The sequence below is a fragment of the Levilactobacillus acidifarinae DSM 19394 = JCM 15949 genome, assembly GCF_001434835.1.
Taxonomy (GTDB): Bacteria; Bacillota; Bacilli; order Lactobacillales; family Lactobacillaceae; genus Levilactobacillus; species Levilactobacillus acidifarinae.
This window is the reverse complement of record NZ_AZDV01000026.1, coordinates 449087-675700: the sequence shown is the minus strand read 5'-3', so window position 1 is coordinate 675700 and position 226614 is coordinate 449087. Positions and strand designations below refer to the sequence as shown.

211 protein-coding genes, 1 tRNA gene and 1 CRISPR repeat array (1 of these 213 running past the window's edge) are annotated in these 226614 nt (G+C 51.9%); of the genes, 181 read left to right on the top strand and 31 right to left on the bottom strand.

Annotation, left to right across the window (positions count from 1 at the left end):
- From FD25_RS14340 to nudC, 12 genes are all read left to right on the top strand, one after another.
- Positions 1 to 1584, top strand: a 1584-nt coding sequence (locus FD25_RS14340; RefSeq protein WP_420835897.1) for a hypothetical protein, incomplete at its 5' end; no start/stop codon positions are given.
- Between the two features lie 133 nt (positions 1585 to 1717).
- Positions 1718 to 3370 (top strand): AGE family epimerase/isomerase, encoded by a 1653-nt coding sequence (locus FD25_RS10925; protein WP_057804169.1) that lies wholly within the window; start codon positions 1718 to 1720, stop codon positions 3368 to 3370.
- Complete coding sequence (locus tag FD25_RS10920) at positions 3367 to 3570, top strand: hypothetical protein (protein ID WP_057804166.1); 204 nt, start codon at positions 3367 to 3369, stop codon at positions 3568 to 3570. Before FD25_RS10925 ends, FD25_RS10920 begins: the two co-directional genes overlap by 4 nt.
- A gap of 21 nt (positions 3571 to 3591) precedes the next feature.
- Positions 3592 to 5109, top strand: coding sequence for an accessory Sec system glycosyltransferase Asp1 (asp1, locus tag FD25_RS10915; RefSeq protein ID WP_057804164.1), 1518 nt, complete (start codon positions 3592 to 3594; stop codon positions 5107 to 5109).
- A gap of 13 nt (positions 5110 to 5122) precedes the next feature.
- Positions 5123 to 6667, top strand: coding sequence for a glycosyltransferase family 4 protein (locus FD25_RS10910; protein WP_057804162.1), 1545 nt, complete (start codon positions 5123 to 5125; stop codon positions 6665 to 6667).
- A 55-nt stretch (positions 6668 to 6722) separates the two neighbouring features.
- On the top strand, positions 6723 to 7118 hold the full coding sequence (locus FD25_RS10905) for an HAD family hydrolase (protein WP_057804160.1): 396 nt from the start codon (positions 6723 to 6725) through the stop codon (positions 7116 to 7118).
- The gene (locus tag FD25_RS10900) at positions 7115 to 8761 is read left to right on the top strand and encodes an aminoglycoside phosphotransferase family protein (RefSeq protein ID WP_057804158.1); all 1647 of its coding nucleotides are present in this window, start codon (positions 7115 to 7117) and stop codon (positions 8759 to 8761) included. The genes FD25_RS10905 and FD25_RS10900 overlap by 4 nt, the downstream gene beginning before the upstream one ends.
- 2 nt (positions 8762 to 8763) lie before the next feature.
- Positions 8764 to 9489, top strand: coding sequence for a glycosyltransferase family 2 protein (locus FD25_RS10895; protein ID WP_057804156.1), 726 nt, complete (start codon positions 8764 to 8766; stop codon positions 9487 to 9489).
- A 25-nt stretch (positions 9490 to 9514) separates the two neighbouring features.
- Positions 9515 to 11299 carry a hypothetical protein gene (locus FD25_RS10890; RefSeq protein ID WP_162256272.1) on the top strand — a complete coding sequence of 595 codons (1785 nt, stop codon included), beginning with the start codon at positions 9515 to 9517 and terminating at the stop codon, positions 11297 to 11299.
- A gap of 11 nt (positions 11300 to 11310) precedes the next feature.
- Positions 11311 to 13098: a CapA family protein gene (locus FD25_RS10885; RefSeq protein WP_057804151.1), complete on the top strand. Its 1788-nt coding sequence runs from the start codon at positions 11311 to 11313 to the stop codon at positions 13096 to 13098.
- Positions 13099 to 13620: 522 nt separating this feature from the next.
- Positions 13621 to 14988, top strand: a complete 1368-nt coding sequence (locus FD25_RS10880) for a hypothetical protein (protein WP_146999888.1) — start codon at positions 13621 to 13623, stop codon at positions 14986 to 14988.
- A 115-nt stretch (positions 14989 to 15103) separates the two neighbouring features.
- Positions 15104 to 15928 carry an NAD(+) diphosphatase gene (gene nudC / locus FD25_RS10875; RefSeq protein ID WP_057804147.1) on the top strand — a complete coding sequence of 275 codons (825 nt, stop codon included), beginning with the start codon at positions 15104 to 15106 and terminating at the stop codon, positions 15926 to 15928.
- Between the two features lie 72 nt (positions 15929 to 16000).
- Here nudC and FD25_RS10870 read toward each other — a convergent pair whose 3' ends face one another.
- The gene (locus FD25_RS10870; RefSeq protein ID WP_057804145.1) at positions 16001 to 16624 is read right to left on the bottom strand and encodes a copper homeostasis protein CutC; all 624 of its coding nucleotides are present in this window, start codon (positions 16622 to 16624) and stop codon (positions 16001 to 16003) included.
- Between the two features lie 218 nt (positions 16625 to 16842).
- Here FD25_RS10870 and FD25_RS10865 point away from each other — a divergent pair, with 218 nt between their 5' ends.
- The 3 genes from FD25_RS10865 (at position 16843) to FD25_RS10855 (ending at position 20867) form a co-directional block, all read left to right on the top strand.
- Entirely contained in the window at positions 16843 to 17706 is an 864-nt protein-coding gene (locus tag FD25_RS10865; RefSeq protein ID WP_057804143.1) for a methyltransferase domain-containing protein, read from the top strand.
- A 252-nt stretch (positions 17707 to 17958) separates the two neighbouring features.
- The gene (locus tag FD25_RS10860) at positions 17959 to 18471 is read left to right on the top strand and encodes a tRNA (cytidine(34)-2'-O)-methyltransferase (RefSeq protein ID WP_057804141.1); all 513 of its coding nucleotides are present in this window, start codon (positions 17959 to 17961) and stop codon (positions 18469 to 18471) included.
- Positions 18472 to 18497: 26 nt separating this feature from the next.
- Entirely contained in the window at positions 18498 to 20867 is a 2370-nt protein-coding gene (locus FD25_RS10855; protein WP_057804140.1) for a DNA translocase FtsK, read from the top strand.
- A gap of 101 nt (positions 20868 to 20968) precedes the next feature.
- Here the strand turns inward: FD25_RS10855 and FD25_RS13955 are convergent, their stop codons facing one another.
- Positions 20969 to 21088, bottom strand: coding sequence for a DUF4044 domain-containing protein (locus tag FD25_RS13955; RefSeq protein WP_083484143.1), 120 nt, complete (start codon positions 21086 to 21088; stop codon positions 20969 to 20971).
- A 170-nt stretch (positions 21089 to 21258) separates the two neighbouring features.
- Between FD25_RS13955 and FD25_RS10850 the strand changes: the two genes are divergently transcribed.
- From FD25_RS10850 to FD25_RS10655, 40 genes are all read left to right on the top strand, one after another.
- A complete protein-coding gene (locus FD25_RS10850) occupies positions 21259 to 21612 on the top strand; it encodes a DUF3397 family protein (protein ID WP_057804138.1) in 354 nt (117 codons plus the stop codon).
- Positions 21613 to 21813: 201 nt separating this feature from the next.
- The gene (mraZ, locus tag FD25_RS10845; RefSeq protein WP_057804136.1) at positions 21814 to 22245 is read left to right on the top strand and encodes a division/cell wall cluster transcriptional repressor MraZ; all 432 of its coding nucleotides are present in this window, start codon (positions 21814 to 21816) and stop codon (positions 22243 to 22245) included.
- 27 nt (positions 22246 to 22272) lie between these two features.
- Complete coding sequence (rsmH, locus tag FD25_RS10840) at positions 22273 to 23214, top strand: 16S rRNA (cytosine(1402)-N(4))-methyltransferase RsmH (protein WP_057804133.1); 942 nt, start codon at positions 22273 to 22275, stop codon at positions 23212 to 23214.
- Between the two features lie 51 nt (positions 23215 to 23265).
- Positions 23266 to 23667: a cell division protein FtsL gene (gene ftsL, locus FD25_RS10835; protein WP_057804131.1), complete on the top strand. Its 402-nt coding sequence runs from the start codon at positions 23266 to 23268 to the stop codon at positions 23665 to 23667.
- Complete coding sequence (locus FD25_RS10830; RefSeq protein WP_057804129.1) at positions 23667 to 25823, top strand: penicillin-binding transpeptidase domain-containing protein; 2157 nt, start codon at positions 23667 to 23669, stop codon at positions 25821 to 25823. Before ftsL ends, FD25_RS10830 begins: the two co-directional genes overlap by 1 nt.
- A gap of 22 nt (positions 25824 to 25845) precedes the next feature.
- The gene (gene mraY / locus FD25_RS10825) at positions 25846 to 26817 is read left to right on the top strand and encodes a phospho-N-acetylmuramoyl-pentapeptide-transferase (protein ID WP_057804127.1); all 972 of its coding nucleotides are present in this window, start codon (positions 25846 to 25848) and stop codon (positions 26815 to 26817) included.
- 195 nt (positions 26818 to 27012) lie between these two features.
- A complete protein-coding gene (gene murD / locus FD25_RS10820; protein ID WP_057804125.1) occupies positions 27013 to 28392 on the top strand; it encodes a UDP-N-acetylmuramoyl-L-alanine--D-glutamate ligase in 1380 nt (459 codons plus the stop codon).
- Positions 28393 to 29487 (top strand): undecaprenyldiphospho-muramoylpentapeptide beta-N-acetylglucosaminyltransferase, encoded by a 1095-nt coding sequence (gene murG / locus FD25_RS10815; RefSeq protein WP_057804123.1) that lies wholly within the window; start codon positions 28393 to 28395, stop codon positions 29485 to 29487. It abuts the gene before it with no gap.
- 33 nt (positions 29488 to 29520) lie between these two features.
- Entirely contained in the window at positions 29521 to 30384 is an 864-nt protein-coding gene (locus FD25_RS10810; protein ID WP_057804121.1) for a cell division protein FtsQ/DivIB, read from the top strand.
- Positions 30385 to 30526: 142 nt separating this feature from the next.
- The gene (ftsA, locus tag FD25_RS10805) at positions 30527 to 31864 is read left to right on the top strand and encodes a cell division protein FtsA (protein WP_057804119.1); all 1338 of its coding nucleotides are present in this window, start codon (positions 30527 to 30529) and stop codon (positions 31862 to 31864) included.
- Between the two features lie 21 nt (positions 31865 to 31885).
- Complete coding sequence (gene ftsZ / locus FD25_RS10800) at positions 31886 to 33166, top strand: cell division protein FtsZ (protein WP_057804117.1); 1281 nt, start codon at positions 31886 to 31888, stop codon at positions 33164 to 33166.
- Between the two features lie 37 nt (positions 33167 to 33203).
- Positions 33204 to 33647: a cell division protein SepF gene (locus FD25_RS10795; protein WP_057804115.1), complete on the top strand. Its 444-nt coding sequence runs from the start codon at positions 33204 to 33206 to the stop codon at positions 33645 to 33647.
- An 11-nt stretch (positions 33648 to 33658) separates the two neighbouring features.
- Positions 33659 to 33967 carry a YggT family protein gene (locus FD25_RS10790; protein ID WP_225428511.1) on the top strand — a complete coding sequence of 103 codons (309 nt, stop codon included), beginning with the start codon at positions 33659 to 33661 and terminating at the stop codon, positions 33965 to 33967.
- A 23-nt stretch (positions 33968 to 33990) separates the two neighbouring features.
- A complete protein-coding gene (locus FD25_RS10785; protein WP_057804114.1) occupies positions 33991 to 34770 on the top strand; it encodes a YlmH family RNA-binding protein in 780 nt (259 codons plus the stop codon).
- A gap of 19 nt (positions 34771 to 34789) precedes the next feature.
- Complete coding sequence (locus FD25_RS10780) at positions 34790 to 35500, top strand: DivIVA domain-containing protein (RefSeq protein ID WP_057804112.1); 711 nt, start codon at positions 34790 to 34792, stop codon at positions 35498 to 35500.
- Between the two features lie 350 nt (positions 35501 to 35850).
- Complete coding sequence (gene ileS / locus FD25_RS10775) at positions 35851 to 38661, top strand: isoleucine--tRNA ligase (RefSeq protein WP_057804109.1); 2811 nt, start codon at positions 35851 to 35853, stop codon at positions 38659 to 38661.
- Positions 38662 to 38817: 156 nt separating this feature from the next.
- Positions 38818 to 39039, top strand: coding sequence for a cold-shock protein (locus tag FD25_RS10770; protein WP_057804107.1), 222 nt, complete (start codon positions 38818 to 38820; stop codon positions 39037 to 39039).
- A 3-nt stretch (positions 39040 to 39042) separates the two neighbouring features.
- On the top strand, positions 39043 to 39585 hold the full coding sequence (locus FD25_RS10765) for an NUDIX domain-containing protein (RefSeq protein WP_057804104.1): 543 nt from the start codon (positions 39043 to 39045) through the stop codon (positions 39583 to 39585).
- An 8-nt stretch (positions 39586 to 39593) separates the two neighbouring features.
- Positions 39594 to 39902 carry a hypothetical protein gene (locus tag FD25_RS10760; protein ID WP_057804102.1) on the top strand — a complete coding sequence of 103 codons (309 nt, stop codon included), beginning with the start codon at positions 39594 to 39596 and terminating at the stop codon, positions 39900 to 39902.
- Positions 39903 to 39919: 17 nt separating this feature from the next.
- Entirely contained in the window at positions 39920 to 40615 is a 696-nt protein-coding gene (locus FD25_RS10755; RefSeq protein ID WP_057804100.1) for a 5'-methylthioadenosine/adenosylhomocysteine nucleosidase, read from the top strand.
- A 25-nt stretch (positions 40616 to 40640) separates the two neighbouring features.
- Positions 40641 to 41807, top strand: a complete 1167-nt coding sequence (locus FD25_RS10750) for a cysteine desulfurase family protein (RefSeq protein ID WP_057804097.1) — start codon at positions 40641 to 40643, stop codon at positions 41805 to 41807.
- A gap of 1 nt (position 41808) precedes the next feature.
- Positions 41809 to 42150: a DUF1831 domain-containing protein gene (locus FD25_RS10745; RefSeq protein WP_057804095.1), complete on the top strand. Its 342-nt coding sequence runs from the start codon at positions 41809 to 41811 to the stop codon at positions 42148 to 42150.
- 168 nt (positions 42151 to 42318) lie between these two features.
- Complete coding sequence (locus tag FD25_RS10740; protein WP_057804093.1) at positions 42319 to 44403, top strand: DUF262 domain-containing protein; 2085 nt, start codon at positions 42319 to 42321, stop codon at positions 44401 to 44403.
- A 328-nt stretch (positions 44404 to 44731) separates the two neighbouring features.
- A complete protein-coding gene (locus FD25_RS10735) occupies positions 44732 to 45589 on the top strand; it encodes a metallophosphoesterase family protein (RefSeq protein ID WP_057804091.1) in 858 nt (285 codons plus the stop codon).
- Positions 45590 to 45724: 135 nt separating this feature from the next.
- The gene (gene mnmA, locus FD25_RS10730) at positions 45725 to 46855 is read left to right on the top strand and encodes a tRNA 2-thiouridine(34) synthase MnmA (RefSeq protein WP_057804089.1); all 1131 of its coding nucleotides are present in this window, start codon (positions 45725 to 45727) and stop codon (positions 46853 to 46855) included.
- Positions 46856 to 47020: 165 nt separating this feature from the next.
- Positions 47021 to 47677: a histidine phosphatase family protein gene (locus FD25_RS10725; RefSeq protein WP_057804087.1), complete on the top strand. Its 657-nt coding sequence runs from the start codon at positions 47021 to 47023 to the stop codon at positions 47675 to 47677.
- A gap of 13 nt (positions 47678 to 47690) precedes the next feature.
- Positions 47691 to 48374: a tetratricopeptide repeat protein gene (locus tag FD25_RS10720; RefSeq protein WP_057804085.1), complete on the top strand. Its 684-nt coding sequence runs from the start codon at positions 47691 to 47693 to the stop codon at positions 48372 to 48374.
- 6 nt (positions 48375 to 48380) lie between these two features.
- Positions 48381 to 50891 carry an SF1B family DNA helicase RecD2 gene (gene recD2 / locus FD25_RS10715; protein ID WP_057804082.1) on the top strand — a complete coding sequence of 837 codons (2511 nt, stop codon included), beginning with the start codon at positions 48381 to 48383 and terminating at the stop codon, positions 50889 to 50891.
- 90 nt (positions 50892 to 50981) lie between these two features.
- Positions 50982 to 51968: a ribose-phosphate diphosphokinase gene (locus tag FD25_RS10710; RefSeq protein WP_057804080.1), complete on the top strand. Its 987-nt coding sequence runs from the start codon at positions 50982 to 50984 to the stop codon at positions 51966 to 51968.
- Between the two features lie 59 nt (positions 51969 to 52027).
- Entirely contained in the window at positions 52028 to 53083 is a 1056-nt protein-coding gene (locus FD25_RS10705; protein ID WP_057804078.1) for an acyltransferase family protein, read from the top strand.
- Positions 53084 to 53264: 181 nt separating this feature from the next.
- Complete coding sequence (locus tag FD25_RS10700; protein WP_057804076.1) at positions 53265 to 54911, top strand: peptide ABC transporter substrate-binding protein; 1647 nt, start codon at positions 53265 to 53267, stop codon at positions 54909 to 54911.
- 192 nt (positions 54912 to 55103) lie between these two features.
- The gene (murQ, locus tag FD25_RS10695) at positions 55104 to 56012 is read left to right on the top strand and encodes an N-acetylmuramic acid 6-phosphate etherase (RefSeq protein ID WP_057804074.1); all 909 of its coding nucleotides are present in this window, start codon (positions 55104 to 55106) and stop codon (positions 56010 to 56012) included.
- Between the two features lie 152 nt (positions 56013 to 56164).
- Positions 56165 to 57154: an aldo/keto reductase gene (locus tag FD25_RS10690; RefSeq protein ID WP_057804072.1), complete on the top strand. Its 990-nt coding sequence runs from the start codon at positions 56165 to 56167 to the stop codon at positions 57152 to 57154.
- A 142-nt stretch (positions 57155 to 57296) separates the two neighbouring features.
- Complete coding sequence (rbsR, locus tag FD25_RS10685; RefSeq protein ID WP_057804070.1) at positions 57297 to 58313, top strand: ribose utilization transcriptional repressor RbsR; 1017 nt, start codon at positions 57297 to 57299, stop codon at positions 58311 to 58313.
- 118 nt (positions 58314 to 58431) lie between these two features.
- Positions 58432 to 59352 (top strand): ribokinase, encoded by a 921-nt coding sequence (gene rbsK / locus FD25_RS10680; RefSeq protein WP_057804069.1) that lies wholly within the window; start codon positions 58432 to 58434, stop codon positions 59350 to 59352.
- Positions 59353 to 59664: 312 nt separating this feature from the next.
- A complete protein-coding gene (tkt, locus tag FD25_RS10675; RefSeq protein WP_057804067.1) occupies positions 59665 to 61689 on the top strand; it encodes a transketolase in 2025 nt (674 codons plus the stop codon).
- Positions 61690 to 61805: 116 nt separating this feature from the next.
- On the top strand, positions 61806 to 62696 hold the full coding sequence (locus tag FD25_RS10670) for a C40 family peptidase (protein WP_057804065.1): 891 nt from the start codon (positions 61806 to 61808) through the stop codon (positions 62694 to 62696).
- 111 nt (positions 62697 to 62807) lie between these two features.
- Positions 62808 to 63848, top strand: coding sequence for a DUF1002 domain-containing protein (locus FD25_RS10665; protein ID WP_057804063.1), 1041 nt, complete (start codon positions 62808 to 62810; stop codon positions 63846 to 63848).
- Positions 63849 to 64332: 484 nt separating this feature from the next.
- Complete coding sequence (locus FD25_RS10660; RefSeq protein ID WP_057804061.1) at positions 64333 to 66057, top strand: LysM peptidoglycan-binding domain-containing protein; 1725 nt, start codon at positions 64333 to 64335, stop codon at positions 66055 to 66057.
- 188 nt (positions 66058 to 66245) lie between these two features.
- Positions 66246 to 66452 (top strand): hypothetical protein, encoded by a 207-nt coding sequence (locus FD25_RS10655; protein ID WP_057804058.1) that lies wholly within the window; start codon positions 66246 to 66248, stop codon positions 66450 to 66452.
- 88 nt (positions 66453 to 66540) lie between these two features.
- Here the strand turns inward: FD25_RS10655 and FD25_RS10650 are convergent, their stop codons facing one another.
- The 3 genes from FD25_RS10650 to FD25_RS10640 form a co-directional block, all read right to left on the bottom strand.
- A complete protein-coding gene (locus tag FD25_RS10650; RefSeq protein ID WP_225428510.1) occupies positions 66541 to 67503 on the bottom strand; it encodes a diacylglycerol/lipid kinase family protein in 963 nt (320 codons plus the stop codon).
- 152 nt (positions 67504 to 67655) lie between these two features.
- Positions 67656 to 69335: a ribonuclease J1 gene (gene rnjA / locus FD25_RS10645; protein WP_057804056.1), complete on the bottom strand. Its 1680-nt coding sequence runs from the start codon at positions 69333 to 69335 to the stop codon at positions 67656 to 67658.
- The gene (locus tag FD25_RS10640; RefSeq protein WP_057804054.1) at positions 69332 to 69550 is read right to left on the bottom strand and encodes a DNA-directed RNA polymerase subunit epsilon; all 219 of its coding nucleotides are present in this window, start codon (positions 69548 to 69550) and stop codon (positions 69332 to 69334) included. Before FD25_RS10640 ends, rnjA begins: the two co-directional genes overlap by 4 nt.
- 201 nt (positions 69551 to 69751) lie before the next feature.
- Between FD25_RS10640 and FD25_RS10635 the strand changes: the two genes are divergently transcribed.
- Positions 69752 to 70249, top strand: coding sequence for a hypothetical protein (locus FD25_RS10635; RefSeq protein WP_057804052.1), 498 nt, complete (start codon positions 69752 to 69754; stop codon positions 70247 to 70249).
- A gap of 93 nt (positions 70250 to 70342) precedes the next feature.
- Here FD25_RS10635 and def read toward each other — a convergent pair whose 3' ends face one another.
- Positions 70343 to 70903, bottom strand: coding sequence for a peptide deformylase (gene def / locus FD25_RS10630; RefSeq protein ID WP_057804051.1), 561 nt, complete (start codon positions 70901 to 70903; stop codon positions 70343 to 70345).
- A 277-nt stretch (positions 70904 to 71180) separates the two neighbouring features.
- Between def and pdhA the strand changes: the two genes are divergently transcribed.
- The 17 genes from pdhA (at position 71181) to holA (ending at position 88843) form a co-directional block, all read left to right on the top strand.
- Positions 71181 to 72296 (top strand): pyruvate dehydrogenase (acetyl-transferring) E1 component subunit alpha, encoded by a 1116-nt coding sequence (gene pdhA / locus FD25_RS10625; protein ID WP_057804049.1) that lies wholly within the window; start codon positions 71181 to 71183, stop codon positions 72294 to 72296.
- Between the two features lie 2 nt (positions 72297 to 72298).
- Positions 72299 to 73276, top strand: a complete 978-nt coding sequence (locus FD25_RS10620; RefSeq protein WP_057804047.1) for an alpha-ketoacid dehydrogenase subunit beta — start codon at positions 72299 to 72301, stop codon at positions 73274 to 73276.
- A gap of 75 nt (positions 73277 to 73351) precedes the next feature.
- A complete protein-coding gene (locus FD25_RS10615; protein ID WP_057804045.1) occupies positions 73352 to 74665 on the top strand; it encodes a 2-oxo acid dehydrogenase subunit E2 in 1314 nt (437 codons plus the stop codon).
- Between the two features lie 7 nt (positions 74666 to 74672).
- Positions 74673 to 76100, top strand: coding sequence for a dihydrolipoyl dehydrogenase (lpdA, locus tag FD25_RS10610; RefSeq protein WP_057804043.1), 1428 nt, complete (start codon positions 74673 to 74675; stop codon positions 76098 to 76100).
- Between the two features lie 169 nt (positions 76101 to 76269).
- Positions 76270 to 77175, top strand: a complete 906-nt coding sequence (locus FD25_RS10605) for a Rossmann-fold NAD(P)-binding domain-containing protein (RefSeq protein WP_057804041.1) — start codon at positions 76270 to 76272, stop codon at positions 77173 to 77175.
- Positions 77176 to 77475, top strand: a complete 300-nt coding sequence (locus FD25_RS10600; protein ID WP_057804039.1) for a UPF0223 family protein — start codon at positions 77176 to 77178, stop codon at positions 77473 to 77475.
- Positions 77475 to 78266, top strand: coding sequence for an inositol monophosphatase family protein (locus FD25_RS10595; RefSeq protein WP_057804036.1), 792 nt, complete (start codon positions 77475 to 77477; stop codon positions 78264 to 78266). Before FD25_RS10600 ends, FD25_RS10595 begins: the two co-directional genes overlap by 1 nt.
- A gap of 132 nt (positions 78267 to 78398) precedes the next feature.
- Positions 78399 to 80243 carry a translational GTPase TypA gene (typA, locus tag FD25_RS10590; RefSeq protein WP_057804033.1) on the top strand — a complete coding sequence of 615 codons (1845 nt, stop codon included), beginning with the start codon at positions 78399 to 78401 and terminating at the stop codon, positions 80241 to 80243.
- A gap of 402 nt (positions 80244 to 80645) precedes the next feature.
- Positions 80646 to 81800 (top strand): FtsW/RodA/SpoVE family cell cycle protein, encoded by a 1155-nt coding sequence (locus FD25_RS10585; protein ID WP_057804031.1) that lies wholly within the window; start codon positions 80646 to 80648, stop codon positions 81798 to 81800.
- A gap of 22 nt (positions 81801 to 81822) precedes the next feature.
- A complete protein-coding gene (locus FD25_RS10580) occupies positions 81823 to 82107 on the top strand; it encodes a YlbG family protein (protein ID WP_057804030.1) in 285 nt (94 codons plus the stop codon).
- Entirely contained in the window at positions 82104 to 82661 is a 558-nt protein-coding gene (rsmD, locus tag FD25_RS10575; RefSeq protein ID WP_057804028.1) for a 16S rRNA (guanine(966)-N(2))-methyltransferase RsmD, read from the top strand. Before FD25_RS10580 ends, rsmD begins: the two co-directional genes overlap by 4 nt.
- A gap of 2 nt (positions 82662 to 82663) precedes the next feature.
- Positions 82664 to 83152, top strand: a complete 489-nt coding sequence (gene coaD / locus FD25_RS10570; protein WP_057804026.1) for a pantetheine-phosphate adenylyltransferase — start codon at positions 82664 to 82666, stop codon at positions 83150 to 83152.
- Between the two features lie 50 nt (positions 83153 to 83202).
- Positions 83203 to 84210, top strand: coding sequence for a SepM family pheromone-processing serine protease (locus tag FD25_RS10565; protein ID WP_371862391.1), 1008 nt, complete (start codon positions 83203 to 83205; stop codon positions 84208 to 84210).
- 105 nt (positions 84211 to 84315) lie between these two features.
- Complete coding sequence (locus tag FD25_RS10560) at positions 84316 to 85020, top strand: helix-hairpin-helix domain-containing protein (RefSeq protein WP_057804023.1); 705 nt, start codon at positions 84316 to 84318, stop codon at positions 85018 to 85020.
- 48 nt (positions 85021 to 85068) lie between these two features.
- Complete coding sequence (locus tag FD25_RS10555; RefSeq protein WP_057804022.1) at positions 85069 to 85551, top strand: ComE operon protein 2; 483 nt, start codon at positions 85069 to 85071, stop codon at positions 85549 to 85551.
- Complete coding sequence (locus tag FD25_RS10550; protein ID WP_225428509.1) at positions 85548 to 87803, top strand: DNA internalization-related competence protein ComEC/Rec2; 2256 nt, start codon at positions 85548 to 85550, stop codon at positions 87801 to 87803. Before FD25_RS10555 ends, FD25_RS10550 begins: the two co-directional genes overlap by 4 nt.
- Complete coding sequence (gene holA / locus FD25_RS10545; protein ID WP_186811137.1) at positions 87800 to 88843, top strand: DNA polymerase III subunit delta; 1044 nt, start codon at positions 87800 to 87802, stop codon at positions 88841 to 88843. The genes FD25_RS10550 and holA overlap by 4 nt, the downstream gene beginning before the upstream one ends.
- Before the next feature lie 80 nt (positions 88844 to 88923).
- On the opposite strand, the gene rpsT is transcribed toward holA, so the two are convergent.
- Positions 88924 to 89178 (bottom strand): 30S ribosomal protein S20, encoded by a 255-nt coding sequence (rpsT, locus tag FD25_RS10540; RefSeq protein WP_057804020.1) that lies wholly within the window; start codon positions 89176 to 89178, stop codon positions 88924 to 88926.
- Between the two features lie 277 nt (positions 89179 to 89455).
- Between rpsT and rpsO the strand changes: the two genes are divergently transcribed.
- From rpsO to FD25_RS10490, 10 genes are all read left to right on the top strand, one after another.
- Entirely contained in the window at positions 89456 to 89725 is a 270-nt protein-coding gene (rpsO, locus tag FD25_RS10535; RefSeq protein WP_057804018.1) for a 30S ribosomal protein S15, read from the top strand.
- Positions 89726 to 89931: 206 nt separating this feature from the next.
- Positions 89932 to 91797 (top strand): ribonuclease J, encoded by a 1866-nt coding sequence (locus FD25_RS10530; protein WP_057804016.1) that lies wholly within the window; start codon positions 89932 to 89934, stop codon positions 91795 to 91797.
- 72 nt (positions 91798 to 91869) lie between these two features.
- Positions 91870 to 92799, top strand: coding sequence for a hypothetical protein (locus FD25_RS10525; RefSeq protein WP_057804014.1), 930 nt, complete (start codon positions 91870 to 91872; stop codon positions 92797 to 92799).
- A 173-nt stretch (positions 92800 to 92972) separates the two neighbouring features.
- On the top strand, positions 92973 to 94163 hold the full coding sequence (gene tuf / locus FD25_RS10520) for an elongation factor Tu (RefSeq protein ID WP_057804012.1): 1191 nt from the start codon (positions 92973 to 92975) through the stop codon (positions 94161 to 94163).
- Positions 94164 to 94493: 330 nt separating this feature from the next.
- Positions 94494 to 95726 carry an argininosuccinate synthase gene (locus tag FD25_RS10515; RefSeq protein WP_057804011.1) on the top strand — a complete coding sequence of 411 codons (1233 nt, stop codon included), beginning with the start codon at positions 94494 to 94496 and terminating at the stop codon, positions 95724 to 95726.
- Positions 95723 to 97123 carry an argininosuccinate lyase gene (gene argH / locus FD25_RS10510; RefSeq protein WP_057804009.1) on the top strand — a complete coding sequence of 467 codons (1401 nt, stop codon included), beginning with the start codon at positions 95723 to 95725 and terminating at the stop codon, positions 97121 to 97123. The genes FD25_RS10515 and argH overlap by 4 nt, the downstream gene beginning before the upstream one ends.
- Positions 97124 to 97376: 253 nt before the next feature.
- Positions 97377 to 98684: a trigger factor gene (gene tig / locus FD25_RS10505; protein ID WP_057804007.1), complete on the top strand. Its 1308-nt coding sequence runs from the start codon at positions 97377 to 97379 to the stop codon at positions 98682 to 98684.
- Between the two features lie 222 nt (positions 98685 to 98906).
- Positions 98907 to 100157, top strand: coding sequence for an ATP-dependent Clp protease ATP-binding subunit ClpX (gene clpX / locus FD25_RS10500; RefSeq protein ID WP_146999892.1), 1251 nt, complete (start codon positions 98907 to 98909; stop codon positions 100155 to 100157).
- A gap of 286 nt (positions 100158 to 100443) precedes the next feature.
- The gene (yihA, locus tag FD25_RS10495) at positions 100444 to 101037 is read left to right on the top strand and encodes a ribosome biogenesis GTP-binding protein YihA/YsxC (RefSeq protein WP_057804003.1); all 594 of its coding nucleotides are present in this window, start codon (positions 100444 to 100446) and stop codon (positions 101035 to 101037) included.
- A 2-nt stretch (positions 101038 to 101039) separates the two neighbouring features.
- A complete protein-coding gene (locus FD25_RS10490; protein WP_057730639.1) occupies positions 101040 to 101339 on the top strand; it encodes a nucleoside triphosphate pyrophosphohydrolase family protein in 300 nt (99 codons plus the stop codon).
- A gap of 58 nt (positions 101340 to 101397) precedes the next feature.
- On the opposite strand, the gene FD25_RS10485 is transcribed toward FD25_RS10490, so the two are convergent.
- On the bottom strand, positions 101398 to 101580 hold the full coding sequence (locus tag FD25_RS10485; protein WP_057804001.1) for an SPJ_0845 family protein: 183 nt from the start codon (positions 101578 to 101580) through the stop codon (positions 101398 to 101400).
- Positions 101581 to 101737: 157 nt separating this feature from the next.
- On the opposite strand from FD25_RS10485, the gene uvrC reads away from it, so the two are divergent.
- The gene (gene uvrC, locus FD25_RS10480; protein ID WP_057803999.1) at positions 101738 to 103555 is read left to right on the top strand and encodes an excinuclease ABC subunit UvrC; all 1818 of its coding nucleotides are present in this window, start codon (positions 101738 to 101740) and stop codon (positions 103553 to 103555) included.
- Positions 103556 to 103641: 86 nt separating this feature from the next.
- Positions 103642 to 104934, top strand: a complete 1293-nt coding sequence (gene obgE / locus FD25_RS10475) for a GTPase ObgE (protein WP_057803997.1) — start codon at positions 103642 to 103644, stop codon at positions 104932 to 104934.
- Between the two features lie 59 nt (positions 104935 to 104993).
- Here obgE and FD25_RS10470 read toward each other — a convergent pair whose 3' ends face one another.
- Positions 104994 to 105761: a hypothetical protein gene (locus tag FD25_RS10470; RefSeq protein ID WP_057803996.1), complete on the bottom strand. Its 768-nt coding sequence runs from the start codon at positions 105759 to 105761 to the stop codon at positions 104994 to 104996.
- Between the two features lie 13 nt (positions 105762 to 105774).
- On the bottom strand, positions 105775 to 106047 hold the full coding sequence (locus FD25_RS10465; protein WP_057803993.1) for a hypothetical protein: 273 nt from the start codon (positions 106045 to 106047) through the stop codon (positions 105775 to 105777).
- 160 nt (positions 106048 to 106207) lie between these two features.
- Between FD25_RS10465 and rnz the strand changes: the two genes are divergently transcribed.
- The 5 genes from rnz (at position 106208) to FD25_RS10440 (ending at position 111672) form a co-directional block, all read left to right on the top strand.
- On the top strand, positions 106208 to 107158 hold the full coding sequence (gene rnz / locus FD25_RS10460; protein ID WP_057803991.1) for a ribonuclease Z: 951 nt from the start codon (positions 106208 to 106210) through the stop codon (positions 107156 to 107158).
- A complete protein-coding gene (locus tag FD25_RS10455) occupies positions 107155 to 107541 on the top strand; it encodes a LapA family protein (protein ID WP_057803988.1) in 387 nt (128 codons plus the stop codon). The genes rnz and FD25_RS10455 overlap by 4 nt, the downstream gene beginning before the upstream one ends.
- Positions 107542 to 107609: 68 nt before the next feature.
- Positions 107610 to 109931: a single-stranded-DNA-specific exonuclease RecJ gene (gene recJ, locus FD25_RS10450; RefSeq protein WP_057803987.1), complete on the top strand. Its 2322-nt coding sequence runs from the start codon at positions 107610 to 107612 to the stop codon at positions 109929 to 109931.
- 16 nt (positions 109932 to 109947) lie between these two features.
- On the top strand, positions 109948 to 110466 hold the full coding sequence (locus FD25_RS10445; protein WP_057803985.1) for an adenine phosphoribosyltransferase: 519 nt from the start codon (positions 109948 to 109950) through the stop codon (positions 110464 to 110466).
- A gap of 129 nt (positions 110467 to 110595) precedes the next feature.
- Positions 110596 to 111672, top strand: a complete 1077-nt coding sequence (locus FD25_RS10440; protein ID WP_057803983.1) for a YdcF family protein — start codon at positions 110596 to 110598, stop codon at positions 111670 to 111672.
- Between the two features lie 175 nt (positions 111673 to 111847).
- Here the strand turns inward: FD25_RS10440 and FD25_RS10435 are convergent.
- From FD25_RS10435 to FD25_RS10425, 3 genes are all read right to left on the bottom strand, one after another.
- Positions 111848 to 111935: transfer RNA gene (locus tag FD25_RS10435), tRNA-Ser, on the bottom strand.
- 54 nt (positions 111936 to 111989) lie between these two features.
- Positions 111990 to 112331 (bottom strand): TIR domain-containing protein, encoded by a 342-nt coding sequence (locus FD25_RS10430; protein WP_225428507.1) that lies wholly within the window; start codon positions 112329 to 112331, stop codon positions 111990 to 111992.
- 387 nt (positions 112332 to 112718) lie between these two features.
- Positions 112719 to 113276 (bottom strand): hypothetical protein, encoded by a 558-nt coding sequence (locus tag FD25_RS10425; protein ID WP_057803979.1) that lies wholly within the window; start codon positions 113274 to 113276, stop codon positions 112719 to 112721.
- 284 nt (positions 113277 to 113560) lie between these two features.
- Here FD25_RS10425 and FD25_RS10420 point away from each other — a divergent pair, with 284 nt between their 5' ends.
- Positions 113561 to 114658, top strand: a complete 1098-nt coding sequence (locus tag FD25_RS10420; protein ID WP_057803977.1) for a DNA alkylation repair protein — start codon at positions 113561 to 113563, stop codon at positions 114656 to 114658.
- 230 nt (positions 114659 to 114888) lie between these two features.
- Positions 114889 to 115593, top strand: coding sequence for an MIP/aquaporin family protein (locus tag FD25_RS10415; RefSeq protein WP_057804333.1), 705 nt, complete (start codon positions 114889 to 114891; stop codon positions 115591 to 115593).
- A 69-nt stretch (positions 115594 to 115662) separates the two neighbouring features.
- Here the strand turns inward: FD25_RS10415 and FD25_RS10410 are convergent, their stop codons facing one another.
- Positions 115663 to 116331, bottom strand: a complete 669-nt coding sequence (locus FD25_RS10410; protein WP_057803974.1) for a histidine phosphatase family protein — start codon at positions 116329 to 116331, stop codon at positions 115663 to 115665.
- A gap of 228 nt (positions 116332 to 116559) precedes the next feature.
- Here FD25_RS10410 and gnd point away from each other — a divergent pair, with 228 nt between their 5' ends.
- Positions 116560 to 117462 carry a phosphogluconate dehydrogenase (NAD(+)-dependent, decarboxylating) gene (gene gnd / locus FD25_RS10405; RefSeq protein ID WP_057803972.1) on the top strand — a complete coding sequence of 301 codons (903 nt, stop codon included), beginning with the start codon at positions 116560 to 116562 and terminating at the stop codon, positions 117460 to 117462.
- A 120-nt stretch (positions 117463 to 117582) separates the two neighbouring features.
- Positions 117583 to 118131, top strand: coding sequence for a GNAT family N-acetyltransferase (locus tag FD25_RS10400; protein ID WP_057803970.1), 549 nt, complete (start codon positions 117583 to 117585; stop codon positions 118129 to 118131).
- Here the strand turns inward: FD25_RS10400 and FD25_RS10395 are convergent.
- From FD25_RS10395 to FD25_RS10380, 4 genes are all read right to left on the bottom strand, one after another.
- Positions 118128 to 118643: a GNAT family N-acetyltransferase gene (locus tag FD25_RS10395; RefSeq protein WP_057803968.1), complete on the bottom strand. Its 516-nt coding sequence runs from the start codon at positions 118641 to 118643 to the stop codon at positions 118128 to 118130. The two genes, FD25_RS10400 and FD25_RS10395, sit on opposite strands and share 4 nt — an antisense overlap.
- Positions 118644 to 118665: 22 nt before the next feature.
- Positions 118666 to 119118, bottom strand: coding sequence for a MarR family winged helix-turn-helix transcriptional regulator (locus FD25_RS10390; RefSeq protein ID WP_057803966.1), 453 nt, complete (start codon positions 119116 to 119118; stop codon positions 118666 to 118668).
- Between the two features lie 119 nt (positions 119119 to 119237).
- Positions 119238 to 119423: a PspC domain-containing protein gene (locus FD25_RS10385; RefSeq protein ID WP_057803964.1), complete on the bottom strand. Its 186-nt coding sequence runs from the start codon at positions 119421 to 119423 to the stop codon at positions 119238 to 119240.
- A gap of 24 nt (positions 119424 to 119447) precedes the next feature.
- Positions 119448 to 120110 (bottom strand): histidine phosphatase family protein, encoded by a 663-nt coding sequence (locus FD25_RS10380; protein ID WP_057803961.1) that lies wholly within the window; start codon positions 120108 to 120110, stop codon positions 119448 to 119450.
- Positions 120111 to 120282: 172 nt separating this feature from the next.
- Between FD25_RS10380 and FD25_RS10375 the strand changes: the two genes are divergently transcribed.
- The 3 genes from FD25_RS10375 to FD25_RS10365 all read left to right on the top strand — a co-directional run bounded on the left by FD25_RS10375 (position 120283) and on the right by FD25_RS10365 (position 123069).
- The gene (locus tag FD25_RS10375; protein ID WP_057803958.1) at positions 120283 to 121149 is read left to right on the top strand and encodes a PPK2 family polyphosphate kinase; all 867 of its coding nucleotides are present in this window, start codon (positions 120283 to 120285) and stop codon (positions 121147 to 121149) included.
- Positions 121150 to 121305: 156 nt separating this feature from the next.
- Positions 121306 to 122475: a hydroxymethylglutaryl-CoA synthase gene (locus FD25_RS10370; RefSeq protein WP_057803956.1), complete on the top strand. Its 1170-nt coding sequence runs from the start codon at positions 121306 to 121308 to the stop codon at positions 122473 to 122475.
- 153 nt (positions 122476 to 122628) lie between these two features.
- Positions 122629 to 123069, top strand: a complete 441-nt coding sequence (locus FD25_RS10365; RefSeq protein WP_057803954.1) for a nucleoside 2-deoxyribosyltransferase — start codon at positions 122629 to 122631, stop codon at positions 123067 to 123069.
- 55 nt (positions 123070 to 123124) lie between these two features.
- Here FD25_RS10365 and lexA read toward each other — a convergent pair whose 3' ends face one another.
- A complete protein-coding gene (lexA, locus tag FD25_RS10360) occupies positions 123125 to 123754 on the bottom strand; it encodes a transcriptional repressor LexA (protein ID WP_057803952.1) in 630 nt (209 codons plus the stop codon).
- A 187-nt stretch (positions 123755 to 123941) separates the two neighbouring features.
- On the opposite strand from lexA, the gene FD25_RS10355 reads away from it, so the two are divergent.
- The 4 genes from FD25_RS10355 (at position 123942) to FD25_RS10340 (ending at position 128197) form a co-directional block, all read left to right on the top strand.
- Positions 123942 to 124190, top strand: a complete 249-nt coding sequence (locus FD25_RS10355) for a DUF896 domain-containing protein (protein ID WP_057803950.1) — start codon at positions 123942 to 123944, stop codon at positions 124188 to 124190.
- Positions 124191 to 124287: 97 nt separating this feature from the next.
- On the top strand, positions 124288 to 124518 hold the full coding sequence (locus FD25_RS10350) for a YneF family protein (RefSeq protein ID WP_057730691.1): 231 nt from the start codon (positions 124288 to 124290) through the stop codon (positions 124516 to 124518).
- Between the two features lie 135 nt (positions 124519 to 124653).
- On the top strand, positions 124654 to 126417 hold the full coding sequence (locus FD25_RS10345; protein ID WP_057803948.1) for an ABC transporter ATP-binding protein: 1764 nt from the start codon (positions 124654 to 124656) through the stop codon (positions 126415 to 126417).
- The gene (locus FD25_RS10340; RefSeq protein WP_057803946.1) at positions 126404 to 128197 is read left to right on the top strand and encodes an ABC transporter ATP-binding protein; all 1794 of its coding nucleotides are present in this window, start codon (positions 126404 to 126406) and stop codon (positions 128195 to 128197) included. Before FD25_RS10345 ends, FD25_RS10340 begins: the two co-directional genes overlap by 14 nt.
- A 51-nt stretch (positions 128198 to 128248) precedes the next feature.
- Here the strand turns inward: FD25_RS10340 and FD25_RS10335 are convergent, their stop codons facing one another.
- Positions 128249 to 128941 (bottom strand): lysophospholipid acyltransferase family protein, encoded by a 693-nt coding sequence (locus tag FD25_RS10335; protein ID WP_057803943.1) that lies wholly within the window; start codon positions 128939 to 128941, stop codon positions 128249 to 128251.
- Between the two features lie 105 nt (positions 128942 to 129046).
- On the opposite strand from FD25_RS10335, the gene FD25_RS10330 reads away from it, so the two are divergent.
- The 3 genes from FD25_RS10330 (at position 129047) to FD25_RS10320 (ending at position 131155) form a co-directional block, all read left to right on the top strand.
- Positions 129047 to 129796: a tRNA1(Val) (adenine(37)-N6)-methyltransferase gene (locus FD25_RS10330; RefSeq protein WP_057803941.1), complete on the top strand. Its 750-nt coding sequence runs from the start codon at positions 129047 to 129049 to the stop codon at positions 129794 to 129796.
- Positions 129789 to 130058, top strand: coding sequence for a GIY-YIG nuclease family protein (locus FD25_RS10325; protein WP_057803939.1), 270 nt, complete (start codon positions 129789 to 129791; stop codon positions 130056 to 130058). The genes FD25_RS10330 and FD25_RS10325 overlap by 8 nt, the downstream gene beginning before the upstream one ends.
- A 101-nt stretch (positions 130059 to 130159) precedes the next feature.
- Complete coding sequence (locus FD25_RS10320; protein WP_057803937.1) at positions 130160 to 131155, top strand: D-2-hydroxyacid dehydrogenase; 996 nt, start codon at positions 130160 to 130162, stop codon at positions 131153 to 131155.
- Positions 131156 to 131217: 62 nt separating this feature from the next.
- On the opposite strand, the gene FD25_RS10315 is transcribed toward FD25_RS10320, so the two are convergent.
- Positions 131218 to 131934, bottom strand: a complete 717-nt coding sequence (locus FD25_RS10315) for an HAD family hydrolase (RefSeq protein ID WP_057803935.1) — start codon at positions 131932 to 131934, stop codon at positions 131218 to 131220.
- Positions 131935 to 132172: 238 nt separating this feature from the next.
- Here FD25_RS10315 and rpsB point away from each other — a divergent pair, with 238 nt between their 5' ends.
- From rpsB to FD25_RS10165, 30 genes are all read left to right on the top strand, one after another.
- Entirely contained in the window at positions 132173 to 132976 is an 804-nt protein-coding gene (rpsB, locus tag FD25_RS10310; RefSeq protein WP_057803933.1) for a 30S ribosomal protein S2, read from the top strand.
- A 148-nt stretch (positions 132977 to 133124) separates the two neighbouring features.
- Complete coding sequence (tsf, locus tag FD25_RS10305; RefSeq protein ID WP_057803931.1) at positions 133125 to 134009, top strand: translation elongation factor Ts; 885 nt, start codon at positions 133125 to 133127, stop codon at positions 134007 to 134009.
- A 146-nt stretch (positions 134010 to 134155) separates the two neighbouring features.
- A complete protein-coding gene (gene pyrH, locus FD25_RS10300) occupies positions 134156 to 134881 on the top strand; it encodes a UMP kinase (RefSeq protein WP_057730709.1) in 726 nt (241 codons plus the stop codon).
- A 5-nt stretch (positions 134882 to 134886) separates the two neighbouring features.
- The gene (gene frr / locus FD25_RS10295; RefSeq protein WP_057803929.1) at positions 134887 to 135444 is read left to right on the top strand and encodes a ribosome recycling factor; all 558 of its coding nucleotides are present in this window, start codon (positions 134887 to 134889) and stop codon (positions 135442 to 135444) included.
- A 24-nt stretch (positions 135445 to 135468) separates the two neighbouring features.
- On the top strand, positions 135469 to 135885 hold the full coding sequence (locus FD25_RS10290) for a hypothetical protein (RefSeq protein ID WP_057803927.1): 417 nt from the start codon (positions 135469 to 135471) through the stop codon (positions 135883 to 135885).
- Positions 135886 to 135989: 104 nt separating this feature from the next.
- Positions 135990 to 136766, top strand: a complete 777-nt coding sequence (locus FD25_RS10285) for an isoprenyl transferase (RefSeq protein WP_057803925.1) — start codon at positions 135990 to 135992, stop codon at positions 136764 to 136766.
- A 27-nt stretch (positions 136767 to 136793) separates the two neighbouring features.
- Entirely contained in the window at positions 136794 to 137582 is a 789-nt protein-coding gene (locus FD25_RS10280; protein ID WP_057803923.1) for a phosphatidate cytidylyltransferase, read from the top strand.
- A 129-nt stretch (positions 137583 to 137711) separates the two neighbouring features.
- Positions 137712 to 138989, top strand: a complete 1278-nt coding sequence (gene rseP / locus FD25_RS10275; RefSeq protein ID WP_057803921.1) for an RIP metalloprotease RseP — start codon at positions 137712 to 137714, stop codon at positions 138987 to 138989.
- 28 nt (positions 138990 to 139017) lie between these two features.
- Entirely contained in the window at positions 139018 to 140730 is a 1713-nt protein-coding gene (locus FD25_RS10270) for a proline--tRNA ligase (RefSeq protein WP_057803919.1), read from the top strand.
- A gap of 73 nt (positions 140731 to 140803) precedes the next feature.
- Positions 140804 to 145150 carry a PolC-type DNA polymerase III gene (locus FD25_RS10265; protein WP_057803915.1) on the top strand — a complete coding sequence of 1449 codons (4347 nt, stop codon included), beginning with the start codon at positions 140804 to 140806 and terminating at the stop codon, positions 145148 to 145150.
- A 119-nt stretch (positions 145151 to 145269) separates the two neighbouring features.
- Entirely contained in the window at positions 145270 to 145542 is a 273-nt protein-coding gene (locus FD25_RS10260; RefSeq protein WP_057803913.1) for a hypothetical protein, read from the top strand.
- Between the two features lie 115 nt (positions 145543 to 145657).
- Complete coding sequence (rimP, locus tag FD25_RS10255; protein ID WP_057803911.1) at positions 145658 to 146131, top strand: ribosome maturation factor RimP; 474 nt, start codon at positions 145658 to 145660, stop codon at positions 146129 to 146131.
- 21 nt (positions 146132 to 146152) lie between these two features.
- Entirely contained in the window at positions 146153 to 147373 is a 1221-nt protein-coding gene (gene nusA / locus FD25_RS10250) for a transcription termination factor NusA (RefSeq protein WP_057803909.1), read from the top strand.
- 27 nt (positions 147374 to 147400) lie between these two features.
- Positions 147401 to 147697, top strand: coding sequence for an RNase P modulator RnpM (gene rnpM / locus FD25_RS10245; RefSeq protein WP_057730730.1), 297 nt, complete (start codon positions 147401 to 147403; stop codon positions 147695 to 147697).
- Positions 147690 to 147995: a L7Ae/L30e/S12e/Gadd45 family ribosomal protein gene (locus FD25_RS10240; protein WP_057803907.1), complete on the top strand. Its 306-nt coding sequence runs from the start codon at positions 147690 to 147692 to the stop codon at positions 147993 to 147995. Before rnpM ends, FD25_RS10240 begins: the two co-directional genes overlap by 8 nt.
- A gap of 44 nt (positions 147996 to 148039) precedes the next feature.
- Complete coding sequence (infB, locus tag FD25_RS10235; RefSeq protein WP_057803906.1) at positions 148040 to 150415, top strand: translation initiation factor IF-2; 2376 nt, start codon at positions 148040 to 148042, stop codon at positions 150413 to 150415.
- 20 nt (positions 150416 to 150435) lie between these two features.
- A complete protein-coding gene (gene rbfA / locus FD25_RS10230; protein ID WP_057803904.1) occupies positions 150436 to 150792 on the top strand; it encodes a 30S ribosome-binding factor RbfA in 357 nt (118 codons plus the stop codon).
- 73 nt (positions 150793 to 150865) lie between these two features.
- The gene (gene truB, locus FD25_RS10225; protein WP_057803902.1) at positions 150866 to 151783 is read left to right on the top strand and encodes a tRNA pseudouridine(55) synthase TruB; all 918 of its coding nucleotides are present in this window, start codon (positions 150866 to 150868) and stop codon (positions 151781 to 151783) included.
- Positions 151784 to 151805: 22 nt separating this feature from the next.
- Entirely contained in the window at positions 151806 to 152759 is a 954-nt protein-coding gene (gene ribF / locus FD25_RS10220) for a riboflavin biosynthesis protein RibF (protein ID WP_057803899.1), read from the top strand.
- Between the two features lie 220 nt (positions 152760 to 152979).
- A complete protein-coding gene (hrcA, locus tag FD25_RS10215; RefSeq protein ID WP_057803897.1) occupies positions 152980 to 154017 on the top strand; it encodes a heat-inducible transcriptional repressor HrcA in 1038 nt (345 codons plus the stop codon).
- A gap of 21 nt (positions 154018 to 154038) precedes the next feature.
- Positions 154039 to 154647 carry a nucleotide exchange factor GrpE gene (gene grpE, locus FD25_RS10210; RefSeq protein ID WP_057803894.1) on the top strand — a complete coding sequence of 203 codons (609 nt, stop codon included), beginning with the start codon at positions 154039 to 154041 and terminating at the stop codon, positions 154645 to 154647.
- 35 nt (positions 154648 to 154682) lie between these two features.
- A complete protein-coding gene (gene dnaK / locus FD25_RS10205) occupies positions 154683 to 156569 on the top strand; it encodes a molecular chaperone DnaK (RefSeq protein ID WP_057803892.1) in 1887 nt (628 codons plus the stop codon).
- A 122-nt stretch (positions 156570 to 156691) separates the two neighbouring features.
- The gene (dnaJ, locus tag FD25_RS10200) at positions 156692 to 157840 is read left to right on the top strand and encodes a molecular chaperone DnaJ (RefSeq protein ID WP_057803890.1); all 1149 of its coding nucleotides are present in this window, start codon (positions 156692 to 156694) and stop codon (positions 157838 to 157840) included.
- Between the two features lie 306 nt (positions 157841 to 158146).
- The gene (locus FD25_RS10195; protein WP_057730749.1) at positions 158147 to 158296 is read left to right on the top strand and encodes a teichoic acid D-Ala incorporation-associated protein DltX; all 150 of its coding nucleotides are present in this window, start codon (positions 158147 to 158149) and stop codon (positions 158294 to 158296) included.
- Between the two features lie 40 nt (positions 158297 to 158336).
- Positions 158337 to 159863 (top strand): D-alanine--poly(phosphoribitol) ligase subunit DltA, encoded by a 1527-nt coding sequence (gene dltA / locus FD25_RS10190; RefSeq protein WP_057803888.1) that lies wholly within the window; start codon positions 158337 to 158339, stop codon positions 159861 to 159863.
- Positions 159863 to 161074 (top strand): D-alanyl-lipoteichoic acid biosynthesis protein DltB, encoded by a 1212-nt coding sequence (dltB, locus tag FD25_RS10185; RefSeq protein ID WP_057803886.1) that lies wholly within the window; start codon positions 159863 to 159865, stop codon positions 161072 to 161074. The genes dltA and dltB overlap by 1 nt, the downstream gene beginning before the upstream one ends.
- 42 nt (positions 161075 to 161116) lie before the next feature.
- The gene (gene dltC, locus FD25_RS10180) at positions 161117 to 161350 is read left to right on the top strand and encodes a D-alanine--poly(phosphoribitol) ligase subunit DltC (protein ID WP_057803884.1); all 234 of its coding nucleotides are present in this window, start codon (positions 161117 to 161119) and stop codon (positions 161348 to 161350) included.
- A gap of 3 nt (positions 161351 to 161353) precedes the next feature.
- On the top strand, positions 161354 to 162643 hold the full coding sequence (gene dltD / locus FD25_RS10175) for a D-alanyl-lipoteichoic acid biosynthesis protein DltD (RefSeq protein ID WP_057803882.1): 1290 nt from the start codon (positions 161354 to 161356) through the stop codon (positions 162641 to 162643).
- Between the two features lie 124 nt (positions 162644 to 162767).
- Positions 162768 to 164603, top strand: a complete 1836-nt coding sequence (gene lepA, locus FD25_RS10170; RefSeq protein ID WP_057803880.1) for a translation elongation factor 4 — start codon at positions 162768 to 162770, stop codon at positions 164601 to 164603.
- Between the two features lie 260 nt (positions 164604 to 164863).
- Positions 164864 to 165928: direct repeats of the CRISPR family, unit length 28 nt; unit sequence GTATTCCCCACACGTGTGGGGGTGATTC.
- A 160-nt stretch (positions 165929 to 166088) separates the two neighbouring features.
- A complete protein-coding gene (locus tag FD25_RS10165) occupies positions 166089 to 166367 on the top strand; it encodes a hypothetical protein (protein ID WP_057803878.1) in 279 nt (92 codons plus the stop codon).
- A 40-nt stretch (positions 166368 to 166407) separates the two neighbouring features.
- Here the strand turns inward: FD25_RS10165 and FD25_RS10160 are convergent, their stop codons facing one another.
- The 4 genes from FD25_RS10160 to mscL all read right to left on the bottom strand — a co-directional run bounded on the left by FD25_RS10160 (position 166408) and on the right by mscL (position 167971).
- A complete protein-coding gene (locus tag FD25_RS10160) occupies positions 166408 to 166614 on the bottom strand; it encodes a hypothetical protein (RefSeq protein ID WP_057803876.1) in 207 nt (68 codons plus the stop codon).
- 52 nt (positions 166615 to 166666) lie between these two features.
- Positions 166667 to 166921 carry a hypothetical protein gene (locus FD25_RS10155; protein WP_057803874.1) on the bottom strand — a complete coding sequence of 85 codons (255 nt, stop codon included), beginning with the start codon at positions 166919 to 166921 and terminating at the stop codon, positions 166667 to 166669.
- Between the two features lie 189 nt (positions 166922 to 167110).
- Entirely contained in the window at positions 167111 to 167476 is a 366-nt protein-coding gene (locus FD25_RS10150) for a hypothetical protein (protein ID WP_057803872.1), read from the bottom strand.
- A gap of 120 nt (positions 167477 to 167596) precedes the next feature.
- Complete coding sequence (mscL, locus tag FD25_RS10145) at positions 167597 to 167971, bottom strand: large-conductance mechanosensitive channel protein MscL (RefSeq protein ID WP_057803870.1); 375 nt, start codon at positions 167969 to 167971, stop codon at positions 167597 to 167599.
- A gap of 213 nt (positions 167972 to 168184) precedes the next feature.
- Here mscL and FD25_RS10140 point away from each other — a divergent pair, with 213 nt between their 5' ends.
- The 8 genes from FD25_RS10140 to FD25_RS10105 all read left to right on the top strand — a co-directional run bounded on the left by FD25_RS10140 (position 168185) and on the right by FD25_RS10105 (position 175046).
- On the top strand, positions 168185 to 168454 hold the full coding sequence (locus FD25_RS10140) for a hypothetical protein (RefSeq protein WP_057803867.1): 270 nt from the start codon (positions 168185 to 168187) through the stop codon (positions 168452 to 168454).
- Positions 168455 to 169101: 647 nt separating this feature from the next.
- A complete protein-coding gene (locus tag FD25_RS10135) occupies positions 169102 to 169419 on the top strand; it encodes a hypothetical protein (protein WP_146999887.1) in 318 nt (105 codons plus the stop codon).
- A 92-nt stretch (positions 169420 to 169511) separates the two neighbouring features.
- A complete protein-coding gene (gene prmA / locus FD25_RS10130; protein ID WP_057803863.1) occupies positions 169512 to 170462 on the top strand; it encodes a 50S ribosomal protein L11 methyltransferase in 951 nt (316 codons plus the stop codon).
- A 3-nt stretch (positions 170463 to 170465) separates the two neighbouring features.
- Positions 170466 to 171224: an RsmE family RNA methyltransferase gene (locus tag FD25_RS10125; protein ID WP_057803861.1), complete on the top strand. Its 759-nt coding sequence runs from the start codon at positions 170466 to 170468 to the stop codon at positions 171222 to 171224.
- Positions 171225 to 171294: 70 nt separating this feature from the next.
- Positions 171295 to 171630, top strand: a complete 336-nt coding sequence (locus FD25_RS10120) for a hypothetical protein (RefSeq protein ID WP_382309043.1) — start codon at positions 171295 to 171297, stop codon at positions 171628 to 171630.
- 17 nt (positions 171631 to 171647) lie between these two features.
- A complete protein-coding gene (locus FD25_RS10115) occupies positions 171648 to 173876 on the top strand; it encodes a RelA/SpoT family protein (protein ID WP_057803855.1) in 2229 nt (742 codons plus the stop codon).
- Positions 173877 to 173894: 18 nt separating this feature from the next.
- Positions 173895 to 174338, top strand: coding sequence for a D-aminoacyl-tRNA deacylase (gene dtd, locus FD25_RS10110; RefSeq protein ID WP_057803853.1), 444 nt, complete (start codon positions 173895 to 173897; stop codon positions 174336 to 174338).
- 60 nt (positions 174339 to 174398) lie between these two features.
- Positions 174399 to 175046: an HAD-IA family hydrolase gene (locus FD25_RS10105; protein WP_057803851.1), complete on the top strand. Its 648-nt coding sequence runs from the start codon at positions 174399 to 174401 to the stop codon at positions 175044 to 175046.
- Between the two features lie 82 nt (positions 175047 to 175128).
- Here FD25_RS10105 and FD25_RS10100 read toward each other — a convergent pair whose 3' ends face one another.
- Both FD25_RS10100 and FD25_RS10095 read right to left on the bottom strand, forming a co-directional pair.
- Entirely contained in the window at positions 175129 to 175971 is an 843-nt protein-coding gene (locus FD25_RS10100) for a fructosamine kinase family protein (RefSeq protein WP_057803849.1), read from the bottom strand.
- A 20-nt stretch (positions 175972 to 175991) separates the two neighbouring features.
- On the bottom strand, positions 175992 to 176843 hold the full coding sequence (locus FD25_RS10095; protein ID WP_057803846.1) for an N-acetylmuramoyl-L-alanine amidase family protein: 852 nt from the start codon (positions 176841 to 176843) through the stop codon (positions 175992 to 175994).
- 356 nt (positions 176844 to 177199) lie between these two features.
- Here FD25_RS10095 and hisS point away from each other — a divergent pair, with 356 nt between their 5' ends.
- The 8 genes from hisS (at position 177200) to FD25_RS10055 (ending at position 186295) form a co-directional block, all read left to right on the top strand.
- A complete protein-coding gene (gene hisS / locus FD25_RS10090) occupies positions 177200 to 178495 on the top strand; it encodes a histidine--tRNA ligase (RefSeq protein WP_057803844.1) in 1296 nt (431 codons plus the stop codon).
- 27 nt (positions 178496 to 178522) lie between these two features.
- The gene (gene aspS / locus FD25_RS10085; RefSeq protein ID WP_057804331.1) at positions 178523 to 180316 is read left to right on the top strand and encodes an aspartate--tRNA ligase; all 1794 of its coding nucleotides are present in this window, start codon (positions 178523 to 178525) and stop codon (positions 180314 to 180316) included.
- A 164-nt stretch (positions 180317 to 180480) separates the two neighbouring features.
- Positions 180481 to 181020: a peptide-methionine (S)-S-oxide reductase MsrA gene (gene msrA / locus FD25_RS10080; RefSeq protein ID WP_057804329.1), complete on the top strand. Its 540-nt coding sequence runs from the start codon at positions 180481 to 180483 to the stop codon at positions 181018 to 181020.
- Positions 181021 to 181113: 93 nt separating this feature from the next.
- Positions 181114 to 181989, top strand: coding sequence for a YitT family protein (locus FD25_RS10075; protein ID WP_057803842.1), 876 nt, complete (start codon positions 181114 to 181116; stop codon positions 181987 to 181989).
- 134 nt (positions 181990 to 182123) lie between these two features.
- The gene (locus FD25_RS10070; RefSeq protein WP_057803841.1) at positions 182124 to 183284 is read left to right on the top strand and encodes a CDP-glycerol glycerophosphotransferase family protein; all 1161 of its coding nucleotides are present in this window, start codon (positions 182124 to 182126) and stop codon (positions 183282 to 183284) included.
- A gap of 21 nt (positions 183285 to 183305) precedes the next feature.
- Positions 183306 to 184115 carry an ABC transporter permease gene (locus tag FD25_RS10065; RefSeq protein ID WP_057803839.1) on the top strand — a complete coding sequence of 270 codons (810 nt, stop codon included), beginning with the start codon at positions 183306 to 183308 and terminating at the stop codon, positions 184113 to 184115.
- Positions 184116 to 184133: 18 nt separating this feature from the next.
- Entirely contained in the window at positions 184134 to 185363 is a 1230-nt protein-coding gene (locus FD25_RS10060; RefSeq protein WP_057803837.1) for a CDP-glycerol glycerophosphotransferase family protein, read from the top strand.
- Complete coding sequence (locus tag FD25_RS10055; RefSeq protein WP_057803835.1) at positions 185360 to 186295, top strand: deoxyribonuclease IV; 936 nt, start codon at positions 185360 to 185362, stop codon at positions 186293 to 186295. The genes FD25_RS10060 and FD25_RS10055 overlap by 4 nt, the downstream gene beginning before the upstream one ends.
- 150 nt (positions 186296 to 186445) lie before the next feature.
- Here the strand turns inward: FD25_RS10055 and FD25_RS10050 are convergent, their stop codons facing one another.
- On the bottom strand, positions 186446 to 187273 hold the full coding sequence (locus FD25_RS10050; RefSeq protein ID WP_057803833.1) for a pyruvate, water dikinase regulatory protein: 828 nt from the start codon (positions 187271 to 187273) through the stop codon (positions 186446 to 186448).
- Between the two features lie 179 nt (positions 187274 to 187452).
- Here FD25_RS10050 and rpsU point away from each other — a divergent pair, with 179 nt between their 5' ends.
- A complete protein-coding gene (gene rpsU / locus FD25_RS10045) occupies positions 187453 to 187641 on the top strand; it encodes a 30S ribosomal protein S21 (RefSeq protein ID WP_057730797.1) in 189 nt (62 codons plus the stop codon).
- A gap of 43 nt (positions 187642 to 187684) precedes the next feature.
- On the opposite strand, the gene FD25_RS10040 is transcribed toward rpsU, so the two are convergent.
- A complete protein-coding gene (locus FD25_RS10040) occupies positions 187685 to 188698 on the bottom strand; it encodes a zinc-binding alcohol dehydrogenase family protein (protein WP_057803830.1) in 1014 nt (337 codons plus the stop codon).
- 151 nt (positions 188699 to 188849) lie between these two features.
- Between FD25_RS10040 and FD25_RS10035 the strand changes: the two genes are divergently transcribed.
- The 9 genes from FD25_RS10035 to glyS all read left to right on the top strand — a co-directional run bounded on the left by FD25_RS10035 (position 188850) and on the right by glyS (position 196861).
- The gene (locus FD25_RS10035) at positions 188850 to 189296 is read left to right on the top strand and encodes a GatB/YqeY domain-containing protein (RefSeq protein ID WP_057803829.1); all 447 of its coding nucleotides are present in this window, start codon (positions 188850 to 188852) and stop codon (positions 189294 to 189296) included.
- A 61-nt stretch (positions 189297 to 189357) separates the two neighbouring features.
- Positions 189358 to 189837 (top strand): GNAT family N-acetyltransferase, encoded by a 480-nt coding sequence (locus tag FD25_RS10030; RefSeq protein WP_057803826.1) that lies wholly within the window; start codon positions 189358 to 189360, stop codon positions 189835 to 189837.
- A 102-nt stretch (positions 189838 to 189939) separates the two neighbouring features.
- Positions 189940 to 190926 carry a PhoH family protein gene (locus FD25_RS10025; RefSeq protein WP_057804327.1) on the top strand — a complete coding sequence of 329 codons (987 nt, stop codon included), beginning with the start codon at positions 189940 to 189942 and terminating at the stop codon, positions 190924 to 190926.
- Positions 190926 to 191414, top strand: a complete 489-nt coding sequence (ybeY, locus tag FD25_RS10020; protein WP_057803824.1) for an rRNA maturation RNase YbeY — start codon at positions 190926 to 190928, stop codon at positions 191412 to 191414. Before FD25_RS10025 ends, ybeY begins: the two co-directional genes overlap by 1 nt.
- On the top strand, positions 191392 to 191796 hold the full coding sequence (locus FD25_RS10015) for a diacylglycerol kinase family protein (RefSeq protein ID WP_057803822.1): 405 nt from the start codon (positions 191392 to 191394) through the stop codon (positions 191794 to 191796). Before ybeY ends, FD25_RS10015 begins: the two co-directional genes overlap by 23 nt.
- Positions 191797 to 191808: 12 nt before the next feature.
- Positions 191809 to 192714 (top strand): GTPase Era, encoded by a 906-nt coding sequence (era, locus tag FD25_RS10010; protein WP_057803820.1) that lies wholly within the window; start codon positions 191809 to 191811, stop codon positions 192712 to 192714.
- 70 nt (positions 192715 to 192784) lie between these two features.
- The gene (gene recO, locus FD25_RS10005; RefSeq protein WP_057803818.1) at positions 192785 to 193573 is read left to right on the top strand and encodes a DNA repair protein RecO; all 789 of its coding nucleotides are present in this window, start codon (positions 192785 to 192787) and stop codon (positions 193571 to 193573) included.
- 286 nt (positions 193574 to 193859) lie between these two features.
- The gene (gene glyQ, locus FD25_RS10000) at positions 193860 to 194786 is read left to right on the top strand and encodes a glycine--tRNA ligase subunit alpha (RefSeq protein WP_057803815.1); all 927 of its coding nucleotides are present in this window, start codon (positions 193860 to 193862) and stop codon (positions 194784 to 194786) included.
- Positions 194786 to 196861, top strand: coding sequence for a glycine--tRNA ligase subunit beta (gene glyS / locus FD25_RS09995; RefSeq protein WP_057803813.1), 2076 nt, complete (start codon positions 194786 to 194788; stop codon positions 196859 to 196861). The genes glyQ and glyS overlap by 1 nt, the downstream gene beginning before the upstream one ends.
- A 77-nt stretch (positions 196862 to 196938) precedes the next feature.
- On the opposite strand, the gene FD25_RS09990 is transcribed toward glyS, so the two are convergent.
- Positions 196939 to 197478, bottom strand: coding sequence for a TetR/AcrR family transcriptional regulator (locus FD25_RS09990; protein ID WP_057803811.1), 540 nt, complete (start codon positions 197476 to 197478; stop codon positions 196939 to 196941).
- A gap of 254 nt (positions 197479 to 197732) precedes the next feature.
- Positions 197733 to 198203, bottom strand: a complete 471-nt coding sequence (locus tag FD25_RS09985) for a hypothetical protein (protein ID WP_057803809.1) — start codon at positions 198201 to 198203, stop codon at positions 197733 to 197735.
- Between the two features lie 321 nt (positions 198204 to 198524).
- Here FD25_RS09985 and dltD (FD25_RS09980) point away from each other — a divergent pair, with 321 nt between their 5' ends.
- From dltD (FD25_RS09980) to pyk, 21 genes are all read left to right on the top strand, one after another.
- Positions 198525 to 199811 carry a D-alanyl-lipoteichoic acid biosynthesis protein DltD gene (gene dltD, locus FD25_RS09980; RefSeq protein WP_057803807.1) on the top strand — a complete coding sequence of 429 codons (1287 nt, stop codon included), beginning with the start codon at positions 198525 to 198527 and terminating at the stop codon, positions 199809 to 199811.
- A gap of 103 nt (positions 199812 to 199914) precedes the next feature.
- A complete protein-coding gene (locus FD25_RS09975; RefSeq protein ID WP_057803805.1) occupies positions 199915 to 200745 on the top strand; it encodes a helix-turn-helix domain-containing protein in 831 nt (276 codons plus the stop codon).
- Positions 200746 to 200804: 59 nt separating this feature from the next.
- Positions 200805 to 201224, top strand: a complete 420-nt coding sequence (locus FD25_RS09970; protein ID WP_057803803.1) for an SRPBCC family protein — start codon at positions 200805 to 200807, stop codon at positions 201222 to 201224.
- A 237-nt stretch (positions 201225 to 201461) separates the two neighbouring features.
- A complete protein-coding gene (gene pepI, locus FD25_RS09965; RefSeq protein ID WP_057803799.1) occupies positions 201462 to 202340 on the top strand; it encodes a proline iminopeptidase in 879 nt (292 codons plus the stop codon).
- A gap of 287 nt (positions 202341 to 202627) precedes the next feature.
- The gene (gene dnaG / locus FD25_RS09960) at positions 202628 to 204472 is read left to right on the top strand and encodes a DNA primase (protein ID WP_057803797.1); all 1845 of its coding nucleotides are present in this window, start codon (positions 202628 to 202630) and stop codon (positions 204470 to 204472) included.
- Between the two features lie 10 nt (positions 204473 to 204482).
- Positions 204483 to 205613: an RNA polymerase sigma factor RpoD gene (rpoD, locus tag FD25_RS09955; protein WP_371862390.1), complete on the top strand. Its 1131-nt coding sequence runs from the start codon at positions 204483 to 204485 to the stop codon at positions 205611 to 205613.
- A 177-nt stretch (positions 205614 to 205790) separates the two neighbouring features.
- The gene (locus tag FD25_RS09950; RefSeq protein WP_057803794.1) at positions 205791 to 206195 is read left to right on the top strand and encodes a YxeA family protein; all 405 of its coding nucleotides are present in this window, start codon (positions 205791 to 205793) and stop codon (positions 206193 to 206195) included.
- Positions 206196 to 206410: 215 nt separating this feature from the next.
- Complete coding sequence (locus tag FD25_RS09945) at positions 206411 to 206917, top strand: RrF2 family transcriptional regulator (RefSeq protein WP_057803792.1); 507 nt, start codon at positions 206411 to 206413, stop codon at positions 206915 to 206917.
- A gap of 65 nt (positions 206918 to 206982) precedes the next feature.
- Positions 206983 to 209967: an MMPL family transporter gene (locus FD25_RS09940; protein ID WP_225428517.1), complete on the top strand. Its 2985-nt coding sequence runs from the start codon at positions 206983 to 206985 to the stop codon at positions 209965 to 209967.
- 177 nt (positions 209968 to 210144) lie between these two features.
- Positions 210145 to 210852, top strand: coding sequence for a tRNA (adenine(22)-N(1))-methyltransferase (locus tag FD25_RS09935; protein ID WP_057803788.1), 708 nt, complete (start codon positions 210145 to 210147; stop codon positions 210850 to 210852).
- On the top strand, positions 210839 to 211645 hold the full coding sequence (locus tag FD25_RS09930; RefSeq protein ID WP_057803786.1) for a Nif3-like dinuclear metal center hexameric protein: 807 nt from the start codon (positions 210839 to 210841) through the stop codon (positions 211643 to 211645). The genes FD25_RS09935 and FD25_RS09930 overlap by 14 nt, the downstream gene beginning before the upstream one ends.
- A gap of 55 nt (positions 211646 to 211700) precedes the next feature.
- Entirely contained in the window at positions 211701 to 212942 is a 1242-nt protein-coding gene (pepT, locus tag FD25_RS09925; RefSeq protein WP_057803785.1) for a peptidase T, read from the top strand.
- A gap of 139 nt (positions 212943 to 213081) precedes the next feature.
- Positions 213082 to 215691 (top strand): ATP-dependent chaperone ClpB, encoded by a 2610-nt coding sequence (clpB, locus tag FD25_RS09920; RefSeq protein ID WP_057803783.1) that lies wholly within the window; start codon positions 213082 to 213084, stop codon positions 215689 to 215691.
- A gap of 161 nt (positions 215692 to 215852) precedes the next feature.
- Positions 215853 to 216971, top strand: a complete 1119-nt coding sequence (locus tag FD25_RS09915) for an ABC transporter ATP-binding protein (protein WP_057803781.1) — start codon at positions 215853 to 215855, stop codon at positions 216969 to 216971.
- Entirely contained in the window at positions 216928 to 217878 is a 951-nt protein-coding gene (locus FD25_RS09910; RefSeq protein WP_057803779.1) for a carbohydrate ABC transporter permease, read from the top strand. Before FD25_RS09915 ends, FD25_RS09910 begins: the two co-directional genes overlap by 44 nt.
- Entirely contained in the window at positions 217875 to 218699 is an 825-nt protein-coding gene (locus tag FD25_RS09905) for a carbohydrate ABC transporter permease (protein ID WP_057803777.1), read from the top strand. Before FD25_RS09910 ends, FD25_RS09905 begins: the two co-directional genes overlap by 4 nt.
- A complete protein-coding gene (locus FD25_RS09900; protein WP_057803774.1) occupies positions 218696 to 220057 on the top strand; it encodes an ABC transporter substrate-binding protein in 1362 nt (453 codons plus the stop codon). Before FD25_RS09905 ends, FD25_RS09900 begins: the two co-directional genes overlap by 4 nt.
- Before the next feature lie 16 nt (positions 220058 to 220073).
- Complete coding sequence (locus FD25_RS09895; protein WP_057804325.1) at positions 220074 to 220763, top strand: glycerophosphodiester phosphodiesterase; 690 nt, start codon at positions 220074 to 220076, stop codon at positions 220761 to 220763.
- 318 nt (positions 220764 to 221081) lie between these two features.
- Positions 221082 to 224423, top strand: a complete 3342-nt coding sequence (dnaE, locus tag FD25_RS09890; RefSeq protein WP_057803772.1) for a DNA polymerase III subunit alpha — start codon at positions 221082 to 221084, stop codon at positions 224421 to 224423.
- A 96-nt stretch (positions 224424 to 224519) separates the two neighbouring features.
- On the top strand, positions 224520 to 225236 hold the full coding sequence (locus tag FD25_RS09885; protein WP_057803770.1) for a transaldolase: 717 nt from the start codon (positions 224520 to 224522) through the stop codon (positions 225234 to 225236).
- Between the two features lie 262 nt (positions 225237 to 225498).
- Positions 225499 to 226614, top strand: the 5' portion of a protein-coding gene (gene pyk / locus FD25_RS09880; RefSeq protein ID WP_057803769.1) for a pyruvate kinase. Its footprint extends 642 nt past the window's final position; the window shows 1116 of its 1758 coding nt (coding positions 1-1116); the start codon lies at positions 225499 to 225501; its stop codon lies off the right edge, out of view.

Here is a 226614-nt window from a genome sequence, read left to right as displayed (position 1 = left end):
GACTCTGATTCCGACAGTGATTCGGACTCTGACAGTGATTCGGACTCTGACAGTGACTCGGACTCTGACAGTGACTCCGATTCCGACAGTGATTCGGACTCTGACAGTGATTCGGATTCCGACAGTGACTCTGATGCGGATAGTGACTCTGATTCCGACAGTGATTCGGACTCTGACAGTGATTCGGACTCTGACAGTGATTCGGACTCTGACAGTGATTCGGACTCTGACAGTGACTCCGATTCCGACAGTGATTCGGACTCCGATAGTGATTCAGACTCGGATAGCGACTCCGATTCTGACAGTGACTCTGACTCTGACAGTGACTCTGACACGGATAGCGACTCTGATTCGGACAGTGACTCCGATTCGGACAGTGACTCTGACTCTGACAGTGACTCTGACACGGATAGCGACTCTGATTCGGATAGTGATTCCGATTCTGACAGCGATTCGGACTCTGACTCCGACAGTGACTCTGACTCGGATGGTGATTCCGATTCCGACAGTGATTCCGATTCGGACAGTGACGCCGACTCTGACAGTGACTCCGATTCCGATTCGGACAGTGACGCCGACTCTGACAGTGACTCCGATTCCGATAGTGATTCTGACTCGGATAGTGATTCCGATTCTGACAGTGATTCGGACTCCGACAGCGACTCCGACTCGGATAGCGACTCTGACTCGGATGGTGATTCCGATTCCGACAGTGATTCTGATTCGGATAGCGACTCCGACTCGGATAGTGATTCTGATTCCGACAGCGACTCCGACTCTGATAGCGATTCGGACTCCGACAGTGACGCCGATTCCGACAGTGACGCCGATTCCGACAGTGATTCAGACTCCGACAGTGATTCGGACTCTGACAGTGACGCCGATTCCGACAGTGATTCAGACTCCGACAGTGACTCCGATTCGGATAGTGATTCGGACTCTGACAGTGACTCTGGTTCTGGTGGCGGCTCCGGATCAGGTGGATTAGATTCTGACAGTGATGTAGATTCGGATGTTGACTCTGACATTGATTCTGGTAACGGTGGTGATCTAGGCGTTGATTCTGGGAACGGGTCTGGAAATGGATCCAATTCTGGTTCCAACGCAGGTTCTGGTACTAACTCTGGCAATGCAACTGGTAATGGCACTGGTGGTAACTCCACAGGGATTACAACTGGTACCGCCGACGATAGTGTCAATGCAGCTAATATTGGGGGAACACCGGTTGCGAGCCCTACGACCGCGACCCCAGCAGCGCCAACGACGTTGAATGCAGCAGCAGGTACGCCTAATGCAGCAACGGCCCAGTCACCAGTTGTTGATCTGATGTCGACAAGAGCAGCGGATCAAGCAGTTAGTGATTCGACGAATAGCTCAAAGTCACCAACTGATAAAAAGGTTGCCAAGGCAGGAAATACCACAGCGGGGACGGCTGACGATGCAACTAGTCACGCTAATCAGACCAATCCGGCGAAGAACACGACTCAGACAAAGGCTGTTTGGGGCACAGTTGCAGCACTAATTGCCATTGGCGGCGCCGGCGCCTTGTGGTTCTTAGGCAAACGGCGTAAGCACGATGAATGATGCAAACTGAGGCTAATTAGTTTCGATATTTAAATTAGGTTAGTACAATTAAATTAACCATAGGCACGTCATAGGTAAAACTATGGCGTGTCATACATAGAAGTTTAAAAAGAGCATACAGGAGGGTGATCCAATGAAAAAGTCAGTAATCAAAGAATTGAAGGGGCACGTGGTCAATCTGGGTGATGTTCAAGACGGTGCAACGGGGAATGTTCGCCTTGCTCTATCCGTTTCGGATCGCCGGCACCGTGCCGCCGTGCAATTCTTTCAGGGAGCCAGTTTCAATCAGGCATGGGCTCAGATTACTGACGTTTTAGCGACCACACCCATGACTAGCTGGGTGCGTATTGAAGTTGTCCAGGCCGTTCAGCGAATAACGTTGTCACAGTTACAACAAAAGTTGAAAGCGTTGCCGCGAATGAACTATTGGCGACAAGGGGTCAGTTTTGATGCTGACTTTCAAACGGCGCTTCTGGAGATGGAAATTAATGGTCACGCCTTCTTTAAACCTGGGCCACAGCATAAAATCGGAAAAAACCTATCGGATAGTTGGATTGATTTTAAAGCCGTTGAGCGGTATTTGACCCGCCGTAACGGTCAGCCAGCACCGAGCCTGGTTCAAGGCGCACACGTTTGGACCTTTCTGACGGCGGGCATTTTCTTCGATGGAGACCGGGTTCACGTTTTGAACCAAGCTGAATCGAGTCGTGGTATTCGGCAGATGATTGATTTGAACGGAGAACTTCAAACGACCATTGATGCAGGAGAGCAGTTTCTCCACCGACAGATCAAAGCGGATGGTAAGTTCATTTACGGCTACTATCCCGCCCAGCAGCGTATCCTGAGCAGCTATAATACCGTGCGTCACTTTTCATCAATTTACGCTTTGTTAGAAGCTATTCAGTTTACGGGACGGTCAACAGACCTTCCACAGGTTAACCAAGCCTTACAATGGGGGATTGATCAATTAACGATGGTGGCCGGTGACGCCCGGTTTGTGATTGAACAACGTAAGAACGGAACGCCAGAATTAAAACTCGGAGCCCAAGCAATGTTGATTCTGGCACTTTGTAAGTACCAAGAAGTCGCCCACGATGATAAATTTTTGCCAGTTCTCCTAGAGGCCTACCGGGGCGTCACTCGGTTTTTGCAACCATCGGGCCGGTTTAATCACGTGTTGAATCCAGATCTGACCGTTAAGGAAGCGTTCCGGATTATCTACTATGAAGGTGAAATTACCTTTGCGTTAGCCCGCTTGTACCAAGTCACGCAAGACGCTGAGGTGGCCCGCTTAGTCCAGCAAACGTTAGATTTCATGGTGGATCACGACTATGGCAAGTATCACGATCATTGGTTAGCCTATGCGATTAACGAGGCCCTACAGATTTTTCCGGTAAATCGAGATTATATGCGAATGGGGCTACAAAACGTTTATGATCACTTAACGTTCATTGAACAACGAGATACGGCCTATCCGACACTGTTAGAACTACTCAATGCGGCGGTGAAGATGACCGATGTGATTAAGCGCACCGGAAATGAGGATTTACTCGAGCCTTACGACCTTGGTCGGTTACGACTAGCATGGCGGCAGCGAGCGGAGCATGAATTGCTGACCGGAAGCTTTCAGCCAGAATTAGCCATGTATTTCTATTATCCAGAAAAATTCATCGGGGGCTTCTTTGCCCGTCATGATAACTTTCGGACCAGAATTGATGATTGTGAACACTTTCTTTCTGGACTGATTAACTACTACGATTATGCCAACCAAGGGGTGACCAGATGACAATTTTAGCCGCCGCAATTTCTTATAAACGGATTCAGTTCTTTATTCGAATGTTGCTCTTCGTTGTCCTGGGGGTCTTAGTTCTGGTGATTCGAGCCCGAAATAAGAAAAAGACGCGTAAACGCATGGACGAGCGAACAGCCTACATGATGAAACACACTAAACGGGACAAAAATGGAAAGTACCCGTGGGAAAATTAATCGAGAAATGGAGTGAGTGCTGTGTACTATTTTATTAATGAATACATCCTACAAAAGAATTCTAGTGTGGAACATACGGCCATGAACCGGGTGAAATTGTTCAACCATTACCACCAACCGGCTCAGATTGTGACCAAAATCTATGATCGACTCTTGCACCGCACCCTGACTGATTTCGATTTGACCGATTCAGAAGTTGTTAATATGTATGATTTCTTTCAGGAGGCCACCCAGGTGACCCCGCGACTGGTCCACACAACTGATTTGCACTTACCCGTTGAATCGGAAATCACGGTTGGGGCTAACGTCAGTAAGATAACCGATGGTGACCTGCAGACCAGTAATGTCGGGTTTATTCCGGGAACCATTGGCCGCGTATTTTATCAGGAATTTCTTGATGCACAGGGCAACGCTATTGAAACCGACCTGTGGGACTGGCGGGGCTTTAAATCGGCAACCCAATATTTCGGACAAAACGGTAAGTTGATGATGCAACGCTATTACACACCACAGGGACGGATCGTGATGGACGAGTACCTAGTACCTGATACGGCGGGTAACCCGCTCACGTCACGGGTTATCTTGAAGGATTATCAGGGTAAGGGGGACCGGTTCTTCCAGAACGCCGACGACCTGTTTGCCTTCTTCTTAGAGGAATTAGCCCGTCAGGATCAGGGACAAACCACCTTTATCGGTGACCGACCGGGAACGGCGGTCAACCCGTTGTTGGGATTAACTAACGCGGCACGAAAAATTCTTTACTTACCTATTAACCATGTACGGGATCCCAATGATCCGTTACATGCGGAATTAGATGGCTTTTTACAACCAGCGTTTGATCATTATCAGCAATTTGATGGGTTCGTCACGGCTAGTGCCAAGCAAGCCGAACATTTAGCCACCCGCTTCCCGAAAATTAAAGTGACGGCCATTTCACCGGTAACGACTACCCCGTTAGCGAAGACGGGAGACGACGCCCACCCGGTATTCCAGAATCAGCGCCGGCCGCATAGTTTGCTCTACGTGGGACGGATTGCACCGGACAAACAAATCGATCAACTTCTGAGAATGTTTGCTTTAGTGAAGGATCGGGTGCCAGACGCAACGTTTGATTTATACGGGTACGGGCAACCGGACTATGTTCACCAGATGAAGGACCTAGTTTCCGAATTAAAATTGACCGACCAGGTGACGTTTGAAGACTACGATCCGCAACTCGCTAAAAAGTATGATCAGTATCAAGTCATGGCCAATATGTCATTAGCCGATGCCGAACCGTTAGCGATGCTAGAAGCTATGGCCCACGGCATTCCAGTGGTCAGTTACCCATTTAACTATGGGGTTAAAGAATTGGTTCAACCGGATCAAAATGGTTACCTGGTGGCACCGGGGAACCCACTGGCCATGGCGGAAAAAATTGCTGGCCTGTTCCAAGATCCCACTAAGCTTGCTCAAATGAGCACGGCGGCTTATCAAGAGGCACATACCACGTGGACGCACCGTAAAGTTTGGAACCGCTGGCAACGCGTATTGGCATAAAGGAGGAACTGCGATGTACTATTTCTTAAACGATAACTTACAATTTTCTAAGTCGGGGATCGAACACGCCGAAATCATGCGGTTGCGGTTGTTTCAAAAGCACGGGGTGCCCGCTAAAATTGTCACCCGAATGTTTGCGATGAATTTAGCCGATGTGTTGGCACAAGCCCACATTGATCGTCAGAACTTCGTTAATTTATTTGAATTCTTTTGTGGCAGTGCCACGGTACCGACCCAGAAGGTGACGTTGCAGTCCCTCGCGTTGCCGCTGAACAGTACCCAGACCCGTAAAGATAAGCAGTGTCAGGTTTTCGTGCAAGGTAAATTGCTGATGATTGTTTACTTACGCGACGCACAGTCGGATGAGGTTAGTAACGTTCAATACTTTGATGTTAACGGCCGGACGCTCAAGATGACCTGGTGGGATGTGCGGGGGTTTAAGTGCCTCGAACAGAACTTCGACTGGGACGGTAAAATTGCCCTTGAACAATACTTTGGTCCCGATGGGCAAGTTCACGTGGAAAAGAGTCACCTCTTGGACCGTGGGGGGCAAGAACGAATCAGCTGGCGGGTGGTGAACTATCGGCATAGTAGCTGGACTTTCCGTGGCATGAATGAATTGACCCGCTTCTTCTACGATGAGTTGAACGCTAACGGAGAGACCAACGTGATGATCTGTGATCGGACCGTAGAATGTGACTGGGGATTGTTCAATATGAAGACGCCGGTCTATCGGGTCTTACACCTACACAACAATCACGTTAGCGATTCTAACGACATGGTTCATTCGCCGCTAAACAATAACTATCAAAATGCGTTAGATAATTGGCGGCAGTGGGACGCGGTGATTTCGGCCACGCCGGAACAATCGCGCGATATTGAGGCCCGGTTCGGCACTAATATTCCGGCCTTTACGATTCCGGTAGGGTACGTGACGGATCAGACGTTAGCGGCTCCCCACTACGATGGCAACCAACGGCAAAAGGATCTTATCGTGCACGTTGCCCGGTTAGCACCCGAAAAACAACAGAACCATTCGATCGAGGCCTTTGCCCAGATTCACCCGGATTTTCCGGCGGCCAAGCTCGAGCTGTGGGGTTACGCTAACGGGGATGCGGCCAAGGCTCTCCATCAGCAAGTGGCCGAGCACCACCTCGAAGATAGTGTTCTGTTCAAGGGCTACACCAACGATATCAACGCGGTGTACAATCGTGCCGTTTTGGGTGTCTTACCCAGTCGGGCAGAGGGATTCTCCTTAACCTTACTAGAAGCCCAAGCGCACGGGGTCCCAATGATTGCCAACGACGTGAAGTACGGCCCCAGTGATATTATTCAAGACGGTGTCAGTGGGATTTTGACGAAAGACGGCCAGGTCGATCAACTTGCCGCGGCCATGCGGAAATTACTCGCTGATCCCCAAAAACTGGATCATTACCGGCAAGCCGCTTACACCAATGCTCAGCGATATTCTGAAGATGCCGTTTTCGCTAAGTGGCAGGAACTACTCGACTACTTTGATCGTCAAACGGCTCAGGTTGCACAATCCGTTACAGCTTAGTAGGTTAGCGGTTCCTAACCAGCACACATGACCAGCACAATGGGGGGATGTCATCATGGATCAAACAACCAGTTTAATTGTCGACATTGACGGGACCTTATGCGATCTAAAGACACCGGAACAAAGCTACTTGGAGGTAGCACCGAAGCCAAGTGTGATCGAACAGTTGCGGGCGTACCAAACGGCGGGGTTTCGTATCGTGTTATTTACCTCACGCCAGATGCGCACTTATAACGGTAACTTAGGACAAATTAATAAGTACACGGCACCCGTTACGGCGAAGTGGTTGGATCGCTACGATGTGCCCTACGACGAAATCATGTTTGGTAAGCCGTGGGCCGGTCGGGGGGGCTACTACATCGATGACCGCGCGTTTCGCCCTAGCGAATTTCTCAATCACACCCCAGCAGAACTCGAAGCCCTAGTAGATAAGGAGCGTAACGTGCATTGAAAACCCTGTTGATGCTTTCAGCCGCTAAGGTAGCCGAAGAGATGCAAAGTAACTTTGGTGCCATCTATCCGGCCATGATTCCCGTGACCGATGGGGAACGGATTATTGATCGAACCGTGACCCAGTACCTTGACACTTACGACCGCCTGTTTATTGCGGTCAATGCGAACGACACGACGATTACCGATTACGTTCAGTATAAAAGTTTAGCGATACAACCACTGGTGGTTGCTGACGGGTTAACCTTGAGTGAATCGGTTGCTCAGGCGTTAGCCCAACTCCAAAACCAAGGCCCCCTGGGGACGTTAACGCTGGTTTTTGGGGACACCGTGGTCACGGCCGATGCCATCACCCAACCCGATGTGGTGTTGACTCATCCCGTGGCGGATGCCGGCCGGTGGACCACCGTGACGGTTGACGATCACCAACGCCTGGCCTTTAACGATAAGGTGGTGCCGACGCAGCCCACCGAAGAGTTGCAAGCGGCGGTTGGGGTCTTCACCTTTGGAACGGGAAGTTGGTTACTCGACCACTGGCAAGCTAACCAAGATTTTTATACCAACCTCTGTCACTACGATCAGGCACACCCCTTAACCCCAATCACCGCGCAACACTGGCTCGATTTTGGGCACAGTGATAAGTATGTCGAAGCGAAGCAAGCCGTGGAGGCACGGTTCTTTAACCAAACCACTATTGATTTTCAGCGGGGAATTCTTCGCAAGGAAAGCACCGACGTCGATAAGTTTCTGGGAGAAATTAAGTGGTATTTGAAATTACCGAAGAATTTGGCGTATCTCGCCCCCCGAATCTTTGATTATTCGCTAAACTACAACGCGCCGTTCGTGGAAATGGAATATTTCTCTTACGAAAGTTTGCATAACCTCTTTCTCTACGGCAATCTGGAATTGGGATTCTGGCGCGAAATTGTCGATGAACTGTTCTTTTTACGGTCCGAAATGGGACACTACCAGGTCCAAGTTGACCCGGACGAATACCGAGAAACCGTGGCGGAGATGTATCTGAATAAAACGGTCGACCGCTTGAACCGGTTAGTCGACGAACAGGAATTTTTTGCTAAAATTGCCGACCAACCGTTGGTCATTAACGGGCAACTCTACCCCAGTATTACCGCTATTTTGACAGCGCTGCCAACGGTCCTGGCCCAGTCTGGGGTTCTGGAAGGTGATCATTTTAGCGTGATTCACGGGGATTTCTGTATGAGTAACGTCTTGTACGACAACACCCAACACGTGATGCGCTTAATCGACCCCCGGGGAAAATTTGGCCGCTTTGATATTTACGGGGACGCTAAGTACGACTACGCCAAAATGATGCACAGTTTTTCGGGTAAATACGATTGTATTATTTCCGACATGTTTAAACTGACTGCTGACATAACGGGGCACATCGACTACGAATTGGACGTGACGGGTAACGAGCAACAGGTGGGGGAATTGTTTGAACGTCGGTTACGCGATCACTTAGGCGATGCGGCGACTTACCAACAAATTCAACTGATTGAATCCCTACTCTTTTTGAGTATGATTCCGCTGCATCAAGATAAACCGGAACGCCAGAAGGCGATGCTAGCGGTGGGGGTTACCAAGTTTGCGCCATTTATGGCGAAGATAACGGAGGGCTAACCATGCAAGTTGTGATAACGATGGCGGGACGCGGGTCCCGGTTTCAACGGGTGGGCTACACCCAACCAAAACACGAGATTATGGTCCATGATCGGAGCCTGTTTGAATGGGCACTTGACTCGCTAAGCGATTTTAAAACAGAAAAATTTGTTTTTGTGGTCCGTCAAGGCGCCTACGACCGTGACCAGCTGAAACGGTTGATTGCGGCGGCGGGGATTGGAAATTACGAAATCATTCCCATCGATGCCGTGACCTCGGGGCAGGCGGCTACCGTGATGGCAGCGATGCCGGCTTTAAATCCCCACGAAGGGGTGGCCATCTATAACATTGATACTTACGTGGAACCCGGACATATCTTACGAGCGGACCTCGTAGGCTGTGACGGGCATTTGACCACGTTTAAGGCCCCTGGTGATCATTGGTCGTTTATTAAACTCGACGATCAGAAGCATGTGGTTGATGTGGTTGAGAAACGCCGGATTTCCGATTTGGCGTCGGTTGGTTTCTACTATTTCGATCGGTTTGTGGACTTTGCGGGGCTGTATCACCACCACGCCGCGGACGTTCGCAGAGATTACGGGGAAACCTACGTTGCGCCGTTTTACCATTACTTCATCCAAGAACATCGCGGGACCGTCACGGTTAAGACCATTCCAACCGACGCCGTGCACGTCTTGGGAACGCCCGAGGAGTTGACAGTCTTTCGAGACGAGGTTCCTGCAGAATAGGTCAAAACTAAGGAGCATGTTAATGGTGGAAAAAGCGGTTTGGGCTATTGTTTGCGGCACGATTCGAGATGAAATTGAATTTAGATTAATGATGGATCAACTGCTGCAATGGCGGGACAATCAGATTATTCAAGGTATTGTTTTGTCTACGTGGACGGATGAATTAAAGCCATTTAAATCTTTGGAGGAATTACTGAGAGAAAATCAGGTGTCTATTGTTTATTCACAACCAATAGACCAACGGGTTCAAAATATTCAGACAAATTCAATTAATTATTGGCGACAGGCAACTCAACTACAAGCAGCGTTAAATGTAACGCCTACAGATACTATCATTTTAAAAACACGAACGGATCGGGCATTACCGAGTACAAAACAGCTGGTTAATTATTGGCAGAGACATCACTCACTCCCAGATGTTCGTGAGAGCTGTCAACAATACGGCTACACTGACCTACCAGTAGAATTTAAGCACCAAATAATAGTTTTAAAAGGTCGAACCGGTAGAATTATGCAATTTACGGATTATGCGTTTCTAGGTGAACACGCAGATATTCGTAAACTGATCAATTTCGATGTTTCTGAGCTGTACTTCACCCGAGATTTAGTTGCCAATACGCAATTCTTTATTTATCCATTTTTACGAGATTACCCTATAATTAAAGCCTATTTTCAACTAATTAATTTTCGACCGTTATTAGAAGATTTAAAACAGTACACCATATCAGGTGGTAAAGATTTTCCAGTATTTTTTCAGCGTGTATATGCCGTATATTTTGCCATTCTGGCAACGCATTTCCAAATTATTGGGATGAATGAACGAAGTGAACGATTTAATGATTGTATTGAATTTAGTGATTTTTTTCATAGTAGTCATGACGGAAGATTAAAGCATGATGCATTAGGAGTCGTTATTGAGTCTAGTGCGGTTATTGAGTATTTTCTGCGCCAGCCAGTTAATCGTTTAGATTTAGTTAGTCAGCATGTGAGACAGTTCTTACAGCCCCTAATGGTCACAAGCCTGGAACGGGCGAATAAAACAGAAATGGAAGAGCTTGTTCGTTATAGTCATAATCCTGATTTCTCAAAAAACAAGTGGTTACGATCGTATCAAACCGTACTAATTTCTTCTGAACAGAAGCAGCAAAAGTCCATGCAGCCTGTATTTCCGGGGATTTCTAAAGCCAAGCAATCAGCATTATGGTCTCGATGTTTGCAAACTGATAATGTTTCCCGGTTATTATTAGACTTCTGGTTGGAAGCTAATGTGGAACCGAAAGATACGGCAGCTTATTTATTAAGTAGTGCCAAGGCGGGAAATCAATATAGCATTTTAACTTTAACTAGATTGCTTAGGCGGGGAAACTTACCGACGCCAACAGTATTAGAAATTGAACGGATAAATGATTTTAATGCTAAGATGCATCGGCTACACCATACAATCAACGTCAAAGTTAGTTGTTATATTTTAAGTCGCTATTTTTATCGTCAGAGTAATGGTTTTAAAATATCACGCGAATTAAGTCAACAAGTAGATGCAGTGCTGGATCGATATTTACCACAAAAAAAGCAAGAATTTTATATCTGCAGTGAGTCTCTAAATTTATTAGAGAATTATTTTGATGAAGAAATTCAACGATTGCAGGGCTTAAATCGATACGTCCGAAGACGGCGAGTTATTGAATTGGCGTTAGAAACGACTCAACTAAATCGATATTGGCAACAATTGCAGCCATTATTGAGGGAAAATGAAAGGGTTAATCTCAAAGTCTATAATTATGCCATTCAACATGATTTGTTAGGGAAGTAGGTGATGCGGTCGTGTCTTTAGCGCAAAAGTATGATTTAGAGCAGCACAAAATTTGTCAGAGCATCGGTGATGAGCAAACAGTCGTGAATGCGGGATTAGGTAACGTTGCAACACTCTTAATTTTTTTGAGACTAATGAGCGATCAAAGAATTTTACCGACAACCGTTTTAATTGTATCGGAGAAATTATTAAAGCACGACAATCGAACTTCCCTTTTTTCAGTTAATGAAAGGGTGAATGCGCGGCAATTACTCAATTTAATGTTAGCAACTTCGGAACCAATCGTCGCGCTAGCCATTTGTCAAATGGTTCGCGAACAGACCTCTAGGAAGATGAGCAGTTGGTACCGATCTTTACCCGGATATGAAAATTTAAAGGGAGCCCTAGCCAACCAAACGGGACGGATTCGTCAAACGGTTAAACAAACCTACAGTGGAAAAGACTTGATAGCACTGGGGATTTTGTTGAGTAAATTGCCATTAGAGGATTTGGATTTGCTACATCAGACGGACGTTGTCCAGCATGAAAAATATTTCTATGCTTCAACGATGTTAGTAAAAAAGGGACAACTGCTAGGAGGCTATTTTTGGGGCCAAAATGGTGGGTTTGCGATTGCGTTTGATCGGCGTTATCTGTATGTGGTTTTGGGGGCGACTAGTAGTTATGATCGGGATGTCGCCTTATCGCAGTTGGTGCATCAAAAGACAACGGTTCTACAAAATGGCGACTCGGACTATGCGATACCACAACTTTCGGTGAGGGCTAAGAAACCAGTCGTAGCAATCATTGGAGATGTTTACCCAGGAGAGTTTTACACAGCACGCCGGCAGAAAAGGAATCGGTGGGATCCACTGGTGGCCAGAGGATATGACTATACATTTGAAAAACTACAGTCATATTTTCAACAAACGGATTTGAATATTTTTAATATGGAGTCGGCCTTGGTTGATGATTTAAAGGATTCTCGCTTGTGGAAATTAAAAAAATTTGTATTGGGAAGTCATCCTCAACCCACGTTGGCGGCATTTAAGAAGGCTAATCTAAATGTTGCTTTGATGGCGAACAATCATGGGGCAGATTATGAAGAATCTGGATTACGTGAGTCAGTTAAGTATTTGGATCAGGCAACGATGACGCATATCGGTGTGGGACGAGATATCGACGAGGCTACCGTTCCCTTACGAATTAAAACTGGTCAGGGTACTCTCACCTTGTTCAACGGATATTGGTATAACGACAAGAATTATCGACGGCTGAACGTGTACCCATTGTTTGACAAATGGGGAGTAGCGCCAATCACGGGAGTACTCCTGGCAAAAATAAAAAAGGAACGTCAGGACCATCCGCAGAATTTAATCATTGTTTCGCCGCATTGGGGCGTGGACTTTAAAGATGTAACGACTAAACAACGACAGTTGGCAAAAGAGTTGATTGTGGCAGGAGCAGACGTAATTGTAGGACATGGTGCGCATGCCTTGCAGGGGATAGAAATGTTAAATGGACAGCCAGTTATCTATGGCTTAGGGAACGCATTTTTTAATAGCGATGGTGAGTTTGCAACCTATCCCACCGCTTTGCCATATGGTGGCCTTTTTGAAATTTGCTTGGGTAAGCAGAACGTTGCATGTACCCTACGATTTATCAGGGCGAATAATCAGATTACTAAATTTCAACCAAATTGGGTTACACCGGAAGATTTTGAACAAATTATTCAGGGACTTATTCAAAAAAAGAGTGATCTCTCGAAATGGAAAATTAATCGAAAAGACAAAAGTCTTCAATTTAATTTTGGACGATAGCTAGGAGCTGTTAATGTGAGAACGGTATGGGCAGTCATTTGCGGAACAATCCGTGATCAAGTAGATTTTCGAGTTCTTTTGGATTATTTATTACAATGTCGACGTAAAGGAATTATCCAGGGAATTGTTTTGAGTACTTGGAGTGGTGAGGTCGAAAAGATTGCCAACTTAGGCCAGCAACTAGTGGCTAACAATGTTGCGACTGTAACTTCTAACTTTGAGGAAATTAATCGGGAAAAAACTTTTTCTGGTTCAGATAATTATTGGCGTCAAGCTAAACAATTACAGGCAGCACTTGATTTAATACCTGAAGATGCGATTATTTTAAAAACTCGTACAGATCGAGCAATGCCCACGACACGACGATTGATTCAAATGATGGATGAACCGGAACCGCTGCCTTACGTCACTAAAGTACAAGAAGAACGGAATTTAACAAATTTACCTCGGGAGTTTGAGCATCAAATAATTATTTTTAAAGCTCGAACGGGTCGGCTATTACAATTTACTGATTTTTCGTTCATGGGTTATCAACAAGATGTCGCAAAATTAATCAATTTTGATGTGTCATCTTTGTACTTTAAACGGGGAATGGTCGCTAATATTCAGTTCTTTATCTACCCGTTCATTCGTGATTATCCCGTATTACGTGACTATTATCGAGCCATTAACTTTCAATTTCTTTTGGGTGACCTTGAGGCCTATACGCGGCAAGGGGGAACGCAATTTCCACAATTCTTTCAGCGCCTGTACGCCGCGTATTTTGGGTTATTAGCTAGTCATTTCCGCATTGGGAGCTTACCGAGTCAGAAACGCTTAGGCGAATTGACCGGGCCCATCGAATTTTCGGACTTGTTTCATTCGGGACAGGGACGGCATTTGGTCCACGATGAACTGGGGGTAACGTTGAACTCCCAGGCAGTGTTGGATTTATTTATGACGCAACCACTACCTGACGATTCAGCGCCCAAGCAACGTTGGTGGCACAAAAAGACTACCGCCCCCGTGCAACCAGCAGTAACGGAAACTGCCACCAAACGGATTTTGCGCCTGCTACGGCACCCGAACGAGCAATTAACGGGGAAGATGACGGCCACCGAATACCGGGAGCTACAGACTTTCGCGGCTAATCGGGATTTTTCGCCACATCCCTGGTTACGGCAACTTACCCCGGAGCTTAAGGATCAGCCGGCTGCTTACGTCGAGTCCGTAGCCTATCGCTTGCCCGGGTTAACCACCGAGCAAGAGCAGGCGTTGTGGCGTAAATGTGAACAGAGTGGCAATGCCAGTCGGGTTTTGCTAGACTTCTGGTTTACTCACGAGCTGGCGCCCCAAGATAGTGCCCCGTACTTGATGAGTAGTGCCCGCACGGACAACCGCTTTAGTGTTTTGTTGGTGGCTCGGCTCTTACGCATGAGGGGATTGTCGGCGGCAGATCAAACCGAGGCCTTACGAATTACTAATTTCTTTGGGAGCTTTCACGTGCGACACCACCAGATGAATGCTGAGATTGCCGGGTACATTTTGGCCCGGTATCTCTACTTTATTGAACAGGGACAACCGGTCGAAAAAAGTACGGTGGTTCAAGCCAAGTACGTATTCGAACGATTTTTCCCAACCGGGTTTGATGCTTTTGAACAGTTAGTCGGTCAACGACCAGAAGAACTCGCCACTCTTTTTGATACCGAAATTGACCGGTTACGAGTGGCTAAAAAGGGTGGTGCGCGGCAGCGGGTCGTGGAGATGGCCTTGGAAGTCACCCACGATCCGAAGTACTGGACGCAGTTGGAGAAACGCTTTAATGGTAAGTATCCGCGTTACGAACGGGCTTACCGCTACTCAGTGGCTCAGGGCTTACTGGTCCCAAGTCCCGCTACGTTAACGGATTAACGCTACCGGGCGATACCTCGATTATTGAGGGTTACCCGGTTTTACTTTGGGGATTGATTAATTCACCACAAACGTGCATGCTAGGGATTACTCAAGTTGAAAGCTGGTGTCCCCGTTGTTTCAAGATATTGCGCCCCATGCGCTAGATAATCAATTCCACGGACCCCGAGTCCCCCGTCCCGACGACTACGTGGTGATCTACCACGACCAACACGTCGTACTAGATCACGCGCAGTCGTTACCCCGGTGGGCCGCGGTGGGTCAAACCTTTGCGCTAACCCCCGCCCAAACCACGTACTTGTTAACCATCGATGAAACGGCCATTTTTCTGGTAACTGCTAAGGTTACCGCAACGGACCGGTACCGGTATGCGCCGGTGGCTGCGTTACGCCGATTGACGCCGCAGTGGTTAGGGTTTGCTGGGGCCACGGCGGCTCAGTTAGGCTGGTGGTATACGACCCATCGGTTCTGTAGCAATTGTGGTCACGCCTACGAGCAAGATACCGTTGAACGAGCCTTGGTTTGTCCCCAGTGCGGGCAAAAGATTTACCCGGCGATTGCCCCGGCCATCATCGTGGCGGTCACCCACGGCGATCAGCTCTTGTTGACTAAGTTCCTGACCGGCTACGATAAGTACACTTTGATTTCTGGATATACCGAAATTGGAGAGACCCTAGAGGACACGGTTCGCCGGGAAGTTCACGAGGAAGTGGGCCTGACCGTGCACAACGTTCGCTACTACGGTAGTCAGCCCTGGGCGGCGTCCCACGCGTTGCTAGTGGGCTTTGTAGCGGATTTAGATCAGAGTAAACCGATTGCCCTAGAGCTCGATGAATTGTCACAGGCTAAGTGGTTTCACCGCGACGAGTTACCCCACGACGACACGACGTTGAGTTTGTCGTGGACCATGATTGAAGCTTTCAGACGGTATGAACTCTAAAAAAATAAGAACGCTAAAAAAGATGACGACAGAACGGAAACGTTCTGTCGTCATCTTTTTTGGGTGGTGCGGTTAGAAATCGAGGCTATTGGTTCCCAAAAAGAAATTGACCTTGAGTGCGTCGGCCACTTGGGCCACGTCGGCTGCAGCCACGTCGGCAGGCACCAATGTGAGTCCGGTGCTGTCGGTCAGGCGTTTAGTGGCGGTCCAATCGGCTAACCGGTCAGCCGGGTCCCCGGCACTGAGGACGCGTTCAAACCCCTGGGTGGCTAACCAGTCAATGGCGCCCCCACGGTCTTGGGGCCGAATGGCATCCCAGTCGGTACTAAAGGTCATGGTCATGCCACCGGCCGCGGCCACTAGGGGGCGTAAAGCCTCCCGGTCGATCCGATGGTTGGCATCGAGAGCCCCCAAGATGACCCCGTCGGCGCCTAATTGCTGCGCTTCCAGGAGGTCAGCTTCCATAATTTTGATTTCAACGTCGTCATAAGGGGTATTGCCACCACGTGGGGCAATGACCAAGTCTAAGCTCATTTGGTGTTCGTGAGCATAGCGAATGGCTTCCCCCATGACGCCCTTACTGACGGTAGTTCCGCCCACGGCTAAATTATCGGCCAGTGCCACGCGCTTGGCACCAGCTTCTGTGGCGGCCAAGAGGGGGCCGTAGTTTTCTAACAACGGTTCGATTAATCGCAAAACCGATCATCCTTTCTAAAATTGGCTCGATTACCCGGGTGACCCAGGGAATATGGTACAATGAATGCACTTATTTCACGGGACACCTGGATTTTTTCGACCAAAATATGAGACGTTAATTAGGTAAGTGTGGTTAAGATGCACCCACTATTTTACGCAGACTCGGGGCCGGAAGTAAAGGGATGCTCCTTAGTGACGATTGGAGCGCGACAAAATTTATGAAAAAAATTGATCGGGCCGCAGCCTTTTTAGACCAGCATACCGGCCTTTTCCGCTGTCCCGTATGTCATGAACCGTATGACCACGTGACTGGGCACAGCTTAGTGTGTCCGCAGGGGCACAACGTTGACCTCTCCAAGAAGGGGATGCTGTACTTTATGCAGCGCGCCGTGGCCAGCGAATATGACGACGCGATGTTAGCGGCCCGGCGGCGAATGCTGCAGGCCGGCCTGTTTACCGGCATCACCGACGCCTTTGCGGCCCACCTGCCGGCAACACCGCAAACCATCCTAGACGTGGGGTGTGGGGAAGGGACCCCGTTAGCCGCCGTTTTGGCTCACCGCAACGGGCAGGATACGGCCGTGGGGTTTGATATCTCTAAGCCGGGGATTAACCTGGCGACCCAGTTAGCGACCGGTGCCTTTTTCTGTGTCGCGGATTTGGCGCAGATGCCGTTTACCAATCAACAATTTACGGCGGTGTTGGACCTCTTCTCCCCTTCGGCCTACAAGGAGTTTAACCGAATCATCGCCCCGGGTGGGCAACTCTTGAAGGTGATTCCTAACGCCGATTACCTGATTGAATTACGGCAGGCCATTTTCCCGGCCGGTAACGTCCACGCTCAGTACGACAACAGTAACGTTTTAGACTTGTTCAAGCAGCATTATCCGCGCGCGACTAGCGAACGGATTCGCTACCAGGTGCCCGTGGCCCCCGAACGGTTTGCCGACCTGATGTTAATGACCCCGATGCACTGGGGTGCTGATCAGGCCCGCTTAGCCCAAGTTGCCGCGCAGCCGTTCCCCGAGATTACGGTCGACGTGACGTTGTTATGTGCACAACCGAGCGAGGTAAACCGTTAAAAGAAATTCGGGCGGTCCTCTTGAAGACCTGACAATGGCGTGTTATATTGAGCAATGAGAAATCGTTTGGCGGTCGATATCAGCGGGTAACTGTTAGCGGCTGACAAGTAGTACTTCACTAAGGTAGCTCCTCGCCGTGCCCACACCGAGGAGCTACTTTTTTTGTGGGCTTTAACTTGTCAAAGCCCGGCGGAGTTGACTATAATAATGAAACAGAACGAATGTTTGAGAAGAGAACGGAGAAGAGAATTTATGACCAACCATATTGCGTTATTTGAACCGTTATTTCCCGCCAACACGGGGAACATTGCCCGGACCTGTGCCGGAACCGATACCGTCTTGGATTTGATCAAGCCCTTAGGGTTTTCGGTCGACGATGCCCATTTGAAACGGGCCGGCCTGGATTATTGGGACAAAGTGGATGTTCGTTATCACGACAATCTACCCGCCTTTCTAGAGTCAATTGCTGACCCGACCCAACTGTATCTGGTATCGAAGTTTGCCGAGCAGGACTATACGGAACCCGATTATTCGTTGAACGACAACGACCATTACTTCTTATTCGGGAAGGAAACGACCGGGTTACCGGAACCGTTCATGCGCCAACACGAAGAAAAGTGTATTCGGATTCCCCAAGACGACGCACACATTCGGGCGTTGAACCTGTCGAACAGTGCGGCCATCGTTATCTATGAAGTTTTGCGGCAACAGGCCTTCCCGAACTTGGAACGCATTCACCGGTACCCTCACGATAAATTAAAATAACGACAAGCTAGGAAGGAGGCCGCAAGTTGGCGACGAAACGAAAAACGACCCGCCGCAAACCGACGCGGCGGCGGACGACAAAGAAAACGAGTTCCCAACCCTTTCCGTATACCCGCAACGTTGTGGGGTTGGTGCTTCTAACCTTGGCGGCACTGGGCCTGTTTAATCTAGGATTATTGGGTGCCTTGTGTGCTAATTTGATGCGGTTAGCGGTGGGAGAAACCTATCCATTGGGGCTCGTGGTAATCGGCGCGCTAGGGGTGACGTTGGCGGTGACCGGTACTTGGCCACAGCTTGCTCGGCATTACTGGTCGGGGAGTGGCCTGATTTATGGTGGGTGGCTGTTATGGGCCAGTGCCACGGCCTTCGCCACGGCCAACCAACACAGCGGGTTTTTAGCAACGGTTTGGCACAGCGGTCTCGCCGACCTCGTATCGGGAGGCCGGACCACCGACTTAGGGGGTGGGCTGATTGGGGCGTTAGGTCTATCGGTGATTGCGTGGCTGATCGCCCTTTTAGGTGCACAAATTGCGGCTTGGTTGATTATGGCTGGCGGAGTCCTGGTTTTCTTCCAGGTTCCGTTGACCGACGTCCAGCACGCTTTGCAACGAAGCGGTCAGTGGCTAGGCCGGGGATTGGCCAGTCTGACGCAGGCTGTTCAGCACGGTCGTGCCGTGCTTCAAGCCCGACGTCAGGAAACGCCCGACTCAGGTCCAGCGACTGATGATAAGGATTTACCGGACCCCCGCAGTACCGTGACGCCGAAAGCACCGACGGCATCCAAGCCGGCGACGCAATCGGATGACACACCGACGCAACCCAGCTATCACGTGACCGTTGCGGCTAACGAAACGCCAAAGCGGTCGACAGCCGCGCAAACACCCGCTACAGCTACGGAAGCCGATTCTGAAACGGCTGATCCGTTGGTGGGCAATACCGAAGTTGATCCAAATTACCAATTACCGACGCCAGATCTGTTGAAACAGGTACCACCGGTTGATCAGACCGAAGAGGTCAACGCAATCGATGCGAACACGAAGATTCTGAAGCAGACGCTCGATAGTTTCGGGGTGGATGCCGAGGTCAAAAACGTTAGTCTTGGCCCGTCGGTCACCGAGTACGAGTTACATCCGGCCATTGGGGTTAAGGTTTCACGCATCGTGAACTTAGCCGATGACCTGGCTCTAGCCTTAGCCGCTAAGGGGATTCGGATTCAAGCACCGATCCCGGGTAAATCTTTGATTGGAATCGAGGTTCCAAACAAAGAGGTATCCACGGTGGCCTTTAGAGACGTGGTGGAAGCGCAACCGCCGCACCCTGGTCATCCCTTAGAGGTCCCGTTGGGGCGGAATGTGACGGGGCAAGTGGTGACCATGGATTTGACCAAAATGCCGCACTTGCTGATTGCGGGAGCGACGGGGAGCGGGAAGTCCGTGGCGATTAACGGAATCATCACCAGTATTTTGATGAACGCCCGTCCGGATCAGGTTAAAATGATGTTGATCGATCCGAAAAAGGTAGAATTAAGCGTCTATAACGGCATTCCCCACCTGCTTACACCGGTGGTTTCCGAACCCAAGAAGGCCGCTCGGGCCTTACATAAGGTGGTCGCCGAGATGGAGCGGCGTTATGAATTGTTCTCACAATTTGGGCAACGCAAGATTTCGGGGTATAACGCCTTCGTTAAAAAGGCTAACGCCGAAGATAATCAAGCCCGGCCGACCTTGCCGTACATCGTGGTGATCGTCGACGAATTGGCTGACTTGATGATGACGGTCTCCAGTGAGGTCGAAGACGCCATTATTCGCTTAGCACAGATGGGACGAGCCGCCGGGGTCCACATGATTCTGGCGACCCAACGACCGTCCGTTGACGTCATTACCGGCTTAATCAAAGCTAACGTGCCATCACGGATCGCCTTTGCCGTTTCCAGTGGGATCGATTCACGAACCATTCTGGATGCGAATGGCGCCGAAAAATTGCTAGGTCGCGGAGATATGCTCTTTCAGCCGGTGGACGCCAATTCGCCCGTTCGGGTGCAGGGTGCCTTTATTCCCGATGAAGATGTCAGCAACGTCGTTGACTTTATCAAGCAGCAACAGACGGCCGATTATGACGAAGACATGATGGTGACCGACGAGGAAATGCAGCAAAGTGAGCAAGGCGATAGTGACGATGAGCTTTTCGATGACGCTTTAGCCTTTGTGGTGGACCAACAAAAGGCCAGTACGTCACTTTTACAACGGCGATTCCGGATTGGTTATAATCGCGCCGCTCGAATCATTGATGACTTAGAGCAGCGGGGCTACATCGGTCCGCAGGAGGGGAGTAAACCCCGCCAGGTTTACAAACAACCGGATCCACCAGCGAATTCGGAAGAATCTTCTCAGTCGTAGGTCAGTTAAGTGAACGACCTAACTAGAACGCAAAAATAACGTCCCGCCACACAACCTGTGGGGGGACGTTATTTTTTGAATTTAGTCATAATTAACCGTGATTAGGAGGTCATGATTGAGGAAATGGCACCGAAGATCAATGAGCCTAAAGTTGCGATAATCATAATCCAGACGAAAACGTTCGTGATTTTTTGGAACGTCGATTTCTTTTTCTTTTCCATATTAGCTTAAGCCACCTCTTTACGTGCGTTTCTACCCAAATAGTGTACCGTGGGTGCGGCGGAATTGCAACCGTTGAGCGGATTTCCGTGGTGGAATTTAAACAATCCGAATTGCAAGTTCAGCGGGAAATCTCTATAATAAAACGGAAGTTAAGCGTGGGGGGATCAACATGGGATTTTGGGCATCACCCGCGGGACAACTCGTGATCTTACTGGTGGGATGGCTGGTCATCACGGGGGTTCGGCGGCTTAGTCGGCGGCGGTGGCCGGTGGCGTTACTCACCTGGGATTTGATGACACCGTTACTGATGATTTGCAGCCTTCTTTTGGGACTAAGTGGAGCGGGAAACATCTTGCCCTGGTTGGTGATGGGCTGGATGCTGATTGGTATTGGCGTGGCACTCGCTCAAGCCATTCACAACCATGAGTTACTGTACCCGCAGTTTATGAAGACTTTTTGGCGGTTATCAGATCTCTATTGGTTGGTGGGGTTTGTGAGTTGTTTCCTACTTACGATTAGTTAGAATAATGCATAAATATGAATTCAATTGATTATTGACCCATTTTAATGATGGGTTGATAAGCGTTTCCAGCCACGGTGAACGGGTGTTCGCCGTGGCTTTTTTAGTGCTGGTGGGGAAATTTATAAAAATTCGGAAACGTTGTGGTAGAAAGTGGGGGGGTGTGGTAAACTTGGGACTAGTTACAAGTAGGGGGTATTGGCTATGTTCATGGGCGAATTTGAGCATTCGATTGACGCCAAGGGCCGGCTAATTATCCCCGCCAAATTTCGGGAACAACTGGGCGAGCATTTTGTCGTTACCCGGGGCATGGATGGGTGTTTATTCGGTTACCCCATGTCGGAGTGGGCGACGTTACAAGATAAGCTCAAGACTTTACCAGTGAACCGGAAAGATGCCCGCGCCTTTGTGCGTTTTTTCTATTCAGCGGCCACGGAATGTGACCTGGATAAACAGGGACGGATCAACTTACCCCAGACCTTACGCACCCACGCCGATCTAACGAAGGCGTGCGTGATTGTCGGGGTCGCAAACCGGTTCGAAATTTGGAGTGCTGAGCGCTGGGCGACTTTTTCCGCCTCGGCCGAAGCTAACTTTGACGATATTGCTGAAAATCTAATTGACTTTGATCTTTAACGGATCTTGGCGAAAGGAGCGTGCCCATTGGAAGACTTTCATCACGTTACGGTACTTTTAAATGAAGCGGTGGCTGGGTTGGCGATTCAACCAACCGGCACTTATGTGGATTGCACGCTGGGTGGCGGCGGTCACAGTCAACATATCTTGGAACAGTTGACGACCGGTCACTTGTATGCTTTTGATCAAGACCAAACGGCCATCGATTATAATCAAGAACACCTGGCGGCGGAATTAGCCGCCGATAAGGTAACGTTTATCAAGAGCAACTTCCGCGATATTCAGGCCCAATTGGCCCAACGTGGGGTGACTCAGGTAGACGGCATTTTATACGATCTGGGGGTCTCTTCGCCGCAGTTTGACGAGGCCGACCGGGGCTTTAGCTACCAGCACGATGCCCCCCTCGACATGCGGATGGATCAATCCGCACCGTTGACTGCCTGGACGGTCGTTAATGAATGGTCGTTTAACGAACTAATGCGAATTTTTCACCGGTACGGCGAAGAGAAGTTTGCCAAGCCGATTGCCCGGGCCATCGAGCGACACCGGGCGACGGCGCCCATCGACACCACGGGACAACTGGTCGACATCATCAAAGAAGGAATTCCGGCAGCGGCTCGGCGGCACGGGGGGCATCCCGCCAAAAAGGTTTTCCAGGCGATCCGCATCGCCGTTAACGATGAGTTGGGGGCGTTAGAAGCGTCGTTGGAACAAGCGATTAAATTACTGGCTCCTCACGGTCGGATCAGCGTCATCACGTTCCAGTCGTTGGAAGACCGGTTGGTTAAAACCATGTTTCGAGAACAGTCGTCGTTACCCGACCTACCGCACGGACTCCCGGTTATTCCGGCCGATATGCAGCCGGACTACAAACTAGTTAATCGCAAGCCGATTTTACCATCCGAGGCAGAACTGGCGGCCAATCACCGAGCTCATAGTGCTAAATTACGCATCTTAGAAAAGCTTTAATAAAGCCCCCTGATGAGAACTTAATTATTCGACATAGGAAGATGATTATTTATGGCGCAAAATAACTTAGCAGAAGCGCTTCCGCTAACGCCGGAACCGCAACAACGCCCAAACATAGAACATCCCCAACCGCGAGTTCGGCCCCAAGGACAACCCCAAGGTCAACCGCGACGGCAAAAATTACCCGTTTCCAAATTTGAAAAATGTCTGGTCACGGCCTGTGGTTTAGTGTTGGCTGTCTTAATGGTTTGCGTGGTTTCCGCTAAAATTGCAATGAGTAACGCCCAACGTGACTTGCAAACAGTTAATCAGACCACGGCCACTTATCAGAACCGTAACACCAACGCGCAACAGGAAATTAACGAGTTGCAGAGTCGGAGTCGGTTAGATAAGATTGCACAGAAGCAGGGCCTGAGTTTGGAAAATGCGCGAATAAGGACTGTTAATAAATAATGAATGATTCCCCAAAGCATCCCATGAAGAATACAAACGCGCGCAGAAACCGGAAGATCGTTGGCCAGTTTCTGTTTTTCCTTTTCATCGGCGTTTTTATCCTTATTGCGGTGCGTTTTTCTTACATTTCAATTGGTAAAAAGGTTCAAAACGTTAACCTTAGTGCGGCGGCACAGAAATTGTATACTGCAAATGAAACGCTCAAGGCCAAGCGTGGAACCATCTACGACGCCAATGACCAACCCATTGCCGAGGATACCAGTGTGTACTCCCTGTACGTGGTGTTGGATAAACGGCAGGTGGGCTTGAACAATCAGAAGTTGTATGCCACAAATAAACCGAAAATTGCTAAGGTGCTGGCGAAATACCTGCCCATTAGTGAAAAAAAGGCTTTGAATATTCTGACGCCCAGCAAGGGCACGCCCTTTCAGGTTGAATTTGGGACGGCCGGCCAGAACATTTCATTAGCCACCAAGCAAAAGATCCAAAGTTACCATTTAAGCGGGATCAACTTCGTTCAGCAAGAATCCCGGCTGTACCCGAACGGGGTCTTTGCCTCCCATTTGATTGGACTGGCTCAGGCAACGACCAAGGATAACCAAACGACCTTGACCGGGAGCATGGGGATTGAACAGGCCTTCAACAAGGAACTGACCGGTAAGGACGGGTCCCAGAAAATTAAAAAGGACATGTACGGTTACCAGTTGCCAGGAACCAAGCAGAAGTACAAGAAGGCCCAAAACGGGGATAACGTGTACACCACGTTAGATACCCGGTTGCAAACGTTGCTGGAAACCGAAATGAGTAGTGTGCAGAATCAGGTCAAGGCCAACTCGATGAACGCCGTGTTGATGAACGCTAAGACGGGGGCCATTCTGGCGGCCACTCAGCGCCCGACGTTTAACGCCACAACCAAGGCGGGCCTGGGTCAGATCTGGCGGAACACCTTGGTTCAAGACGCCTACGAGCCCGGTTCGACCATGAAGATCTTTACCTTGGCCTCTTCCATTAACAGTGGCAACTACAATGGTAACGCCACCTATCAGTCAGGACGCTATACGATTGGTAACCAAGTCGTGCCGGATTGGAACACTTCCGGTTGGGGGACTATCACCTATAACAAGGGGTTTGCGGTCTCCAGTAACGTCGCCATGGCGCATCTGGAACAACAAATGGGGGCCAAGACCTGGAAAAAGTATATCGACCGGTTCCACTTTCTCAAGAGTACCCATTCGGGGTTACCGGGTGAGATGAGCGGGAGCATTGCCTTTTCACGGCCTATCGAGCAGGCCGACACGTCGTTTGGTCAGGGGATTCAGGTCACGGTCTTCCAGATGCTACAGGCCTTAACGGCGGTCAGCAACAACGGGACCATGATGAAACCTTACGTGATCAGTAAGGTGGTTAATCCGAACACCAATAAGACGGTCAAGGCCTACTCACCGACTAAGGTGGGGACGCCGATTACCGCCAAAACGGCTAAAGCCGTTCGCAAGCACATGGAAGACGTGGTCTATAAGAGCTACGGTATCGGGAGTGACTATAAGATGAGCGGCTATAAGGTCGCTGTCAAGACCGGGACGGCGCAGGTCAGCAACGGAAAGTCCGGTTATTTGTCGGGCGACGATAACTATCTGTATTCCGTTGCGGGCATGGTTCCGGCTAACAACCCAAAGTACGTGATGTACATCACCATGAAACAACCGCACCTGGGGGGCAAGACCGCGACCCAATTATTGGCGTCAATCATGAAACCCGTCATGGCGCGGGCTTTACAGGAAGATAGTCCCACCACGACCAAGACGACTAAGATGCCGACGGTCACCGGTTCCTCGGTTACGGCAGCGACGACTAAGCTGAGTAAGTTGGGGATGACCGTGACACCGTTAGGGAACGGCACCAAGGTCCAAAAACAATCGGTCAGTGCCGGAACGGCGCTGTACCAAGATCAACGGGTCTTTCTCACCACTGGTGGCACCGTCAGCTTACCAAGTTTGACGGGTTGGTCGAAGGGTGATGTGGTAAAATTAGCACAGTTAGTGGGAATCAAACTGACCGTTGATGGGGAAGGGTACGTCACCAAGCAGAGTTTAAAGGCTGGTGCGACCGTTTCGTCGGGATCGGAATTGACTATCACATTGAAACAAAATAAATGAGAATAAGGATTGAGTAGAAAACATGATAACTGCACTTGTGCCCCTTTTGGGTGGCTTTATAATTACAGTGGCATTTATGCCGGCGTTGATTCGGTATTTCCGTGCGCGGCACGAAGGTCAAATGATTCGTGAAGAGGGACCGACCTGGCACGAGAAAAAATCGGGGACCCCAACGATGGGGGGCCTACTCTTCATTATCGCCATCATTGTGATGACCCTTGTAGCCAGTTGGGCGATGGCGCCGCATCACGTGTTATCCACCACTTGGATTCTATTGTTCATCCTGGTACTTTACGGTTTCTTGGGGGCGTGGGACGATAGTATCAAGCTTTTTCACCGTCAAAATGAGGGACTGAAGGCCTGGCAGAAATTGTTAGGCCAAATTGTGGGGGCCTTACTGCTTTTTTGGGTCTACGTCCACGAACAGTTACCGATGTCTTTAGCCATCCCCGGGTTAGGTGAATGGCACATGGGGTGGTGGTACGCCCTTTTTGCCATTATCTGGTTGGTCGGTTTCTCCAACGCGGTGAACTTGTCCGACGGGTTGGATGGCCTGGTCAGTGGCTTGGCCAGCATTTCCTTTGCGGCTTACGGGATCGTGGCCTGGCAACAGCAACAAGTGAATATTAGTATTTTTTGTTTTGCCGTAGTCGGCAGTCTGTTAGGGTTTTTGATCTTTAATCACAAACCGGCCAAGATTTTCATGGGCGATACCGGATCGTTAGCTTTAGGGGGCGCCCTTGCCGCCGTTTCGATTCTGTTGCATCATGAATTATCCCTGCTGTGGATTGGCCTGGTGTACGTGATTGAGACGGCCAGCGTTATTTTGCAAGTGGCCTCGTTTAAATTAACGGGGAAACGCATCTTCTTGATGAGTCCGATTCACCACCACTTCGAGATGTTGGGGTGGAGTGAGTGGAAGATTGACTTGACCTTCTGGAGTGTCGGTCTGGTGACCGCCTTGACGGGTGTCTGGGTCATCCTTGCAAAATAAACCAAATTCCGACTAATGGGCTAACTGGGCTCGTTAGGGTCAAGTTAGCCCATTTTTTGAATGGAGTACGTTACACTTTAGGGAGCACCAGTCGATGGGGCACTTAGGGGCAACGTTTGACTTGTCCGGCATTTCAAGGACCACTTTACTTTAGAAATAACCTTTAAAAATCATTGGAACGGAGAGCGAGTAACTATGAAACAGATCACGACGTATGCCAACCAACGGGTGTTAGTTTTAGGGTTGGCCAAGAGTGGCTTTAACGCCGCTAAACTATTGAAGCGGTTGGGAGCCCAAGTCACGGTTAGCGACGTGCAACCCTTAGCTCAGAATACGGAGGCCCAAGAGTTACAGCAGGCGGGATTTACCGTTGTGACGGGGGAACAAAAACCGGAATTACTGGATGCCGGTTATGATCTGATGGTGAAGAACCCGGGAATCCCGTACGACGTGCCCATTGTTAAGCGCGCTTTAGACCTGAAATTACCGATCATCACCGAAATGGAACTGGCGAGCGAAGTAGCCGAGGCCGAGCTGGTCGCCGTGACCGGGAGTAACGGGAAAACGACGACGACGACGATGATCCAAAAGATGCTGGATCACGATCGGACGGCGGGTCACGCGGTTTACGCCGGCAACATCGGGATTCCGGCCAGTCAGGTCGCCCAGCAGGTGACGGCCGAGGACACACTGGTCTTGGAAGTTTCTAGCTTCATGTTGGTGGGGACGACGACGTTCCATCCCCACATCGCAGTGCTGACCAACATCTTCTCCAATCACCTGGACTACCATAAGACCCGGGCCAATTACGTGGCCGCTAAGATGAAAATCACGGCTAATCAAACGCCGAGTGATTACTTCGTGGTCAACTTTGACAACCCAGAATGGCGGGAACTGAGTACGCAATCCAAGGCCCAAGTCGTGCCATTCTCACGGCAAAACGTGACCCAAGACGGGGCCTATGAGGATCAGGGAATCCTGTACTTTAGAGGCGAAGCCATCATGCCCGCTGATGAAGTTAAGGTGCCGGGAGACCACAACATTGAAAACGCCCTGGCAGCCATTGCGGTGGCTAAGATCAAGGGGGTCAGCACCGGCTCCATCGTGGCCGTTTTACGGGCCTTCGGGGGTGTACGGCACCGGACTCAATTCGTGTTAGAGGCCGATGGACGCCAGTATTACAACGACTCCAAGGCGACCGACATGGAAGCCACGGAAATGGCACTGAAGGGCTTTAAAGCCCCCGTTGTGCTCCTTGCTGGGGGCCTAGACCGGGGCTACACCTTTGAAAAGATGATTCCGGCGTTCAAGGATCACGTCAAGGCCATTGTCTTGTTTGGGGAGACGGCTAAGCTATTGGCCGAGACGGCTAAGCAGGCGGGAATTAAAACCATTAAAATGACCGAGAATCCCGAAACCGGGGTTCCCGTGGCCTACGAGCTCAGTGCTCCCGGTGACATCATTCTCTTGTCGCCGGCCAACGCCAGTTGGGATCAGTACCCCAACTTCGAAGTTCGGGGCGATAAGTTTATCAAAGCCGTTGAAAAGTTAACCGGTAAACAGGAGGAAGTCTAAATGCGATTAATGGTATCGGGCGGCGGTACCGGGGGTCATATCTATCCGGCCCTGGCACTGATCAAAGCCCTCAAAAAACGCGACCCTCACGCCGAGGTCATGTACGTGGGGTCGGAACGGGGACTGGAAAGTTCGATTGTTCCGGCCAAGGGAATTGCCTTTAAGGCCACCCGTATTCAGGGGTTTAAGCGTTCCCTGTCTTTAGAAAACTTCAAAACTATCTATTTATTCTTAAAGAGTGTCCACAGCGCCAAGCGGATGATTCGGGAATTTAAACCCGACGTCGTGGTCGGAACCGGGGGGTATGTTTCCGGGGCCGTGGTGTACGCGGCGAGTCGCCTACACGTGCCCACGATGATCCATGAACAAAATAGCGTGGTCGGCATCACCAACAAGTTTTTGAGTCGTTACGTGAATAAGATTGCCTACGTCTTCGACGCGGCGGTGGACCAATTACCGGCCAACAAGATGGTCAAAACTGGTAATCCACGGGCCCAGGAAGCCGCTGAGGTGGTTAGTCACTTTAGTTGGTCAGAATACGGGCTCAAAGATGACGTCCCGACCCTGTTGATCTTTGGGGGCTCCCAGGGGGCCTTGAAGATTAACGCGGCCACGGTCGCGGCAATTCCGCAATTCAACCAACGGCAATACCAAGTGGTCTTCGTGACCGGTCAAAAGCGTTACGACGGGGTAATGGCCCAACTCAAGGACGTCACGGTAGCCCCCAACGTGGTCGTCAAGCCCTATATTCCCAACATGCCAGAAGTCTTGCCGAAGGTGGCGGCCATTGTCGGCCGTGCCGGGGCTACGAGCCTAGCCGAAATTACGGCTGACGGGATTCCGTCGATTCTGATTCCTAGTCCTTACGTGACGGCGGACCATCAGACCAAAAACGCACAATCGTTAGCCGGCGTTGGGGCGGCGGAAATCATTAAGGAAGCCGATTTAACGGGCGATACCTTAGTGACTAAGGCCGACCAACTGATGAACGACGGGCACTTACGGCACGATATGGCCGTTGCGTCCAAGCATTTAGGCGTTCCGGATGCGGCCGACCGCGTCTTAGACGTCGTACTGTCGTTACAGCGGAAATAACACCGCAAATTTAACCAGTGGAGGTGGACACGCGTGAAGTTTCGGTTAAACCGAAAGCAGTCCCAGCAGCCTAAAACGCGGGACCTAACGCCGTGGGAAGCCTACCAATCACGGGCGGCCCAGCGGCGGAAACAAGCCCAGACGCCGAAGTGGTTTCGCCACGCTAAGCGGATTGGGGATAAGTTGCCCCGGTTACGCCATCAGCGCAACCGCAAGCTTGCTCGGCGACTGACGTTACTCCTGAGTATCTTTCTGGTGGTGATCGGGCTGATGATCTACCTGGTCTCCCCGTTAAGTCACGTGCAGACAGTTCGGGTGCAGGGCGCCCACGCCTTGTCTGCACACCAGGTTCAGCGGGCAGTCGGTTTAGCGAGTGGTGACTCGATTTTTAAAGTGTGGGGTCACGAAAAGACGTTGCAACGGCAAGCGGTACACCATAACTCGCGGCTCAAACACGTGACGGTCCGGTTTCGCCAACCCAACCGGGTAACCGTACGGGTGGTCGAGTACGTGACGGCCGGTTACGTGATGCGGCAGGGGCAATATTACGAGGTCTTGGAAAATGGTGTGGTTAGTCAGCAATCGGTGACCCAACCTAAGAGTGGTACACCGGTTTACGGCAACTTTAAGTCGGCCAAGACGTTACACCGTATGATTTTACAGTATGCTAAGTTGAGTACGCCAATCAAACACAGCATTAGCGAAATTCAGGAATCGCCAACAAAAACTAACCCCCAGCGGGTCCATTTGTTCATGAATGACGGCAATGAGGTTTACGCGAGCCTGAACACGTTTGCCCGTAAAATGGCGTATTATCCAAGCATTGCTAGCAAGATGAAACAAAAGGGCGTTGTCAATTTGGAAGTGGGCGCTTATTCGTACGCCTTTAAGAAATAATTTCATTTTGATTTCAGCGTCAAAAAGCGTTGATAAAGGCTTTTTCAACCCCTAGTAAATGTGGTAAACTGAAGGATAATTAGGAGAAAAAGCGAATTCATACGTGTTAATAGATTGATTAGCTTAGGAGGTTCCTTTTTCTATGGATAATTCAGGGATGTACGTAGGTCTCGATATAGGAACCACCTCAATAAAAGTCATTGTTGCTGAAAATGTTAAAGGGCAAATGAACGTTATTGGCGTGGGAAATGAACGTTCGAATGGTGTCAGTCGCGGTGTGATCGTGGACATTGACAAAGCAGCTGAAGCAATTCAGCGCGCTATTCGGCAAGCCGAAGAAAAGGCTAGTATCGAAATTCACGATGTCATTGTGGGAATTCCCGCAAATATGTTAAAAATTGAAACTTGTAGCGGCATGATTGCCATTGATGATCAATCGCGAGAAATTACCGGGCGTGACGTGCGTAACGTTGCAGCGGCCGCGTTGATTCAAAGCTTACCCCCAGAGCGTGAAGTGGTCGACATCCTCGCCGACGAGTTCGTTGTGGATGGATTTGATGGCATCAAGGATCCCCGTGGAATGGTGGGCGTGCGGTTAGAATTGCACGGGACCATCTTTACGGGACCTAAAACCATCATGCATAATACTCGTAAAGCGGTTGAGCAAGCGGGGTTACATTTACGGGGAACCGTGATTAATCCGATGGCTCAAGGCATGATGGTCATGAATGACGGCGAACAGGACTTCGGAACGATCCTGGTCGACTTGGGGGGCGGTCAGTCGACCGCGGCGGTCATTCACGATCACCAACTGAAATATATCGACGTGGATCAAGAAGGCGGTCAATTCATCACCAAGGATATCTCGGTGGTTTTGAACACGTCTTTAGACAGCGCCGAAAAATTGAAGCGTGATTACGGGTATGCGGATTCGACACAAGCCAGTGACGAAGACGAATTTCCGGTCGACGTGGTTGGGCAAAGCCAACCGACGCCGGTTTCGGAAAAATACTTAGCGGAAATTATTGAAGCCCGGTTAGACCAAGTCTTTAAACGGTTACGGGCCAATTTGGATAAGGTCCAAGCCTTGGAATTGCCGGGCGGCATTGTGCTAACCGGTGGGGTCGCGGCCTTACCCGGAATTACGGAACTAGCAACTGACGAGTTTGGAACCAACGTGCGGGTGTACGTCCCGGATCAGATGGGGCTACGGCACCCGTCGTTTACCCTGGCCTTAGCGCTCGTCAATTACTTTGGGGGTCTCAACGAGATCGATTTACTGATTAAGAGCGCCTTAACGGGTTCCACCCAGTTAGCCGACGAAACCGACGAGATCCGGCAACGTGAAGCCGAAGCTGCTCCCCGCAGTTCCGCGCCCGAAACGCAGCCGACGAGTCAAAGCAACGTTAAGAAACCAAAAGCCAAAAAGAACAATCGGTCCGACCGGTTCAAGAAGTTCTTTAGCGACTTCTTCGACTAATGTGAGATGGAGGAAAACACAATGGAATACTCATTAGATTCTGCTCAAAATCACGGCGCCAACATTAAAGTTATTGGCGTCGGCGGCGGGGGAAACAACGCCGTTAACCGCATGATTACGGAAGACGTTAAAGGTGTCGAGTTCATCGTGGCCAACACCGACGTTCAAGCCTTGGAAGCGTCCAAGGCTGAAACCAAGATTCAACTTGGTCCGAAACTGACCCGCGGGTTAGGGGCCGGCGCCAATCCTGAAATCGGGGCTAAGGCCGCCGAAGAAAGCGAAGAAGCCATCACCGAAGCCCTAGAAGGGGCTGACATGGTCTTCGTGACCGCCGGAATGGGCGGTGGGACTGGAAACGGGGCCGCCCCAATCGTGGCTAAGATCGCCAAGGAAAGTGGCGCCTTAACGGTGGGTGTCGTGACTCGACCATTTAGCTTCGAGGGTCCCCGGCGGGCCCGGTTTGCCGCCGAAGGGGTGGCAGCTATGAAGGAAAACGTCGATACGTTGATCATCATTGCCAACAACCGCTTGTTAGAAATCGTCGACAAGAAGACGCCGATGATGGAAGCCTTCCAAGAAGCCGATAACGTCTTACGCCAAGGGGTTCAAGGAATCTCCGACTTGATCACGAGTCCCGGTTACGTGAACTTGGACTTTGCGGACGTGAAGACGGTCATGAAGGACCAAGGGTCTGCTTTAATGGGAATTGGGTCGGCCAACGGTGAAAACCGGACGGAAGACGCGACCAAGAAGGCCATTTCTTCACCATTACTGGAAGTTTCCATCGATGGTGCCGAACAAGTTCTGTTAAACATCACCGGGGGTCCGGACCTATCCTTGTTTGAAGCCCAAGCTGCTTCACAGATTGTCTCCGATGCGGCCACCAGTGATGTCAACATCATCTTTGGGACGTCCATTGATGAAGACCTTGGCGACGAAGTTCGGGTTACCGTAATCGCCACCGGGATCGACAAAAAGCGAGAAGAAAAAGAAGCGGCTCGGAGTCGGGTTGCACGGCGGACCAGCCAACCAAATGGTAGCGCAGCGGGCCAAGCGGACCAGCCAACGACCCGGTCTAACGCGCAACCGAGCGATGACGGCAAGGCGGATCCGTTCGGTAACTGGGATATTCGCGAACCGGCTCACCGCCCAGAACCCAAGCAACAGTCGCACAATGACGAATTTGCCGGGGTCGACAAACCAGATTTTAATATTTTTAACCCAAGTTCCAATCAGAGTTCGGCAGCGGACAACGATCAGGGCGAGGATACACCACCGTTCTTTAAGCGGCGGCGCAAGTAACCTGCTCGTTAAGCCGTTGTGAGAGGAGTGACCAACTATGGCGGATAAGTTTAGTCTAAGCAAATTTTTCGGCATGAACGATGATTACGACGAAGACTATCAGGACCCCAGCCCGGTGACTCAGCAACAACAGCCACAAGCAAAACCGGCGGCCCCTCAGCGGCCCGTCGATACTCGGAAGGTGGTTGCCATGCGGTCGGCAAAACCAAATTCAAGCCACATTGCCATTTGTGAGCCACGGATCTATTCGGATGCGAAGGGCATTGCGAAGCAGATTACCACGGGTGACGCGGTGATTGTGAACTTTGCGCGCGTTGACGAGGCCCAGGCCCAACGGATCGTGGATTTTCTCAACGGGACGGCCTTTGCGGTCGGTGGCGAAATCAAGCGAATTGGCGAACAGATTTTTCTGTGTACACCACATAATTTTGAGGTGAGCGGCGACGTTGCGGCCAACCTTGGAACGCAATTTACGTCATAAGGAGCGGTGCTGTGATTACAACTGGAGTAAGTTTAGCGGTCATCAACTTGGTGGCACTGATCTTTAAAATTTTGAACTGGCTGGTGGGCGCGTACGTCCTGTTAATCGTGATTTACGCCCTATTAAGCTGGCTACCAGGCGGGTATCAGTCCCGTTTCGGCCAAATCATTGGTCGGTTAGTGGAACCATTCTTAAGTTATTTTAACTTTATTGCTATTGGACCTTTAGGGTTTGGTCCGGTCGTGGCCATCATCGTGTTAACGGTGGTCCAGTACGGTTTGCAGGCCCTTGAAGAGTTCATTTTGCGGCTGCTATTATAGGGCCACGAGAGGAGTGAACGGCCGTGGATGAGAATATCACGCAACATTTTCGGCCGGAGGAAGCCCCGTTTATCGATGCGGTCGGCAACTGGTTACAGCAGGTGCAAGACGAGTATCGACCGGTTTTGACCCACTTTCTGAATCCCCGGCAGGTCTACGTTGCCACGACGCTGGCGCGACGGGCCGATATCCCGGTGCGGTTCAGTGGGGGCTTTGCCGCGGCAGAAATGCAGCGGGCGCTCTTTTATCCGGATTATTATACGCCCGAGGCTAAAGACTTCGAGCTCACGCTGTTACGTGTGGATTACCCGGTCAAGTTCGCCACGCTACATCACAGTCAGATCCTAGGAACCTTATTGGGATCGGGCATCGAACGCGAAATTATTGGGGACATCGTGACAGACGGCCAGACTTGGCAGTTGGTCACCGAAACCAACATGGCCGATTATTTAACGGGTCAGGTCGAACGAATTGGGCGGGTCAAGGCCCGGTTAGTCACGACGACCTGGGACACGTTAGTCCAACGGGAAGATGAGTGGGAGCCGGAAGCGGCGACCCTGTCGTCGTTACGGTTGGATAGCATCGTCGGGACGGGATTTCATTTATCCCGTCACCGGGCCAAGGAACTGATTGAGGCCGGTCGGGTCCGGGTCAACTGGGCGGATACCGAGAAGCCCGACTACGAATTAGCCGTCGCGGATCTGGTTTCCGTGCGGGGATTTGGTCGCATCCGCCTCGATGAGGTGGGCGGCCGAACCAAAAAAGAAAAAATTCGGGTTATCCTAGCGGTGCTGAAGAAATAGATGCGGAGGGAACGTACAGATGGTACTAAGTCCATTAGATATTCATAATAAAGAATTCGGAACGAAAATGCGGGGTTACAACGTTGATGAGGTCAATGATTTCTTAGATCAAGTGATCAAGGATTACCAAATCACGTTGAATCACAATAAGGAATTAGAAGAACAATTAGATGCGGCCAACGAAAAATTAAAGTACTTTAACGACTTAAAAGATTCGTTGAACCAATCCATCTTAGTGGCCCAAGAAGCGGCTGATAAGGTGAAGGCTAATTCGCAAAAAGAATCTGAAATTATTATTCGTGAGGCCCAAAAGCAAAGTTCCGACATCGTTTCTGAAGCAACGAATAAGGGTAACCAGATTATGGATGAAGCCTCGAAACGCGCCAAGAAGTTGGCCGTGGAGACCGACGACTTGAAGAAGAGCACGCGGGTCTTCCGGCAACGGCTCCAGGTCATGTTAGAAAGCCAATTAGAAGTGGTGAAGTCTAACGACTGGGATGACTTATTGAAGGAAGGCTCAATGTCCAGCTACGAGGAAATCAAGAAGGTCGTGGGTGACCGACTTGACAATGCGTCGGAACAAGGCGTACACTCGGAAGCACCGCAAGAGGATGATGGCACCACGCAAGTGACCGAAACACCAGTCACGGACACGGGTGATGCGAATCAGGAAACCGTCGTCATCTTCCCGGATAACGATCAAGACCATTACGACCAAAAAAATAAGTAACAGATCAGCATGGAGAACCACAACGGAACGGTAAACGACGATAGCGACCTGGGGACGGTGGAAGCCTAGGAAGTCAGCGACCGTGACGTGATCAGTCTCTTAAGCTCTAGAACCGAAATGAGTAAGTTCTAGCGGTACCCCCGTTACGGGTTTGAGGGAGGGTGCGGACAGCACCTTCTAAAATTGGGTGGTACCACGAACGACTTTGTCCCTTGTGACGGGGTCGTTTTTGCGTGGGTTAACGTTTTAAAAAATACCGGGAGATCGACCGGTGAGCTGAGGTTGACCTGACAACTTGAGCTCACCGGTTCATTAACCGTGGAGATTAAACACAAGGAGGAATCACTGGTATGCGAGTGAAAGACACGCTGAACTTGGGTAAAACCAAGTTTAAAATGCGGGGCAATTTACCGGTCAAGGAAGTTGACCGGCAAAAGGCCTGGGCGGAAAACAAAATGTATCAAGCCCGCCAGAAATTAAACGAAGGGAAACCGACCTTTATTCTACACGATGGGCCACCGTACGCGAACGGTCCCATCCACATGGGCCACGCGATGAACAAGATTTCTAAGGATATCATTGTGCGTTACAAGTCCATGAACGGGTTCCGGGCCCCTTACGTTCCCGGTTGGGATACGCATGGTCTGCCAATTGAACAACAACTGACCAAAGCCGGCTATGACCGCAAGAAGATGTCGACTTCGGCGTTCCGTGACTTGTGTCGCGAATACGCCTTGAAGCAGGTGGATCAACAACGGGAAGGCTTTAAGCGCTTAGGCGTTTCGGCCGACTGGGACGATCCTTACCTGACGTTAAAGCCAGAGTTCGAAGCCGCAGAAGTACGGGTCTTCGGCAAGATGGCCGAACGGGGCTTAATCTACCGGGGCAAGAAGCCGGTTTATTGGTCTTGGTCCTCCGAATCTGCCATGGCTGAAGCCGAAGTGGAATACCACGACGTAACGTCGCCATCCGCGTTCTTTGCCGAAGAAGTGGTTGACGGTAAGGGTGTCTTAGACACCAACACGTACTTCGTGGTTTGGACCACGACACCGTGGACCGTCCCCGCTTCCGAAGGGGTCACCATTGACGCTGGCATCGAATATGCCGTGGTCAAACCCGCTAACGACGACCGGCAGTTCGTTTTGGCCAGCACGCTGGTTGCTGAAAACGCCGAACGGTTTGGCTGGGAAGACGTCCAAGTGGTCAAAACTGTGCTCGGGAAAGATCTCGAAAACATTACGGCCCAACACCCGTTCATCCCAGAACGGCAGTTAGTCGTGATGCTAGGCGACTTTGTGACCACCGAATCCGGGACCGGGTTAGTCCATACGGCACCAGGTTTAGGGGAAGACGACTTTAACGTCGGCGCCCTTTACCACTTGCCCGTCCTGGTGCCCGTAGACGACAAGGGGTACATGACCGAAGAAGCTGGTCCGGATTTCAAGGGTGTGTTCTACGAAGACGCCAACCAAATCGCTTTGGACAAGCTGAAGGAAAATAACGCCTTATTGAAGTACATGCCTTATGAACACAGCTACCCGTTTGACTGGCGGACCAAGAAGCCGGTCATTTTCCGGGCAACGCCACAGTGGTTCGCTTCCGTGGACAAAGTGCGTGACGAGATCCTTGACAGTTTAAAGGACGTGTCCTTCCAACCAGACTGGGGTCAACGGCGTTTAGCGAACATGATCAAGGACCGTGGCGACTGGGTTATCTCCCGGCAACGGGTCTGGGGTGTGCCACTCCCAATCTTCTACGCTGAAGACGGGACGGCCATCCTGGAAGCCGAAACGATCAACCACGTGGCCGACTTATTCGGTCAGTACGGGTCTAACGTGTGGTTCGACCGCGATGCCAAGGACCTGTTACCAGACGGGTACACCAACGAACACTCGCCCCACGGGGAATTCACCAAGGAAACCGACATCATGGATGTTTGGTTTGATTCCGGAACTTCCCACCAGGGGGTCTTGGCCGAACGGGACGACTTAGTGTATCCCGCCGACCTGTACCTGGAAGGGTCCGACCAGTACCGGGGTTGGTTCAACTCCAGTCTGATCACCAGTGTCGCCGCCGAAGGGCAAGCGCCGTACAAGCAGGTCGTGTCCCAAGGGTTTACCCTGGACAAGGACGGTCACAAGATGTCCAAGTCCCTAGGAAACACGATCGCACCGAGTGAAATCATCCAGAAGATGGGGGCCGACATCGTGCGCCTCTGGGTCACTTCCGTGGATACTTCCGCCGACGTGCGGGTCTCAACTGAAGCCTTCGTTAAGATTTCCGACAGCTACAAGAAGCTACGGAACACCATGCGCTACCTGTTGGCCAACACCAGTGACTTTGATCCGCAGACCGATGCGGTGGCCGTTGCCGATTTACAGGCTGTGGACCGGCACATGCTTTACCGGTTGAACGAATTCGTCAAGGACGTTAAGGCCGATTACGACGACTACAACTTCTTGAACATCTACAAGGAATTGATGAACTTCGTGATCACCGAATTGTCCGCCTTCTACCTGGACTTCGCCAAGGATGTCTTGTACATCGAATCCGCGAACAGTCCGGTCCGGCGCTCAATGCAAACGGTCTTCTACCAAATCGCTGTGACGTTGACGAAGTTGTTGACGCCAATTCTGCCGCACACGACCGAGGAAATCTGGACCTTCTTGAAGGAACCGGAAGACTTCGTCCAATTGGCAGAAATGCCCGCCGTCTTAGATTTACCGGATACTAATGAAGTCAAAGATCAGGGTGAAACGTCGGCTTGGGACCGGTTTATGACGGTTCGGAGTGACGTCTTGAAGGCATTGGAAGAAGCCCGGAACGCCAAGTTGATTGGGAAAGCTGCCGAAGCACAACTAGCCCTTTACGTGAGTGACGATGTGCAGACCTTGTTTGATCAATTGAACGTCAACGTTCAACAGATCTTACTGGTTTCTGGATTGACCGTTCAAGCGTACGATCAGAAGCCCGCTGACGCGTTAGACTTTGGTAACGTGGCCATCGTGGTCACACCGGCTGAAGGTGACGAATGTCAACGTTGTCGCTTGATCAAGACCGACGTGGGGAGCGATGCCGCTTATCCACACTTCTGTGCGCGTTGTGCCGCCATTGTCCGTCAGGATTTCCCGGAAACGGCCACGGACGGGTTTGACGAGTAATCTCAGCGTTAACTAATTATTAAAGAGTCCTCGTAAACGGGCGACTAACGCAATCAGCGTTGGCCGTCCGTTTTAGCGTCGCGGCGCCTGGTTTGCGGGGGCTTACGAAAACGGGTATAATCTGCTTGTATATCTAGACGGGAGGGAAAAGTGCGTATGTTAACCGGTACGGTAAAAAGTTATAGTGAACAGCGGGGCTTCGGCTTTATCACCACGCCAGCAGATGGCGAAGTGTTCGTGTACTACACGGGCATTCTTGGCGACGGCTTTCGCAAATTAGAAGCGGGTCAGACCGTTCAATTTGTGATTGTCCAGGGCCAACGGGGACCGCAAGCGGCCAAAGTCACGCCAGTCGTGACGGCAGATCAGGAGGCGTAGCGCATGGACCTAGAAGAACACGTTGAATCTTCGGAAACGTTGTACGACGGGGTGATTGTGCGGCTCGAACGCCAGCAGGTTCGGTTACCTAACGGTGAAGCCGCTACCCGTGAAATCGTTCGGCACGTGGGCGCCGTGGGCATCTTAGCGTTACCAGATGCCGACCACATGATCTTAGAACGCCAGTGGCGGGCGCCCATCGCTAAGGCGACGCTGGAGATTCCAGCCGGTAAGCTCGACAGTCGCGATGCCGATAATATCGAACACGCGGTCCGGCGGGAATTAAATGAAGAAATTCGTTACGAACCGGGAACGTTGAAGCGGATTACCGGGTTTTATTCAAGTGTGGGTTTTTCCGACGAGTATATGACGCTCTTTCTGGCGACCGACTTAAAGCCGGTGACCACGAAACTGCCCCGCGATCAGGGGGAAAACTTGGAACTGTTGACGGTCACTAAAGCGGAGGCGCAAGCCATGATCGACCGCGGTGAGATCGAAGACGCCAAGACCATTACGGCCATCTATTACTGGCTTTTACAAAAGTAGGTGACGGGATGCGAAACGATTGGCAATCCGATGATGATCGGCCCAAGACACGGGCGGATTATCGTCGAGAACAGGAACAAGCAGATCGGGCGGCCAACGACCGGGAACGCCAGCGGACCACTGCGGAGCGACAGTCCGACCGTGACTACCCGGACGGCCGGCCGGAAACCGGAACTGATCCGAACCAGAACTTTTCGGATGACCACACGCCCACAGCGAAGCAACATCGCTTGGGCCGTCGCCTCAATTGGGCCATCTTTTGGCTGGCGGTGCTGATTGTGGCCGTGTATTTAATCTTATTTTTCGTAGAATTTTAGAGGAGTGACTCACAATAATGACATTCGGCGTGATCTGTGCCATGGAAGAAGAAATCAAAGAACTTAAAGCGGTCTTACAGGACGAACAAACCACGGATATTCACGGTTTGGAATTCTATCAAGGAACCATTCACGACCAAAGTGTCGTTCTGGTGCGCTCCGGAATTGGGAAAGTCGAAGCCGGGTTAACCACGGCTTTACTGATCACCCAGTTCAACGTGGACGTGGTCATCAACTCCGGTTCGGCGGGCGCTTTAGCGGCCGGCTTAAAGATCGGGGACGTGGTGATCTCGACCGAAACGGCCTACCACGATGCCGACGCGCGGGCCTTTGGCTACGAGTACGGTCAACTCCCACAACAACCGGCCCGGTTCACCGCGTCGAAGACCTGGGGCGACCAAATTGCGGCGGCGGCAAGCCAAACGGGTTTGACCACCAAACAAGGCTTGATCGTGTCCGGTGACCAGTTCTTAAATGGTCCGGCGGCCACGAAGCCAATCTTGGAACACTTCCCGGATGCACTTTCCGGTGAAATGGAAGGGGCGGCTGTGGGGCAGGTGGCTCACCAGTTTGACGTGCCTTACGTGGTCGTTCGGGCGATGTCCGACACGGCGGATAATAACTCCGGTGTTGATTTTGATGATTTCATCATCGACGCCGGTCGGCAATCGGCACAGATGTTATTAGCACTCTTTGCCGCACAACAGAAGTAACCATAGTTTCTAGGAGGTTTTGGTAGTGAAGGAGATTTACTTAGACAACGCGGCCACCACGCCCTTGTCCCCGGCAGTTTTGACGGAGATGACGGATAAGATGGCCCACGTTTTCGGCAACGCCTCAACGCTGTACGGGTTGGGACGCGAAGCGCACACAATTATGGAAAACAGTCGGCAGGTGATTGCGGACAGCATTCACGCGGCCAGCGATGAAGAGATTGTCTTCACCAGTGGTGGGAGTGAAAGTGATAATACCGCCATCACCCAAACGGCGCACGCGCGACAAGCGTTAGGTAAACACATCATTACCACGGCCATCGAACACAAGGCCATTTTAGAGCCGCTCAAGGCGCTAGAACAAGAAGGGTTTGAAGTTACGTACCTTCCCGTGGATCAGCACGGTCGGATTAGCCTCGACGATTTTCAGGCGGCCTTACGCGACGATACGATCTTGGTGTCCATCATGATGGGCAATAACGAGGTCGGCAGTCGGATGCCCATTCACGAGATCGGGGAGATTCTAAAGGACCACCAGGCGTGGTTCCATACCGATGCCGTGCAGGCTTATGGGTTGTTAGACATCGACGTCCAACGCGACCACATCGACCTGTTGTCCACGTCGGCGCACAAGATCAACGGCCCCAAGATGATGGGGTTCCTGTATCGGCGTGAGGGGATTAACTTCCCGAGTCTGATCAAGGGGGGCGACCAGGAAGAAAAGCGACGGGCCGGGACCGAAAACGTACCCGCCCTGGCCGGATTTGCCACGGCCGTTCAAGCCTTGACACCCGAAGTGAAGGCTCAACGGCAGACGAAGTATCACGACTTCAAACAACACGTGGTCGATGGGTTGACCCAAAACGGCATCGACTTTGAAGTGAACGGGTCATTGACCGGCGAGAACTTGAATCACGTGCTGAACATTTGGATCAAGGGCGTGTCGACTTACGTGATGCAGACCAATTTAGACTTGGCCGGGATTGCGGTGTCGGGGGGGTCTGCCTGCACGGCGGGCTCAATCGAGCCGTCCCACGTGCTCACGGCGATGTTTGGGGCGGACAGTCCCCGAATTGGCGAATCGATTCGGTTATCGTTTGGGGCTTACACCACGATGGCGGACCTGGACGCCTTTATCGCCGCCGTAACTAAGATTGTGACGCGGTTAAAGCATACCAGTGAGGTGAAGTAACGTGTTATTTGAAAAGCAGATGCAAATTGATGGGGATACCGACGTTTACGAACTCGACCCCAACATCAAAGCCTACGCCTTAAAGGACGTGGGGTTCCAAGTTTCCAATGCCGGCAACTACACCCTGGAACGGTCGGTCGATCCGACTTCGCCGTACAACCGTAACCAGATGTTAAAAATCACGATTGCTAAGGACTTATCTGGCTTCAAGATGGCGACGACAAATGCCTCAGGCAACCGCCGTTTGAACATCTTTAAGGGGCCACACGCCGAAGGCAACGTGGAACAGTATCATTTTATTATGCAAAACTTGATTGACCGGGAAATTCTGCGGAAGCAATAACCGGCCATATAAATGAATTAATAATAGCTCTTTTATCTAGGATAAGAGGGCTTTTTATTTTGACATGTTTTATCTGGCAATCGATGGAGTGTCGTATAATTGTAAGAGAAAACAGACTGTACTTGGCTAAAGGGCACTTATTTCTAAATGTAAAGGAAGGTTGTTGTTATGCAAGGTAGCCCCAAAATGATTATACGAATCATACATAATGAAGATAAAATCTATATTCCTCTTTATCAGCGACGCTATAGTTGGGGAACAGACCAAGTTCAACGGTTGGTTGAAGATATTCTTATGGCGGAACAACGAGGGCTGGATAAGTATTTTATCGGTAGCTTAATTTTAGATTTAACGACAACGGATGCGGTTGCTGTCATTGATGGACAACAACGATTGACGACAATATCATTATTTTTAATAGCATTACGAGATTTAATGGCTGTAACTGATGAGCGGCAGGCAAGAATAATTAATGATAAGTATCTCGTTGATCCCTACGATGAAGAAACCGTCTATCATAATCGTTTGAAACCAGTTGATGGGGACGAACAGCAATATATTGATGTTCTGTTGCATGGTGATCAGGCAAAGCCATCGTTATTTAAGCTAAACTATCAGTATTTTAAGAATGCTGTTCAAAGTGGTGTGCTCTCAGTTGAAGACTGGCTAAATCTATTACAAATGAAATTACAAGCGATGGTGATTACAGTTCAACCAGGAGATGATGCCCAACTCATCTTTGAAAGTCTTAATTCGACAGGATTAGGGTTAACTGAGTCGGATAAAATTAGAAATTATCTATTAATGGGACTGGAACGTGATGCTCAAACGCAGGCTTTTGAAGTTTGGAAATCAATTGAAAGGCTAGTTCATCGTGAAAATATCTCGAATTTTTATCGGCATTACTTAACATCGTTGGCAACCTCATCGAAGCCAGTGAAGAAAAATGATATCTATGATAACTATCGACAAGAGATTGGACTTCATCCTAATTTTGATCGTTATTCGGAATTATTAGAAGAAGAAAAGGTTGCCAAAATTTATGCTAAAATTCAGTTTCCACAAGAGTATCAGTTTACGGATCAGACTACGCAACGATTATTGATTAGATTATCTCATTTACATATGGATGTAATGATGCCGTATTTCCTACAAATTTTTGATTTGTACGAAAAGCAAAAACTATCGCTTAATGGATTAAATGAAGTTCTGCAAACGGTTTTAGGATATCTTGCAAGACGACTATTTGTCGGTATTCCAAGCACGGGATTAAACAACTTTTTTACGACCTTGAATCGCCAAGTACAGCGTCTAACGAAAAATAATGATATTAATTATCCACGAGCATTAGAAGTGGTATTAACGCACAAAGTTAAAGAAAATAAGATTTTTCCGTCTAATGCAATGATAATGGATGCACTGACATCTAAGGATTACTATCATATTAGAACAGAATCTTTCTGGTTTATTATGGATGAACTGAACAATTGGCGTGGAGAAACGCAAATGTTATTTGAGCGAGCTGAGAATGGCGATTTTTCAATTGAACATATTTTGCCGCAGACGTTAAGCCGAAGCTGGCAACAAAATTTAGGACAAAATTGGCATGATATTCAAGTTACCTGGATTAACCGGCTTGCTAATTTAACCTTAACGGGTTTTAATTCACAGATGAGTAACCATAGTTTTCGTGATAAGCGAGATGCCCCTAATGGTTACAGAGATTCTGGGATAAAATTAAATCAGACCTTGGTTGGAATGGATGAATGGAATGAAAGTTCGTTAAAGCAGCGACAATCTGATTTATATCAACGAGCACTTAAGGTTTGGCCATTACCGAGTGTTGTCGATGTTGAAATAGACGCGGGTGAGTGGGTAAGTTTAGCGGATATTGATCCAAAGGGAGAGAAACCAATAACGTTTAGTTTTAAGGAGCAAAGAGATGTTTCGATTAAGAGTTGGAAAGAACTTTATGATCGAATTGTTAATATATTGTGGTTGGATAATCCACCAATATTCTATAAATTAGCCAATGATGATGCGGAATGGTTGGTAAAATATAATCATGAGGTTAGTGATTCAATTCAGTATCGTCAGTTAGATAATGCAGATCAACATCAGGGTTTAAGTGTTTATTCCGGTGGTGCATCGGCCCAAGATCGGAAAAGGCATATTCAACGTTTTCTGACAGCAAGCAATGATTCATTAGAGAATGTCCAAGTGAAGTTGAATAGAGGGGGTAGCTTTGCGTGAAAAATAGTATCGTTTGTATTTTCTAGTCGGGGCGATGCTGGCTAATAAATAACAAGTGTGCGTTGATACGGGCCATGTTGCCCTTGAAGTACTGTAGGTTAAGTTTACAATGTACAGCCTGGAGGCGAGCAGGGGCTCAGCCAGCGAAATTGTGGTTAGTCAGCGTATTTTGCTGACTTACCACAAGGCCGAGTTTTGAAACTCGCGGGTTTAGCGAGGTTCAAAATCGTGCCCGCAGGCGTTCCAGCCCCTGAGCGCCGGAAGGCGACCAGTTTTATCCCAATCAGCGTTATTACGTAATAGTTTTTCAAGAAGGTGAAGAGAGTTTATGGCGAAAATTGCGGTTATTTCGGACGTTCACGGCAACGTCACGGCACTGCAAGCAGTCCTAGCCGATGCACGGGCCGCCGGCTGCACGGATTATTGGTTTTTAGGCGATCTGTTCTTACCGGGACCGGGAGCTCACGAGTTATTGACGACGTTAGACGCCTTACCCATCACGACCTACGTGCGGGGCAACTGGGAAGATATCCTGTTTGCCACGGTTGACGGCGCCATTGACCGCACCGACCCCATCGACGTCTACGCGACCATCTTGGGGCATTACGTATGGACCCATCTGACCCCGGCCGACCACCGCCGGTTACGCGCGTTGCCCATGGTCCAACGGCGAACCGTCAACGGGTTGACCTACCAGCTGACCCATAACCAACTGACCAAGAACTTTGGCCATACGCTGATGCCCGCCCAGGATCAAGCGGCGTTCGACCAGCTAGCGGCCGGTCACGCCGACGTGCTGTTGTACGGGCATACGCACCACCAACTGGTGCGGCAGAGTAGCGCGGGCCAATTGATTATCAATCCGGGAACCGTGGGGATGCCCTTTACTCAGTGGGCGGCCTTTGCCAAGGACTTGCGGGCGCAATACGCGATTCTGACCACAAGCGACTTTTACGCGCCGACGGTGGACTTACGGCGAGTGGCTTATAACGCCGAAACGGAAATTGCGTTGGCGCGGGCCGCACAATTGCCCTATCTGGACCTCTATACGGCTCAATTGCACACTGGCGTGGTGCGAACCCACGATCGTCCGGCGTTAACGGCGGCCACCCAACGCCACGGGTATCAGGCCGAGTTTGCGCGCTTGTGTGCCCAATTTCCAGCCGATGGACGGGTCCGAGATTAGGGCGGTTTGGAAACGGGTGAAAAGAAACGCCAGGCTTGCAAAATGGAAACGAAATCGTTACACTGATAAATACTGGACTTGTGCGACCTTCAACTCGTAGATTCTCCAGAATCTGATAGAAATGATGGTGATACCATGCAAGACAACAGCCAAACACGTGTGGTTGTCGGAATGAGCGGCGGTGTCGATTCTTCCGTGGTAGCGTTACGCTTAAAGCAGCAGGGCTACGACGTCGTGGGCGTTTTCATGAAAAACTGGGACGACACGGATGAGAACGGCGTCTGCACCGCGACCGAAGACTATAAGGACGTGGCCAAGGTTGCCGCTAAGATCGGGATTCCCTATTACTCGGTCAACTTTGAAAAGGAGTATTGGGACCGCGTGTTCACGTACTTCTTGGACGAGTATAAGAAGGGCAGAACGCCCAACCCCGATGTGATCTGTAACAAGGAAATCAAGTTCAAGGCTTTCTTGGATTACGCTTTAGAGTTAGGAGCCGACTACATCGCGACCGGGCATTACGCGCAGTTAACGCGGGACGCCGAGGGTCACAACCACTTGTTGCGGGCCGTTGACCAGAACAAGGATCAGACCTACTTCTTGAGTCAGCTTTCCGCCGAGCAGTTGGACCGCGTGATGTTCCCGATTGGGGACTTGGTCAAGAAGACCCAGGTGCGTCAGTTGGCTGAGGAGGCCGGCTTGGCTACGGCTAAGAAGCCCGATTCCATGGGAATCTGCTTCATCGGTGAGAAGGGGAATTTCAAGGATTTCTTGAACCACTACTTACCCGCCAAGCCCGGCAAGATGATGACCGTTGACGGTGAAGTCAAGGGTGACCATGCCGGTCTGATGTACTACACGATTGGTCAGCGCCGGGGCTTAGGCATCGGCGGTGACGGCATCGATAACGAGCCGTGGTTCGTGATCGGTAAGGACTTGAGCCAAAATATCCTGTACGTGGGTAAGGGTTACCATAATCCGCACCTGTACGCGACGCACTTGGCCGCTTCCGATATCCACTGGGTCAACACGATCGACCGGGGCCAGGACTTCCACTGCACGGCGAAGTTCCGTTACCGGCAGCAGGATACCGGCGTGACCGTTCATCTGAGCGATGATGGTCAGCAGGTCACCGTCGAATTTGACGACCCCGCCCGCGCCATCACGCCGGGCCAGGCCGTGGTCTTCTACGACGGCAACGAGTGCCTGGGTAGTGCCATTATTGACGCGGCCTACAACGAGGAACGTCAGTTACAATTAATTTAATTTTTAGAAAAGAGTCCGGGAGCGCCCGGGCTCTTTTTGGCGTTTAACGGGCTTTTTGGCCCAGTTACTTTGAAAACGGCGCGAAAACTGGCATAATATGTAAAGATTGATTCAACAGAATTTAAAGCTCACGCGGGATAAACCGTTGAAAGGACGCTTAAACTTATGAAACTATACTTCATTCGTCACGGGAAAACGCAGTGGAATCTGGAAGGACGGTTCCAGGGTGCCGGGGGTGATTCGCCGTTGTTACCGGAGAGCTATCAACAAATGGTGCAGGTAGGCCGGTACTTACGCGGCATTCCCTTCACGCACGCCTATGCTAGTCCCATCAAACGGGCGCGGGTCACGGCTCAACACGTAATTCGCGAACTTCACCAAAAGGTACCGCTGACGTTGATGAGTCGGCTAGAAGAATTCCATTTGGGAAAGATGGAAGGCCAAACCTTTTCCTCAATTCAGGATCGGTTTCCGGCCGAACTGGACGCCTTTCGTAACCATCCCGACCGTTACACCACGACCGAAATTGGGGGGGAAACCTTCCAACAGGTGATCGACCGGATGACCCCGGCGATTCAAACCATCGTCGCCAACAACCCCCAGCCGCAGGATAACGTCTTAGTGGTGGGGCACGGGGCGGCCTTAAATGCCGAAATCAACGCCTTACTGGCGACACCGTTAGCCGATCTACGCCGCCGGGGTGGGATTCGTAACACCAGTGTCACGGTCCTTGAGACAAATGACGGGCAACACTTTGACCTGCTGGATTGGAACAATACCAGCTTTCTGACGGCCACCGCGACGCCGACCGATACGATTTAGACGAGGTGATCACATGACAGAACCCACTTCCGCCAGCCGAGCAGCGGATAAACAACGCTCAGAAAAGTTAGTGCACCAATTGGTCCAACAGATTACCCAAGAACCCGGTGACTTCGAACCCTATTACGAACTGGCCACCGTCTTGGTTGATCTCAACTCGTACGCTCAGGCCGAAGAACTCTTGATGAAGGCCTTAGGACTATTTGCCGCACAGCCGGCTGCCGTCGAGCGTCTGCATTACGGGTTGGGCAACGTGTACTACGCGGCCCAGGATTACCCTAAGGCCATCGCGCAGTTTGATCAGTTGAACGATCAACTCAAGGGCGCCGGGTACTTGATGATTGCCCAGAGCCACATGGCTAACGGTGATCACAAGCGGGCCTTGGCTTTTGCATTGACCGCGTTGACCAGTCAGCCGCAAGACGTGGCGACCCTCCAGGTCGTGGCCGAAAACTTACTGGCACTGGGGAACATGGCTCAGGCGGCCCAGTATTACGATCAGGTATTGGCCCTAGATGCCGAAAATGGCCGGGCCACGTTTGACCGGGGACTCGTTGCGATGGTTCAAGGGGACCCGTACGCCCAGTATTTTGACCGGGCGAAGCGCCTCGACCCGACTTATTATGCACAAGGTCAAAAGAAATTAGGCGACATCGAAAAGTTCATTCAAGCGCAACACAAACAAAAGAAGGAGTAATCAGGCATGGCAACCGAATCTTTGGATTTACTCGCGACCGATAACGGCTCCAAGGCCGACTACGTGGTGGGCACGGTGAGTGCGGTCTTCTTTGCCAGTCAGGATAGTTTTTATAAGGTCATGCTGGTCAAGGTCAGTGAGACCAGTTTAGATTGGCACGAAGACGAAATCGTGGTCACCGGGAACTTTGCGGATATCAAAGACGACGTGGCCTACCGGTTCACCGGTAAGCGAGTGGAACACCCTAAATACGGGGTTCAGTTCCAAGCGGATAATTATCAAAACGAAACCCCGACCTCACGTAACGGGGTGATCGCTTATTTGAGTGGCGAAGACTTTCCGGGCGTCGGTAAGAAGACCGCTGAGCGGGTAGTGGACGCGCTGGGCAACGACGCCATCGAGGCCATTTTAAACGATCATACGGTACTGGATTCCTTGGGTTTGTCGCCCAAGGTGAGCCAAACGCTGATCGATAACCTGCAAGCCAACAATGGGATGGAACAGATTATTATTGGGTTGAACGGGTACGGTTTTGGGAGTACGTTGGCTGCCGCGATTTACAACCACTATCAGGAAAAAACGCTGGACGTGATTCACGAAAATCCCTACCGCTTAGCCGAGGACATCGCCGGGGTCAGCTTTAAACGGGCCGATCAGATTGCCACGCAGCTAGGCTATGCGCCGGACCGCCCCGAACGGTTACGGGCCGGCATCCTCCAAACGTTACGGGACCTGTCCGTAGCCAACGGGGATACCTATACCACGGCCAAGCCGTTATTGACGACCGCGTTAGGCCTCTTGGAGAATAGCCGCAACGTCCGGTTGAACCCGCAAGATCTGGCAACCCAGTTATTGGAACTAGCCAAGCAGCAGAAGGTGGTCGGTGACGAGCAACGGATCTACCTAAAGCCGTTATACGACGACGAGTGGCAGATTGCCGAACACTTGAACCGACTCTTGCAGGCTGATGAGACGGATTTGGCGGAGCAGTTTAACGATGACGCCATTCAAAAACAACTGCGGGTCGTTGAAAAACAGACGGACATTACTTACGACGACTCACAGACCGCCGCTTTAACTGCGGCAGTTCGCTCGAAGGTCTTACTGTTGACTGGGGGACCGGGGACCGGTAAAACCACGATCATCCGGGGCTTGGTACAGTTATACGCGCGGTTACACGGCCTGTCGCTAGACATTAACGAATACAAGGAGCGGCCGTTTCCAATCTTGCTAGCGGCCCCCACCGGACGAGCCGCCAAGCGGATGAGTGAGACCACCGGCCTTCCCGCCAGCACGATTCACCGGTTACTCGGTTTGACCGGGAGAGAAGCCGACATTGAGGACGCCACTACTAAGGATTTGGAGGGGGGACTGCTGATCGTCGATGAGGTGTCGATGGTCGACGTGTCGTTGATGAAGGTCCTCCTTCGCGCCGTTCCGGTGGGGATGCAGGTGATCTTCGTCGGGGATAAGGACCAACTGCCTTCCGTGGGGCCCGGTCAGGTCTTTCACGACCTCTTAGCCAGCGACCAACTGACCAAGATCCAGCTAGATACGATTTATCGCCAGGGAGATGGGTCCTCGATTATCCCGTTGGCCCACGCTATCAAGAACGGCCAGCTCCCCGCCGATTTCACCAAAAATCAACCAGACCGTTCGTTTATCGCCTGTCACGCTAACCAGGTGGCCGACGTTATCGATCAAATCGTGGGCAAGGCCCATCAAAAGGGCTTTAGTGCCGCCGACATTCAGGTTCTAGCGCCAATGTACCGGGGCACGGCCGGCATTGACCGGCTCAACGAGGTCTTGCAGGGGATTCTCAACCCTAAGAAGAGTGAACGAACCAAGGAAGTTGAGTTTCGGCACCAACGCTTTCGGATTGGGGACAAGGTCTTGCACCTGGTCAACAGTCCCGAAAATAACGTATTCAACGGTGACATTGGGACCATTACCGGGATCGACTTGGCCAGTGACAAACACAGTAAGGTCAAGAGTGATCAGCTGACGATTGCCTTTGAGCAGACCGAGGTAACTTACACGCGTAACGACTGGATCCGCTTGACCCTGGCCTACTGCATGTCAATTCACAAAGCCCAGGGTTCCGAATTTAAGTTGGTCATCTTGCCGATGGTCAGTCAGTACAGCCGGATGCTACAACGAAATCTGCTCTATACGGCGGTGACCCGGGCGGCCCAGATGCTGATCTTGGTGGGGGAACCGCAAGCCTTTACTGCGTGTGTAGAGAATTTGTCGGTTAACCGCCACACCACGTTGACTCAGCGGATTCAGGCGGTGTTGGCCCCGGATGCACCACAGACGCCGGCGACCGACAGTCCTGCGCCAACGCCGAACGCCACGCCAGCGACTGAGGAATCGACGCCCCAACCAGCGCCAACCGATCAACCGGTAACGCCACCGGATAACCGGTTAACACCGGAACTGGCGTTAGCCGGTCAGATTGACCCGATGATTGGGATGCAGGGGATTACGCCCCAACAATTTATGCCCCAGGCCTAAAAACGTTCGGTTAAACGTTGCGTTTACGGCGGGAAATTGCGATAATGAAGACGAGTTAATTTAACCAGTGAACAAGCATAGGAGGCTGTTATGGTAGAACAGGTCGAAGCGGGCAAAATGAAGCTCTTTGCCTTAAGCTCTAACCGGCCCTTAGCCGAAAAGATCGCCCGGGTAGCCGGCGTTGAATTAGGTAAGGCAACCGTTAAACATTTTAGTGACGGTGAAATTCAAATCAGTATTGATGAAAGCATCCGGGGGGATGAACTCTTTATCATTCAGTCCGTCTCTGATCCCGTGAACACCAACCTCATGGAGTTATTGATCATGGTGGATGCCGCTCGGCGGGCCAGTGCCGCGAAAATCAACGTGGTCATTCCGTACTACGGTTACTCTCGAGCCGACCGTAAAGCCCGTTCGCGGGAACCCATTACAGCTAAGCTCGTGGCCTCACTCCTCCAAATGGACGGGGTCAACCGGGTGATTGCGCTGGACCTACATGCGGCGCAACTACAAGGCTTCTTCGATATTCCGGTCGACCATCTGCAAAGTGACCGGTTATTAGCCAGCTACTTTGAAGAGAATACCGAGTTAACCGCAGAGAATACGGTCGTCGTGGCTCCCGACCATGCTGGAGTCAGTCGGGCCCGGCGGTTAGCCGAACTGTTGGGAACCCCCATCGCCATCATCGACAACCGGAGCGAGACCGAAAATGCGGCTCATCCGGAAGCCGTCATTGGGGACGTGCGGGGCAAACACGCCATCCTCGTGGATGACATCATCGATACGGCCGTGCGGATTTCCGTTTCGGCGGTGGCCCTGCGCAACGCTGGTGCCGCTAGCGTGTACGCTTGTGCGACCCACGCCGTTTTATCCGGTGACGCGACGAAGCGCATCGACGACGCCCCGTTAGAAAAGGTGGTCGTGACGGATTCGATTCAGATTCCGGCCGACAAGCAAAGCGACAAGTTTGTGGTCATGTCCGTCGACGATCTCTTCGGTCGGGCCATCAACTTGATCTATAACGAACAACCCGTTGACCAACTTTTTCGGTCACCGATCACGAAACAACAACAGTAATCGTCATCGTTTTAAGGGGGACTCGGTGGAGTCGCCCTTTTTTGGTAAGGACTGAGAAGATGGAGCAACGCGTAACGCCCCCGGTAACCGACATTGGCGACTACCTCAAGGTGGCGGCCTGTACTGCCGTCATGTTGCAGTCGGTTTTAGGGTTCGCCATGGCCGCTCACCCCACGGCTAGGCAGCAGTGGGTTTTGGGGAGCGTCTACAACCTAGTTAAATTTACGGCCCCGGCGTTTATTTTTGGTATCCTGTACACCACGATACGCCAACGGAGAGACTTTCCGCTGCAAACCAACCGGCAGTATTGGCGCCAGCAGTGGTCGGCTCTGGGGGTTCCCACGGTGTGGTGGACGGTGATTTACCTGGAGATTTTGCCCGGCAGTCAACAACACGGGGCTTACCAGACGGTGGGCCAGTTTCTCTGGCAGGCCGTCAGTGGCAACGCCGCCCCGCACCTGTGGTACAACACCATGATGTTACAGTTTATTGGGGTCATGCCACTTTTTTGGGTGTGGTCCCGGTGGGTCGGTCGACGGCAAGCCCGGGCCTGGGTCAGCCTAGGAGTCACGGGACTCTTCTACGGGGGCTGGCTGTGGTGGTTTCCCCACGCGCCCACCTATCTGGTCGACCGCCTCGCACTCAGCTTTCTCCCGTACGCCGTGACGGGGGCCTTGTGGGCACAATTTAAGTCGGGACCGCGGACCCTGCAACGGTACTGGCCGGTGGTCACGCTGGCTTGGCTGGGCGCCTGGGGGTGGTTGAGTGGTCAACTCGTGGCCCGGGGTCTACCGGTCCGGTTGGCTGCAGCCAGTTATTACCAGTTGTCCGGCACCTTCTACGCCTTTACCGTAATTGGACTGGTCAGTTGTTTAGCGGTCACCCAGTTACGTCACCGTTCAGCCTGGCTGCAGCCCATGCACTGGTTAGCGACCTATGCGTACCGCGCCTATCTCAGTCACGTTTTTTGGCTGGCCGGAATGTGGGCGTTGACCGGAAATTGGCCGTTAGGGTGGCGCGTTGTGGTCAGCTATCTGGGGACGTGGGGCCTAGCGTTTGTTACCACGTACGGCCTGCATTTAGGCTGGCAGCGGTTAAAATGGCAAAGGCATTAGGGAATGGCCTGGATTTCTCATCTGAGAGCCGTTCGACTTGCAAACAATTTTAAAAGTCGGTATGGTGGAAAGAGATGTTTTGCTTACGAAAAATTAGTATTTTCAGTGACCCGTTTGCTTGAGACACCGTGGGACGGTGGGCTCAGTACATCGCAGAAATTAAATTGAGGAGCGAGTGATTTTGAACGGAAAACACGTTGGCGTTTTAGTAGGAGTAAGTTTGCTGGTCATGGGGGGCCTAGCAGCTTGTGGGCAGTCCTCTTCGAGCAGTTCGTCGAAGGGCCTAGCCACTAAGCAAGAAGTGAAGTTGTCGGCAAAATCGGAAGTGACGACCCTGGATGTCTCCAAGGCGGCCGATTCGACCAGTTTGACCATGTTGTACCACACGCAAGAGGGACTCTTTCGGTTAGGTAAGAACGAAAAGTTAGTGAACGCTCTGGCCACGAAGACCACGGTGACTAACGGCGGCAAGCGGTACATCTTCAAGTTACGGAAGACTAACCGCTGGAACGACGGTAAACCAGTCACGGCTCACGATTTCGTGTACTCGTGGCAACGGACGGCTAACCCGAAGACGGCTTCGGAATACGCTTATCTGATGGCGGGGGTTAAGAACTTTAACCAGGTCCAATCAGGGAAGCTAGCGCCTAGTCAGCTGGGCGTCAAGGCCTTAGGTAACTACCGGTTGGAAGTGACGTTGAGCAAACCGGTCGCTTACTTTAAGCTGTTACTGGCCTTTCCGACCTTCTTCCCGCAAGAAAAGAGCGTGGTGGTCAAGGAAGGCAGCCGCTACGGTCATTCAGGGAGTACGACGGCTTACGACGGTCCGTTTAAGATGACCAAGTGGACCGGAACGTCGCAGAGCTGGAAACTGGTCAAGAACCCGAAATTCTGGGATAAGAAGCAGATTCACCTGCAAACCATGAATTTTCAGGTCGTGGCTGATCCGTCGACCGGCTTAAACCTTTACCAAAAGAAGGCGTTAGACGCCACGACGCTGGACGGAACCCAGGTGGCCAACCTTAAGAACAATTCTGATATGAAGACGTTCGTGGGGGGCTCGACCTACTATATGCAGATGAATGAAAAACGGGTCAAGGCCTTAAAGAACGTCAAGGTGCGCCAGGCCTTATCGCTCGCCATCGACAAGCAGCAACTAGCCAGTCACGTTTTACGGGATGGGTCGAAAGCGCCGTTAGGGTTCGTTTCACAAAACCTGACGCAAAATCCGAAGACCAAGGCCGACTTCGCCAAGGACGCTTACGTCAAGCAAGGAGTCGCCTACGATTTGCCACAAGCCAAAAAATTACTAAAGGCGGGCTTAAAGGCAACTGGAACCAAGCAATTAAACCTGACACTGATGTGTGACGACTTGGCGGTAACCAAGACCGTGGCCCAATACATTCAGGCCGAATTGGAGAAGTTACCTAACGTGAAGGTCTCGTTGAACACGTTACCGTACAAGACTCGGTTGAGTCGGTCGAACTCCGGTAACTTTGATTTGGTTCTGTCAAGTTGGGGCGCCGACTTTGCGGATCCAATCAACTTCTTGTCGTTGATGACCACGGGGAACACCAATAACAACGGTAGCTTTAGCGATGCGCAATACGACGCCTTGATCAAGCGCTCCGAGAACCAGGACGCTAACCGACCAACGGCGCGCTATAATGATTTAGTCAAGGCTGAAAAGCGGTTGATGACCCAGCAAGGGATTGTTGCGCTGTATCAGCCGGCGACGGTGGAACTGTGGAACGCGAAGGTCACGGGTTACGTTTGGAACCCGGCCGGCATGAGCCGCGGGTATCAATGGATGGCGGTTGAAAAATAAAGTTGTTATCTCGAAAAGAGAATTGGTCATTACCAATTCTCTTTTTATTGTCCCGAAATGAAAACGGTTGCTAACATTTTATAAAACGGAATTGAAATTCAGTATGGAACATGGTATACCTAAGATAGGTTTTATGAAAACGAATACATAAACTGAAAAATAAAGTTTTGTGTTAGGTTGGAGGATGACGAGATGCAATTAGATGAAATCTTGACGGAACAGCGTAATCACCGTTCGACCCATATCGATCGGGAATCAACGTTGGAGATGGTTGCCACGATCAACCGGGAAGACCAGCGGGTGGCCCGGGCGGTCCAAAAGCAGTTGCCCCAGATTGCGGCCGCAATCGATGCGGCGTACCCGAAATTTGATCAGGGTGGGCGACTGATTTACATTGGTGCCGGGACCTCTGGTCGTTTAGGGGTGATCGACGCGACGGAATTGCAACCCACGTACGGATTGACCGCGCAACAGACCTTCGGCTTGATTGCTGGCGGTCCCCGGGCGCTGACCCAAACCGTCCAGGCGGCCGAAGACTCACCAGAACTTGCTAAGGCCGACCTAGCCGCCATTCACCTGACTAGCGATGACGTGGTAGTAGCTAGTGCGGCGTCGGGGCAAACACCGTACACGGTGGCGGCCTTAAAAGACGCTCAAGACCAAGGTGCGCTGGGCATCGGTTTTTCCTGCATTGCCGACAGTCCTTTAGCCCAAGTAGCGGACTATCCAATTACGCCAGTTGTAGGTCCCGAGGTGATCACGGGGGCCACGCTGCTGAAGGCGGGGACGGCCGAAAAGATGGTCTTAAACATGCTGTCGACCGGGATCATGATCAAGACGGGGAAGGTGTACCAGAACCTGATGATCAACGTGGTCCCGACTAACGATAAGACGTTTGAACGGTCCAAGAAGATCATTGCGGAAGCCACGCAAACCTCTACACTAGCGGCCGAACGGGCCCTGGCCCGGGCAAATAACAACGTGCCGCTTGCCATTGTTCTGATCGAAACCAAAGGCACGATTGCGGAGGCCAAGGAATTGTTGGCCACCACGAACGGGCACGTTTCTCAAGCGGTTAAGTTGAGTGATGATCGCCACTAAATTGGGTCGACCAACTTGACTGGTCCACACCAATTCTCTATACTTTAGGAGGTATAAGATGGATGAGATTAAGGACGACTGTCCGGCATCGTTTAGCCGAGTCGTTCTTAACCGCATCATTGGTATGGAGCAGAAAGGAATGTGGCAATTACATGTACGTAGCAGATGAACACCGATACGAAAAAATGCCGATTCGACGCGCCGGCAACACGGGGTTTCAACTTCCCGCGATCTCCTTTGGAATGTGGCACAGTTTTGGGGAAGACGCGAACTACGCCGACACCCGCGACATTATTTTAAAGGCGTTTGACGCTGGCATCTTTAGTTTCGATTTGGCCGCTAACTACGGTCCCGGTACCGGGGAAGCCGAACGACTCTTCGGCCAGGTTTTTCACCGGGAGATGGAAGCTTACCGTGACGAGATGGTCATCAGTACCAAGGCGGGCTTTCATATGTGGCCCGGCCCTTACGGCCAGATGAGTTCCCGCAAGGCCTTGATTGCGTCGTTGGATCAATCGCTGGAACGGATGGGCTTAGACTACGTGGATATTTACTACAGTCACCGGTACGACGCTGAAACGTCACCCGAAGAAACGGCCGTGGCTTTAGATGACCTGGTCAAGCAAGGAAAGACCTTGTACGTGGGGATTTCTAACTACACGGCGCCCCAAGCCATGGCAATGGTCAAGATCTTTAAGGACCTGCACACACCGTTCGTGATGGATCAGGTGTCTTACAACATGTTGAACCAAAAGACCGCCCAAGATGGGTTATTCGACCGAATGCGGGAAAATAACGCGGGGATCATGGCCTATGGTCCCTTGGCGGAAGGCCTGTTAACGGATAAGTATCTGGATGGCATTCCGGACGACGTTAACATTCATTGGTCGAGCCAATACATCTTTAAGGATGGTCGGGACAAGATTTGGCATAAATTACAGGCGTTGAATCAGATTGCCCACAGTCGGGGTCAGAAATTATCCCACATGGCCTTGGCTTGGTTACTCCACGATCCCGTAGTGACCAGCGTAATTACCGGTGCTTCCAAGGCGGAGCACCTTTATGAAAACGTGAAGGCCGTGCAAAATTTGACGTTTGATCCGGAAGAATTGGCCGCCATTGATAAGATTCTTAAAGCATAAATAAAATAATTTAGGCGATGTCCCTGGGGGCATCGCCTTTTGTGTTTAAATTGGTCGAACCAGACCAATTTCCGAAAAAGCCCACCGTAGGACCGCCCAGTGGGGTATAATTTAAGAAAAACGTAATGGTGTGGAGGGTCCTATGACACGAAAAGTAACGATTCGAGACCTTGCCGAGGCAGCTGGTGTTTCGGTCACAACGGTCTCACAAATCTTAAACGGTAAGGGTGAACGGTTTAGCCTGGATACGCGCCATCGCGTACACCAACTTCAAGAAGAAATGGGGTACGTGCCCGACTTTAACGCGCGGAATTTAATTATGAAGTCCGCTCAAACAATCGGGGTCCTGGTGCCTAACCTGGGGAACCCCTTCTTTAGTATGTTTATCAAGGGAGTTCAGGCGGCTAGTCGGGAACGGCACTTTATCCCGTTGATCTTTGGGGCTAATCACGACCAAGAACTTGAGAGTTACTACCTTCAAGAACTGATTAAGCGCGCGGTCGATGGCCTGATCATTGCGAGTGCGTCGATCACTGGGGAGGCCATCGATAACATTCTCAAGAAAAACGGGATTCCGTACCTGTTGATCGACCAAAATGGGGGGCCCAGTCTGGACCGGATCCGTATCGACGATACCCGGGGCGGCCAATTGGCGGCGCAACATCTGTTAGCCCTGGGACACCGCCGCATCGCCGTGGTGATGCCCGAGCAACCGACGCAGAACTTGACCGTCCGCTTAGCCGGCTTTCGCCAAGCGCTCCAAGCGGCGGGGGTGACGTTGACCGCGGCGAACGTGGTTCAGTCGCCGATGACGAAGCTGGGTGGCTACCAGGCTGCGGCGGCCGTGATCGACCAACACCCGACGGCGGTTTTTGCCATTAATGACGAAACGGCATTGGGCTTGATTCGCGGCCTACACGAACGGGGACTGCGGGTGCCAGCTGATCTTTCCGTGTTAGGGTACGATGACATCGACCTCGACGAGTACGTGGTTCCCAAGCTCAGTAGCGTGCACCAACCGGTGGTCACCATGGGTGAGCAAGCCACGGAATTGTTGATCAATCGAATTCATAATCGGCGTCAAAGTGGGCAAACGGTCGACTTACCGGTCGACCTACGACAACGGGAGAGCACGGGGCCGGTGAACCAACAGAAATAATCCTTGTAAGCCCTTTCGGAATATGGTAATCTTACAAGTAGTCAAAATGAACGAAAATTACGTCGTCAGTGCGTAAAACGTTTTACACGTTATAGAGAACGAAGGAGTGAAGGTCATTATGGCAAATCAGGTGACAGTTTTAGGGAGTTTAAACGTTGATACGACGTTACGGTTGGCGCGGATGCCACAACCAGGTGAAACGTTATCGACGGAAAATAAGACCAGTGCTGCTGGAGGTAAAGGAGCGAACCAAGCCGTCGCTGCTGCACGGGCCGGGGCCGTAACCCGGTTTATCGGGAAGGTCGGAAATGACGATGCGGGCCGCTTCATGGTGGAATCGTTGAATAACGACCATATCGATACCAGTGCCATTGTGACCGATCCGGCGGTGGGGACGGGCTCGGCATTCATCTTACTGGATGAAGCCGGTCAAAACAGTATCCTGGTCTACGGGGGTTCTAACCAACAAATCAAGTCGACAGAAGTGGCGGCCGTTGAAGCCGAAATTGCGAAAGCAGATTTCTTGATTACGCAGTTTGAAACGCCCCAAGCCGCAACCTTAACGGCCTTCACGATTGCGAAGCAACACGGGGTCACGACCATCTTGAACCCCGCTCCCGCCGCTAAGATTGATCCGGCCATCTTAAAGGTTACGGATTTGGTGGTCCCGAACGAAACGGAAAGTGCCATCTTAACCGGGATTGAAGTGACTGATGTGGCGTCCATGGACGCTAACGCCAAGAAGTTCCAGGAGATGGGTGCTAAGAACCTGATCATTACGGTCGGCAGTAAGGGTGCATACTACTCAACGGCGGCGGGGTCTGGTTTCGTTCCCGCCTTTAAGGTGAAGGCGGTGGATACCACGGCGGCCGGAGATACCTTCATTGGGGCGCTGAGTTCACAATTAAAGCCGGATCTGAGCAACATTGAAACGGCGTTAGTTTTTGCACAACGGGCCAGCTCCTTAACGGTTCAGGGCTTGGGCGCAATGCCGTCGATTCCAACCTACGATCAAGTGATCGCGGCGAGTCAAAAGTAATCTTTCAGAAAACTAACAAACTAAGTAGCGGTATTTTTCGATTTTTTCGGAAAACACCGCTTTTTTGAACCACTTAAAACAACCGGTTGCAATTGGTATAGGAACGGTATAGTGGCCAATCTAAAAATACATTTCCGATAAACCCCGTTAAAATAACTTTTGTGAGAGGGGTTGCAATTATCTTTCTGAATTGGTATAGTTAGAAAAGTCGATGAAGGACGTCGATTTTACCGGTAAAATTAGCGTTTAGCATCATCACTTAAAACGGATGGCCGTGAGTGGTCCGGTCAACTCAAAGCGAGGTTTTATGAGATGTTAAATGAAAAAGCAATTGAACAACAAGCGAATTTTGATGCAGTGGACACCCAAGCCGTGACGGCGGTACGGATGCTCAGTATGGATATGATCTCCCGGGCCCGGTCCGGTCATCCCGGATTGCCGTTAGGCGTTGCGCCAATGGCTTACGTGCTGTTCTCCCGGCACTTGCGCGTGGACCCATCGTTCCCACAATGGTTTAACCGTGACCGGTTCGTGTTATCGGCCGGTCACGGCTCCGCCATGTTGTACAGCCTGCTGAATCTGAGTGGGTTTGCGGTGACGCGCGACGACTTGATGCACTTCCGCCAATTAGGCAGTAAAACGCCCGGTCACCCGGAATACGGTGTGACGCCCGGGGTGGATGCCACGACGGGTCCGTTGGGCCAAGGCGTTGGCATGGCCGTGGGGATGGCGATGGCGGAAAGCCATTTAGCCGCAACCTATAACCGAACCAATTATGATGTGGTCGATCATTATACTTACGCCATTTGTGGTGACGGGGACCTGATGGAAGGGGTCGCTGCCGAAGCCGCTAGTTTAGCGGGTCAGTTACAATTAAATAAACTGATCGTGCTGTACGACTCTAACGATGTTTCCCTGGACGGTCCATTGAGCAATGCCTGCCACGATAACGTGGGTCAACGCTTTATGAGCTACGGCTGGAACTACTTAAGAGTAGAAAATGGCAATGATTTGACCGCCATCGACACGGATATCAACGCGGCCAAGGACAACCAGAACGGACCAACCCTGATCGAAGTGAAGACGCAGATTGGGGCGGGGAGCCCGCATGCCGGGACCAACAAGGTTCACGGTGCGCCGCTAAATGCCGAAGACCTCGCGGCAACGCGCGATTTCTATAACTGGCATAACGATCCGTTCACGGTACCGACGGAAGTGCATAACCGGTTTATGAGCACTATTAAGGCGCGTGGCTGGGCCAGTCACCAAGAATGGTCGAATCTGGTGGCCCATTACTCTAACGCGGAACCCGGCTTAGCCGCCCAATTTGCACAGGGCATCAGCCAAACCTTACCGAAGAATCTGGCCGAACAGTTACCAACTTATTACAAGAAAGACCAGTTGGCCTCTCGGGCCAGTGGTCACGAGATTCTCCAACGGCTCAGCGCGGCGTGCCCGAACCTCTGGGGGGGCTCGGCCGACCTCTTTAGTTCCAATAAGACGAACGTTGCCGATGAGGATCGGTTCAGTGCCACGAACCGGACTGGTAAAAATCTGTGGTTCGGGGTCCGGGAATTTGCGGAAGCGGCGGCCATGAACGGGATCGCCCTTCACGGTGGTAGCCGGGTATACGGCTCGACGTTCTTCGTCTTTTCCGATTACATGAAGGGGGCCATTCGGTTGGCCGCCCTGCAAAAATTGCCCGTTATCTACGTGTTTACGCACGATTCCTTAGCCGTTGGTGAAGACGGCCCAACCCACGAACCCGTTGAACAACTCGCGGCGTTACGGTCGATTCCGGGCCTAACGGTGTACCGGCCAGCCGACGGGAACGAAACCGCAGCGGCCTGGTTGGCGGCATTGCAAGCCACCGACCACCCGACGGCAATCGTCTTAACGCGTCAAGGGCTCCCAACGTTACCGAAGCCGGCGCAACGCGTCCACGCCGGGGTTAAACGTGGCGGTTACGTCGTTGCCGATGCGCAGGTACAAGCTGAAGGCATTCTTATTGCTTCCGGATCCGAAGTCCAAGTGGCTTTGGCGGCGCAAAAGCAATTGTTAGACCAGGGCCACGATGTGCGGGTCGTTTCCATTCCCAGCTTTGAGGCCTTCAATGAACAATCGACCGATTACCGCGAAAAGGTCTTACCTAAAGCGTTGCGGCGGCGGGTGGCCATTGAAATGGCCAGTGGTCTAGGGTGGTGCCAATACACCGGCTTGGACGGTGCGGTCATCTCACAAGATCGGTTTGGGGCCAGTGGGAACGGCGAACAGGTCATTGCCATGGCCGGGTTCACACCGGAACGGGTCGTTCAAACGTACCTCAACTTAAACTAGTTCACCCCATTAATAGGAAAGATCAGGTCGGGAGACCTGATCTTTTTTCGGTGATTAACTAGTCACCGCCTAAGATTATTGGTATATTTGAGGCAAATGGATTTGGAGGCGGTTTTATGGAAATTCGACGGGTAAAGGTGCCGACAGCGATTGTGTGGGCCGCACCGACCAAAGCCAAGGCGGCTCAGGCCTATTTTCAAGCACCGGATATTGCCACTTGGTTAGCCCAATTAAGCGTGGCGGATCAAGTAGCACTGACGGATCAAAATGCGATGGTGACCCAGGCACTGTTAAACGACCGGGTGATTTTAGATCAGGTGCAAGGAGACTGGGCACACGTCTTCGTGAAGCAGCAGGCCACGCGCTTGGAACGGCGGGGTTATCCCGGCTGGATACCGGTAAGCCAACTGACCACCCATGATCAGGAGCTCGATTATCCGACGACTACGGTCCGGTTAGTTCAGGCGGAAACGCCGTTATTGGACGCTCAAGGACAGGTGACCCTGACGTTACCGTTAGGAACGGTGTTAACCACGACGGGCCAGGATGCTCAGCATATCCAGGTATTGACGCCGCTGGGAAGTGGCCAGATCAGTGCGCAGGCCGCGCGTTTAACCCTGGGTGGGGTTGATGATGGCGATCGGCTACTAGCGCTCGGACGAGAATTTTTAGGCGCCCCGTACCTGTGGGGCGGAATTACCCCTCAAGGATTTGACTGTTCCGGATTGGTCTATGCGTTACACCGGGCGTTAGATTATACCATTCCGCGGGATGCTCAAGACCAGTTTACCAGCGGTTATCCCATCGCCCCCGAAGCCTTGGCTCCCGGTGACTTGGTCTTCTTCGCCCATGATCACGGCACTGGGACCATCCATCACGTGGGCATCTATGCGGGGAAGGGCCAGATGTTGCACGCCCCGAAACCCGGCGAAACCGTGACAATGACGTCATTAGCCCAGGCCCCGTACGCGGCCGAATATGCGGGTGGTCGACGTTTCTGGCAATAGGTAATAAATGAAGAATCCTCTAAGGTCACGGGTGAACCCGCGTAAGTTGTGGGGACCATGCTATACTGAGTTTAGGGTCAGATAATATTCGTGAAAGAAGAGGACAGATTAATGAAAGCCAAACGACTTTTACTGGGTCTTGCCACGGTCACGGCAGCCTTGGCCTTAGGGGGCCAGGCACTAGCCGGTCACGCGGATACGACCGATACCACCAACAGTAGTTCGGTGGTGAGTGATAGCAGTTCAACGACGAGTGATAGCGGTAGCACCGTTCAAACTAAGGCGCTTTCGAAGGCCTACGTGGTCTACGGTGCTGGTCTGGCGAGTGAGGATAAGGACACCGTCGCCTCGGCCTTAGGGGTTAAGTCCAACTACGCGGCATTGACCGCAACGGGCAGTGATTACGCCAAGTATCTGAACTCAGCGGGAACCACGGACGCCAGCATGATCAGTTCGGTCGCGCTGGCACCAGCCGATCCCGGGTCGGGCGTGAAGGTCAACATCGCCAAGTATAACGGTAGTGATAACATTACTCAGGTAACGGCCCAACAGTATTCAATGGTGGCCACTATGGCCGGGGTCAAGGACGTGATCATTACGGTAACGGCCGATAAATCGGTGTCCGGAGAATCCGCGCTGACCGGTGTGTATAAGGCCTTAGCCGAAGACGGGTTAACCCTAAATGCGGAAAATACGCAGGCTGCTAACGGGGTGCTGGACGCCACGCAACCGGCAATTAACGACAATAGTAGCGATAAAAAGTATCCTGGTAAGCTGATGGCGGCCGTTGGGTCGGTCTCCTCAGACCTAGCCAAACAACGGCAAAACGGGAACGACCTAGCCACCAAGGCCGATATTGAAGCGATGTTGCAAAAGGCCTTAGCTAAGCAGGGGATTACCAACCAGACTACGCAAACGCAAATCAACAACATCTCAATCGCGTTGAGTAAGGTCCAACAAGCCCCAGTCTCGACCAGTAAGAATTACGTGTCCAATGTTAAAAATGTAGCGAATAATTTAGCTAACAGCATTGGGAACAAGATGGCCAGCGTGAAAGATTTTGCTAATAGTGCGGATGCCAAGCAAGCGGAGAACTTTATCGCGCGAATCTGGCATCAAATCGTCAACTTCTTTACGGGGTTATTCAATTAGTTTGAGATAGATACTGAACAAATTAACGAGCATTTTGCTCGTTTTTTTGTGGGCTTAAACCGATTTCACAATGACTCGAAGCAAAGGAGACATTGTAGGATACAAAAAGCGTTGGGGAGAATAGATTGTAGACTACAATTATCTAAAAAATTTACGATTATTTTTGAATAATTAATCAGGTACGTCAATTAATTGCAGTACCGAAATGAACGTTAGTTCCCTTTTACTAGCCACTAAATGACTAGTATAGTTAGCTTTCAATGCTAGTCATCTAAATGTAATCGTTTTAGTAGAACATTCGTTCTGGGATAAAAATTCGTTAATGTTTTCTTAATAATTCACAAGAAACACGCAAAACGTGTGGTAAGATGGATTTGTAATTCGTATTCATTATGAACCAACGGGACCAAGCGGAATTTTGGCAAAGATTTCGTGGGGGAATGCATCAGCAAAAAATTGAGGAATAAAGGACGTGTGTGTGGAAATGAGTACAGAGCAGCGAAAAACGAAAGTTGCAGTTGGCGTTGTCGGCGCTCTCGGGGCCTTAGCCGCCGGCGCACAAATGACGGCTAGCGCAAATAGTATTCAGGTTCAATCCGGCGATACGGTTTGGGGACTTTCCCAGAAGTATGGCGTCTCGATTCAAACCCTAGAAGAGCAAAATTCATTAGATACGAACACCGATTTAATTTTTGTCGGGCAACGGTTACAAGTTAAAACGACTAATTCGCAAATCAACTATACAGTTAAATCTGGCGACACCCTGTGGGACTTAGCTCAGCATTATCACACCACGGTGGCGCAGTTGCAGAAGACCAATCATTTAACGGGGGACATGCTGAGTGTCGGACAAAAGTTGGTGATCCCTCAAGCCCAACAACAATCAACGACAGCCACCACGACCAATCCGACAGTGGCCGCTACGACACCGTCTACTAGTCAACAGATCACCCAAAAGGCCAACGCCTTTCAGGCCCAGATTTTAGCGCAACAACAAGCAGCGGCTAGTCAACAACAGCAACGGCAAAGTAGTACGCCGGCTGTAACCAGTCAATCGTCTACGGCTAGTGCTCAAAGTTCATCAACCGTTGCGGCCACCTCCGAGGCGACCCAACGAACGAGTTCGACGGCGGTTTCTCAGGCTCAGCATACGGCAACGTCGCGGGTAACGCCGTCCGCCAAGACGACTAGCTCGGCCACGCATACTAGATCCGCTACCACAACGGCGTCCCAAGATACGGCAACGTCTTCGTCGGTGGCATCAACGCAACGTCAAACCAGTGTGGCACCAACCACGCGGTCAACCACCCAGTCTTCGACTACTGCGGCTACTACGAGCGCACCACAAACCAAAACTAGTTCTGCGGTCACCCCAGCGGGCCAATCATCAGCGGCAACGGTGACGACGCCGACTAGTCGGGCGCAGACCGTTAAGCGCGCGTCTCGTTCGACGCCAAAGGTTGTGACCCCTCAAAAGGCAACGAACACGCCAAAGACGAGTCAAACAACCAGTTCTACGGCGAGTCAAGCAACCGATCAATCGGCCGTGACTGCAACCGCAACGTCTAAGGCGAAAACGGTGACGACGGCAAAGCCGAAAGTTAAGACGCCTAAGACGCCTAAAGCCACAACGGCGACGACGTACAGTGCGACGGTCACTAGTAGTAGCAGTTCCACTGCAACGGCTACCAGTCAAGCAACCGAGGCGACAACGAGTCAGTCGACGGCCGCTAGTTCTCAGTCAACGGCCACTACTCAACCGAAGTCGACCAAGAAGGCCGCTGCGGCGGCAACGACCAGTACGAGTAGTTCGAGTGCCACCACCAAAAAGAATACCGCCGGTCTGACCAGTGGTTCCGTGACGGGACTGGCTTTGAAGTTAGCTTCGGCCAATATCCCCTACGTTTGGGGCGGCTCTTCACTGAGTGGGATGGATTGTTCTGGTCTGGTGGCGTACGTTTATCAGCACGCGATGGGCGTTAGCCTGCCCCATAGTACAACGGCTCAAGAAGGCATGGTGTCGACGCACTCCGTGGGCTCAGCCAAGCCTGGTGACATCCTGTTCTGGGGTGGTCACGGATCAACGTATCATGATGCCATTTACTTAGGAAACAATCAATTTGTGGCGGCACCACAACCCGGACAAAACGTGTCAGTTCAGCAAATCAGTAAGTACTTTATGCCGTCCTTTGCGGGAACGGTTAAGTAACGACAGCTAGCCATCAATCGGGTGAGGTCAAGGCCATTTAGGTTAATTTTTTGACCATTTTTGTCGGAGTGCCGAATTTTTTTAAGATAATCGTTAACAAATCCGAAAACGCGTGGTATTATTCTCCAGTAGTCATTTTACGACGATTGAATATTTAATATCTGGTGGAAAAGGAGTTGTTGAAGGTTATGAGTAATCGGATGGAGATCTTGGCAGAGTACCGCCAAGCTAATACGCAATTAGCGACGTTAAAGGAAAGGGAAGCTGTTGGGATTCACTCAGGCACAGAAACGGTTAAAATCGAGCCCCGGTACGGCGAAGAAATGACGTACCTGACCAATAAGTGCGCTCAGCTTGATATGATTCTAGAAGCCATGGCTGCTTCTGAAGACTAAACTAAAACCGGATTGGCAGGTCAGCCAATTCAAAAAATCCGCACCTCTTAAATGAGGTGCGGATTTTTTGGTTGAGCTTAAGTTAGCGTTAGAGGGTGACGTCGATCCAGAAGGGATACTCCTGTAAGCCAACGTAGACATCAAAGAATCGTCCGCCCATTTCTTCACCGTCTAGTTGGCCGTATTCGATAGCCGGTACGGTGAGGTGGAGGTTAGTGGCGGCATAGTAATGAACGGCCTTAGACGTTAAATGACGCTTAAATACGAGACGTAAGGCTAGCCAAAGCAACTTAAAGAAGTTGGGCTTTTCAATCACTACCAAGTGGAGCTGATGATCCGTCAACGTGGCGTTCGGGACAATTCCGACACCACCGCCGAAGTAGGGGTGATTGGTGGTCGTCACCAGAAAAGCGTTCGGATAAATATCACGTTGGTTATTGACGTGCACGGTGAGCGTAAACCCGGATTGATTGTAGTAAACACTAAGGGCGGAGGCCAGATACGATAGGGAACCTAGGTGGTGTTTATTCAGCCACACCTTAGCCTTAGATTGGTTTGCTTGGGCAATGATACTGGCGTCGAAGCCAATGCCTAAGTTATTGGTGAATACGCCCCGTTCTTGCTTAATGGTTTCGTTATAATTGCCCACGTCGTAGCGGGTCACGTGGGTGCAGTGAATGATTTGATCGAGCGCTTGGGGCCACTCGCGCGCCATACCCGCACCACGGGCAAAGTCGTTACCCGAGCCTACGGGTAAATAGGCAACGGGAATTAGATGCTGACGGTGCTCATGGGTCAGCCCGTTGATCACTTCGTGGAGGGTCCCATCCCCACCCACGGCAAGCACGACCCAATCATTGGAACCGGTATCAGGAAGGTGCTTCGCAAACTGTTCGCTTAAGAGGATAGCGTGATTCGCATACTCGGAAACGGCCACTTGGTAGGTGATCTGAGCGGCATCCAAGCGTTCTTTGATTTGGGGCCACAGGGTACCGGCGCGACCACTCCCCGCATGCTCGTTTAAGATAATATAGTACTGGACACTCACCATACTGCTCCTCTCAATTTTTTTCTCTCTTATTATAACGAACTTTTTTTCACGTGCCTAGTCATTCCGTAAGAACTTTGACGGGATGTAAGAATTAGGGACGAATCTCAGCAAAAAAGACCGAGACAAGTGTCCCGGTCTTCCGTGTAAAGTCGTTATTTCGTCATAATAAACATGGGTAAAATCATCGGGTGACGTTCCGTCTTCTCAAATAAGAAGTTTTGCAAATCATCGATGACGGCGTTACGAATCGAGGCTTCGGTTGCCTTAGGGTTCCGCATGGCACGCCGGATGGTCTGAAAGACGCGCCGGCGACCTTCGTTGAGCAGTTCACCGGATTCACGCATGTAGACAAATCCACGTGAAAGGAGGTCCGGACCAGCCTTGATTTCTTGGTTCTTGAGGTCGATGGTGGCCACGACGACCACTAAGCCTTCTTCAGAAAGCAATTGGCGATCACGCAAGACCACGTTCCCAATATCGCCAATCCCGGAACCGTCGATGTAGACGTCCCCGGCGGCGAAGTGCCCAGCCACCCGGGCAGAATCCTTAGTCAGGGCCAAAACGTCCCCGTTTTGTAGGATAAAGCTATGGTCTAACGGAACACCACATTGTTCGGCTAACTCGGTGTGGATCTTTAACATCCGGTATTCCCCATGAATTGGCATGAAGAATTTCGGTTGCATTAGCCGGAGCATCAGCTTCTGTTCTTCTTGACCACCGTGACCGGAGGTGTGAATGTTGTTAACTTTTCCGTGAATGACGGTTGCGCCGGCTTCTTCCAATTCGTTGATGACCCGGTTGACGGAAATCGTGTTCCCAGGGATTGGGTTACTAGAGAAGACCACCGTATCGCCCGGCTGAATGGAGATCTGTCGGTGAGTGCCGTTGGCAATCCGAGAAAGGGCCGCCATGGGTTCTCCTTGCGAACCGGTACAAAGAATCATCACCTTGTCCGCCGGTAGGGAACGAATAGCGTTGGCGTCAACCAAAGCATCATCGGGAATGTTGAGGTAGCCTAATTCCCGGCCGTTGACAATCGCGGCTTCCATGGATCGGCCGAAGACCGCAATCTTACGACCGTGAGCTAGCGCGGTTTCACAAGCCGTTTCAATTCGCGAGATGTTCGAGGCGAAGGTGGCAAAAATCACCCGGCCCTGAACTTGATCAAAAATCCGGCGAATTGACTTACCGACCCATTTTTCCGATTTCGTCCAGATGGGCCGTTCGGCGTTGGTACTGTCGGACATTAAGCACAGAACACCATCCGCACCTAACTTCGCCATCTTTTGAAGATCAGGCGGCTGGTTGGTAACCGGTGTTAAGTCGAACTTATAGTCCCCAGTTTCGACGATGGTCCCGACGGGGGTATGAACCGCAATCCCTAACGTATCGGGAATGGAGTGGGTGGTTCGGAAGAACGACACGCTCATCTTGCGGAACTTAAGCACCGTATCATCGTCAATTGTGTGTAGTTCAGTTGATTTAAGTAATCCGTGTTCTTCGAGTTTGTTCTTAATTAAGGCCAACGCCAAAGGACCCGCGTAAACCGGAACATTAAGAGCTTGTAGCAAATAAGGAATACCGCCAATGTGGTCTTCGTGGCCGTGGGTGATCACTAGCGCTTTGATCTTGGATTGGTTTTCAACGAGGTATTGATAATCAGGAATGACGTAGTCGATCCCTAATAATTCGTCCTCAGGAAATTTAATCCCGGCATCAATCAGAATGATTTCATCCTGAAATTGAATACCGTAAGTGTTTTTCCCAATTTCACCTAATCCACCCACGCCAAAGATAGCAGTTTCGTTATTTTTGACGTTTAACTTGTTCATTCAGTGAACTCCGTTAATTTGTAATTTGGATCCTTTTGTTCATAAGCCAGGGTGTCACCCTCAATGGCTTCAATGAACTCAATATTATGGTCCGTGTGCGCTTCAACCAAAGCCCGAGCTTCAACTTCTGTGGGGGCTTCGAGATAAAGTGCGTGGGTATCCTCGCGCTTAGGATTCCGTTTCATGTCTTCTTGGTAATAAACTTTGTAAATCACTAACAAGACTCCTTTTCTATAGTAGATTTGATTTGACCATAGTAGAGCGTCAAACCAGTTTTTTTGATCTTTCCGAACTGCGGGTTGCTTACACAACAATTAGCACAATTTTAGCATAGTTTCGGCAAATTGTATAGAATTACCCCTAGACGGCAATTCATGCTATGATAATTGTAGGAAAACCTGAACGGAGGGACTGAGATGGCTTTAGGAATTGAAATTATCATTGGCATTTTGATTGCCTGGGGAGTGTACGTGTTCATTCACCGCACGGTCGTTCAACGGGCCACACGGATCGTTCGCCGGTCGGCTCAAGCAGAAACGGACGTGGCGGTGACCGCCGCAGTTCAGCGCCTAGTAAATGATAAGGTGTTAACGACTGCGGAAAGTCAGCTCAGTCCTTCCGAAACGGTGGCGGACGTGTGGGGACGGGGGGTCATGGCCTTCGAGTACACGTTAGCGGTGGGGCTAGCGACCGAGCACCAAGTTCCTCAATTAGAACGGGCTCTCAATGAAGCACTGGCGGGATTTAGTACCGATCATCAAGTTAAAGCCATCATTGCCGGGTCGGCCTTCGTTGTCAGCGATATTTGGGTGTATGAAGATCGCCTGCACTTAGATGTTGCGTACTTAATGAATGAGTCAACCGTGGAATACCTCAAAGATTTAAAAAAATTGAACGATCCAGCTGTTCAATGATACACAAGATCGTCTATATAATGGAAGAAAAAGTAAAGGACACACCCAATTTTAAGATTGGATGTGTCCTTTTTGATTGGTGAAATAAAATACTTAGTCGATCATGACCATATCTTCATCCCGGCCAAATGGCTGGTCTTGGTCGATGTGGTCATAGAACAAGATGCCGTGTAAATGATCGATTTCGTGTTGACAGACGATGGCTGGGTAATTCTTTAAACGCACCTGGTGCTTTTCACCCGTGACATCGTAGTATCGCAAAGTAATCCGGTCGTGGCGGGGAACGAAGCCAGGAACGTCTTTATCGACGGAAAGGCACCCTTCACCCTCGGTTAACGCACCGTTCTGAACGGATTCAGAGACGATGACGGGATTAATGATGACGTCGGTGAACGGGGACTTGCCGCCCTCCTCGGGAGCGGGGACCAGCACGGAAGCCATTTTCTTGGAAACGCCTACTTGGGGAGCTGCTAAACCCACTCCTGCCCGTAAGCCGTACTTCTTACACTGTTCTGGATCCTGGGAAACGACTAAGTATTCCATTAAGTCTTTTGCAAGTTGTTGGTCTTCTGCAGACAACGGAAAGGTCACGTCGGCAGCTTCTTGGCGTAAAACCGGGTCGCCGTCGCGGACAATATCTTTCATTAAGAACAAGGACATTACCTCCGAGAATTAATCATAGTTACCATTCATTTTAGCATAATTGGTCAATAAAATGAAATGAAAAGAAAACGGTTTCCGTTTCCAAAAAAAGCCTGAATTCAGAAATCATAGGTTTCATAAGGGATTAGCTATAATTGCCGAATTTATCCTAATGAAAGGGCTTGCAACCTTTATGAAAAGATGTTACTTTATAAACGTAGTCAGGAAACGCAACGTTGACTCACCTTTAGTTAACAATTTCATATCAAGTGAAAGGAAAGTGTTACTTATGGCTAATGGAAGCAAACAGATTGTAGACTTTGCCAAGATCAAAGCTACGATGGCCGATCCTTACAAGCACCCGGTTCAAGTCATTGACCGGGAAGGGAAGGTTGTCAATCCCGACATCTTAGCAAAATATTCAGATGATCAACTGGTTGACTTCATGAAGAAGATGGTTTGGGAGCGCACACTGCACGAACAAACGATGAACTTCTCGCGTCAAGGCCGTCTGGGTTTCTACGCGCCAACTGCCGGTGAGGAAGCAAGTGAAATGGGTAGTGTGACTGCCTTTAAGGAACAAGATTTCTTAGCACCTGCTTACCGTGATTTACCACAAATGATTCAACACGGCACAACTGTTGCAAAAGGTTTCTTATGGTCCAAGGGTCACGTTGAAGGAAACATCCATGAAAACAAGAACATGCTGTTTCCACAGATTATCATCGGCGCCCAGTACGTTGAAACGGCGGGCGTTGCCTTAGGGATTAAGAAGAATAAAGATAAGGACCGCGTGGCCTTTGTCTACACTGGTGATGGTGGGACGTCACAGGGTGACTGGTATGAAGGGGTTAACTTCACCAGCGCCTTCCAAGCACCAGCAGTGTTCTTCGTTCAAAACAATGGCTGGGCAATTTCCGTTCCACGGTACAAGCAAACCGCTGCGGAAACCTTAGCACAAAAGGCCGTTGCCATGGGTGTTCCTTCCGTTCAAGTTGACGGGATGGACATCGTGGCCGTCCACGAAGTCTCTAAGTTGGCACGGGAATACGCCGCTGCCGGCAACGGGCCAGTGGTCATCGAAACGTTAACTTACCGGTTCGGTGCTCACTCGTCTGCGGGTGATGATCCTTCGCGTTACCGGACCAAGGAAGAAGAAAAGCCATGGTTCGACGCCGATCCATTAATTCGGATGCGCAAGGTCTTAACCGACAAGAAGCTTTGGTCACAAGATCAAGAAGACAAGTTGGTTGAACAATATAAGGACGACTTCAAGAATGCCATGAAGGAAGCCGAAGCAGCTCCAGCTCAAAAGGTTTCCGACTTCCTGAAGTGGACTTACAACGTTCCTACTCCAAGTGTGAAGAAGCAAATTGCAGAATTTGAAGCAAAGGAGTCGAAGTAATCATGGCTAAAATGACGTACATTAAAGCGATCACTTCTGGACTAGATCAAGTCTTAAACGATGATCCAAAGACTCTGATCTTCGGTGAAGATGTTGGGAAAAACGGTGGTGTGTTCCGGACGACTGTCGGCTTGCAAGACAAGTACGGCGAAGACCGGGTCTTCGATACGCCATTAGCTGAATCTGGGATTTTAGGATTAGCCATTGGGTTAGCCTTAACCGGCTGGCGGCCAATTCCCGAAATTCAATTTATGGGCTTCACGTTCGAAGCCATGGACGGAATTGTGGGCCAATTAGCCCGGGATCACTACCGCTTCGGTGGGACTAAAAACTTCCCAGTGACGATTCGGACCCCATTCGGTGGGGGGACTCATACCGCCGAAATGCACGCGGATAACCTGGAAAACTACTTTGTTAGCACCCCAGGTCTGCGGGTCGTAACGCCAGCTAACCCTTACGATGCCAAAGGAATGGTAATTTCTGCGGTTGAAAGCGACGATCCAGTTCTTTTCATGGAAAACCTGAAACTCTACCGGTCCATGAAGGATGAAGTGCCGGATGACAAGTACACGGTACCGTTGGATTCCGCTAAGGTCGTTCGCGAAGGTAAAGATATTACCATCGTGGCTTACAGTGCCGAAGTCAACGAATCCTTGAAGGCCGCCGATGCTTTGGCTAAGGACAACATCGATGCTGAAGTCATTGATTTACGGTCCTTATCTCCAATCGACACCGACACCATCTTTGCTTCCATTGACAAGACCCACAAGGTCGTTGTTGTGCAAGAAGCCCAAAAGATGGCCGGGGTTGGGGCGCAAGTCGCTTCCGACATTGCCGAAGAAAAGATTATGTCCTTGGATGCGCCAATCGGCCGGGTTGCGGCCCCAGATAGCGTTTACCCATTTGCCCAAGCTGAAAACGACTGGATTCCGAACGCGGATGACATCGAAGCTAAGGCTCGCGACATTTTCAACTACTAATTTTAAATTAAACTCAAAACAAAAATACGATGTGGGTGACATCCTACATTATGATGAAAGAAAGGAAGTTTTCCCATGGCTTATACGTTCAAACTCCCGGAGCTTGGTGAAGGGATGGCCGAAGGCGAAATTTCTTCATGGCTAGTTAAAGAAGGCGACCAAGTTAAGGAAGACGATACGTTAGTCGAAATCCAAAACGATAAGTCGGTTTCGGAATTGCCATCGCCCGTAAATGGTACCGTTTCCCAAATTGTTGCGCAAGAAGGTGACACCGTTGAAATTGGCGATCCCCTGATTGTGATTGATGACGGTTCAGACACACCTGCCGACTTAGGCAAGGGTGGCGACGCCAAGGAAGAAGCTGCACCGGCCGAAGAAGCTGCGCCAGCTACCGACGCGGCCGCACCTGCACCTGCCGCGGCTACCGGTGTTCCGGCGGCTTCTGATCCGAACAAGTTAGTGATGGCAATGCCATCCGTGCGGCAATACGCCCGTGACAAGGACGTGGACATTACCTTGGTCACCCCAACCGGGAACCATGGTCAAGTCTTAAAGGCCGATATCGATAACTTCAACGGTGCCGCTGCGCCAGCTAAAGCTGCCGCTCCAGCCGCTGCGGCCGCTCCAGCTGCCACCAAGAGTGCTGCTGGTGGTGCCATCAAGCCTTGGCAAGCTGATCGTCCTGACCTGGAGACGCGTGAACCAATGTCACCAATGCGGAAGATCATTGCTAAGAGCATGCGGACTTCCAAGGACATTTCGCCACACGTTACCTCGTTTGACGAAGTTGAAGTTTCTAAGTTAATGGCTAACCGGAAGAAGTACAAGCAAGCTGCCGCTGATCGCGACATTCACTTGACCTTCTTACCTTACATTGTGAAGGCTTTGGTTGCTGTGATGAAGGACTTCCCTGAAATCAACGCGTCAATCGACGACACGACTCAAGAAATCGTCTACAAGCACTACTACAACATCGGGATCGCCACGAACACGGATCACGGCTTGTACGTGCCAAACGTGAAAGCGGCGGATTCTAAGGGCATGTTCCAAATTGCCAAGGAAATTACCGAAAACACGCAGGCCGCTTACGACAACAAGTTGTCACCAGCTTCCATGGCCGGTGGTTCCATTACCATCAGTAACGTGGGCTCCATCGGTGGTGGTTGGTTCACGCCAGTCATCAACCAACCTGAAGTGGCTATCTTAGGGGTTGGCCGGATTGAAAAGGCACCATACGTCAACGATGATGGCGACATCGTGGTTGGTCGGATGCTGAAACTTTCCTTGAGTTACGATCACCGTTTAATCGATGGTGCCTTAGCTCAAAACATTTTGAACGAAATGAAAGCATTGCTGCATGATCCAGAAATGCTGTTAATGGAAGGATGATCGAAATATGGCAGATGTTGAAAAAAAGGATACCGTCATCATTGGTGCCGGCCCCGGCGGCTACGTCGCTGCGATTCGGGCTTCAGAATTAGGCCAAAAGGTTACACTGGTCGAAAAAGCTGATACCGTTGGTGGGGTATGTTTGAACGTTGGCTGTGTTCCTTCCAAGGCCTTAATCCAAGCTGGTCACCGCTTAGAGGCGGCCAACCATGGCGACCCTTACGGAATTACCACCCAACCCGCAACGATTGATTTTAAGAAGACCCAAGACTGGAAACAACACAAAGTGGTTGACCGGATGACCGGTGGGGTCAACATGTTGCTTAAAAAGCATCACGTTGACGTCGTGAACGGTGAAGCCGTCTTCTTAAGCGATACGCAATTGCGGATTATGCCAACTGGTGAAAAGCAATTTATGTCGACGGATACGGGCCGGACTTTCGAATTTGATAACTTGATTATCGCTTCCGGAAGTCACCCAATTGAAATTCCTGGCTTTAAGTTTGAAGGCCGGGTCATCGACTCCACCGGTGGGTTGAACTTACCAGAAATTCCTAAGGAATTCGTCGTGATTGGTGGGGGTTACGTGGGGACCGAATTAGCTGGTGCTTACGCTAGCTTAGGGTCTCACGTGACGATCATTGAAGGAACGAAGTCCATTCTGCCTAACTTCGAAAAAGATATGGTTTCAGTTGTCCTGAAGAAGTTGAAGAAGAAGGGTGTGGACGTGATTACTAACGCCATGGCCAAGAGTTCTTCTCAAGACGATAATGGTGTGGCGGTCACCTACGCGGTGGACGGTAAGGAAACCACGATCAAGGCGGACTACTGCATGGTCACCGTTGGTCGGCGGGCGAACACGGACAACTTAGGCTTGGAATACACCAAGGTTGAGTTGGACGATCACGGTTTGGTCAAGGTAGATAACCAAGGTCGGACGGCCTCCGAACACATCTTTGCGGTTGGGGACATTGTGGCTGGTCCAGCACTGGCCCACAAGGCCTTCTACGAAGCCAAAACGGCGGCTGGTGCCATTGCCGGCAAGAAGGTTGCCAATGATTACGTGAGTGTTCCAGCGGTCTGCTTTGCGGACCCAGAATTAGCAACGGTGGGTTACACGGCTGCCGAAGCTAAGGACAAGAACATTGCCGTGAAGACCGCGAAATTCCCATTTGCTGGGAATGCCCGGGCGGTTTCACTGGACGAACCCGATGGCTTTGTTCGCTTCGTCTACACGGACGACGATAACAAGAACATCGTGGGGGCCCAAGTGGTCGGTCCTGAAGCTAGCACTATGGCCGGTGAATTATCATTGATCGTTAACGGTGGCATGAACGTCGAAGACGTTGCCTTGACGATTCACCCACACCCAACTTTGAACGAACCAATTCAAGAAGCGGGTGACATTGCGTTGGGCTTCCCAACTCATCTGTAAATCGATTTGAAGTTAGCTTAAACCCAAAAAGAAGCGACGAGCCACGACTCGTTGCTTCTTTTTTTGGTGCGCTGAAAAATTGGCGAGTGGCAGGCTGTGGCTTGCTATCCCGGCGGCATCACTTATAATGGGACTATGACGATAATTCAGAGAAAAGTGGAGGGGTTTAATGAAGCCAACACTACTCATTCAGGGGGAACTGACCCAAACCCGTCAGCTTCTTCAACAATTATTAATTGCTGATTTGCCGGTGGATTGTGTGGTCTTACCCGAACACACGACCGATACGCCCCAGTATCAGACCCTGGTCGTGGCCAGTGCGTTGTGTGCCCAACTCTCTATTCGGGTGGGAACCAATACGGATTACGGTCAGGCGGCTTGGCTGGTAGTGCTCGATCGGTCGACCGCCGATGTGACGTTGCCCGAACGGGTGGCTAACTTACGGCGGTTGATGAGCCGCTGCCTAGAGAACGGCTTTCAGGGGCAAATGATCTTTGCCGGTCAGTACGACGAATTGTTGACCTACTTTGCCTGGAAATATTCAGGAGCGGCGCCGGGGCAAATCTGGGGCCTGGGGACCTATCCCATGACGCGGTTATTGACCTGTCGGCTGGCAGAGCGCCTGGGTGTGGGACCGGGGGCCATTCAAACCACGGTGGTGGGACGTGCGGTCGAACCGATTCCGGCGTGGAGCCGGACCTACGTGGGGCCAACGCCCATTTTGATGTATCTAGCGACGGCCGATGCAAAGTTTAACGCCGACGATTTAGGTAAGATGGGCACCTGGCTCCAACGAGAAGCGACGGCTTCACAGACGACCTTACGGTTAATGGTATTGATCCGAATTTTACGGGCCGTTTTGACCAATCAACCCCTGATTGTCCCGGTCGCCCATCCCCAACCGGCAACGCCAACCTATGCGGCGGCGACCCCGGTACTGGTGACGGCTAATGGCTGGAAACCGTTGCCTAACCTGGCTTTATCGGAAGATGAGCAGCAAACCTACGCGGCAACCTTAGCCGCCATTCAAGACGAAATTGCCCAGGTTGAGGGCGCACAAACGGAGGGAAAATAAATGGCACAATCCAAGAATTATGACTATCCGTTGTATCCGGACTGGTCAACGGCCGATATTTTAAAGGTGACCCAGTTGTATCAAGCGGTTGAAGCCGCTTACGAGCAAGCTCAAGGAATCGACGCCGCCGTGATTTTAGCGGCTTACCGGGACTTTCAAACGGTGGTGCCGCAAAAATTTGAAGAAAAGCAATTGGACCGGGAGTTTCAGACGGCTTCTGGGTATAGCATCTACCGAACCGTGAAGCTCGCGCGGCAATTGGGAACGGGACGGGTCAACATGAAAGGAACGCAGAACTAATGGCAACGGATTGGCAACAACTAAGTCGCGACGTCGAGGCCCTTTTAAAAGAAGCCCGGCGTCAAGTTATCGCAAAGATGCATCAGACCTTGACCGTGGACGAAAAAACGGGACGTAAGGATCTCGTCACTAACGTGGATAAGGGTAACGAGCAATTCCTGATTCACGCGATCCGGCAACTAGATCCCCAAGCCCAGGTACTAGGCGAAGAGGGGTTTGGCGACCAGGTCACGTCCGTCAAGGGCCGTCTATGGATCGTTGACCCGATCGACGGCACCATGAACTTCGTTAAACAACGGGATAATTTTGCCATGATGATCGGCATTTACCAGGACGGCGTGGGGCAACTCGGGTTTATCTACGACGTGATGAACGACGTCCTATACCGCGGGGGCCCGCAGTTGGGCGGTGTCTGGGCGAACCAACAGCCGCTCAGTGCTCCGGCGGACTTGGCGTTAGCGGACGGTCTGATTGGGATGAGTTCTCCCTTAGTCATTAAGGATATTGCCCACACGCAGGCCATTGTGCATGCCAGTGCTGGGATGCGTGTCTACGGAAGTGCGGGTATCGAAATGATTAATATTATGTTAGGTAAGACGCTCGGGTACATCTCCTACCTGAAGCCGTGGGATTTTGCGGCGGGACAAGTCCTGTTAAATACGCTGGGGGTTCGAACCTCAACTATTGACGGGCAACCGCTCGATATGCTATCATCTAACCTTGTACTAGTAGCGACGAAACAAGCGCAACGTGATATTCTCCAAATTGAAGAAGATGACGTCTCACTGTGACCCAGTCACAGTTTTTTTATGCGACCGGCCGGTATGGATGGACTTTGCCGGTCATTGACGCTACAATAAGGCGTACTAACCATGTTCGCCAAGAACCATCTAATTCAACAAGCACGAAAGGAAGAAATACACTTGAAAACCAGAGATGATATCCGTAACATTGCCATCATTGCCCACGTTGACCACGGGAAAACGACCTTAGTTAACGAAATGCTGAAACAGTCCGATACGTTGGACTCCCATGCGTCCATTGAGGACCGGGCACTGGACTCGAACGCAATTGAACGGGAACGGGGAATTACGATCCTGTCCAAGAACACTGCGGTTCGTTACGGCGACAAGCAAATTAACATTTTGGACACCCCAGGACACGCCGACTTTGGTGGTGAAGTGGAACGGATCATGCGCATGGTTGACGGCGTTTTGTTAGTTGTCGATGCCTACGAAGGAACGATGCCTCAAACCCGTTTCGTTTTGAAGAAGGCCTTGGATCAACACTTGACCCCTATCGTGGTCATCAACAAGGTTGACCGTCCGGGCGCTCGTCCATCCGAAGTGGTTGACGAAGTTTTGGACCTCTTCATTGAATTAGGTGCCGACGAAGACCAATTGGACTTCCCCGTTGTTTATGCTTCGGCCATGAACGGGACGTCCAGCTACGATCCTGACTTGGACACCCAAGAACACACCATGCAACCGATCTTCGATACGATTGTTAAGCACATTCCAGCGCCAATCGATAACGAAGACGAACCTTTACAATTCCAAGTGGCCATGTTGGACTACAACGATTTCGTTGGCCGGGTCGGAATTGGCCGGATTTTCCGGGGCAAGATCAAGGTCGGCGATAACGTTACGGTGATGAAGCTCGATGGTTCCAAGCAAAACTTCCGGGTCACCAAGTTATTTGGGTACTTCGGTTTGAAGCGTTTGGAAATCAACGAAGCCAAGGCTGGTGACTTGATTGCCGTTTCCGGGATGGAAGAAATTAACGTTGGGGAAACCGTTGTGGACCCGAACCACTTGGAGCCACTCCCACTGTTACGGATCGACGAACCAACCCTGAAGATGACTTTCCGGACGAACGACTCGCCATTTGCTGGTCGCGAAGGGAAGTTTGTCACTTCTCGTCAAATCGAAGAACGTTTGAAGCGTGAACTGCATACCGACGTTTCCTTACGGGTTGACGACACGGATAACCCAGGTGCCTGGGTCGTTTCCGGTCGTGGTGAATTGCATTTGTCCATCTTGATTGAAACCATGCGGCGTGAAGGCTACGAATTACAAGCTTCTCGTCCAGAAGTTATCTACAAGGTAGTTGACAACACGCGTTGCGAACCCTTCGAATCCGTACAAATCGATACCCCTGATGAATACACTGGGGCCATCATTGATTCCCTGTCCAAGCGGAAGGGTGAAATGAAGAACATGGAAGCCGTTGGGAACGGGCAAACCCGTTTGACCTTCTTAGCCCCAACTCGTGGGTTAATTGGGTACTCCACGGACTTCCTGTCCATGACTCGTGGTTACGGGATCATGAACCACACGTTCTCCAAGTACATGCCAGTGATTAAGAACTGGAACCCAGGTCGTCGTAACGGGACCTTGGTTTCCATCAACTCTGGTAAGGTGACGACCTACGCCATCATGGCTGTTCAGGACCGGGGGATTATCTTTACGCCTGCCGGGACGGAAGTCTATGAAGGGATGATCATTGGTCAAAACAGTCGTGAAAACGACATCTCCGTGAACATCACGCGTGGTCGGAACCAAACCAACGTCCGGGCCGCTGGGTCTGAAGATATTGCTAAGGTGAAGACGCCATTAGTCATGTCTTTGGAAGAATCACTAGAATTCATCAACGAAGACGAATTTTGTGAAATCACCCCAGAACACGTTCGTTTGCGGAAGCAAATCTTAAACACCAGCGAACGTGAAAAGGCAGCTAAGAAGTTGCGTCACGGGAACAACAAGTAATTAAACACTTTAAATAACTTTACCGGAAGGCTGAGCGGGAGACCGTGACGCCTTCCGGTTTTTTTGAGCTAAAATTCGGGTGGTACTGAGGGAAACGTGAACTTAGGCTGTTCGAAGAGGTCGTTAGTCGACTTCTCCTTAGAGGGGGTGACAGGTAGACAATCAGGAGAATTAAGAAATGTTAAAACGGGTTGAGCCGGCGATTCACGGCAACATCTGTGATACAATTAAATTCGAGTTTGGTATAATGTAAACATTACGCGGCGTGCTAGTTTAGCTTGCCGTCTCACCGTGAGTGAACGAACCTCATGGTTGCGAGATCGGTCAATTGGCAGTTGATCAGAACGACGCGAACACATTCGAAGGCCGGTTTTGACCGGTGGGCTTGGGGCGAACGAACGTATGCGAAGATTAAAATATTTAGATTATTGGTTAGTGGTCCCTTATCTGGTGCTAAGCTTGTTGGGAATCGTCATGGTGTATTCGGCCAGTGCCGACATTGGCAACCAAAACGGGGGGAGTCCGACCAGCTACTTGGTCAAGCAGTCCTTGTATGTCATTATGGGGCTGATTATTGTCGGGTTTATGTTGGCGATGAACTTAGAAAAATTACGTCACCCAACCTTGTTGCGCTGGCTGAGTTATCTGGCGCTTGGCTCGTTAGTCGCCCTCTTGGTCGTGGGCAAGACCGTTAACGGAGCCGCGGGGTGGTTTCACTTTGGTCCGATCAGCATTCAACCAGCCGAATTTGTGAAGTTTTATTTGATCATTTGGATGGCTAATACGATTACCAACCGGCAAGATGAGCTGGTAACCGAGGGCTGGTGGACGACCATGTGGCAGCCCATCGTAACCAGTCTTTTGATCATTGGTTTGATTTTTATCCAACCCGATCTCGGGGGTGCGGCCATTAACGCCAGTATCGTCATGGTTCTGCTCTTCGCCAGTGGCTTTAATTGGAAATGGGCGACTGGCATCATGAGTGCGGGATTGCTCGGTATCGTGGTGATTATTATTCCGTTATTGGTCAAACTAGCGGAAACTAGGATGGCCCAGGGGTCCTACCAGCTGCAACGGATGGTGGCGTTTAAAAACCCGTTTGTGCATTCCCAGGGTGTGGGCCAGCAATTGGTCAATTCCTACTATGCGCTGAGTAACGGGGGAATCTTTGGCGTGGGCTGGGGTAACAGTATCCAAAAAACGGGTTACTTGCCGGAACCCAATACCGATTTCATCATGGCGATCCTTGCCGAAGAACTCGGGCTACTGGTGGCGTTAGGCGTCATCGCGTTACTCTTTTTGATGATCACGCGGATCGTGCTGGTGGGCGTCCGCAGCAATTCGACCTATTATGCCCTGGTTTGTTACGGGGCAGCGACCTATTTGACGGTGCAAACGTTCTTCAACATCGGCGGGGTCTTGGGCCTTTTACCGATTACCGGGGTCACGTTTCCCTTCATTAGTTACGGGGGATCGAGTACCTGGACGTTGGCCCTAGTTATGGGGGTCGTTTTAAATATCAGTGCGCGGCAGAAACACTACCGCGCGACACATTAAACCTAAGAAGGGGTGAAGTCCCATGGCATTTGAAATTCAACCGCGACAGAGCTTAATCGTGTACACCTATAGTCTCAAACAAACGCGGCAGTTGAAACGGTATGGTACCGTGATGTACGTTTCGAAAAAGATGCGTTACGTGGTACTGTACGTGGACCAGGCCGAGATTGATGATTTGACTCAGAAACTGCAGCATTTACGGTTTGTGAAACGCGTTGTGCCGTCGATGCGACCGAAGATTAAGGAGACGTTTAACGGGGTCACGGATCCCGAAGAAGACGCGGAAGCAAAGGATGATGACGCATGAGAATTGTTGCAGGTGATTTTGGGGGACGGCGCTTAAAGGCCGTGCCCGGCATGGCGACCCGTCCTACCACGGATAAGGTCAAAGAAGCCATGTTTAACATTATTGGGCCGTACTTCGACGGTGGCCAAAGCCTAGACCTGTTTGCCGGGTCGGGCGGTTTAAGTATTGAGGCCGTTTCCCGGGGAATTGACCGGGCGGTGTTGATCGATCGCCAGTATGCGGCCATTAAAACCATCAAGGACAACGTGGCGGTCACCAAGGCACCGGAACGGTTTGAGATTTTAAAACGCGACGCTAACCGGGCCGTTCAGGAACTTGCCGGTCGCGGCGAGCAATTTGATCTGGTGTTTTTCGACCCACCGTATGCGCAACAAAAAATTGTGCAACAAATGACGCAATTGCGGGAACTAAAGCTATTAACGGCTACGGGGCGCATCATCTGTGAAACGGACCAAAACGCGCAATTGCCGGAAACGGTCCCCGGTTTCGAGTTTGTGGAACAACGCAACTATGGAATTACAGTCTTAACCATTTATGCAGTAGGAAGGGATTAACGATGACGATTGCGGTTTTTCCGGGGAGCTTTGATCCCCTAACCAACGGTCACTTAGATTTAATCACGCGGGCTAGTCGTTTATTCGACCAATTAATCGTCGCGGTTGGTCAAAATACGGCTAAGCAGGGTGTTTTTACACCTGCCGAACGGGTCGCCTTTATCGAACAGAGCATTCCGGATTTGCCCAACGTGACGGTGCGGGTTGAGACGGGACTGACGGTAGCGTTTATGCGGCAGTGCCACGCCACCGTACTGGTCCGGGGACTCCGTAATAGCGTAGATTTTGAGTACGAGCAGGGCATCGCCGGGATGAACCATCATTTGGATGCACACATTGAAACGGTGTGCTTGATGGCCAATCCGCAGTACCAGTTCGTGTCGTCGAGTCTCTTACGAGAGGTCGCCAAGTTTGGCGGCAACCTGACCACGTTGGTGCCGGTACCGGTTGCGCGGGCTCTGGTTAAACGGTTGGGAAGTGACGAACAATGATACGACGGTTACGCCAAACGACGCGAGAACAGCGAACCCAGTTTGTGGGGATGTTGGTGGCGGTGCTGGCTATTTTGGCCTTTTTTATGTTGCCTTTGCCGGAGTACATTGAGGGACCGGGGTCGGCGGATAATTTAAAATCCTTCGTGAAGATGCCCGGTCATCCGGATAAGCGGAGCGGAAAATTCATGATTACCTCCGTTGCCGTGGCTCAGGCCCGGCCAGTCAGTTACCTGTATGCGAAACTCAACCCCCATTATTCGGTGGAGTCCACGGCCAACGTCACGGGTGGGACCAGCAACGCCACTTACGATAAGGTGCAGGATTTCTACATGCAGAGTGCCATTAATGAGTCGATCTACACGGCCTACCGGGCGGCTAAGCAACCGGTGACTCGGCAATATCTGGGAATTTACGTGGTTAGTGTGGATGACCAGTCACCGTTTAAACGGGACTTACACGTCGGGGACACCGTGACTAAGGTGAACGGGCGGCACTTCAACAATATGGTGGGGTATCAGACCTACATTCGACACCAGAAGATTGGGAGTCGCGCAACCATCACATACCAACATAACGGTAAGACGCGCACGGCGACGGCTAAGCTGATGAGTTTACCGACCAAGAAGGCCGGGATTGGCATTACATTGACCGATAACGTCAAGGTCGTGCCCAAGACCAAGGTCACGGTCAATCCTGGAAACATCGGAGGGCCGTCGGGTGGTTTGATGTTTAGCTTGCAGATCTACCAGCAGTTGACCAATGAGAACCTCCGCCACGGCCAGAAAATTGCCGGTACGGGGACCGTGGACAGTAACGGTGACGTGGGTGAGATTGGCGGAATTGATAAGAAGATCATTGCCGCTAAGCGCGCCGGGGCGACCGTGTTTTTCGCACCGTACGTCAAGCCGACCAAGGCCCTGTTAAAGTACGAAGAACAGCACCAGACGAACTATCAACTGGCTAAAGCAACGGCGAAAAAGTATGCGCCGAACATGAAGGTCGTTCCGGTGAAAAACTTCCAAGACGCCCTACATTACTTACAAACGCATCCCTAATACCCCCCAAAACCACCTTTCAACTGAAGGGTGGTTTTTTCGTCCGCTTAAAAAAGTTTTGACACCGTTAGCCGGAGTTATCTGCGTGACGAGGAGGTGACAAGGATGCAACGAATAGAAGACTGGTGGGGACAATTGCCCCATTACCAGCGAGTATTAGGAAGTGTTATCGTGGGATTATTGGTACTGGGTGCCCTCTGGGGGTTCTTGCGACCGGCAACTCCAACAACTGGAACTGGCCTGGGGACGCCACCACCTCCAGCAACGGTGACCAAGGCGGTGAGTGGCTCGTCGCAGGCAAGTCAAACGAGTGCGGCCTCCTCCGGAGCGGTCAGTCATGACACGCAGGTTTGGGTCGACGTTCAAGGGGCGGTTAAGCACCCGGGTTTATATCAATTTGCACAGGGAATGCGGGTTGCCGACGCACTCAAGACGGCTGGTGGGGTGACGCCGCGAGCGGATCGCCGCCAGATTAACTTAGCCTTGCGGTTGACGGACCAACAGCAACTTTACGTTCCCTTACGGGGTGAGAAGGCGCCAACTACGGCACCGGCTACCGGAGAGGCTGGTCGCGCGTCCGCCGCCAGCAGTACAACGAGTGGGAGTAGTTCGGCGGGAGCGATGGTTAACCTCAACACAGCCACCGTGACCGAATTACAACAACTTACGGGGGTGGGCGCTAAGAAGGCTCAGAAGATCGTGGACTATCGCACCGAGCACGGCCCGTTTAAAACCGTTAAGGATCTCACCCAGGTTGCCGGTTTTGGGGAGAAGACGGTGGCTCGATTGCAGGCGCAGTTGACCACCTAGGGCGTGGTATACTGAATAAATAAACTGAAGAAACGGGGTAAGTGAGTCATGACGAAAGAACGAATTCCGTGGGATCAATATTTTATGTTACAAGCCTTGGTGATTTCGACCCGCAGCACTTGTAACCGGCTATCTGTCGGAGCAATCGTGGTGCGCGATCGGCGGATCATTGCGGGCGGGTACAACGGCTCGGTCTCGGGGGATGACCATTGTTTAGATCAGGGATGTTACCTAGTCGACGGGCACTGTGTCCGGACGATTCACGCGGAAATGAACGCGGTTTTGCAGTGTGCAAAGTTCGGTGAGGCCACGGACGGCGCGGAAATTTACGTCACGGACTTCCCATGTTTACAGTGCACCAAAATGCTGTTGCAGGCGGGCATCACCAAAATTACCTACCTGCGAAATTACCATAACGATCCGTACGCGCAAAAACTGTTAGATTTAAAACACGTGGCCGTCCAACAGGTTACCGTGGACCCACAGCTCTTAACGCAATTACCATTTGACCAACCTAAAGCGGAGCGGTGACCGCGGCACACTGGTTTCTAGCCAGTCTGCCGGTCGCCGCGTTGAGCCTGATCTTTGGTGGTCACTGGTTCGGTGGCGGGTTATTGTTACTGCTGAGCGTCAGCCGGATCCTCACGTTACGGTCATTACCCGCACTTTTGCTGACCGGCGGCTTATTATTAGGGTTTGCGGGGTGGTTCGGGTGGCGGCAAAATCAACTTACACAGCATAAGTTGTCCGTCACGACGCCGCTACCCGTGACGTTACGGTTACGGGTTCAGCCGGATAGTCCCGTGATTCGCGGCAGCGGGTATACCCTGGTGGGCCAACAGTTAAACGGTGAACGGTTCACGGTCCACGGGACGTTACACTCGGCAAGTGAGCTCAGGCAACTCCAACAATTACACCGACCGACCTGGTGGCGGGTGACGGGGCAGGCGAGTGGCCTGCTACCGGCCCCGAACTTTAACCAGTTCGACGCGGCGAAGTATTGGGCTAACCGGGGGATTGTTAACAGTTTAAAGGTGACGAGCGTGACCCGGCAACCGGCTGCGAGTCGGGGGCTGACCTGGTGGGCGGATACCTGGCATAGTTGGCGGAGTTGGTTGATCCGGTACTGCGAGCAGTTGCCCGGGGCCTTACGGGTCTATGCGCTCGGTCTATTTCCGGGAAGTCGGGCCAGTGAGGCGCCCCAGGAATTGGCCGGGATGCAACAACTAGGGCTGATTCATCTATTTGCCATCTCGGGGTTACACGTTGCGTTGGTTCTAACGGTAGCCGAATGGGGATTGATTCACGCCCGGCTACCTCGCGAGTGGTGGGAATGGGGCCTGTTACTGGGGTTACCGGGTTACGCGATTCTTGCCGGTGGCGGTAGTGGGGTCTTGCGGGCCTGTTGGATGCGGGGGTTACAGCTCAGCGGACGACGGTTAAAAGTCCCCATGAGTCCGCTAGGGGCCTGGACAGGGGCTTTTCTAATCGGCATTGCCCATAATCCGGGGCTGGTCTTTGAATTAGGAAGTCAGCTGAGTTACGGGTTATCGTTAGCCCTAATTCTCCTTAAAAATGAGACGCCCCGGTGGCGAGAGCTGGGGCTGACCTTACTGGGACTACCCAGCCTACTTAGTGGGGTCTTTCAATGGCATAGCCTAACCATGCTCGCTAATTGGGTAGTGGTGCCCTTATTTCCCGTTTTCCTCTTACCTCTAACGGTTTTGGGGACGCTAACGGGAAGTCGTTGGCCGGTCATCACTAACTGGTGTGCGGGCGGTCTCGCGGGGGTCGATGACCTGTTACGGCGGGTCGCGGCGTTACCGGGAAACGTGGCCTTCGGTAAACCCTATTGGGGGATCGCAGTCGCGTGGTATCTCGGTACCTGGTGGGTGTGGGGTCGTCCTCCACAACAGCGGCGACGTTGGCTAGTGGGACTGTTGGTTAGTTATGGCTTGGCCTTTGGGGGCATTCATTATCCGTTGCACGGCGAGGTCGCTTATTTTGACGTGGGTCAGGGTGATAGCATCCTAATTCGGACGCCCGGCAACCGGCACGTGACCCTGATTGACGTCGGTGGCCGCTTAGCGTTTCCACAGCCGGCCTGGGCCCCTGCTCAGCCGATGACTTACGGGGCGGAGCATACCAGCGTGACCTACCTGAAAAGTCGGGGGATCACCCACATTAACGACGTTTATTTGACCCATCATGATGCGGACCATATCGGGGATCTTCCCGCGATCTTGGCGGCGTTTCGGGTCGATGACGTGTGGGTCTCGACGGGGATGGCCCAGGAACCGGCTTGGCGGCGAGTCGTGGCGCGTTATCCCGGGCTACGGGTCCGTCCCTTGCAAGTGGGGGTCCCATCGCCGCTAGTGGTCCAGCACCCCTTTACGGTCATGCCGGCCGAAAATGCCGGTTCACTAGCTTTACAGGGCACCTTTGGTGGGTTAAACTTCCTATTTATGGGTGATTTGGACCAGACGGGAGAACAGAAAATCTTAGCGGCCCAACCGCAGCTGCGGACCGACGTCCTTAAACTAGGCCATCACGGTAGTAAAACCGCCACGGCGGCTAACTTCGTGGCGCAGGTGAAGCCCCGATTGGCGATCATTTCGGCGGGACGCCACAATCGCTATGGTCATCCCAGTCCCGAGACGTTACGGACGCTTCAGGCGGCCCAGTTACCGTGGGTCAGTACCCAACAGCGGGGCATGATTCGCTACGTGTATCGAGGTCAGCAAGGAGTTTGGCAAACAAAATTAAATTTAAAAGGGGAATGACAGGCGTGACGATAACACAACTTTTAAAACAACTAGCTGGCGGTCAAGTGGCCGCCCCCATCTACGTCATCATGGGGGAAATGCCCTACTTTCAGCATCGGTTAAAAACCGCGTTTAAGCAATTAGTCCCGAGTGAAGAACAAACCATGAACTACGCCAGTTATGATCTGGAGACGGTGCCGTTGGCCGTGGGGCTCGACGATGCCATGGCGGCCCCGTTCTTCGGGGAACGCCGGGTGGTCTGCCTAGATAATCCCGTTTTTTTGACCGGGGAGACCAAGAAAAGTAAAGTTGATCACGACCTGAACAGTTTGGAACAATATTTAACGGCACCCATGGCCAGCACCGTTCTGGTCTTTTTTGCCCCGTACGCTAAGTTAGACGGCCGTAAAAAAATTGTGAAGCAGTTAAAAAAGGTGGCCACAACGATTGAATTGGGAGATTTTGCGGAGCGCGAAGTTCGCCAGTTCTTTCAGGCGCAGCTAAAGCAGGACGGCTACACCATGGTGCCGGCCGCCCTGAATGACCTGATCCAACGAACAGATGCCGATTTGTCGCTGATGATGAACGAACGTGAAAAATTGGAACTCTATACGTTGCCCGAACACGAGATTCAGGCGGCCGCAGTTCAGGGCCTGGTGCGACAAACGTTGACCCAAAACGTGTTTGACTTGGTTAACCGCGTGTTGGCGAAGAACACGGCGGGGGCCGTGGCCCTGTACAGAGAGCTTTTACAGGCCAAGGAGGAACCCTTACGGATCAATGCAATTCTGCAGGGACAGTTTCGCTTACTGATTCAGACCAAGGTGCTTGCGCAGCAAGGGTATAGCCAAGGAAAACTGGCCAGCACGCTCAAGGTACACCCTTACCGAATTAAGCTAGCCCTCCAGACGCACCGCCGCTTTCACCTAGACGATCTCAACCGAGCCTACCTGGGGCTCTTTAAGGTGGAACGGCAGATGAAGTCGACGGCTTTAGATCCGGAATTACTCTTCTCACTATTCATGACGCAGTTTGCGGGGCAAAGGGCTACGGTGTAATTAAAAATAAGCACACAAAAAGGCGCAACCAACTAATTGGTCGCGCCTTTATTACATCATCTCATGAGGTTGATGTGTGATTACTTAGCTAAACGGGCAGCCATCCGTGACTTGTCACGGGAAGCCTTGTTCCGCTTGATTAAGCCCTTAGTAGCAGCCTTGTCTACGGCAGCACTAGCTAAACGGAATAATTCTTCCGCGTTGTCAGCACCGGCAGTCTTAGCTTGTTCGAAACGCTTAACAGCAGTCCGCATCGTGCTTAATTGTGCGGAGTTACGTTCGTTAGCCTTGATGTTAGTCTTGGCCCGTTCGATAGCAGATTTGATAATTGGCATGAAAATTTCACCTCCGAATGAGAAATCCTGGTACCGGAAATCTTAATTTCAACGTATGTCATTATACAGAACCCTGAGAGGGAATGCAATACCTTCGCCAGATTATTGTAAAGTAATTTTACTTGATAGCCACTTATAACGAAAGCCTTGCGTTTTTGCAAAATTTCCAGTATGATAGGTAACTGTGCGAAACGCACAAACCCTTGACTTAGTTTGTCGGCGGCCACCGACGACTTACTCAGTTTGGGGCACTTATTTGAAAGGGTGGTAATTTACCATGGCTATTAGTCAAACTCAAAAGAACGAAATCATCAAGCAATACGCACGTCACGAAGGTGACACCGGTTCGACGGAAGTTCAAGTTGCCGTTTTAACCGCTGACATCAACGAAATCAACAAGCATATGCAAGCTCACCGGAAGGATTTCCATTCCCAACGTGGGTTGATGAAGAAGATTGGTCACCGTCGTAACTTATTAGCTTACTTACGGAAGACTGACGTTCAACGTTACCGTGAATTAATCAAGAGCTTGGGTCTGCGTCGTTAATTCGTCGCGAAACCAGCGAGTCCATTCCTGATTGGGGATGGGCTTTTTTGTTGGGCGGGCCCCTCATCATAGTTCTGTATTTGGCTAAAGTATGGTAAACTGAAAGAAGTTTAACTACGGACGAAATTCGGTTGCCATACCGATAAGCAATCTGCGCAACGTTGCGGGATTGACCAAATTAAAGAAAAGATACTTGAGGTGAACTTATGAGTGCAAAAATTAAAATCATTCCGTTTGGCGGGGTCCGCGAAAACGGAAAAAACATGTACGCCGTGGACGTTAACGGCGGCATCTACATTTTAGACTGTGGGTTAAAATACCCGGAAAATGAGCTCCTAGGGATCGACGTGGTGATTCCGGATTGGGACTACCTGCGGGAAAATAAGGACCGTATCGTCGCCGTCTTCTTGACGCACGGACACGCCGACGCCATTGGGGCGTTGCCGTACTTCTTGAGTGAGTTCAACGTGCCCGTCTTTGGGTCCGAAATGACGGTAGCGCTGGCTAAGATCAGTGTGGGCAACGAACCCAAGGTCAAAGATTACGATGATTTCCACGTGATCGACGAAAAAACCGAAATTGACTTCGGCGACGTGGTCGTCTCCTTCTTTGCCACCACCCACTCGATTCCCGAATCCTTAGGGATTGTGTTGAAGACCGACGAAGGTCAAATCGTCTATACGGGCGATTTTAAGTTTGATCAAACGGCCAAGACGGGCTATCAGACCGACTATGCGCGGTTAGGAGCCATTGGCCAAGCGGGCGTTTTGGCGTTACTGAGTGATTCCGCTAATGCTGAAAATCCGAAGATGAATGCGTCGGAACAGGAATTGGCGGAAGCCATCGAAGAGACCTTCCATTACCGGGATGGCCGAATTGTGGTGGCTTGTGTGGCGTCCAACATCTTACGGATTCAACAAGTCTTCGACGCCGCCGTTAAGACGGGCCGGAAGGTTTGCTTGACGGGTCAAGACCTGGAGAAGATCGTGCACACGGCGATGGATTTGGGTAAGTTGTCCTTTGACGACGATTTACTGATCACCCCGGAACAGGTGGAAGCCCTAGATCCAACCGAAACGGTCATTTTGCAAACGGGTAAGATGGGTGAACCCATCAAGGCCTTACAACGCATGGCCAACAAACAAGAAAAACAATTAAATATCCAACCCGGTGACCTGGTCTACATCGTGACGACCCCGTCCCACGCCATGGACACCACGGTGGCCCAAACGCGCGATATGATTTATCGTGCGGGGGGCGAAGTGAAGGCAATTTCCGATGAATTGAATTCGTCGGGGCACGCCTATAAACGGGACCTGCAATTAATGATGAACCTCATGAAGCCCCAGTACTTGATCCCAATTCAGGGGGAATACCGACTGTTAAACGCGCACGCACAAGCGGCCCTTGAATTGGGGATGCCCGCCGACCACATCTTTATTTTGGCCAAGGGTGACGTCTTAACGTATGCGGACGGTCAGATGAGTCTTGGTGACGGCATTGACGTGAGCGATACCATGATCGATGGTATCGGTGTGGGAGACATTGGGAACATCGTCTTACGGGACCGGAAAGTCTTGGCCGACGACGGGATCTTTATCGCCGTGGTGACGATTGATCGTAAGAAGAAGCAAATCGTTGCGGCCCCGAAAATCACCTCACGGGGCTTTGTCTACGTGAAGGCTAACAAAGATCTGATGCAGGAAAGTTCGGATATCATCTGCAAGACGGTGCAGAATAACCTGGATAATAAGGAATTTGATTGGGGTCACCTGAAACAAGACGTTCGGGAACATCTGAGTCACTACCTTTTTGATCAGACACACCGGCGGCCCGTCATTTTACCCGTGATTATGGAAGTCAACCAGCATCACCGGCGGACGGGTAAGAGCAAGCCGGCTAAGACCAACCAGCCGGAAACGAAGCCCGCAGCTAAGGGACACCAACCCAAGGGACAAAAGTCCGAAAAAGCCAAACCGGCGGATCAAAAACCAGCGGAACATACGAAAAGTAAGCCTCACCGGCGTCGGCGGCGGAATAATCACGCGCCCGCAACGGATAAACAAGATTAAGTGACATTGGGCCAATTCCCGGTAAGGGAAGGGGCCCTTTTCGTTTCCAGTAATGTAATAAGGAGGAAATCTATGGATTCAGCACAGTTTCAGCGAGCCCTGACGGCGTTTCACCAGCAACGGTGGTCGCAGGCGAGTGCGGCGTTTACCACGCTATATCAGGCGCACCAAACGGCGGAATTGAACCGTTATTTGGCGACGAGTCTTTACCATGATCAACAATTTCTCGCCGCGGAACAAATTGCTGCGGAAGATGACCAGGCCTATTTGAGCGATCAGTCGTGGTTTTTTCAACGCTTAACCATCGCCTTAAAGAATCAGCAGTTTATCTTTGCCCGGCAATGGTGCGTACTACCGGAGACCCACGCCTGGGAACCAGCGGGATTAGCCCAGGTTGCGGCGGCCGAAGAAGCTTCCCGCCAGGCATTGGGAGCGACGCAGCGGGTCATCGCTAAACAGTTTTATCATTTGGGGGATGCGGACTTAGCCGAACAACAACGACGCATCCAACGGGCCCACCAGTTGCCCCTGCGGGAATTTTTACGGGGAGTTCAGTACTTATTGGTGGATCCCTTTTTACAGCCACTGTTACGTGCGACCCTACTAGAGGAACTCTCACGGTTAAAGTTGACCCAAACGGTGCGCTTTCAGTGGTTAGACGATCAAATCTATACGATTGATACGACACAATTAGGTTCGGTGACGGCCAGTTCGGCGGCACAGACGGCCCTGACCTACCTGACCACCCAATTTGCGCAAACTGATCCCGGTTTGGTCACTAACGTTCGGCAAACGCTCAATTTGCAATTGATGTTGCTCTATCCGTTTGCGGCAAAAGTAATCACGGCGCCGGAGGCTTGGATCGATTATTTAGTGGGTCAAGCTGACCAAACCACAATAACGACGGAACAAGCCAAACAGCTGAAAACTTGGCAAAAGCGCTTGGAAAAGCACTTACAGGACCTATTTATGGCAATAAATAACGAAAAGCCCGAAAATTAGTGATTTTTTAGTTTACAAATAATTGGTGAGCAGATATACTAGTCAAGGATTCTTTTTTAGAGGGTTCCAGCTTTCCCTTTCAAAGAAGAAGTAGTATAATTTTACGCAAAGAGTTGTTAATTTTCGTCCGAAAATTAAGGATTCTTGCGATAAAATACAGGAGGGTTTCATTAATGGCTGAAAAAGAACATTATGAAAGAACTAAACCCCATGTAAATATTGGTACTATTGGCCATATTGACCATGGGAAGACGACGTTAACTGCTGCAATCACTAAGGTATTGGCTAGCAAAGGTTTAGCTAAGGCTGAAGATTATGCAGATATCGATGCTGCTCCAGAAGAACGTGAACGTGGTATCACGATCAACACCGCCCACGTTGAATACGAAACGGAAAAGCGTCACTACGCCCATATCGATGCCCCAGGACATGCTGATTACATCAAGAACATGATCACTGGTGCCGCTCAAATGGATGGTGCGATCTTGGTTGTTGCCGCAACCGATGGTCCTATGCCACAAACGCGTGAACACATTCTGTTAGCTCGCCAAGTTGGTGTTAACTACATCGTGGTCTTCTTAAACAAGACCGACTTAGTTGACGACGACGAATTGGTCGACTTAGTTGAAATGGAAGTTCGTGAGTTGTTGTCCGAATACGATTACCCTGGTGATGACATTCCTGTTATCCGCGGTTCTGCCTTGAAGGCTCTTGAAGGCGACCCAGAACAAGAAAAGGTTATCTTGCACTTAATGGATGTCGTTGATGACTACATCCCAACGCCAGAACGTGACAACGAAAAGCCATTCTTAATGCCTGTTGAAGACGTCTTCACGATCACTGGTCGTGGGACGGTTGCTTCCGGTCGTATTGACCGTGGGACTGTTAAGATTGGTGACGAAGTCGAAATCGTTGGTTTACATGACGACGTATTGAAGACGACCGTTACTGGTTTGGAAATGTTCCGGAAGACGTTGGACCTTGGTGAAGCCGGGGATAACGTTGGTGCCTTACTTCGTGGGGTTAACCGGGAACAAGTCGTTCGTGGCCAAGTTTTGGCAAAGCCAGGTTCGATCCAAACCCACAAGAAGTTCAAGGGTGAAGTCTACATCTTGAGCAAAGAAGAAGGTGGCCGTCATACGCCATTCTTCTCCAACTACCGTCCACAATTCTACTTCCACACCACTGATATCACTGGTGTTATCGAATTGCCTGATGGCGTAGAAATGGTTATGCCTGGTGATAACGTGACGTTCACTGTTGAACTGATCCAACCAGCTGCCATTGAAAAGGGTACGAAGTTCACTGTTCGTGAAGGTGGCCACACCGTTGGTGCCGGTACCGTTACGGAAATTGACGACTAATTAAGTTTTCTTAATTAGCTGTACCGCAAAAAGGAGTGCGAAAAGCTTTGCTTTTCGGCTCCTTTTTTGTATGCAATGATTAAATGAATAATCCCCGTTGATGATTAACCATCAGCGGGGATTTTGGTGTTTTTAGGGGCCAGTAACGCTAGACGATGCGGGAATCGAAGTCGTCAGGTTGTTGAATTGCATGATATACAATTATTAATGCATAATAATGCTATTATATATTCTTTTTATGTATATTAAATGAAATTATTGAATATTAAATGATCCGGTGCTAAGATACATTCAACGTTAAATCAAAAACAAGTGCTGGAGGTTATCATCATGAGTGAACAACAAAAAGTCGTTTTAGCCTATTCGGGTGGTTTGGATACGTCGGTCGCGATTAGCTGGCTGAAGGATAAGGGATACGCGGTCATTGCCTGTGGGGTGGACGTGGGCGAAGGTAAGGACATGGCGGCCATCAAGGCCAAGGCCCTTCAGTTAGGCGCAGTGGCATCGTACATGATCGACGCTAAGGAAGAATTTGCCGAAGATTACGCTTTATTAGCGCTCCAGGGACATACATTGTACGAAGGAGAGTATCCGTTAGTGTCCGCTCTGTCCCGGCCCCTGATTGCCAAGAAGCTAGTGGCGGTTGCGAAACAAGAGCACGCCACGGCGATTGCTCACGGGTGTACCGGCAAGGGCAACGATCAGGTTCGATTCGAGGTTGCAATTCACGCCTTAGCCCCCGATATTCAGATTGAAGCCCCCGTGCGGGACTGGCATTGGTCACGGGAAGAGGAGATTGACTATGCTAAACAACACAACATTCCCGTGCCCATCAACTTGGATAGTCCCTATTCTATTGACGAAAATTTGTGGGGCCGGGCAAACGAATGTGGAGTGCTCGAAGATCCTTGGACGGCTGCACCCGCCGACGCCTTTGACCGGACCAATGCCTTAACGGCAACGCCAGACCAGCCGACGACCCTAGAAATTACCTTTGAAGCTGGGGTCCCGGTCGCCTTAGACGGCGAGTCCCTAGATCTGGCGACCCTGATTATGAAGTTGGATAAAATTGCCGGTCAACACGGTATTGGACGGATTGACCACATCGAAAACCGGTTGGTCGGCATTAAATCCCGGGAGGTCTATGAGGCACCGGCCGCCACGGTCTTGTTGAAGGCCCATCAGGATCTTGAAGACCTGACTTTTGAACGGGAACTGGCCCACTTCAAACCGCTGATCGAACAAAAGCTAGCCGACACCATCTACAATGGTCTGTGGTTCTCACCGTTAATGGCTGCCATGGTGGCGTTCTTGAAACAGACGCAGCAAGTCGTCAACGGTGTGGTGCGAGTCCAGCTCTTTAAGGGCAACGTGATCACCGAAGGCCGGAAGTCGCCAAATTCCCTGTATAACAAAGAATTGGCGACCTACACGGCGGCCGATGAATTTGACCAACAAGCGGCCGTAGGTTTTATCAAGCTCTGGGGGCTTCCAACACAGGTCAATGCGCAGGTACAAGCTAAGGTTGCCGCTCAATCAACTACGAAGGAGCCGATGCCATGAGTACCCAAAAACTCTGGGGTGGCCGGTTTACAGCCACCGGTGATCAGTACGTTGACGATTTCGGGGCTTCAATCGGTTTTGACCAGGAATTGGCCGCCGAAGATATCGCTGGGTCGTTGGCCCACGTCAAGATGTTAAAGAAGACGGGGATTTTGCCCGCCGCCGACGTTGCTCAAATCGTGGCCGGTCTGGAAACGCTCAACCAACGATTGCGGGCCGGAAAATTGGAATTTTCGACGGTCAACGAGGACATTCACATGAACATTGAGGCCTTATTGACCGCCGAGATTGGCCCGGTCGCCGGGAAATTACACACGGCCCGGTCCCGCAACGATCAGGTGGCTACCGATTTACACCTCTACCTTAAGCACCGCTTACCGTTGATTCTCGCGCGGCTTCACCAACTGGAAACGGTACTGGTGGATAAGGCAGCCCAACATGTAGAGACCGTGATGCCGGGTTACACTCATTTACAACACGCGCAACCGATTTCGTACGCTCATTACCTATTGGCGTATTACCAGATGTTTCGCCGGGATGCCGAACGGTTGACCTTTAACCAGCAACACACGGATATTTCACCCTTGGGAGCCGCGGCGTTAGCGGGAACGACTTTTCCCATCGACCGGGAATATAGCGCCCAACTCCTGGGATTTGGGGCCGTTTATCATAATAGTTTAGACGCCGTATCGGATAGAGACTTTGTGTTGGAATTTCTCAGTAACGCCGCAATTTTGATGATGCACCTGTCACGGTTTTGTGAGGAAATCGTGAGTTGGAGCAGTTATGAATTCAACTACATTAGTTTGAGCGACCAATTTTCCACGGGAAGCTCGATCATGCCCCAGAAGAAGAACCCCGACATGGCCGAATTAATCCGGGGAAAGTCGGGACGAGTATATGGGCATCTGATGAGCTTGCTGACCGTGATGAAGGGTTTACCCTTGGCCTACAATAAAGACCTGCAGGAAGATAAGGAAGGGGCCTTTGACACGGTGAACACCCTGCTGACTTGTCTGCACGTCTTTACGGGCATGTTGCAGACACTCACGGTCAACGAACAGCGGATGGCCCACGCCACGACCAATGATTTTTCCAACGCCACCGAGTTGGCGGATTATCTGGCTAACAAGGGTATTCCTTTCCGGCAAGCTCACGCCATTGTAGGGAAATTAGTGCTGGACGGATTACGCAATCACCGAACGCTACAGGACATTCCTCTAGCCGAGTATCAGCAGATTTCGCCGTTGATCCAAGCGGACGTGTACCATGATTTGGACGCCAAAGTGGCCGTGCAACGCCGGCACTCCCTAGGCGGGACTGGGTTTGATCAGATTCGAGCTGAGTTAGACCGGGCCCGCGCCCAGTTGGCTGCCACAGCGCCGACTGCTTCATAATTTAAAGGCAAATTCACGCGTACCGGCAGTCAACCGGTACGCGTTTTGTGTGACTTGTCGCCGTTTAAGAAAAATGGTACCATTTTAGGGCCGTCTGGATTCGTTACCGTGGTGACTTAGGGGAGCGAATCCGCGCCGTTCACGGCTTTTAGGCAAAAATCATTTTACAATTGGCAACGGTTAAGGTACACTAAGACAGTATGCAATTGCTAGAATTGTAAATAGTAATATCTTTCATTTCGGAGGGAATACAATGGCTGCAAAGTGGGAAAAAAAGGAAGCAAACAAGGGTGAATTAACCTTTGAAATTGCGCCTGATAAGATTAAGGAAGGCTTAGACAAAGCATTCCAACGCACCAAGAAAAACCTGGCTGTGCCTGGTTTCCGTAAGGGCCGTGTGCCTCGTCAAATCTTCGACCAAATGTACGGTGAAGAAGCATTGTACCAAGATGCCTTAAACATTGTTTTACCTGATGCTTACGAAGAAGCTATCAAGGAAACGGCCATCGACCCCGTTGACCAACCCCAAGTGGACGTTGAATCCATGGATAAGGGTAAGGCTTGGGTTTTGAAGGCCGTTGTCACGGTTAAGCCAGACGTTAAGTTGGGCGACTACAAGGGCCTGAGTGTCACGAAACAAAACACGCGGGTTTACCAAAAGGACATCGACGCTGAATTAGAAAAGCAACGTCAACAACAAGCCGAATTAGTGTTGAAGGAAGACCAACCAGCCGCTAAGGGCGACACGGTGGTCATTGACTTCGACGGTTACGTTGATGGCAAGCAATTCGATGGCGGTAAGGCCGACAACTACTCCTTGGAATTAGGCTCTAACTCCTTCATCCCTGGCTTCGAAGACCAATTAGTTGGTCACAAAGCGGGTGACGACGTGGACGTTAAGGTTACGTTCCCTAAGGATTACCAAGCTAAGGACTTACAAGACAAAGAAGCTACCTTCAAGGTCACGATCCACGAAGTTAAGGAAAAGCAACTTCCTGAATTAGACGATGAATTCGCTAAGGACGTTGACGAAGACGTTGACAGCTTAGAAGAATTACAAGCTAAGACCAAGGACCGTTTGAAGGAAGAAAAGACGCATGCGGCTCACGATGCGATTGAAGACGAAGCCATCAGCGAAGCTGTTGACAACGCCGAAATCGGTGACGTGCCAGAAGCCATGATGAAAGACGACATTGATCGTCAAATGGAACAATACTTGGCTAACATGCAACAACAAGGCATCCAGCCAAAGATGTACTTCCAATTGACCGGGACGACGGAAGACGACTTGCGGAAGCAATTCGCCGACGGTGCCGAAAAGCGGGTTAAGACGAACTTGGTCTTAGAAGCCGTTGTGGAAGCTGAAAAGATCGAACCAACTGAAGACCAAGTCAAGGCTGAAGTTAAGGATCTTGCCGGCCAATACGGCATGGAAGAAAGCGCCGTTCGCAGTGCTCTGTCCGACGACATGCTGAAGCATGACATCGCCATCAAGAGCGCTGTTGACATGATCGCCGACTCCGCTAAGCAAGACAAGAAGAAGGACGCAGACAACGACTAAGCCGTTATCAGCGTAATCTGGACCGGGACGACGTTTTCGTTGTTCCGGTTTTTCTTTTTAGGGATGATCTGATCATCTCCGCCGCCAACTGGTTGAGAAGGCGAATTGATTCTCTAACGTTCATATCTGTGGTATAGTACACCAATGACGGGATAATCCGGTAGTTTAGCGGATTAACTGACCGAGAGATGGGCACTAGCCCGGATAGAAAGGGTGAGTTTATTGTTTGAAAACACCGAAACCAATGGCCCAGTGACCTGCTCTTTTTGCGGAAAGACCCAAGATCAAGTTCAAAAGATCGTTGCTGGTCCGGGTGTTTACATCTGTAATGAATGTATCGATTTATGTAAAGAAATCATTGACGAAGAATTTAGCCAGGACAACGCACAAGAAACCTTAGAAGTGCCAACGCCGGCTGAAATCGTGAAGAACCTTGACCAATACGTGATTGGCCAAAACGAAGCCAAGCGGACCTTATCCGTGGCCGTTTATAACCATTATAAGCGGGTCAACGAAATGGCTAAGGACGATGGCGGTCCGGAACTCCAGAAGAGTAACATCGCCGTCATTGGACCGACCGGGTCTGGGAAGACTTACTTAGCCCAAAGTCTCGCCAAAATGTTAAACGTGCCGTTTGCCATTGCGGACGCCACGACCTTGACCGAAGCGGGTTACGTTGGTGAAGACGTGGAAAACATTCTCTTGAAGCTCCTGCAAAACGCCGATTACGACGTGGATCGGGCCGAGAAGGGGATTATCTACATTGATGAAATCGATAAGATTGCTAAGAAGGCTGAAAACGTCTCAATTACCCGGGACGTTTCCGGTGAAGGGGTTCAACAAGCCCTCCTGAAAATCTTGGAAGGAACGATTGCGAACGTGCCGCCGCAGGGTGGTCGGAAGCATCCCCAACAGGAGTTTATTCAAATTGACACCACCAACATTCTGTTTATCGTGGGTGGGGCCTTCGACGGCATCGATAGTATCGTAAAGCGCCGGTTAGGCGATCAAACGATTGGGTTTGGGGCCGATACTAAGGAGCAAAAGGTACTCGCGTCTGGGGATAGCCTGATGCAACACGTTATTCCGGAAGACCTGTTAGAGTTTGGCCTGATTCCCGAATTTATCGGGCGATTGCCAATCTTAACGGCCTTGGAAAAGCTAGACGAAAACGATTTGGTTCGGATCTTAACGGAACCCAAGAACGCACTGGTCAAGCAATACGAGAAGCTGTTGTCCTTAGACGACGTGCAACTCGAATTCCAACCCGCAGCGTTACGGGAAATGGCTAAGTTAGCGATTTCTCGGAACACCGGGGCGCGGGGCTTGCGGTCAATTATTGAAGACGTAATGCGTGACATCATGTTCGACTTACCAAGTCGACACGACGTGGCTAAGGTGATCATCACGGCCGCAACGGTGACGGATCACGCGCAACCCGAATTAGTTTTACGGGACCAAAAGGCCTCATAATTGAAGTGCCAAAAAGTCTGGGACAAAAGTCTCAGACTTTTTTTGTGCTCCGAATATCTGATGGCGAAACGTGCGCCAAAAGGCTGCTCGTCAGCAAATCGCCGTTTGTCACACTCTGATCTTTTGATGGGACTGGTAATTTAAGATTTTATCGGGCAGGACAAACCCGGTTAATCCGGGGGATTCAACCGCTTACTCGGTCACCCGACCGGGAAAGACACCGGTACGGCTGGTCGTTCTGTGTTAGAATAATGAAAGACAATTTTGGAGAGGATGACACGAAGCAATGGAAGTTAATCACGTGGAACTAGTTATGAGCGCGGTACAACCCAGTCAGTATCCCACGACGGGGTACCCGGAGATTGCCCTGGTGGGCCGCTCAAACGTTGGGAAGTCATCGCTGACTAACGTGTTGATCAATCGGCGCGCCTACGCACGCACCTCCAGTCAGCCGGGTAAGACGCAGACGTTGAATTTCTACAACGTGGAAGATCAACTGTACTTCGTTGATGTGCCCGGCTACGGCTACGCGAAGGTCTCAAAGGCGGACCGCGAAAAGTGGGGGCAGATGATTGAAACCTACCTGACCCAACGCGATCAGTTAAAAGGGGTGGTTTCGTTGATCGATGCCCGACATGCGCCCACGGCGGCGGATGTCCAGATGTATCAGTGGTTGGCCTACTACCAACTGCCCACGCTGATCGTGGCGACTAAGAGTGATAAGGTTGCGCGGGGCAAGTGGAACCAGACCATCAGTCAAATCAAAAAAACGTTGGAATTACCCAATGCCGACAATATTATCCTCTTTTCCGCGCCGCAAAAGACGGGGAAGGATGCCGTGTGGCAGTGGATTGAACAACAAGCCTTTGGGGAGGAATAACCGTGGAATTTAGTGACTATCAGAAAGCAGCGAACCGGACACTTTACGGCAATGAGCAGGTTTTGACCAACTGTGCGTTGGGACTAGCCGGCGAATCCGGGCAGGTCGTCGAATTGATTAAGAAGTACACCTTTCACGGTAAGGACCTCGATCACGACGCTTTAGTGAAAGAAATGGGCGACGTATTGTGGTACCTGAGTCAGATTGCTCAGTGGGCCGACATCGACTTTGATGAAGTCGCTCAGAGTAACATTGACCGCTTAAACGCCCGTTACCCCAACGGCTATCAGGCTGAAAAGTAAGCAAAAAGCCCTCACGGAACGAATTCCGTGAGGGCTTTTCCCAACTTGGACGGTGGGATTATTGGTTGTCGTGTTCGATTTTGGCTTGATCGGTCTTCGTGAGACCCTTGGCGCGTTTGTTGTCTTTGTGGGCGTCTTCGCGCTTTAAGAACTTATCGCGCTTTTCGTCCTTGGGATCCATTTGGGCAAACTTGCCGAACATGGAGTCTAAATCGTCTTGTCGCTTTACCTTAAGTGCCATGCTGCCACCTCCTGATGTCCTTTCAGCTATCATAGCAGAACTTCTGGTGTTTGTCATTTTAGAACGCAGGTTAGCCCAACCCACGGGTGGATTGCTTGCGCCGAACAGGGATTCGGCTTATAATTTACTAGCTAATTTAAGAAATGGAGGGATCGTCGTGGCATCGGAATACCTCGAACACAAGCTGGCCTTGCTTCCGGATTTACCCGGGTGTTACCTGATGAAAAATCTGAACAGTCAGATTATTTACGTTGGTAAGGCCAAGAACCTCAAGAACCGGGTGCGTTCTTACTTTAAGAGTAGCCATACGGGAAAGACGGCGCAACTGGTCAGTGAAATCGTGGACTTCGAAACGATCATCACGTCGACCGACAAGGAAGCCTTCTTACTCGAAATCACCCTGATTCAGAAGCACCAGCCGTACTTTAATATTAAATTGAAGCGGGGGACGGGGTATCCCTACATCAAAATTACCCACGAACGGGACCCCCAACTATTATTGGTGAACGAAATTAAAAAGGATGGGGGCTACTACTTTGGTCCCTATCCAAACGTCTATGCGGCCGAAGAAACCATTCATTTCTTACAAAAGGTTTATCCGTTGCGCCGGTGTACCGGGTATCAGGGACGCCCGTGTCTGTATTATCACATGGGGCAGTGCCTGGGAGCGTGCTTTAAAGCGGTGCCCCAGGCCGACTACGACCGCCAGATTCGCAAGATCAAGTCGTTTCTAAACGGCAACGTGGGGCGCGCTGAAAAGGAATTACACGAACGGATGGAGGCGGCTGCGGCCGAGATGGCCTACGAACGGGCCGGCGATTTACGCGATCAGATTCGTTACATCGAAGCGACGGTGGAAAAACAAAAGATTATTTCGAACGACCACACGCCCCGGGACATCTTTAATTTCTACCTGGACAAGGGCTGGTTGTCGATTCAGGTCTTCTTTATCCGCCAAGCCCGGTTAATGAAGCGTGAAAAACGGCTGTTCCCGGTGGTCAATACGGCCGAAGAGGAATTGGCTAGCTTTATCGTCCAGTTCTATCAACGGAAGAATACGGTCTTGCCCCGGGAGATCCTGGTGCCGGCTAGCATCGACGGTGAGATGATTGAATCCTTGCTTCACGTGCCCGTCCGAACGCCGCAGCGGGGGACCAAACGGGATCTTTTGGACATGGCGGGCAAGAACGCCCGGTTGGTCTTAGAAGAGAAGTTTCGGCTCTTGGAGCTGGATGAAAGTAAGACCACTGGGGCCATGAAGGAGATTACCGATGCGTTAGGGATTGCGCCGGGGCATAAGATCGAAGCCTTTGACCATTCCCATATTCAGGGAGCCGATTTGGTTTCGGCCATGGTTGTTTTCGTCGACGGGCAACCCAACAAGAAGCTTTACCGGAAGTACAAGTTAAGAACCGTCGATCATGCCGACGAAACGGCCAGCACGCTAGAAGTCATTCGGCGACGCTATACGCGGCTACTAAAGGAACATGCACCGCTACCGGACCTGATTCTAATGGACGGGGGCGACATTCAGATGAATGCCGTTAAGGAAGTTTTAGAAGACGAATTAGACCTCCACATTCCAGTTGCCGGGATGGTCAAAAACGACCACCATAAGACTGCCGATCTGTTGTTTGGCCCGGCCGACCAACACGTGCACTTGGATCCGCAAAGTCAGGGATTTTACTTGGTTCAACGGATTCAAGATGAGGTGCACCGGTTCGCCATCACTTTCCACCGACAGGTGCACACCAAGCATTCGCTGAGCTCGAAGTTGGATACGATCCCGGGCGTGGGTCCGAAGACGCGGAATAAACTATTACGTAAGTTTGGCTCAACCAAGAAGATTGGGGCGGCCGAAGTCGCGGACCTGCAAGCGCTGGGAATTAATAAAACGGTCGCGCAGACGATTTTATTGACCCTAAAGGCCGATACCGCGGAGATCAAAAATCCCCGAACGCCGACGAAACTTTGACGCCGCGCCGGTTTGTCGGTATACTGGCAAGCGGACGTAGGTGACCGTCACGTCACTGAACTGATTAAGAAAATGAGGAAATTAATATGTTTGTAGATCAAGTTAAAATTAATGTGAAGGCCGGTAACGGGGGCAACGGAATGGTTGCCTTCCGGCGAGAAAAATTTGTGCCTAACGGCGGACCAGCCGGTGGGGACGGCGGGCGCGGCGGTAACGTTGTGTTCGTGGTTGACCAAGGCTTGCGGACGCTGATGGACTTCCGGTATCAACGGAAGTTCAAGGCCAAGAACGGGGGCAACGGGGCCATCAAGTCGATGACCGGCCGCGGTGCCGACGATCTAATTATCCAGGTCCCCCAAGGCACGACGGTGATCAATAACGTCACCGGTACCGTCATCGGTGATTTAGTGGGGGATGACGATTCCGTGGTTGTCGCTCACGGTGGTCGGGGTGGTCGAGGCAACATTCACTTTGCTTCCCCGAAGAACCCGGCACCCGAAATTGCCGAGAACGGAGAACCCGGTGAAGAGTTTGAAGTGCGGTTGGAGTTAAAGGTTTTGGCCGACGTGGGTCTGGTCGGGTTCCCCTCGGTGGGCAAGTCGACGCTACTGGCAACCGTCACCAGTGCTAAACCCAAGATTGCGGAATACCACTTTACCACGTTGGTCCCGAACCTGGGAATGGTCCGATTACCCGACGGCCAAGACTTTGTGATGGCCGATTTACCGGGGCTGATCGAAGGGGCCGCTAAGGGGATTGGGTTAGGGTTCCAATTCTTACGGCACGTCGAACGGACGCGGGTGATCCTGCACGTGATTGATATGAGTGGCGTGGAAGGCCGTGATCCGTACGATGACTTTGAAAAGATCAACCGTGAATTGGAAGCTTACGATCCGGATATCTTGAAGCGTCCCCAAATCGTGGTGGCCAACAAGATGGACATGCCGGATGCCGCCGAAAATCTGGCGACGTTCAAACAGCATCTAGTTCAAGACGAGATGTTGGCGCAAACGCCGGAAGTCTTTGCCATCTCAACCATTACCCACGACGGGTTGACGCCGTTGCTACAACGGACCGCCGAAGTTTTGACTCAGACGCCGAAGTTCCCGGTCAAGGAGGCCACGGTCAAGACGGCCGAGTACGATTTCCACCAGACGCCAGACTTTACCATTACTCGCGACCAGGATGGAGTTTGGATCTTAAGTGGCGACAAGCTCGAGAAGTTATTTAAGATGACCGACATCAATCACGACGAAAGTCTCCTGCGCTTTGCCCGGCAGATGCGGGGCATGGGTGTGGACAACGCCTTACGGGATCAGGGTGCCCAAAACGGGGACACGGTTCAAATTGCGGACTTTAGTTTTGAATACATGGCTTAAACGCCAACTAAAATGCGCGTACCCACGATTTCGGGTACGCGCATTTTGATTGCTAGAGACTATTCGATTTTAGTGGTGAGCCAAGCGCTGGGCGCCACGACTTGTTTTTGGGTAGCGGTGTAGGCACCGGCAAAGGCAATCTTGATCCGCTTAAAGGTGGGCGCGGTCCCCTGACTGGCCAGACCGGTGGCGTAGGTGTTGAGGCGACTATTGGCCGGCACGGTCTTACCGGCACTGGCGTCACTGAGTTGTGTGGCCGCGGTGAGTAAGGGCGCATCGGTCTGGGTGCCTAACCGAATTCCCTTGATGCCGTCAGTCGTTAAATCCTGGTGACGGTGATTGATAATGGTAAACTTAACTTGTAGCGTGTAGTAGGGGCTCTTAACGGTATTCAGATTCAACGCCTGAGCCGCCATTTTCTTAGCGTCAGCCGTTTCAGCGACGTTGCGTATCAAGCGAACCGTGGTCAGTCGGTAAGTAAAGGGACCACTTTTAAGGGTGGTTTGCGGGTGTTGGACCTGCGCCAAGGTTAATTTCGTCCCCACGCTATCGTAAGTGTACTGGCCCGTTTGGGTGAGCGCGCCCGATTTTACGTAATGGTGGCTCTTGGTCTGGGCCTTCGTGGGGTGAAAATCTTGTTTAAATTTTTGAGATGAGGATTGGCTCACCGCGGCCGCAGGTTTTTTAGCTTGGTAGCGGTGACTAGACGAGCTGGCATTTTTAAAACTGGTACTACTTTGTTGCGCTTTGGGTTGGCAGCCACTGAGGCCAACCAATAAACAACTGAGACCCAGGCCCATCAATAGGGCGGTTGGTGATAAACGCATGGTAAGCACTCCTTTAACCCAATAATAGACATTGGGGAATTAGTCGGTAACCGTAAAGCCGTTGCGGCGGCGGTCCCGCTAAGAAGAGACTCGCGGTAGGGCTGACCTGTTGGGTGCGTGCCCGAAATTGATCTAGGGTCAACGGCCGCCCCGCTCCCGTGATGAGGTCGAGCCGGTCGCCTTGCACGCGTAAGTCTTGCAGCGCTTGATTTGGCGTGCCTTCCACGTAGAGTCGTAGTTGGGGCGCTAGATCACTGGTTGACCGGTCAAAATCAATTAAACGCACGGGTCCCACCTCCTCTTGAATACCCTAATTATACCGAATTTAAGGGGAGAACCCTAATCTTATTCTCGGCGTCAAGGCGAAGACAAAAGTTGCGATTTACCCTAAAATCCCCTAAAATAGTGAACGGACTTTAAAACAATTAGATAGGAACGAAAAAAATATGGAAATTGAATTTTTAGGAACGGGTGCTGGATCACCCGGAAAGTTTCGGAATGTCACGAGTACGGCATTACGCCTGCTGGATGAACGAAATTCGGTCTGGTTGTTTGACGTGGGGGAAGCGACGCAGCATCAAATCTTGCGGACCACGCTAAAACCCCGTAAAATTGATAAAATTTTTATTACGCACCTCCACGGCGATCACATTTTTGGGTTGCCGGGACTGTTAAGTAGTCGGTCGTTTCAGGGCGGCAACTCGCCGCTAACCATCTATGGCCCCAAGGGAATTCGGGACTTCGTGGAAGTTAGCATGCGGGTCACCGAAACTAAGTTAGCGTATAAGATCCATTACCAAGAGATCAATGGCGACGGCTTAGTTTTTGAAGACAATAAGTTCCAGGTCTTTGCGGCTCATTTGGATCACCGCATCGCGTGTTACGGGTACCGAGTGGTCGAAAAGGACCATCCGGGAGAACTAATGGTGGACCGCTTGCGGGCCGATCAGGTACCATCCGGTCCCCTTTACGGTCAGCTGAAGGCCGGGAAGACTGTGACCTTAGCCGATGGTCGGGTGATCAACGGCCAAGATTATCTGGGACCCGCGCAACCGGGCAGAATCGTGGCAATTTTGGGTGATACGCGGCAGACGCCAAACGCCGAGAAGCTGGCGCGTAACGCCAACGTCTTGGTGCACGAAAGCACCTTTGCGAAGGGCGAAGGAAAACTCGCGCGGGCCTACTACCATTCCACAAATATTCAAGCGGCGGAGTTAGCCAAACGGGCTCACGTGAAGATGTTGTTATTGAACCATATTTCGGCGCGTTACACGGGGAAACTAGCCGCGGAGTTACAGCACCAAGCTCGGGAAGTCTTCGCGAACACCCGGGTGGTCAAGGATTTTGATGAGATTCCGGTAGCGTTTCAGAAAAAAACGGAGGCGACCAAGGTTTGAAGAATCAGTGGCGGATTATCGTGACCATTTTGTTGGTCATCGTGGTAGCGGTCTTTGCAATCCTCAACGTGGAATCGGTGCCCGTTTCGTTCGGGTTCACCACGGTCCACTGGCCGTTAATTCTTTTATTACTCGTTTCCATCCTGATTGGGGCGGTGCTGGTGATTCTGTTTTCGACGATCACGACGTTTCAACACAATCGGGCGTATAAGGAACTGGAGAAGAGCAGTCAGCAACGCATCAAGGCCTTAGACGACGACAACCAGCGCTTGCAAAAACGGTTAAAGAATTCCGGGAAGCAAACGGTCGGGCAACAAGATAAGCAGATTCAAGACCTCGAGGCCCAGGTGAAGGACCTCCAGGCAAAACTCGCAGCTAAATAAGCAGGAAAATAACGAAGAGTGGTGCGTGGTCACCACTCTTCATGTCTTTTAGAAAGGATGACAGTGGAATGATTGCGGCCCAATATCATTGGAACAACCAGCACGTGGACCAACCGTCCGCCACGGCACAGACTTTGGCCAAGGAAGCTCAGGTCTCGCCCATCGTCGCGCAGATTCTACAGAATCGGGGAGTGGACACGGTTGAAGCCGTCCAGGCCTTCTTAAATCCGGGACCGGAACAGCTGCACGACGCCTTCTTACTGCACGATATGCAAAAAGGCGTCGACCGAATCGAGGACGCAATTGCGGCGGACCAACAGATCACCATTTACGGGGATTACGATGCCGATGGCGTGACCAGTACGTCGATCATGTACGAAACCTTAAACGAACTGGGAGCTAAGGTCAACTACTACATTCCCAACCGGTTTACCGACGGTTACGGGCCCAACGTCGCGGCGTTTCAAAAACTGATTGCGGCGGGAACGCAGCTATTCGTAACGGTCGATAACGGGGTTGCGGGAAATGCCGCCATCGCGGCCGCCAACGAAGCGGGGGTGGATGTGGTGGTGACCGACCACCACGACTTGCCGCAGGAATTGCCCGCCGCTTACGCCATCATTCACCCGCGGTATCCCGGCGCGGAGTACCCGTTTGGTGGTCTTTCCGGCGCCGGGGTGGCCTTTAAGGTGGCTCAGGCCTTACGCGAAGAAATTCCTCAGGACCTATTGGATTTAGCGGCGATTGGGACCGTGGCGGATTTAGTGCCCGTGGTTGACGAGAACCGGGTGCTGGTGTATTTCGGGTTGGCGTTGCTCAAACAAGACGAACGTCCCGGTTTGCGGGCGTTGATGAAAACGGCGGGGATTCAGCCGGATGAGTTGACCGAACAATCGATTGGATTTGGCCTGGCCCCCCGTTTGAACGCCCTGGGACGGTTAGGCGATGCGGCTCCGGCCGTCAAGTTGTTAACGACGTTGGATGAGACCGTTGCACAGGAGTTGGCCCAACAGACCGAACAGGAGAATCGGCGGCGGCAGGAACTGGTGGCTAAAATTAGTACGGCGGCGTTGGCCCAAGCCACCGATGCCCAACACCAGACTCGTCAGGCACTAGTTATTAGTGGCCATGACTGGCACGAGGGGGTCTTGGGCATTGTCGCCAGTAAGGTGGTTGAACAGACCGGGAAACCGACGCTGGTGTTAAACATTAACGATGAGGGCCGGGCTAAGGGCTCTGGCCGTAGTGTCGAGGCCTTTAACCTCTTCGGAGCGCTCGACCAACACCGCGATCTCATGACGGCCTTTGGGGGCCACCACATGGCGGTGGGACTCACGGTGCCAGCCGATCAGTTACCGGCGTTAGCGGACGCTTTAGACGCCGCTGCAGTCGAGCAACACTTGGCCGATCAAGGCCCCAGCGATGTGACCGTGGCGGCGACGTTGGCGGTGCCCGCTGCCACGATGGCGTTGTATCACGATCTGGCTCAGTTGGCCCCGTTTGGGACGGACAATCCGCAACCCGTTTTTGCTTTCGAACCGGAAAGCGTCACGCAGGTGAAGGCCATTGGCAAGACGCACGATCACCTGAAGTTTCAGTTGCAGACGGGTAGTAGCCGGTTGAATGCTATTCAGTTCGGTGCGGGCGCTAACGTGGCGGCTTTAGAACAGGCCCAACGGGTGGCCGTGTTGGGGACGTTGGAAGATAACGTCTGGCAGGGCCGACATTCCTTACAGGTTATGGTGAAGGACTTACAAACTCAAGAACCAGCCGTGGTAGTCGCTCGAACCACACGACTTCACCAGGCGATGTTCACGACGCCGGGAACCTACGTGTTCTTTCATCAAAATGTGTATCAGCAGTTGGCCGATCATTTGCCCGCTACGGCTACGGCGGTACTTTACACGGGGCAACCCTTGACGCCAATCGCGGACGATCAGCCGGTTTACCTGGTTGATTGTCCCGACTTGACGACCGATTTGACGGCGGCGATGACGCAACTTAAACCTACCCGGTTGACGGCCTATCTCTACGAGAAGGAAAGTCTTTCGCGTTTAGGGATGCCTTCTCGCCCACAATATGCTAAACTATTTAAGTTCGTTGCAACACACCAACACGTCGACGTGGGTCATCAATTGGCGCAACTCAGCACGTTTATTCAAATCCCCCGCACCCAACTGGTCTTTATGATCCAGGTCTTCTTCGAATGCGGGTTCATTTCGATTGCTCACGGCATCATGGATGCGGTCACGCAACCGGGACATCAGGATTTGACGAGTGCCCCGAGTTATCAGTTACGACAGCAGCAGATGCAGACCGAACAAGACCTCTTACTTTGTTCGGATTCGGCGTTAACGCAGCGTCTCCAGAGCCTCATCGACCTAAAATAAAGGAGTTAATTTTAACATGGCCATTGATTTTACCAAATACATTGCAAGTGTTCCTGATTACCCAGAAAAGGGCGTTGTCTTCCGCGACATCTCCCCATTAATGGCGGACGGTGAGGCGTTCCACGCGGCAACTGATCAAATCGTTCAGTACGCTAAAGATAAGGGCGTTGAAATGATTGTGGGCCCCGAAGCCCGGGGCTTTATCGTGGGGTGCCCGGTCGCTTATGAATTAGGCGTGGGTTTTGCCCCGGCACGGAAGGAAGGTAAGCTGCCACGGGCGACCGTGAAGGCCAGCTATGACCTGGAATACGGCACGTCGTCGCTGTACCTGCACAAGGATGCTATCAAGCCCGGACAACGGGTCTTGGTGACCGACGATTTATTGGCCACTGGGGGCACGATTGGCGCCACCATTAAGTTGGTCGAGGACTTGGGCGGAGTCGTGGTCGGCACGGCCTTCTTGATCGAATTAGACGCCTTACACGGTCGTGATCAATTGAAGGGCTACGACGTCTTCAGTTTGATGAATTATTAAGTTTAAATCAGTAGCCCGTTCCCCGGAAAACCGGGGGACGGGTTTTTTGAACGGGAGAAGGGGTCTAACCCGTCAATTAGCGAGATTTATGCTATTCTCAATAGTGGAAATCATTAGGAGGAGAAACGAATGTCACAACAATACGTAGCGGCCATTCCCACGGTTTGGTATTGGCTTTGGGCGGTGCCCATCGGGTTGGGCCTGATTTTTACTTGGCGTTATCAACGGGATAAGTGCCGGTTAAGTAACGGGTTATGGTTCTCGGCGACCCTGTATAGTTTTTTAGCGGTGTTAGCCATGACGATTTTGGGAACGGAAAACCGGATTTTGATTATTGTCAGCGTGGGACTATTCGTGATATTTCTGATGGCGGTTGGCTTGGCCTTCCTATTGCAAGCCTTCCTACTCTTGTGGAATGCATGGTTGGTCTGGCGACGGGAGCAGCACACCCTGGCCAACATGTTGACGCTATGGTTGGGGTTAGCCATCCTACTACTGCCTTGGGTCAATCAGGTGGCGGGGCGGTTTTTACCAGCGTTGGTTGATGAGTTTCTGGTGGTTCTGGTTAATTTGGGAATCTTTTACGTGGCGTTTTGGTTCTACAATTACCTGACCATGTTGGTGGTGTACCAATTTAATCACCCGCGGTGGCGGCAAGACTTTATCATTGTCTTGGGGGCCGGGCTCTTAGACGGCGATCAGGTGTCACCATTGTTGCAGCAACGAATTGATCGGGGCTTGGTCTTTTACCGAAAGCAACAGGCGAAGACAGGACACCCGGTTAAAATGATTTTTTCGGGGGGCCAGGGTGCCGACGAAACGGTCCCGGAAGGCCAAGCCATGCTGGCCTATGCGTTGACTCAGGGGTTACCCGCTACGGCGGGCGTTGCGGAGAAACGGTCAACCAGCACGTTTGAGAACTTAAAATTTAGTCAGGCCATCATTCAGGCGAGTGGAATAGCTCGGCCACGAGTGATCTTTGTTACTAATAATTATCATACCTTTCGGGCGGGGATGATTGCCCGGCAGGTAGGACTAGCGGCCGACGGAATTGGCTCACGTACGGCGGGTTTCTTCTTACCAAACGCGGTTCTGCGCGAATACATCGCCATTTTCGTGCGTAACCGCAAGTGGCACGCGTTGGCGTTGGTGCTGATGGTGATCTTAAGCGGGTTACTCGTTTGGTTACCAACTTTAGGGGCTTAGATAGTTCACTGAGCCTACCCGACAAATTAATTGTGTCTGATCAGGGTTACTGCTAGGATAGAAGAATCCAGAAGACGAGACCACTCTACCATCCGCGGGGGAGTGGTCTTTTTGTGTGGCTATGTATGAGTCCACAAAAAAACACTCAAATCAATTGATTTGAGTGTTTTTATTAAGGAGAGTACAGGATTTGAACCTGCGCGCCGGTATTAGCCGGTTCGCCGGATTTCGAGTCCGGTGCATTACCACTCTGCCAACTCTCCATTACTTAATCTATTCTACCAATAATGAATATAAATGCAAGGCCTGTTTGAAAATTAAATCGATCCTTGGGCCAACGCGTGGGGATCAAACGAATTAATCCACAGCGGATCCGCTTCAAATAAAGCCAGCGGTGTGATGCTGGTCGCATCTAATTTAACGGCTAAAAGTTGTTTGTCCTGCTGAACCACTGTATTAATTTCCCAATTAACCCATTCGGACTGCCAGGTTTCACGACTAATCACCACTAAAACGCCCTGAGTGGCTTTAATTTCACGGCGAAGTTGTCGTTTAACGGGGCGTGCCTGCCGGCTATCAAAAGCTACTGCCGGTTGTTGGTCGTGAAAACTGAGTGCGGGAAAATCCCAGCTAGCCGCCGACCAATCACTTAGTTGCACACGAAAAGAATGGGCTAACGGGTCAGTTTCCTGATAATTCACAATTATTTTGCTCACCGGATGGTCGTCCCTTCGTCTCGTTTAATTATAGTTTAGTATACGCGCTTAATAAGTCAATCGTGTAACACCCGCGTATTTTTCTTATTAAGATAATACGCTTAAGCTAATTTAAAGAGATTACCCCGAAGCGTCGTGAATTTGATACACTAAATCTAAGAAAGCTGGTGTTCCAACATGCGGTTACTACTCATCATTTTGGCGCTGGTCGCCCTAGGGATTGCCCTGTATAGTTACTGGTTATCACGCCGAGAACCTTAATAGTTATTTCTTAATAAAAATAGAGTTTCTCTGAGAATGATTTCCCAAAGAAACTCTATTTTCACTAGGTTACATGGTCCCACTGTATTTCCAGCCATTCTTGACGTGCTTGTAGAAAACCGTCTTATTACCGTGTTTGATGGTCATCCAGACCTTTAATTGGTTGGTCTTGGTGCCGTGGGGTAAGACGGCTTTACCGGAGTACGGTGTCGTTTGGGACGTCACGGTCGTGGCATCGAGCTTAGAGGAGTTGTACGGGTAAAGGGTGCTGTAGGACCGCCAATATTCCTCCGTGGCGACTTTCTTTTGGTATTTGACCGCAAAAGCCGTTTCGTGGTCCGCGTTGACGCCGGTCTTCTTGACCTTTACGGGCGTTAAACTATTTTTGATTTTAAAAGCAACCGTCTTGCTGGGCTTGTTGAGGGCCTGGTTTAATTTATAAAAAGAATAATTCCACTGACGGTTAGTCAGGTATCCCGTCCGGTAGCTCTTGGTAAAGCCGGCGTACTTGGCTACGCGGTAGTTCGCTTTGTGCACCTTGGCCGCGGACGCTTGTTGTGGTGCCGCGAAAACCAGACCGGCCGACAGCGTCGCTAAGGCCACCGTCAACAATTTAGATGATGTCATGAAGATTCCCCCCGTTAAAATGTCAGCTTTTTAGGTCGTCGGGTGTGGACCTCCGGAATTAAAACCGGAATAATTAGCTCCATTAAACCATGGGATCGGCGAAAATTAAAGGGGCGCGCATCCAAAAGCTGGTGGATTTAGCCGACGATTTTTGCGAATTTGGCTTTCAGGGATGGGAGTCAATTGGGGCCACTGAGCCACTTCAGGCCAACTAGCTTGATTATTAAACTATTGGGCGAGGATGCGGTAAACTAATTCTAAATCTAGTCTTGATGGAGGCGTTTATGGAACTAAAAGAGCTTTATTCACCAACGTTTATTCAACGTTTGGGAGCCGCGGTTCAACGGGAGTTTCCTGCGGTTCATCCCGACCAGCTACTGAGCGACTGTTTGGCTGGTGACTGGTCAGAACTAAAATTGATGGAACGGCGGGAGCGCATTGTGACCAGTCTGCACCGGCAATTGCCGGCTGATTTTGAACAGGCCGCCCCGATTTTGCGGGCGATTGCGCCGCAATTTACGGGCTTAGCGGCCGTTTGTTTGCCACATTATGTGGCCCGGTACGGACTAGCTCATTGGTCGACGGCGATGTCTTTGTTGGAAGAATTGATTCGTTACTCCAGCAGTGAATTCGCCATCCGACCGTTTCTGGTGCGCTACCCCCAGGCCACCGAGGCGCAGATGCTCCGCTGGGCCCATGACCGGGATGCGGCGGTGCGGCGGCTCGCCAGTGAGGGGCTACGACCGCGGTTGCCGTGGGGGAGTCGGTTGGCCCAGTACGTGACCGATCCCACGCCAATCTGGCCCGTTTTGCGGGTGCTCATGACCGACGAAAGTGAGTACGTGCAAAAGTCCGTGGCGAATAACCTTAACGATATCAGTAAGGATCATCCGCAGGCCGTCATCGACTGGGCACAGACCTACTGGGATCGAACCCCGCAGACGACTTGGATCCTGACCCGGGGGTTACGCACCCTGTTTAAGCAGGGAAATCCCACCGCCTTAGCCCTGCAAGGGTATGCGCTGACGGCCGCTGATCACCTGACGGCCTGTTCGTTGACGCCGGTCCATCAGGCCGCTGGTTTAGGAACGGCGACGACGCTACAATATGCGGTGACGGCGGACACCGAACAGCCACTTTCCGTCTACCTGGGGTACCGGGTCCACTACGTGCGTCAGCGGCAAGCCCCGACCACGAAAGACTTCTATCTTAAACGAACAACGATTCAGCCCGGAGAAACGGTATGGGGCCAGTTGACCCGCCCGTGGCGCCAGTTAACCACTCGGAAACTCTATTCGGGGGATCACGTGATCGAGTTGCTCGTCAATACCCGGGTGGTGGCGACCGCACACGTGCAATTGGCGGTGGGCGATTCGAATTAAGCCAGTTCGTTAGTTGGGACTGAGGAACCGGTACCGGTGGTCGCAACCTGGCCGACTTAATTAGATATTTCGGGAACGTTTCCGCACGTTTTCGGTAGCGGTTCCATCCACGGTGTAATTAACGTTAGCGGGGGAATATTTTTTGCCGGGGCCGTCTTTTTAGATTGAAATTATGATAAACTTACCAAGGAGTTTATAAACCAACGAAAAAATTAGGGATGTGGGTAACTGTGAGTGGGTTTATTGGTGAGTTTTTTGGAACGTTGATTTTAATTGCTTTGGGAACGGGGTCATGCGCCAGCGTGAACCTGAAAAAGACCTACGGGACCGGTAGCGATTGGACCTTTATCTCGTTAGCCTGGGGGTTAGCCGTCACCATGGGGGTTTACGTCGCTGGGAGCTTGGGGTCGGATGGTCATTTGAATCCGGCCGTGACCATCGGGTTTGCCGCGTTTGGTTTCTTCCCGTGGGACCAAGTGTTGCCGTACTTATTAGGACAGTTTCTGGGGGCCTTCGTGGGTGCGGCCTTGGTCATCATCCAATTCCGACCGCACTTCCAGGCGACTTCGGCGAAAAACGGGAATTCCGTGGGGATTTTCGCGACCCGACCGGCGATTGCCAATCCAGTGTTTAATTTTCTGTCCGAAACCATCGCCACTTGGGCGTTTATCTTCATCCTGCTTAATCTGGGAGACTTTACCCAGGGGATGAAACCCTTCATCGTGGGGACCTTGATCGCCGTGATTGGGATGGGGTTAGGGACCACCACCGGCTTTGCGATTAACCCGGCCCGAGACTGGGGTCCCCGGTTGGCTTACACCATCTTGCCGGTCCCGAATCGGGGGAGCGCCGAATGGGCGTACGCCTGGGTACCGATGTGTGGCCCATTAGTGGGTGGCTTGTTGGCCGCTGGGTTACAGGCCTTATTGAAATAATGTCATCATTAAAAAACGTCTCGTTACCGAAACTTTACGGTGACGAGACGTTTTCTACATATTGTCGGATTAAAGTTGATTGTAGGCGGTGACTTCGGCGTGAAATCCGGCGGCGTTATCGGCCGTTTGCAGGGTCAGGGTGGTGACGCTACCGTTGCCCGGGAAGACGGTCAGCGGGTCAAATTGGGCCCCAAAACGGAGCACCAGGGACCGAATATAGGTCCCGTGGGTGACAACGAGGAGTCGTTGCCCATCTTGGTTTTGGTCCAGTAACGTGCGCAGTCCCCGGTTGACCCGGGTTTCAAACGTCTGGCCGTCTTCGGAAAGGTGCAACGGATCGGCGGCGTGCATTGCGTCACGGGCTTGGGAAAAAGATCCGTGGGCAATAATTTCGGCCTGGGTCTTAAAGCCCAGCGGCTTCGCGGCCGTCAACCAAGAAGCGGTATTATCGGCCCCTTCAAACGAGCCGAAGTAGACTTCGCGCACGTCTTTCAGTTGGGTGGGTTCCGCCTGGCTATACTGGTTGGGTACGATTACGTGGTGGGCGGTATCGATGGCCCGTTTGAGATCGGACGAATAGTAATGATCGTAGTGTACGGTTTTTAGCCGCTGGCCGGTTTCATCGGCCGTTTGCAGTCCCGCGGCACTCAACGGGGAATCGGACCAGCCTTGTAAGCGGTCGAGAATGTTAAAGAGCGTTTGGCCGTGGCGTACCAGGTCAACGGTAAGTGTTTTCATGTAAAAATTCCTCCTCAGCGATTGTGGTTACTCATAGTATACCGGTCGCCCGGTTATTTTTGAATGGGGCTGGCCAGTAAACCGCTCTAAATCGTGCTAATTCGGTCATTAAATTAGGAATGTAACTTTTTTTCAGTTTTTAGGCTTGAAAAGTGTAAAACTTTTTCATATAATAATGTTTGTTTGATAAAGGCATTAGGACTTTTCACCAAGGAAGGGAATTTAACAATGAAAATTGGATTAGTTGGATTAGGGAAAATGGGGTTAAACTTAGCCCAAAACATGATGGATCACGACCAAGAAGTTGTTGGATTTGACTTAAACCAAGACTTCGTCGACCAAGCTGCCAAGCTGGGTGCCGAAGCCGCAACGTCTTTGGAAGACCTGTTGAGCAAGTTACCATCACCTAAGATCGTTTGGTTGATGTTGCCAGCCGGCAAGCCAACTGAAAGCACGATCGCCACGTTAACGGATACCTTAGCCAAGGGTGACTACATCGTTGACGGGGGGAACTCCTTCTGGAAGAACTCCGTGGAAGACGCCGAAAAGGCCGAAGCCAAGGGCATCAACTTCTTCGACTGTGGGACTTCCGGTGGCCAATCCGGTGCCCGGCACGATGGAAACTTCATGATCGGTGGGACTTCTCAAGAAGCTTTCGATGCCGCTTTGAAGCCCGTCTTTGAAGGAATCGCTCAAGAAAACGGGTACCTTTACACGGGTGCCGCTGGTTCCGGTCACTACCTGAAGATGGTCCACAACGGGATCGAATACGGGATGATGGAAGCCATCGGTGAAGGATTCGACGTGCTGGAACACAGCCAATTCAACTACGACAACGAAGCCGTTGCCCGTCTGTGGAACTCTGGTTCCGTTGTGCGGTCATGGCTCATGGAACTGGCTCAAGAAGCCTTCTCCAAGGATGCAAAGTTGGATGACATCCGGGGGACGATGCACAGTTCTGGTGAAGGTAAGTGGACTTTACAAGAATCTCTGGACCAACAAGTGCCAACGCCAGTTATCGCCCTTTCCTTGATGATGCGTTACCGTTCGATGGAAGACGACACCTTTACGGGGAAAGTCGTTTCCGCCTTACGGAACGGTTTTGGGGGCCACGCGGTCGACAAGGCCTAACGCGACAAGTGTTTAAACTAAATTCGTTTAATTAAAAACGCGCTTAACGGGTAATTAACCGTTGAGCGCGTTTTCGTATGGTATGCTGAGTATAACTTGAAAGCGAAGGGGATTAAAGCAATGTTAACTTACCAGGTCACACCGGAGATTGCCTTGGCCATGCCGCGGCCCGTAAAGGACGCACCGGCGTTGTTCGCGCTGATTGACCAGGATCGAGAAACTTTAGGCCGGTACTTACCCTGGGTGGCGACTACCCACACGGTCGCCGATGAGACGGCCTTTTTACGGGTAGTCAATCAGCATCTAGGGCAGGGGACGTCCCTGAATTTGGTGGTGTGGTTGCCGCAGCAACCGGTGGGCATGATCAGCTGTAACCGGTTTGATTCCGCGAACCACAGTACCGATATTGGGTACTGGTTGGGGGCATCCTTTCGGGGACAGGGCATCATGACTCAGGCGGTTCGGGGGATGTGCGACTTGGCGTTTCGAGACTATGACCTGAATAAGGTTATCATTCGCGCGGCCGTGGATAATTTAGCCAGTAACGCGGTCGCCCGGCGTGCCGGTTTTCAACCCGAGGGCCGGTTACGCCAAAATGAGCGCTTAGCCGACGGGTATCACGACGACTACCAGTACGGGTTACTGCGTGAGGAGTGGCGCTTAGGCTAGAGAGATTTGGCGTAAATCAAGTCGGTTTGTGGGTCGCTCCCTAACGTGAAGGTGTGTTGACCGATTTGGTGAAACCCGAGCTGGTGGTAGAAGCCCTGAGCGTTGAGGTTATGTTCCCACACCCCAAGCCAAATTTGGGTTTTGCGTTGGCGTTGAGCCTGGTCGAGGGCAATCTGAAAGAGGTGGCGGCCTAGTCCTTGTTTTTGGAAGGCTGGCCGCAGGTAGATGCGCTCAATCTCTAGGGCGTGCGGCCCCATGGCCTCCGTTTGGGCAGCGTCCGTGTTAAGTTTTAAGTAGCCGGCCACGATTTGATCCTTCAAGATAAAGTAGAAGGACGACGCGGGATTTTCCAGCTCCTGGGTTAGTTGGGTCGCCGCGTAGGCCGTGTCGAGGTAGGTCGCTAAGTCGGCGGGCGTATTTTGAGCGCCAAACGTGGCGGTGAAGGTTTCGCGGCTCACGGCTTGAAGGGCTGATAAATCGGATAGGGTGCAAGGCTTAATTTGAACGGTCATTAATTAATAGGCTCCTTTGTGGTTAATAGTGGCGGGTTTGACCCCGTTGAACGGCTTCCCAGTCGGTCGCCACGTTCTGGCGAGCACGTTGGAGGAGTTGCCCCAATTGGGCTTGTTCGGCGGGGGTTAACCCCTGGAGGGCCACTTGAGTGGAATAGGTATTTTCGGCAATGACGCGCGCGTAAACGGGCTGCGCCTGCGGGGTGGCGAAGAGGTGGCGGATTTTGCGGTTGGTGGCATCGAGGCGTTTTTCGACCAAGCCTTGGTCCACCAATTTTTGAACGGCCCGGATCACCGTGGAGCGTTCGACCATGATGAGTTTCCCTAGATCTTCCTGGATGATTCCGGGATGTTCGGTAATTCGAACCAGGTACAGGTACTGCCCCTTAGTGAGCTGATAGGGCTTGAACTCTACGTTACTGATGGCGTCTAAGGCGCGGGCAATCATCCCAATTTCACGTAACACGTCGGGCATGGGCCACACTTCCTTTCGGGAAATAAATCTAGTCTACCATCTTTTTGATGTAATTACATCAAAAATAATTGAAAAAATAACCGTCCAGTTGATTGGACGGTTCGGAAACGATAGGGAACTTAAGCGGGATTTCCCATGATCATCCAAAGAATCAGGTAGGCGATGAGTCCCGGAAAGGCGGGGGTGATGGCGAGTAAGACGAAGATGACCCGGGCTAACGTGGGATTCCAGCCCCAGTGTTCAGCTAACCCACCAATCACACCGGCGAAAACGCGGTTGTTAAGGGAACGGTGAATATTTTTCATAATCGATTACTCCTTTTAGTGAGTTTAGGATTGAAAGTCGACCTTGTTGAAGAAGTCAACGTGAATGTCGTCATCCGTGATTTCTAACTTGGTGATACTACCGTTGATGGTTGCCACTCCTAAGTCAAGGTCGGGCGCGTAACGGTCAACAATGGAGCGAATCGTCATGCCGTGGGAGACCACCAGCACCTCGTCGCCGTCCTTAGAGTTGGCCCGGAGCTTGTCGAAGCCGCGGTCTAAGCGCTTCCAAAACATGTCGTTATTTTCGGCTTCACCGTACAGATCCGCCTGGTGAATTAGGTCACGGGCTTTTTCGAGGCCGTAGGTGCCCAGTACTGCAGATTCGGAGGTTAACTTGACCTGGGCGCCGACGAACTGCCACATTTGATTCAGGTCGTTGCCTTCGAAGTAGCCGTGACACTGTTCCCGAAACTCGGGATATTGGTAGCTCACGATGTTCATGTTCGCCGGATTTTGCCGGAGGGCAATGCTGGCCGTTTCAATGGCCCGTCCGGAGTCACTACTATACGCGGCAACGAACGGAATGTTCTTTAACTGTTCCCCGGCTCGTTTGGCGTCGGCGCGGCCCTTGGCGGTCAATGGTGAGTCGATCCACCCCTGAACCTTATTGTAGTGGTTCAACATGGTTTGTCCGTGACGCACAAAATAAGCAGTAATTTTTTTCATAATGTGAGACCCCTCTTCATCGACATAGTTACAGGTTAAGTATAGCAACTCACCTAACAGAACGCGAAGGTTTTGACGGCTGAAATCCTCAGGTAAGTCGTTTTACGAGGATAAAATAACCAGCCTAGGGGGTAAACATGTTATGGTAAACATAAAGCTAGGAGATGAGCGTATGGACTTAACACCATATCGGTATGACGGAAAGCAAACGATGGACTTGACGCAGTGGCCAACGCAAGAGATTGCGGCTAACGCGGATGCCACTCGTGAAAGTGACTTGGTAACGTTGCAAAAATTGCAGCGGCGCTTATTTGCACAGAAGGAAAACGGGGTTGTGGTGATCTTACAGGGGATGGACACCGCCGGTAAGGACGGCCTGATTCGCCACGTTTTTAGTGGATTAAATCCGTCGGGGACTCGCGTGGAGAGCTTTAAACAGCCCACGTCGGTCGACCTGCAACACGATTTCTTGTGGCGGATCAACCAGGCACTACCGGCCAGAGGAGAAATTGCCATCTTTAACCGCTCACAGTATGAAGACGTGTTGATTAGCCGGGTGCACCCCGAGATCTTAGTGGGCCAACACTTACCAAACGTCCATTCGACGGCCGACGTGACCGCTAAGTTCTTTAATCACCGATACCACGACCTGCGCCACTACGAACAATACCTGCGCCACCAGGGAATTGTCACCTACAAGTTCTTTTTACACCTATCCTATGACGAACAGACGACGCGTCTGGCTAAGCGCCTGGCGTTACCCGAGAAAAACTGGAAGTTTGATCCCAGCGACCTCAAGGAACGGCGATACTGGGATAAGTATCAGGCGGCCTACACCCAAATGTTAAGTCACACGGCGACCGAAAAGAATCCTTGGTACATGATCCCGGCTGATAACAAGCCCACAGCGCGGTTATTAGTTGCCACGATTTTGGCAAATAACCTAGCGGAACTTGATCCCCAATATCCCGAGGTCACAGCTGCGCAACATCAAAAACTGCAAGAGGTCTTAAAGCAGTTGGAGGCGGGTAAACTTTAACTAGATTGTAGATAACAAAAAGGAATTTAAACGCAAATTCAGCCGTTATTTGTCCGGCAAATTGGTCCCTACAATTACGGGAAAACTTGCCGAGAATCCCCGAAAAATGGTAAAGTTAATGCCAGTAATTCATGGTTTTCAAGGAGGATAAGGAACATGACCGTAACGGTGGGAATTGATCGACTGGGGTTCTACACCCCCCAACTGTATTTAGATATGACGGCACTGGCGTTGGCGCGCGGAGAAGATCCCGCCAAGTACCATGTCGGCATTGGTCAGGACAAGCAAGCGGTGATTCCACCGACCCAAGATGTGGTCACCATGGCGGCCAACGCGGCCACTCAAATTCTCACGCCCGCCGATTTAGCGGACGTCAAGATGGTGTTGTTCGGGACCGAATCGGGAATTGACAATTCGAAGGCGACGGCGGTTTATCTCGCCCACCTGTTAGGCTTGGCGCCCGATACCCGGGCCGTTGAGCTGAAACAGGCTTGTTACGGGGCTACGGCCGGCCTCCAGCTGGCTGCCGACTACGTTCGGGCCCGTCCCACGGCCAAGGTCCTCGTGATTGGGGCCGACATTGCCCGTTACGGGTTACGAACGGCTGGTGAGGTTACGCAAGGCGGTGGGGCCGTGGCGATGTTAATCACGGCGAACCCGCAAATCTTGGCCTTAGATACGATTAGCACCTACCATACGGCTGACGTAATGGATTTTTGGCGACCATTGGACCGGACCGAGGCCTTAGTAGACGGGAAATACTCGACCAACGTGTACTTAGACTTCTTTAAGACAACTTGGGCGGACTACCAACAACAAACGGGCCGGACGATTGCCGACTTTGCGGCAATGGTGTTCCATTTACCGTTTACCAAGATGGGCCGCAAGGGCTTGCGTCAGGTGCTCCCGGAAGCCACTCCCGCTCACCAACAGGAACTAACCGCGGCCTTTGAGGCCAGTCAGTTGGATAACCGCAACGTGGGAAACCTGTACACCGGATCGCTGTACTTAAGTCTCCTATCCTTGTTACGTCACGGTGCGTTACGGGCGGGGGACCGGCTGGGGTGCTTTAGCTACGGTTCGGGTGCGGAAGGCGAGTTCTACAGCGGGACGGTTCAGCCGCACTATCGCCGCGGGTTTGATGACGCGGCCTTAACGGCGTTACTCACCAACAGGCGGGCCGTTAGTGTGGCGGAATACGAAAGCATTTTCCAACAACAGCTCCCGAATGACGGGCGTGACGTTCGGTTACCGGTGGGGACCGAGACGGCACCGTTTTATCTGGCCGGACGGCAACGTCAGCAACGGCAGTACCGCCAGCGCTAGGAAGATTGTTTGGGACTTCGGGCGTCGACGGGACGTAAACAACCAGTTATAAGAAGATTAATATAAAATTCCGGACAATCGGTAAAAATATATCGCTAAAAGTTAACTTTTTCGCTATAATGAACGTACTTAAGAGAAAACGAGGAGATTAACGTGACGAATATCTATTTAGCAGGACCCTTTTTTGATGATGAACAGTTAGAACGGATCGGCCGGGCCGAACAGGCCTTAGCCGCCAACCCCCAAGTGGGGCACGTTTTTAGTCCCCGGTCACACGAAGTCCGTGACTTCGAAATGGGAACGCCAGCTTGGTGTGCCAAAACTTTCAAGATGGACACCGACCAAATTGATGCGGCTGACGTGGTGGTCGCGTTAGCCGATTATGTGGATGATCAGGTTGATTCCGGCACCGCCTTTGAGATTGGGTACGCCTATCACAGCCATACGCCGGTGATCCTGGTTCACGAAAAGGACAACATCGTGAACTTGATGCTGGCCGAGAGCTTACAGGCTTACCTGACCCAGGCCGATGAGCTGCGCACTTACGATTTTGCTAAGTTACCGGCTAATCGATACGAGGGCGAAGTCATTTAAATCCAAATTAAAAAGCATTTTCCGTTTACGCGGAAAATGCTTTTTAATTACTGATTTAGTGCACGTCGTCGCGGAACAGGCCCACGACCTTACCTAAAATGGTGACCTGATTTAAGATAATCGGGGCCATGGTGTCGTTTTCTGGTTGGAGTCGATAATGGTCGGCTTCCTTGAAGAATCGCTTGCACGTGGCTTCGTTTTCCTCGGTCATGGCAATCACCACGTCACCGTTGTCGGCGTTTTGTTGCCGCCGAACGATGACCTGGTCGCCATTTAGGATGCCGATATTAATCATACTCTCACCGCGAATAGTCAGCATGAAGAGCTGATCTTCACTACTCTCAAACTCTGGGGGAACCGGGAAGTAGTCCGTAGCTTCCTGGACGGCCAGGATGGGTTCACCCGCCGTGACAGTTCCCAAAACGGGAATCTGGGTTTGTTGTTCGTGCACGCCGAGTTCTTCTAAGCCGGCTGCCGTGACTTCTAGCGCCCGGGGTTTGGTCGGGTCCTTGGTCAGTAAGCCCTTTTTTTCCAGGCGGGCGATGTGGCCGTGAACCGTCGAGGTTGAAGACAGTGAAACGGCTTCCCCAATTTCCCGAACAGTTGGTGGGTAGCCCTTTTCGTTAACCCGTTCCCAGATGAAGCGTAGAACGGCAATTTGTTTACTCTCAGAAGCTTTGGTCATAATATTGCCACCTCGTTCGTCATTCGTAGTATAGTTTAACCCAATTCTAGCATAGGTAGCGAACGTTTTCAAACGGATGTTCGGGTAAATGAGTTGAATTCTGAAATTAACCCTGATATGATTAGGTGTGTTTTAAACTCACGCGATGCATAAATTTAAAAATCAATTAAAGGAGTGTCAGCAGGTTATGGCAGAAACCACGATGGATACGTTACTGGTGCGGATTAACGAATTGGCACACAAGGCCAAAGAATCGGAATTAACGGCCGCCGAAAAAGCGGAACGGGCCGATTTACGGCAACAATACCTCAAGCTTTTCCGGGAAAGCTTCAAGAGTCAGGTCGAAATGATGCAGGTTTACGATAAAAACGGCAAAGAAGTGACCCCCGAAAAGGTGCGGCAGGTGCAACGCGGCAAGGGCTTACGTCATGATTAGGTCCGGGGAGTGAGTCTTTTTGAGATTCACTCTTTTATTTTGGGTTAAGTTTGTGTAAAATTGTCTAATGAATGCTTTTGTAAGGGAGGGAAACGTCTTGTCAACTGGAATTTGGATCCTCATCGTGATCGTCGTCGGAATTGCCTGCGCTGTAGGGGGCTTCTTCGGTGCACGTAAATACATGGAAAACTACCTGAGAGACAATCCGCCTATTAATGAAGATCAATTACGAGCCATGATGTTACAGATGGGGCAAAAGCCATCACAACGGAAGCTTCATCAAATGATGAACGCCATGCAACAACAATCCCGTAATACCAAGAAATAACTTCGTTAACGGAAGACTCGTCGCCGATAGTTGGTGACGAGTCTTTTTGATTGCTTTTTTAGGGGAGTTCGCTAGACTAGTTAGGTCTGCTATAATGAGTTTCTAATCATATTTTAATTTAAGGAGGGATACTGGGTGAGTATCTTTAAAAAATTGGCTTGGTATTTCCGACTCGAGTGGCAACGCTATTTGGTGGGGGTAATCGGGTTATTACTGACCGCCATCATTGCCATCGTGCCGCCCCGGATTATCGGCAACATGGTCGATAGTATTCACGGGCGCACCATGACCGGTTCGCTACTGGCCATCGACTTAGCGGTAGTCGCCGGGGCCGCGGTCGCCCAATACCTGACGCGTTACATGTGGCGTAACGCCATTTGGGGCGGGGCCGCGCGGCTCGAACAGCTGCTACGCGACCGGTTGTTTCAACACTTTATGGGGATGGATCGTACCTTCTATCAACGTTACCGGACCGGGGACCTCATGGCTCACGCGACTAACGACTTGGAAGCCGTTCAGCGGGTCGCCGGCGGGGGCATCCTGCAGTTTGCCGACGCCATCATTACCGGGGGGACCACGCTGATTGCCATGATGGCCCTGATTAATTGGCGGTTGACGTTATTGGCCGTGATCCCGTTCCCATTTCTAGCGGGGATATCCTGGTTCTTGGGGCAAAAAATTCACCGGGCGTTTGGCAAGTCCCAGGCCGCCTTTTCACGGCTGAACAATAAGGCCCAGGAAAGTATCAGTGGGATCAAGGTCATCAAGGCGTTGGGTCAGGACCAAGAAGATGTGGCCGACTATAATCGCCAGATCGACCAGACCATTCGGATTAACCGCCACGTTAATCACTTGGATTCGCTGTTTGATCCGGGGATTACCTTGATTATTTCTGTGTCGTACGTGGCGACTATCGTCTTAGGGGGAACCTTTGTCATGCAGGGAACCATTACGATTGGTAACCTGGTTTCTTTCATTAGTTATCTAGCCATGATGGTTTGGCCGATGTTTGCCGTGGGGATGCTCTTTAATACCATGGAACGGGGGAATGCCAGTTACGACCGGGTCATGGAACTGTTAAACCAACAAAGTAAGGTCATTGATAAAACGGACGGGCTCACGACGCGGCCACAGGGTGAATTGAGTTACCACGTCACGCAGTTTAACTATCCCGACGACGAGCAAACCAGTTTGCACGACATCAACTTTGACCTGGCTGCGGGGCACACCCTCGGAATCGTCGGCCGGGTCGGCGCCGGTAAATCGTCGATCATGAAATTAATTTTACGCGAGTTTGACGACTACCAAGGGGAAATTAAGTTTGGCGGACGGCCGATTAAGGATTACGCGTTAGACAGCTATCTGCCGGCCATTGGTTACGTCCCGCAGGAAAGCTTTCTGTTCTCCGATAGTATTCTGGAAAATATTCGGTTTGCCCGTCCGCAAGCGACGCAGAATCAAGTGGAAGACGCGGCTCAAAAGAGTGATCTGGCCCATCAAATTGCTCAGTTACCGGCCGGTTACGCAACGCAGGTCGGGGAAGACGGCATTTCGCTGTCCGGGGGCCAACGCCAACGGTTAGCGATTGCCCGGGCGTTATTGATCAAGCCGGAGTTGCTGATTTTAGATGACGCGTTGTCCGCGGTCGACGCGGAGACCGAAACCGAAATCTTGGCTAACCTGCGGCAAGAACGGGCCAACAAGACCACCATTATTGCGGCGCACCGGCTGAGTTCGGTCATGAACGCCGACGAAATCATCGTGATGGATCATGGTCAGATCATCGAGCGCGGCGACCACGCGAGCCTGATGGCGACCCACGGCTGGTATTACCGGATGTTTACGCAACAGCAATTAGAAACCCGCGTCAAGGGAGGCGAGCAGAATGGTCGCGAATAAAACAACGGAATCGGTGTGGGCCCACAGCATGTCCACTAAGGAACAACTTACGGTCATTAAACGGCTGATCAAGTTTGCCGCGCCCTATAAATGGTTCTTTATCGGGTCGATTCTTTTCTCGGCACTGATCAGTGGCATCAACGTCTTCTTACCGTGGCTCCTACAACTGTACATGGACCATTACCTTCGCCGCGGGTCGGCAACGCTGACCATTATGTGGTTGTTCGCCGGGCTTTACTTGTTCGGCATGGTGGTGAAGGCCCTCACTCAGTACTGGCAAAACTATACCAGTACCATGGGAGCCGAGTACATGTTGGAAGGCGTGCGGCGACACCTGTTTGCCGAGCTCCACGGCAAGGGCATGCGTTATTTTGACCAGACGCCGGGGGGCTCGATCCTGTCACGGCTAATGAACGACACCATGACCTTCTCAAACTTTTGGGCGTTGTTTAACACGCTGATTTTTGCCGTGTTTGCGGTGATCACCTCGATCATTGCCATGGTCCTGACCGACTGGACGGTCGCGTTAGCCACGCTGATTCTGGTGCCCTTTTTACTTTTTATCATTTGGTATTATCAAAAGTTTAGTTCCCGGGTCTACCGCCGCATGCGTGAACGACTGAGTGAGCTGAACACGAAATTAAGCGAAGCGATTACCGGGATCAGTGTAATTCAGGAATTCCGGCAAGAAAAACGGATGGCCACACGGTTTGAAAAGACTAACGAGGCTTATTACGGGACGCGGCGGGCCATGATTCGAACCAACTCGTTACTGTTGAGTCCCATGATTAACCTGTTATACGCCTTAGGCACGGTAATTGTGCTGGGCCTATTCGGTTTGCGGGGGATGCATGAGGTGGTGGCCGCCGGGGTCGTGTACGCCTTTATTACCTACCTGAATAACTTCTACAGTCCGATGAGTCAGATGATGGATAGTCTCAGTGACTTTCAAAATGGGATGGTTGCCGGTTCGCGGGTCTTACGGATCCTCGATGATCGAACCCTGGCGCCGCAACAGCATCCCGTCACCGGCGCGCAGATTACGCAGGGAAAGGTTGAATTTCGCCACGTGACGTTTGGGTACGACCCGCAACATCCGGTTTTAAAGGACGTGTCCTTCGTGGCCGAACCGGGACAGACCGTGGCGTTGGTCGGGGAGACCGGGTCCGGGAAGACCTCGACGATTAACGTGTTGATGCGCTTCTACGAATTCCAAAGTGGTCAGGTCTTAATCGACGGTCGCGACATTCGCGAGTATCCGGCCGCGGAATTGCGGGCCAAACTGGGACTCGTCCTGCAGGAGCCGCAACTCTTCTACGGGGATATTCAGAGTAATATTCGGATGTTTAATCCCGCCATTACCGACGAACAGGTTCACCAAGCGGCCCAATTCGTGCAGGCCGACGAGTTTATCGACCGTTTGCCGCAAGGGTACGCGACACCGGTCTTGGAGCGGGGGACCGAATACTCGGCCGGTCAACGACAATTGATTACTTTTGCTCGCACCGTGGTGACCGATCCGAAAATTTTAATTCTGGATGAAGCCACGGCCAACGTGGATACTCAGACGGAAACCATGATTCAGACCGGGTTATCCCGGTTACGGGCAAACCGGACCACGGTCGCCATTGCCCACCGGTTATCGACGATTCAAAACGCCGACTTGATCCTGGTGCTTCATCAGGGGCACATTGTCGAGCGGGGGACCAACGACGAACTGATGCAACAACAGGGGTACTACTACGACATGATTCAACTCCAAAATGCCGCTCACGCTTAGACAAAAAACAGCCAACCGGGACCTGGTCTCGGTTGGCTGTTTAACGTATCCTTACTTTTTTTCGAGTTTCTGTTCGGCCTTTTCCTCGGTCCGCTCGAGCTTCTCGACCTTGGCGGCGTGCTTTTCACCCGTAACGTCCACGTAATGGAAGGTCGGATCGATCTCGCGGTCCAGTTGGTCGAAGGCTTGTTGCATTTGTTGTTCGACCTGAGCTAAACCAGCCTCGTCGAGTTTTAACTTACGATCAACGGTGATCGGTTGCCCGTAAGCCACGGTGACTCGTTTGCGGGTAAGCAATTGCTTGAAAGTTAGCGGTCCTTGATAGACCGTGGGAATCAGGGGCACCTTGGCCATTTTAGCGATCACGGCCGCGCCACCCTTAAGTTCGGCGGAGTGGCGACTGCCGGACGGAAAGATGATGAGTGACAGGTCGCCCTGCCGAAGGATTCGGACCGGTGTTTTGATGACCGAAGGCCCCGGATGATCACGATTTACCGGAAAAGCATTGGCATGATTTAAAATCCATCGTAAAATTGGGTTTTGGAACAATTCTTCTTTGGCCATAAAACTAAATTTCCGCGGACTGGCTCCCAACGCAAAGTAGATGGGGTCAAACCAGGTCCGGTGTGGTCCAACTAAGATATAGGGACCGTCCGGTAAGTCTTTGCGGTGTAGATACCGCGCGTGCCCGTTGATCAGGGCCAACAGGACGCGGATAAGCCCGCGTAAAAACGAATAGAACATGGGTGACGCACTCCTCTCACAGTGAAACTCTATCTGTCTAGTATGCAAAAAAAGTCGGGGGGTTGCAAGCAATCTCCCCGTAATTTGAAAGGATGGGATGCCGGAATGGGGCAACCACAGTTACGTCCGGGCGAACGAATCGACCAACTTTACAGTCAAGATATTCAAATCATTCAAAGTCCCGAGGTCTTTGCTTTTTCGTTAGACGCCGTGTTGCTGGCGGCTTTCGCCAAGCTACCGGCCAAGGCCAAAAGTCTAACGGTGGATTTGTGTGCCGGTAACGGGGCCGTGGGCTTATTTATGAGTTCGAAGACCAACGGCCAGATTGCCGAGGTGGAGTTACAACCGCGACTGGCCGACATGGCGCGGCGCAGTGTGGCGTTGAACCAGTTGGACGCCCAAATGACGGTCTATCAGGGCGACCTGGCCGACGTGACCCAGTGGCTGCCTAAGGACTCGGCCGACGTGGTCACTTGCAATCCGCCGTACTTTGCGGATCTACCGGATAGTCAGAAGAATCCGAATCGTTATTTGGCGATTGCCCGCCACGAGATTACCACGACCCTGGCGACCGTGGTGGCCACCACCAGTGGGTTGCTCAAAATGAACGGGAAGGCCTACTTCGTGCACCGGCCCGATCGGTTGTTGGAACTCTTGCAGGTGATGCAGGCAAACCGCTTAGCACCCAAACGAATTCGGTTAGTTTATCCCAAGCCGGGCAAGGAAGCCAACATGGTTTTGGTGGAAGCCATTAAGGATGGCAAACCGGGCGGCCAGCGGTTCTTAGCGCCGCTCACGGTGTACGATGCCACCGGCCAGTATACCGCGGAAGTGGGGCGGCTCTTGTATGGCTAAGACCTATTACTTTTACGTGTTACTCTGCGCGGATAATTCGTTGTACGGTGGGTTTACCACCGACGTGGCCCGCCGGTTTGCGACCCACCTGGCGGGTAAAGGAGCGAAGTACACCCGCACGCACCATCCCGTCCGGGTGCTGTATCAGGAGGCCTTCACGACTAAGCACGACGCTTTACACGCCGAATGGGTCTTTAAACACCAATCGCGGCAAAAGAAGCTGCAATTTCTGGCGGGTCAGGGAGTTACGCTTACTCGCTGAACTTTCCGAAAGCGTTCTCGAGAAGATTTAAAACGTTTCATGATAAGATGAAGACGTAGCTTAATGATGTAACCAAGCAACGACTTAAGGAGGAATCGACCGTGAAGATTATTGCCTATGGAATCCGAGACGATGAACGACCGTACTTAGAACAATGGTCGCAAGCTCAAGGAATTGACGTGAAGGCCGTGAGCGAGCTGTTAGACGAAACGACGGTAGACTTAGCCAAAGGGTACGATGGTGCAGTCGTTTACCAGCAAAAGCCGTATACGGCAGCCGTGCTGGACCAGTTAGCCGCCAACGGCATCACGAACCTGTCGTTACGTAATGTGGGGGTCGATAACGTCGACGCTGCTGCCGTGAAACGCAACGGGTTTAAGGTCACCAACGTGCCTGCCTATTCCCCCGCAGCCATTGCCGAGTTTACGGTGACCGAACTGATGCGGTTACTGCGGCGGACCCCGACCTTTGACCGCAAACAAGCGCAGGGAGATCTCCGGTGGGCCCCAGACATCGCTGACGAGTTGAATTCGATGACCGTCGGGATCGTGGCGACCGGACGGATTGGCCGGGCGGCGTTGAAAATCTACCAAGGCTTCGGGGCGAAGGTCATCGCCTACGACGTCTTCCACAATCCGGAATTGGAAAAGCAGGGACTCTACGTGGACACTTTGGATGAACTTTACGCTCAGGCCGATGTCATTTCGCTGCACGCACCTGCCACGAAGGATAATCACAACATGTTAAACGATGCCGCTTTCGCTAAGATGAAGGACGGCGTGTGGATCGTTAACCCGGCCCGGGGCGCTTTAGTGGACACCGACGCGTTGATTCGGGCCCTAGACAGCGGCAAGGTTGCGGGGGCGGCGTTGGACGTTTACGAAAACGAAGTGGGCATCTTCAACACCGACTTTGGCAGTTTCGACGCCATTCCGGATGAACGACTGAAGAACTTGATGCGCAGAGACAACGTGTTGGTCAGCCCACACATTGCCTTTTACACCAAGACGGCCGTCAAGAACATGGTCCAATACGCGTTAAATAACAATAAGCAGTTAATTGAAACGGGACGGGCGGACAACGAAGTTCAGTTCTAACCGCCATCCAAAAAAACACCATCGCCAGGATGACCTGGGGATGGTGTTTTTTGGATGGCCACTTAAGGTTGCATGACGCCGCTTAAAGCGAGCAAGAGATTCTGCAACTCGGTGGGATCCTCGACGGTTTGGTCGGGGGTCCAATCACCATCGGGCATTTCAAAGTTGCGATGGTTAAACCAAAAGGCTTGCCAGCCGGCTTTCTTCGCCGCCCGAATGTCGAGACTGTAGCAGTCACCGACGTACACGGTTTCACTAGCCCGGAGATTCAACCGTCGATTCATCATGGTAAAAATCTGCGGGTCGGGTTTGGCGACGCCGGCTTCTTCGGACGTCAGGATGGTATCCCGCTCAATCCAGCGGTGCATTTGTAACCGCATGACCTTGGCTAACTGATAATCCGTTTTACCGTTGGTAATGATGCCCAATTGGTACTGATCTTTAAGTTGATCGAGGGCCGTAGCCAGGCCGGGAAAAAGTTTGATGTCCTGGAGTCCTTGGACGTAAGCCTCCTGAAAGGCGAGGGCGGCTTCCGGGGTCACCGGGGGCAGGTCCTGGGCGTGTAAAGCGGTGTTTAGCCGCGTTACTGTCCAATCTTCTACCGTACGACGACTCATAAATTGCTTAGCCAGTTGACCGCTTTGGCGCCGGTAAGCTTGGAACGTTCGGGTCAGATCAAAGCTGGTTGGCACCTGAATAATCGGCGCTAAGGCCGCCACGAACGGCGCCTTTTGGTCATAGAGCGTGTCATCAACATCGAAGACGACCGCTTTTATCATGTGCATGTCCTCCTGTCTAAGTTCCCTAGCAGTTTATCATACCTCCGGTGAATTGCCAATTTTTTCTAAAGTTTTTGCGGTTTTAGCTTGTGTTTGGCAGAGAGCTTTTGTATAATAACTGTCGGTGCGTATGCGCCAATTCACACCTTGCGTGATGGTTGCGGGGGTGCTCGTGAAGAGTTCCGCGACCACTTGAGCGCAGGGGAGGAAATCAAAAACTATTTGGAGGCATTTTATCATGGCTGTTATTTCAATGAAACAACTGCTCGAAGCCGGTGTCCACTTTGGTCACCAAACGCGTCGTTGGAACCCAAAGATGAAGCAATACATCTTTACGGAACGGAACGGTATCTACATCATCGACTTGCAAAAGACGGTGAAGTTGATTGACGCTGCTTACAACTACATGAAGGACGAAGCATCTAAGGGTGCCGTTGTTCTGTTTGTTGGGACTAAGAAGCAAGCTCAAGATTCCATCGAAGAAGAAGCTACCCGTGCGGGTCAATTCTACGTTAACCACCGTTGGTTAGGTGGGACCTTGACTAACTGGGAAACGATCCAAACGCGGATCAAGCGTCTGAAGAGCTTGAAGAAGATGGCAACTGACGGGACGTTTGACGTCTTACCTAAGAAGGAAGTTTCCTTGTTGAAGAAGTCTCAAGACAAGTTGGAACGGTTCTTAGGCGGGATCGAAGACATGCCTAAATTGCCTGACGTTATGTTCATCGTTGACCCACGGAAGGAACAAATCGCGGTTCACGAAGCACAAAAGTTGAACATCCCGATCGTTGCCATGGTTGATACCAACACCGATCCAGATGACATCGACGTTGTGATTCCTTCTAACGATGATGCTATCCGGGCCGTTCGCCTGATCACTTCCAAGATGGCTGATGCCATTGTTGAAGGTCGTCAAGGGGAAGACCAAGTTGACGAAAAGACTTTCGAAGGTAAGAAGGACGCTGCTGCCAAGGATGGCCAAGCTAAGTCTGACAACTCGATGGAAGACATCGTTAACGCCGTTGAAGGCGACAACAAGTAATTAAATGCAAGGTTCCCCGTTCGGGAACTTTCCAAATACACGCTTTAAAGCACCTTAGGCTGGCTTAATAAGGACCGTTAATGGCCTGAGATTAGGTCAGCCTTTTTTAGGCGCAAACGTTATTGATTATAAAAGGAGGCCATTACACATGGCAAGCAAGATTACTGCGGCACAAGTTAAAGAATTACGTGACAAGACCCAAGTTGGAATGATGGACGCCAAGAAGGCATTAGTTGCTTCCGAGGGTGACATGGACAAGGCCATTGATTTCTTACGCGAAAAGGGAATCGCTAAGGCCAAGAAGAAGAGTGGCAACGTGGCGGCTAACGGTTTAGCTAAGGTCGTTGTGAACGGCAACGACGCTGCGATCATCGAAGTGAACTCCGAAACCGACTTCGTGGCGACCAACGACACGTTCAACGGGTTAGTGGATGCGATTGGCGACACGATTGCTAAGCAAGAACCTGCTGACTTAGCTGCTGCTTTGGCCTTAAAGACGGCCAACGGCGAAACCATCCAAGAAGCCATCATCAAGACGACGCAAGTGACCAGCGAAAACGTTCAATTACGGCGTTTTGCTGTGGTTAAGAAGACCGACAACCAAGTCTTTGGCGCTTACTTACACCAAGGTGGCCAAATCGCCGCTGTGGTGGTCTTAGACGGTGCGGATGAAGCTACGGCTAAGGACGTTGCGATGCACGTTGCGGCGATCAACCCAGAATTCGTTTCCAAGGACGACATTCCAGCTGACCGTTTAGCTCACGAACGAGAAGTTCTGAAGCAAGAAGCCTTGAACGAAGGAAAGCCTGAAAAGATCGTCGAAAAGATGGTTGAAGGCCGTTTGCACAAGTTCTTGTCCGAAATCAGCTTAGCTGACCAACCATTCGTTAAGGATGGCGACCAAACGGTGAGCCAATTTGTTGCCGGTAAGGGTGGCAAGTTAGTGACCTTTGTGCGTTACGAAGTTGGCGAAGGCATCGAAAAGCCAACGGTTGACCTGGCCAAGGAAGTTCAAGACCAAATCAACGGTTAATTTTAATCAAAAGCGTAGCCACAGCTCGTGGTCTACGCTTTTCTTATGAGCAGATTTAAGGAACAGGGTGATTTCGTGGGCCCTGACTATCACTAATTCGGGGAATATGATAGAATTGTTCTCAGAATACAATAGGAGGAAACGCAATGGCGGACGTAAAGTATCAGCGAATCATGTTAAAGCTCAGCGGTGAGGCTCTCGCCGGGGATAAGGGATTTGGAATCAATCCTCCCGTCATTAAGACGGTGGCCCAAGAAATCCGGGACGTTTACAACTTAGGCGTTCAAATTGCCATCGTGGTCGGTGGCGGTAATATGTGGCGGGGAGTCGCTGGCTCTCAGATGGGAATGGAACGCGCCCAGGCCGACTACATCGGCATGTTAGCGACCATCATGAATGCTTTAGCGCTACAAGATAACCTGGAATCTATCGGGGTCCCAACGCGAGTTCAAACGTCGATTGAGATGCGGCAAATCGCTGAACCCTATATTCGGCGGAAAGCCATTCGGCATTTGGAAAAAGAACGTGTCGTGATCTTTGCCGGTGGGACGGGAAGTCCGTACTTCTCCACGGATACCACGGCAGCCTTGCGGGCGGCCGAAATCAACGCGGATGCCATTTTAATGGCTAAGAACGGCGTTGACGGAATCTATTCCGCAGACCCGAAGAAGGATCCCAATGCGGTGAAATTCGATCAATTAACGCAATTGGACATCATCAACAAGGGGCTGCACGTGATGGATACCACGGCAAGCTCATTCTCCATGGACAATGATATCCCAGTCGTGGTCTTTAACCTCAATAAGAGTGGCAACATTCGTAAGGTGGTTGAAGGTGCCAACATTGGGACGACAGTTTACAGTAAGGGGTAAGACAGATGGCAGATCAAATAATTACCACGGCAGCAAGCAAAATGAAAAAAGCAGAAGACGCCTTAAAGCGTGAATTGGGAACGATTCGGGCCGGCCGGGCCAACGCTAGTATTTTGACCCGGGTTATGGTGGACTACTACGGTCAACCAACGCCCCTCAACCAGGTGGCGTCGATTACGATTCCCGAACCACGAGTCTTAATGGTGACGCCCTTTGACAAGTCGGCGTTAGACGACGTTGAAAAGGGGATTCTGGAATCCGACGTCGGCATTACACCAGCCAACGACGGGACCGCGCTTCGGTTAGTGGTTCCCCAATTGACCGAGGAACGCCGCAAGGAAATCGCTAAGCAAGTTAAGGCGACGGCCGAAGAAGGCAAGGTGGCGGTGCGTAACGTTCGCCGCGAAGCCATGGATGGCCTGAAGAAGGGCCACAAGGCGGGCGATTACACCGACGACCAACTGCATAACCTAGAAGACCAAGTCCAAAAGGAAACGGACAAGGCCATCAAGGGTGTGGACGCCATTACGGCGGACAAGGAAAAGGAAGTCTTGACGGACTAAGCATTAAGTAAGGAGTGTTGAATGATGGCAGAAGATAACCAACAAGATGACGTTGAAATTACCCCGGGTTCTAAGGAATTTGGGAAGATGGTTTTCCGGTTAAACAACCCGGTCAACGCAGAAAACGTTTCAGTTCTAAACTATAATGGGGCAGAATTGGAACAGATTCAAGACGGCGTTTACGCCCAGCCGGCTTTCGTTAGTGATGATTTTAACCTGTTCTTCATTGTGACGCAGTTGATTGGCGACGATTGGATTGTGGCTTTCTCGAAGGCTAAAATTGAAAACGACAACGAAATTACCGACTTATCTGACCCAATTCCTACGGGGGAAGGCCTGAACATGCTCGGGCAAGTCAGCGCGGATGACGCGAACCACCTGCTGAGCTATTTTGGCACGTTGGTCGATGCGAAACGCGGTGAATGGCGGTTAATCGAGTAGTCGACTAAAAGCTAAAGTTTTCGCTCAATTTGGGGGCTGGGATAGTATCCCAGCCCTTTTTTTGTTAAGATGAGAGGTTGTAAGAAGAGCAATGGAGGTGCACTGTGTTTTCATTTTTAAATAAGGATCAACAGACCGGTGAAGTGGCCGAATTACAACTCGACGAGCAAAACATTCCCGCCCACATCGCCATCATCATGGATGGTAATGGTCGCTGGGCACAACAACGGCACTTACCGCGCATTGCGGGACATAAGCAAGGGATGAATACGGTCAAAACGGTTGCTAAGGCGGCCAGTCACTTGGGCGTTAAGGTGTTAACCCTCTACGCATTTTCGACCGAAAACTGGAAACGACCCACGGCGGAAGTCAACTACTTGATGAAGTTACCCGTCGACTTTTTCGGAACGTTCGTGCCCGATTTAGTTAAAAATAACATTCGGGTGAAGGTCATGGGGTACACGGATCAACTCCCGGCGGCGACCCAAAAGGCCGTGCACGATGCCATTGAAGATACCAAGGACTGTACTGGCATGGTATTGAACTTTGCGTTGAACTACGGGGGCAGAGCCGAAATCGTGACGGCTGTGCAATCCCTTGCTCAGCAGGTTCAGGCGGGCCAACTGGATCCTACGGCCATTGATGAGGCCCGGCTGGGGCAACAGCTCATGACCAGTGACTTAGGCGACCTACAGGACCCGGACCTGTTGATTCGGACCAGTGGTGAAGAACGCTTATCGAACTTCATGCTATGGCAGGTGGCCTACAGTGAGTTTGTCTTTATGGACTTGCACTGGCCCGACTTCGATCAAACCACCTTGGAACAAGCCATCTATCAATATCAACAACGGCACCGTCGTTTCGGCGGGCTGACCAATTAAATCTTTTGTGATTGAGGAGCGTAAGATATGAAACAGCGGGTTATTACGGCAGTGGTTGCGTTAATTATTTTTATTCCCATCATCATTGCCGGGGGAATTTGGGTCGACATTGCGGCCTTTGCCTTAGGATTAGTGGCGTTATCGGAAATTCTAGTGATGCGCAAGAAACTCTTGGTGAGTCCGGAGGCCATCATTTCGGGGTTAGGAATCTTGGCGGTGATTGCGCCCGGTTCGTGGTGGGGAGATCTCCCCGGTCACTTGAGCCCGTGGTACATCGTTTACTTATTCGTTCTGTTACTACTTTTGCGGACGGTTGTGTCGCGGAACCGGTTTTCCTTTGACGATGCTGGGGTCATTACCCTGAGCATGTTGTACGTGGGAATTGGCTTTCATTTCTTCATTGCCGCACGGGCCATTAGCCTAGTGGCGTTACTGTACGCCTTATTTATCGTGTGGGTGACCGACTCTGGGGCCTACATGATCGGTCGGAAATTGGGCCGGCACAAGTTAGCGCCGCACATTAGCCCGAATAAGACCTGGGAAGGGTCCGTCGGGGGCACAGCGGTGGCCACCATCCTAGTATCTGTCTTCTGGTACTTCTTCCCGTTTGGCCACTACAGCCTCTTAACGATGGTCCTGTTAACGTTGATCTTCTCCATCGTGGGTCAATTCGGCGATCTCGTCGAATCGGCGTTGAAACGGTACTACGGGGTGAAGGACTCCGGCCGGATCTTACCGGGGCACGGCGGTATTTTAGACCGGTTTGATAGTTTACTGTTAGTACTGCCCGTAATTCACCTCTTTGGCCTGATTTAATCTTAGGGCGTTCGCTTGCACCGGTCACGGGGCTAGGGTATGCTAAGACACAGCAAATGAAGCGTTGCGGTGTCTGACGACTGGGCCACCGCACGACTAAGACCACGAACTGAGGAAGGGACGAAATCTGTGATTAAAACGATTATTACCTTTATCATTGTCTTCGGCATCCTGGTGATTGTACACGAATTCGGTCACTTTTATTTTGCCAAACGCGGCGGAATTCTGGTCCGCGAATTCTCCATCGGGATGGGGCCTAAGCTGGTGTACCATCGTGGGAAGGATGGCACGACCTACACCTTGCGGCTTTTACCCGTGGGGGGCTATGTGCGCATGGCCGGGGCCGAAGATGACGAGGAAGAATTAAAACCCGGGACACCGGTGAGCCTGTTTATCGGGGCTCACGATAAGGTGGAACGGATCAATACCAGTAAGAAGTCGACGCTGTTCAACGGGATTCCGCTGGAAGTGACGGCGACGGATCTGGAAAACGAGTTATGGATCGAAGGGTACGAGAACGGTGACGAATCCGCCGTTAAACGCTACGCGGTCGACCACGACGCCACGATTATCGAGGCGGACGGGACCGAATTACGGATTGCGCCTAAGGACGTGCAATTTCCGTCTGCCACGTTAGGTCGCCGGTTGATGACTAACTTTGCCGGGCCCATGAATAACGTTCTACTGGCCATTGTGACCTTCATGTTGATGTCCATCGCGCAAGGTGGGGTGGCCACGGGAACCAATCAGGTTCAGGTCGCCAGTTCACCGGTGTCGGTCGCACAGACGGCGGGGGTCAAAACCAACGATAAGATCGTGGCCGTCAACGGTAAGGCAACTAAGGACTGGACGGCCTTGAGTCAGGCCATTCAGCCACAAGCCAATAAAAAGACCACGTTGACCATCCAACGTGCCGGGAAGACGCAGAAGTTGACGGTCACACCCAAGGGCGAAAAGTCCAACGGTAAGACGGTGGGGATGATCGGCATTACCCAGGCCAAGGATAAAAACGTCGGGGCCATCCTAATGTCCGGCTTTACGCAAACCTGGACCATGACTAAGTTACTCTTTGGGGCGCTGTGGCACATGGTCTCCGGTCACTTTAGCTTAAACGACTTAGGCGGGCCGGTCGCCATCTTTGCCACGACCTCGCAGGCGACTCAGTTCGGGTTAGTCGGCATCTTAAACTTCCTAGCCTTTCTATCCTTGAACCTGGCCATCGTCAATTTATTACCAATTCCGGCCTTAGATGGTGGTAAAATATTATTAAACCTAATTGAAGCCGTTCGCCGTAAGCCACTGTCGGAAAACGTGGAAGCGGGGATTACCTTGGTGGGGGTGGCCTTTTTGGTCCTCCTGATGCTACTGGTAACCTGGAACGATATCGAACGCTACTTTATTCGGTAATTACGTTACGAGAAGGGAATATTGGATTATGAAGCAATCAAAACTACTCATTCCAACCTTGAAAGAGGTGCCGAATGATGCAGAAGCTCTCAGTCATCAGATGATGTTGCGGGCCGGTTATATTCGGCAGGTAACGGCGGGGATGTACGCTTATCTGCCGCTGGCCTTCCGGGTCTTGACCAACATCGAAACAATCATTCGGGAGGAAATGGATAAGATCGACGCCGTAGAAACGTTGATGCCAGCGGTCTTACCCGCCTCTTTGTGGAAGGAATCTGGTCGGTACGACACTTACGGGCCGAACCTGTTTAAGTTCAAGAACCGCCACGATAGCGACTTTATCTTAGGCCCCACCCATGAAGAAACTTACACCATGCTGGTGCGCGATGCCGTGAAGTCGTATAAGCGATTGCCTTTGGTCATGTACCAAATCCAACCCAAGTACCGTGACGAAGATCGCCCCCGCTACGGGCTCTTACGGGGCCGGGAATTTATCATGAAGGACGCCTACTCCTTCACGTTAAACGATGAAGACCTGGACCGAATCTACGGTCAGATGGAAACGGCTTACGAACGGATCTTTGACCGGGTTGGGTTGAACTACCGGGCCATCGTCGGCGACGGCGGGGCCATGGGCGGGAGTGATTCTAAGGAATTCTCCGCCATTGCGCCGGTCGGCGAAGACACCATTGTCTATTCCGATGCTTCCGACTACGCGGCTAACCTGGAAATGGCGAAGAGCCTATTTATCAGTAAGAAATCCCACGCCCCACTGGAAGACCTGAAGAAGATCGAGACGCCGGGGGTTCACAGTATCGATGAACTGGCCGACTTCTTGAAGGTTAAGTCCAGCGAACTGGTTAAGACCATGTTCTACATGGCCGATAAGGACCAACCCGTCTTGGTGCTGGTTCGGGGGGACCACGAAGTCAACGAAGTCAAGCTGAAGAATTATTTGGATGCCGACTTCTTGGATCCGGCCACGGCCGAAGACGCCCAGAAGTATCTCGGTGCTAACTTCGGTTCCTTAGGACCAGTGGGGGTTAGTGACGACGTTAAGATCTTGGCTGACCAATACGTGAGTGACATGACCAACGTGGCCGTGGGTGCGAACGAAGACGGCCACCACTACCTGAACGCCAACGTGGATCGGGACTTCCGGGTTGACGCTTATACGGACTTACGAAACGTTCAGGCCGGGGACTTGTCTCCCGACGGGGCGGGCGTTTTGAAGTTTACCAAGGGAATTGAAATCGGCCACATCTTTAAGCTGGGGACGCGTTATTCCGACGCCTTAGGGGCAACGGTCTTAGACGAGGGCGGTCGCCAAAAGCCCGTTGTCATGGGATCTTACGGGATTGGAGTCAGCCGTTTGCTGTCCGCAGTCGCCGAACAAAACGCCGACGAACACGGTCTGGTTTGGCCGCGGAATATCGCCCCGTACGACATTCACTTGATTCCGGTCAACTTGAAGAAGGCCGATCAAGCGGACTTAACGGACGAATTGGAACAGCAACTAACCGCTGCTGGGTATCGCGTCTTAACCGATGACCGGAAGGAACGGCCGGGTGTGAAGTTTGCGGATTCCGATCTGATTGGGATTCCAGCCCGGATCACGGTCGGTAAGAAGGCCGGCGAAGGCATCGTTGAAATCAAGATTCGTAAAACCGGTGAAACGGTCGAAGTTATTAAGGACGAGGTGGCCAGCACCATCGAGATCCTATTTAAGGACAACGACTAGTTAGCACCACGAAAAGACCGGCGATTAGGCTGGTCTTTTTTCGACGGGAAGTAGATGAGAAAGGGGATTCCTCGTGGACGAAGATCGTCATAGCTTATTTGAAAAGCTACTACAACAATTAGATCTCAGCCAGCTGGCTGACCAAGAGAACTTTAAGGCGGCCACCCTCGAACGGTTGACCGTACACGAACAATCACGGCGGTGGCATTTTCAGCTCCAATTGCCGGAAATCCTGCCGTACCAAACGTTTGCCACCTTCCAACAACACCTGCAATTGGCCTTTCACGAGATTGCGACGGTTTCGGCTTCGTTTCAGACCACTAACCCGGAACTGACGAACCGACTGTTGGGCGACTACTGGTTATGGGTGGTTCAAAATAGTGGGTTGACCAATAATTTGGTACAAGAGTTACGCCAGTCCCAGGTGCCGGAACTCGATACTGATCAACGGGTATTGCTCTACGCGCAAAATGAGGTTATCAAGGACTTTTTACAAAACCAGGCGTTGGGACCGTTGGAAGACGCCTATCGCCAGGCTGGGTTCCCGAAGTTTAACATTCAGGTCATGGTCGACGAATCTAAGTCGCAGGCCAAGATCGACGAATTTAAGGCCCAACGGGAAAAGACCGATGCACAGTTGGCCCAGCAGGCCGCGGCAGCCATCGAAAAGGCTAACCAGAAACGCCAGAGCCAGCAGGCTAGTGGCGAGGTTCAACCGGCGAGTGGGCCAACCCAGATTGGGAAGGCCATTAAGGGCGATCAACCGATCACCCGCATGGTCGACATCACCCAAGAGGAACGGTCGGTCGTGGTGGAAGGCTACGTCTTTGACAAGGAAATTCGGAAGCTCCGGTCGGGGCGGCAATTGTTGACCCTAAAGATTACCGATTATACGTCCTCCATCGTGGTCAAGAAGTTCTCCAGGGGGGCCGAAGACGAGGCCCAATTTGCCGGCGTGGAAGAGGGCAGTTGGGTCAAGGTTCGCGGCAGCGTGCAGGAAGACAGCTTCATGCGCGATCTGGCCCTCAACGCCTATGACATCAACCAGGTTAAGCACGCCACTCGCCAGGATACGGCACCGGCCGATCAGAAACGGGTCGAACTGCACCTGCACACCACCATGAGTCAAATGGACGCGACCAACCCAATCGGTGACTTCGTGTCCCAGGCCAAGAAATGGGGCATGCCGGCGTTAGCCATTACGGACCACGCCGACGTGCAAGGCTTTCCCGCGGCTTTTAACGCGGGAGCTAAGGCCGGCGTCAAGATGCTTTACGGCGTCGAGGCTAACCTGGTGGACGACGGGGTGCCAATTGGGTACAACAGTGCGCACGTGCCGCTAGACGGCGCGACCTACGTGGTCTTTGACGTGGAAACCACCGGGTTGTCGGCCATCTACGATAAGGTGATCGAATTGTCGGCGGTTAAGATGGAGCATAAGAACGTGATCGACCAGTTCGAAGAATTTATCGATCCCGGGTTTCCGTTGTCCGAACAGACCACGAACCTGACTAGTATCACCGACGACATGGTGGCCGGTTCTAAGAGCGAAGAGGAAGTCTTTAAGGCTTTCCGCGAGTTCTGCGGTGACGCCATCATCGTGGGACACAACGTCACGTTTGACGTGGGCTTCATGAACACCGGCTACAAGCGTCACGGAATGACCGAAATCGCTAATCCGATCATCGATACCTTGACGCTAGCCCGTTGGTTGTACCCGACGTTAAAGAGTTACCGGTTGAACACGTTAGCTAAGCGGTTCCACGTGAGCCTGGAACACCATCACCGGGCCGTCTACGATGCGGAATCGACCGGTCACTTGAACTACCTGTTCTTAAAGGATGCCGAGGAACGTTATCACGTGCAGTTCCACGACCAGTTGAACGACCACATGACCGATAACGACGCTTACAAGCACGCCCGGCCAAATCACGCCATTATCCTGGCGCAGACGCAAGACGGGTTAAAAAACATGTTTAAGTTAGTGTCCGAGTCGAACGTGAAGTACTTCTACCGGGTTCCGCGGGTTCCCCGGAGTGTTTTAGAAGAGTACCGGGAGGGCCTGATTGTCGGGTCCGCCTGTTCGTCGGGGGAAGTCTTCACCGCCATGATGCAAAAGGGGAAGGTCGAGGCCGAGGCTAAGGCCAAGTACTACGACTACCTGGAAGTTCAACCGCCGCAGGCCTACCAGCCGTTGTTGGATTCGGGGTTGATTGCCGATGAAAAACACCTCCACGAAATCATCAAAAATATCGTGGACTTGGGGCATGACTTGAACAAACCGGTCGTGGCGACCGGGGACGTGCACTATTTGAACCCTAACGATGCGATTTATCGTAAAATTTTAATTCATTCCCAGGGTGGGGCTAACCCACTGAATCGGCAGGAACTGCCGCCCGTCCCATTTTTGACCACCAACGAGATGCTGGACCAGTTTGCCTTTTTAGGAGCGGAAACGGCCCAAGAAATCGTGGTGACCAACACCCACAAGATTGCCGACGAGATTGACGAGGTGCATCCCTTAAAGGACAAGCTGTATACGCCGCGCATGGAAGGGGCCGAGGACGAAATTCGGGAACGGACCATGACCACGGCCCACGCGTGGTACGGTGATCCGTTGCCCGAATTGGTGCAGCACCGGGTCGACCGGGAACTGAAGTCGATCATTGGGAACGGGTTCTCCGTGATTTACTTGATTGCCCAACGGCTGGTAGCTAAGTCCAACAAGGATGGGTACTTGGTTGGGTCCCGGGGGTCCGTCGGGTCCAGTGTGGTCGCCACGCTGACCGGGATCACCGAAGTTAATCCCTTGCCACCACACTATCGTTGCCCAAACTGTCAGTATTCGCACTTCTACACCAAGGGGGAATATAGCTCCGGCTACGATTTGCCCGAAAAGAAGTGCCCTAAATGTGGCACCCTGATGATTGGCGACGGGCATAACATTCCGTTCGAAACCTTCTTGGGTTTCAAGGGAAACAAGGTGCCCGATATCGATTTAAACTTCTCCGGGGACTACCAACCGATCGCTCACAACTACACCAAAGTATTGTTCGGCGAGAAGAACGTGTACCGGGCCGGCACGATTGGTACCGTGGCCGACAAAACGGCTTACGGGTACGTCAAGGCTTATGAACGGGATACCGAGCAGACCTTCAGAGGCGCCGAAATTGACCGCTTGGCTAAGGGCGCGACTGGTGTCAAGCGAACGACCGGTCAACACCCGGCGGGAATCATCGTTGTGCCGGACTACATGGACATCTACGACTTTACGCCGATCCAGTACCCGGCCGACGACCAGAACGCCGCTTGGCAAACGACCCACTTTGATTTCCATTCGATTCACGATAACATTTTGAAAATTGATATCCTGGGGCACGATGATCCGACCATGATCCGGACGCTCCAAGACTTATCCGGGGTCGATCCGACGACCATTCCGATGGACGATCCGGGGGTCATGAAGTTATTCTCCGGGACCGATTCACTGGGCGTCACGCCGGAACAGATTCAATCCAAGACCGGGACGCTGGGCGTGCCCGAATTTGGGACCCGTTTTGTGCGGGGGATGCTCGAACAGACCCACCCGCAAAACTATTCCCAGCTACTTCAGATTTCCGGGTTGTCTCACGGGACTGACGTGTGGTTAGGCAACGCTGACGAACTGATCAAAAACGGGACCGCCACCATCGCCAACGTGATTGGGTGTCGGGATAACATCATGACCGACTTAATCAACTATGGACTGGATTCCGAAACCTCCTTCCAGATCATGGAACAGGTGCGGCACGGTCGTGGAATCAAGGACGAGTGGCAGGATAAGATGCGCGAGACCGACGTCCCTCAGTGGTACATCGACTCTTGTTTGAAGATCAAGTACATGTTCCCCCGGGCCCATGCGGCGGCTTACGTCCTGATGGCCTTACGGGTGGCGTACTTCAAGGTCTATTTCCCGATTATTTATTACGCCGCCTACTTCTCCGTGCGGGCCGACGACTTTGACGTTGTAGCCATGTCGCAGGGAAAGACGGCGGTTAAAGCCGCGATGAAGGCCATTAACGACCAGGGGATGGACGCTTCGGCCAAGGACAAGAACCTGCTAACGGTCTTGGAACTGGCCAACGAAATGTTGGAACGCGGGTTTGACTTCAAAATGATTGATCTGGAGAAGTCCGACGCGGCGAACTGGATTATCGACGGCAACACGCTGATTGCGCCGTTCCGGGCTGCTCCGGGGTTGGGATTGAACGTGGCTAAGCAGATCGTGGCCGCTAGAAATGACCGGCCGTTCATCTCGAAGGAAGATTTGGCTAAGCGGGGTAAGGTCTCCAAGACCTTGATCGATTTCATGACCGAAAACGGCGTGTTGACCGGTCTGCCCGACGAGAATCAACTAAGTTTGTTCGATGATCTGATGTAACCCCCGATTTGCGGGATTTACCCCATGGGAAGCGCTTACAAAAACCGTAAAACGTGCTATACTGAGTTTGAGGAAATTAAGGACTTAATCACAGACGATCACGAAAGCGGGTGTTTCCCATGTTACGACAATTCATTCGGTTACCAGACGGTTGGCTTTTCTTCGCGGGGTATTGTTTGATTGCGTTAGGGTACGTGTTCTGCGGCTTAATGGCCAGTGTCGTCGCGACGCCATTTCTAGCTCTGGTGATTGCATACTTTTTCATCGCCTTTATCCTGACCCTAGTGAAGGTGTTTGGGTTGAGACGGCTCGAGTTGACCCAGTTAAATTTCCTGGTTTTTGAATTTATTACCATTGCGGGGTTCATCATTGTGTTGGCAACCTGCGAGTAAGTTGCAATTACGGCGTAGTTGTAGTAAAGTTAAGAATGTAATTAAACTCGTTTTTAAATGAGTGAGCAGCCATGCTCACTCTTTTTAATGGATAAATATAGGAGGCGGAATATAGTTGAGTACAGTTGTCGAGACCGTGACGAACTTGGTCCAACCGATCATGGCCCGTCACCAATTCGAACTGGTCGATGTGGAATTCGTAAAGGAAGGTAAGGGTTGGTACCTGCGCGTCTATATTGACAAGCCCGGTGGAATCAACATTGAAGAGTGTGCGTTGGTCAGCGATGAGTTGTCCGAACAATTAGACACTTTGGATCCCGATCCGATTCCGCAAGCTTACTTCTTAGAAGTGTCTTCCCCCGGTGCTGAACGGCCACTTAAGAAGCCGGAAGACTTCGAAAAGGCCGTGGGCCAGTACATCCACGTGTCCCTTTACCAAAAGATTGGTAACAGTAAGGTGTACGAAGGCACGTTGGAAAAGTTGACCGCCGAACAGTTGGACTTAAAGGTAAATCTGAAGGGCCGTTTCAAGACCTTCGAGATTCCCCGGTCAGCCATTGCTCAGGCTCGGTTAGCCATCAAGTTCTAAAGTTAAGGAGCGAAAGACAACATGAGTAAAGAATTACTGGGCGCCCTAGACGTCCTCGAAACGGAAAAGGGTATCAAAAAAGAAGTTGTGATTGAAGCCCTCGAAGCCGCGTTGGTTTCGGCCTACAAACGTAACTACGATCAAGCACAAAACGTGGAGGTCAACTTTGACCAACGCAAGGGGGACATTCACGTGTTCGCCGTCAAAAAAGTGGTGGATCAGGTGTACGACTCTCGCTTGGAAGTCAGCTTAGACGACGCGCTGGCCATCAACAAGGGGTACGAACTCGGCGACGACATTAAATTTGAAGTGACGCCCAAGAACTTTGGTCGGATTGCCGCGCAGACGGCTAAGCAGGTCATCATGCAACGGGTTCGTGAAGCCGAACGGAACATCATTTACGACCAATACAGTCAATACGAAAACGAAATCGTCACCGGGGAAGTGGAACGCCAAGACTCCCGCTTCGTTTACGTGAGCTTAGGAAAGGTCGAAGCCGTGATGGGTCGTCAGGATCAAATGCCTAACGAAACCTACCGGATTCACGACCGTATCAAGGTTTACGTGACCCGGGTGGAAAATGCCACCAAGGGTCCGCAAGTCTTCGTTAGTCGGACGGCGTCGGATCTGTTAAAACGGTTGTTTGAACAAGAAGTTCCCGAAATTTACGACGGGACCGTGGAAATCATGGCCATTGCGCGTGAAGCCGGTGACCGGGCCAAGGTGGCTGTGCGGTCGAACAACCCCGACATCGATCCCGTGGGGACCAGTGTTGGGCCGCGGGGGCAACGGGTCCAAACCATCGTCAACGAACTGGGTGGCGAAAACATGGACATCGTGGAATGGACCGATGACGAAGCGAAGTTCATCGCCAACGCGTTGAACCCTGCCGAAGTATTGGACGTCATTTTTGACCCGAACAACGAACGCGCCTGTGAAGTGGTGGTACCGGATTATCAATTGTCCCTGGCCATCGGGAAACGGGGCCAAAACGCGCGGTTAGCCGCGAAGTTAACGGGCTACAAGATTGATATTAAATCAGAATCCGAAGCATCTGCTATAATGGAAGCGGAACAAAACGACACACCTGCTGCTGAACCAAAAGCAGATTCGCTCGCCGCGACTGAGGCACCAGCCAGTGACGCGCCTGCTGAGACTGAGGCAGCGGACCAAGACGTCACGTCAGAGGCCCCTGCCACTGATGCACCGGCGACGTCGGATGACGATCAGCCAACGGCCTAGGCCGCGGCTAAAGGAGGTTTTGGAGCCATGAAACAACGAAAGATCCCGATGCGTAAAGACATCGTTACGGGAGAAATGGCACCCAAGAAACAACTGGTTCGCGTGGTTCGTAACCAAGCCCAAGAAGTCAGTCTTGATCCGACGGGGAAACAATCCGGTCGGGGCGCCTACATTAGCTTAGACGTGGACGTTGCTAAGCGGGCCAAGAAGGAACGGACCTTTGATCACGTTTTTGGCGTGAAAATCGACGACCAATTTTACGATGATTTGATTGCCTACGTGGATCATCAACAGGCTCGACGGGAACTATTCGACCATGACTAATTCCCAGCGGGCGTTACAACTATTAGGCCTGGTACGGCGCGCCGGTAAATTAATTACCGGGGAAACCTTCGTGCTAGCGGCGGTCAGGGATGGTTCGGCCAAGCTGGTCTTACTCGCAAATGACGCGGGGGCTAGTAGCCAAAAACAATTTCGCGATAAAACCACCAGCTATCACGTGGCCTTGAATGAAACGTTTACGAAGGACCAGTTGAGTACGGCCATTGGGTCGGCACGCACGGTCCTTGCCATCACCGATCCGGGATTTGTCCGGAAGTTACAACAATTACTTGCTGACTAATCCGTGACGTTCTCGTGATCGGATTTATTAAGGAGAGTGATGATATGGGGAAAAAGCGCATTTATGAACTTGCCAAAGAAATTAATGTCTCCAGTAAACAACTTATCGCGACGGCTGAGGAAAAGGGCTTTCCGGTAAAAAACCATATGTCAACGCTCGGCGAGAACGAAGAACGTCAATTACGGGCTGCTTTTCGGCCTAAGGCTCAGCAGAAGTCGGCTCCCACGCGGTCAGCCGCTCGGCAAACGGCAGCGCAACCGCGCCAGCATTCTGCTCAGTCAGCAGGTCACACAGCACATGCAGCACAGTCACCGCGGTCCACGGACCGCCGTCAGTCCCCAGCAGCCCCAGCGGCCAACCATTCTGCTCAGCAGAAAACGCGGCCGGCAACGGGTCAGCAACACAATAAAAATAACGGCCAGACCGGAAAGCAACACGGGACGTCTAACTCCGGTACCGGCAGATTTGGTGGAAGCTTGAATAATAATACAAATAATAATGGACGTCGTGGCGGAAACAACAGCCGTGGCGGGCGGAATAACCGCAATAACCGGAACAATCGTCGGCGGAACAATAACAACAATAACCGTTACAAGAAGAATCAACGGATTAAAGATGTGAACCAACACAAGGGCGCACCAGAACGGAAGAATAAGGCATTACCAGATGTTTTGCTCTACACCGATGGGATGAACGCCCAAGACTTGGCGAAGTTATTACACCGGTCTTCTGCTGAAATCGTCAAGAAGCTCTTTATGTTGGGCGTGATGGTCAACCAAAACCAATCCTTGGATAAGGACACCATCGAAATTTTGGCTTCCGACTACGGCATTGAAGCCAAAGAAAAGGTTCAAGTGGACGTTTCTGATATCGATAAGTTCTTCGATGCCGAAATGGCCAACACGGACCATCAAGTGACCCGGGCGCCCGTTGTGACCATCATGGGACACGTTGACCACGGGAAAACGACGTTACTGGACCACTTACGGCACTCCCACATTACCGCGGGTGAAGCCGGGGGGATCACGCAGGCCATTGGGGCGTACCAAGTCCACTACAATGACAAGCTGATCACCTTCTTGGATACCCCAGGACACGCGGCCTTTACCGAAATGCGGGCCCGTGGGGCGGAAATCACCGACATTACCATCTTGGTCGTTGCGGCTGATGATGGCGTGATGCCACAAACTATCGAAGCCATTCACCATGCCAAGGCTGCTGGTACGCCGATCATCGTGGCGGTCAACAAGATCGATAAGCCGGGTGCGAACCCGAACCACGTCATGGAACAATTAACGGAATACGAATTGATTCCTGAAGACTGGGGTGGTGACACCATCTTCGTCAACATCTCGGCGAAGTTTGGCAAGAACATCGATGAATTACTCGACATGATTCTCTTACAAGCGGACGTGATGGAATTAAAGGCTAACCCGGATCAAAACGGGGCCGGTTCCGTGATTGAAGCACGTTTGGACCAAGGGAAGGGCTCCGTAGCCACCCTGTTGGTTCAACAAGGAACCTTACACGTCGGTGACCCAATCGTGGTCGGCAATACCTTCGGGCGGGTCCGGACCATGACCAACGAACGTGGGCGGGCCATCAAGGACGCCGTACCATCGACGCCAGTGGAAATCACTGGGCTGAGCGACGTGCCTGAAGCCGGGGACCGCTTCGTGGTCTTTGACGACGAAAAGACGGCCAGAGCTGCCGGTGAAGAACGGGCGAAGGATGCCTTAGTGAAGGAACGTCAAAACACCAGCCACGTCACGCTGGACAACCTGTTTGATTCCTTAAAGGAAGGCGAAATGAAGGAAGTTGACGTGATTATTAAGGCCGACGTCCAAGGTTCCGTCGAAGCCTTAGTCGGGAGCTTACAGAAGATCGATGTTTCCGGTGTACGGGTCAACATCATCCACTCCGCCGTGGGGGCCATTAACGAAAGTGATGTGACCTTAGCGGAAGCTTCAAACGCCATCATTATTGGGTTCAACGTGCGGCCAACGCCACAGGCACGGTCTCAAGCCGATAGTGATAAGGTTGATATTCGCTTGCACAACGTCATCTACAACGCCATCGATGAAATCGAAGCGGCGATGAAGGGGATGCTGGAACCGGTTTACGAAGAACAAGTGATCGGACAAGTTGAAATTCGGCAAATCTACCACGCCTCCAAGGTCGGCACGATTGCCGGTGGGATGGTGACTGACGGGAAGATTACGTCCGACAGTGACGTCCGGTTAATCAGAGACGGCGTCGTAATTTACGAAGGTAAGTTGGGAAGCTTGAAGCGGTTCAAAGACGATGCCAAGGAAGTTAAGCAAGGCTTTGAATTAGGGTTAACCATCGAAAACTACAACGACATCAAGGTTGATGATGTGATCGAAGCTTACGTCATGAAGGAAGTTCCGGTTAAATAAAGAACGGAGGCACAGCGTAAATGGCACAATATCGAGTTGGTCGCTTAGAGCAAGAGATCCAGCGTGAAGTTACGGACATTCTGTTAAAACGGGTTCGTGACCCCCGCGTCGAAGGTGTTACCGTTACGGGTGTGGAAGTTACGGGTGACTTGCAAGAAGCCAAGATTTATTACAGCATTTTATCGGACAAGGCCTCGTCCGCCGAAAAGACGGCGCAGGGCTTGAAGAAGGCCACGGGACTGATTCGTTCCGAACTAGGGTCACGGTTGAGTATCTACAAGACACCGGAACTCTTTTTCGAACAAGATAAGTCGGTTCAATACGGGAGCCGGATCGATGAACTGTTAAATGATCTCCACCACCAAGACCACGCGTAAACTGGGTCGTTAAGAACGTGAGGACGCTGATCGACACAGATCAGCGTCCTCTTTTTGAAATGGAGGACTAAAAGTGAACGGAATTATCCCCCTGTATAAGGAACGCGGGCTCACCAGTTTCGACTGTGTGGCTAAGCTCCGGCATATTTTGCATACCAAGAAGGTTGGGCACAGTGGGACGCTAGATCCCGGCGTCGACGGGGTCTTACCCATCTGTATCGGGTCGGCAACGAAAGTCGTTCCCTACCTGATGGCCTCGGGAAAGGTCTACAAGGGTCAGGTCACCCTGGGCTTTGCGACGACCACCGAGGATTTAGAAGGCGATGAGGTGGCTCGTCAGACGCTCCTACGACCGTTTACGACGACTGAACTCCAGGCCGCGGCGGCGCAACTGACCGGAACGATTCAGCAGACGCCGCCGATGTATTCCGCGGTCAAGGTTCACGGCCGAAAGCTCTACGAGTACGCTCGGGCGGGTGAGACCGTGGAACGGCCGACCCGGACCATCACGGTGACGGCCTTTACCCTCAAAGACGCGGGCACCTTTGACGCGAATTTGGGGACCCAAACGATTGATTTTGAGGTCAGCTGTTCCAAGGGGACCTACGTGCGGACCCTGGCGGTGGACCTTGGCCGGATACTAGGCGTGCCGGCCGTGATGGCCTCACTCACCCGTTTAAAGAGTGGTGGTTTTACTCTGGAGCAGGCCGTGACGCTCGATCAAGTGGCCACCGCCATGGCCGCAGACGACCTCGGTGCGGTGCTCCGGCCAATCGATTACGCATTGCAGGCTTATCCGCACGTCGCGTTGTCCGAGAAGCTCTGGGGATTGGTCAAAAACGGGGTCTTTCTGAGCCCCGCCGAGATCGACACGGACCCAAGCACCGTGTCGACGGTGGCGTTAACCTATCAAGCTGAGACCAAGTGTCTTTACCAATGGTCCACCGAAAAACAACAATATAAACCGCTAAAAATGTTTGCGGTAAATTAAGTGAAGGAGAAAACAGCCGTTTATGGAAGTTATTCGAATACATCATCCCCTGGATCCCCGGAAAATTCCCGCGGATCCGGTGGTGTTAGCTATGGGATTCTTTGACGGGGTCCATTTGGGGCACCAGGCCGTGATTAACCGCGCCAAGGTGTTGGCACAAAAACGGGGCGTTAAGTTGGCCGTATTAACGTACGATCACCATCCGGCGCTGGTTTACCGACCATTAACCAACGATGATCGCAAGTACCTCAGTCCGGAACCCCGTAAGTTGCGACAGCTAGAACGGCTGGGGGTCGACCGGGTCTTCTGGGTGAACTACACCGGCGAATTTGCGGCGCAGACGCCCCAGGAGTTTGTCGACCACTACCTAGTGCCATTTCACACGGTCGTAGCGGTTGCCGGCTTTGATCACACTTACGGTCCCAAGAACGTCGCCACCATGGCCCGATTGCCCGAATATGCGCAGGGGCGTTTTGACGTGGAGACGGTCCCGGCCGAAACGTTAGCGAACGGAAAGGTCAGTTCGTCGCGGATTCGGGAAGCCATGAAGGCCGGTGACATCGATCTGGTGAACCAGCTACTGGGTTACACCTACCGGACCACCGGGTTAGTGGTTCACGGGGAAGCCCGGGGCCGGACCATCGGGTACCCGACGGCCAACGTCTTGGTTCCCGAAAACCAGTGGGTCCCGGGAATTGGGGTTTACACGGCCCGTTTGAAGGTCGGTGCCATCTGGTATCCCGGCATGGTTTCGGTGGGTCATAACGTCACCTTTGGGGCTAACCGGCCGATTACGGTAGAAATGAATCTACTGGACTTTCACGGTAACCTCTACGGGGAGTCCGTGGCCGTCGAATGGCATCACCGGTTACGCGGTGAGGTGAAGTTTGACGGGGCGGACGGTCTAGTGGCCCAGCTCAAACAAGATGAGACGGATACCCGCGCGTACTTTGCCCGGGTCGCCCGCCACGAATAGCCCAAATGGTCAACTCTGATAAATGATTAGAGTTGGCCATTTTGCTGTGCTAAACTAACGATTCAGTTGAGAAATTGGCCTTAACCGGTAGAAATTAGCACTTAACCGAAGAGATTGCTAAATTTCTTGCTGGATTTCTTGACTTAAAAACGCGATTTTGCTACATTATATATGTGTCTTAGCACTTGAAAGATTGAGTGCTAAAAAAGGGGTGATTGTGATGCTGTCAGAAAGACAGATGATGATTCTGCGAGCCGTTGTCCGTGATTTCACCAACAGTGGTGTTCCGGTGGGATCCAAGGCACTAGCTAAGCAGTTACCCATCCACGTCAGTTCGGCCACGATTCGTAACGAAATGGCGGCACTCGAAGACCAAGGGTTGATTCGTAAGACCCACTCGTCTTCCGGACGGATTCCGTCCGTGGAAGGTTATCGCTACTACGTGGACCATTTGGTTAAGCCGGACCCGTTGCGGCCCAACGACTTAAACATGATCCAGTCGTCGTTAGGCGGAGACTTCCATAAGATTGACGAGATTATCTCGCAATCGGCCACGATTTTATCGAATCTGACCAGCTACACGGCCTTTACCTTAAAGCCGGAATTAAAAGATAGCCGGTTAAGCGGCTTTCGGTTGGTTCCGCTGGGTCACCGGCAAGTCATGGCGATTCTGGTAACCGATAGTGGGGACGTGGAGAATCAAACGTTTGATGTGACCGAAGCGGTGACGGGTGAGCAATTAGAAGCCGTCGTTCGCTTGATTAACGATCAGTTAGTCGGGTTGACCTTACCGGAAGTGTTACAGAAGTTACGGGCCGATATTCCCGCAAAAATTACGCATTACCTGCAAAGTCCCCAAGGGTTCTTGGACATCTTCGGTGATGTCTTGACCCGGGCGGCACAGGAGCGCTTTTACGTGGGCGGCCGGTTGAACCTGTTGAACTTCTCGCAAGACAGTGACGTTGATTCCTTAAAGGCGTTGTATTCGTTGATTGATAAGACGGATGACATCGCCAACGTCTTGGGTCAGCCACGGGATAACATTTCCGTGCAGATTGGTAACGAAATGACTAACGACGCCTTGCGTAATTATAGTTTGATTACGGCAACCTACGACGTTAATCAGCACGGTCGCGGAATGATCGCCATTCTAGGCCCGACGCGGATGCCTTATTCGCGAATGTTAGGGCTAGTTGGCGCGTTTCGTGAAGAGCTCGCGAAAAAACTACTCGATTATTATCGTTATTACGACGAGTAACAGAAAGGAAGGGGTTCATTCGTGGCTGAGAAACAACCAAAGTCTGCTGATGCTAAACAGACTCAGCAGGCAACGCCAGATCAACCAGCGGACGTGAAGACCCAAGCGTCAAATGCCGCTGAACAACCAACGCCAAAGGCCCAGTCCGAGGATCAAGCCGCTAAGCCGGATCCCCAGGCGGCTGAGTTAGCCGCGTTGAAGCAAAAGTCTTCGGCCATGGAGGATAAGTACCTCCGGGCCGAGGCCGAAATTCAAAACATGCAAACCCGGTTCCAAAAGGAACAAGCCACGTTGATCAAGTACGACGGTCAACAATTGGCTAAAGACATCTTACCGGTGATCGATAACCTCGAACGGGCCTTGGCGGTAGAAGCCAAGGACGACGCGGCAGCGGGTCTGAAGAAGGGTGTTCAGATGACCTACGATCATATGGAAGACGCCTTGAAGCGTAACCACGTGACCGAGGTCGCGGCGTTGGGGCAAAAGTTTGACCCAACCATGCACCAGGCCGTACAGACGGTCCCGGCCAGTGATGACCAACCGGCTGAAACCGTGGTCCAAGTGCTCCAAAAGGGGTACCAATTAAAGGATCGGGTCTTACGGCCAGCCATGGTTGTCGTGGCACAATAACTAAAAAAATCTAACAATAAAAGAGGGAATTTTTGATGGCAAGCAACAAAATTATTGGGATTGACTTAGGGACGACGAACTCCGCCGTTGCCGTTTTGGAAGGTAACGCACCAAAGATTATTGCCAACAAGGAAGGTGCCCGGACGACGCCATCCGTTGTGGCCTTTAAGGACGGGGAAACTCAAGTGGGTGAAGTGGCCAAGCGTCAAGCCATCACCAACCCCAACACGATTTCATCCATTAAGAGTCACATGGGTGAAGCCGGCTACAAGGTCAGCGTGGATGGCAAGGACTACACGCCAGAACAAATCTCCGCGATGATTTTGCAACACTTGAAGTCGTTTGCCGAAGATTACATTGGTGACACGGTTTCTCAAGCGGTCATCACGGTACCAGCTTACTTCAACGATGCCCAACGGCAAGCCACGAAGGATGCCGGCAAGATCGCTGGCTTGGATGTTAAGCGGATCATCAACGAACCAACCGCTGCGGCCTTAGCTTACGGTTTGGACAAGCAAGATAAAGACGAAAAAATTATGGTTTACGACTTAGGTGGGGGGACTTTTGATGTCTCCATCCTGGACTTAGGGGACGGCGTCTTTGACGTTCTATCCACTAACGGGGATACCCATTTAGGTGGGGATGACTTCGATAAGAAGATCATGGATTGGTTGATTGCCGGTTTCAAGGACGAAAACGGGGTCGACTTATCTAAGGACAAGATGGCGTTACAACGGTTGAAGGATGCGGCTGAAAAGGCTAAGAAGGACCTCTCCGGAGTGACCGAAGCTTCCATCAGCTTGCCATTTATTTCCGCTGGCGCCAACGGACCTTTGCACTTGGAAAAGTCCTTATCACGGGCTAAGTTCAACGAATTGACCGCCGACTTAGTTGAAAAGACGCGGATTCCCGTTGAAAATGCCCTGAAGGATGCCGACTTACAGGCTTCCGACGTGGACGTAGTCATCTTAAACGGTGGGTCCACTCGGATTCCAGCCGTGCAAGAAGCCGTTCAAAAGTGGACGGGTAAGGAACCTAGTCACTCAATCAACCCAGACGAAGCCGTGGCCTTAGGGGCCGCCGTTCAAGGTGGGGTCATCACCGGTGACGTGAAGGACGTTGTGCTGCTGGATGTAACCCCATTATCCTTAGGGATTGAAACCATGGGTGGCGTCTTCACCAAGTTGATTGATCGCAACACGACCATCCCAACTAGCAAGTCCCAAGTCTTCTCCACGGCGGCGGATAACCAACCAGCCGTTGATATCCACGTCTTACAAGGTGAACGGCCAATGGCTGCTGACAACAAGACGTTAGGGAACTTCCAACTGACGGACATTCCTGCTGCACCTCGTGGGGTTCCTCAAATCCAAGTGACCTTCGATATCGATAAGAACGGGATCGTCAACGTTTCCGCTAAGGATATGGGGACCAACAAGGAACAAAAGATCACCATCAAGAGTTCCGACGGCCTGTCCGACGACGAAATCGACAAGATGATGAAGGAAGCCAAGGAAAACGAAGCGGCCGATAAGCAACGTAAGGAAGAAGTCGACACCAAGAACGAAGTCGACCAACTCCTCTTCCAGACCGACAAGACCTTAAAGGAAGTTAAGGGCAAGGTTTCCGACGACGAAATCAAGAAGGCTGAAGACGCGCGGGATGCTTTAAAGAAGGCCCAAGAAGCCAACAACCTGGACGATATGAAGACCAAGAAGGATGACTTAACTAAGATTATCCAAGACCTCTCCGTGAAGTTATACCAACAGGCGCAAAACGCCCAAGGTGACGCTAACGGTGCCGGGGCCGCTGGTGCGGGTTCCCAAGGGGCCCAAGGCAACGACACGACGAACAATGGTGGTAAGGATGATAATACCGTTGACGGGGACTTCCACGAAGTTCACGATGACGATAACAAGTAAGCCAACTTTGAGAATAAGTTAGGGCAAAAAGTCAGAGTCCGCGGGGCTTTGGCTTTTTGTTTCGAGGTATGCTATTCTTACTAGTAGCTTTTTAATATCGGGATTTGATTGGGAGGAAAACGATGGCGCAAAAGGACTTATATGGTGTACTTGGCGTTGCTAAAGACGCCAGTCAAGACGAAATCAAGAAGGCCTACCGGAAATTATCCAAGAAGTATCACCCAGACCTTAATAAGGCCCCTGATGCGGCGGAAAAGTTCAAGGAAGTCCAAGACGCTTACGACGTCTTAGGCGATAAGCAAAAACGGCAAAGCTATGACCAATACGGGTCAGCAGACGGTGCGCAAGGCGGCTTCGGTGGCTTTGGCGGCGGCCAAGCTGGCGGGTTTGGTGGTGGCGGCTTCGGCGGCGGTGGCGGTTTCGACGACATCTTCAACCAATTCTTTGGCGGTGGCGGTCAACGAAACCCTAACGCGCCACGGCCCGGCCGGGATCTGCAATATCAGATGAACTTGACCTTTGAAGAAGCCATCTTCGGTAAGAAGACTAAGATCACCTATACGCGTGAGGCACAATGTCACACCTGTGGGGGGAACGGGGCCAAGCCCGGGACCTCGCCGGTCACCTGTCACCAATGTGGGGGCTCCGGTTACGTGACCACGGTCACGAACACGCCGTTAGGCCGGATGCAAAGTCAACAACCTTGCCCGGTTTGTCACGGAACGGGTCAAGAAATCAAGGAAAAGTGCCCAACCTGTGGTGGGTCGGGTCACGAAGAACAACGGCACGAAGTTGAAGTCACCATTCCTGCTGGGGTGGACGACGGTCAACAAATGCGGTTGCAGGGCCAAGGCGAGTCCGGGACCAACGGCGGTGGCTACGGAGATCTCTTTATCATCTTCCAAGTCACGCCTAGCAAGGATTTCCGGCGCGATGGCACCGAAATCTACTTTGACCAGCCAATTTCGTTCATCCAAGCGGCTTTGGGGGACGACGTTCAGGTCAAGACCGTACATGGCGACGTCAAGTTGAAGGTACCCGCCGGTACGCAAGGGGGCACCACGTTCCGCTTACGGGGCAAGGGAGCGCCACGCTTGCGCGGTAACGGCAACGGTGATGAACACGTTACCGTCAAGGTCGTGACCCCGAAGAACCTGAATAAGGGGCAACGGGACGCCTTACGAGCCTTTGCGAAGGCCAGTGGCGAGAACGTTTCCGGCACGGGTAAGGGCAACTTGTTCGACAAGATGCGCGACAAATTCAACGAATAAATAGTAATTGAGACAGGGACTGGTGTCGGTTTTAACCAGTCAAGGCTACTGAAAGTGTTCAGTAGCCTTTTTTTGGTCACTCAATTAACTAAAGATTCCAAAATGAAAAGAAACTATTAAGGTTGAGCGGTGTTATTTGCAATCCGGTTTTGGCAATGATAAACTCAGACTATAAGCAATTACCGAAAAACTCGGGTTGCCTGCGCGCCTCTTGTTTCTCGGGAGAGCCAAGAGCGACGTATTTGATCGACACCGACTACGGGGACGTTAGTAATGTTAAGTCGGGAAATTTGGGGGTGAAAACTCATGCGCACAAAGTGGCTGGCAATTTGGCATCAGCCAGTGGTCGCCTTCATTGGCTGGACCGTTTTCTACTTTGCGATTTTAATGGCGTTAGTTTATTTGTACGGCTATAGTGGCCTGAACAGTACGACATTTATCTATAATGAGTTTTAAACGGAGTAACGGAAAATTGAATTCTTTGGGGGGATAAAGATTGATTGAGAACATGATCACGGCAATCGACCGACTAGCAACACAAGATCCAGATCGGATCGTTTATGATGATTTGGGTCACACAAACACGTACGGGGAATTGAAACAGTATTCCGATGCCTTGGCAGCACACTTAGACGCCATGCAACTACCGCGTGAAGCCCCCATTTTAGTTTACGGGGGTCAAACCTTTAACATGATGGCGACGTTCCTGGGAATCGTCAAGAGTGGGCACGCCTACGCGCCAATTGATACGCACTCACCACTAGAACGGATTACCACGATTAACGACATTGCCCACCCGGCAGCCGCAATTGCGGTGGCCGCTTTACCGACCGACTTACCGGGCACGGCGGTGATTACACCGGACCATTTACAAACGATTTTTGAAAAGCCCGTGGCGGACTACCGCGTGGATCACGCGGTTACGGGGGATGAAACCTACTACATCATCTTCACGTCCGGCACGACGGGTAAGCCTAAAGGGGTCCAAATTTCACACACCAATTTATTAAGTTACGTTAATTGGATGTTAAGTGATGATTTCGACCTCCCACAGGCGCCCCGGACCTTATCCCAAGCCCCTTATTCGTTTGACCTGTCCGTGATGGACTGGGGGCCAACTTTGGCGGGCGGCGGCACACTGGTCGCCCTGCCAAAAAAGGTGACGGATAACTTTAAGGAACTGTTTGAGACGTTGCCACAAATGAAACTGAACGTCTGGGTTTCCACCCCATCGTTTATGGACATCTGTTTATTGGAACCGACGTTTGATGCTAAGCATTATCCAGACCTGCAACGGTTCCTGTTCTGTGGTGAAGAGTTAACGCACGCCACGGCACAGACCCTGCACCAACGTTTCCCACAGGCTCGGATCTTTAACACTTACGGACCGACGGAAACGACGGTGGCGGTGACCCAAGTGGAAATTACGGATCAGCTCTTAGCCGACTATCCGCGGTTACCAATTGGGTACGCCAAGGCCGACACCACGATTACGGTGGTCGATGATCAGCTCAACGAAGTCCCGGCTGGGACGGAAGGTGAAATCCTGATCAGTGGCCCATCGATGTCCAAGGGTTACCTGAACAACCCCGAAAAAACGGCTAAGGCGTTTATCGACTGGCACGGCCAGCAGGTTTACCGGGCCGGTGACTTAGGGGTTCAACTGGAAAATGGTTTGATTATGTACCGTGGGCGAACGGACTTTCAAATCAAGTTACATGGCTACCGGATCGAATTGGAAGAGGTTAACCACTACCTGTCCCAAGAAGAACACATCCAGGTGGGGGTCGCGGTTCCTAAGTACAACCGTGACCACAAGGTTAGCCAGTTGGTTGCCTGGGTCGTCCCGGCCGCTCAAGAATTGAGTGGCTTGGCACTGACCAAGGCCATCAAGGAAAATCTACAGGGTGGCGACATGATGGAATACATGATTCCACAACGGTTCGTCTACAAAGAAAGCTTACCGATGACCCCCAACGGCAAGGTTGACATTAAATCAATTATCGCCGAGGTTAATCAGTAATGCTGTCATTTGAACCGTACGGGAACCCCACTTACTTCGCCTTACTAGGGGTGGCCCTGTTGCCATTAATGATCGGCTTGTTATACGGCAAACGCTCACGGCTATACGAAACGTTGATTTCCATCTTCTTTCTGGTCTTAACCTTTGGGGGACCGAAGTGGACGCAGGGGATTGCCCTGATTATCTACATTTTGTACGAAGTGATGTTGACCTGGGGGTACGCCGTTTACCGTAAACAAAAGAATTCGGGACCAGTCTTTTACCTAATGGTGATCCTGGCAATTCTGCCACTGACCGTGGTGAAGGTCACGCCGGCCGTGGAAAACGGCCAAGCGTCGTTGATTGGATTCTTAGGAATCAGTTACCTGACGTTTAGAGCGGTCCAAACCATGATGGAAACGCGGGATGGTACGCTAAAGGATTACCAAGTCATGACGTTCTTGCAATTTATGCTCTTCTTCCCAACCATTTCATCCGGGCCAATTGACCGTTACCGGCGATTCGAAAAGGATTACCGGTCGGTACCGGACCGGGCGACGTATCTGGGGATGGTGCAAAAAGGGGTCCGTTACATCTTCGTGGGCTTCATGTACAAGTTCTTATTGGCTTACTACTTTGGGTCGATTCTGATGCCGAAACTGCAGGTCATGGCGATGCATTCTCGCGGCGGGTTTATGGACCTATCGTGGCCGGTACTGGGCTATATGTACGCTTACAGTGCCGATTTGTTCTTTGACTTCGCCGGGTACAGTTTGTTTGCCGTCGGAACCTCGTATCTGATGGGGATTGCGACGCCAATGAACTTTAAGCAACCTTGGCGTTCGCCGAACATCAAGGACTTCTGGAACCGTTGGCACATTACTCTGTCCTTCTGGTTCCGGGACTTCATCTATATGCGGTTGGTTTTCTGGTTCATGAAGCACCGGGTGTTCAAGAGTCCGCGGACCACGGCCAACGTGACCTACATCATTAACATGTTGGTCATGGGATTCTGGCACGGGGTCACGTGGTACTATATCACCTACGGGCTCTTCCACGGGGTGGCACTGGTCATCAACGATGCCTGGTTGCGCTACAAGAAAAAGCACCGGCAAAGTGTGCCTCATAACCGCTTTACGCAGCTGTTTGCCATTTTCTTAACGGCGAACTTAGTCTGCTTTAGTTTCCTGATTTTCTCAGGATTCTTAAATACACTCTGGTTTACCAAATAATAAAAATATGGAGTATTCAATTTCATTTAGGGGGAAATTATCATGGATGTAAAAGAAACTGTTTTGTCAATTTTATCAGATTTAACGGGGAACGATGTTAGTGGGGCCATGGACGACAACTTGTTCGATAGTGGTCTGTTAGACTCCATGGGTTCCGTGCAACTCTTATTGCAATTACAAAGTCAACTGGGCGTTAACGTACCAGTTTCCGAATTTGAGCGGTCAGAGTGGGACACGCCCAACAAGATCGTTAAGAAAGTCGAAAGTCTGGCTTAATCAATGGCAAAGCGACTGCTACGGATCTTTGGTCCGTTAATTCTCGCGGCTATTCTGGTTCTTGCGATTTTGGTATCACCGGTGACTTTCGGTTTTAAACACGTCAGTGCGGGTGAGGAACGGCAAGCTGCCGTTTCACTGTCACCCAACGTTTTAAAGGGAAAGCGGATTAAGGAAGCGGCCCTAAAGGAAAACTACGTTCCGTTCTTTGGGTCTTCCGAATGGTCGCGAATTGATCCGATGCACCCCTCAGTTCTAGCCCAAAAGTATCATCGGGATTACCGCCCATTTCTCTTGGGAGCCCGGGGGACGCAATCGTTAACGCAATTCTTCGTGATGCAAAATATTCAAGGTGAATTGCGCAACAAGAAAGCGGTCTTCGTGGTTTCCCCTCAATGGTTTGTGAAGGACGGGACCCGAAAAGATGCTTTTGCCTTCTACTATTCACAACTGCAGACGGCAGAATGGTTATCCCATTACCGCCACGATGCAATTGACCAGTACGCGGCTAAACGGTTGTTACAAATGCCGGTGGCTAAGTCTGATCACTTCATCTACGCAGCGCTGCAACGCGTTGCTTCTGGGAAGACGTTGACCGATTATCAACGCTTCTATCTGCGGACGAAGATGAACATGCTGACGCAAGAAGACCAATTTTTCTCCGGAATCAACCTTCCATCGCAGAACTGGAACAAGGTTAACCAGCAAGCGAAGAAGTTACCCACTCAGTATTCTTATGCGAAGCTGGATAAACTAGCCGGTCAGATTGGTCAGGAACAGACGGGGAATAACCGTTTTCGGATTAGCGATTCCTTCTACAACCAAGGCCTGAAGCAAGAGCTGAAGACCGGGAAGTTACAAGGTTTCCAACGAAATTTAAGTTACACTAAGTCCCCAGAGTTTGCGGACTTCCAGTTGGTTCTCGATCAGTTTGCGCGTTTAAACACTAACGTGATGTTCATCATTCCGCCGGTTAACGATCGGTGGGCGAAGTACACGGGCTTGTCACAGAAAATGTTGCGACAGTTCGATCAAAAGATTCGTTACCAGTTGCAATCACAAGGGTTTAACAACATTTGTGATTTGAGCAATCAGGGGAATCAACCGTACTTCATGACGGATACCATTCATTTGGGCTGGCGGGGCTGGTTAGCGGTTGACCAAAAGGTTGATCCGTTCTTAACCAAAACCCAACGGCAACCTAAGTATCGAATTAACGATAAATTCTACTCGCAGAAGTGGCAGCAACTGGATCCAACGCAGTTGACGGCCTACGAAGCGACGACGAAATAAAGGTCAAAAGAGAGCTTGGCGGATAGCCAAGCTCTCTTTTGCCGTTCCGGTCACGTGGTTTGTACTTCCCGACCAGGGTTGGTATAATTATCGAGATATGGTGTTTAAGAAAGTAGGAAAATAAATGGACCTGGAAAAATTAAAGCAACATCAAAAATACATTCGGAACTTTTCCATCGTGGCCCACATTGACCACGGGAAATCGACCCTGGCAGACCGGATTCTAGAAATGACGGATACGGTCTCGAAGCGCGACATGCAGGATCAAATTCTGGATAACATGGACCTGGAACGCGAACGGGGCATTACCATTAAATTAAACGCGGTAGAATTAACCTACCACGCCAAAGACGGTCATGATTATGAATTTCACCTGATCGATACGCCGGGACACGTGGACTTCTCCTACGAGGTTTCCCGGAGCTTAGCGGCCTGTGAAGGGGCCGTCTTGGTGGTTGACGCTGCCCAGGGGGTCGAGGCCCAGACGTTAGCTAACGTGTACCTCGCGTTAGACGATGACCTGGAAATCGTGCCAGTCATCAATAAGATTGATTTACCGTCGGCGGACCCGGATAAGGTCAAAAAAGAAATTGAAGACGTGATTGGGTTAGACGCGTCCGATGCCGTCTTGGCCAGTGCCAAGCAAGGAATTGGGATCGAAGACCTCCTGGAGCAAATCGTGGCGAAGGTCCCAGCGCCGAGTGGTGACCTGGATGCACCGCTAAAGGCGTTGGTTTTCGACTCGGTTTACGACGATTACCGCGGGGTCGTGTTAAGTGTGCGGGTTTATGACGGGACCGTCCAACCGGGTGACAAGATTCGGATGATGAACAGTGAGACCGAATACGAAGTGACCGAAGTGGGTGTCAACTCGCCCAATCCGCTCAGCCGCGATTATCTGATTGCTGGGGACGTGGGTTACATTACGGCCAGCATCAAGGACATCACGGAAACCCGTGTCGGGGATACCGTGACTAATGCGGAAGATCCCGCTGACAAGGCCTTACCGGGTTACCGGGAAATGAACCCGATGGTCTACGCCGGGCTGTATCCCACGGACAACGCCAAGTTAACCGACCTACGAGAAGCCTTGGAGAAGTTGAAACTCAACGATGCGGCGCTGGAATTTGAACCAGAATCCTCGCAGGCCTTGGGCTTCGGGTTCCGGTGTGGCTTCTTGGGCATGTTGCACATGGACGTGGTGCAGGAACGGTTGGAACGGGAATTTAACCTGGATCTGATCACCACGGCACCGTCCGTCACCTATCACGCGTACTTGACCGACGGCACCATGAAAGAGGTCGAAAACCCGGCGGAAATGCCGGAAGCTTCGGCCATCAAGAAGATTGAAGAACCCATCGTGAAGGCGACCATCATGGCGCCCAACGAGTACGTTGGGGCGGTCATGGAACTCTGCCAACACCGACGGGGCCAATTCTTGACCATGGAATACCTGGACGATTACCGGGTCAACATCATCTACAATATGCCGCTATCCGAAATCATTTTTGACTTCTTCGATAAGTTGAAGTCCAGTACGCGGGGTTACGCCTCTTTGGATTATGAGATGAACGGGTACCAGGAGAGCGACCTGGTCAAGATCGACCTGTTGTTGAACGGGGACAAGGTCGATGCGCTGAGCTTTATCGCGCACCGCACGTTTGCGGCACAACGGGGCCGGGAGATTGCCAGTCGGTTGAAGGGCATCATTCCGCGTCAAAACTTTGAAATTCCGATTCAGGCGGCCATTGGGGCGAAGATTATCGCACGGACAACCATCAAGGCCTACCGGAAGGACGTCACGGCGCACCTGTATGGTGGGGACCGGACGCGGCGGATGAAGTTGCTGGAGAAGCAAAAAGCCGGGAAGAAACGGATGAAGGCCGTGGGTCGCGTGGATATTCCACAAGAAGCGTTCATGGCCGTTCTTAAAACTGATGAGGACGAAACCAAGTCATAGATATAATGGAGAAAGACTCTGTTTTAGCTGGTTAAGTATATCAGCGGGAACAGGGCCTTTTTTGTAAAAGTTTGACATGAAATCTATTTAACATAACAAAAATTATATTAAGTTAAGCTTGAATTTGCTCAGAATAACCTTCAGGCTTGCAAGCGTCAGGCGAGCTTAGTAAACTGTATTAAAAGCGTGGCCTTGATCAAGTTCATGTAAAACCGAGAATTGTGAATTTTGAAATGCCGGTATAATGGGATTTCTTTAGTGTATTCCCCACACGTGTGGGGGTGATTCCGGATCCAGGCTCCCGGATATCGGACAGTTGTGGTATTCCCCACACGTGTGGGGGTGATTCTAACTAGATTGATGGGGGCTGTCAACAGTGATGGTATTCCCCACACGTGTGGGGGTGATTCCCAGGCACTAGCTGGGACGACCAAGTTGGACTTGTATTCCCCACACGTGTGGGGGTGATTCTCATAACTCGGAGCCGTGTTAGCACCATCTAGAGTATTCCCCACACGTGTGGGGGTGATTCCACAATTCCTATGCTTAAGGAATGGCCTTTTAAGTATTCCCCACACGTGTGGGGGTGATTCCCAGTCCAGCTGAGATTGTGGCGGCTATCAAGGGTATTCCCCACACGTGTGGGGGTGATTCCGATTATCCGACGGGTTGCTAGCGATGCTGGAAGTATTCCCCACACGTGTGGGGGTGATTCTTTGTGTTGAAAATTTCGTCCCAGTTTGTTTGTGTATTCCCCACACGTGTGGGGGTGATTCTTTTTGAGCGCCTCAACAATTTGGTTAAAATCAGTATTCCCCACACGTGTGGGGGTGATTCTACTCCCAAGTGCTTTCGGGGTCGTCGATGGTGGTATTCCCCACACGTGTGGGGGTGATTCTCACCAGTATATCCGCTTAAAGAAATGAGCTTTGTATTCCCCACACGTGTGGGGGTGATTCTGCGACCTTTCACAGCGTACTTTTTGGGGATGTGTATTCCCCACACGTGTGGGGGTGATTCTAATCTTTATCTTTTATAAGATTGTCCCCATTTGTATTCCCCACACGTGTGGGGGTGATTCTAACACTTGTTTTACTTTTTCCTTTGCTTCGTTGTATTCCCCACACGTGTGGGGGTGATTCCTATCACGCCAATTTCGGGTATAGCTGGAACCGGTATTCCCCACACGTGTGGGGGTGATTCCATTACCGGTTCACCGGAAACCGATACATATGAGTATTCCCCACACGTGTGGGGGTGATTCCTGGTTTTGTGCGGATTTTTCCCCCTGCTGTGCGTATTCCCCACACGTGTGGGGGTGAACTCTAATTATTGTTATTAGCATCCTGTTAGACGTAGGTGGTTGCAGATAATTGAGTGACTAAACCCTCAAGACAGGTTGAAGGTCTAACCATAGCCGACTTTAACCAAGCCCGTTATAATGATTCTAATGTAACAGCGAGCTCAGATTAGGGGGGAGATCTTATGTTAGGGTACGTTCTAGGTCGCGATGGGGATATTCACGACTTTATTGAAACACTAAAACGGGTGCATGGTGAGTTAGATTACGATGAGATTCAATTAGTGCGAGAGCTCATCGAGTTAGCAACTCATCCCGGATATACGATTAACATGGCCAAAAAACTCAATCTAACCTCCGTTGAATTGAGTGACTACCTGCAACATCTCCGGGTCTGTGGGTTAATTGATTATTGGTCCGATAGCGAAAAAACTTCTAAAACGTTAAGTCTGTTATCTGAATAGAAAAAGGCCGCCGTTCACGCGAACGGCGGCCTTCATGGTCTCAATGTCTATGAATTTCTAGCGTTAACGACCGAGGGGCATGGCCTCGAACTTTATAGGTGGCCAAGTCTTCTGTGTCAGCCTGAGCCAACTGTTTGGCGAAAGCCTTAGCCTGGTCGTCTTCGATGCCTTCCAGACTATAGGTTCGGGTCCAACGAGCAGAAATTTGCCGAACCTTAGCTAAGACGGGTTTAATTAAATCATCCATAATTGAGCCTCCTTGGTACTTTTCGTTGTCGCAGAATTACAAAGGGCTTAGCTTACTTTTCCCAGCCACATAATTTGTAGTGGTTTTGCTTGGCCCATTTTAAAGTGACCTTTTTCGTTTTGCTTGCGTGGTTGAGTCCCCGACAACCGCGAGCGTAGTGGTATTTTTTACCATGTTTAGGCGCAATGATAACCTTAGTTGCCTTGGCCTGCGCCTCAAGTTGGGGTGTCGCGACCGGGGCCAACATCCCCGTTAGGGTTAACGTTGAAACGACTAATAGGGTGGCCTTGCGTAGTATTTTGTGCATCTAAAACTCCTCCAAAGATTAAGCTGCCGACGTTAACGGCTAAACCATCGAGTATCCCGTGGTTGACCGTTTTGCCGGTTACAGTTATCATAGCATATTTGATAAAACGCTTCCTTAATTTTTGAGAACAACAAGCGAACAATAATAAAAAACGCCGGTCGCAACAACTGGCGTTTTCGAGTTCAAGGGCTAACTCTCGCGGTTGGCGTCTTCTTCCAGTTCCAGCCAGATGGTGAGCGGCGACGGAATATAATCGGGCCACGCCTCCATTTTTTTAGCGCAGCGATCCAAAATATGACTTTGGCCGTCGGCATCCATGTCGGCAAAGACCGCTAAGGCGACCGGATTATCACTCAAATCGGTCATTAAGGTTGGTACGGCGTGTTTCCACTCTTCGAGGAGGTCTTGGTAGATGACGATGCGCCGGGCTTGGGCAATGGCGGCGTCCACTCCCGCGAGATGCAGTTGCTTGATGAGCCGGTCGTATTCGTTAAAAACGGCCGTTTGGGCCCGCTGCCAGTCGGTTTTGGTGAAGGTTTCTTGTTCTTCTCTCATGGTCGAATTCCCTCTTTAACGGTTATGTAGTGTTGCTGTAAAACCTGTAAGGTTTAAAGTCCTACAATAGTATAGCATTTTAAGGTGAAATAGATAGCCGTGACCGTGAGTGAGGGTGTTTTAGTGGTTGTCCTTTTTTAACAGGTCAACGATTTCCTGGAGATATTTTTCTTCGGCAGAGGGTTCCTCAACGGTTTCGTCTTTGGGCGCGGGTAATAGACGGTTCAAAAACTTGACCAATAAGAAGACCACGAAAGCAATAATCAAAAAATTGATGACCGAGTTGATGAAGGCCCCGTAGCGGAAATGAGCATCCCCAACCGTGAGGACCAGGTTCGAAAAGTCAATACTCCCCACGAAAATCCCTAACAGGGGATTGATCAGGTTCTTCACCAGTGAATTCACGATGGCGGTGAAGGCGGCCCCGACGATGACCCCAACGGCTAAGTCCATCACGTTACCGCGGGCAATAAATTCTTTAAATTCTTTCAGCATAAAGTGAAACCTCCCTTATTAATAACTTAATTCTTAACGTTTTGAGGTGAAAATGCAACCTAAACGCAAGGAAGATGGCGGTCTGGACTCAGAAATTAGGTCGTTAAGCAATTAGAACGGGGGACCATTAAGGGCGTGGTCACGAAAAGACTAGGCGTAGTGGGCGGCTTCCCGTATAGTAAGATTAACCTTATTAAACAGGAGAGAAGACTGATGACTTTAGATAAGTGGCCCATCGATCCCGCTTTAATTGACGATGACTTGGACAACATTTTGGATTTTGAGGCACGGCTGTTATGCATTTTCGGTAGTCCGTTGACCGATCAAGAAATTGCGACGGCCGCGCAGATCCCGGTGGCCATTATCACGGCCATTCGGCAACAAGAGGTCGATTACCGGGACATGAAGTTGACCGATGCTTTAGCCTTAGACGAGGTGTACGAATTGGCCCAGGAAGCTTACGATGAACCGCCGGCGCATTAATGCAGAAGCTTGAAGGGGTCTCTAACCGCTTCACTACCAGAGACCTAATTACAGTCACGTTCTAAGGTTTAAATGCATGCTTGCTTTTAAAACGTTTAATACGATTTTCGAAGGTCGTTAAAATGATAGAACTTTTTGTTTCGAAAATCTGTTACTTTGAAGAACGTTGATGCCAAATAACGGCCGCCATCCATTTCTGTGAAGGGGTGGCGGCTTTTTCTAGTTGCCATAACGTTTCCGGGTTCAGGTGGTTATTGTTGTCTAAGGGAACGGGTACGCAAAAGTTATGAAAACTAATAGCGGCCTGACGTAACTTGGTCGACGCTGCCCAAAATGTCCCACAACCTTACGTATTTACCTGAATACTGAACTTTTAAATTGCCGTAGTATCAACGTTTTAGGTAATTATGGATTCCTAATTTCATCTAAGGGTGGTATAATGTAAGTGGTTTCACAAACTGAAAGTACTGGTAAAGCTCGCTTTCAGTGAGGGTTAGGAACCAATTGGAAATTCTTGGACGGTTTACTTGCATTTAAGGGTTAAATCCATTATTATAGTGAATTGATACATTTTAAAGCGGTTAGACAACCGAAACGGCACTCACCGTTAACTAAACCGAGTAGATTGTCATTAGGAGGTGATTACCATGCTGAGTCGAACTAAGGAATATTTACGACAACATAATTATCGTTATGAAAAGTCGTACATCCGGCCATTGATGGCGCCAGAGAGCGTCTACGTCTTTAAATTCGGCCGTCATTCGCTCAATAATCGGGTAATCATTCGTTATGGTCATACGTGGACTGGGCGTCAGCGAATTAACGAGATTGATTTGCGGCTGCACAAACAAAAGCATCCCCGGGTGTTCCAAAATGAAGCGGATATGCTCGATTATTTAGAGACGCATCTTGCCCGCCGGGAGCAAAAACAGGCTGACCACTCGACCGATACCGAAAAGGTCTAGGGTTGGTGCCATTAATTTTAAGGGCTAATGGGAAGCCGGCGACAACGTTACATTGTCGCTGGCTTTTTTCAGTTTAAGGAGGAAATTTTACGATGCAATGGACAGAAGTGAGCGTCATTACCACGAACGAAGCGGTGGAAGCCGTCAGCAACATTCTACAAGAGGCGGGAGCCAGTGGCGTCAAAATCGATGACGCGGCCGACTACGAGCACCTTAAACCGGGAAAATACGGTGAGATTGTGGACCTCAAGACGATTCCCCACCGGACTAGTGGGGCCGAAATTACTGCTTATTATCCGGAAACCGTCTTTATTCCCGAAATCCTCCCGACCATCAAGCAGCGCGTTAACGGGTTAAGTCAGTTTGGTTTGGACCCGTCACCGGCCACGGTCACCTCTAAGGCGGTTGCCGACGAAAGCTGGGCCACTGCCTGGCAAAAGTATTACCATCCGGTCCGGGTCACCCGTTATCTGACGGTGACGCCGAGCTGGGAAAATTATCAACCGGTGCAAACGGACGAACACGTGATTCGGTTGGACCCGGGGATGGCTTTTGGGACCGGGACGCACCCGACCACGGTACTGTCGTTGACCGAACTAGAAATGGTTGTCCGCGGTGGCGAGAGCATGTACGATGTCGGAACTGGGTCCGGGGTCTTAAGTATTGCGGCTAAGTACCTGGGGGTTGATCAGATCAAGGCCTTTGACCTCGATGACGTGGCGGTTCGCTCGGCCAAAACCAATTTGGCTCTCAACCCCATTGCTAGCGACGTGGTGGCCGAACCCAACAATCTGCTCAACGGCATTCATCAGCCGGTTGACTTGGTGGTCGCTAACATTTTAGCCGAAATCATTGTACCGTTAGTGCCTCAGGCTTGGGAAAACTTACAACCCGGGGGTCACTTCTTAACGTCCGGGATCATCGCCGATAAATTGGCGACGGTCGTGGCCGCCCAAGAAAAGCAGGGCTTCATCATCGATAACGTCTTACAGATGAAGGATTGGCGTGGTGTGATCGCCCATAAACCCACGGAGGATGAATAACCCATGCAACGATACTTTTTAGACGTGACCGGTCAGGATGGTCAGACGGTCACCTTGCCGGACAACGTGGCGCACCACTGGGTGACGGTTCTACGCGCGCAGGTCGGGGAGACGGCCGAATTCGTGGATCGGACGGCCCATTTGTTTCACGGACAACTCATGACGGTGACCGACCGGCAAGCTACGGTCCGGTTAACGGCCGTGGCCACGCCCGCCGTGGAATTACCGGTGCATACGGTGATTGCCTGTGGGCTACCGAAACAAGAAAAAGCGGAATGGATTACCCAGAAGGCGACCGAAATGGGTGTCGACCATATTATTTTTTACGCGGGCGACTGGTCCGTTGCGAAGTGGCAGGGGAATAAGGTGGCTAAAAAATTGGCCCGCTTGACTAAGGTGGCGAACGGGGCGGCGGAACAGTCGCACCGCTTAGTGCGGCCCACGGTCAGTTATTTACCGAACTTGGCGGCGGTCCTTAAAACGCCGAACGATTGCACGTTATTGGCCTACGAAGAGTCCGCTAAGCAAGGCGAGCACAGTGCGTTGACCACCCGGTTAACGGCCATGACCCCCGGGCAAACGGTGTTAACCGTCTTTGGTCCCGAGGGCGGCATCAGTCCGGCCGAGGTCCAGAACGCGCAGGCGGCCGGGGCGACCCTCGTGGGATTGGGCCCCCGAATCCTGCGCACCGAAACGGCGCCGCTGTATTTTTTGGCGGCCGCGTCGACGATTTGGGAGTTGTCAGCCACGCGGGGCAGGTGAAATCCCCGTGAAAACATGCTAAAATGGTTGCAATCATAAAGAGAGTAAAGGTGAAGGTTGGATGGTATTTTTGGAAAAGATGGGTTGGCGCTACTGGCTCACGGGACTAATCATGGGTGTCGTGTTGCCTGCGCTGGCCACTTGGCTAGGAATCAGTACGGTCATGCGGTTTGGGGGCCTCCTGTTAGTCCTTAACGGGGGCGTTGCGATTGCCGTGGGGCGCCTGATTGCCAGTAAGGCGCGGCCCATGTGGCTATTATTAGTGTTACCGGCGTTGTATTTGCTGGGAGCGTACGGCTTTTTACCCGCATACACGCGGTACTTTGCGCTGGTCTACCTGTGTGTCTCCTATCTGGCGTACGGGTTGACGGCGACACAGGCAACACAAGCAGAATCTAAAAATTAAGGGTGGTGGCGTCCAATATGACCAAAGAACGTGTCTGGACGGCTGAAGAAGTAATTGCCAGAGTCGGTAAATATATGAACGCACAACACGTCGAAATGGTGGTCAAGGCCTGCCATTTTGCGACGGTTGCGCACCGTGATCAAACGCGGCAATCTGGCGAACCCTACATTATGCACCCGATTCAAGTGGCCGGTATCTTGGCTGATTTGAATATGGATCCCGAAACCGTTTCGGCGGGGTTCCTGCACGATATCGTGGAAGATACGGGGGTCACGTTAAGTGATGTCCGGGAACTGTTCGGGGACGACGTGGCGCTCATCGTGGATGGGGTCACGAAGTTAGGGAAGATTAAATACAAATCCAATCGAGAACAGTTAGCGGAAAATCACCGGAAACTTTTATTAGCCATGTCCAAGGACATTCGGGTCATGATTGTGAAGTTAGCCGACCGGTTGCACAACATGCGGACCTTACAGCACCTTCGGCCCGATAAGCAACGACGGATTGCCAACGAAACGTTGGAAATTTACGCGCCGTTAGCCGACCGGTTGGGGATTAGTACCATTAAATGGGAACTGGAAGATATCTCCTTGCGGTACCTGAATCCCCAACAGTATTACCGCATTGTGCACCTGATGAATTCACGGCGGGATCAACGGGAACAGTACATCGCGGCGGCCATCAAGGTGATCCAAAGTTCCATCAAGGACCTACATTTGCACCCCGAAATTTACGGTCGACCGAAGCATATCTATTCGGTCTACCGGAAGATGAAGGATCAACATAAACAATTTAGTCAAATTTACGATCTGTTGGCCATCCGGGTCATTGTCGACACCATTAAGGATTGTTACGCGGTCCTGGGGGCCATTCATTCGCAATGGAAGCCGATGCCCGGCCGTTTCAAGGACTACATCGCCATGCCCAAGGCCAACATGTATCAATCTCTGCATACCACGGTGATTGGTCCCGAGGGTAAGCCACTCGAAGTGCAGATTCGGACCAAGGAAATGCACGCCGTGGCTGAATACGGGGTCGCGGCCCACTGGGCGTACAAGGAAGGGGTCAAGGACAAGGTTCAGGCCACCAACACTGGTGAAAAATTGAACCTCTTCAAGCACATCATCGAACTGCAAGAAGACACCGATGACGCCGCCGACTTTATGGACAGTGTTAAGGGGGAACTCTTTGGCGATCACGTGTACGCGTTTACGCCGAAGGGCGACGTCCTCGAACTGCCGAAGGGTGCCGGGCCACTAGATATGGCCTACGCCATTCATACGGAAGTCGGTCACCATACGACTGGGGCCACCATCAACGGCAAAATCGTGCCGCTGAACTACGAAATCAAGAACGGGGACATCGTGGATATCCGGACGTCGAGTAGCTCGGCTGGGCCGAGTCGGGATTGGTTGAAGCTGGTTTCGACACGGCGGGCCCGCAACAAGATCAAGCAATTCTTCCGGTTACGCGACCGAGAACAGAACATTACCCAGGGCCAGGAGATGGTGGAGCGTTTGATTCGTGACGCCGGCTATGACCCCAAGTCCATCATGACCAAGGAAAACGTCGACAAGGTTACGACCAAGTTGCATTACCAACACGTCGATGATTTGTTGGCGGCCATTGGGTTTGGTGACATTCAACCGCAAGGCGTGGTCAACCGCTTGACCGACGACGTCCGTCAGGCGGCCGAGGATAAGCGCCGCCGGCAAGAGGAACGTGAGATCTTGGAGGAGCACCAGTCCATCAAGAACGATTCCGATACCGATAAGAAGGACCGCAAGAAACAGCCCGACGGCGTGGTGATTGAAGGCGTCGACAATCTGTTGGTCCGCTTGAGTCACTGTTGCGCGCCGGTCCCCGGTGATCAGATCACCGGATACATCACCAAGGGCCGTGGGGTGTCCGTTCACCGGGTGGACTGCCCGAACGTGCGGCACGCCGAAGAAAGCGGCGAACGGATTGTTCCGGTTCGCTGGGGTGACGAACACGGCGATGGGACCAACTACCACGCCGATATCGAGGTTCAGGGGTATAACCGCAACGGGTTGTTAAACGACGTGTTGCGGACCATCAATAATTCCACCAAGGACTTAACGTCCATTAACGGAAAGGTTGACCATAACAAGATGGTCATCATTTCGGTGAGCTTAGGCATCCGTAACCGTTGGGAACTGCAACGAATCGTGGACAACATCAAAAATATTCCCGACGTTTACGTGGTCAAGCGGCCGTTCCGCTAGAAAGGAAGTTACAAGGATATGCGGGTGTTATTACAGCGAGTCCAACAGGCCAGTGTCGTGATCGACAAACGGGTCGTGGGGGCGATTGCGCAGGGTTACTGCCTCTTGGTAGCGGCGGAAGACAGCGATACCAGTGATCAGGTCGACTACTTAGTACACAAGATCAGCCACTTGCGGGTGTTTAGCGATGACGCCGGTAAGATGAACCTGAGCATTGCCGACGTGGACGGGAGTATCTTGTCCGTGTCACAGTTTACCCTCTACGCCAATACCAAGAAGGGTAACCGCCCTAGCTTCGTTGCGGCCGGTGAACCGGCACACGCTAAGGCGTTATACGAGGAATTTAACCAGAAGTTGGCGGCCACGGGGATCCCGGTGGAAACCGGTGAATTCGGGGCCGATATGCACGTGGCGTTGATCAATGACGGACCGTGCACCATCTGGTTTGATACCGACGATTAAAAATGAGAAAACTAAAAGGGTCGGGAAGGTCTCCCGGCTCTTTTTTAGGAGGAAAATGGGATGCGTTATCAGCAATTATTTTGGGATTTTGATGGGACGTTGGTCGACACCTACCCGGGGATGGTGGCGGCCTTTGCCACGGCACTGACCCAACTTGGCGTTAACGACTTTGAAATTGACCAATCGGCCATCTACAAGGCCATGCGGCAACACAGCTTGGGGACGGCGTTGCAACAATTTAGTGCCGAATATACCTTGAATAAGGACAGCTTAAATGACCGGTATCAACGGTTGGCGGCCCCTAAATTGGACCAGGCCGTCGCCTTTTCCGGGGCGGCCGAGCTGCTGAACACCGTGACCACTGCGGGGGGCCGAAACTTTTTGTTGACGCACCGCGATGCCCGCGCGCTGGACCGGTTAGCCGCATTGGGCCTAAGGGGGTACTTCAGTGGGGCGGTGACGGCAACGGACGATTATCCCCGCAAGCCCAATCCGGCCAGTCTAAATGCTCTGTGTGACCAGTATCAAGTGGCCCCAGCTACCGCCATCATGATTGGCGATCGCAATTTAGACGTGCAGGCGGGCCACCGAGCGGGGATGGCCGGTGCCCTGTTTGACCCGGAACACCTGATTGTTGCTGAGAGTCAACCGGAAGTCCGGGTGACACGGTTAGCCGAGCTGCAGGACTGGTTAACTAGCGAAGCGTAACCTTAAAAAACGCGCTGAACGTTCTTCCTCCAGTTAGGAGATTGGACGTTCGACGCGTTTTTTGGGTTGAGTTTAAAGTAGCTTACCCCCGAGCCAGTAGGTCGTCGACGGCCCCGCCGTAGGTTTCACCGAAAAGGTTTAGGTGGGCCAACAGGTAATAAAGCTGATAATGGGGTAACCGTTGCGCATAACCCGCAGTTAACGGGTAGGCGGCATTATAACCCTTGTAGAACTCCTGGGTGAACCCGCCAAAGATGGTGGTCATGGCCAGATCGAATTCACGATCCCCGTAAAGGGTATCCGGGTCGATCAGTGTTGGGGTACCATCGGTGGTGAACAGGTAGTTTCCCGCCCATAGATCCCCGTGGAGCAAAGACGGGGTGATCTGCCGGTCGTGGTTTTCGGTCACGATGTGTTGACGGACTCGCGCGTACCCGGTCGCGCGCTGGTTATTCCAGAGGCCGTGCTGCTGAGCGCGCTGAACTAACGGATCTAAGCGTTGTTGCAAGTAAAACGTGGTCCAATCGCTTTGCCAATGATTGTTTTTGGGGAGCTTAGCGACCAAGTTGTCCTGGTCGAAACCAAATTGCGGCGCGGTCACGCGGTGCACTCGGGCCACGGCTTGTCCCAGGTCGTACTGGCTGCCGTGACCGGTCGCTAAAAATTCTAATAATAGGTACGCGTCGCCGTCGATGGTGCCGGTGCCAAACACTTCGGGAACGTTGACGGCCTGACTTAGGGCTTGTAAGCCGGCGACCTCGTGACTATAGAAACTGGCCGGAGTCTGGGGTTGAACCAGCAAGAAGTAGGGGCCCTCGTTGGTTTCGAGTCGGTAGGCCTGATTAATATCGCCGCCGGAAACCGGTGTGGCGGTCGTGACCTGGGGAACGGGAAGCTGGGCCAGCCAAGTGGTCGATAATGCCATAAAAAATCGCCTTTCTTTCGTTAATGTTGCGTCTTGAAGTATTGCGCTAAGCCCTTAACCACCCGGTCGGCGACGGCCTGTTGGTAGACGGCACTGTGAATGTCGCTAAAGTCCTTTTTGGTATTGATGTAGCCCATTTCGAGGAGGAGGGCGGGACGACTATTGTCGCGGATGACCTCGAAGTTGCCAAAGCGAATGCCCCGGTTGGTCAATGGGAGGTCGTTCATTTCTCCGTTGACGGCTTGGGCCAGCGCGTAAGAGGACTGGCGATGATAGTAGTAGGTCGTGGCGCCCGACGCCAGGTTATCCGTGGGGGAGGAGTCAAAGTGAAAACTAATAAAGGCGTTGGCCTGGTGATCGTTGGCCAGTGCCGGTCGATCGGCTAGGCTGACCGTCTTGTCCGTTGACCGGGTCATGATTACATGAGTGCCCTTAGCGCGCAGGGCTTTGGCGACGCGTTGGGCGAGTTCTAGGGTGTAGGTTTTTTCGTCGTGTTTTTGATCGATCGACAGGGCACCGGAGTCGCTCCCCCCGTGGCCCGGATCGAGAACGATGGTGGCCTCCGCTAGATTTGTGACCGTTTTGAGGTGGCCAGGATGGTCCACTAACCAACTGGCGACCCAACCAAAGTGGTTTTGACTATCGCGGACGTGGTACCAGTTGTTCTTCTCGCCTAGAATGGTCAACCGGCTATTTTTTTTGACCTTGTGGGTCGCGGTGTAATTGAGCCCCGGTCCCTGACGTAAGTTCAGATTGCTAACGGTTGCCGTGACGGCGTGTCGCTGGGTGAAGGTCCAAAGTAGGCCTCCGGCAATCAGGAGAATGATCAGACCGGCAATTAGGCCGGTCCAGTTCTTGGGTTTAAGCTGCATGGGCGTTACTCCTTGTCTCAAATTGGGTCAATTATACCACGATAGAGAACCCCGGAGAACTTCCGGGCGAGTCCTTGACTTTTACGGGGCGATTCAGTATTCTAAAGAAGACTATTATATAGAAGCCGATGAGAAAGAATAGTAACTAAATACCCGTTTTTAGAGAGGTCGCGTGGCTGGGAGTGACTAACTCGGTATTGGTGAAGACGCTTTTGAGGCTAATGACGATGATCGTCATTCGTTTGCAACGTTATCCTGCTGAGAAAAATAAAAGGTGGTACCGTGCATACCTGCGCCCTTGTCAATTGACAGGGGTGTTTTTTATTTTGCGGCGGTAGAGGAAGGGAAGACTGTTTATGCGCTACCAACGACCTAAAGGAACGGCGGACATTTTACCAGGCACGTCTGAGACCTGGCAGTTCGTGGAACAAACGGCGCGGGACTTATTTGCCCGTTACCGGTTCGACGAGATCCGCACGCCGATGTTTGAAAATTTTGAGGTGTTCTCCCGGACGTCCGGGGATACCTCCGATATTGTGACCAAGGAAATGTACGACTTCAAGGATAAGGGTGATCGGCACCTCTCCTTGCGGCCAGAAGGCACGGCCGGTGTGGTTCGGGCCTTCGTTGAAAACAAGCTGTACGGTCCCGAGACCCAAAAGCCGTACAAGGTCTACTACATGGGCCCGATGTTCCGGTACGAACGGCCCCAATCCGGGCGGCAACGGGAATTTCACCAAATCGGGGTGGAAGCCTTCGGCAGTAACGCGCCCGAATTGGACGTCGAAGTCATTGCCCTGGGGATGAACTTGCTTAGTAAGCTGGGGTTAAAGCACTTACGCTTAGCGCTCAACACGTTAGGGGATCAAGAGACCCGGGCGGCTTACCGGCAAGCACTGATCGACTTTTTGGAACCCCACTTCGACGAATTAAGTGACGATTCCAAGGTACGGTTACACAAGAACCCCCTGCGCGTCTTGGATAGTAAGGACGCCCACGACCAAGAGATCGTGGCCGATGCCCCGTCGATTTTGGACTTCTTGACGCCCGATGCGACGACGCACTTTAACCAGGTCAAGGCTAGTCTGGACGCCTTAGGCATTGCCTACGACGTCGACGCCACCATGGTTCGGGGGCTGGACTACTACAACCACACGATTTTTGAAATCATGGCCGATTCACCGGCCCTGGGCGAAGGCTACACCACGGTCTTGGCTGGAGGGCGCTATAACGGTCTGGTCGAAGAACTCGGCGGTCCCGAAATGCCTGGTGTGGGCTTTGGGATGGGTGTCGAACGGCTGGTGCTGTTAATGCAGGCCGAAAAAGTGGCCGTGCCGAACGACCACCCGTTAGACGTGTACGTTGTGGGGATCGGGGATGAAACTTCGATCGAAACGCTCAAGTTAGTGCAGGCGATTCGGCGTGCCGGTTTAACGGCCGACCGCGATTATCTGGGCCGGAAACCGAAGGCCCAATTCAAGACGGCCAACCGGTTAGATGCACACTACACGTTAACTATCGGGGATCAGGAATTAGCCAACCAAACGGCTAACCTGAAGGCCATGGCGACGGGTGAAGAAGTCAGTGTGCCGTTAGCCGACATTTATCAAGATTTCCAAGCTGTGGTGGCTCAAAAGTTCACCACAAAATAAGAGGGGATAGGTTAGATGGAAAAGAATTTGAAACGTACCACGTACGCCGGCTTAGTCGACGAACAATATCTCGACCAAACCGTTGTGTTAAAGGGCTGGGTGCAAAAGCGCCGGGACCTCGGGGGCTTGATCTTCGTTGATTTGCGGGACCGCGAAGGCTTAGTCCAACTGGTCTTTAGTGAAGAATACGGCCAAGACGCCTTAGCCGTTGCGGAACAACTCCGCAGCGAATACGTCATTGAAATCCAAGGGAAGGTCGTTGCCCGGGTCGCGAAGGAAATCAACCCCGACATGCGGACTGGAAAGGTCGAAGTCCGGGTCACGGGCATCAACCTGTTGAACAAGGCCAAGACGCCACCGTTTGACATCAAGGACGGTATCACGGCCTCCGACGACTTGCGGTTACAATACCGTTACCTCGACTTACGCCGGCCAGAAATGCAACGGGGCTTAATGCTGCGTAACCGGATCGTGCAATCCGTGCACAGTTACTTTGACCACAACGGCTTTGTCGACATCGAAACGCCCGATTTGACCAAGTCCACGCCAGAAGGGGCCCGGGATTACCTGGTGCCTTCCCGGATCTACCACGGTCACTTCTACGCGTTACCCCAGTCCCCACAACTGTTTAAGCAGTTGTTGATGGGTGCCGGCTTTGACCGGTACTACCAAATTGCCCGTTGTTTCCGGGATGAAGACTTGCGGGGCGACCGGCAACCGGAATTCACCCAGATCGACTTGGAAACGTCCTTCTTAACCGCTGAAGAGATTCAAGACATTACCGAAGGCTTGATTGCCAAGGTCATGAAGGATACCCTAAACGTCGACGTGCCGTTGCCATTCCCACGGATGGACTGGGATGACTCCATGGCTCGCTTTGGGACCGACCAACCGGACGTGCGGTTCGGCATGGAATTAAAGGACCTTTCGGCGATCATGCAGGATACCGACTTTAAGGTCTTCTCCGGAGCTGTAGCGAACGGCGGCCAAGTCAAGGCCATCGCCGTACCTGGTGGGGCCGACCTGTATAGCCGAAAGGACCTCGACAAGTACGCCAAGTACATCGAACGCTTTGGCGCGAAGGGCTTGGCCTGGATGAAGGTCACCGACGACGGCTTTAGCGGCCCCATTGCTAAGTTCTTCAAGGAAGGCGACTACTTCGACCAGATCACCAAGGCGACCGGTGCCAAGACCGGCGACCTGTTACTGTTCGCGGCCGATTCCAAGCGCGTGGTGGCCCAGACGTTGGGTTACCTGCGGGTAGCTATCGCTAAGGAACAGGACATGATCGACCAAAATAAGTGGGCCTTCTTATGGATCGTCAACTGGCCACTGTTTGACTACGACGTGGACTTGAAGCGTTGGGTTCCCGCCCATCACCCGTTCACCATGCCAGCCGAAGGCGATGCGCACTACTTAAACGACGGCGAAGACCCGCACAAGGCCTACGCCCAGAGTTACGACATCATCTTAAACGGGTTGGAACTCGGGGGCGGCTCCATCCGGATCCACACCCGCGAGTTACAAATGAAGATGCTCAAGGCCTTAGGCTTCACGCCGGAACGGGCCGAAAAGCAATTTGGCTTCCTATTGAAAGCCTTAGATTACGGGTTCCCGCCTCACGGTGGTCTGGCCATTGGGCTTGACCGGTTTGCCCGCTTACTGGCTAAGCGCGATAACATCCGCGACGTGATTGCCTTCCCGAAGAACTCGAAGGCCACGGAACCAATGACTCAAGCGCCAAGTACCGTTGCCCAAAAGCAACTGGACGACCTGGATCTAGCGGTCACCGAACTCGACGACGACCCGGCCACGAAGTAGCCACGTCGTTTCTAATCGGCTCAATTATCGGGAACCACTCTTTAGCGGAGTGGTTCCTTTTTTTGCGACTGACGGACTTGATGTTTATCGGGAAAAGTCGTTTAATTAAAATTAAATGAGAATTACCGGACGTCGACCAGCGACGTCAGAAAGTGGGGATGTTGATGACTTTAGAAACCGCAACGTTTGCCGGTGGCTGTTTTTGGTGTATGGTGCAACCGTTTGAAGAACAACCAGGGATTCAGCGAGTCCTGTCGGGCTATACTGGAGGAACCGTGCCGAATCCAACTTACGAACAGGTCAAGGCCCACACCACGGGTCATACCGAGGCCGTGAAGATCTGGTTTGACCCGACGGTGGTGACCTACGCGCAATTAGTCGAGCTTTACTGGCAACAGACCGATCCGACCGATGCGGGCGGTCAGTTTCAGGACCGCGGGGACAACTACCGCCCCGTGATTTTTGTGGCCGATGAGACTCAGCGCCGCATTGCCGAGGCGTCCAAGCAGGCTTTACAGGCCAGAGAACAGTTTGACCGGCCCATCGTCACGCAGATTCAACCGGTGCAACCATTTTATCCGGCCGAGGAACGCCACCAACAGTTTTATAAGAAGAATCCGCGTCGCATGGCTGAGCAGGAAGCCGGCGGTCGGGCTGCTTTTGTGGCACAACATTGGACTAAGGAAACTAATCATGAGAACTAGCGAAAAGATGGCCATTTCCATGGTCGCTGTGGCCGATAAATGCTATACTAAGCGAGCGCTATAGCAATGAAAAGTGAGGTCATTTTTTAAATCATGGATGATGTGCAGCAGCTATTTAAACGGCATACCTATACGGCTAAGTTTTCCGTGGCCTTTTTCTACGGGGTCTTAGTGTCCATCGCGGTGAACTTCTTTTGGACGCCCGGGCACATTTATTCGTCCGGGGCGACCGGGTTGGCGCAGCTGATGAACACGTTAACGGGACGTTACGCCCCGTTTCAGATCACCACGGCTCTCGGGCTGTTTCTGATTAACGTTCCACTGTTCGTCCTGGCCTGGAAACAAATTGGGAAATCCTTTACCGTCTTTACCTTTATCTGTGTTTTGTTCGCGTCAATTATGATTCGGGTGATTCAACCCGTGCATTTGACCACCGATCCCATTATCTGTGCCATCTTCGGGGGGGCGGTCAACGGGTACGGGACCGGATTTGCCCTGAAGAACAGTATTTCGACCGGGGGCTTAGACATCATTGGCATCGTGGTACGACGTAAAACGGGTCGGAGCATGGGGTCGATCAACATGGCCTTCAACAGTCTGATCGTGATCAGTGCCGGGTTCGTTTACGGCTGGCCATACGCCTTTTATTCCGCGTTAGGGCTCTTCGTGAATGCCAAGGTGATCGACATGACCTTTACCCGGCAACAGCGGATGCAGGTCATGGTGATCACCAACCGACCGAAGACCGTGATCGACAGTATTCAAAACCACATGCGCCGGGGCATCACCATCGTCCACGGGGCGGAAGGGGCGTACCATCATGACGAAAAGACCATCTTGTTCACCGTGATTACGCGCTACGAAATGGACGCCTTAGAGGTCGCCATGCACGAAGCCGATCCGAAGGCCTTCGTCAGCATCTCCGATACCGTTAAGGTGTTGGGCCACTTCTACGAACCTAAGTGGTGAAGCGACAGCGAGACCGGGGACGGCTCGCTGTTTTTTTCGGGGTTTCTTAAAGCTTCCTAAATTTCTCTGGGTTCTGAAGGGGAATGTGGTATAATTTTCGATGTTGTGGGCTGCAAAAATAAGACGGATTGGTGATGAACGTGAAAGAAATCTATCTCTGGTTAGTTCGCCTGATGTCGCGGCTCTGCGGCCATCGGCGTTTAACCGATGTGGTGTATCTGATGAGCTTTGGGGATAATCTGCCCTTCATTCGAGCGGTGGCTCAAGCCCTCAGGCCCACACAGCGACTGACCGTATTTTACCGACCGCAGCAAGCCGTTGCGGCCGCTCAGCTCGCCCAACAGGGAATTCACGTGGTTATGTTTCAGGATAATCTGCGGTTTGTGGCAACCGGGATTCCCCTGATCATGCGCGCCAAGACTCTGTATTGCGACAACTACTACGCTTTCTTAGGCGGGTTAGCGCATCCTCGGGGGATGCGAATCGTGCAACTCTGGCATGCGGCCGGGGCCATCAAGGCCTTTGGGTGGGATGATCCCACCACGGCACAACGCTCAATGAGTGATCAACGCCGGTTTCAGGCCGTTTACGACCACTTCGACGAGTACGTGGTGGGCGCTTCCGCAATGGGCGACGTGTTTACCCACGCCTACCGGGTACCGGCCAGTCGGATGCAGTATTTAGGGTACCCCCGTTCGGATCGGTTGCGCGATGCGGACTGGCTAACCCAAACGCGGGCCAAAGTCGCTCGTCTAGCGCCGGAATTGACCGGGCGCCGGGTAATCCTCTACGCGCCGACTTACCGTGAGGGGGTCACCTTTACTCCCCCGCGGGGGTTGGCCGCCGCGTTGACGGCCGACCCGAATGCCCGGGTGGTGGTGAAATTACACCCCGTCTTGGCGACGCAGGCGACGGCCTTGCAACGGCAGTTGGGGGACCAAGTGGTGGTTGCCCAACACCTTAGTACCACGGAATTGCTGACGGTCACGGAAACGTTGGTCACGGACTATTCGTCGGTGGCCTTCGATTACAGTCTGTTACCCAACGCGCACAGTTTATTGTTCTACCTTTTTGACCTGCCGGCCTATCAACGCGAACCGGGCCTGCAGGCGGACTTTTTGAACGGGCTACCCAGTCGGATCTTACGGGATAGCCAAGATTTGGCGGCGGCCATCGTGGCCGACCACAAGACCGATCTAACCCAGTTCAATCAGCGGTGGAACACGTACAACGATGGCCTGGCCACACAACGGGTCGTCGCACGTTATCACGGGGCACCCGGGACTAACGATTAAAATTTAAAGGAGTGCAGTGCCTTGAAAGAGGTCATGACCTTATTCAAAGAACAGGTCTCAAGTCTGGGAATTATTTTCCGGATCTCCCGTTACGAAGATCAAGCCAGCTATCAGAGCCATTACTTAGGGTTGATGTGGGAGTACCTGTATCCGTTGATTCAAATTGCTATTTACTGGTTGGTGTTCGGGGTTGGCTTGAAACACGGTCAACCGTTGAACGGGGTAAGTTATCTGCCGTGGATGGTGATTGGGATTTCACCGTGGTTCTTCATGAACCGTTCGACGCTTGACGCCTCAAAGAGTATTTACCAACGCGTGAACATGGTTGCCAAGATGAAGTTTCCGGTTTCGGCGTTGCCCACGATTAAAGTGGTCAGCAACCTAAGTTCATTTTGGACCATGATGGTGTTCTCCATCTTTATCGGGTTACTCAACGGGGTTTACCCTAAAATTGCCTGGTTCCAGTGGCTTTACTATTTCTTTGCCATGATCTGTTTATTAGTCGCCTTGGGCGTCTTCAACTCATGTATCAGTGTGCTGGTGCGGGATTACCACATTCTGTTACAATCCGTGATGCGGATGTTATTCTACGTGTCCGGGGTGCTGTTTAACTTTGTGACCACGTCGTTTCCGGCACCGTTCGTGCACCTGTTGGAACTCAACCCGTACTACTACATTGTGAACGGGTTTCGGGAATCCTTCTTGGGAACGGGCTGGTTCTGGCAACACCCGATGTTGACCCTAGAGTTCTGGGCGTTTGTGTTCTTTGTCCTGCTATTGGGCTCACACTTACACTACAAGTTCCGGTCACGGTTCGTGGATTTAATCTAATTGAAAGGAGCAACTCAAATGACGAACAGTCGACAACGCCTTGTCCAGTCATTGAAGCTGGTTGCTCGCTATGGGCTCATCGTGTTGAACGGTGGGCTTATTTGTTTACCCATTAAGCGGCGACAAGTTTTATTCGAAAGTTTTAACGGCAAGGACGTTAATGATAACCCCGCGGCAATTTACCGCGCACTGGTCCGGGCCGACCCACGTTATCAAAAAACGGCCTATTTCAGTGTCAAACCCAGCGAATACGCGACGCTGCATCAAACCTACCCGGAGATTCAGCTGGTCAAACGCTTCACCCCGCGGTGGGTGGCCCTCATGGCTCGAGCCGAGTTCTGGGTCCTAAATTCACGGTTACCGAACTGGTGGCACGCTAACCGGCACACCACGACCATCCAAACCTGGCACGGGACACCACTCAAGAAGTTGGGGGCCGATATCGAACACGTGGCCATGAAGGGGACCACCACCGCACAGTACCACGCCGATTTCGTGACGGCGGCCAACCGGTGGGACTACCTGATTGCGCCGAACCAGTATTCACAAGACATATTTAAGCGGGCGTTTGGTTATCGGGGAAAGTTTCTCCCAATTGGTTATCCCCGCAACGACGTGTTGTATACGGCGGATCAACCGGCCCAGGTAGCGGCGATTAAGCGCCGACTACTGGGGGCCGTGACGGGGCCGGTCGTGACCTACGCGCCGACCTGGCGTGATGATACCGCCGTTAGGCCCGGAGTCTATCAATTCGACCTGCCGTTTGATTTAGGCGAGTTCTTTCGCCACGTGCCGGCCGACACCCACCTGGTGATTCGGCCGCACTACCTGGTGAAGGATCAGATCGACATTCGTGGGTATGAGAGTCGGGTAACCATCTTGGCCGAGGCCGACATTGCGGACATTTATTTGATCACGGATTTATTGATCACGGACTATTCGTCGGTGATGTTTGACTTTGCGAACTTAAAGCGTCCCCAGTTGTTCTTTGCGTACGATTTGGCACACTACCGGGACCAACTACGGGGATTTTACTTCGATTACAGTCCTAACGACTTACCAGGGCCGTTGGTCACCGATGCCCCGGCATTTTACGCACAACTGGACGCCTGGTCTCAGGCGGGGCGTTTTCCGGCCTATGCGCAACAGCAGGCAGCCTTCTATCGGCGTTTTTGTGAGTGGGAAACCGGGACGGCTAGCCGCCGAGTAGCTAACTTAATCATGACGGGAAAGGATGACGGTCAATGAGTGACTTGTTAATCGGTTCACACGTGAGTATGAAAGGAAAGTCCATGCTACTGGGATCCGCTCAAGAGGCGGCTCAAGACGGGGAGAACGCCTTCATGGTCTACACGGGGGCTCCGCAGAACACCCGGCGAAAACCCATTGAAGAATTAAATGCGGCGGCGGGGCAGGCCTTTATGGCCGCGCACGACCAGCAAGCCGTGGTGGTCCACGCACCCTACGTGGTCAATCTCGGCAATACCAAGAAACCGGAAAACTTTGATTTTGCCGTGCAGTTCTTGACGGCCGAAGTTAAGCGGGCGGCCGCAATCGGCGCGCTGCAGATCGTGTTGCATCCCGGGGCCCACGTGGGGGCCGGCGCGCCGGCTGCCATTACCCAGATTGCGAAGGGGTTGGACCAGATTCTAGCCGCCACGCCCGCCGTGCCCGTTCAGATTGCCTTAGAAACGATGGCGGGTAAGGGGACCGAGGTTGGCCGGACCTTCGAGGAACTAGCCAGCATCATGGACCAGACGGCCCATAACGACCGGTTATCCGTCTGTTTTGACACCTGTCATACCAGTGATGCCGGGTACGCCATTGCCGAGGACTTCGACGGGGTGTTACGGGAATTTGACCAAGTCATTGGAGTCGACCGCATTAAGGTGGTTCACTTGAACGACTCTAAAAATCCTCAAGGCAGTCATAAGGACCGCCACACCAATATCGGGTTCGGCACCCTGGGCTTTGCCGCACTGAACGCGGTCGCCCACCACCCGCGACTGACGGCCGTGCCGAAAATCATGGAAACGCCGCCGGTGGGGCCCGACCGCAAGACCGGGGTTGATCCGCACGGCTACGAGGTCGCCATGCTCCAACATCAACGCTTTAACCCCGATTTGACGGCCGATGCGTTGGCGGGGAACCCGGTCGACGCTTACTTGACCCGTGAATGAAGTGGCGGCGGGTTACTAATAATCGTGGGAAACGGCAATTAAGCAGGTACGCCTGCCGTCAAAATTAAGTTAATATTGGATGACTCAAAACGGCCCCATCAGAATTTTTCGTTCTGCTGGGGCCGTTGTTATAATTTTTGAATTGGCCGACTAATCTGCTAGGGGATGCGGAATCAGATCATAATCCACACTTTCCATAATCAGGGTGGCCGTTTCTTCAATTGATTTATTCGATACGTCGATGACTAAGCAACCAATCTTCTTATAAATCTTTTGGGCGTAGTCCAGTTCCTCTTGAATCTTACTGGTGTCCGAGTAGGCACTGTCGGCGGGGAGCCCGTAGGAAATCATGCGTTCCTGACGAATTTTTCGTAAAATTTCGGGCTGATTGGTGAGCCCAAAGATCCGCTTGGGGTCCACCTGCCAGAGTTGATCGGGTAACTGGGTTTTAGGCGACAGGGGCAGGTTGGCGACCCGGAGATTCCGGTTAGCCAAGAAGAGGGATAACGGGGTCTTGGAAGTTCGTGAGACCCCGAGAATCACGATGTCGGCCTTGAGCAGACCGGTGGGGTCCTTACCGTCGTCGTAGGCCACGGCAAACTCCATGGCCGCGATGCGATCGAAGTAAGTATCGGTCAGGTTATGAACTAAACCAGGAACGCCTTCTGGTTTTAACCCGGTGGCGGACTCCATCACGCGCATGGCGGGTTGGATGCAATCGAAGTGTTGTAAATTATTTTTTTGCGCAAATTCACGGACGTGTTGACTGAGTTGCGGGTTGACCAGCGTGTGAAACAGCATGGCTTTCTGTTTTTTAGCCAGGTTTAAGATGCCTTCCAGGATGGAATCTGTCTGGATGAACGGGAAGCGTTGGTAACTAACGTGCACGGACGGAAACTGTGATACCGCGGTTTGCGCCACGGTTAACGCGGTTTCGCCGGAGGAATCGGAAATAACAAAAATTGTAATTGGCGACATGGTTTTAGCTCCTCTACGGTTTTTCTTTAGTTTACTCCCTGGTGGAAAACGGTTCAAATTTTATTTAAAAGCATTATTGACGCCGTTTGGGTGTTTATGTATAATGGTTAAGAACCGTAACGCTGGTAGGAAGATTCCAACCAGCGTCATTACTTGTGCTCGGAGGGAGGGAATTTCAAATGGCAAAGACAGTCGTTCGCAAAAACGAGTCTTTTGACGACGCTCTTCGGCGCTTCAAACGTACGGTTTCCCGTAACGGTACTTTACAAGAATACCGGAAACGTGAATTTTACGAAAAACCAAGTGTGAAGAAAAAGTTAAAGTCAGAAGCAGCGCGTAAGCGTAAAGCTAAGAAGCGTCGTTTCTAATAAAAAATCTCTGATGTTTAGACATCAGGGATTTTTTTGTTCGCTATTTTTCTAAAACGACCTTGCCCATCATGTGATGACTCCCAACCAACTTATGGGCCGCCATCAGATTTTCGGCGTTGAGCGGTTGAATTGTTTGGGTCAGTGTTGACTGGAGGGTTCCGTTATCGAGTAGCTGGCGCACTTCCTCTAGAATCTGATGTTGGCTAACCATATCGGGGGTTTCGAAGTACGATTTGGTGTACATCCACTCCCAAGCAAACGTGGCGCGTTTGGCTTTTAACGCCCGCAAGTCGATGGGAGTGTCACTACCCGTGATCGAAACGATGTGGCCGCTGGGTTTGATTAAATCCACGATTTCGTTCCAGTGTTGGTTCAGGTTACTTAATTCTAAGACGTAGTCGACGTATTGGTGTCCTAACTCACGAACCTGGGGCACCAGGTCTTCACGGTGGTTCACCACGGCGTCACTGCCGTGTGCTTGCGTCCAGGCAATGGTTTCCGGACGCGACGCCGTGGCAATCACGGTCAGCCCCGCCCAGTGGGCTAGTTGGGTGGCAACGGACCCGACGCCACCGGCCCCGTTGATCACCAGTAACGTCTGGCCATGGTTGTCGGCGTGCGGGTCGATGCCGAGTTGTTCGAACAGGGCCTCCCAGGCAGTCAGCGACGTGAGGGGCATGGCCGCGCTCTGCGCCGGGGTCAGGTTAGTCGGCGCGTGGCCCACCAGTCGTTCGTCGACCAATTGGTACTCACTGTTACTGCCGGGCCGTTTGAACGATCCGGCATAAAAGACGGCATCTCCGGGTTGAAACAGGGTCACGGCGGCGCCGACCGCCGTGACGGTCCCGTAGGCGTCCCAGCCGATCACGGTGGGGTGTTGAGGGTCTAAGGGGTCGTGGTTGCCCCGGACGGCTAAATCGACGGGGTTAACGGACACGGCCGTGACCTGAACCAGCAGATCATGGGCCAACGGCGTCGGTTGCGGTAAGTCAAAATCAATCAAGCCGTGCGGATCGTCTAACGGTAAATGTTGCGTATAACCAATAGCATGCATAACCAAGTAAGTCCTTTCTATTGTGAGGTTACCGAACCGTTTTCAGCGTACTCAGTTTAGCAGTGAAAGGCAAGTCTCGTGGTCTGAAAACTGACGGGCCGGGTAATAAGTAGTAAACTAATAAAGTAACTTAATTTAGGAGGAATTCGACATGAGTTTAGAAGCCCAACTGAACACGGATTTAAAGACGGCCATGAAGGCCCACGATAAGTTGACCTTAAACGTCGTCCGGATGATGAAGGCCGCTTTGACTAACGAGAAGATTAAGCAGGGGCACGACTTGACGCCCGACGAAGAATTAACGGTGGTCTCCCGGGAATTGAAGCAACGGAAGGAATCTCTGGATGAATTCCAAAAGGGTAACCGTGACGACTTGGTCGCCGGTGTTAAAGCTGAAATCGAAATCGTTGAAAAATATGCGCCTAAGCAATTGAGTGCCGACGAAATCACCAAGATCGTGGCAGATAGCATCGCCAAGGTCGGTGCCACTGGCATGGGAGACTTCGGTAAGGTAATGGGCGCCGTCATGCCCCAAGTTAAGGGCAAGGCCGATGGTAACCTGGTCAACCAGACCGTTAAGGCCCAACTAAACAAGTAAATCCGCAAGCCACCGCTGGGCCCGTTGTCCGCGGCGGCTTTTCTGGTAAGGAGGCGTGGCCATGTTTTTACAGTACGAACGATTCCAGACGGTTAGTCCGGCGATTCGAGACTTGCTCTTACAGGCTGATCCCGAGTGGTCCCAAGTGATGACCTATTTACCCCAAAGTACCGGGGTGGCGCTAAGCTGGCACCACGAGTTGGTCGGCGTGTTAGTCCTCACGGAGCGGCCACAGCGCGTGTTAGAGGTGACCAATCTGGCAGTGCTGCCCGAAAAACAACGTCACGGCATCGGTCAGGCCGCCATTCATTTTGCCCAGCAATGGGGCAGTGAGCACGGCCAGACCACGTTACGAGTGGCCACAGGCAGTACCAGCTTAGGCCCCCTCTATCTCTACCAAAAGTGTGGATTACGCATCGTGGCCGTTGAACCGGATTACTTTACCCAACGGTATTCTCTGCCCATCTGGGAGAACGGGATTCAACTGCGGGACCGCTTGGTTTTGACGCAGGCGTTGTCCCCGGAGAATCAAGGAAGCTAACGACGAGTGGTTTTTAACGGTCAATCCTTTTACAATCCCCGGTGGTATGCTAAAATTCAAGTATCAGTACACTTAATTTTTAAGACAAAGGAGCAACTGTATTTGACTGAAAACGCGATGATTGAAAAAGAATATATCTTGGAGCATCCGGCCGACGAAGCGGCCTTGTTGGGTGCGCAGGATCAATTTGTCACTTTATTGGAAGAGGGGCTGTCCGTGACGATTCGGCCTTTCGGCAATTCAATCAAAGTTGCGGGTGACGCCACCGCGGTTGACCAGACGCTCAATATTTTGCGTAATATGAGTACGCTTTTGGCCAAGGGCATTCGGTTGAACAGTGCCGATGTCGTGAGTGCCATGAAGATGGCCGAACGGGGAACGTTGGAATATTTCCAGGACCTGTACACCGAAACCTTGATTCACGATGCGAAGGGCCGACCGGTGCGGGTCAAAAACTTTGGCCAACGTCAATATATTGACGCCATTAAGCACAACGACATCACCTTTGGGATTGGCCCGGCTGGGACCGGGAAAACCTACCTGGCCGTGGTCATGGCGATTGCCGCGCTTAAACACGGCGACGTTGAAAAGATCATCTTGACGCGGCCCGCCGTGGAAGCCGGCGAAAGCTTAGGCTTCTTACCGGGGGACCTCAAGGAAAAGGTTGATCCTTACTTGCGGCCCATCTACGACGCGTTGTACGCCATCCTGGGTGCCGAACATACCACGCGGTTGATGGACCGTGGAGTGATTGAAATTGCACCGTTGGCCTACATGCGGGGGCGGACGTTAGAAACGGCCTTCGTGATCTTGGACGAAGCGCAAAACACGACTAATTCTCAGATGAAGATGTTCTTAACGCGGTTAGGCTTCGGTTCGAAGATGATCGTTAACGGGGACATCTCGCAAATTGACCTACCGCACAATGCCCAATCGGGATTGGTGCAAGCACAACACATTTTACAAAACGTGGGCCACATTGCCTTTGTGACCTTTAGTGCCGATGATGTGGTCCGACATCCCGTCGTGGCCAGCATCATTAACGCTTACGAAGCCAACGATACTAAACCAAATGGAGCTAAGAAATAATGGATTTAGAGATTTACGACAAGACCCAAGCCGGCGTCCCGGCCAAGCACGTTCAGATGATTCAAGACGTGTTGCAGTTTGCGGGGGACTACCTGAAACTGGCAGATAACACCGAAATGTCGGTGACGCTGATGAACAACGAAGATATTCACGAGATCAACAAAAAGTACCGGGGCGTCGACCGGGCCACCGACGTGATTAGTTTTGCCATTGAAGATGACGAAGCCGCCGATGACGATTTTCCGTTGGTCATGGACGACGAACTGGCGGCCGAGATTCCCGAAAACATCGGGGACATCTTCGTGTCGATGGATAAGGTCAGCGAACAAGCCGAGTACCTGGGCCATTCCTACGAACGGGAACTCGGGTTCTTAGTCGTTCACGGGTTCCTGCACTTAAACGGGTATGATCACATGCAGCCGGAAGACGAAAAGGTCATGTTTAAGCTGCAAGCCGACATCTTAGATGCCTATGGCCTCAAGCGATAAGCCGACCCGTCAAACGGGCAAAAACCGGGCGTTTCGGCAGTCCTTAGGGCACGCCGTTGACGGGTTAAAGGCCCTCTACCGCTATGAGCGTAATTTCCGGAAACACCTGCTGGTGGGCAGTCTCGCCATCGTTGCCGGGATCATCTTACGCTTGACCCTAAACGAATGGCTTTGGTTGACGTTGGCCATCTTTTTGGTCCTGATTGCCGAAACGTTAAACACCATCGTGGAAGCCGTGGTTGACCTCGTCGTGGGTCAGACCTATCACGACTTAGCCAAGCGGGCCAAGGACGTGGCGGCGGGTGGCGTGCTACTCGCCGCGTTATTTGCCGTGGTCGTCGGTTGTTTAGTGATGTTACCGGCGCTGAGTCGCTGGTTTTAAGGAGAAAATATTATGGATAATCCAAATTACAAATCGGGCTTCGTGGCAATCGTCGGCCGGCCCAACGTGGGGAAATCCACGTTTCTAAACCGGGTCATCGGCCAAAAGATTGCCATCATGTCGAACACGGCACAGACCACCCGAAATAAGATTCAGGGAATCTATACCACCGACGACGCCCAAATCGTGTTCATTGATACGCCGGGGGTTCACAAACCCAAGACGGAACTGGGCGACTACATGGTGAAGTCGGCGCTGTCCGCGTTAAACGAAGTCGACGCCATCTTGTTCATGATCAATGCCGCCGAAAAGCGGGGCGCCGGGGATAACTTCATCATCGACCGCCTAAAGAACGCTAAGGCGCCGGTTTATTTACTGATCAACAAGATCGATCAGATCCATCCCGACGACTTATTGAAGGTCATGGACCAATACCAAAAGGCGTTACCGTGGAAGGCCGTCTACCCGATTTCGGCGTTGGAAGGCAATAACGTCGACGAATTTTTGGGTGACCTAGTGGACCAGATGCCACACGGCCCCCAATATTACCCCGAAGATCAGCTGACGGATCACCCCGAACGGTTCGTGGTCAGTGAACTGATTCGCGAAAAGATCTTCATGTTGACCCGCGAAGAAGTGCCGCATTCCGTGGCCGTGGAAATTGAAAGCATGAAGACCCAGAAGAATGATCAGGTCCGTATCGAAGCCACGATCATCGTCGAACGCCCAACCCAAAAGGGTATCATGATCGGGAAGGGTGGCAGCATGCTCAAGAAGATTGGGACGCTGGCTCGTCAAGATATCGAACACCTGTTGGGAAGTTCAGTTTACCTACAACTGTTCGTGAAGGTCCAACCCGGTTGGCGGGATAAGTCGAATCTGTTGAAGTCCTACGGGTACCGGAAGAGTGATATTTAAAATAAATCGTTTAGAAGCGGTGCTGGCGGGTCTGACCGTTGAGCACCGTTTTAGTTAAGGAGGGATGACCATGGCTCATCACGTCACAGATTTTCACGGCATCCTTCTGTTTCGGCGCGATTATGCCGAACGGGATTACCTGGTTAAATTTTTAACGCAGGAGTTTGGTAAAAAGATGTTTCTGGTCCGGGGGGCTAAAAAGCGCGGTTTTAAGATGACCGCCGATATCCTGCCGTTTACCGTGGGGAGTTATATGGGTGACATCGCCGATACGGGGTTATCCTACATTCGCACGCCCCGGGAGACCAGTCAATTTCAGGGCATTGGCGAGGACATCTTTAAGAACGCCTACGCCACCTACATCATGAGCTTAGTGGACGTGGCCTTTCCGGATAGCCAACCCTTACCGGACTGGTATCACCGGGTGTACCGGGCATTAGAATTAATCGATGAGGGGCAAAATCCAGCCATCGTGACCAATATCATGGAAATCCAGTTGATGCCCGCCTTTGGGGTGGCCCCGCAGCTGCAGGGCTGTGCCATCTGCGGCCGGACCGACTTGCCGTTTGACTATTCGGAAAGTTATGGTGGCTTGTTGTGTCAACAGCATTGGGCGGCCGACCCGCACCGGTTACACCTGAGCCAGCGCACGGTTTATTACCTGCGCCAATTTTCGGTGATTGATTTAGATAAGGTCCACCAGATTAAGGTCAAACCCAGTACCGAGCACGCTTTGCGGCAGTTGATGGACGAAATCTATGCGAGCCAAATTGGGGTGCACCCCAAGAGCAAACGGTTCTTGGATCAGATGCAATCCTGGGCGCCGCGGTTACAAAATCCACCGGTCAATGATGATTGACAAGATTGATTGAGACGCTTATGATTAATCACAGTTAAATAAGTCGGCAAAGATGAATGAATAAGTGTCAGGATTAACGACGTAGCGACTTCGGGACGGTGTAAGCCGAAGCGTAATTCTGAAACGTTGGCGCATTCGGAGTCGTTTCCAAGTAAGCTGCTAGTCGTTGGGCTAGAAGTAGGGTGGAACCGCGAAATTAATTCGTCCCTACGTGAATCTCTTTAGTGTAGATTCGCGTGGGGACTTTTTTGTGTGCTTATTTAGATCAATAAGGAGGAACGCATCCATGACGGAAAAACTGTCCATGCAAGCGATTATTTTGAAGTTACAGCAGTATTGGTCCGCACAGGGCTGCATGCTGATGCAAGCTTACGATACCGAAAAAGGGGCCGGAACCATGAGTCCGTACACGTTCTTACGGGCCATTGGACCAGAACCTTGGAACGCGGCATACGTTGAGCCTTCCCGGCGGCCGGCTGACGGTCGTTACGGGGAAAACCCTAACCGGTTATACCAACACCACCAGTTCCAAGTGGTCATGAAGCCCTCACCCGATAACATTCAGGAACTCTATCTGAACAGTTTGAAGGAACTCGGCATCAACCCGCTCGAACACGACATTCGGTTCGTTGAAGACAACTGGGAGAACCCATCCATGGGTTGTGCCGGGGTTGGTTGGGAAGTTTGGCTCGACGGAATGGAAGTTACCCAGTTCACCTACTTCCAAGTGGTTGGGGGCCAAACGGTGGATCCCGTGACCTCCGAAGTCACTTACGGGTTGGAACGCTTGGCATCTTACATTCAAGACGTGAACTCCGTCTTCGACCTGGAATGGGGCGATGGTGTGAAGTACGGGGACATCTTCAAGGAACCCGAATACGAACACTCCAAGTACAGTTTTGAAGAAAGTGACCAGGCCATGTTGTCCCGGCACTTCGATGAATACGAAGGCGAAGCCAAGAAGCAGATTGCCAACGGCCTAGTTCACCCGGCCTACGACTACGTGCTCAAATGTAGCCACACCTTCAACCTGTTGGACGCACGGGGGGCCGTTTCCGTAACGGAACGGGCCGGCTATTTGTCCCGGATTCGGAACATGGCCCGGTCGATTGCCAAGGCGTTCGTGGCCGAACGGAAGAAGCGTGGCTTCCCGTTGATCAAAGACGACGCCTTACGGCAAAAATTATTAGCGGATTCTGAGGAGGCAAAATAATGGCACACACATTTTTACTAGAAATTGGGTTAGAAGAAATGCCAGCCCACGTGGTAACGCCAGCCATCCGGCAACTTCAGAAGCGCGTTGCCGATTACTTGAAGGACGAACGAATCAGCTATGACGCCATCAAGCCGTTTTCGACGCCCCGGCGGTTAGCGTTAGAAATCACGGGTTTGGCCGATAAGCAAGACGATATCAGTGAATCCGTCAAGGGTCCGGCGAAGAAGATCGCCCAGGACGCTGACGGTAACTGGACGAAACCGGCCATTGGGTTTACCCGCGGCCAGGGCCTAACGCCCGACGACATTGTCTTCAAGGAATTTAAGGGGACCGAATACGTCTACGTGGATAAGTTTATCGCCGGTAAGCCGGTCGCCGAAGTTTTGGCCGGGTTACGCGAAATCATCATGGCGATGACCTTCCCGACCATGATGAAGTGGGGTACCCACCACTTCGAATACATCCGGCCCATTCGGTGGCTGGTGGCCTTGCTAGACGCCACGGTCATTCCGTTTAGTATTCTCGACGTAACCACCGATCGGCTAACGCGCGGTCACCGGTTCCTGGGTAAGGAAATTTCCTTAGCCACGGCTGCCGACTACGAGGAAGCCTTGACCAGCGAATTCGTGATTGCCGATGCGGACAAGCGTAAGGAGCTCATCAAAAAGCAGATCGAAAAGATTGCGACGGATCACGACTGGACGATCAACGTCGACGCCGGGTTACTCGAAGAGGTGAACAACTTGGTCGAATGGCCAACCGCCTTTGCCGGTAGCTTTGACGAAAAGTACCTGACGATTCCCGAAGAAGTGTTGATCACGTCCATGCGAGATCACCAACGGTTCTTCTACGCGCGGAACCAAGCCGGTGAGTTATTGCCAAACTTCATCTCGGTTCGTAACGGGACCGACCACGACCTCCAAAACGTGGTGGCGGGGAACGAAAAGGTCTTAACGGCACGCCTTGAAGACGCGATGTTCTTCTACAAGGAAGACCAGAAGAAGACCATTGCCGACTACGTGGAACGGCTGAAGAGTGTTAGTTTCCACGATAAGATCAGTACCATGGCCGAAAAGATGACCAGAGTTGAAGCCATCGTGACCGTGTTAGCCGACCGATTGGGCTTAAACGACGCACAAACCAAGGCGGCCGTTCGGGCCAGCCAAATTTACAAGTTTGACCTGGTGACCGGGATGGTTGGCGAATTTGCCGAACTTCAAGGGGTCATGGGTGAAAAGTACGCGTTGTTGAACGGCGAAGATCCCGCGGTGGCCCAAGCCATTCGGGAACACTACGAACCAATCTCGGCCGATGGGGCCTTACCGGCTTCCGTCCCCGGTGCAGTCTTGGCCTTAGCCGACAAATTCGACAGCATTCTGACGTTCTTTGCGGCGGGAATGATTCCGAGTGGGTCCAACGACCCGTATGCCTTGCGGCGCCAAGCCACGGGGATTGTGCGGATTGCCACTGATCAGAATTGGTCGCTGCCAGTTGCGGATCTAGCAACGGCCTTTATCTCGGCCGAAGAGGTCGCTAACGTGGCACCGAAGTTGAACCAAGCTAGTCAAATTGATGCGGTCGTGGACTTCATCAAGGAACGGGTCCGGAAGATGTTGCGCGGCACCAAGGTGCGCCACGACATCATCGATGCCGTCTTGGGTGGCAGTAGTAGTGATATTACCGACCTCTTTACTGCGGCGGATATCCTGACGACCCACGCGGCCGATGAGAACTTCAAGGCGGTCATTGAATCGTTGACGCGGGTGATTCGGTTGTCCCAAAAGGCGCCGAAGGACATCGCTAGTGTGACCATCTCTGCTGACAAGTTCGAAAACGCCAGTGAAGGTGAATTACACCAAGGAATTGACGACGTGGCTCAGGCGGCACCGCAAGGGCTTAAGGCCTTATACGCAGCCTTAGTTGCCGTTCAACCAGCCATCGCGGACTACTTCGAAGCCACGATGGTTATGGCCGACGACGAGGCCGTGCGGAACAACCGCTTGGCTGAACTCAGCCGGTTGGCTCGGTTAGCCCTGGAATTAGGGGACTTGGATCAATTGGTTGTGAAATAAGTTAAACTTAATTTAAATTAAAAAGCGGATCGTTTACCCGAACAAACTGGGTAAACGATCCGCTTTTTGCGTGATGGCTAGGGTTGTGTCGGCAATTGACTCAATTCCTGCAGTAGGGTTTGGGCGATCACTGCGGGTGGCTCGGGGGTCTCCTGAGCCATCCAGGCATTGAGGGTGGTCCATAACCCGCCGATGAGAAAATTGGTGAGGTAAGCGGTGGTTGAGACTGGGTTTAGCCCTAAATCTTGGGGGGTTAGGGCGACCCGAGACTGGGTCAGCAAGCCCATGAATAGGTTTTGGCGAATGAGCAAGCGTAGCCGCTGGCGTTCGGGCCACCAGAATTGAAAGAAAAAGGTCATGGCGGTCTGTAAATCAGGGGTAGTGGTCAGATTCGCTTGACGCGCGGACTGGTACTGACGTAAGAGCCGGTTGCCATAAAAGGCTAGTAGGTCGTCTTTATTCGCGAAGGACCGGTAAAAGGTTCGCCGGGCGAGTTGGGCTTGGGTGGTCAAATCCGTGACCGTGATTTCGCCGTAGTGGTTGTCGGCGAGTAAGGTAAATAACGCGTCGACCAGCATCTGCCGTGATTGTTCAGCTAAACGTTCTTGTCCGTTCATGCGGAGGCCTCCTGTCACAGGTGTTACCTGTGACGTTTTAAGGTTAGTATACCCGAAAAAGCGGTAGGTGTCACAACTGCGTCACGAGAACTCAAATGAGGCCGGTTGATGGTTCGTAAGTCATGTGGTCGCTACCGGAATGATTAAATTATTAATCATTAAATAAAATACTTTAACTAAAATGCTAATATCACGCCGTGGCTCAAGGACAACCCCGCCAAAAAGCGCCCACCACAAGGGTGAGCGCTCCGAATTTAATGGGTCAGTTGATTGAAGGCCACGACTTTGAACGCGGGTTTAGTCACGTATTTGGCATAACCCTTGTAGAAGTGTAACTGGTGCTTAGAGACGACCTTGACTTGGTAGGTCATTCGTTGACCGTCGAACTGGACCGTAGATCCCTTAGGCGAATATTGGATGCCACTTAACCGGTAGACGTGATGCCCTAAGGTTTGGTACTTTAACTTTTTCAAGCCGTACCCTGGTAGCTTGGCGTAGGTATTTTTAGCGTTAGTGGCCTGTAGTAAATTCCCCGTACTTTTAGTCGCCGAATAAGTGATGTAGGCCTGGTTGTCGCCAGTCCCGTTGTGGTACCAGGTCTTGCGTAGGCTCTTTGGCGTCCCCGAATGCCAGGTCAGAGTCTTGGCGTTGGCTTGTATCGTGGTCCCCGTCCATACGGCAGTACCGAGTAGGAGGGTTAACCCCAGTCCGTTGATTAATTTCATGTTATTAAACTCCCCGTAGAATTAGCAGCTTTTTCGGTCGTCAGAATTTGGACCTCGTTAAGTATACCAGGCCTCCTGGTTATTAGACAGGTACTAATTTACGCAATTGGTCAGTTAGCACCGAACCAAAATTGAAAAAAACTTTAAGGTTAGGTAGGCGACTTTGCAAACCCAGATGACCATGCTAACCTTAGAAAGGAAATTCGCCTAGGGCCGATAACCGCGAGATGAGGGGAACCGGGGACCTGGGTATGAGGGGAGTCAGTCATTTGAATAAACAACAAGGCATGGAATTAATGAACTACTGGGAGGCCAAGACTAATGGGTAAGCGCTTGCTACAAGCCCTGGGCCCCGTCTTATTAGCGGGAATTCTGGTGTTGATCGTGTTATTTTCACCGGGAAACTTTGGCCTCAAACACGTGGGGGTGGGAACCGAAAAACGGGCGGCGGTATCGCTATCCGCCAACGTTTTAAAGGGAGAACACATCAAGCAGGCCGCCTTTCGGGAAAACTACGTGCCCTTTATGGGGTCGTCCGAATGGTCGCGGTTTGAACCGACCCACCCGGCGGTCTTGGCCCAGAAGTATCGGCGGTCTTACCGGCCCTTTCTGTTGGGCGCCCGGGGCACCCAATCGTTGACCCAGTTTCTGGTCATGCAAAATCTGCAGGGCACCCTGAAAAATGGGCGGGCAGTCTTCGTGATCTCGCCGCAATGGTTCGTCAAGGACGGGATGCGGCCGGACGCCTTTGCCTTCTACTACTCCCAACTACAGACCGTTGAGTGGTTGTTAAAGGACCGGCACAGTGCCATGGACCGCTACGCCGCTCAACGGTTGTTACACTTACCGGGCGCCAAATCGGACCAGCTGTTAAAAGCGGCACTCCACCGGACGGCGACCGGTCACGCGCTGACGGCGCATCAATTATTTTATTTAAAACTTAAACGGCAACTACTGACTCGCGAAGACCAGTTCTTCTCAAGCGTCAACCTGCCGTCGCTCAATTCGGCACACGTGGCTCAGCAGGCCGCGTTATTGCCCCGTCACGAGTCGTATCAGGCCTTGGATCGGTTGAGCGTGCGTTTGGGGCGCGAACAGACCAACAATAATCGGTTTGGAATTCGAAATCAATTCTATAATCAGGGCCTGAAGAAGCCGGTTCAGCAGGGTAAACTGCGGGGCTTTCAGCGGACGTTGGACTACACACGCTCGCCCGAGTTTGCGGATTTTCAGTTAGTCTTAGATCAATTTGCCCGACTACACACCAACGTCTTATTTGTGATTCCCCCGGTTAATGCCAAGTGGGCCCGTTACACGGGACTCTCAACGACGATGCTTAGGCAGTTTGACCGCAAGCTTCGTTACCAGCTGCAATCCCAGGGGTTCACCCACGTTTGTGACCTGAGTCGTCAAGGCAACGTGCCGTACTTCATGGCCGACACGATTCATTTAGGTTGGCGGGGGTGGTTGGCCATGGATCAACGGGTTAAACCGTTTTTGACCCAGCCGCAAGCCCGCCCGCACTACCAGTTAAACGATCAATTCTACACGAAGACGTGGCAACAGCTATCACCTAATCGCTTAACCCAATACGCAACGCAACATTAATTAATGAGGCACCCGGATCGTTTAGCCGGATGCCCTTTTAGTTGGATAAGAGTCGCGGAACCTGGCGTTATTTTGATAGAGTGGGCCTTAGGAGATGAGGCGGATGTCACTAGGAGAAACGCTAAAAAAGGTGCGGCAGCAACGCGGCTGGACCCAACAACGGGTCGCTACGGGGCTATGTTCCCAGTCGTTGTTATCGGCCATCGAACACGACCGCTACCGGCCCAATGCTCAACTATTTATGGCCCTGTGCCGCCGGTTGGCGATTTCGCTGGACCAGGTGAGCTTGGCTCAGGGAGTCACGGCGAGTCCGACGGCGGCGGTTAACCGGCACTTGGAACAATTGTGTAACCGTCACGAATACGCGGCGCTGAGGGCCGATTTACTCGCACCCGCAACCGTGGCGCAAGTGCTCACTGCCGCGCAGACCCAAGCCTACTATTATTACCTGGGCGTGGCGGAGTTTCAGGTGGATCCCTCGTTGACGGCGGCCGGGGATCATCTCAGGTTAGCGGTTAATTTGGGGCGTCGGTGCCAACCCTTAACGACGATGACGCGGTTGAGTTGGGCGGCATTTGCCGTGGTGACTCAGCGTCAGGGCCGTCCGCAAGCCGCCAAACGGGCGTTGATGCAGGCGACCACGGGAATCGAACGTGCCGCTTACGAAAAGAACTTAAACATTGTGTTTTACCTGGCGGCACTGATGACTTGTGACCAGCCCGCTACGGCGACACACTGGCTTCAACGTGGCATTGCCTTTGCGACCCAGCACGATACGCACTATTTATTGGCTAATGATTACTACTTATTGGCGCAATTAGCGGCCCGTCAGTCTGATCCGGCCGGTCAACGAGATGCTTGGCAAAAGTCCCAATTTTTGACCGACCTGTTTCACGAAAAAGTCTATCGGTCGACCGGATTATCAGAATTCTGATTTTAAGTGACGCGGCGTGACGCGTAGAGTGGGGGCATCATTAAAGGAGGTTAGTTTCAATGACAACCCATTTATTCCGTCTTACAATCATGGTGCCCGCGACAGTAACGCAGGTGCATCAGCTATTACTCACGCCCGAACGACTGTCGCAATGGAATCCGGGGATTGGGACCCTGACGGTGCGCCCCAACGGGTGGGTGATTACACGTTCGGCCCCTGCCTTGAACCGTTACGAGATCCTGACCGTAACCGCTACGACGCGACAGGTCGTGTATCACAGTACCGAGGGTCGCTTGACTTATCTGCTACGGTTCGACTTAACCCCACAGGGAGGCCAAACACGGGTGACCGAAGATTTGATGCTAACGAGGCCGGTCGGCAGGACGTTACCTTTAACGCTGTTGGCGGTCAACGCTAAACCCGCTTTTCAGGCAAATCTGCAACGTTTAGCGGCGTTGTTGACCAAAACGGTTCAATGAGCCCAACGCTGACGTCCCTCTTACGCGTGATGCTTCTACTGTGGGGGTTGCGCTGGGGATTACAAGTACTGCTGTTAATTGTTGGTCTGGGGATGGGCTACTGGTGGTGGCGTCACCGATAGCTTGAGGAATTTTGGCGAGACTGTCCCGTTGATTAATCACCAAGACTTGAAATTATCGGTGAATTATGAAATGATTAAAAATAAATGAGAATTTATTTAGAGGGGAAGCCATCAGATGAAGATTCAAGAAGGTTACATGCCGTTTCACGGATTTAAAACGTATTATCGCATCGTGGGGGAGCCAAATCCCGATAAGGCCCCGTTATTACTGTTGCACGGCGGACCGGGGTCGTCCCATAACTACTTCGAACTGCTAGACGATTACGCCAACACCGGTCGCCAATTGATTATGTACGACCAAGTCGGTTGCGGCAAGTCCTCGTTACCAGAAGACGAGGGCGTCTACGTTAAGGAAACCTGGGCCGAAGAATTAGTGGCGCTGCGGCAATACCTGCACCTAGACCAGGTCCACATGTTGGGCCAGTCCTGGGGTGGGATGCTGGAAATGCTGTACCTGACGAATTACAGTCAGGCGGGGGTCAAGAGCGTGATGATCGATGGCTCACCGGCTTCCATTAAGCTGTGGACCCAAGAACAGCACCGTCTCATTTCTTATCTGAGCTACGAAGACCGCGAAGCCATTGCCGAAGCGGAACGGACCGGTCACTTTGACGGTCCTAAGTATTTAGCGGCCAATGATCGGTACATGGAGCGCTACTGCTGGGATGATCCGGACGAAAATTCACCGGAACCCCTCCGGCGGCCGACAAACGGTCAACGGGCGAGCCGCATTGCCGAGGGCCCGAACGAGTTTACCGAAAACGGGACCATCAGTGATTTTGAACTGACCGACCAGCTGCATAAAATTCATGTTCCAGTGCTGGTGACCAACGGAACCGACGATCTTTGCACCCCATTGATTGCTAAATCCGTTTACGATCACATTCCGGGGGCCAAGTGGCATCTGTTTGCCAACAGTCGGCACCTGGCCTTACTGGACCAGCATGACGAATTCATGCGGGTCTTAGATCACTGGTTAACGGCTAACGATTAGAAAAAGGCTGAGGCGAGTGCCCACACGGCGCACTCGCCTCAGTTTTTTGAATTTAGAGAGCAAGTTAATTGTATTTAGCCAGCGAGCGACTATAATGATTAATCTATCAATTTAACAGGAACCGAGTGAAAAGTTAAGCGTTTTGCTTGGACGATTTTCGGCTTCGTGGTATTATATATTATGTATTTCTACGCACGAATTCCAATCAAAGAGTCGCACTTTTCGGGTTACCGGGGTGCGACTTTTCAAGGCTAGGGTGCGGGACTTAACGCGGAAGGGGGCTAACGATGGCGAAGATTCCGGAAGACGTGATTGAAACCGTCCGCACAGCAACCAACATTGCCGATGTGGTTGGTCAGTATGTTCAGCTAAAGAAGTCCGGAAAAAACCTCTTTGGCTTGTGTCCCTTTCACGAGGAACGGACCCCGTCGTTTTCCGTATCGGAAGATAAGCAGATTTTTCACTGCTTCAGTTGTGGCCGGGGTGGCAACGTCTTTAAGTTTTTGATGGAGCTCGAGCACGTCAGCTTTCGTGAAGCCGTAGTCAAGGTCGCCGATTTCAGTCACGTGGATCTCGATACCGAGTACCGCGAAGAGGCCAACGCGCCGGCCGTGGATTCCAAGACCGGGCAACTGATTGAGCTGCACGAACAGGCGGCCAAGCTGTACCACCACATTCTGGTGAACACGGAAATGGGCCAACCGGCCTTAGACTACCTGCATCAGCGGGGACTGACCGATGCGACGATTGAGCAGTATCAGTTGGGCTTTGCACCGGGGCAGCGGTTACTTAAACCGTTTTTCGAGCAACGGCAGGCGGATTACCAGCTATTACGGCAGAGTGGTCTGTTCATTGAAAATACGCAGGGGGAACTGCGGGACCGCTTTACCGAGCGGGTCATGTTTCCGCTGCGCAATGCGAGCGGTCACGTAGCGGCCTTTTCTGGGCGGGTGTTGCAAAAGACTGAGGACCAACCGAAGTACCTCAATAGTCCCGAAACGGCCCTGTTTACCAAGAGTCGCTTACTCTTCAACTTTGATTTAGCCCGACCGGCCATTCGCCAAGCGGGAGAAGTCACGTTATTTGAAGGGTATATGGACGTGATTTCGGCGGCCCAAGCGGGGGTCCTTAACGGGATTGCCTCGATGGGCACTAGTTTGACCACCGAGCAGATCTACGCCATCGAGCGTACCACGGATAAGATCAACGTCTGTTACGACGGGGATACGCCGGGACAACGAGCGACGCAACGGGCAATCGGCCTGTTACAGCAGCATAGTCATTTGCAAGTGAGCGTGATCCAGTTACCGGAGGGCCAAGATCCGGACGAGTATCGGCGCGCTCACGGCGACGAAGCGTTCCAGCAGGTGATGCAAAGCGCAAAGGAAACGCCCATTCGGTTCCAGTTGCGCTATTTGCGGCGGGAGCGGGCCTTAGACACCGACAGTGAGCGGTTAGCCTACCTGAACGACGTCATGCCGTTGTTGGCCCAGGTGACCGAACCGGTCGCGTTAGACCTGTATCTCAACCAGTTAGCCAGTGAATTTCAACTGGATAAGGCGGCGTTGGTCGCACAATTAAAGCAGGTGCGGCAAAGCACGGCAGCCCAACAGGAACGGCAGCACGTTGCCGCGCCGCAACCGGCACCCATGACGGCACCCGCTGAAATCGTGCACCAACAACGGCGGCCCTTGACACGCTTAGAACGTGCGGAGCGACAACTGTTGTACTGGTTGTTACACGACCGCAACGTCTGGGCCAAAGTCAGTCAAGTTCCCGATTTTTGTTTCGTGCACGATGATTATCAAGTGATTTATACCCTGGCCCAGGGTTATTTTCAAACACACCAAGCGTACCAAAGTGCTCAGTTCACCGATTTTATCCAGGAGGAACGACTCCAGCAACTCGTGATTGAATTGGAGTCAACCATTTCTCTGGCGGCGGTCACCCCGCGAGAAATTGACGACTATCTGAAGGTCATCATGGATGAAGCCCCGTTAGACGCGCAGCTTCGAACTAAGAAGCGCGCGTTAACGGAGGCATCGCGACTGGGCGATGCGGCCCAACAGCGCCAACTCGTCATCGAGATTGTGCAGTTGGAGCAACAACGACAGGCAAACAAACAAGTTTAGTCTAGGGGGTATTTTAATGGCAAAAAAGACCACGGATCAACCAATGTTTGATCAAAAGGCATACAACAAAACGGTGCGGGCATTAATTAAGAACACCAAAAAAGCCGGCCACATGACGTACGATGAACTCACTGATAAGGTGGCTTCACCTTACTCGCTGGATGCCAAGCAGATGGATAAGTTATTAGAGACGATTTCCGATGCCGGGATTAGCGTGGTCGACGCAAAGGGTGAACCAGACCCACGGGCCGTTAAAGCTCAAAAGGCGGTTTCAAAGAAAGAATTAAAGGAAGCTTCCACCACTACCGGGGTTAAAATCAACGATCCCGTGCGGATGTATCTGAAGGAAATTGGGCGGGTCAGCCTGTTAACGGCGGACCAAGAAGTTGCCTTAGCTCTCCGGATCGAAAAGGGCGACGAAGCGGCTAAGCAAGAATTAGCCGAAGCCAACTTGCGGTTGGTGGTTTCCATCGCTAAGCGTTACGTGGGCCGGGGGATGCAATTCCTGGACCTGATTCAAGAAGGGAACATGGGCCTCATGAAGGCCGTCGAAAAGTTCGACTACCGTAAAGGGTTCAAGTTCTCCACGTACGCAACTTGGTGGATTCGTCAGGCGATTACGCGAGCGATTGCGGACCAAGCCCGGACCATTCGGATCCCAGTTCACATGGTTGAAACCATTAACAAGTTGATTCGGATCCAACGGCAACTGCTCCAAGACTTAGGGCGGGAACCAACCCCTGAAGAAATTGGGGCCGAGATGGACATGCCGACCGAAAAGGTCCGCGAGATCTTAAAGATTGCGCAAGAACCCGTTTCGTTGGAAACCCCAATTGGGGAAGAAGACGACTCTCACCTGGGCGACTTTATTGAAGACCAGGATGCGACGAGTCCCGCCGATCACGCGGCTTACGAACTGCTCAAAGAACAGCTCGAAAGTGTGCTGGATACCTTGACCGACCGGGAAGAAAACGTTCTGCGGTTACGGTTTGGGTTAGACGATGGCCGGACGCGGACTTTGGAAGAAGTCGGTAAGGTCTTCGGGGTTACCCGGGAACGGATTCGGCAGATTGAAGCCAAGGCCCTCCGGAAGTTGCGTCATCCTTCTCGGAGTAAGCAATTAAAGGACTTCTTAGAATAGTTCCGTAAAAGTGACGATTAGCGACGGCTGATCGTCGCTTTTTTTGTGGAAAATTTTAATTTAGGCTTAAGACGACTTAACCGCTTAACTTTTAATTGACAGGAACTAGGAAGTTCGGTATTCTATGATAGTCAGTTAGTTAGTTGAGTAATTAACCAATATAGAGGAGTGAGGAATATGAAAATTTGGGGAAAATTAGGGGCCACGGTGTTGGTCTTAGGCGTGGTCTTAATTGGTGGGGCAGTCATTTTACCCGGTCTAACCAAGAATAAGGGCTCCGAGATGGCCATGGCCATTGATAACGTGAACCCGTTGGTGACGACCGAGACCGTGTACGCCGGGACTAATGACCAACCGGTCCGACAGTTCATTGGTGGTGGGGGCGAGAAGGAATACGAGTATCGCTTGGTGACCTATAATGCGAAGGGTCAAGCCCGGACGGTGACCTTTGATGCTCAGTGGCGTCTCAAACGCGGGAAGTACTTGGCGATTCGGACCAAGGGTCAAAACGTCGAGTCTTGGCAGGCGGTGGCCCGGGAAGCGGTTCCCAGCGGTGTTCGCCAGAATATTTTAATGGCGTAGCATCAAAGCGAGTTTGGCAGCTAAAGCGGCTAAACTCGCTTTTTAGGTTGGCCTTTAACCCTAAACCAGGTGATACCTGGCTGAAATCGTTTACATAGAAAAATAGGCCCTAACGCTGTGTTTTATTGGGTAAAAAGTCTTGAAAAATACGCTAAAGGGGATATAATGTATCTCGTTTAATGGGACTTAATTTGGGGTGAAAGGAGGAAGTTCTGGTGAAAGCCAAACCGAGCTTAGAGCAGGCACTTTGTATCGTGGCCTTGTTGGGCATTCAGGACCGGCAGATTCCGTTACAGAGTCGGCTAGTGGCCGAACGACTGGGCATCTCGACTAGCTATCTGAAAAAAATTGTACAAAAATTGGCTGGTGCGCAGATTGTCAAAACCGTGGCGGGGCGTGATGGGGGCATTGTACTGACCAGAGATCCCCACCAAATCACCCTGTTAGACGTCTTTGATGCGATTGAGGGGCCACACCCGTTCATCACCAATACGGGGTTGGTTAACAAGGTGTTTGGGCTGGATCAAAAGGCCGAGTTCATGCGGACCTTTCAGTTGAAGAACTTTCGGGATCAACGTCCGGTAGCCAACGTCTTAGCCGTTTTTGACCAGGCCGAGGCGGCTTATCGTCAGCAACTCGCTTCACTGACGATTGGGGCGGTCTTACCCACGGATGGGACTCAAGCACTCCAACTAGACTGGACGCGTTGGCTCACGCGGTAAACCGCTAAAGAGACCTAAGCAAGAGAGAATTGAATTTTTAGGAGGTTTTTCACGTTTTGCGCTGGATGAATAAACACTACATCTGGAACGTGATCGGCTGGTTGGTTATTGTGCTACTGGCCGTCATCACGATTCCCAACATGAGTAAATTAGTTGCCGATAAAGGGCAGATTACCGTGCCCAGTAGCTATCAAAGTACCCGGGCCACCAACATGCAAAAACAATGGGGGCGTTCACAACGGGGAACGACGGCCGTGGTCGTGGTCTTTAATAACGGCGACTCGGCTTTGACGGGGACCCAAAAGACCGCCATCGATCACACGATTCAACGGATTAAAAATCACGAGGATCAATATCAGATTCGTTCCGTTACGGCGGCCAGTGATAGCGCCACGGCCGCTTCGCAGTTGATTTCTAAGGATAAGAGTACCCAGTTGCTACAGTTAAACGTCCACAAGTCGTCGAGTCATTCCATCACGACGATTCGCTCGCAGATTACCCGATTGGCCAAGACCAGCGGGGTGACCACCTACGTGACCGGGGCGGACGTTTTGAACCAAGACTTCTCGGATGCCACGCAGGCCGGGGTCCAGAAGACCGAAATTATTGCCGCCATTTTTATTTTCTTAGTTCTTTGGTTGGTCTTCCGTTCGCCGATTACCCCACTGTTTTCGTTACTGACCGTGGCGGTTTCGGTGATCACCTCGATTTCGGTGGTCGCTAATTTAGTCGATCGCTTCAACTTCCCGTTCTCCAACTTCACGGAAGTCTTCATCGTGATCGTGTTGTTCGGGATTGGGACCGACTATAATATCTTGCTATATAACGAGTTTCGAGAGCGTTTGGCCAACGGTAAAGATCGCTATACTGCCACTAAAGAGGCGATCCGAATTGGAGGCCGCACGGTGTTATATTCCGGGCTATCCGTGTTAATCGGGATGAGCGTCTTGGGGTTTGCCAACTTCTCGCTGTACCGGTCCGCCGTCGGCATTGCCGTGGGGGTCGTGGTCTTATTAGCGGTTCTGTTGACGTTAAACCCGTTTTTCATGGCGATTTGTGGGCCGAAGATGTTCTGGCCGGTCAAGAAGTTCCAGGGTGAAGGCGATAGCCGACTCTGGCACAACATGGCTAAACATTCGATGATTCGTCCCGTCATTACGTTAGTCCTGGTCGGGATTATCTTTATCCCACTGGCTTTGACGTCCCACGGTACCTTAGACTACGATAACTTGGTGGAAATTGGCGATAACGTGCCTGCCAAGCAAGGGTTCAAGGTGGTTCAGCAACACTTCTCCAAGGGGACGGCCGAACCGACCACGATTTACATTCAGAGTAGCCATAAGCTAGATAACGAAGACTCCTTGAAGTTAGTGGACCAATTAACGAAACAACTGCAACAAACGCCGGGAGTCAAAACGGTCGCTTCCGCTACGCAACCGGGTGGTAAGGCCATTCAGAGTCTTTACGTGCACAAGCAGATGGGTTCCGTTACCACGGGGTTGAATAAAGCCCGTAAAGGGGTCAATAAGATTAATAAGGGGCTCAAGTCGGCCAATAAAAAGTTGAGCAGCCAGGATGTTTCCGGTGCGGTCAGCGACGCTAAAAAGTTGGCTACCGGCTCTGAACAACTAAACGAAGGGTTACAACAATTGAATACCCAGATTTCCGGGAGTTCTAGCAGTACCAGTGGGGTGACGAGTTCACTGACCACGATTGGCACGCAGGCCCAAGACATTAAGACCCAACTTGAAACAATTCAAAGTGCGGTCGCCAGTGCTTCGGGGACGTCAAGTAGTTCAACGAACGTCGCAGCGGCCTTTACGGCGGCGGGGGCCCCATTGTCCGCGACGCAAAAGCAGGTATTGGCCAGTGTTCTGGCGCAACAGGCCACAACGCAACAGCAACTTCAGGCCACGTTAAGTCGGTCGTTGACGCAAATCGCCAACGACACCGCCGCCATCGGAACTGCCGATCAAGCGGTCGCCACGCAACTCCAGGCCCTTCAGAGTTCAACACAGACTCTACAGAGCTCCGTTGCGCAGTTGGCCTCGGGCGCCAGTCAGGTTGCCACGGGGAACCAAACCATGGCGACACAATTGGCAGATATGAGCCAACAATTAACCACGTTGAGTGCGGGCTTAGGGTCTGCTACGACGGGGCTGTCGAGCGTTTCGACGGGGGTTGATTCGGCAAATACCTACCTGAAGGGCTTACAAAAGTCCGCGGCAGCGAAAACCTTCTACATCCCAACCAAGCAATTGCATGGTAAGTCGTTTGCACCGGCCTTGAAGACTTACTTGTCACCGAACAAGAAGTTGACTAAACTGACGGTGGTCTTAGACGATGATCCTAGCTCCGCGGCGGCAATGGCGCGTCTGCCGAAGCTGGAAAAGATCGTCAACGGGTCGCTCAAAGGAACCAGTTTGGGACACGCGCAAGTGGCCTTCGGAGGCAACACCTCACAGACCAACGACATTAATGAGATGGCGTCCGGTGACTTTACGCGGACGGTGATCATCATGTTAGCCGGGATCTTTATCGCCCTAATGGTGGTGACCCGGTCGTTGGTTCAACCAATCGTGATCGAAGGTATCTTGATTCTGGCCTACTCCGGCGCCTTAACGCTGGTTCACTGGTTGGCCAAACCGGTACTGGGCACCAACATGTTGACTTGGAACACACCGTTCTTTACGTTTGTCATGTTGATCTCGTTAGGGGTCGATTACTCGATCTTCCTGATGCGTAAGTACCGCGAGTACCTGCACGAACCCGGGGCAACCAGCACCAAGATGCTTCAGGCCGCCACGGTCATTGGGACCGTGGTCATCTCGGCCGGCATCATCTTGAGCGGGACGTTTGCCGCGTTGATTCCATCCGGGGTCATGACGTTGATTCAAATTGCGTTGGCCGTGATTTTAGGGATTGTCTTACTGATTATCCTGCTGCCAATCGTGATGCCAGCGGTCATGAAGATTACCTACCCGTACCCGTATTCCGGAATCGCCCGGCACGCGAATGCTGAGGCCCGCGAAACGGAGAAAAAAGAGTAAGTCGTTAAAAGCGTTAGGTCACTTAAAGTAGTCGGGGTCCCAGACTTTTCAGTCGCGGGCTTCGGCTACTTTTTTGATGAGTGAAGGGGCCGGTGGTAGCGTTAAACTGGGTATCTAAAACCATCGACTTAGCTTATACTAAAGGGTAAACCGTCAATTTAGAGAGGAAGTTATGATATGGATGCAGACCACTTGTCACGGCGCCTAGCGACCGTGGCCCGATACATTCCCCAGGGAAGCCGGTTGGCCGACATTGGGACCGATCACGCCTACCTGCCCGTTAACCTCCTGAAACGGGGAATCATCGCGGGGGGCGTCGCCGGTGAGGTAGTGCGCGGTCCGTTTGAAAACGCCCAACACGAGATCCAACGTGAGGGCTTTAGCGACCGCTTGACCGCTAGATTGGCCAACGGTTTACAGGCCATCGAACCGGGAGACCACGTCGACACCGTCGCCATTGCGGGGATGGGCGGCACGCTGATCACCAATATTTTGACCCAGGATTTTGACCGGTTAGCGGGCGTGACGCGCCTGGTCTTACAGCCCAACGTTAGTGCCAACCAGATTCGTCAATTCTTAATGACCCATGGGTTTAAATTGGTGGCCGAAGAGATCTTGGCCGAAGACGGCCACATCTACGAAGTCCTGGTGGCCGACCGGACGACCGAAACGGTCAGCTATACGGCCGACGAGTTACGGTTCGGCCCGTTTCTCTTGGCGGCACCGAACGACGCCTTTATCGCCAAGTGGCAGCACGAGGCCCAGCGAACCCGCGAGGTCTTACAGCAGATGCAGGGGGCCAAACAAGTGCCCACTGCTAAGGTGGCGGCATTGACCGCCGAATTACACCAGATTGAGGAGGTCTTAGCCCATGCGCGCGCGTGAGTTCGTGGAACGCTTCGAACAATTTGCCCCAAAGTCCTGGGCGGAACCCTGGGACGTGCCCGGGTTACAGTTGGGGGATTTAAACGCCCCGGTGCATAAAATTTTGGTCACACTAGACGTACGGCCGGAAACGGTTCAAGAAGCCATTGACGTGGGGGCCGACTTCATTTTTGCCCATCACCCGGCCATGTTTCACCCGGCCAAAACGCTAGATCTGAGTGTGCCGCAAAACCAGATGTACGCGACCATTCTGGCCCACCACATTACGGTGTACGCGGCCCATACGAATTTGGATAGTGCGCCAGGGGGGATGAACGATTGGTTGGCCACGGCGTTGGATTTGCAAAATTGTGAGGGCCTGGTTCCCAGTAACGGACAAGGCGCAACACCGACCGTGACCATGGGCCGGGTGGGTGAACTAGCCCAACCGACGACGGTCCGGGCGTTTGCCGAACACTGTAAGACTGTCTTTGGACTGAAGGGGTTACGGTTGATCAGCCACACGCCGGCAGCGTCCGTCAAGCGAGTGGCCGTCTTGGGGGGCAGTGGTAGTGAATTCTACCCCGCGGCTTTGGCCCACCACGCCGACGTGTACGTGACCGGGGACGTGTCTTACCACCCGGCCCACGACATGTTGGCGGCGGGGTTGAGTGTGATCGATCCCGGGCACCACATTGAAAGTATCTGTCAGCCGCAACTGACCCAGCTATTTACCACCTGGGCCGGCGAAAATAACTGGGACGTGGCCATTCAGGCGACAACCCTAAACACCGACCCGTTTACTTTTCTTTAACCGGACCGGCGTGTAAACTAACGATGGTGACAAATTAAGTTGAGGAGTGATTTTTTTGGCAAAGTATGCAAACCTGATTCCCCGTTTCTTGGACTACGTGAAGGTTAACACCCGTTCGGACCCGCAATCGACGACGATTCCGTCGACGCCCCGTCTGACCGAGTTTGCCAACCGGCTGGTGCAAGACCTGACCGCGATTGGCCTGAACAACGTGCATATCAACCCGCAATCGGCCTACGTGTACGCGACGTTACCGGCCAACACCGCTAAAGCCGTGACCAAGATTGGGTTCATTTCCCACTTTGATACCGCGGATTTCAACAGTGAAAACATCCGACCCCAAATTGTCGAGAACTACGACGGCCAGTCCGTGATTAAGCTGGACGCCGCGGGGAAGTACACGTTGGATCCGGCGGTCTTTCCGAACTTAAAGAACTACCGGGGCGATACCCTGATCACGACCGACGGCACGACGCTACTCGGGGCCGATGATAAATCCGGAGTTGCCGAAATTATGGCGGCCGCCGAGTATCTATTGGCACATCCGGAAATCAAGCACGGTGAGATTAAAATCGGGCTGGGACCGGACGAAGAAATTGGGACCGGGGCGGACCACTTTGACGTGGCCGACTTTGGGGCCGACATTGCTTACACGGTCGACGGGGGTCCCCTGGGACAGTTAGAATATGAAACCTTTAACGCAGCGGACGCTCAGGTCGAGATTACCGGGACCAACGTGCATCCCGCCGAGGCCAAGGGGGTCATGGTCAATGCCTCTCAGGTGGCCATGGACTTTCACGCGGGCTTACCGGTTCACGACCGGCCGGAAAATACGGAAGGCCGTGAAGGGTTCTTCCACCTGTACAGCATGACCGGCGACGTGGATTCGGCGCACCTTAGCTACATCATCCGGGATCACGACCGGCAGATCTTCGAAGATCGTAAGCGGCTCTTCCAGGGCGTGGCCGATCAGCTGAACCAAGCCTTCGGTCAAGACCGGGTTCAGGTCACCCTCAAGGATCAGTACTACAACATGCGCGAAGTTCTCGAAAAGGACATGCACGTGGTTGAACTGGCCAAACAAGCCCTCGAAGACCTTGATATTCAGCCACTGATCTTCCCGGTTCGCGGGGGAACCGATGGCTCGAAGATCTCGTTCATGGGGTTACCAACGCCGAACCTGTTTGCTGGGGGCGAAAACATGCACGGCCGGTTCGAGTACGTCTCCGAGCAGACCATGGAAAAGGCCACCGACGTCCTGATCAAGATTGTGGCGTTAGCGGAACAGCAGGCTTAAATTAATTAGTCAAAATTGGTCAAATTATTTTGAATTTGGTCTAAAATCAGTTAGAATATGATTGAAAATTGAGGTTGACCGTTGGTTGCCTCTTTTTTAGTCTAACGATTTAAGTTAAATTTGAAACGGAGGAATCCTCATGGACCCAGAAAAAATGACCCAAGCCCTGACCGACGCGCTCGGTGAGGCTCAACGAATTGCCGTGACCCGGAAACACCAGGCCGTCACGGTCGCCCATTTATTCAAGTTTCTCGTCCAACCCGGGGAGTTAGCCCGGCAGTTGTTTCAAGACGCGGGCGTCGACGTCGTGCAATTAGACGCCGAACTTGACCGGGAGTTAGACGGGATTAGTCAGGTGACGGGGAGTGGCGTGCAGTACGGCCAAACCTTCTCCAATAATCTAACCGAACTCTTACAACAAGCGGACCAACTCCGCGAGAAATACCACGACGATTATTTGGCCATCGACACGGTGGTTTTAGCCGTGATGCATTTGACCGGTGAAAGTCTGACCGACTATTTAAAGCAACGAGGATTAACCACTAGCAAGCTGAAGCAGGCCGTTGACCAACTTCGTGGGGGGGAACGGGTGACCTCGAAGAACCAAGAAGACCAGTACAAGGCCCTAGAAAAGTACGGGACCGACCTGGTTAAGGCCATGCGCAGTGGTAAAATCGATCCCATCATTGGGCGCGACGACGAAATTTTGTCCGTCATTCGGATCCTATCACGTAAAACCAAAAACAATCCGGTCTTAATCGGGGAACCCGGGGTCGGGAAGACGGCCATTGTCGAGGGCCTGGCCCAACGCATCGTGCGCGGTGACGTCCCCGACAACCTGAAGGATAAGACGCTCTTCTCGCTGGACATGGGGTCTTTGATTGCCGGGGCCAAGTACCGCGGAGAATTCGAGGAACGGTTGAAGGCCGTCTTGAAGGAGGTCACCAAGAGTGACGGCCAAATCATCATGTTTATCGACGAAATCCACAACATCGTAGGTGCCGGCAAGGCCGAAGGAAGTATGGACGCCGGCAACCTGTTAAAACCGATGCTGGCCCGCGGCGAACTACACCTGATTGGGGCCACGACGTTAGACGAGTACCGCCAATACATGGAACAGGATAAGGCACTCGAACGGCGGTTCCAACGTGTCGTGGTCAACGAACCTAGCGTGGAAGACACCGTCACCATCTTGCGGGGCATCCGTGAACGTTTTGAGATCCACCACGGCGTGCGGATTCACGATAACGCGCTGGTGGCCGCGGCCAAATTATCCGACCGGTATCTAACCGACCGGTTCTTACCCGATAAGGCCATTGATCTGGTCGACGAGGCTTCCGCGTCCATCCGGGTGGAAATGAACTCGGCGCCCACGGAATTGGATCAGGCCCGTCGTCAGATGATGCGCATGCAGGTTGAACAGACCGCATTGAAGCAGGAAACCGACGCGGCGTCGCAGGCGCGTTTGAAGGAACTGAAGAAACAACTGGCCGATACCAAAGAAAAGGTTGACCGGTTGAGTGCCCAGTGGAACGACGAGAAATCGGCCATCCACCAGTTAGGCGACAAGAAGACCGAGTTGGATCAGGCCAAGCGGGATTTGACGACTGCCGAAAGCCAGTACGACCTGACCAAGGCGGCCGAATTACAACACGGCACGATTCCACGGTTGGAAAAAGAACTCGCTGGTCTGGAGGCCCAGGATCAACAGAAACACTGGTTGGTCTCCGAATCCGTCACGGCCAACGAAATTGCGGCCGTAGTCAGCCGCATGACGGGTATCCCGGTCACCAAGCTGGTTCAGGGCGAACGGGAGAAGTTGCTGAAATTGGCCGATCGCTTACACGACCGGGTCGTGGGACAAGACCAAGCCGTCAGCGCCGTGGCCGATGCCGTGTTGCGGTCGCGCGCCGGGCTACAGGACCCGACCAAACCGTTAGGCTCCTTCCTCTTTCTGGGGCCGACCGGGGTCGGGAAGACCGAACTGGCCAAGGCGTTAGCGGCTAACCTGTTTGATAGCGAAGACCACATGGTCCGCATCGACATGAGTGAGTACATGGAAAAGGAATCCGTGTCCCGGTTAGTCGGAGCGGCGCCCGGTTACGTGGGCTACGAAGAGGGAGGCCAGTTGACCGAGGCCGTGCGGCGCAACCCGTACACCATTGTGTTGTTTGACGAAGTGGAAAAGGCCCACCCCGATGTTTTTAATCTCTTACTACAGGTCTTGGACGACGGACGGTTGACCGACAGTCAGGGCCGAACCGTGGACTTTAAGAACACCATTTTGATTATGACGTCAAACCTGGGGTCGGACATCCTGTTACAGGGGACCGACGACCAGGGCCACATTCAACCGGAGGCCCAAAAACAGGTGGCGCAACTCTTACAAGCCCACTTCCGCCCAGAATTTTTGAACCGGATCGACGACACCATCATGTTTACGCCGTTGACCTTAGCCGACGTTCAACAAATCGTGGTCAAGTTGATTGGCCATCTGGCAACCCGGTTACACGACCAGCAATTGGACCTGACGATTACGCCGGCCGCTCAAGCCTGGATCGCTAAGGCGGGTTACTTGCCAGCGTACGGGGCGCGACCACTGCAACGGTTCATTACCATGCACGTGGAAACGCCGCTGGCCAAGGAACTGATTGCCGGGAAGATTCCCGCCCACAGTCTGATTACCATCGATGTGGCCGACGATCAGTTGAGCTTTACCCATGCCCGCCAGACTAAATCTGAAAATTAACGTTTCTTCGAATCCCGGGATGACCACTGGTCGTTCCGGGATTTTGACGTTTATATCGAAAAAGTTATCGTAACGATACACAGCATTTACAGGGAACATACGCGCTCTTTACACGCGGTCCCTACACTGAACCTAACGCTAAATGATAAGGAAGTGGCAGAATGTCGATTGAGTTATCAGGATTAGGAAAGACTTATCAACCCGATGAGTGGGTCCTACATGACGTGAGTGCCCGGATCGCTAGCGGAGAGTTTTTTGCCATTGTGGGACCGTCGGGGTGCGGCAAGAGTACGTTGCTACGAATGATTGCGGGACTGACTCCCATCACGGCGGGAAATTTAAAGATCAATGGTCGGGTCGTGACGGATTTACCGCCTAAGGAACGGCAGCTCACCATGGTTTTTCAAAGTTATGCGCTGTTTCCGTTTCTTTCGGTCCAGGCGAACGTGGCGTTCGGGTTGAAGGCCCGTAAATTCCCCCCGGCCGAAATTGACCAACGGGTTACCCGCGCGATTCAACTCGTTGATTTGACCGCGTTTCGGGACCGTAAACCCCGGGATCTATCCGGCGGGCAACGCCAACGGGTTGCCCTGGCCAGAGCGATTGCCAGCGAGGCTAAACTTTGCTTAATGGATGAACCGTTGTCTAACTTGGACGCGCAACTCCGGGTCAAGATGCGCACGGAATTGCGGCGGTTGCAACAACAGCTGGGGTTGACCGTGATCTACGTGACCCACGATCAGGTGGAAGCCATGACCATGGCGGACCATATCATGGTTTTACACGATCACCAGGTCCAACAAATCGGGACACCGTTAGACCTCTATCACCATCCCGCAAACACCTTTGTGGGCAGCTTCTTTGGGGCGCCACGCATGAACCTACTACCGGCACGGGTCAGCGAGGCAACCGAATTAACTTTGGCGCAGACCTTAAAGGTGGCGCTTCCCCGACCGCTACCGGTGGCCGATTATACGGTCGGCATTCGGCCGAACGCCATTACGGTGCTACCGGCCGGCACGGGGGCGCCCTGTGCCACGGTCCAAACCGTGGAATACTTAGGGGCCCAGACGTTACTAGAAACCCAACTACCGGATGGAACCGCGTTGGAATTGATTGGGGTGGCCCCGGCTGATTATCGCCCGGGCGACCGAGTGGCCGTTCAACTAACGGGAACGCTTTACGTGTTTGACGCGCAGGGGCGTGCCCGGATGACGCTGGAAGGGGGCGTGGTGCATGGAAATGACGCACAAACCGTTTCCGTCGCCGACCAAAGCTAAATCGGTGGCCAAAGAACGACCGCGAGGCTTCAACGGACATCGCCACGATAAGTATGTTGCGGCGGCGTTTCTGGGCCCTTCATTGGTGGTACTCGGAATTTTCGTTTTTTATCCGATGCTCAAAACCCTGTATCTTAGTTTGTTTTTAACGAACAACGTGGGTCGCCCCACCGTTTTCGTGGGGCTTAAAAACTACGGAACCTTGCTGGCGTCGAGCGCTTACCGGGCCAGCTTTCAGGCGACCCTGATCTACGTTTTCAGCGTGGTGGTGTTGACGCTAACGGTGGGGGTGCTCTTGGCCCAGGCCGCCGTGCAAAAATTGGCGGGAATTCGGTGGTTTCGGACCATCTTTTCCGCCACCATGGGGGTGTCGGTCTCGGTGGCCGCCATCTTCTGGCTGTTTATCTTTAGTCCATCGGTCGGGTTACTCGATCAATTGGCGGCGAGTCTGCATCTCCCGGTGATCAACTGGTTAACCACCCCCGGCTGGGCCATGGTCGCCATTATCGTGTCTACGGTGTGGATGAACCTCGGGTTTACCTTTTTGATCTTGTTCGGGGCCCTGCAGATGGTGCCGACCACGCTCTACGATGCCGCGGCCGTTGAAGGCGCGTCACCGCGTTACCAATTCCTGCACGTGACGCTCCCGATGATTTCGCCCACCCTGTTCTTTACGGCGACCGTGACCTTGATTGGGGCGTTTAAGAGCTTTGGGCTGATCGACTTGATGACGGCGGGGGGGCCGAATAACGCGACGAACCTGATGGTTTATCAAGTCTACCGGGATGCGTTTCTGACCGGGAATTACGGACAGGCTAGTGCGGAGTCGATGATTTTAGCCGTCGTGATTGCGGGATTGACGTGGGTACAGTTCAAGTTTTTGGAAAAGCGAGTGACCTATGAATGATGCAAATTAATAACCGACATCTGATTTGGCGGTACCTGGGCTTGGGACTGTTGGCCTTACTGATTTTAGGGCCCTTTATTCTGGGCGTGTGGACCAGTCTGCTACCCACGGCCGAGATTGCTAAGGGGGCCTTAATCGGGGGCCCCGTGTCGTTGGCCAATTACGGGGCGGCCGTCCACCAGACGGCCATTCTTCGGTATTTGCTGAATAGTTTGGTGATTGCCACTCTGACCACGATTGCCCAGGTCTTGCTGTGTTCCTTGGGGGCCTACGCCTTTGTCTTTTTGACCTTTAAAGGGCGCGAAGCCTTATTCTACGTCATCTTGGCCACCATGATGTTGCCCTTTGAAGCTGAGGTGATTCCAAACTTCGCCACGGCGCGGCAGTTCAATTTATTGAACCATTATGCAATCTTGGTCTTGCCATTTTTGACCTCGGCGTTTGGCATTTTCATGTTACGCCAGGCCTTTCGGCAGATTCCGGGAGAACTTAAAGAAGCCGCGGACATCGAAGGCCTTAATCCTTGGCAGTTTTACTGGCACGTGGTCTTGCCTTACGCGCGGATCAGTTTGGTGACGCTAGCGGCCTACAGCTTTTTGGGCAGTTGGAATCAATACCTGTGGCCGATGTTGACCACCTTTAGCGACCGTTTTCGCCCCGTCCAGGACGGCTTACGGCAACTTCAGTCCCAAGAAACGTTTAATAATTGGGGGATGATTCAGGCCAGTGCCGTGATCGTGGTGTTGCCCACGTTGATCGTTTTGTTCGTGGGTCAGCACTTCTTTAAGACCGGACTTAATCAGGGAGCGACAAAATCATGAAACGAATACGAAAGTTATGGGGTTGGCTAGCCCTGCTAGTGGTGGGCGTGACGTTGATCGGCACTGGTTGGGCCACGCACCAAGCCGCGGTGGCGCGGGCCGTCCCGCACCGGACTAAAATCCTTTTTTGGCACGAAATGACGGGTCCCGCGCAGCAGGAACTTCTACGGTTGGTCCAAGGGTTCAATCGCTCACAGACGACCTACCAGGTAGTCCCCGAATTTGAGGGGAACTATAACGAGGCCGTTCAAAAGGTGATCGATACCCACGGGACCACGGCGTCCCCGGCGGTCTTTCAGTCCATGGACATCTCGACCAGTCAACTGGCCCACACGGGAAACATCACCCCGGTCCAGAAATATATTGACGAGGACCACTACGATTTGAAGCAGATTGCACCGGGAGCCCGGGCCTTTTACGCGAACCGGGGCGTGCAACTGTCGATGCCGTTCAACACGTCACAACCGGTGCTGTACTACAACGCCACGTTACTGAAAAAATACCACATTACGCCCCCGCCGGTCGCACCGACCTATCAAGATATTACCCGGGTCGCGACCCAGTTAACGGACCGGTCGCACCACAAGGTCCAGGGGATGACGGTGGAAATCTACGGCTGGTTGTTTGAACAGTTTCTGGCCAATTCGGGTGAGGAATTGGCGAACCAGCACGACGGGCATACCGGCACACCGACTGAGGTTAACTTTACCAGTCCGGGGGCGTTAACGGCGATGCACTGGATTCAAACGAACCTTCAACGGGGCATCTTTGTGAACTACGGTGCCGGCGCTAACGCCCAAAGCAACGAAACGGCTAGTTTCTTGTCCGGACGACTGGGAATGTTTCTTCAAAGCTCCGCCCTCATCGGCCAACTGACCACGGGAAATCCCGATCGGTTGGGCATCAGCGACTACCCCCATCCGGTCGGCAAGCGGGCCAACGGGGTCGCCATCGGGGGCGCGTCGCTCTGGTTGTCAAACGATAAGTCGGCCCACGTCCAACGGGGCGCCTGGGACTTTATCAAGTACCTGATGACGGCTAAGAGTCAGGCGGCTTGGCAGGTCGCTACGGGGTATTTGGCCCTGAACCAACGGTCGGCTCAGACACCCGCGTTACGCGCCCTGTTTCGAAAACTCCCAGCGACTAGGGTGCCGGGCAATCAGCTGCGGGCAACGGCACCGAACCAGACGAACTCGGGAATCTTTTTACAGGGTCTGATTCAGGAACGTAACTTGACCCAAACGGCCATGGAACAGATCTATCAAGGCGCCGACCCGCGCCGGGCACTAAGTACGGCGCAGCGGGCAATGACGTCCTACGTTCAAAATAATAACCGGGCAAACGGTTACCAGAAATAGAGGAGGGATTTTTATGATGAAAACGGCAATTTTTGGGCACCGGGGTTACCCGGCACAGTTTCCCGAAAATAGTTTAGCGGGGTTTAGCTACGCGCTAGACCATCACGTCGACGGGCTGGAATTTGACGTGCAGCTCACCAAGGATCAGATTCCCGTGATCATGCACGATGAGACGTTGGATCGAACCAGTACCGGCACGGGATTATTAAAAAACTACACGTTGGCGGAACTTCGACAGTTTCACCTCGACCGGGGGGAAGTCATTCCGACCTTAACGGAATTTCTGACACTGGTGGGGCAATGCGACGTTCAGTTAAACCTCGAATTCAAAACCAACAAGGTTCGGTACCCGGGGATTGAGCGAATTGTCTTGGCGACGTTACGGAACTTTTCGCTGGCCCGACCCGTGATCTTTTCGTCGTTTCGGTTGGCCTCGTTACGGGCGTGCCAGTTACTGGCCCCCGACGCGTCTTACTGCTGGCTGACGGACCATCCGGTGGTCAACGCGGCGGCCTTCGTGGCTAACGAGCATTTAAGCGGCCTGCACCTGAGTCATTACCAACACGCCCCCGTGACGGAGCGCATCTGGACGGTCGATGATCCGCAGGTGGCTTGCGACCTATTCGAGCGACCCGTGGCGGGAATCTTTACCGATGACTTTATGAACATGATGCGGTTACGGGACCGCTTGTTATTGGTCAAGTAGCGGTGGAGTTGATTAAAGTTGCTCCCAAGATGGTTAGGTGGCGGAGAATTAATGGTTAATCGGCAAGGATTCCTCAGCTGGGAATTCTTGCCGATTTTTGGTCCAACGACCTTAGAACCAACGCTAAACGACTGAAGCCAAGCCAAAAGCGAGTCAAAATGGGCTTAGGCCCAGGTCATTAGTTCACCTTTTGGGCACAGCTCGAAAGGTGAGCTAACCCTAACTTTTAGCGTGAGGGTTGGAACGTGCGTTCGTCAATCCGGAACTCCCGGTATTTTCTGGTATAATGGGGAGCAGCAAGAAAGGGGGAGAACCGACGTGTTTGTGCCATTACAAGTCTTTAGCACCTACAGTCTCTTACAAAGTACGAATCGACTCACCGAACTGGTGCAGACGGCCAAACAACGGGGGTACACGGCCCTGGCCCTGACCGACCAAAACGTGATGTACGGCACGGTGGCCTTCTATAACGCCTGTCAACAGGCGGGGATTAAACCGTTACTCGGCCTGACCCTCAGTACTCAGGGCGTGGTCGTAACGGGGGAGACCGCCAAAGATTGGGTGTTAATTGCCCGTGATTTTACGGGTTACCAACATTTGATGCAACTCAGTACGGCCTACCAGGTGGCCGGCGCCCCGGTCGATTTGACCCAAAAACCGGAATTACTTAGCCATCTCGCCGTGATTGCCCCGTTGCAAAGCGAGGTTCACCAGCTCTTAGCGGCGGGGGATGCGGCCGCCGCCACGCGGGTGATGACCCAACTGCAGCAGTGGGTGCCCACCGATTGTTTGTATTTGGGAGTCGCCCCGGATACGCCCGCAGCCGTGCAAACCGGGTTAAAGACCATTGCGCAGCAGACGGGGGTCACGGTGGTGGCGCTCAGTCCGGTGCGGTATCTCAACCGCGAGGACCAGTTTGCGGTCAACGTGTTACGCGCCATTGCGGCCGGGGAGACCATCGACGATCCCGTCACGTCACAGCGGCAACTGGGCCAGCATTGGTTGGTGCCGGCCGCCGATCAGGTCAACCGTTACCGGAAGTTGCCGGATGTGGCGGCGGCGACCGAACGACTGGCCGCGACGACTGACGTGACGTTACGGTTCCAACAGCCCCAATTACCGCAGTTTCCAACGCCGCAGGGAAGTTCGTCACAGGCCTATCTGCGCCAACTGTGCGAACGGGGCCTGACCGCGCGACTGCAGGCTCAGCCGCAAGTCGACGCTCAGGCCTACCATGATCGGTTAGACCGGGAGTTAGGCGTTATTCACCGGATGGGGTTTGACGACTACTTTTTAATTGTCTGGGACGTGATGAATTTCGCGCACCGGGCCCATATCCAGACGGGACCGGGCCGGGGGTCGGCCGCCGGATCGCTGGTGGCCTACGTCTTGGCCATCACCGAGGTCGATCCGCTGAGTTATCATCTATTGTTTGAACGTTTTTTAAACGAAGAACGGGCGCAAATGCCCGATATTGACTTGGACATTCCCGACGATCGCCGCCAGGAAGTCCTGCAGTACGTTCACGATAAGTACGGCCACCTGCGCGTCGCTCAGATTATTACCTTCGGGACCCTAGCGGCTAAGGCGGCGCTCAGAGACGTTGGACGGGTTTTAGGCGTCAGTCCTTACGAGATGAGCGACTGGAGTGCGGCGATCCCCAACCAACTGCACATTACCCTCAAGGCGGCCTACCAGCAGTCTCAACGGTTACGCAACCTAGTCGCCGATAGTGACCGCAACCAATTACTGTTTGCGACCGCCCAGCGGCTGGAGGGGTTACCCCGAAATTACTCGACCCACGCGGCCGGAATCGTATTGAGTCAGGGACAGTTGACCGACTTAGTGCCGTTGCAACCCGGTAGTGAGGGGTTACTGATGACCCAGTACCCCAAGGATACCGTGGAAGCCGTCGGGCTATTAAAGATGGACTTCTTGGGGTTGCGGAACCTGAGTATCCTGGCCAACGCCTTACGATTGGTCCAGAAACAGACCGGTCAAAAATTAGACCTCAATCAGATTGATCTCAACGACCCGGCGACCCTGAAGCTTTTTGCTCAGGGGGAAACCAACGGGGTCTTTCAGTTTGAATCCGCGGGGATCAAACGGGTCTTGCGTCAGCTGCAGCCGGATAGTTTCGAACTGGTTGCGGCGGTCAACGCACTGTACCGGCCTGGGCCGATGGAAAATATCGATACCTTTATTCGCCGCAAACGCGGGCAGGAACCCGTGACCTATGCGGCCGATGCCTTACAACCCATCTTGGGACCGACCTACGGCGTGTTAGTTTACCAGGAGCAGGTCATGCAGGTCGCCTCGACCATGGGGGGCTTTACCCTGGGACAAGCCGACTTATTGCGCCGAGCGATGAGCAAGAAGAAAAAGCAGACCATGGACGCGATGCAAAAGCAATTCGTTCAGGGGGCCGTCAAGTTAGGGTACGCACCGGACGTGGCCCAGCGGGTTTTCGCTTACATGGATCAGTTTGCCAACTACGGGTTTAACCGGTCTCACGCGGTGGCCTACAGCAAGCTGGCCTTTCAGCTGGCCTACCTGAAGGCCCACTATCCGGGACCGTTTTACGCGGCGCTGTTAAATTCGGTGATCAACGTGCCAGCCAAGACTAAGTTGTACTTAACCGAGGCTAAGCGGCACGGGGTCACCATCCTACCGCCCGACATCAACCAGTCGACGGCTTACTTTAACCTCCAAGACCACGCGATTATTTTTGGGCTGAGTTCGATTAAGGGGGTCCGGCGTGACTTCTTGCGAGCCATCCTGGCCGAACGACACGAACACGGCCGGTTCAAGACCCTCCACGATTTTTTGGAACGCACCGAGGCTAAGTACCGCAAGGAAGACTTGTTGGATGCCATGGTCTATGCGGGGGCCTTCGATCATTTTGGGTACAACCGTGCTGAGCTGATTGCGGCCATTCCCGAGTTCTTGAGTACCGTGGAATTATCCGGCAACAACGTGGAACTCTTTACGGCGTTGGCACCAAAGGTTAAGCCGCAACCGGACTTTGACCTGATGACCAAGTTGACCAAGGAAGAGGCCGTTTTGGGCGCTTACCTTTCCGGCCACCCGGTCGAACAATACCGTGAGTTACGGCAACAACGGCACGCTCAACCCATTAGCGACCTAGGGAGCCTGACCCAGGTAACGGTGGTGGTTTACGTGACCGGGATCCGGAAGATTCGGACCAAACGCGGGGAACCCATGGCGTTTTTAACGGTCAGCGATGAGACCGCCGATTTGAGCGTCACCGTTTTTCCCAACCAATATCGCCGGGCCGCGGAGTGGTTACAGACCGGCCAGGTGATCGTGGTTCAGGGTAAAGTGGAACGTGACCGGGGGCTGCAAGTGGTGGCGAATCACTTACAATTGGCGCCTAGTCCGACCGCCCCAGTCGCGTTACCGGCGGGCCCCCGGTGGTTTATTCGCGTGGATGCACAACACGACGACCGTCAAATCGCCAGTCAATTAGCGCATTTGCTAACGCAAAATACGGGGACCGTTCCGGTAATCGTGTACCAACCCCAGACCGATCAAAAACGGGTGTTGCCGCAACAACAATGGTTACGCGCGGATGCCGACTTAAAGGGGCCGTTAGAGGACCTCATGGGGCCGGGCAACGTCGTTTTGCATAATGGGTAGACCAATTTAATTAAAAATACCTCTAGACTATTTATAAAGGCTTTGGTACGATTGTACCAATGATTAATTATTAAAAATAGTTCTGGAGGTTTTTTCATGCAACTAAACGTTAAGGTTTACTCAGATGGTGCCGAATTATCTGCCATGAAACAAGTGGCCGCTCAGGGAGTCGTGGAAGGTTTTACGACCAATCCCAGCTTGATGAAGGCGGCGGGGATTACGGATTACCTGGCCTTTGCCAAGGAAGCCGTGGCCACGTTCCCGGACCAATCCATCAGTTTTGAGGTCTTTTCCAACCAACCGGATCAGATGTTAAAGGAAGCCCAGGTCTTGGCTAAGCTCGGCCAACACGTGGCGGTGAAGGTCCCCATCATTCGGGCGACCGGTGACGACAACACGGCGGTGATCACCAAGTTATCCCAAGCGGGCGTTCAGGTAAACGTCACGGCGATCACCACGCTGGACCAAGTTAAACAAGCCGTAGCGGCCCTAGATGAAAAGACCGGGAGCATCGTGTCCGTCTTTGCCGGCCGGGTCGCCGATACCGGGGTCGATCCGTTGCCACTGATGCGAGCGGCCGCTAAGGTCTGCCACACCAAGGCGGGTGTCGAACTCCTCTGGGCTAGTACCCGTGAAGTCTTTAACATTGTCCAAGCCGACCAGACTGGCTGTGACATTATCACGGTGCCGCCCAAGATCTTAGGCAAGTTGCCCAAGTTCGGCAAGGATGCCTTCCAGGTTTCCGTGGATACGGTGAAGACCTTCGATGCCGATATTGCGGAATTGGGCTTTACCATTCCGACGACGGACTAGGCTTAGTTCGTTAATGATTAGGTTATCTAATCATAATTAATGGCTAATCTTAATCATCAATCTATCATTTAAGCGTCAACCGAAAACGCTTACTTTGAGAATTTGGCTACAAAGTCACCGAAATTCAGGGAACATAGCAGACATAAATTTTTAAAAGTGCTAAAATACTTTTGGAATCAAATTTGTGCCGAAGTTTTTGGTCTGCCGAATTTTCTGTTCGGGAAACTAGATTCGTGCCAATTCTAAAGGAGAGATTTTTCTAATGAAGAAAACCAAGATCGTAAGTACCCTTGGTCCTGCAAGTACTGACGTGGATACCATTGTTAAGTTGATTGAATCCGGAGCGAACATTTTCCGGTTTAACTTCTCCCATGGTGATCACGAAGAACACCTTGGCCGGTTGGAAAACGTCCACAAGGCTGAAAAGATTACTGGTAAGACTGTCGGCATCATGCTGGACACGAAGGGTGCTGAAATCCGGACGACCGTTGAAAAGGGCGGGAAGCTTGATTTCCACACTGACGACGAATTCCGTATCTCGATGGATGCTTCCCTCGAAGGGACGAAGGAAAAGATTGCGGTTACTTACCCAGGTCTGTTCGATGACGTCCACGAAGGCGGCCACGTACTGTTCGATGACGGTCTGTTAGACACGGTCGTTGAAAAGAAGGACGACGCAACTAAGGAATTAGTTGTGAAGGTTCAAAACGATGGTGTCTTGGGTTCCCGGAAGGGTGTTAACGCCCCTGGTGTTTCCATCAACTTACCTGGGATCACTGAAAAGGACTCCGACGACATTCGGTTTGGTTTGGACCACGAAATCAACTTCATCGCGGCTTCCTTCGTTCGTAAGCCACAAGATGTCATGGACATCCGTGAATTACTTGAAGAAAAGCACATGGAACACGTTCAAATCTTCCCTAAGATCGAATCCCAAGAAGGGATCAACAACTTTGATGACATCATCAAGGTTTCCGATGGGTTAATGGTTGCTCGTGGGGACATGGGGGTTGAAATCCCAACGGAAAACGTACCGTTGGTTCAAAAAGCCCTGATCAAGAAGTGCAACATCTTAGGTAAGCCAGTTATCACGGCGACCCAAATGTTGGACTCCATGCAAGAAAACCCACGTCCTACGCGTGCCGAAGCTTCTGACGTGGCTAACGCCGTCTTTGATGGGACCGACGCTACCATGCTTTCTGGTGAAAGTGCTAACGGTGAATACCCTGTAGAATCCGTTGCTACCATGAACCGGATCGACATCAAGGCTGAAAACGCCTTACCAGAATTTGGTCGCGACAACTTGGACTTCGACAACGGTGACGTGACCGAATCAATCGGTGCTTCCGTTGCCCGGGTTGCTAACGAATTGGGTGTT

Excerpts from the sequence above, each read along its gene's own strand:
- tig (WP_057804007.1), top strand. The coding sequence starts at position 97,377 with ATGGCTGCAAAGTGGGAAAAAAAGGAAGCAAACAAGGGTGAATTAACC.
- FD25_RS10420 (WP_057803977.1), top strand. The coding sequence starts at position 113,561 with ATGGAACTAAAAGAGCTTTATTCACCAACGTTTATTCAACGTTTGGGA.
- tkt (WP_057804067.1), top strand. The coding sequence starts at position 59,665 with ATGTTAAATGAAAAAGCAATTGAACAACAAGCGAATTTTGATGCAGTG.
- rnjA (WP_057804056.1), bottom strand. The coding sequence starts at position 69,335 with ATGAACAAGTTAAACGTCAAAAATAACGAAACTGCTATCTTTGGCGTG.
- ybeY (WP_057803824.1), top strand. The coding sequence starts at position 190,926 with ATGGATTTAGAGATTTACGACAAGACCCAAGCCGGCGTCCCGGCCAAG.
- dnaK (WP_057803892.1), top strand. The coding sequence starts at position 154,683 with ATGGCAAGCAACAAAATTATTGGGATTGACTTAGGGACGACGAACTCC.
- FD25_RS10330 (WP_057803941.1), top strand. The coding sequence starts at position 129,047 with ATGGGGCAACCACAGTTACGTCCGGGCGAACGAATCGACCAACTTTAC.
- FD25_RS10530 (WP_057804016.1), top strand. The coding sequence starts at position 89,932 with ATGAGTGCAAAAATTAAAATCATTCCGTTTGGCGGGGTCCGCGAAAAC.
- FD25_RS10780 (WP_057804112.1), top strand. The coding sequence starts at position 34,790 with ATGGTACTAAGTCCATTAGATATTCATAATAAAGAATTCGGAACGAAA.
- clpB (WP_057803783.1), top strand. The coding sequence starts at position 213,082 with ATGGACCCAGAAAAAATGACCCAAGCCCTGACCGACGCGCTCGGTGAG.
- recO (WP_057803818.1), top strand. The coding sequence starts at position 192,785 with ATGGCTCATCACGTCACAGATTTTCACGGCATCCTTCTGTTTCGGCGC.
- FD25_RS09930 (WP_057803786.1), top strand. The coding sequence starts at position 210,839 with ATGCGCGCGCGTGAGTTCGTGGAACGCTTCGAACAATTTGCCCCAAAG.
- FD25_RS10140 (WP_057803867.1), top strand. The coding sequence starts at position 168,185 with ATGACTTTAGATAAGTGGCCCATCGATCCCGCTTTAATTGACGATGAC.
- FD25_RS10290 (WP_057803927.1), top strand. The coding sequence starts at position 135,469 with ATGGCAGAAGATAACCAACAAGATGACGTTGAAATTACCCCGGGTTCT.
- FD25_RS10395 (WP_057803968.1), bottom strand. The coding sequence starts at position 118,643 with ATGACCGTTCAAATTAAGCCTTGCACCCTATCCGATTTATCAGCCCTT.
- FD25_RS10355 (WP_057803950.1), top strand. The coding sequence starts at position 123,942 with ATGGCAGAAACCACGATGGATACGTTACTGGTGCGGATTAACGAATTG.
- FD25_RS10470 (WP_057803996.1), bottom strand. The coding sequence starts at position 105,761 with ATGCGTTTATCACCAACCGCCCTATTGATGGGCCTGGGTCTCAGTTGT.
- FD25_RS10620 (WP_057804047.1), top strand. The coding sequence starts at position 72,299 with ATGGCTAAAATGACGTACATTAAAGCGATCACTTCTGGACTAGATCAA.
- FD25_RS10755 (WP_057804100.1), top strand. The coding sequence starts at position 39,920 with ATGACATTCGGCGTGATCTGTGCCATGGAAGAAGAAATCAAAGAACTT.
- FD25_RS09915 (WP_057803781.1), top strand. The coding sequence starts at position 215,853 with ATGTCGATTGAGTTATCAGGATTAGGAAAGACTTATCAACCCGATGAG.
- FD25_RS10565 (WP_371862391.1), top strand. The coding sequence starts at position 83,203 with ATGTTGGTGGCGGTGCTGGCTATTTTGGCCTTTTTTATGTTGCCTTTG.
- FD25_RS10100 (WP_057803849.1), bottom strand. The coding sequence starts at position 175,971 with ATGGCATTATCGACCACTTGGCTGGCCCAGCTTCCCGTTCCCCAGGTC.
- FD25_RS10525 (WP_057804014.1), top strand. The coding sequence starts at position 91,870 with ATGGATTCAGCACAGTTTCAGCGAGCCCTGACGGCGTTTCACCAGCAA.
- dnaJ (WP_057803890.1), top strand. The coding sequence starts at position 156,692 with ATGGCGCAAAAGGACTTATATGGTGTACTTGGCGTTGCTAAAGACGCC.
- FD25_RS09935 (WP_057803788.1), top strand. The coding sequence starts at position 210,145 with ATGGATGCAGACCACTTGTCACGGCGCCTAGCGACCGTGGCCCGATAC.
- ribF (WP_057803899.1), top strand. The coding sequence starts at position 151,806 with ATGGAAGTTATTCGAATACATCATCCCCTGGATCCCCGGAAAATTCCC.
- gnd (WP_057803972.1), top strand. The coding sequence starts at position 116,560 with ATGAAAATTGGATTAGTTGGATTAGGGAAAATGGGGTTAAACTTAGCC.
- FD25_RS10105 (WP_057803851.1), top strand. The coding sequence starts at position 174,399 with ATGCGTTATCAGCAATTATTTTGGGATTTTGATGGGACGTTGGTCGAC.
- FD25_RS10380 (WP_057803961.1), bottom strand. The coding sequence starts at position 120,110 with ATGAAAAAAATTACTGCTTATTTTGTGCGTCACGGACAAACCATGTTG.
- FD25_RS09910 (WP_057803779.1), top strand. The coding sequence starts at position 216,928 with ATGGAAATGACGCACAAACCGTTTCCGTCGCCGACCAAAGCTAAATCG.
- infB (WP_057803906.1), top strand. The coding sequence starts at position 148,040 with ATGGGGAAAAAGCGCATTTATGAACTTGCCAAAGAAATTAATGTCTCC.
- FD25_RS10040 (WP_057803830.1), bottom strand. The coding sequence starts at position 188,698 with ATGCATGCTATTGGTTATACGCAACATTTACCGTTAGACGATCCGCAC.
- prmA (WP_057803863.1), top strand. The coding sequence starts at position 169,512 with ATGCAATGGACAGAAGTGAGCGTCATTACCACGAACGAAGCGGTGGAA.
- FD25_RS10765 (WP_057804104.1), top strand. The coding sequence starts at position 39,043 with ATGGACCTAGAAGAACACGTTGAATCTTCGGAAACGTTGTACGACGGG.
- obgE (WP_057803997.1), top strand. The coding sequence starts at position 103,642 with ATGTTTGTAGATCAAGTTAAAATTAATGTGAAGGCCGGTAACGGGGGC.
- FD25_RS10095 (WP_057803846.1), bottom strand. The coding sequence starts at position 176,843 with ATGCAGCTTAAACCCAAGAACTGGACCGGCCTAATTGCCGGTCTGATC.
- FD25_RS10410 (WP_057803974.1), bottom strand. The coding sequence starts at position 116,331 with ATGAAAACACTTACCGTTGACCTGGTACGCCACGGCCAAACGCTCTTT.
- FD25_RS10280 (WP_057803923.1), top strand. The coding sequence starts at position 136,794 with ATGAAACAGCGGGTTATTACGGCAGTGGTTGCGTTAATTATTTTTATT.
- FD25_RS10795 (WP_057804115.1), top strand. The coding sequence starts at position 33,204 with ATGGCGGATAAGTTTAGTCTAAGCAAATTTTTCGGCATGAACGATGAT.
- rpsB (WP_057803933.1), top strand. The coding sequence starts at position 132,173 with ATGGCTGTTATTTCAATGAAACAACTGCTCGAAGCCGGTGTCCACTTT.
- FD25_RS10920 (WP_057804166.1), top strand. The coding sequence starts at position 3,367 with ATGACAATTTTAGCCGCCGCAATTTCTTATAAACGGATTCAGTTCTTT.
- FD25_RS10650 (WP_225428510.1), bottom strand. The coding sequence starts at position 67,503 with ATGGTGAGTGTCCAGTACTATATTATCTTAAACGAGCATGCGGGGAGT.
- FD25_RS13955 (WP_083484143.1), bottom strand. The coding sequence starts at position 21,088 with ATGGAAAAGAAAAAGAAATCGACGTTCCAAAAAATCACGAACGTTTTC.
- dtd (WP_057803853.1), top strand. The coding sequence starts at position 173,895 with ATGCGGGTGTTATTACAGCGAGTCCAACAGGCCAGTGTCGTGATCGAC.
- FD25_RS10015 (WP_057803822.1), top strand. The coding sequence starts at position 191,392 with ATGCCTATGGCCTCAAGCGATAAGCCGACCCGTCAAACGGGCAAAAAC.
- FD25_RS10690 (WP_057804072.1), top strand. The coding sequence starts at position 56,165 with ATGTACGTAGCAGATGAACACCGATACGAAAAAATGCCGATTCGACGC.
- murD (WP_057804125.1), top strand. The coding sequence starts at position 27,013 with ATGAAACAGATCACGACGTATGCCAACCAACGGGTGTTAGTTTTAGGG.
- pyrH (WP_057730709.1), top strand. The coding sequence starts at position 134,156 with ATGGCGGACGTAAAGTATCAGCGAATCATGTTAAAGCTCAGCGGTGAG.
- FD25_RS10315 (WP_057803935.1), bottom strand. The coding sequence starts at position 131,934 with ATGATAAAAGCGGTCGTCTTCGATGTTGATGACACGCTCTATGACCAA.
- lepA (WP_057803880.1), top strand. The coding sequence starts at position 162,768 with ATGGACCTGGAAAAATTAAAGCAACATCAAAAATACATTCGGAACTTT.
- rsmD (WP_057804028.1), top strand. The coding sequence starts at position 82,104 with ATGAGAATTGTTGCAGGTGATTTTGGGGGACGGCGCTTAAAGGCCGTG.
- FD25_RS09990 (WP_057803811.1), bottom strand. The coding sequence starts at position 197,478 with ATGAACGGACAAGAACGTTTAGCTGAACAATCACGGCAGATGCTGGTC.
- FD25_RS10860 (WP_057804141.1), top strand. The coding sequence starts at position 17,959 with ATGACCAACCATATTGCGTTATTTGAACCGTTATTTCCCGCCAACACG.
- FD25_RS10555 (WP_057804022.1), top strand. The coding sequence starts at position 85,069 with ATGACGAAAGAACGAATTCCGTGGGATCAATATTTTATGTTACAAGCC.
- FD25_RS10260 (WP_057803913.1), top strand. The coding sequence starts at position 145,270 with ATGTTACGACAATTCATTCGGTTACCAGACGGTTGGCTTTTCTTCGCG.
- holA (WP_186811137.1), top strand. The coding sequence starts at position 87,800 with ATGACAGGCGTGACGATAACACAACTTTTAAAACAACTAGCTGGCGGT.
- mscL (WP_057803870.1), bottom strand. The coding sequence starts at position 167,971 with ATGCTGAAAGAATTTAAAGAATTTATTGCCCGCGGTAACGTGATGGAC.
- FD25_RS10560 (WP_057804023.1), top strand. The coding sequence starts at position 84,316 with ATGCAACGAATAGAAGACTGGTGGGGACAATTGCCCCATTACCAGCGA.
- FD25_RS10325 (WP_057803939.1), top strand. The coding sequence starts at position 129,789 with ATGGCTAAGACCTATTACTTTTACGTGTTACTCTGCGCGGATAATTCG.
- FD25_RS10425 (WP_057803979.1), bottom strand. The coding sequence starts at position 113,276 with ATGACATCATCTAAATTGTTGACGGTGGCCTTAGCGACGCTGTCGGCC.
- FD25_RS10195 (WP_057730749.1), top strand. The coding sequence starts at position 158,147 with ATGCGCACAAAGTGGCTGGCAATTTGGCATCAGCCAGTGGTCGCCTTC.
- pdhA (WP_057804049.1), top strand. The coding sequence starts at position 71,181 with ATGGCTAATGGAAGCAAACAGATTGTAGACTTTGCCAAGATCAAAGCT.
- ftsZ (WP_057804117.1), top strand. The coding sequence starts at position 31,886 with ATGGAATACTCATTAGATTCTGCTCAAAATCACGGCGCCAACATTAAA.
- rnpM (WP_057730730.1), top strand. The coding sequence starts at position 147,401 with ATGAAACAACGAAAGATCCCGATGCGTAAAGACATCGTTACGGGAGAA.
- dnaG (WP_057803797.1), top strand. The coding sequence starts at position 202,628 with ATGGCGAAGATTCCGGAAGACGTGATTGAAACCGTCCGCACAGCAACC.
- FD25_RS10665 (WP_057804063.1), top strand. The coding sequence starts at position 62,808 with ATGAAAGCCAAACGACTTTTACTGGGTCTTGCCACGGTCACGGCAGCC.
- FD25_RS10850 (WP_057804138.1), top strand. The coding sequence starts at position 21,259 with ATGGGATTTTGGGCATCACCCGCGGGACAACTCGTGATCTTACTGGTG.
- rpsO (WP_057804018.1), top strand. The coding sequence starts at position 89,456 with ATGGCTATTAGTCAAACTCAAAAGAACGAAATCATCAAGCAATACGCA.
- ileS (WP_057804109.1), top strand. The coding sequence starts at position 35,851 with ATGCGAGTGAAAGACACGCTGAACTTGGGTAAAACCAAGTTTAAAATG.
- lexA (WP_057803952.1), bottom strand. The coding sequence starts at position 123,754 with ATGACCAAAGCTTCTGAGAGTAAACAAATTGCCGTTCTACGCTTCATC.
- FD25_RS10050 (WP_057803833.1), bottom strand. The coding sequence starts at position 187,273 with ATGTCGCCAATTACAATTTTTGTTATTTCCGATTCCTCCGGCGAAACC.
- FD25_RS09970 (WP_057803803.1), top strand. The coding sequence starts at position 200,805 with ATGACAACCCATTTATTCCGTCTTACAATCATGGTGCCCGCGACAGTA.
- FD25_RS10740 (WP_057804093.1), top strand. The coding sequence starts at position 42,319 with ATGCAAGGTAGCCCCAAAATGATTATACGAATCATACATAATGAAGAT.
- FD25_RS10115 (WP_057803855.1), top strand. The coding sequence starts at position 171,648 with ATGACCAAAGAACGTGTCTGGACGGCTGAAGAAGTAATTGCCAGAGTC.
- FD25_RS10070 (WP_057803841.1), top strand. The coding sequence starts at position 182,124 with ATGAACGTGAAAGAAATCTATCTCTGGTTAGTTCGCCTGATGTCGCGG.
- FD25_RS10340 (WP_057803946.1), top strand. The coding sequence starts at position 126,404 with ATGGTCGCGAATAAAACAACGGAATCGGTGTGGGCCCACAGCATGTCC.
- mraZ (WP_057804136.1), top strand. The coding sequence starts at position 21,814 with ATGTTCATGGGCGAATTTGAGCATTCGATTGACGCCAAGGGCCGGCTA.
- hrcA (WP_057803897.1), top strand. The coding sequence starts at position 152,980 with ATGCTGTCAGAAAGACAGATGATGATTCTGCGAGCCGTTGTCCGTGAT.
- FD25_RS10075 (WP_057803842.1), top strand. The coding sequence starts at position 181,114 with ATGGATGATGTGCAGCAGCTATTTAAACGGCATACCTATACGGCTAAG.
- FD25_RS10725 (WP_057804087.1), top strand. The coding sequence starts at position 47,021 with ATGAAACTATACTTCATTCGTCACGGGAAAACGCAGTGGAATCTGGAA.
- FD25_RS10760 (WP_057804102.1), top strand. The coding sequence starts at position 39,594 with ATGCGAAACGATTGGCAATCCGATGATGATCGGCCCAAGACACGGGCG.
- ftsA (WP_057804119.1), top strand. The coding sequence starts at position 30,527 with ATGGATAATTCAGGGATGTACGTAGGTCTCGATATAGGAACCACCTCA.
- yihA (WP_057804003.1), top strand. The coding sequence starts at position 100,444 with ATGGAAGTTAATCACGTGGAACTAGTTATGAGCGCGGTACAACCCAGT.
- rpsU (WP_057730797.1), top strand. The coding sequence starts at position 187,453 with ATGGCAAAGACAGTCGTTCGCAAAAACGAGTCTTTTGACGACGCTCTT.
- FD25_RS10595 (WP_057804036.1), top strand. The coding sequence starts at position 77,475 with ATGGCAACGGATTGGCAACAACTAAGTCGCGACGTCGAGGCCCTTTTA.
- mraY (WP_057804127.1), top strand. The coding sequence starts at position 25,846 with ATGATAACTGCACTTGTGCCCCTTTTGGGTGGCTTTATAATTACAGTG.
- FD25_RS09985 (WP_057803809.1), bottom strand. The coding sequence starts at position 198,203 with ATGAAATTAATCAACGGACTGGGGTTAACCCTCCTACTCGGTACTGCC.
- FD25_RS09905 (WP_057803777.1), top strand. The coding sequence starts at position 217,875 with ATGATGCAAATTAATAACCGACATCTGATTTGGCGGTACCTGGGCTTG.
- murG (WP_057804123.1), top strand. The coding sequence starts at position 28,393 with ATGCGATTAATGGTATCGGGCGGCGGTACCGGGGGTCATATCTATCCG.
- FD25_RS10580 (WP_057804030.1), top strand. The coding sequence starts at position 81,823 with ATGGCATTTGAAATTCAACCGCGACAGAGCTTAATCGTGTACACCTAT.
- pepI (WP_057803799.1), top strand. The coding sequence starts at position 201,462 with ATGAAGATTCAAGAAGGTTACATGCCGTTTCACGGATTTAAAACGTAT.
- FD25_RS09940 (WP_225428517.1), top strand. The coding sequence starts at position 206,983 with ATGAATAAACACTACATCTGGAACGTGATCGGCTGGTTGGTTATTGTG.
- FD25_RS10830 (WP_057804129.1), top strand. The coding sequence starts at position 23,667 with ATGAATGATTCCCCAAAGCATCCCATGAAGAATACAAACGCGCGCAGA.
- FD25_RS10605 (WP_057804041.1), top strand. The coding sequence starts at position 76,270 with ATGAAGCCAACACTACTCATTCAGGGGGAACTGACCCAAACCCGTCAG.
- glyS (WP_057803813.1), top strand. The coding sequence starts at position 194,786 with ATGGCACACACATTTTTACTAGAAATTGGGTTAGAAGAAATGCCAGCC.
- FD25_RS09885 (WP_057803770.1), top strand. The coding sequence starts at position 224,520 with ATGCAACTAAACGTTAAGGTTTACTCAGATGGTGCCGAATTATCTGCC.
- rbsR (WP_057804070.1), top strand. The coding sequence starts at position 57,297 with ATGACACGAAAAGTAACGATTCGAGACCTTGCCGAGGCAGCTGGTGTT.
- FD25_RS10705 (WP_057804078.1), top strand. The coding sequence starts at position 52,028 with ATGGAGCAACGCGTAACGCCCCCGGTAACCGACATTGGCGACTACCTC.
- tsf (WP_057803931.1), top strand. The coding sequence starts at position 133,125 with ATGGCAAGCAAGATTACTGCGGCACAAGTTAAAGAATTACGTGACAAG.
- murQ (WP_057804074.1), top strand. The coding sequence starts at position 55,104 with ATGCAATTAGATGAAATCTTGACGGAACAGCGTAATCACCGTTCGACC.
- FD25_RS10270 (WP_057803919.1), top strand. The coding sequence starts at position 139,018 with ATGAAGCAATCAAAACTACTCATTCCAACCTTGAAAGAGGTGCCGAAT.
- FD25_RS10400 (WP_057803970.1), top strand. The coding sequence starts at position 117,583 with ATGTTAACTTACCAGGTCACACCGGAGATTGCCTTGGCCATGCCGCGG.
- FD25_RS10160 (WP_057803876.1), bottom strand. The coding sequence starts at position 166,614 with ATGGATGATTTAATTAAACCCGTCTTAGCTAAGGTTCGGCAAATTTCT.
- nusA (WP_057803909.1), top strand. The coding sequence starts at position 146,153 with ATGAGTAAAGAATTACTGGGCGCCCTAGACGTCCTCGAAACGGAAAAG.
- FD25_RS10515 (WP_057804011.1), top strand. The coding sequence starts at position 94,494 with ATGAGTGAACAACAAAAAGTCGTTTTAGCCTATTCGGGTGGTTTGGAT.
- FD25_RS09900 (WP_057803774.1), top strand. The coding sequence starts at position 218,696 with ATGAAACGAATACGAAAGTTATGGGGTTGGCTAGCCCTGCTAGTGGTG.
- glyQ (WP_057803815.1), top strand. The coding sequence starts at position 193,860 with ATGACGGAAAAACTGTCCATGCAAGCGATTATTTTGAAGTTACAGCAG.
- FD25_RS09895 (WP_057804325.1), top strand. The coding sequence starts at position 220,074 with ATGAAAACGGCAATTTTTGGGCACCGGGGTTACCCGGCACAGTTTCCC.
- FD25_RS10370 (WP_057803956.1), top strand. The coding sequence starts at position 121,306 with ATGACCGTAACGGTGGGAATTGATCGACTGGGGTTCTACACCCCCCAA.
- rbsK (WP_057804069.1), top strand. The coding sequence starts at position 58,432 with ATGGCAAATCAGGTGACAGTTTTAGGGAGTTTAAACGTTGATACGACG.
- FD25_RS10035 (WP_057803829.1), top strand. The coding sequence starts at position 188,850 with ATGAGTTTAGAAGCCCAACTGAACACGGATTTAAAGACGGCCATGAAG.
- recD2 (WP_057804082.1), top strand. The coding sequence starts at position 48,381 with ATGGCAACCGAATCTTTGGATTTACTCGCGACCGATAACGGCTCCAAG.
- recJ (WP_057803987.1), top strand. The coding sequence starts at position 107,610 with ATGATTGCGGCCCAATATCATTGGAACAACCAGCACGTGGACCAACCG.
- FD25_RS10895 (WP_057804156.1), top strand. The coding sequence starts at position 8,764 with ATGCAAGTTGTGATAACGATGGCGGGACGCGGGTCCCGGTTTCAACGG.
- FD25_RS10125 (WP_057803861.1), top strand. The coding sequence starts at position 170,466 with ATGCAACGATACTTTTTAGACGTGACCGGTCAGGATGGTCAGACGGTC.
- FD25_RS10155 (WP_057803874.1), bottom strand. The coding sequence starts at position 166,921 with ATGCACAAAATACTACGCAAGGCCACCCTATTAGTCGTTTCAACGTTA.
- FD25_RS09975 (WP_057803805.1), top strand. The coding sequence starts at position 199,915 with ATGTCACTAGGAGAAACGCTAAAAAAGGTGCGGCAGCAACGCGGCTGG.
- FD25_RS10030 (WP_057803826.1), top strand. The coding sequence starts at position 189,358 with ATGTTTTTACAGTACGAACGATTCCAGACGGTTAGTCCGGCGATTCGA.
- dltB (WP_057803886.1), top strand. The coding sequence starts at position 159,863 with ATGCTGTCATTTGAACCGTACGGGAACCCCACTTACTTCGCCTTACTA.
- era (WP_057803820.1), top strand. The coding sequence starts at position 191,809 with ATGGATAATCCAAATTACAAATCGGGCTTCGTGGCAATCGTCGGCCGG.
- rbfA (WP_057803904.1), top strand. The coding sequence starts at position 150,436 with ATGGCACAATATCGAGTTGGTCGCTTAGAGCAAGAGATCCAGCGTGAA.
- FD25_RS10670 (WP_057804065.1), top strand. The coding sequence starts at position 61,806 with ATGGAAATTCGACGGGTAAAGGTGCCGACAGCGATTGTGTGGGCCGCA.
- FD25_RS10440 (WP_057803983.1), top strand. The coding sequence starts at position 110,596 with ATGTCACAACAATACGTAGCGGCCATTCCCACGGTTTGGTATTGGCTT.
- FD25_RS10655 (WP_057804058.1), top strand. The coding sequence starts at position 66,246 with ATGAGTAATCGGATGGAGATCTTGGCAGAGTACCGCCAAGCTAATACG.
- FD25_RS10600 (WP_057804039.1), top strand. The coding sequence starts at position 77,176 with ATGGCACAATCCAAGAATTATGACTATCCGTTGTATCCGGACTGGTCA.
- FD25_RS10335 (WP_057803943.1), bottom strand. The coding sequence starts at position 128,941 with ATGTTCTATTCGTTTTTACGCGGGCTTATCCGCGTCCTGTTGGCCCTG.
- FD25_RS10585 (WP_057804031.1), top strand. The coding sequence starts at position 80,646 with ATGCGAAGATTAAAATATTTAGATTATTGGTTAGTGGTCCCTTATCTG.
- hisS (WP_057803844.1), top strand. The coding sequence starts at position 177,200 with ATGCGCTACCAACGACCTAAAGGAACGGCGGACATTTTACCAGGCACG.
- FD25_RS10720 (WP_057804085.1), top strand. The coding sequence starts at position 47,691 with ATGACAGAACCCACTTCCGCCAGCCGAGCAGCGGATAAACAACGCTCA.
- FD25_RS10485 (WP_057804001.1), bottom strand. The coding sequence starts at position 101,580 with ATGGCACTTAAGGTAAAGCGACAAGACGATTTAGACTCCATGTTCGGC.
- FD25_RS10880 (WP_146999888.1), top strand. The coding sequence starts at position 13,621 with ATGGGTTATCAACAAGATGTCGCAAAATTAATCAATTTTGATGTGTCA.
- coaD (WP_057804026.1), top strand. The coding sequence starts at position 82,664 with ATGACGATTGCGGTTTTTCCGGGGAGCTTTGATCCCCTAACCAACGGT.
- lpdA (WP_057804043.1), top strand. The coding sequence starts at position 74,673 with ATGGCAGATGTTGAAAAAAAGGATACCGTCATCATTGGTGCCGGCCCC.
- FD25_RS10375 (WP_057803958.1), top strand. The coding sequence starts at position 120,283 with ATGGACTTAACACCATATCGGTATGACGGAAAGCAAACGATGGACTTG.
- FD25_RS10770 (WP_057804107.1), top strand. The coding sequence starts at position 38,818 with ATGTTAACCGGTACGGTAAAAAGTTATAGTGAACAGCGGGGCTTCGGC.
- rnz (WP_057803991.1), top strand. The coding sequence starts at position 106,208 with ATGGAAATTGAATTTTTAGGAACGGGTGCTGGATCACCCGGAAAGTTT.
- ftsL (WP_057804131.1), top strand. The coding sequence starts at position 23,266 with ATGGCGCAAAATAACTTAGCAGAAGCGCTTCCGCTAACGCCGGAACCG.
- FD25_RS10615 (WP_057804045.1), top strand. The coding sequence starts at position 73,352 with ATGGCTTATACGTTCAAACTCCCGGAGCTTGGTGAAGGGATGGCCGAA.
- FD25_RS10910 (WP_057804162.1), top strand. The coding sequence starts at position 5,123 with ATGTACTATTTCTTAAACGATAACTTACAATTTTCTAAGTCGGGGATC.
- FD25_RS10055 (WP_057803835.1), top strand. The coding sequence starts at position 185,360 with ATGAGTGACTTGTTAATCGGTTCACACGTGAGTATGAAAGGAAAGTCC.
- mnmA (WP_057804089.1), top strand. The coding sequence starts at position 45,725 with ATGCAAGACAACAGCCAAACACGTGTGGTTGTCGGAATGAGCGGCGGT.
- dltD (WP_057803882.1), top strand. The coding sequence starts at position 161,354 with ATGGCAAAGCGACTGCTACGGATCTTTGGTCCGTTAATTCTCGCGGCT.
- tuf (WP_057804012.1), top strand. The coding sequence starts at position 92,973 with ATGGCTGAAAAAGAACATTATGAAAGAACTAAACCCCATGTAAATATT.
- FD25_RS10865 (WP_057804143.1), top strand. The coding sequence starts at position 16,843 with ATGAAAAAAATTGATCGGGCCGCAGCCTTTTTAGACCAGCATACCGGC.
- dltD (WP_057803807.1), top strand. The coding sequence starts at position 198,525 with ATGGGTAAGCGCTTGCTACAAGCCCTGGGCCCCGTCTTATTAGCGGGA.
- FD25_RS10390 (WP_057803966.1), bottom strand. The coding sequence starts at position 119,118 with ATGCCCGACGTGTTACGTGAAATTGGGATGATTGCCCGCGCCTTAGAC.
- FD25_RS10710 (WP_057804080.1), top strand. The coding sequence starts at position 50,982 with ATGGTAGAACAGGTCGAAGCGGGCAAAATGAAGCTCTTTGCCTTAAGC.
- FD25_RS10925 (WP_057804169.1), top strand. The coding sequence starts at position 1,718 with ATGAAAAAGTCAGTAATCAAAGAATTGAAGGGGCACGTGGTCAATCTG.
- FD25_RS10660 (WP_057804061.1), top strand. The coding sequence starts at position 64,333 with ATGAGTACAGAGCAGCGAAAAACGAAAGTTGCAGTTGGCGTTGTCGGC.
- FD25_RS10060 (WP_057803837.1), top strand. The coding sequence starts at position 184,134 with ATGACGAACAGTCGACAACGCCTTGTCCAGTCATTGAAGCTGGTTGCT.
- FD25_RS10165 (WP_057803878.1), top strand. The coding sequence starts at position 166,089 with ATGTTAGGGTACGTTCTAGGTCGCGATGGGGATATTCACGACTTTATT.
- FD25_RS10635 (WP_057804052.1), top strand. The coding sequence starts at position 69,752 with ATGGCTTTAGGAATTGAAATTATCATTGGCATTTTGATTGCCTGGGGA.
- FD25_RS10150 (WP_057803872.1), bottom strand. The coding sequence starts at position 167,476 with ATGAGAGAAGAACAAGAAACCTTCACCAAAACCGACTGGCAGCGGGCC.
- FD25_RS10240 (WP_057803907.1), top strand. The coding sequence starts at position 147,690 with ATGACTAATTCCCAGCGGGCGTTACAACTATTAGGCCTGGTACGGCGC.
- msrA (WP_057804329.1), top strand. The coding sequence starts at position 180,481 with ATGACTTTAGAAACCGCAACGTTTGCCGGTGGCTGTTTTTGGTGTATG.
- argH (WP_057804009.1), top strand. The coding sequence starts at position 95,723 with ATGAGTACCCAAAAACTCTGGGGTGGCCGGTTTACAGCCACCGGTGAT.
- frr (WP_057803929.1), top strand. The coding sequence starts at position 134,887 with ATGGCAGATCAAATAATTACCACGGCAGCAAGCAAAATGAAAAAAGCA.
- FD25_RS10905 (WP_057804160.1), top strand. The coding sequence starts at position 6,723 with ATGGATCAAACAACCAGTTTAATTGTCGACATTGACGGGACCTTATGC.
- rpsT (WP_057804020.1), bottom strand. The coding sequence starts at position 89,178 with ATGCCAATTATCAAATCTGCTATCGAACGGGCCAAGACTAACATCAAG.
- FD25_RS10385 (WP_057803964.1), bottom strand. The coding sequence starts at position 119,423 with ATGAAAAATATTCACCGTTCCCTTAACAACCGCGTTTTCGCCGGTGTG.
- FD25_RS10735 (WP_057804091.1), top strand. The coding sequence starts at position 44,732 with ATGGCGAAAATTGCGGTTATTTCGGACGTTCACGGCAACGTCACGGCA.
- dltC (WP_057803884.1), top strand. The coding sequence starts at position 161,117 with ATGGATGTAAAAGAAACTGTTTTGTCAATTTTATCAGATTTAACGGGG.
- FD25_RS09950 (WP_057803794.1), top strand. The coding sequence starts at position 205,791 with ATGAAAATTTGGGGAAAATTAGGGGCCACGGTGTTGGTCTTAGGCGTG.
- FD25_RS10135 (WP_146999887.1), top strand. The coding sequence starts at position 169,102 with ATGCTGAGTCGAACTAAGGAATATTTACGACAACATAATTATCGTTAT.
- FD25_RS10445 (WP_057803985.1), top strand. The coding sequence starts at position 109,948 with ATGGCCATTGATTTTACCAAATACATTGCAAGTGTTCCTGATTACCCA.